Genomic DNA, 230,686 nt, shown 5'->3' with positions numbered 1-230,686 from the left:
GGTTTACAGCGGAGCAGGCTGGATAATTTCAACCCAGTAAGCATCCGGGTCCTTGATGAAGGCCAGGCTCTTCATGCGCCCATCATTCAAGCGCTTCTGAAAGTCGCAGCCCAGCGCTTCAAAACGTTCGCACGCCGCGCGAATGTCCGGAACGGAGATGCAGATATGACCAAAACCACGCGGGTCGGTGTTGCCGTTGTGGTAGGCGAAATCAGGGTCGTTCTCGGTGCCGTGGTTGTGGGTCAGTTCCAGAATGCCAGGTATCGACTTCATCCACTCTGTGCGAGCGGCAGCGTCGGCCGGGATCTGCTTCTTGTCGACCAGAGCCAGGAAATACAGGCTGAATTCCGCTTCCGGGAAATCGCGTTTTTCCACCAGCGAGAACCCAAGGATGCGCGTGTAGAAATCCAGGGACTTTGTGATGTCCTTGACCCGCAGCATGGTGTGGTTGAAGACGAACTCCTGGGTGGCGGTGTCAGGCTGGGCGGTGACGCCTGGGAAGGTGTTCAATTCGTGCAGGCTCATGGGCCCTCCGGAAAATAAGTGGGGCTAACGAATGGTCACAATAATACGCAAGGGCTCTGACATCACCAAACCTAAACGGTCTGCTATTGCCTGACAGGCGGGCGAGGCTCAGACTTTAAGGTTCAATTCGTGAGTGTTTAGTGCAATGGTTCGATTCTGTAAGCCGATCTTTGTCCTGCTGGGTGTCTTTGCAGCAGTGGCCAGCGTTCACGCAGAGGCGCCTCAAGTACCGTGGCCACGAGGGTGGGAAGTCGAAAACCTAGCGCAAGAAGGCGCGACCCCGGCTGTTTCCCGTCAACGTGCGGTCAAAAACGATCAAAGCGGCACGCCCGTCATGGTCATGGAGTTGACGATGACTCAAGTCGAGAGCGGTCATCAAGTCAATGTGCAGGGTGTTTTGCTGGAGATGCGCAAGGCGGTACAAAAAGACTTCTTTCAAAGCGGTTATCAAAGTGTCTGCAACACAATACATCCCGCGACATTGAGCCGCCTGTCGGCACTGGAAACAACCTGCACCATTACCCAAAACGGGCGGCACGTGCTGTCGCAAACATTGGTGGGGGCAGTGAGCGAGGATAAAGCCTATGTTCTTTCGTACGCGGGGCAGGCCGAGGCTTATAAGGCAAGTCAGGAAGAAATCGAGGCCGTCCGTAACAGCCTGAAACTTTAGTCGCGTGGTTTACGCGTCAGCGGGTTTTGTCGGTTTCCGACATTTTTAGATACCTAAAGGCAATAAGCACAAAGTTAATCAGTAAGTTGCGAGTTGATCCTGGCAGATCGTTGCGTTGAGTGGGTATCCATGAAAAAGCCCTGCATTGGCAGGGCTTTTTTATAACCGCAAGCCTTAACCGCGCAACCAGGAATCAACAGTGGCGGCACCGTATTGTTCCTTCCAGGCTTTCAGCCCGCGGTGGTTGCCACCCTTGGTTTCAATCAGTTCACCGGTGTGGGGGTTTTGATAGACCTTAACCACGCGAGCGCGGCGGGTTTTAGGCGCTTTTGCTTGTTGCAGACCGGATTTTGCCGGGTTCGGATCGAGGATGGCGATGATGTCACGCAGGCTCTTGCCGTAGGTTTTCATCAGTCCCTGGAGCTTTTCTTCGAATTCGATTTCTTTCTTGAGCCCGGCATCGTTCTTCAGCGATTCCAGCTGCTTTAGCTGCTCCTGAAGGGCCTTTTCAGCTGCACGAAATTCAGCGAGTCTGGACAATATCTTTACTCCAATAGTGTGTTTGGCTGATACCAACCGCAAACAAAGCTATAAGCCAAGAGCCTTGAAGCGACTCGGTGATAGTGGCTCACCTGCCCATATTGCACAGGTATGAAAAATTGTAGTAGTTAATTGGCCAAGAGTAAATCCTGACGTTTTCTTCATGTAACAACAGTAGTCTTTTGATTCAATTTGGTGCGCGTTGTCGATGGGTGTCGCCTAAAACCATTAGTTAATGGTGGGTTAATGCGTTAATGAATTCAGTGCCGGGCATCGGTCGACCGAACAGATAACCTTGCAGGAAGTTCACGCCGTGGGCGGTCAGATAGTCTCTTTGTTCTTCGGTTTCCACGCCTTCGGCGACGATCCCCAGGTCGAGCTTGGCCGACAGTTCGATGATGGTATCCAGAATGTGTCGTGAAAGGGCATCGATGCCGATCATGGCCACGAAACTCTGGTCGATTTTCAAGAAGTCCACGTTGAACTGTCGCAGATAACCCAGGCTGGAATGCCCGGTACCAAAGTCGTCAATCGCGATCATCACGCCCAGTGCATGAAGTTGTTCAAAAAGCTCAAGCGTAATGGCGCTGGGCTTGATCAATTCACGCTCGGTGAGTTCCAGCACCAGGTAGATGGAACCGGGTGCAAAGGCGCTGAGAAACTCACGACAGTCCTTGACCAGTTCCAGGTCCTTGCAGTGGCTGGCGGTGATATTGATGCCGATGTGAAAGGGTTCGGAAAAAGACGACGAAACAGGTCCAAGCAGCTGTGCGGTCTGTCGCATCAGTGAGCGGGTCATGGGCACGATCAACCCTGAGTCTTCGGCGAACGGGATGAACAGATCGGGCCGTACCAGCCCTTCTTTAGGATGTTTCCAGCGCATCAACACTTCAGTGCCAGACCACTTCCGGGTATCGCCATGCACCACTGGCTGAAACCAGGGCACAAACTCCTCGGCTGCCAGGGCTCGCTGCATCTCGTGCGTAGGAGACCAGGAGCGCCGTTGCAAGACATATCCGATGGCGCCCGATGCCACGCCAAAAAAAATCAGCAAGCTGAACAGCGGTGGGTATTCGCTGGCCATGTAGCGCCAGTTTTCTCCCTTGGGGAAACCGGCTGCGACTGTAAAGGCATAGCGCGAGGACGTGAGTACGCTTTCAGCCAGGGGCAAGGCGGGCAAGGCGCCTTCGTGAACTTTGCCGTCGACGGACAACCAATTTGGCCCCACTTGCAACAGCAGTATTGTATCGCGACCTATCAGGCGCAACATGTTGGTCAAGTGGTAGCCGTCCAGCGTCGTCAGTGCGGCCCCTTTTCCCTCACTGGCGCGATACACCAGCACGGCAGTATCGGGGGTGACCGGGTTGCCATGCATGAGCCACAACTTGCCCTGCACAAAGTCGTCGCCGCTGACCTTCTGCTGCGAGTCACCGAACAACGAACTGCAATAGAGGTTGTCCTCCCACACCAGACTGGACGAACGCACAAACGGCCGGCGGGTGACCTGTTCACGCAGGGCCAATTTGACGTCGTCACAGTTTTTTCCAGCCAGCGGCAGCAACTCGTTCGCGGACTGCGCCGTATTGTCCAGCATCAGTTCGAACTGGCGCAGCGCTTCATCTGCCGTCACCCGGGTGCTGTGCTGAAGAACCCGTTCAGCCTGCAGATAGAGAATGCCAAAGCCCAACATCACGGGGAGCAATCCACACAGAAGGGTCACCATAATGCGGATGCGCAACGGGCGACGGCTTTTGGCACTCAGTGGCATTCGCGAAATCTCTCACACAGAAACAGGGCTCTCAACTGCGGGCAGGACGACAACACGCCTCCCATAAAGAGTTCAGGTAGTGGCCATGATAGTTGGCCATCGACACTTATGCCGCTCAACGCGGGTTCAGGCTTTGGGCCTGTTTGATAAAGGCTTGGGTGGCGGGGGATGACTGACGCTGGTCCAGCACGGCCAGCCCGACCTGGCGAATGACCGGGGGCGACAGCGGTTTTTTCACATAGTGACCGTTGAGGTTCTCGGGCAGGGAACTTTCAGCCACGACCGTCAACGCATCGCCACGGCTGACCGCGTCCAGCGTACTGAGCAATTGTGAGCAGCGGTATCGGATATTCGGTATGAGGCGCGCGGCGCTGAACAGCCGAGACACCAGCTCCGATGATCCTGCTTCAGTGAGCACGAACGGGTCGTTGCACAAGTCGCTCAAGCTCAGCCTGTCACGATCTGCCAGCGCGTGATCGGCGGGCAGCAGTGCGACCATCTGATCCTCCAGCAGCGCGAAGGTGTCGAAGCGCTCTTCAGGCAGCACCACAAAGCCGATATCGATTCGCCGCTCTTCAAGCCATTGAATCACTTGGCGGTCCGGGCCTTCGTCGATGTGAATTTCAATGCCCGGATGCGCGGCGCGGAAGTGTTGCAGGATAAGTGGCAGCAGCCGGATCGACGAGGTCGGGCCAAACGAACCAATGCGCAACGTGCCTCGCTTCATCCCGCGCGCATCGGCGGCTTCCTGGCGCAAGGTGTTGGCCAGCCCGAGCATCGACCGGGCGCGCAACAGCAGTTGTTGGCCGATATCGCTCAGCTCAACCTGCGATTGATGCCGCCGAAACAGTTCGACGCCAAGTTCTTGTTCCAGCGACTTGAGCGCGTGAGACACCGCTGACTGGGAAATCCCCAGGCGATTGGCCGCCGCCGTAAACCCGCGCAGCTCAGCGACCAGCGAGAAAATCTCGAGTTGAGTCAGGGTCATGAGCTTTTACTCATTTTACGATGATCGTTCATTAGTCGAATGATACGGCATCTTCCTTAGCCTGGCTTTGCCTCTCCATGACAATGTCCGCACAAACAACGACTTCGCACACTGCGGTGTATCTGAAACTTGCCGCCGTCACCATGATCTGGGGCGGGACGTTTGTTGCCGGACGCTTCCTGGTCGATAGCCTCAGCCCGTTGTTTGCCGCCAGCCTCAGGTTTTTGCTGGCCACGGCGGCGTTGCTGCTGTTTTTGCTGCTGGCCCGAATCCCGTTGATCCGGCCAAACCCGCGACAATGGATGCAACTGGCGCTGTTGGGGTTCTTCGGGATCTTCTTCTACAACGTGTGCTTCTTTTATGGTTTGCATTACATCAACGCCTCGCGAGCCTCGTTGATCGTTGCACTGAACCCGGCGGTGATTGGCCTCGCCTCATGGCTGCTGTTCAAGGAACGCTTGAGTCGGGCCAAAGTCTTCGGCATTGCGATCTGTATTGCCGGGGCGAGTGTGGTGATTGCCAGTCGCAATCCGCAATTATTGGCCGGTAATGCCGATGCCTGGATCGGTGACCTGCTGATTATCGGCTGCGTGCTCGGCTGGGGCATTTATTCGCTGTACTCCAAAGCGCTGAATCAGTCCTTGGGGCCAGTGCAGACGGTGACGTATTCGATTTTGCTGGGCACCGCGATGCTCTGGACGACCAGTGCGGTGCGCGGTGAATTGAGTGTGGACGCGCTGCTGAGCCTCGGTCCGCAACAATGGCTGAGTCTGATGTACCTCGGCATCTTGGGTTCTGCGCTGGCCTACATCGGTTATTACGACGGCATCCGCTAGATTGGCGCAACGCGCTCAGGGGTGTTCATTGCCTTGAACCCGCTGACCGCCGTCATCCTCGGCGCACTGTTGCTGGACGAGCCGTTGACCCTGGCGATGTGCCTTGGTGGCGTGCTGATTCTGGCGGGGATTTTCCTCTGTAATAAACCCCTTGCGCGAGTAGGGGAAAAGGGGATTTGATACGGAAGGCGGACAAACTGATTTACGCTGTGTAGAATCGGGTTACGCATACAATAATAAACGTCTTCTGGCAGCAGAAGCCTCGCCCGCAAGAGCCTTGGGTCGACAATGAAGAGTTTTGGGTTTCAATTGATCTACGGTGACTTCCTCGCCCGCAGCGTGCGGGGCATCTCCTGTGCGCCACCCGCCGGTCTCAGCATTGCTAGCAACTAACGTTCGTTAATTGATAAAAATGATGAGGCGCCAAAATGGCAGATTTATACGAAAACCCAATGGGCCTGATGGGCTTTGAATTCATCGAATTCGCATCGCCAACCCCGAACACCCTGGAGCCGATCTTCGAGATCATGGGCTTTACCAAGGTGGCGACCCACCGCTCCAAAGACGTGCACCTGTATCGCCAAGGCGCGATCAACCTGATCCTCAACAACGAACCGCACAGCGTAGCTTCGTACTTCGCGGCCGAACACGGCCCGTCGGTGTGCGGCATGGCATTCCGCGTCAAGGACTCGCAGCTCGCCTACAAGCGCGCACTGGAAATCGGCGCCCAGCCAATCCACATCGAAACCGGTCCGATGGAACTGAACCTGCCGGCGATCAAAGGCATTGGCGGCGCGCCGCTGTACCTGATCGACCGTTTCGGTGAGGGCAGCTCGATCTACGACATCGACTTCGTATTCATTGAGGGCGTGGATCGCAACCCGGTCGGTGCCGGCCTGAAAATCATCGACCACCTGACGCACAATGTGTATCGCGGTCGCATGGCCTATTGGGCCAACTTCTACGAGAAGCTGTTCAACTTCCGCGAAATTCGTTACTTCGACATCAAGGGCGAATACACCGGCCTGACCTCCAAGGCCATGACCGCGCCGGACGGCATGATCCGCATCCCGCTGAACGAAGAATCGTCCAAGGGCGCCGGGCAGATCGAAGAGTTCCTGATGCAGTTCAACGGCGAAGGCATCCAGCACGTTGCTTTCCTGTCCGATGACCTGATCAAGACCTGGGATCATCTGAAAAGCATCGGCATGCGCTTCATGACCGCGCCACCGGAAACCTATTACGAAATGCTCGAAGGCCGTTTGCCGAACCACGGCGAGCCGGTTGATCAACTGCAAGCGCGCGGGATTCTACTGGACGGTTCGTCCGAGTCGGGTGACAAGCGTCTGCTGCTGCAGATCTTCTCGGAAACCCTGATGGGGCCGGTGTTCTTCGAATTCATCCAGCGTAAAGGCGACGATGGTTTCGGCGAAGGCAACTTCAAGGCGCTGTTTGAATCGATCGAGCGTGACCAGGTTCGTCGTGGCGTGCTCGCCACCGAGTAACCCGCCACACCACTAAACCTGTAGGAGTGAGCCTGCTCGCGATAGCTGTCTTTCAGTCAACATTGATGTTGAATTTGAAGACGCTATCGCGAGCAGGCTCACTCCTGCATTTGTTTTGGGTAGGGCTTAAGGTCTGCGCTGTCGCACCAAATGCTTGCAGCCTTCGAACACCAACACCACCACCGCCAGCCAGATCGGAATATAGGTCAACCATTCCCCGGGCTTGATGCTCTCCCCAAGCAGCAACGCCACGCCCAGCAACAACACCGGTTCGACGTAACTCAACAACCCGAAAAGACTGAACGGCAACAAGCGGCTGGCGATGATGTAGACCACCAACGCCGACGCGCTGAGCACTCCCAGCATCGGGATCAACAGCGACAGCCACGGGTGTTGATCGAATACGCCGAAGCCTTGCTCGCCACTTTGCACAAACCAGAATGCCACCGGCAGCGTCAACGCCATGTCCAGCCACAGGCCGCCAAGGTTGTCCGAGGCCAGGCGTTTGCGCACGATGAAATAGGTGGGGTAGCCAATGCACACCAGCAACGTCGCCCAGGAAAAACCACCGACCTGATACACCTCATTGATCACGCCGAGGCAGGCCAGTACCACAGCGACTTTTTGCAGGTAGGACAGACGCTCGCCGTAGGCGATTCGCCCGGTCAGCACCATCGTCAATGGCAGCAGGAAATACCCCAGCGATACGTCCAGGCTGTAGCCGTTGAGCGGCGCCCACATGAACAGCCAGAGTTGAACGCCCAGCAGAGCAGAAGAGGCGATCAGCGCGGCGATCAATTTCGGGCTCGCCATGGCGCGCCGGACAATTTCGACCACGCGCGTCCACTCGCCGGACACCACCATGAACACAGTCATGCAGGGCACGGTCAGCAGCATGCGCCAGCCAAAAATTTCCACGCCGCTCAAGGGCGTGAGCAACGACGTGTAGTAGTACATGACGGCAAACAGCACCGAGGCTGAAACCGATAAAGCGATACCCTTAGACAAACTGCCCTCGCGAGGTTGAAGGTGAAACGGGGCGCAGAGGATACGTGGTTTTCGTATCAAATATTGTCTGATCGATCAACACGGTCCAAATGAGGGCGCGGGCTTGCGCGCGAAACCGGTTTCATCTTCAACAGTGATGTTGACTGATACACCGCCTTCGCGAGCAAGCCCGCTCCCACAGTGGTTGTGTGTTGATTCAGTGACGGGGTTTACGGCCCGACACAAAATGGCTCACATCATTAAACCCCGGCGTCGATGAATGCCCAGGCACCACCAGCGAATCAACAAACGCCTCGTCCTCAGCCGTAATCGTCACCACTTGCGCCTTGGTGTACGCGTCCCACTGTTCCTCGGTGCGCGGCCCGACAATCGCTGAAGTGACGGCGTTGTTGTTCAGCACCCAGGCAATCGCAAACTCGACAATCCCCACGCCACGTTCTTGCGTGTACTGCTGAATCTGCTGGGCAATGCGCAACGACTCAACCCGCCATTCGGTTTCAAGAATGCGTTTGTCGGCACGCCCGGCGCGGCTGTCGGCGTCCGGTTTGACGTCCGGTGCATATTTGCCACTGAGTACACCACGCGCCAACGGGCTGTATGGAACGACGCCGAGGCCATAGTTCTGGGCGGCTGTTATCTGCTCGGTCTCGGCCTGACGGTTGACGATGTTGTAGAGCGGCTGACTGATCACAGGGCGGTCGACGCCTAGCTGATCGGCCACTCTAATCACCTCGGCAATGCGCCAGCCACGGTAGTTGGACAAACCCCAATAACGAACCTTGCCCTGCCGAATCAGATCGCCGATGGCCGACACGGTCACTTCCAGCGGCGTGTTGTGGTCTTCGCGGTGCAGGTAATAGATGTCGAGGTAGTCGGTGCCCAAACGTGTGAGGCTGGCGTCGATGCCATTGAAGAGGTGTTTGCGGCTCAAGCCACTGCGGTTCGGCACACCGTCCACCGGACCGAAGCCGACCTTGGTCGCCAGCACCCATTCGTGGCGGTTACCGGCAATCGCTTCGCCGACGATCTCTTCGGAACGACCGCCCGTGTACACGTCGGCGGTGTCGATGAAATTGATGCCCTGGTCCCAGGCCTTGTCGATGATCCGCAGGGAATCTTCGGTGCTGGTCTGTTCGCCGAACATCATGGTGCCCAGGGTCAGGGTAGAGACCTGTAAACCCGAATGACCCAGCGTGCGATAGCTCATGAGGAAGTCCTTTTACCGGTGGAGAAAGGCCTCAATCAAATACCAGAACCGTTGTCGGGAGCAATCGGAATTATCCACGCAGTCCCCTGTAGGAGGCCTGTGGCGAGGGGGTGGTGGCAATAAACAGCAATACAGCTAACACAGCCTCAAGATGATCGTTCCCACGCGGAGCGTGGGAATGATCAGGGGCAGAGGCTTCGTTACACCCGCAACGTCCGCGTCATCCGCAGCGCCAGCAAGCTGCCACACACAATCACACCCGCCAGCAGATAAAGCGCCGCATCCGTCGAACCGGTGCTGTCCTTGACCCAACCCACCAGATAAGGGCTGAGGAAACCCGCCATCTGCCCCATGGAGTTGATCAACGCCAGACCACCCGCCGCCGCACCCGCACTCAGCAGCGCCGTCGGCACCGGCCAGAACATCGGCAGGCCGGTGAGGGCGCCCATGGTCGCGATGGTCAGGCCGAGGATCGCAATCGCCGGCGTCGTCGCGAAGTTCACCGCGATCAACAGTCCCACCGCGCCCATCAACATGGGCACCACCAAATGCCAGCGCCGCTCCTTGCGCAGGTCCGCCGAGCGGCCGACCAGCAACATGAACACCGCCGCCAACAGATACGGAATCGCACTCAACCAGCCGATCACCAGGTTATCGCTAAAACCCAGGTTCTTGATGATCGACGGCAGCCAGAAGTTGATCGCGTACACGCCGCTCTGGATGCAGAAGTAAATCAAACCGAACGCCCAGATCGCGGGGTTCTTGAAGACTGCCAACAGCGAGTCAGTGGTGGTTTGCGGTTTGTTCGCCAGGTCTTCAGCGTGATCCGCTTCCAGCACCGAGCGCTCGAACGGGGTCAGCCATTTGGCATTGGCGTAGCTGTCGCTCAGCAGGAAATAGGCGAGGGCGCCCAGAATCACGGTCGGAATGCCTTGCAACAGGAACATCCACTGCCAGCCGGCCAAGCCGCCCTGGCCTGCGCCAAAGTGGTTGAGGATCCAGCCGGAAAACGGGCTTCCGAGCAGGCCGGACACCGGGATCGCCGACATGAACAGCGCCATGATGCGGCCACGGCGAAAGGTCGGGAACCACTGCGAGAGGTACAGCACCACGCCTGGGAAGAACCCGGCTTCGGCTGCGCCAGTGAACAGGCGCAAGGTGTAGAACTCGGTCGGGGTGGTGACGAACAGCAGGCACGTCGAGAGCGTGCCCCAAACAATCATCATCAGCGCGATCCAGCGCCGAGGGCCGAATCGGGTCAGCGCCAGGTTGCTTGGCACACCACACAGCACGTAGCCGATGAAGAAGATTCCGGCGCCGAGGCCGTACACGGTTTCGCTGAATTTCAGGGCGTCGAGCATCTGCAGTTTGGCAAACCCGACGTTCACCCGGTCGAGGTAGTTGAACAGGTAGCAGATGAAAATGAAGGGGATCAAACGCAGGGTAATGCGTTTGTAGACGGCGTTTTTCTCGTCAACGATGGCCTGGGTAGCGGCGGCGCTCTGTGACATGGCGGCTCTCTCTTTATTATGATTTTTTGCGATGCAAGGGTAACGTTGATCGCCCAGAGAGTCTCGGCCACGCCCTGGGTGGTTGTCTTTGTGCCTGAGCACAGGGTTTGCGACCAAGGCCTGTGCGGGTGAACAACCCGACCCACCCCGTTTTCAAGGATCCCCGTTATGTTCGAACTCGATCACGACCTGGCCCAGGACATCGTCGACCGGGCAATGGCCATCCTGCCCTACAACGTCAACGTGATGGACAGCCAGGGATTGATTCTCGGCAGTGGCGAACCGGAGCGTATCAACACCCGCCACGAGGGCGCGCAACTGGTGCTGGCCAACGGTCGGGTGGTGGAAATAGACGCGCAAACCGCGATGCATCTCAAGGGCGTGCAGCCGGGAATCAACCTGCCGCTGCTGCTGGATGGGCGCTTGATCGGCGTGCTCGGCATTACCGGCGAGCCCGAGCCATTGCGCACCTACGCCGAGCTGGTGCGGATGACCGCCGAGATGCTGGTCGGCCAGCGTAACCAGCAGGCCGAGCAGCAATGGCGGCGTCAGCGTTGCGATGATTTGCTCGCGTTGCTGCTGAGCGAGGCGGGGGATGCGCCGCGATTACTCGATGAAGCGCAGCAATTAGGGCTCAAGCCGCAGATGACGCGAGTGCCTTATCTGTTTGAATTGGGCCTGGAGCACGGCCCGGCGCAAACCGTTGAAGCGTTGAGTGCATGGCTGAGCTCGCGTTACCCGGACAGTTGGTGCGTCAGTTCGGCGAAGTCGTCGTTGCTGTGGTGCCGGCCGGCCTCGCAATCGATTGAGAATGATCGGCTGCTGGAAAAGCTCGACGGCCTGGGCTGGAATATTCTTCGCATCGCCGTGGGTGGACAGGCTGATGGGTTGTCGGGGCTGCGGCGCTGCTACCGGCGGGTCGGCGATTTGCTGGCGTATGGGCGCGATGTATTGCCGCGTTCACGCTTGCTGACGCTGACTCGCTACCGATTGCCGGTGATGCTGTGGCGGCATCGCAACGACGATGCGCTGGATGAACTGCTCAAACCGCTGCGCAAAGTCATCGCAAAGGATGGTAACGGCCAACTGTTGGCGACACTGCGCAGTTGGTGTGATCACGATGGGCAGAGCCAGGCGTGCGCTGATGCGCTGGGGATTCATCGCAATAGCTTGCGGTATCGGATGGAGCGAATTGCCGAGTTGAGTGGGGTTGATCCGCTGAAACTGGACGGGATGCTTGCGCTGTATCTTGGCGTCCAGCTCCTGCCCCAAACTGACTGACCGAACACAAACCCTGTAGCAGCAGCCTCGCCGGCTCGACAGCTGCTACAACTCAGTGTGCAGCGGCGAGGTTTTGTGAAAATGAACAATAAACCCCACACCCACTTGTGCAGCGGACTGGCGTTATTGTCCCGGGCTACTGGCAGCATGGAGCGCATTGGAACTGGAGAATTCGCATGAAAATCGTCATCGCCCCCGATTCGTTCAAGGACAGCCTCAGCGCCCAAGGCGTGGCCGACGCCATTGCGTTGGGCCTCACCAATGTCTGGCCGGACGCGCAGTTGGTCAAATGCCCAATGGCGGACGGTGGCGAAGGCACGGTCGAATCGGTTCTGGCGGCGTGCGAAGGCGAACTGCGCCGCACGCGTGTGCGGGGTCCGCTCGGCGCTACCGTCAACGCCGCATGGGGCTGGCTGCCACACAACCACACTGCAATCATCGAAATGGCTGAGGCCAGCGGCCTGCAACTGGTCCCGCTGAACAAGCGCGATGCGTGCGTCAGCAGCACCTTTGGCACTGGCGAGCTGATTCGTGCGGCACTCGATGCCGGGGCGCAACGGGTGATCCTGGCAATTGGCGGCAGCGCCACTAACGATGGCGGTGCCGGGGCGATGCAAGCACTGGGCGTTAAGTGGCTGGATGCACAGGGACAAACCCTGGCGCCGGGCGGTTTGGCGTTGACGCAACTGGATCGAATTGATTTGAGCGAGATGGATTCGCGTTTGACTGGCGTGCGCTTCGACATCGCCGCCGACGTTAACAATCCGTTGTGCGGTCCGCACGGTGCTTCCGAGATCTTCGGCCCGCAAAAAGGCGCTTCACCCGAGCAAGTCCGACAACTGGATGACGCGCTGGGGCACTTTGCCGAGTTGTGCGCCCATGCGTTAGGTCACGACGTAAAGGACGAGCCGGGCAGTGGGGCGGCGGGCGGACTGGGATTTTCCGCCAAGGCTTTTCTTGGCGCGCAGTTCCAGGCCGGTGTGGACGTGGTTGCCGAATTGGTCGGCTTGGCGCAAGCGATGCAGGGCGCCGACCTGGTGATTACCGGCGAAGGACGATTCGATGCGCAGACCTTACGCGGCAAGACACCGTTCGGTGTGGCGCGGATTGCCCAACAATGCGGTGTGCCGGTGATCGTGATCGCGGGGACGTTGGGCGAGGGCTATCAGGCGTTGTATGAGCACGGCATCGATGCGGCGTTTGCCTTGGCCAGTGGGCCGATGACGCTGGAACAAGCATGCGTCGATGCACCACGGTTGTTGCAAGATCGTGCCAGCGACATCGCACGGGTCTGGCGAATAGCCAACGCCTGACGCAAAAACATGGCGCAGCTGTCGAGCCTGCGAGGCTGCGTCCAACTGCGCAGCAGTCGCAGGATTCAAAAAAGCACGACCGCTTCGCAGTCGGACGCAGCTTTCGCAACTGTTACAGGGAAACACTCGCCCCTTCGAAATATATTTCTCCAACCCGCGCAAAAATCCTCATCCCCGGCCGATACAGCCTATAGACGCTCACACCCCCGTTCGACAGTGGCGCCGAACTGAAGGTACGCACCCACGCCTCTTCAGTGATTTCCGGCAAGGATGCTCGTAGATTCAACCACCCGAGAATCCTCCTATGTCACTGCGTAATCTGAACATCGCGCCTCGCGCCTTCCTCGGTTTTGCTTTCATTGCCTTGCTCGTCATCGTGCTGGGTGTGTTTGCCGTGAACCGCATGTCGATCATCCGCCAGGCCTCCATTGATATGGAAAGCACGCAGCTACCCAGCGTGGGCTTTCTGGGCAACCTGACCGAAAATGTCTTGCGCCTGCGGATCCTGTCTTTTCGTGTGTTGACCAACCGTGAACCTGCCGCACTGCAGGAAGCCCAGACCCGCATCGGCGTGCTGATGGACAAGGTGCGCAATGCCCAGAACAGTTTTGCCGCCTTGCCCGCTCAACCGGAAGAGGCCGCGCTGTACAAAACGTTCACGGCCACGCTTGATAGCTACATGCAAGCGCAGAACCAGATGATGGAGCTGTCGCGGCAGAACCAGACTGACGAGATGCGCACCCTGATCAATACGCGGATCAAGGACGGCACCGACCTGATGGGCGAGCAGCTGAACAAACTGGTTGCCCTCAACAACGGTTATGCCAAAGCCGCCTCGGCCGAGGCTGGTGAGCACTACAACAGCGCAGTGACCGGCATCGTGGTTGTCGCGGTCATCGCGGCATTGTTGACCGTATTGCTCGCCTGGCTGCTGACCCGCAGCATCGTCACCCCGTTGAACCGCGCGGTGCAGGCGGCTGAAACCATCGCCGGCGGCAACCTGACCAACGCCATCGAGATTGACGGCAAGGACGAGCCGGCCCGTTTGCTCGGCGCCTTGGCCGCCATGCAAACCAACCTGCGCCAAACCATCGAACAGATCGCCGGTTCCGCCACGCAACTGGGCGCCGCCGCAGAAGAACTCAGCACGGTGACCGAGGAAGCCTCGCGCGGCCTGCAACAGCAAAACAACGAAATCGAACAAGCCGCCACCGCCGTCAACGAAATGACCGCCGCAGTGGAAGAAGTCGCGCGCAACGCGGTGTCGACTTCCGAAGCGTCCAGCCAGTCGACCCAAGCCGCTCGCGAAGGTCGTGATCGGGTGGTGGAAACTGTCAATGCGATCCAGACCATGACCCACGACGTGCAGAACACGTCGGTGATGATTGAAGGCCTGGCCGCACAGGGCCGCGACATCGGCAAAGTGCTGGACGTGATTCGTGCCATCGCTGAACAGACCAACCTCCTGGCGCTCAATGCCGCCATCGAAGCGGCCCGGGCCGGTGAAGCCGGACGCGGCTTTGCTGTGGTGGCAGACGAAGTCCGGGCCTTGGCCCATCGCACCGCACAATCGACCCAGGAAATCGAAAAAATGGTCGCCGGCATCCAGAACGGTACCGGTGAAGCGGTTTCGTCGATGCAGCAAAGCAATCAGCGCACCCAAAGCACCCTGGAAATGGCCCGGGCGGCCGGCGTGGCACTGGAGCAAATTACCCAGTCGATCCATTTGATCAACGAACGCAACCTGGTGATCGCCAGCGCCTCTGAAGAACAGGCGCAGGTGTCCCGCGAAGTCGACCGTAACCTGGTGAACATCCGCGACCTGGCCCTCCAGTCCGCCACCGGTGCCAACCAGACCAGCGTCGCCACCCATGAACTGTCGCGTCTGGCAGTGGATTTGAACGCGATGGTGGCGCGTTTCGTGATTTGAGATAGGGTGAAGGCTGGAAGTCCGTGCGCGACAGGAGAATCACATGCGCTATTCAGCCTTGACCCAACGTATCGCCGGCGACGGAGCGGCAGCGTGGCAGATTCATGACCGAGCGCTGGGCATGCGCGAGCAGGGCATTGATGTCCTGCTGCTGTCGATCGGCGACCCGGATTTCGACACGCCACAACCCATCGTCCAGGCCGCCATCGACAGCTTGCAGGCCGGCGACACTCATTATCCGGACGTGCGCGGCAGTCGAGGGCTGCGTAACAGCATCGCGCGACGCCATCGCCAGCGCAGTGGTCAAGCGGTGGATGGCGACCATGTGATCGTGTTTCCGGGGGCGCAATGCGCGGTGTATTCCATCGCGCAATGTCTGCTCGATCCGGGCGACGAAGTGATCGTCGCCGAACCGATGTACGTGACTTATGAAGCGGTGTTCGGTGCCTGTGCCGCCAAAGTGGTGCCTGTGGCGGTGCGCCCGGAGAACGGCTTTCGCGTCGCCCCGGCGGACGTCGCCGCACTGATTACGCCCAAAACCCGGGTCATTCTGCTCAACAGTCCCAACAATCCATCCGGCGCCAGTTTGCCGCTGTCTACCTGGCAAGCGCTCGCCGCGTTGTGCGTGCGTCATGACCTGTGGCTGATCAGCGATGAGGTCTACAGCGATTTGTTGTTCGAGGGGGAACACACCAGCCCGGCGAGCCTGCCGGGCATGGCCGAGCGCACTGCGACTATCAATAGCCTGTCCAAATCCCACGCCATGAGCGGCTGGCGGGTAGGCTGGGCGATTGGCCCCAAACCCATGGCCCAGCACTTGGTGAATCTGTCGTTGTGCATGCTGTTCGGGATTCCGGATTTCATTCAGAACGCGGCGCAATTGGCGCTGGATCAGGACCTGCCGGAAGTGGCGCTGATGCGCGAGGAATATCGTCAGCGTCGGGATCTGGTGTGCGCGCGCTTGAGCGGGTGCCCGGGTATCAAGCCGATCCGCCCGGATGGCGGCATGTTTGTGATGGTTGACGTGCGTCAGACCGGGCTGGGCGCGCAGGGGTTTGCCGAGCGGTTGCTCGACGGGTATGGCGTGTCGGTGCTGGCCGGTGAGGCCTTCGGGCCGAGTGCGGCGGGGCATATCCGGATCGGGTTGGTGGTGGATCAGGTGAAGCTGGCGGATGCGTGTCGGCGGATTGCGCGGTGTGCGGCTGACCTGCTGGAGGCGCGCAGAGCCTGAAACATATTCGGCGAGATTGATGGCCCCTTCGCGAGCAAGCCCGCTCCCACATTAATTTTGTGTCGTTCACAAATCAAATGTAGGAGCGGGCTTGCTCGCGAAGGCTGACTAACAAACGCCAAATGTCTTACGCCTGCCACACCGAGGCATTCACCAGATTCTTCGGTCGCTCTCCAGCCAACGCCATCAACAGATTATCCACCGCACACTCGGCCATTGCCTCCCGCGTTTCATGCGTCGCCGACCCCATATGCGGCGTCGCCACCACGTTATTCAACGTCATCAACGGCGAATCTGTCTGCAGCGGCTCACGCTCAAACACATCCAGCCCGGCCGCCCGAATCTGCCCTGTACGCAGCGCCTCGATCAGCGCCGCTTCGTCCACCACTTTGCCCCGGGAAATATTGATAAAAATACTTTCCGGGCGCATCAACGCGAACTCTTCCGTGCCGATCAGCCCTTCGGTTTCAGCCGTCAGCGGCAAGGTCAGGCAAATGAAATCAGCCTGCTGCAACAGCTCGGTCAGGCTGCGGTACTGCGCATTGAAGCGCGCTTCCACCGCCGGTTTTGGCGAATGGCTGTGATAGATCACCGGCATGCCAAACCCGAAATGCCCGCGCTGTGCCAAGGCTTCACCAATACGGCCCATGCCGATGATGCCCAGCGTCTTGCCATGCACATCGGTGCCGAAATGAACCGGGCCGATGTTGCGTTTCCATTGGCCGTTGCGAACCATGTTGGCCAGTTCCACCACACGCCGGGCAGTCGCCAGAATCAGCGCGAAACCAGTGTCCGCGGTGGTTTCAGTGAGTACATCCGGCGTGTTGCTCAGCAAGATGCGGCGCTCGGTGAGGTAATCGATGTCGTAATTGTCGACACCGACCGAGACGCTGGCGATGGCTTCGAGATTCGGCGCCAGATCCAATAACTGCGCGTCCAGTTTCAGGCTCGCGCCGAGCAAACCCTGGGCGCGGGGCAGGGCGTCGCGCAGTTGCGCGAGTCCCTCGGGGTTGAGGTTGTCGATCAGTGTCACCTCGGTGTGTTCATGCAGGCGAGTCATCAACAGCGGCGAGAGTTTCTTGTACAGCACAACCTGCTTTTTCATCGTCATCATCTCAACGTCAAATCAAGGGTGAGCAGCCGCTGGCCGTGGCGCAGCAGCCTTGGCCACGACGCGGTCACTGGCGCCGGGCTTGAGGAAAATCGTCAGCACCACCGACAGCATCAACGCGCCGCTCATCAGCAAATACGAAGCGCCGGGCGAGCCGGTGGAGCTGTTCAGGTAGCCGACCAGGTACGAGCCGCCAAACGAACCGAGCGCGCCCATGCTGTTGATCAATGCCATGGCACCGCCCGCGACGTTGGCCGGGAGGATTTCCGGAACGATGGCGAAAAACGGCCCGTACGGCGCATACATGCAGGCGCCGGCGATCACCAGCAAGGTGTAGGACCACCAGAAATGTTCGGCGCCCAAGGCGTATGAGCCGTAGAACGCGATGGAGGCGATCAGCAGCGGCGGCCAGACGAAGCGTTTGCGTTTCTGCAATTTGTCCGACCCCCAGGACACCAGCAACATGCCGATCACCGCCGCCAGATAGGGCAGCGCCGACAGCCAACCGGCCTCGATCATGTCCATCTGCGCGCCGGCCTTGAGGATCGACGGCAGCCACAGCACGAAGCCGTAAACGCCAATGCTCCAGCAGAAAAACTGCAACGCCAGGATGATCACCTTCGGCGAACGAAAGGCTTCGGCGTAGTTTTTCACCGCTTTGATGCCGACCTGTTCGGCGGCGAGGGCGCTTTCCAGGTCCTGCTTCTCTTGATCGGTGAGCCACTTGGCCTGGGCCGGACGATCATCCGCCAGGCGCCACCAGATAAACGCCCACAGCACCGCTGGCAACCCTTCGATGATGAACATCCAGCGCCAGCTGTAATGCTGCACCAGATAGCCCGACACCACCGACATCCAGAGCATGGTCACCGGGTTGCCGAGGATCAGGAAGGTGTTGGCCCGCGAGCGTTCGGCTCGAGTAAACCAATGGCACAAATAGACCAGCATCGCCGGCATGACAGCGGCTTCAACCACCCCAAGCATGAAGCGGATGACGACCAGCCAGTAGGCGTTGGAGACGATCCCGGTCAGCGTCGCGAGTGCGCCCCAGAGGATCAGGCTGACGAAAATCAGCTTCTTCACGCTGTGTTTCTGCGCGTAGATCGCGCCCGGTACCTGGAAGAAAAAGTAACCGAGGAAGAACAGTGCGCCGAGCATCGACGACAGGCCCGGCGTGATCATCAGGTCGGCGGCCATGCCCGAGGCAGCGGCGAAGCCATAGTTGGCGCGGTCCAGATACGCCAGGCTGTAGGTGATGAACACGATGGGCATGATGTACCACCAGCGGCGGGTGGCGAGTGAGGCGGTTTTCATGGGTGGTGCTCCTGAGCTTGTTGTTTTTGTCGCAGCAGGTAGTGACATCTTCAGTGACGTGGATCTAGGACGGACACAATTCCCCTGTGGGAGCGAGCCTGCTCGCGAAGGGGCCCTCACATTCAGCAGATAATTCCAGCCGGGTCGGCAACCCTTCCATATCCCCCCGACTCTGCACCGCACGGCTGCCAATCCAGTTGGCACGCCGCACCGCATCGGCGACGCTGTGGTTTTCCAGCAACGCACTGATCAGACCGACCGCAAAGCCGTCGCCAGCGCCGACCGTATCCACCACGGTTTGCACCGGCACACCCGCGACAAACCCCTGATCCAGCTGGGTGCGGTAATACGCCCCATGCGGGCCGAGTTTGATCGCCACCGCTTCAACACCCAGGTCCAGATAAAACGCCGCAATGTCTGCCGGGTCTTCAAACCCGGTCAGCAAGCGGCCTTCACTCAGCCCCGGGAGCACCCAATGGGCGAGGGCGGCGAGACGGTTGATTTCGGTAATCATCTGTTGCTCGCTGTCCCACAGGCTCGGGCGCAAGTTAGGGTCGAACGACACGCTGCGCCCGGCATTGCGCAGGCGGGTCATCAATTCGAAGGACATTTCCCGGGCAGACGCAGAAAGCGCCGGTGGAATGCCGGTGGCGTGCAAGTGCCGGGCGTTGAGCAATGACGGCGAGATCGATTGCACGGACAAGTGGCTGGCGGCCGAACCACGACGGAAATACTCGACTGCCGGATCGCTGCCATCGTCGGTACGGGACTTGAATTGAAAACCGGTCGGGTGTGCCGGGTCGATGGCGACGTTGCTGCAATCCAGGCCTTCTCTGCGCAGCGTATCGACGACAAATCGGCCCAATGAATCGGCGCCGACCCGACTCAGCCACGCCACATTAAAGCCAAGCCGTGAAAGACCAATCGCAACGTTGCTGTCCGCCCCGGCAATGCGTTTGTGGAACTGGCCAACCTTTGCCAGATCACCGCTTTGCTCGGCGACAAACATCGCCATGGTTTCGCCGAACGACAGGATATCGAACTCAGACATGAGCGCTCTCCAACCGGGATTGACCGAGGCGGGCGAGGGTGGCGACGTGCTCGGTGGTCAGTTGCACCAGATCATCGCCTTGCAGCGGATATTCCGCCGCCCGCATAACGCCTTGGGCCATGTGCCGCAGCAGGTGTTCCCACTCCTGCACGTCGCTGGCGGTGGGCGGGATGGCGACCAGTTTGCCGTCGGCCCGGCGGCTCACGGCTTTGCAATGCACGTAGCCGACGTGTCGACCGAGCAGCCGTGCGGCGCTGGCGGCGGATTGGTCCTGCCAGTGCCAGTTGCCGATGTCGAAGGTCATTTTGATCGGCACAGTGTGGTGTTCGACTTGGGTAAAAAAGCGCTGGAAGGGTTCGATACGGCCGCCGTGCAAGGTCTGGTCGTTTTCCACCAGTACCTGTACCGGGCTCTGGTCGAGGACGCGGCTGAGTGCCTGAAGATCATTGTTGTCGGTGAAGTACCCCAGTGAGACTTTCAGCCATTTGGCGCCGAACGCTTGGGCACGCGCCAGGGTCGCGGACAATTCGGGATTGGGTTTTGACTGACCGGCCAGCCACAGCTCTATTGGCGATGAATAGATGCTTTCCAGGCCCTGGGCGTGGCTGTTGTCGGCCAGTTGCAGCGGATTTTCATCGGTCAGCAGCTCTTCGCGCCATTCAATGCGCGTGGCGCCGGCGGCGGCCAGCACATCGATAAAACTGCCTTGGCCGCGTTGGCGCACAAGGTCTGCGCCGTAGCTGGACAGGCTGATGGAAACGGGCGGTGTGTTCATTGTTTTATACCTCTGAAACCGGTTTCATTTTTGTTCAAAAAAAATGCATGGCTGAATAGGGCGGTATTATTCGGGGCCTCTTCGCGAGCAGGCTCCACATCGGCGTGCGTTCATCTGTGGGAGCGGGCTTGCTCGCGAAGGGGCCATGACATTCACTGAAGATTCCCAAGAGTTGACCCCCGCACAATCAATCGCGCCGAAAAATCCAGTGTTCGCACCGCCCCGATATCCCCACGCAACCGCTTTAGCAGACACTCAAACGCGCTCGCGCCAATCTGCGCCGTCGGCTGGGCGAGGGCGGTAATACCGCTTCCCACCAACGGATACCAATCCAGCTCATCCAGCGCAATCAACCCGACGTCCGCAAACAAATTGCACTGCAACTCACGCAACGAATGCGTAGTGGCCAACGCCGCAATGCCATTGGCGCAAAACAGTGCTTTCGGGCCGGGGCCGGGAGTGTTCAAGAAGGTCTTGACGTGAGCAGTCAACTCGCTACCGGTTTCGACCACTGCACCGTTCAGCGCCAGGCGTTGCTCAATCTGCGTCTTGAAACTGCTGACCCGCTCGATCCGGGAGCTGGTGCCGTCAAACGGCTCGGTCACCATCAACACATCCCGATAACCGCGATCCTGCAAGTGGGTGAGGGCCATTTCCACGGCCGCCGGGTTATCCAGCCCTACCAGATCACTGTCCAACTGTTCGACCTTGCGATCCACCAGCACCATCGGCATCTCCCGATGCAACTCACGAAGTTCGTCGCGGTGATGACCCAGCGTGTTCACGATCAAGCCTTCGATGTTGTAGGAGCGCAGCAACGCCAGGTGCTGACGTTCCTGATCGTCATTCCGGTCGGTGTTACACACCACCAGGCTGTAGCCGTGCTGACGGCAGGCGGTTTCCACCCCGTGCATCACCGCAATTGAATAAGGATTGCGGATATCGGCCACCAGCATGCCGATCAGGCGGGTTCGTCCGCGTTTCAGGCCGCGTGCCATCTGGTTGGGGCGGTAGCCGAGTTCGGCAATGGCCTGCTCGATGCGCAAGGCGGTGGCATCTGAGAGCAGGGCGCGGTCCTCGCCTATGAAACGCGAGACGCTGGCCTTGGAGACACCAGCGTGTTCGGCGACGTCGAGCATGGTGACGCGGCTGCGCTGGGCGGCGGAGAAATCGTTCAAGGGGGACGACCTTTTTATTGGAGTTAACAGGTTCAGGTACATTGCACTGAAACCGGTTTCAGGAAACTCCATTAATGACCTTCCGTCAAGCCCAGCCGTACGTGCGCACAGCGCAAGAAAGGCTGACGTTCCGATGAACGGTCGAAAAACCTGTCAGATCTGACAGTAGGCATCCAGAAGATAAGCGGGTCTAATTTCTTCAGGGTTCACCCAACCGTTCTTAGCCGGAGAACAGCAAATGGCGTCGACAAATACCGGGATTGGTGTGTTTGCCCGAGCATTCACGGTGGAGGGCGTAGATCCAAACGATCCCACGGCGCAGTTGCCAGCCGATGCATCAACCAATGGTGTAAACCTGAACATCCCTCTGTGGGACGCGCCATCCGTTGAGATCGGCAACAGCGACTTGTTGGAAATCTGGGTGCTGGAACCGGGTGTTGCGGTTGAAACGCTTTTCTACAGCAATCGATTTCCGGTCCCGATCACCCTCCCGGCACGGTTCCACCTGCCGGCCCAATACCTGAAACGTGAAGGCGAAATCAGCCTTCGGTACCGGGTGACGTCGGGAGATACTGGCAACGAGGACTCAGCGTTGCCACAACGATTCACCTTGAAAGTTCAAATACCGATCAATCTGTTAGAACCGGTGTTCCCCAACGCCACATTGTGGGGGTATTTAAATTGCAATACGGTCCCGCCCATGTGGGAGGAAATTCGGGTTCGTATCCCGCCACAAGCGGGCAAGTTCAAACGCGGCGACCAGTGTTTCCTGGATTGGGAGTCTTTCGAGAGTTTGAATGCAATCGGCGCCATCCCGAACACCGCCACGCGTTTTACCAAGACCTTAACGGCTGAACAAGCGGTCAGTGGTTTCGACTTTGTTCTCAAACGGTATGACAGGCTCATTAGGCCCATTACTAAGGGGCTCGGTTCGGCCTTGGTCAGTTATTCGCTTTATCGTGATGGTATTCCACAGGGGAAGTCCGCTGCGGGCTTGGTCAAAATTGATCGCGTTAATTCAGGGAGTCCAACGTTTTGCGGTCCGTGATGCATTGAAAGAGCAACAAGGTGCAAGTGTTTAACGTTTAACAGCGTTTTAATCTTAAAGACGTCAATGCCGGATTGTCGGAGCATGCAGCCAGCAGTCGCGCGGTTCTCCATCGGGCAATTACGTGTGCGTGCCAATGATTGAACTTATTGATGGAGAGTGCGAAATGAATATGCAAGTTAAAACAGGTGGTGGGGTTCTGGCTTTACCACCGACCATTGTTGGCAAACTAACGGATGGCCGCCTGACTTATCAGCAACTCAGGGTGGACAGAAAAATAACAGTGCAATTAGCCGATATTGACGACAAAAGCCCGGATGGCGCCGCCAAAATTGAACTTCATCTTTTCCCGAAAGGTGAAGCCCCTGTCGAATTCGATCCCACCTATGTTGTCGCTACCCTGCTCAAAGCCGATCAGCCCGGAGGGAACTGGACATTCCCGATCGATTTCGTAATTGCGACCACGACGCTGATCGATAAGTTCGATATTAACGGTGATTACGCGCCTTACGAATTGGCATTCATCATTTACGATGCCTTTGATAACGTCGATACATCGAGTCCGTTCGCCGAAGCCCTGGTCGACTTGACTGCGCCTTACCAACCGCAACCCGGCAGAGGCAACGGCACGGGCTCACGCCCGCTGTCCGTAGTGCTGACAGGCGTACCTGCCATTATCGACGACGCCTGGTTGAACAACCCGGCTAACGCAGGTGGCCTGAATCTGACCATTCCCACCGGTTATACAAAATTTGAAGCGGGCAACGACAGGGTCAACTATTTTCTCTCTACGCAAACCACCTTTCCATTGATGCAAGGCGAAGGGGCAGCGGTTTCCGATTTTCCCCTGCCAGTCGGTGGCCTGATCAACATTCCGTTAGCGTATTTGAGTACCTTGGCCGAGGGCTCTTACTTTTCTTCCTACAATCTCACCGACTTACCGGGCAATATCAGCAATAACGCTAACATCACCAACGCATTCAGAAGGGTCAAGACACCGGCGCCCGTCCTCGAAGCGCCAACCATCCTGGGTCGTACACCGATTACCTTTGTGTCGCTCACAGCACCGAACAAAGTCACTGTTGAAATCAAACATCCCCTTAATTCGTTACCCGGTGACCGGATCATTCCGTACATCACTTCCGACCCGGCGGGTGGGCCTATTATGTTGCCGGAGCAATCCATTCCAGCCACCGGCACCGGCCCACTGTTGTTCGACGTGGACTACGACGTCTGGGCTCAGGTTTTTGGAGATGCGAACGGGGCCGAGGAGGTGGAGTTCGAGTGTTGGTATGAATTGAGTCGCCCGACTATCGCGGTCAATCCCGTTTCGCCGTCCACCTTTGGCGTGATCAACTTTTCGTACGCCGGACCGGAACAACCCAACTTGCCGGACCTGGAAAACCCAAACATTCCACCTGTGGTGATCCAGGGCGCCGGCACACCGGCACCAGCCCCCAACACCCTTGGCCCAGCTCAGGCGGGCTTGGCTGCAGCCATGAACTGGCCTGTGTGGATCGACCCGAATCGACCGGTAACAGGCCGTGAAATCGTCAAATTCTACTACCAGGGCAAACTGGTGGGTGGTCCGACCCCCGTGCGTGTTGGCGATACAACGGTTACCACCAACTTGCCGTGGGCGACGATTCTGGCTGAAGGCAACGGTACTGGCGCTACTGCCCGTGAGGCGTACATCACTGTCGAATACCCTGGCAGTGACAACGTGATGAAACAGCTGATCACCACCAAAGTGGATGTGACTGCGATTGTGATCAATCTGCCGGTGGCACAAATTATTGTGTCTGCCTTCAGGACGGCAACCACGTTGGTGCCGGAGCGTGTCGCGACCAGCATTAACTGTCCAAGCCTCAACCACCCGACGGTGGTGAATGGTCCCATGCCGCCTTATCAGCAGCGCCAGCTACGGATCAGGATCCGCCGCGATGTCAACATCCCGACGGGTGCCATGGTCAATCTGGATTTTGAAGGCCGGGCGACCAACGCGGTGGGCGGGGTTGCCATCGCAGGCACACAAATTCTCGCTTCGTCGCCGATGCCGGAGAGCGGTGACCTGGAATTCAGGCTGACGGACTACACGGCAATCAGAACGATCCAGTTGCCAAGCCCCAGCGTGGGTCAACGTCCAACTATTCGCTTTGCGCGAATTGCTTACACCGTCAACGGGATTGTGTCCGAGACCATCGTGCCCGTGGCGCTGTTGAACTCGAGCCTGGTGTATTGCGAGCAAGAGCGTCCTGAGGTTACTTAATTGAACTTCAAGTAAAACTTCCTACTGATGGAGGCGGCATTAGTTGTCGTCTCCCTCAGTGGAAGCGAAGTATTTCCGCCCAGATACGGAGCCTCGCACATCAAAAATGGATAAGTCGTACATACACAAAGATTTGTCCTACATATCGCAGGGTAGGTAAACCGTAGTCTGGCGGCCGTTTTAGTCCGGCTTGCGCACCGTTTGAGTCGGAGACTTATTCCTGACGGAATGCAATCGAGTAGGACTCAACTATGTCGTCAAAAACGCAACTTCCATTTCCCCAGACATCGAACGGCATCTGGACATTATCATTCATGTCCTTGATGTTGACTTCTTCCCTGATCCAGGCTGCCACTGTCCCGACGGGCACCAGTCAGTCCATCGACGCCACTACCCCCGTTGAGACCTGGCAACTGCAAACCAACGCCGCATTGATCGGCGCCGGTGCCACAACGCTCGGTATCACCAGTGCAGCAGGTGGGACAGTCGACCTGAGCAACTCGAGCACGACCACTAACGGAGCAGGTGGTTTTGTCCACGGTATTTCCCTGACGAACGCCAGTGCCGCGCTGAGCAACTCAACGGTGACCAGTGGCACGGGTGTGGGTATCTCCGCTGTACGCGGTGTTTCAAGTGTCGGTGGTTCCAAGGTCACCCTGCGTGACCGGTCTGTTGTTCAAGGTTTCCAAGGGGGGATCGCGGGTAACCGTTTCAGTGACATCAATGTCCAGAACTCGACCGTTGAAGGCACTGGCGCCAACAGCTTCGGAGTTCGCCTGCTTGAGGGGTCATTGGTGGCCAGTGGAAGCACAATTACCGGTGGCCTCAACGGCGTGACCGTGGGCACTGACACCCTTGCAACGACGGTTATCCCTACCACTATCGTACTGGACAGTACTCGGGTGGAAGGCAGAACCGACTCGGCCATTGTGGTCGGCATCAATGCGCCGAACTTTCCAACGGTGGCCAACATTCAGGTACGCAATCGCTCGACCCTGGTTTCCGGTAACAACACGGTGCTGGAAGTCCGCCCGGGCGCGCAGGTCAATTTTCTGGTGGATAACAGCGACCTGACCGGTAATGTCGTGGTCGCTTCAGGTGGCTCAGCCGACGTCACTTTGCAAAACGATGCGTCGTTGGTCGGTGACTTACAGAGCGTGACCTCTGCAACACTCAACAATCAGGCGCGGATGACTGGCGACGTGTTGGGCGCCTCCAGCGTGGTAATCGACAACGCATCTACGCTTACTGGCAATCTGCAAAATGTGACCAATGCAGTGATCAATCACCAGAGCGTGATGACGGGCGACATGGTGGGCGGGGCTAGTGTGGTGATCGACAACGCGTCGACGCTCAATGGCAATTTGCAAAATGTCGCCAATGCAACGATCAACCACCAGAGTGTGATGACAGGCAACGTGGTGGGCGCTGCTAGCGTGTTGATCGACAACGCGTCGACGTTCACCGGTAATTTTCAAGAGGTCGCTAATGCAACGATCACCAACCAGAGCGTAATGAAAGGCAATGTCACTGCCGCCCCTGAAAGTATTTCCATTTTGACAGTAGACAACGGTGCCAGCCTGACCGGTCAGATCAACAATGTCGCCAATGTCGGCATCAACAATAATGCGCTGTGGCAAATGACTGACAGTCAGTCGGTTAACAACCTCACGCTCAATGGCGGCCGGGTACGTTTCGGCGGGAATCAGGATTACTTCCAGCTGAACGTGGCCAACCTGTCAGGCAGGGGGATGTTTGAGTTGGGCACGGATTTCAACACGGGCGTCAGCGACCTGTTGAACGTCACCGGCAGCGCTGTCGGCAATCATCAGTTACTGGTGAGTAGCACAGGTCTTGATCCGGTCAATGATTCGTCGATCAAGGTCGTGCAGAGCGTCGCAGGCAGTGCTCAGTACGGCCTCGTCAACGATCGGGTCGACGTTGGGGCATTCACTTACCGCTTGGCCAAGGAAGGTAATGACTGGTACCTGCAACCTGATAAAGCAGTCGTCAGCACGCCGACTCGTACGGTCCTGGCGATTTCCGCCGCAGCGCCGACAGTGGTCTGGGGCGAGACTGTTCTATTGAATAACCGAATGGGGGATTTACGCGCCAACGCTGGACAAACCGGGGCATGGGCCCGCTCTTTCGGTAGCCGATACAGCATCAGCAACAACGCTTACGGTGATGGTTACAGCCAGAACCAGTATGGGCTTTCCATGGGTGTCGACACGCCGGTACAGATTGCAGGCGAGCAGGTATTACTGGGCGTGTTTGCCGGCTACAGCAAGTCGAACCTCGACTTGAGTCGCGGCAGCTCCGGTGAAATCGACAGCACGTCCATTGGCCTCTACGGCACGTGGCTGGGCGATAGCGGTTACTACCTGGATACCGTGGCCAAACTCAATCATTTCCGCAACGACGCGAAGGTATCGATGAGTGACGGCAGTCTGACCAAGGGGCATTACAACAACCTGGGCGCCAGCGTGTCCGCCGAGTTTGGCAAGCACATCGACTTCAACGAGGGGTATTACGCAGAAGTATTTACCCAGTGGCAGGGCGCCGCCGTGCAAGGCAAGAATTTCAATCTGGATAACGGTTTGAATGCTGATGCCGACACCACGCGTTCGCTGCTAGGCAAGGCGGGTGTGACGCTGGGGCGCGGCCTGACACTGGCCAACGGCAGCGTTTTGCAACCGCATGTTCGGGCCGCTGTGGTTCGTGAGTTCGTGAATAATAACGAAGTGCGAGTCAACAACAACAAGTTCAACAATGACCTGTCGGGCAACCGGCTTGAAGTCGGGTTCGGGGGGGCGTTGACATTGACCAATCGCTGGCAACTGCACGCTGAACTGGAAACCAGTAAAGGTGACAATGTGACCAAGGATTACGGTGTGAATATGGGGGCTCATTACTCGTTCTGAGTGGGCGACGTAAAAAAGGGAAGCGCTGGCTTCCCTTTTTTATTGATGACAATTCAACTATTCGACTTTTAGTACTTGAAATTCGCCTTTGAGAATAAAGGTCTCGCCGTTAGTATTGGGCACTTCGAGGTTGATATTGAAAGAGCCCTTGACGTTATTTCCTAGCGCTGGCTCCAGTTTGATTTCACCCGATTCACCTTCGTAGATGGTGCCGTCTTCGTCTTTGAAACTAAAGCTCACGTCATCTCGATTTTTCAGCGCATACACACCCGGTTCGAAATCGGCAGCTATGCACACATGGATTTCTCGAGCCGGCAAACTTTTTGCTTTCGTTTTGGGGACTGGCCGGTCAATGGCTGTAATCAATACAGCGTCAGTTTTATTAGGGCCAGCTTTGACCTTGTCGATGAGACGGGAAGTAGCGATAAAATCCGGGATTTCTTTGTGAGTTGCAAAAGCGGTGGCAGTGACATAGTTGCCCTCTGCAAAGCTGATACGTTTGATGACAGCGTTCATGGATTCGGTCTCCGTTACGTTAAGTAAGGTATCCAAAGGCCATGGGTGGCCCTAATCCTGGATGAACTATAAAAGCCCGTTAAGGGGTGGGTTGTAAACTGTCATTGTTGACAGTTTACAAGGGCTGGCATTCGTGAAATTAATGATGTAACCATTGCCCATACTGTCTGCTGACAGCTTCTTGTCACGCTCTTTCTATACCGTGACCGGCCACCAGACAGCACATAGCAACAACACGCTCATCCCTCTATTGAAACGCCTTTGCGCGGCGGGTGAGCGCAACACTCTGCCAGACTTCGCCCCCACTATCGCCCAGGCCCCTACGCACGGCAGCGAGACCAAAAAGAACACCAGTGACCACTGCATCACTTGCAGCATTTTTGCTGTACCGCCTCCGGAAAATACACCGACCACGGCCAACGCCATCATCCAGGTCTTGGGGTTTATCCACTGGAGCCCGGCCGCGCCCCATAACCCGAATTGGGGCGTGTGGGACGGGGACTGTGGATCGACCTTGTCTGGCGGCAAGCGGTAAATCTTCCACGCCAGATAACTGAGCCAGACAATGCCAGCCCAGCGCATGAATGTTTCTATAAGGGGGTGAGCGTTCAAGGCTCGCCCCAAACCGCTGCCTACCAGCAATACAATCAGCGCCGCACTGGCGCACGCACCGACGATGATCGGCAATGTCGCCTTGAAACCATAACGAGCGCTGTTGCTCAGCACCAGAATATTGGTCGGTCCCGGCGTGATGGACGCGACAAAAGCGAACAGCACAAACGGCAACAGCGTGGGGAAAGTGGACAACATGACAAAAGGCTCCGTGACTGATCTCAGGAGCTGATCCTCACAAAATCCGCCTCAAGCGTCTGGAAGATTTGAGCAGCGCTTGCGGTACAGGGCCGGTGTCAAACCGTAAGCCCGCACGAACCAACGCCCCAGATGGCTCTGGTCGGCAAAACCCAGCTCCATCGCCACCGCCGCGGGTTGTTCGCCACGGGCCAGCAGGCGTCGGGCAGTGGCCAGTCGCAGTTGCACCAGATAAGCGTGGGGCGCCAGGCCATAGGCAGCCTTGAACGCGCGGGTCAGGCGGAATCGGTCGACACCGGTTGCCGCCGCCACCTGGTCGAGGCCGATGTCGTACTGAACGTTGGCGTGCAAGTACTCACGGGCCTTTTTCGCAACCAGCGGCAGGCGCGGATCTTCGGCATAGCGCGTGCGCCAGTGCAGGTGGCTGGTCAGGCGTTCAAGCAAACCGTCGAGGGCGGTCTGGCGCACGATCTTCAGTTCACTGCCATGCAGCGTCTGGAAGGCCAGGCTGGTGGCATGAGCCAGTCGTGCGTCGCTGGCCAGGGTGTTGGCGAAACTCAATTGACCGTTGTCGGGTGCATTCTCGAATACCGCACGGAGTTCGCGCTTGAGCCACTGCGGATCGAGGTACAGCATGCGATAGGTGAAGCCGTCCTCGGTCGGCGCTTCGCCGTCGTGGATGTCACCCGGTTCGAGCAAAAACACCTTGCCCGGCGTGCTTTGGTGTCGGGTGCGCCGACAATTGAATTGCTGGACACCTTGCTCGGTGACTCCCACCAGATAGCTGTCGTGCCAGTGCGGATCATAAGCGTGCCCTTCGAAATGCGCGCGCAAGGTCTCAATGCCAGTGTCGGCATCCTGGGCCAGGTCGAGCCAATTGTGAGTGGTCATGCGGCACCTGTTGGGCGAATTGCCGACTTATTTAACGTCGGCGACGAGGCTGATGACTAGAACGTTTGTGCACGAGTCAGTTGAACAGCCCCGCGGCGATGTTGATCGAGAATCCGAGAATGGCCGTGTTGAACAGAAAACCGATCAGCGATTGAGCCAGCACAATCTTTCGCATGCCTCGAGTCGCTACGCCGACATCGGAGGTTTGTACCGCCGCGCTGATAGTGAAAGAGAAATACAGGAAGTCCCAATAGTTGGGCGTTTCCAGCCCTTCAGCGAAACGCAATGCCAAGTATTTGCCGTCCCAGGTGTAGAACAGACGAGCGTAATGCACGCTGAAAATCACGCCGATCAGCAGCCATGAACCGATGACCGACAGCGCAGTGAAGCCGTAATGCAGGAGCTTGCGCGTGGTTTCCAAATCCTTGCTGCCGGCCAGTTCGAAGGTGATGGTCGCGAGACTGGCAAGCGCGGCAATGCACACCACGAACAACACCAGCCCGGCGTTTTCATCTTCGATCTCGGCGATGCGTTTCACGTCCGGAGCCTTGGCGCGAGCGGCGAGCCAAAGCATCAGAATCAGGTAAGTCCAAACCCCGACATTCCAGCCAATGAGGATTTTGCTGATGATCGAATCGGCCGGAGCCAGAATGCCTGCCGCGACGCCAAGGGTGGCGGCGGCCGACAGGCGAGGGTGGGTGCGGGCGAGGAAGGGCATGAAGACTCACGATCAGGGGCTTTGCAGCACCATAGCCCTGCCGTGAGTAGTGCGGCAAGTGCGGGGCTTTTTCCCTTTGTCAAAATGCTCAGGACGGACGCTTTGTGCCGTCGAAATGGAACAGCCCTTTTTTCACGTTGATGGTTTTTGACCCGTCAGAGAGCTCGGCTTCGAAATCGATGGAACCCGTCAAGACTCCTTCTGATGAATCCTTCAACGGGACGGCGTCGAGCTGGAGTGTCCCGTCGATGGACGAGTAACCCCGAATCCCGGAGTAATCAAAATCGATGTATATCGCCCGAACTTCAGCGCTGCCACGGGTGAGCGTGTATACCTTGTGGGTCTCTAACGTATGAGCGATAAACAGGACGATGACTGCATTCGGGGAGCCAGGTTGTTTGGACCAGCCCCGCCAATGCGCAACTGGAAAATGGGTGTCGTGACCGGGTCGCGCGCTCAGGTCAAATTCAACAGCACTGTAATCTGTCGTGAGCTCGCCGTCTTGAATGACAGCGGTGAAACTTCCGGACGCTTCGCGCTCCGTCGACCCCATCAGACTTGGGTCAAAGCCTTCAAGTTCGAACCCTCCTTCGGTTACGGAAACGATGTGTTCCGCTGTCTCGAACTCGAAGGTGGCGGCGGCATGCTCGGTGTTTTCGTCGATGGTAAACGTCAAACGGCCCGACGTGGCTAGGAACGCTGTGGCGCCTGGACCATTTCGCTCCCAAAAGGTGGCCTTGACGGTCTTCGGGTTGTTGAAGTCGTCATCAATGTCGTAAACCTTGCTCGTCACATCGCCCTCATCAGGAATGTTGATGGCGAGATCATAAAAATGGAGTTGCTCTGCCTCGACATTATGGGTGGCCAGTGCATACCAGCGACCTTCGCCAGGGTCTTTGTATAACTTCATTTTTTTTTCGTCGCCCACAAACTTTCCGCGCTCACCAAGAGCTGCGGTGTACGTTCCGATAGTGGCGTTTGTCGTACGACTGGCTGGCTTTTTCATCTGGGCATTCCTTCGCTGAGGGTGGATCTTGTGCTCAACGACACCGTCGAGCGTTGAATCCAGCGTAAAGAGGAATGCAACCCCTGTGAACTGTCAGATCTGACAGGTCACGGGGCTATGTTGGCTTATAAAATGCGGTTTATAGAATGAATGGTTCAGTCCGTCTTCTTCAAGCGTTTAACCCACTGCATCACCACTACAAAAAACACCGGCACAAACACTACCGCCAGTGTCGCCGTGATCATCCCGCCGATCACCCCGGTGCCGATGGCTTGCTGACTCGCCGAACTGGCCCCGGTGGCAATTGCCAATGGCACCACGCCGAGGATGAACGCCAGCGACGTCATGACAATCGGCCGCAGTCGCAGGCGCGCGGCTTGCAGCGTGGCGTCGATCAAGTCATGCCCCTCGTCGTACAGACTCTTGGCGAATTCGATGATCAGAATCGCGTTCTTCGCCGACAGCCCAATGATGGTGATCAACCCGACTTTGAAGAACACGTCGTTGGGCATCCCGCGAAAGGTCACGGCCAATACCGCACCGAGCACACCCAACGGCACCACCAGTAGCACTGAGGTCGGAATCGACCAACTTTCATACAGCGCCGCCAGACACAGGAACACAATCAACAGCGACAGCCCGAGCAGAATCGGTGCCTGACTGCCGGACAAGCGTTCTTGTAACGACAACCCGGTCCATTCCTGGCCCAGTCCCGCCGGGCCCTGTGCTACCAGGCGCTCGATTTCCTCCATGGCTTCTCCGGTGCTATGGCCCGGCGACGGTTCGCCTGAAATGGCAATCGCCGGGTAGCCGTTATACCGCGTCAGCTGCGCCGGGCCCTGGGTCCACTTAGCCTGGACGAAAGCCGACAACGGCACCATGTTCCCGCTGGTATTGCGTACGTGCATCTTCAGCAGATCAGCCACCTGACTGCGTTGATCGCCTTCGGCCTGAACGACGACGCGTTGCATCCGTCCTTGGTTGGGGAAGTCGTTGATGTAGGCCGAACCGACGGCGGTGGAAAGCACATTGCCAATGTCGGCAAAAGACACACCCAGCGCATTGGCCTGCTTTCGGTCGACCTCCAGCTGCACTTGCGGCGCTTCGGCCAAGGCACTTTCCCGCACGTTCATCAGGATCGGGCTTTTCTCGGCCGCTGCGAGCAGTTCGCTGCGCGCCTGCATCAGCGTGGCATGGCCGAGGCCGCCACGGTCCTGCAAACGGAATTCGAAACCGCTGGAGGTGCCGAGACCGTCAACCGGTGGTGGCAGAACAGAGAAAACCACCGCGTCCTTGATCCGGCTCAGCGCAACGTTGGCTCGGTCGGCAATTGAACTCGCTGAATCGTCGCTACTGCGCTCAGACCAATCCTTGAGTGTGGAAAACGCCAGTGCGGCGTTCTGCCCGCTACCGGAAAAACTGAAGCCGAGAATGATCGTGCTGTCGCCAATCCCCGGTTCCGTGGCGTTATGCGCTTCTATCTGTTCAACCACCTGAACCGTCCGATTCTTGCTTGCGCCCGGTGGCAGCTGAATGTCGGTGATGGTGTAACCCTGATCCTCGACCGGCAGGAACGAGGAGGGCAGGCGGCTGAAACACACGCCCAGACCGATCAGCAGCACGCCATAGATCAGCAGGTATCGGCCGGTACGTTTCAACGCGTAGGCAACCCAGCCTTGATAGCGCTCGGTCAACTGTTCGAAGCCACGGTTGAACCAGCCAAAGAAACCGGTTTTTTCATGATGCTCGCCCTTGGCGATCGGTTTGAGCAGCGTCGCGCACAGCGCCGGGGTCAGCGTCAGCGCAAGGAACGCCGAGAACAGAATCGACGTGGCCATCGACAACGAGAACTGCTGATATATCACCCCGACCGAACCCTGCATGAACGCCATCGGAATGAACACCGCCACCAGCACCAGCGTGATACCGATGATCGCCCCGGTGATCTGCTTCATCGCCTTGCGCGTCGCTTCCTTCGGCGACAGCCCTTCGGTGGCCATGATTCGCTCGACGTTTTCCACCACCACGATGGCGTCGTCCACCAGGATGCCGATGGCCAGCACCATGCCGAACATGGTCAGCACGTTGATCGAAAACCCCAGCGCCAGCATGGTTGCAAAGGTTCCCATCAGCGCGACCGGCACCACCAGGGTAGGGATCAACGTGTACCGGATGTTTTGCAGGAACAGGAACATCACCGCAAACACCAGCAGCATCGCCTCGCCCAGGGTGTAAACCACTTTGGTGATCGAGACTTTAACGAACGGCGAGGTGTCGTACGGGATCTTGTACTCCACGCCGGTCGGGAAGTAGCGCGACAGTTCATCCATCTTCGCGCGGACTGACGTGGCGGTGCTCAAGGCATTGGCGCCCGGCGCCAGTTGCACGCTGACAGCTGTCGACGGCTTCCCGTTCAGGCGGGTGGAGAAGTTGTATTCCTGGCTGCCGATCTCGACCCTCGCGACATCGCCGATGCGCACGGTGGAACCGTCCGGGTTGGCTTTGAGCACGATGTCGGCAAATTCTTCAGGCGTCGACAACTGGCCCTTCACCAAAATGGTCGCGGTGATTTCCTGGGTGGTGCGGGTTGGCAAGTCGCCGATGCTGCCGGCCGATACCTGGGCGTTCTGCGCCACGATGGCGGCGTTGACGTCAGCCGGGGTCAGGTTGAAACCGATCAGCTTCTGCGGGTCGATCCAGATACGCATCGCCCGTTCGGCGCCATACAACTGCGCTTTGCCGACACCGTCCAGGCGCTTGATCTCGTTCATCACGTTGCGCGCCAGGTAATCGCTGAGCGCCACGTCGTCGAGCTTGCCATCGCTGGAGGTGAGGGTGACCAGCAGCAAGAAACCGGCAGAGACTTTCTCGACTTGCAGGCCTTGCTGACTGACCGCTTGCGGCAGCCGCGATTCCACGACTTTCAGACGGTTTTGCACATCGACCTGGGCCATTTCCGGGTTGGTCCCCGGCTGGAACGTGGCCTTGATGGTGGCGCTGCCGAGGCTGCTCTGGGATTCGAAGTACAGCAAATGGTCGGCGCCGTTGAGTTCTTCCTCGATCAGGCTGACCACGCTCTCGTCCACGGTCTGCGCTGAAGCGCCCGGGTATTGGGCGTAAATTTCAATTTGCGGCGGTGCAACGTCGGGGTATTGCGCCACGGGCAACTGCGGAATGGCCAATGCGCCAGCCAGCAGGATGAACAAGGCGACCACCCAGGCAAACACTGGGCGATCAATAAAGAACTGCGGCATAAAAATCGTCCTGCTTACTGACCAGAAACCTGGGCAAGTGGAAGAGGGGAAAGGTCGATCTGGACCTGCTCACCGGGGCGTGCGTGTTGCAGACCTTCGGTGACAATGCGGTCGCCGGGTTTGAGGCCGCCGGTGACGATCCAGCGATCGTCCTGCACTGCACCCAGTTCAACCGGTTGCAGGCCGACGCGCTGTCCGGCGTCCAGCAGCAACACATGAGCAATGCCGGCGCTGTCACGCTGGATCGCCCGTTGCGGCACGCTGATGCCCTGCTGGTTCACCGCTTGTTCCAGGCGCACACGCACAAAACTGCCGGGCAGCAAGTCGAGGTCGGGGTTGGGGAATTCACTGCGCAGGATGATCTGGCCAGTGCCCGGATCGACGGTGATGTCGGTGAACAGCAGCTTGCCCGGCAGCGGGTAGAGGCTGCCGTCATCCTGGATCAACGTGGCTTTGGCCTGGCCCTGGCCGACTTGCTGCAACTGGCCGGAGCGGAAGGCGCGGCGCAAGTCGTTGAGTTCGCGAGTCGATTGGGTCAGGTCGGCATGGATCGGATTGAGCTGCTGAATCAGCGCCAGTGGCGTGGTTTCGTTCTGTCCGACCAGCGCGCCTTCGGTCACCAGCGCACGGCCGACTCGACCGGAAATCGGTGCGGTGACGGTGGCGTAGCCGAGGTTGAGTTTCGCCCGTTCCACGGCGGCTTTATTGGCGGCAATGTCGGCGGCGGTTTGCCGGACGCTGGCGCGGGCGTTGTCGTAATCCTGGCCACTGATGGCGTTGCCTTCGATCAACTGGGCATAACGCTGCTCTTGCAACCGGGCCTGGAACGCATTGGCCTCGGCCTTGCGTAACGCCGCTTCGGCGCTGTCCAGATCAGCCTTGAACGGCGCCGGGTCGATGCGGAACAGCACGTCGCCTTTTTTGACATCGCTGCCTTCGTTGAAGGTGCGTTGCAACACGACGCCGGCGACACGAGCGCGGACTTCGGCAATCCGCGGCGCGGCAATCCGCCCGCTCAATTCGCTGGTGATCGACAGGGGCCGGGCTTCGATGGTTTCGATACGCACGGTGGCCAACGGCGGCTGTTCTGCGGCGGTGGAGGACTTGTCACAGGCGCTCAGCGTCAGTGCCAGTGCGAGCAGACCGAGCGTGGCGAACAGATTCTTTGACATGGAATTACCCCAATAATGACCACCCGCATCCTACGGGGAGCGGACGAGGGTAGCGGTGAAGCTTTGTTGGTGCTGTGTGAAATTGTGTAAGGGTTTTACTCAGGCGGGGGTGAGGGCGTATATCCTTGGCGACTTGATATTTTTTGCGAAGCGGAGGCCGCCTTCGTGAGCAAGCCCGCTCCCACATTCGACCGCATTTTGCTGGAAGAGCTCGGTTTAATGGGGGCACGGGCTTGCTCGCGAAGAGGCCCGCTCCGTCGCCACAGCACTTTCTGGAACACCTCATGCCCAACATTCTCTTGGTCGAAGACGACTGCGCACTCTCCGAACTGATCGCCAGCTACCTGGAACGCAACGGCTATTCGGTCAGTGTGATCAGCCGTGGTGACCACGTGCATGAACGTGCACGGGTCAATCCGCCGGACCTGGTGATCCTCGACCTGATGCTGCCGGGCCTCGACGGCCTGCAAGTCTGCCGCTTGCTGCGGGCCGATTCGGCGACGCTGCCGATCCTGATGCTCACCGCCCGGGACGACAGCCACGATCAGGTCCTGGGCCTGGAAATGGGCGCCGACGATTACGTCACCAAGCCCTGCGAGCCCCGCGTCCTGCTGGCTCGAGTGCGCACGCTGTTGCGTCGCAGCAGTCTTGGCGAACCGCAAACCGCCAACGACCGCATCCTTATGGGCAACCTGTGCATCGACTTGTCCGAGCGCACCGTGACCTGGCGCGAGCAATTGGTCGAGCTGTCCAGTGGCGAATACAATTTGCTGGTGGTGCTGGCGCGGCATGCCGGCGAAGTGCTGAGTCGCGACCAGATCCTGCAACGCCTGCGCGGCATCGAATTCAATGGCACTGACCGTTCGGTGGACGTGGCGATTTCCAAGTTGCGGCGCAAGTTTGACGACCATGCGGGCGAGGCGCGCAAGATCAAAACGGTGTGGGGCAAGGGTTACCTGTTCAGCCGTTCCGAGTGGGAATGCTGAGGCGATGTTCAGGATTCTGTTTCGCCTGTATCTGGTGACCATCGTTTCGTTCAGCGCAGCGATTTACCTGGTGCCGGACCTGGTGATCAAGGTCTTCCATGAACGCTTCGTCACCTACAATCTCGACTATTCGCGTGGCTCGCAAACCCTCATCGTTAAACAGTTCCACGCCGTGCCCGAAACGCAGTGGCCGGCGTTGGCGGTTGAGATGGACAAGGATTTCGCTCCCCTGCACATCGCGTTGACGCGCAATGACAATCCCGATTTCACCCTGGACGAACGCGAACGCCTGCAAAGTGGCGAGAACGTGGTGCGCATCGGCGATTGGGGCTGGCGTACGCTCGCCGTGGCGCCACTGAACGGGGATACGGCGGTGCAAATGATCGTGCCGCCGGACCCGATGGACGTCAGCCTGTTGTACTGGAGCATCAACGTCTTGATCGGGGCCACCATGCTCGCTTGCCTGCTGCTGTGGCTGCGCCCGCACTGGCGCGACCTGGAACGCCTCAAAGGCACCGCCGAGCGTTTCGGCAAAGGCCACTTGAGCGAGCGCACACGGATTTCCCGGCATTCCAACATCGGCAGCCTGGCCAATGTCTTCGACACCATGGCCGGCGACATCGAAAACCTGCTGAACCAGCAGCGCGACTTGCTTAACGCGGTGTCGCACGAACTGCGCACACCGCTGACCCGTCTGGATTTCGGCCTGGCGTTGGCGCTGTCCGACGACTTGCCCATGACCAGTCGCGAGCGCTTGCAAGGGTTGGTCGCGCACATCCGTGAGCTGGATGAATTGGTCCTGGAGTTACTGTCCTACAGCCGCCTGCAAAACCCGGCGCAAATGCCGGAGCAGGTTGAAGTGGCGCTGGACGAGTTTATCGACAGCATTCTGGGCAGCGTTGATGAAGAATTGGAGTCGCCGCATATCGTGATGGATGTGCTGCTTCACGGCCAACTGGAGCGCTTCACACTCGACCCGCGCCTGACCGCGCGCGCGATTCAGAACCTGTTACGCAATGCCATGCGCTATTGCGAAAAGCGTATTCAGGTTGGCGTGCAGGTGTGTGCGAAGGGCTGTGAGATCTGGGTGGATGACGATGGAATCGGCATTCCGAATGATGAGCGTGAGCGAGTCTTTGAACCGTTTTATCGACTGGACCGCAGTCGGGATCGGGCCACGGGCGGGTTCGGGTTGGGGTTGGCGATCAGCCGTCGGGCGCTGGAAGCGCAGGGTGGCACGCTAACCGTCGAACCATCGCCGCTGGGCGGCGCACGTTTCCGGTTATGGCTACCCACCCAATCCTGACGCGCTCTTTGCAGCAGCAGCAGCCTCGCAGGCTCGACAGTTGCTACAGAACTATGTGCTGAGCCGGGTTCGCAATAACTTGGCGATGTCTTCAAGCTCCGCCGCCGGGTTGTGCCCGATCAACATCCACGCGTGCTCCATGTCCGCCCAATACACGACGTTCATGCCATGCCGACGCTCACGGGCGAAGTGCCGGCTGCCGCTATTGGAGAGCGTGACGCACAGCGCCATCGGTCCATTCGCCGGGTCCAGATAGGTAATCTGGGCTATCGGCACACCATCGTATTCGAGGATTTGCGCGCGCTTGAACTCAGAACGCGGCAAGGTCAACTTCGCGGGCGCAAGGCTCAAGCCCAGGCGAGTATCGATGGAGCGTAGTTGCGCAAGTTGGGTGGCTTCATCGCCGGGCAAGTGATCCAGGGTTTCTGGCACATAGAGCGACATGTAATCCGCCACCAAGCCGCGCCAGTTGTTCTTTTCCTGGCTCAATTGCCAGCCGAGGAACAAACGGTCCGCCACCACGCTGGTGACCACCAACCCGGCCGCGGCCGCCAGAAACCAGCGACGATCCATCGACGGGCGTTCAGGCGAAGGCAAGGTGTCGAGCATAGACTGCAAACGATCCGTGGGCGCCTGTTGCGCCAATTGGGCAAACGCGTCCTTGAACGGCAGGCTGCTGCGGGCCAGCCATTGCAGGCGCAGGTTGAGCGTCGAATCCTCGGCCATGGCCGTGTCGATGCGGGCGCGTTGCTCGGCATCGAGCTGATCGTCGAGGTAGGCCACCAGTTGCTCGTCCGACAGTGTGGCGCGTTCGTTCATCGACGTTCTCCCGAGGAAGGGTTCGGTACAGCGTGCAGCGGTGGATATTCGGCCAGTTTCACCCGTGCAGCGGCCAGCCGACTCATGACGGTCCCGACGGGCACTTGCAGCACCTCGGCGACTTCGCGGTACGACAACCCTTCGACGTACGCCAGGTAGACCGTTTCGCGTTGGGCTTCAGGCAACGCGTCGACACGCCGGATCACTTGAGCCGCGCGCACATGGGTTTGTGCTGCGTGCTCGCCGTCAAACGACAACTGGCTCTCGGCATCGACCAACCCTTGACCCTGGCGCACCCGGCGCGCGCGCACTTCGTTGAGCCAGATCGAATGCAGAATGCTCAGCAGCCAACGGTCCATGCGCGTGCCGGGGACAAACTGTGCGGCACGTTCGAGGGCCCGCACGCAGGTCGCCTGCACCAGGTCTTCGGCCACATGCCGTTGCCGGGACAGCAGCAAGCCATAGCGCCACAAACGCGCCAGATGTTGGCCCAGTTCTGCCCGTATTGCCTGATCGCTGGCGATAGCGGCCTCCGTCGTTTATTCGATCTCAGGTTTTCGATGAATCGTTTATCGCTTCGGCCAGGTCCTGATATTCCTCGCAGGTGCTGCTGCAAATCGATTTGATGTGCTGAAGTTGCTCTTGAGCCAGATCGAGTCGACCTTTGATCACATACGCTTCGCCGAGGTATTCGCGCACTTGCGCATACTGCGGGTCGAGTTTGACCGATTGCAGGTAGTAACCGATACCTTCGTCGGTGCGCCCCAGTTTACGCGTGGCGTAACCGCGATAGTTCAAGGCTTTGGCAGTGTTCGGTTGTTTCAGTGTATCGAGCAGGGCCAAGGCTTCTTCGTAGCGACCATCCTTGGCTAGACGATAGGCGTAATTGATGCGGTCCGCATCGGGTACCAGACTGCTGGTTTGCTTGAGGCATTTTTGCGATCTGGAGTCGTAGACCTGCCCTTTGGGACAGTCGGGTTTGGCGGGTTCATTATCGTCGCCATGGGCCAGGACCAGGGAGCTGGTCAATGCTGCCGTCAGACAACCGACGATCAGCAGCGGGGCGGTAAAAAAAGCAAAACGCAGGTTCATGTGCAGGGCTCCGAGGTTGATCCACGATAGTTCGGGGTGCTGTCACAAGAACACCGCAGCGTAAACAATTATTCATTTCTTTCTGGCAATCATTTCAGGGAAAGCTTGAACCTTGGCGCTATGCTCGACAGCATTTGTTGTCCAGCGGAGAGCGGCCATGAAAGACCATGTTCATCATTCTGCAGCGGCGGGATACAAAAACGGCGCCGACACCTATGTTCGCGGCCGTCCGGACTATCCGCCGGCCGTGGCCGATTGGTTGACGGGGGCTTTGGGTTTGAACGCGGACAGCACCGTGATCGACCTGGGGGCCGGCACCGGCAAATTCACCGGCCGTTTGCTGGCGACCGGGGCGCAGGTGATTGCCGTCGAGCCCGTGGCGCAGATGCTGGAAAAGCTATCCCTGGCCTATCCCGAGGTGTTGGCGGTGGGCGGCACCGCCATGGACCTGCCGCTGCCGGATGCGTGTGTGGACGTGGTGGTCTGCGCCCAGGCATTTCATTGGTTTGCGAGCGCTGAAGCGCTGACCGAAATTGCCCGGGTTCTGAAACCGGGCGGGCGGTTGGGGTTGGTGTGGAACTTGCGCGATACCAAGGTGAGTTGGGTGCCAAAACTGGATGCGCTCGTCAACGCGCTGGAAGGTGATACGCCGCGTTATTACACCGGTGCCTGGCGTCGGGCGTTTCCTCATCCGGCGTTCGGGCCGTTGCAGGCACAGCACTTCAGTCATGGGCACACGGGGTCGCCTGAGGATGTGATTTTCAATCGGGTGCGTTCAACCAGTTTTATTGCGGCGCTGCCAGAGGCGCAGCGGGCGAAGGTGGATGAGCAGGTTCGTGCGTTGATTGCCGGCGAGCCAGAATTGCGTGGGCGGGATGTGGTGACGGTGCCTTATGAAACCGCAGCGTTCGTAGCAGTGAAGCGCAGTTGAATCGGCGGTGTGGCCCGCCCACACACCACAAAACCCTGCCGAGTCCCGCTTTTGGCCGAACCACTGCCTTACCCCACTCGCCAATGCCTTGTTATAGTCCGGACCTCATTTTTTGCCCGGTAAAAGGATCACTGCCATGTCTCAATACACCGCGTTCACCGTCGAACTCGCTGACAACATCGCCCATGTGCAGATCAACCGCCCGGAAAAGATCAACGCCATGAACGCCGCGTTCTGGAGCGAGATCATCGAGATTTTCCAGTGGGTCGACGACACCGACGAAGCGCGCGTGGTGGTGCTCAGTGGTGCCGGCAAGCATTTTTCATCGGGCATCGACCTGATGATGCTGGCCGGCGTGGCCAATGAATTGGGCAAGGATGTTGGCCGCAACGCGCGCCTGCTGCGCCGCAAGATCCTCGCTTTGCAAGCGTCCTTCAATGCCGTCGATAACTGCCGCAAGCCGGTGTTGGCAGCGATTCAGGGCTACTGCCTGGGCGGCGCCATCGACCTGATCGCCGCCTGCGACATGCGTTATGCCGCCGAAGACGCACAATTCTCGATCAAGGAAATCGACATCGGCATGGCGGCGGATGTAGGCACTTTACAACGCTTGCCGCGTATCATCGGTGACGGCATGCTGCGTGAACTGGCTTACACTGGTCGCACGTTTGGCGCCGAAGAAGCGCGCTCCATCGGCCTGGTCAATCGCGTTTACAGCGACACTGCCAGGCTGTTGGATGGCGTCATGGGCATTGCCCGGGAAATCGCCAGCAAGTCGCCGATTGCGGTCACCGGCACCAAAGAGATGATTAGCTACATGCGCGACCATCGCATCGACGACGGCCTCGAATACGTCGCCACCTGGAACGCCGCCATGCTGCAATCCACCGATTTGCGCGTGGCAATGGCCGCCCATATGAGCAAACAGAAACCCGAATTTCTGGACTGATTAAACATGACTTCACGCTGGACCACTGCAGTACTGGACACCGATCAACCCGGGGGCTGGGCTGTGGCCCGCAGCCCGGAAGGCTTTCTGTTCGATGACAACGGCGCGCTGTTCCCGCGTGAATGGCTCAAGCGTCAGGACCTGTCGATCCTGGCCGAACATGGCATCGGCCACCTGGATGGCGAACCGGTCTACCTGCTGGAATTGCGCAGTCACAGCGAAGTCCCGGGCTGCAACTGGAAAGGCCTGCGGGCGTTTATGCTCGACGGCGACCACACGGTGTACAAGGTGCTTGGTTATGCCGCGCAGATTGGCACCTGGTACCGCGAGCACCGCTTTTGTGGCAACTGTGGACAGGCCGCAACCCAGGTACCGCGTGAACGGGCGATGTACTGCGAGCCGTGTGGTTTGCGTTATTACCCACGGATCTCGCCGAGCATGATCGTGCTGGTGACCCGTGGCGATGAAGTCCTGCTGGCCCGTTCGCCGCGTTTCGTCAGCGGGGTCTACAGCACGTTGGCCGGGTTTGCCGAGCCGGGTGAGTCGGCTGAGGACTGCCTGATTCGCGAGGTTCGCGAGGAAGTGCAGATCGAGGTCAAGAACATCCAGTACCTGGGCAGCCAGTGCTGGCCGTTCCCGCACTCGATGATGCTCGGCTTCCATGCTGAATACGCTGGCGGTGAGATCGTCTGTCAGGAAGACGAGATCGAAGACGCCCAGTGGTTCAACATCCACGCGCTGCCGCCGTTGCCGGCGTCGCGCTCGATTGCCCGTTACCTGATCGACGTGTATGTGGCGCGGCGCTTAGGCCACGCTGAACCAATGCTGCCAGGCTAGGCGCACGGTCAAGCCCAGCACGACGGTGATAAACACCGGACGAATGAACTTCGCGCCGCCGCTGATGGCGGTGCGAGCGCCAAAGAAGGCGCCGGCCATCACCGACACGCCCATGCTCAGGCCGATGATCCAGTCCACCTGGCCGGAAAATACAAACACCGACAGCGCCGCAATGTTGCTGACGAAGTTCATGCTGCGCGCCACGCCGCTGGCCTTCACCAGATCGACGGGGTACATCAGCAGAGTGCTGACGGTCCAGAACGCGCCCGTGCCCGGACCGGCCACGCCGTCGTAGAAACCGAGGCTGAAACCTTGGGTCGACTGCCACTTTTTCTTGATCGGTGCATCGCTGTCCAGCGGTGCCTTGGGTGTGCCCCCGAACAACAGGTACACGCCGCAGGCGAAGACAATCACTGGGAGCATTTTGTTTAGCCACTCGGCGGGCAAGTAATGCGCGACAATGGCGCCGGTCAATGCGCCGACCAGGGTACCGACGATGGCATGCACCCACTGCCTGGGATGGAACAGCTTGCGTCGGTAGAAGGTGAAACTGGCGGTGGCCGAGCCGAAGGACGAACTCAACTTGTTGGTGCCCAACACCAGGTGCGGCGGCAGGCCGGCGGTCAGCAGTGCCGGCGTGGTGAGCAGACCACCGCCCCCGGCAATCGCGTCGATGAAGCCCGCTATAAACGCAACGACAGCCAGAATGGCCAGGGTGGTGAGGTCAACGCTGAGTTCGAAAGGCATGGAATCGGCTTATTCGGCGGGGTGCAGGTAAGGGCTGCGGGGAAGGAGCGGTATCTTACCTAGATCCGACATCTGCGGCGACCGGTCTGGCCCCCTCATTGGATCTACGCGACACCCGAACCCCTGTGGGAGCGAGCCTGCTCGCGAAGGCCGACTCCCAGTCGCAACTGTTGCCCCGCCAACAGTCCATCGACAAATCGCCTCGTTGCCCGACAGCCAATCCCCCTGAACCCCCCATAAAATCGCCATTTCAACACTGGCACGCTTGCTGCTCTGTCCCTTGGTACATCCCTGGTTCCGAGGACATGCCAATGAGTCAGCAAGCCGTCAAATTTGCCTACTGGGTGCCGAACGTCAGCGGCGGGCTGGTGGTCAGCAAGATCGAACAGCGCACCCACTGGGGCATCGACTACAACCGCAAACTGGCGCAACTGGCCGAAGCCGCAGGATTCGACTATGCCCTGACCCAAATCCGTTTCACGGCCGGTTACGGCGCCGAATACCAGCATGAGTCGGTGGCCTTCAGTCATGCGCTGCTGGCCGCCACCACCACGCTGAAAGTGATCGCGGCGATCCTGCCCGGCCCGTGGCAACCGGCGCTGGCGGCCAAGCAGTTGGCGACCATCGATCAACTGACCAATGGCCGCGTGGCGGTGAATATCGTCAGTGGCTGGTTCAAAGGCGAGTTTCAGGCCATTGGCGAGCATTGGCTGGAGCATGACGAGCGTTATCGCCGTTCCGAGGAGTTCATCCGTTCGCTCAAGGGGATCTGGAGCCAGGACAACTTTACCTTTCGCGGCGACTTCTACCGTTTCGATAACTACAGCCTCAAACCCAAGCCGCTCGGCCAGCCGGAAATCTTTCAGGGCGGCAGCTCTCGAGCCGCCCGAGACATGGCGGCGCGGGTGTCGGACTGGTACTTCACCAACGGCAATACGCCGGAAGGTATCAAGGCTCAGGTCGACGACATCCGCGTGAAGGCTGCCGCGAATAATCATTCGGTGAAAATCGGCGTGAATGCGTTTGTCATCGCTCGGGACACCGAAGAAGAGGCGCGTGCGGTGCTGGCACACATCATCGATCAGGCCGATCCGGAGGCGGTAAATGCCTTTGGTGATGCGGCGAAACAAGCGGGCAAGGCGTCGCCGGAAGGTGAGGGTAATTGGGCGAAGTCGACGTTTGAGGATCTGGTGCAATACAACGATGGCTTCAAGACCAACCTGATAGGTACGCCGCAACAGATAGCCGAGCGGATCGTGGCGCTGAAGGCTGTGGGTGTGGACCTGGTGCTGGCGGGGTTTCTGCACTTTCAGGAAGAGGTGGAATATTTCGGTCAGCGCGTGCTGCCGCTGGTACGTGAGCTGGAGGCAAAGGCCCAATCCACGCCAGCTACCGCCGCTGCATAACCCACACCACCTCCCCGTAGGAGTGAGCCTGCGCGCGATGACTGAGTGTCAGTCGATACATACATTGACTGATACACCGCCATCGCGAGCAGGCTCACTCCGACAACTTTGGATTCAGGTGAACTTACAGGCCGAGGTCCGACAGGCCCGGATGGTCATCCGGCCGGCGTCCCAGCGGCCAACGGAACTTGCGCTCGCTTTCCTTGATCGGCAGGTCATTGATGCAGGCAAACCGGTTAGCCATCAGCCCGTTCTCATCAAATTCCCAGTTTTCATTACCGTAGGAACGGAACCAGTTGCCCGAGTCATCGTGCCATTCATAGGCATAGCGCACGGCGATGCGATTGCCGGTGAAGGCCCAGAGTTCCTTGATCAATCGATAATCCAGTTCCTTGGCCCATTTACGGGTCAGGAAACCTTTGGCTTCTTCGCGGTTGTAGGCGAACTCGGCGCGGTTACGCCATTGGGTGTCCAGCGTGTAGGCCAGCGACACCCGCTGCGGGTCGCGAGAGTTCCAGCCGTCTTCGGCCAGGCGAACTTTTTCGATGGCCGACTCGCGGGTGAAGGGCGGCAATGGCGGACGAACTTCAGTGTTAGACATGTTAAATCTCCCAATAAAAGTAACGTTCAAACAGGTTTCGGGCTTTATATGAAGTGTTACAGGTCCAATAACTTTCGCGCCATGCATTGCGCATTATCGGCGGCAGTGTGATCACCCATGACAAGCGCCACGGTAATGGCCCCATCGATCAGGATCAGCAGCTGTCTGGCCGTCTTCTCCGGGTCGCTGGCGCCATGTTCGGTGCAAAGTTCGCGCACGTAGTCGAGCAGTTTCTGTTTGTGTTCCTTGGCGACGAGACGGACCGGGTCTTGCGGGTCGCCGGTTTCGCCACTGGTGTTGATGAAAGCACAGCCGCGAAAGCCGTCGGAGGCGAACCAGGCCTTGAGCACGGTAAACAGGTTGAGAAGGCGGTCGGCCGGTGTTTCAGCCTGGTCGACGGCGGTTTTGTACCAGTGCATCCAGCGCACATCGCGGCGTTGCAGGGCCGCGACGGTCAACGCTTCCTTGTTGGCGAAGTAGCGGTAGATACTTTTTCTGGAGACGCCGGCGGTTTTCACCAGAAGGTCCATGCCGGTGGCTGCGATGCCACTTTTATAGATCAACTTTTCGGTGACATCCAGAATGATGTCGCGTGTGATATTGCTGGTGGGTTCGTTCATGTTGCGAACAGTAGAACGTGCGTTCTTCATGGTCAACATAAAATTTTTCTGCCTGTCATGGCCCCTTCGCGAGCACGCTCGCTCGCACATTGGAACGCATTTCAAATGTGGGAGCGGGCGTGCTCGCGAAGGGGACTTCAACAACACCGGAAGACCCAAGCCAATCCATGGTGTAAGCTCTTGAGTTCTTCGGATTCGACCCACTGCGAGCCCTATGCCGTCGCTTTTCAAACGCTCTCTGCTGCCCAAACTGCGCAGTTTTCCGCTGGCCGCCGATGCCGTCACCATCCTGTCAGGTGCTGCCGAGTTTCGTCGCTGCCTGCTGGAGAAAATCGCCCTGGCCACCCACCGCATCTATATCGTTGCGCTGTACCTGCAACAGGATGAAGCCGGGCAGGAAATTCTCGATGCTTTGCACGCCGCCAAACTGGCGCGTCCGCAACTGGACGTGGTCGTGGTGGTGGACTGGCTGCGCGCCCAGCGCGGCCTGATTGGTGCGGGCAAGCAACCGGGCAACTCGGCCTGGTATCAGGAAGCGACCCGCACCCACGAAAGCGAAGTGCCGGTGTATGGCGTGCCGGTGCAGACGCGCGAGCTGTTCGGTGTGCTGCATTTGAAGGGCTTTGTGATCGACGACTGTGTGATCTACAGCGGTGCGAGCCTGAACAACGTGTACCTGCACAAGTTCGACAAGTACCGCTTTGACCGTTATCACGTGTTGCAGAACCAGGCGCTGGCCAATTCAATGCAGCACCTGATCCAGCACGGTTTCATCGCCTCCAAAGCCGTGCACCGCCTCGACTTGCCGAACCTGCCGACCACCCGCAGTTTGCGCAACGACATCGGCGACCTGCGCAGCCGCCTCAAGCACGCCGCCTACGACACCACGGCCGGCACCACGCTCAAAGGCGATTTGTGCGTCAGCCCGTTGCTCGGCGTGGGCAAGAACAATCCATTGAACCGGGTGATTTGCGAGCTGATCGCCACCGCGCAGCACCATCTGACCATCTGCACGCCGTACTTCAACCTGCCGCTGGCGGTAACCCGGGAAATCAATCGGGCGTTGGGCCGGGGCGTGAAGGTCGACATTGTGGTCGGCGACAAAACCGCCAACGACTTCTACATCCCGCCGAGTGAGCCATTCAAGGTGATCGCCGCGCTGCCGTACCTCTACGAAATCAGCCTGCGCCGCTTTGCCAAAAAGCATCAACACAGCATCGACAGCGGCAAGCTGAACCTGCATTTGTGGCGCGATGGCGACAACACCTATCACCTCAAAGGCATGTGGATCGATCAGCGCTACACCTTGCTGACCGGCAACAACCTCAACCCGCGAGCCTTCCGTCTCGACCTGGAAAACGCGCTGCTGATCGATGACCCGAAAGGCGAGTTGCTGGAGCCCCGCAAGGCTGAGCTGGTGGAGATTTTCCAGAATACAAAGCGCATCGAGCGTTATCAGGATCTGGAAACGCTGCTGGATTACCCACCCGCGGTGGCCAAGTTCCTCACGCGCGTCAGTCGGGTGCGGATCGAGCGGTTGCTCTATCGGATTCTGTAAGGCGCCGCGCTGCCGGGGGCTTTGGCCACAGGGCCACCAGCAGCAGTAGCGCGGCGGCGACGAGAAAGGGCAGGCGCGGTTCCAGATCGTAGATCAATGTGGCTGCCAATGGCCCGATGACCACGCCAAAGCCTTGGGCAGCGCCGATTGAGCCCGCTGTCGCGCCTTGCTCCGAAGCGTCCACGGCGTTCGCCGCCAGCGCTGCGAATGACGGAAAGATCAGCCCCATCCCGCCCGCCGAAACGAAAAAGCACAGCCACAAGCCCCACGCGGTATTCGCGAGGATACTGCCGGCAAATCCCACGGACGCCACCAGTGCACCCGCGCGAATCAACCGCAGCGGCGGCCATTCGAGCCGGCGCACCATCAGTTGTGAACAGATCAGCGCGAAGCCGACCATGGTCAGGGCGATGCCCGCCGTTTGCGCTGCGTTGGCCGGGCTCATGCGGAGCCGATCGAGGGCGAAGAAGCCGACGGTGATCTGCGCAATCGACACGCACAACATCGCCACAAACGCGACCGCCATGGGGCGGCGAAGGCGCGGATCATTCAAGTGGACCTTGCGCGGCACTTGCCGCAGGTGCAATTCCTGGCCCTTGAGCTTGAAGCGCAACACCAGAAAGGCCAGCAACGGCAGGACGGCCATGGCGTAGAACGGCAGGCTCAAACTGAACCGCGAGAGCAGCGCGGCGATAGCCGGCCCGATCACCAGACCACAGGCGTTGGCGGCCCCCAATGCCGCCATGGCTTTGGCGCGGTGCTGGGGTTCGATGTTGTCGGCGATCAACGCGTTGCCTCCCACCGGGATGGCAGCGTAGAACACGCCGATCAAGCCACGGCCGATCATCAAACCGATGAACCCCAACAGCGCCGACGGCAAGAACTGCAATGAGGCGTCGATGAACAGGCACAAGGCCCAATAGGCGAGGGTGAAACCAGCGGTGGCGATCAACAGGATCCGGCGCCGGCCATAGCGGTCGCTGGCCTGGCCCCACGGGCGGGCCAGCAGCATCCAGATCACTCCGGACACCGTCACCGCCGCACCGGCCTGCCACGTGGCCAGGCCCAGCACCCGGGCAATCGGGCCGATCAGCGAGACGAACGCCATCATCGACATGGAGCAGGCCATGTTGGCGACCATTAATGGGCGCAGGTCGAAGGCGGGGGTGGTCATGGATGAGTCTTCCGTGAGCTTTTATAGTTTGCGGGGGATGGTAGCGCGGGTATGGGGACGGCAGGAGGAATATCGGTGCCAGTGATATTGCCATCGCGAGCAGGCTCACTCCTACAAGGCATCTCCCACAAGGGATGGGCTGCGGTAAGATGCCCACACTCAAAAAAACAACAGGGTTCACCGCGCTCCATGTCGGAAAAAGACACCATCTCCATTCAACTGGTGCGCGAAGCGCTGCTGCAAAGTTGCGCCCCCGGCCACGCTACCGACGAAGTGTTGAACAAGGTCGGCATTGATCCGGCCTGGCTGCAGACCACCGATGCCCGTGTTCCGGCTACCGCCTATGCGCGGCTCTGGCGCTTGCTGGCACGACGCGGCGATGACGAGTTTTTTGGCATGGACCCGCGCAAGCTCAAGTCCGGCAGCCTGGCGTTTCTGTGCCGCTGCTCGATGGTCCAGCCGAGCCTCGCCGCTGGGCTGACGTCAGGCCTGAGCTTTCTGTCGTTGATGCTTGAACACTTGCCCGCGCAACTGGTTCGCCAGCAAAGCCTGGCCGAAATCGTCTTGCTGGAAGACGATCAGGAGCCGCGCCGTGCCTTCACCTATTTCACCTATTGGATGATCGTCCACGGCGTTGCCTGCTGGCTGGCCGGGCGGCGGATTCCAATCCTGGCCATTGAACTGCGCTGCGCCGCGCCGGACTTTTGCGATGACTACCAGGTGATGTTCTCCGAGAACCTGCGCTTTGACCGACCGCGCACCCGGATGATTTTCTCGGCCGGCTGCCTGGATTTTCCAATCAAGCGCAGCCCGGAAGAACTCAAGCGGTTCCTCGCCCATGCGCCCGCCAATATCCTGGTCAAGTACCGTGATCCAGAAAGCCTGGCGAGCCGGATCAAACAGGACTTGCGGCAACTCCCCGCCGAACAGTGGCCCGAGACTGAACCCTTGGCGCAACAACTGTGTATGTCAGCCTCGACCTTGCGCCGGCGCCTGGCAGAAGAAGGGCAGACCTATCAAGGGCTCAAGGACAGCGTGCGCAAGGAGTTGGCCATCGTCTGGCTGGCAGAGCCGAGCATCAGCTTCGCCGAGATCGCGACACGGTTGGGATTTGCCGATGCCAGTTCGTTCTACAAGGCGTTTCGCAAGTGGTCGGGGTCTAACCCGGGGCATTACCGCAGTCTGATTCTGAACGAAGCGCACTGAGCCAAAGCGTGCACTCGCGAAGGGGCCATTTGAGGTAACCCACACCTCAAACCTTGGCCAAAGCAGTCACGCAACTTGATAACTTTGACCATTGCCCCGTTCTGCTCGCAGAGCGAGTATTTCCCTGGTTTTTACGGTTCCCCCAACCAATAAAAATACAGAGGGATTCTGGCAATGCGCGATTACTTGTCTGCCACATCACCGTTCGATTATCAGCACACCGTCGATGCCGCGCTCAGCGGTTCCCTGCAGGCGCTCAACGCCTGTGTCGAGTGTTGCGACCGGCATGCCTTGCCGGGGCGCATTGCACTGTTCTGGGAAGGTCGCGATGGTGCCAGCGCCACGTACACCTTCAGCGACCTGCAGGACAACGCTGCGCGTTTTGCCAATTTCCTGCTGGCCCAAGGGGTGAAGAAGGGCGACAAGGTCGCCGGTCTTTTGCCACGTAACATCGAATTATTGATCACAGTGTTCGCCACCTGGCGCATCGGCGCGGTGTATCAGCCGCTGTTTACCGCCTTCGGTCCCAAAGCCATCGAACACCGTCTTGGCAGTTCAGGTGCGAAGGTCGTGGTGACCGACGCGGTCAATCGCTCGAAACTGGATGAAATCGCCGACTGCCCGACCACGGTCACCGTCGGTGGCGCCAAAGGTCAGGGCATCGTCCGTGGCGACTACAGCTTCTGGGCCGAGCTGGCCAACTATTCTGTCGAATGCGAGCCCGTTTTGCTGACTGGCGAAGACCCGTTCCTGCTGATGTTCACCTCGGGCACCACCGGCCCTTCGAAAGCCTTGTCCGTGCCACTGAAAGCCATTGTTGCGTTCCAGAGCTACACCCGCGACGCCGTGGATTTGCGTCCCGAGGACGCGTTCTGGAACGTCGCCGACCCGGGCTGGGCCTACGGCATCTATTTCGGCGTCACCGGACCGCTGTCGATGGGGCATCCGATCACCTTTTACGATGGCCCGTTCACCCTCGAAAGCACCTGCCGCGTGATCAATAAATACGGGATCACCAACCTCACCGGATCGCCGACCGCTTACCGTTTGCTGATCGCGGGCGGCGATGAGTTCGCCAAGTCGATCAAGGGCAAGCTGCGCATCGTCAGCAGCGCCGGCGAACCGCTGAACCCGGAAGTGATCCGCTGGTTTGCCGACAACCTCGACGTTGTCATTCATGATCATTACGGCCAGACCGAGCTGGGCATGGTCCTGTGCAATCACCACGCACTGGCACACCCGGTCCATGTAGGTGCGGCTGGTTTTGCCTCGCCTGGCCACCGCATCGTGGTGCTAGACGAAGAATACAAGGAGCTCGGTGTCGGTCAGCCCGGCATTCTGGCCATTGACCGCACCCAATCGCCGATGTGCTGGTTCAACGGCTATGAAGGCGCGCCGACCAAAGCGTTCGTCGGCGACTATTATTTGAGTGGTGACACCGTGGAGTGGAACCCGGATGGCAGCATCAGTTTCGTCGGTCGCAGCGATGACGTAATCACCACGTCCGGCTACCGCGTCGGCCCGTTCGACGTGGAAAGTGCGTTGATCGAGCACCCGGCCGTGGTCGAGGCGGCGGTGGTCGGCAAACCGGATCCGGAACGCACGGAACTGGTCAAGGCCTTCGTCGTGATCAGCGAGCAATACCGCGCCACGCCGGAGCTGGCCGAAGAACTGCGCCAGCATGTGCGCAAGCGTCTGGCGGCGCATTCCTATCCTCGTGAAATCGAATTTGTCAGCGAGTTGCCGAAAACCCCAAGCGGCAAATTGCAGCGCTTTATCTTGCGCAACCAGGAAATCGCCAAGGCTCAAGAGGCCGCCGCGAAGAACGTTTCAGCTTGAATCCAAGGAAACAATGATGCAGATCGAAAACAAGGTTTTTCTCGTCACCGGCGGTGCTTCCGGCCTGGGTGCCGCCACGGCTGAAATGCTGGTTGCGGCCGGCGCCAAAGTGATGCTGGTGGACATGAATGCCGAGGCCGTGACGGCGCAAGCCCAGCGACTGGGCGCGCAAAGCGTGGTCGCGGACATCAGCAACGAAGCAGCGGCGCAAGCGGCAGTGCAGGAGACGGTCAACGCCTTCGGTGGCCTCAACGGTCTGGTTAACTGCGCCGGCATCGTGCGTGGCGAGAAAATCCTCGGCAAGAACGGCCCGCATGCATTGGCCAGTTTCAGCCAGGTGATCAACGTCAACTTGATCGGTAGCTTCAACATGCTGCGCCTGGCCTCGGCCGCTATCGCCGAAACCCAGCCGGACGCCGATGGCGAACGCGGCGTGATCATCAACACGGCCTCGGCCGCTGCCTATGACGGCCAGATCGGCCAGGCGGCTTATGCTGCGTCCAAAGGTGCAATCGTCAGCCTGACCTTACCCGCCGCGCGTGAACTGGCGCGCTTTGGCATCCGGGTGATGACCATCGCCCCCGGCATTTTCGAAACACCGATGATGGCCGGCATGACCCAGGAAGTCCGCGATTCGCTGGCCGCTGGCGTGCCATTCCCGCCGCGCCTGGGCAAACCCGGCGAGTACGCCGCACTGGTCCGGCATATCATTGAAAACAGCATGCTCAACGGCGAGGTGATCCGTCTCGACGGTGCCCTGCGCATGGCCGCCAAGTAAGGAGGATTTGTCATGACCCTTTCCAACGATCCGATTGTTATTGTCAGCGCCGTCCGCACCCCGATGGGCGGTTTTCAGGGCGAACTGAAAAGCCTGACCGCACCGCAACTCGGCGCCGCTGCGATCAAAGCCGCCGTCGAACGTGCCGGTGTCGCCTCTGATGCCGTCGATGAAGTGCTGTTCGGTTGCGTGTTGCCCGCCGGCCTCGGCCAGGCGCCGGCACGCCAGGCTGCACTGGGTGCCGGGCTGGATAAATCGACCCGTTGCACCACCGTGAACAAGATGTGCGGTTCCGGCATGGAAACCACGATCCTCGCCCACGACATGCTGGTCGCCGGCAGTGCCGATGTGGTGATCGCCGGTGGTATGGAAAGCATGTCCAACTCGCCGTACCTGCTGGACCGCGCACGTAGCGGTTACCGCATGGGCCATGGTCGGGTGCTGGATTCGATGTTCCTCGACGGCCTCGAAGACGCCTACGACAAGGGCCGCCTGATGGGCACCTTCGCCGAGGATTGCGCCGAGACCAATGGCTTCAGCCGCGAAGCTCAGGATGCGTTTGCCATTGCCTCGACCACCCGCGCACAACAGGCGATCAAGGACGGCAGCTTCAAGGCCGAGATCGTGCCGCTGACCGTTACCGTCGGCAAAGAACAGTCGCTGATCAGCAACGACGAACAGCCACCGAAAGCCAAACTGGACAAGATCGCCTCGCTGAAACCGGCATTTCGTGATGGCGGCACCGTGACGGCGGCCAACTCCAGCTCGATCTCCGACGGCGCGGCGGCACTCGTATTGATGCGGCGTTCCGAAGCCGAGAAGCGTGGCCTCAAGCCACTGGCCGTGATCCATGGCCACGCGGCGTTTGCCGATACGCCGGGCCTGTTCCCGGTGGCGCCGGTCGGCGCGATCAAGAAGCTGATCAAGAAAACCGGTTGGTCGCTGGACGAAGTCGAGTTGTTTGAAATCAACGAAGCCTTCGCGGTGGTCAGCCTGGTGACCATGAGCAAACTGGAAATCCCCCACGAGAAGGTCAACATCCACGGCGGCGCCTGTGCGTTGGGCCACCCGATTGGTGCGTCCGGCGCGCGGATTATCGTGACCTTGCTCTCGGCGTTGCGCCAGAAAGGCCTGAAACGCGGCGTCGCAGCGATCTGCATTGGCGGCGGCGAAGCGACTGCCATGGCTGTGGAATGCCTGTACTGATGAATGCGATCCATGTGTGCGAGCCTGCTCGCGAAGGGGACTTGTCAGTCAGCATTGATGTTGGACGACACACCGCGTTTGCGAGCAGGCTCGCTCTCACAGGTTCTGCGCATTACCCGAATTAAGGATTCACCATGATTCCCAATGACGAACAACTGCAGATCAGCGAAGCCGCCCGGCAATTCGCTCAGGAGCGGCTGAAGCCCTTCGCCGCCGAGTGGGACCGCGAGCATCGCTTTCCGAAGGAAGCCATCGGCGAAATGGCCGAGCTGGGCTTCTTCGGCATGTTGGTACCCGAAGAGTGGGGCGGTTGCGACACCGGTTACCTGGCCTACGCCATGGCCCTGGAAGAAATCGCCGCCGGCGACGGCGCCTGCTCGACGATCATGAGCGTGCACAACTCGGTGGGTTGCGTGCCGATCCTCAAGTACGGCACCGACGAACAAAAAGAACGTTTCCTCAAACCGCTGGCCAGCGGTTCGATGCTCGGCGCCTTTGCCCTGACCGAACCCCAGGCCGGATCCGACGCCAGTGGCCTGAAAACCCGCGCCAAGCTCAACGGCGATCACTACGTACTCAACGGCTGCAAACAGTTCATCACCTCCGGGCAGAATGCCGGGGTGGTGATTGTGTTTGCGGTAACGGACCCCAGTGCCGGCAAACGCGGGATCACCGCGCTGATCGTGCCCACCGATTCGCCGGGCTACACAGTCGCGCGGGTCGAGGACAAACTCGGTCAGCACGCGTCCGACACCTGCCAGATTCTGTTCGAAGACGTGAAAGTGCCGGTGGCCAACCGTTTGGGCGAAGAGGGTGAAGGTTACCGCATCGCCCTGGCCAACCTGGAAGGTGGGCGCGTCGGCATCGCTTCGCAATCGGTGGGCATGGCCCGTGCCGCGTTTGAAGCAGCTCGCGATTACGCCCGCGAGCGCGAAAGCTTCGGCAAGCCGATCATCGAACATCAGGCGGTCGCTTTCCGTTTGGCGGACATGGCGACGCAAATCGCTGTCGCCCGGCAAATGGTGCATTACGCCGCCGCGCTGCGAGACAGTGGCAAACCGGCTCTGGTCGAGGCGTCGATGGCCAAGTTGTTCGCGTCGGAAATGGCCGAGAAGGTCTGCTCGTCAGCGTTGCAAACCCTCGGCGGTTACGGTTACCTGAACGACTTCCCGCTGGAGCGCATCTACCGCGACGTGCGGGTGTGCCAGATCTACGAAGGCACCAGCGATATTCAGCGCATGGTTATTTCGCGCAATCTTTAAGAAGGAAATCTTTATGACGTACGAAACGATTTTGCTGGAAACCCATGGCCGCGTCGGCCTGATCACTCTCAACCGTCCGCAAGCCTTGAACGCGTTGAACGCGCAGCTCGTCAGCGAAGTGAACCACGCCCTCGATGGCCTGGAAGCCGATTCGAACATCGGTTGCATCGTGCTGACCGGCTCGAAAAAAGCCTTCGCCGCCGGCGCCGACATCAAGGAAATGGCCGAGCTGACTTACCCGCAAATCTACCTCGACGACCTGTTCAGCGACAGCGATCGCGTGGCCAACCGCCGCAAGCCGATCATCGCGGCGGTCAACGGTTTTGCCCTCGGCGGTGGCTGCGAACTGGCGCTGATGTGCGACTTCATCCTGGCGGGCGACAACGCCAAATTTGGCCAGCCGGAAATCAACCTCGGCGTGCTCCCGGGCATGGGCGGTACTCAACGCCTGACCCGCGCCGTGGGCAAGGCCAAGGCCATGGAAATGTGCCTGAGCGGGCGTTTGATCGACGCGGTGGAAGCGGAGCGTTGCGGCATCGTCGCGCGGATCGTGCCGGCCGATGAACTACTGGACGAAGCGTTGAAAGTTGCGGCTTTGATCGCGAAGAAGTCGCTGCCGATTGCGATGATGGTCAAGGAAAGCGTAAACCGCGCGTTCGAAGTGAGCCTGTCCGAAGGTGTGCGCTTTGAGCGTCGGGTGTTCCATGCGGCGTTTGCGACGCAGGATCAGAAGGAAGGGATGGCGGCGTTTATTGCCAAGCGTGAGGCTGAGTTCGAAGGTAAGTAAGGCGGCGTTTTGACTGACGCCATCGCGGGCAAGCCAGGCTCCCACAGGTTATCGGTGTCCTTTCCATTGACACATAACCTGTGGGAGCCTGGCTTGCCCGCGATGTTTTTAGACTTCAGACCAGATAGTTTTTGAGCTCGCGGGCGATCACCATGCGCTGTATCTCGCTCGACCCTTCGTAGATCTGCGTAATTCGCGCATCCCGGTAGTATTTCTCCACTGGATAGTCTTCCAGATACCCATAACCGCCATGAATCTGAATCGCGGACGAGCACACCTTTTCGGCCATTTCCGACGCAAACAGCTTGGCCTGTGAGGCTTGCGACAGGCAGGGTTTGCCGGCGGTGCGCAGGCGCGCCGCGTGCAGGATGAGCAATCGCGCGGCGTTCAGCTGCATGTGCATGTCGGCGAGCATGTTGGCGATGCTTTGGTGTTCGATGATCGGCTTGTCGAATTGCACTCGATCCCGCGCATACGCCAGCGCCGCTTCGAACGCGGCGCGGGCAATGCCCAAGGCCTGCGCGGCGATGCCGATACGACCCCCCTCCAGGTTGGACAGGGCGATGGACAGGCCTTTGCCGCGCTCACCCAGCAGGTTGGCTTCAGGAATGGTGCAGTTGTTCAGCGTCACCGCGCAGGTGTCGGAGGCACGGATGCCCATCTTGTGTTCAGTGCGATCGACGATAAAACCGGCGGTGTCAGTTGGCACCAGGAAAGCCGAAATGCCGCGTTTACCCAGGTCTGGATCGGTCACGGCAAACACAATCGCCAATTTCGCCCGCTTGCCGTTGCTGACAAATTGCTTGGCGCCGTTGATCACCCATTGGCCGTCGCGCAGTTCAGCACGGGTGCGCAGGTTGTGCGCTTCGGAGCCGGCTTGTGGTTCGGTCAGGCAGAAGCAGCCGATGGCCTGGCCGCTGGCCAGATCCGGCAACCAGGTTTGTTTCTGTGCTTCAGTGCCGTAGTTCAAAACGGGGCCGCACCCGACCGAGTTGTGAATGCTCATCAGCGCACCGGTAGCGCCGTCGCCCGCGGAAATCTCCTCCACGGCCAAAGCGTAGGCCACGTAGTCGACATAGGTGCCGCCCCATTCTTCAGGCACCACCATGCCCAGAAGCCCGAGTTCACCCATCTTCGCCACCAGACCGTCGTCGATCCAGCCAGCCTTTTCCCAAGCCTGTGCGTGGGGTGCGATTTCGCCGCGGGCAAAGTCCCGGGCCATGTCGCGGATCATGACTTGCTCTTCGCTCAATTCGATATCGTGCATGGCTCAGTTCCCGCTCTCATCAAGGCCGGTGAAGAAACTCGCGACATGCTCGGCGTCGAGCGCCTGCAAGGTCGGCGGGTTCCAGCGCGGATTCTTGTCTTTGTCGATCAGCAAGGCGCGTACGCCTTCGATCAGGTCGCCGCGCTCGAACCATTGGCGGTCCAGGTGCAGCTCAAGTGCGAAGCAGTCTTCCAGACTCAAGTGCCGTCCCCGACGGAGCATTTCCAGGGTTACGCCCATGGCCAGCGGAGAACGGCTGTCCAGCAGGTCGGCGGTGGTCAGTGCCCACTCATGACTGTCGGCAATCGTCACTTCACGCAGTTGCTCAACCATACTCGGCACATCAGGCAAGGCGAAGAAGTGGTCGATGGCCGGGCGCAACGCTTTCAAAGGGGCGTCGGCCAGATGCTGCACCGCAAGTCTGGCCAGCAAGCCTTGCAGGTCTTTGAGCGGCGAGTCTTGCCAGTCGAGCTTATCGAGTCTGTCGTCGAGCACGGCCAGTTTTTCGCTCTCCAGGTACCAGTCGGCCAGCCCGCAGTAGAGCGCATCCGCCGCACGAATCTGCACACCGCTGACGCCGAGGTACAGTCCCAGCTCACCGGGAATGCGTGGCAGGAAGTAGCTGCCACCGACGTCCGGGAAATAGCCGATGCCGACTTCCGGCATCGCCAGGCGGCTTTTTTCCGTGACCACGCGCAGATCAGCGCCTTGCACCAGGCCCATACCGCCGCCCAGGACGAACCCATCCATCAAGGCGAGCACGGGTTTGCGGTAATGGTGGATGGCGAGGTCGAGGGCGTATTCCTCGACGAAGAAATCCTGGTGCAGCGTGTCGCCACTTTTGAAGCTGTCATACAGCGAGCGAATATCGCCGCCGGCACAGAAGGCTTTTTCGCCGGCACCGCGCAGCACCACCGCGTGCACCTGCGAATCCTCGGCCCAGGCGTCGAGTTGACGCTGCAGGTTACGCACCATGTCCAGGGTCAGGGCATTGAGGCCGGCGGGGCGGTTGAGGGTCAGGTGACCGATGTGGTTGCGAACCTCGGCCAGCACTTCGTTTTGCGTGGCATCCATGGACGAAGTCCCCTTCGATGAAACCTGAGCAGTCATCACTAACTCCCTGCTTTTATTGTTCTTTATAGAGACGCTCGCGCGCGAGCGATGCAGGATCGTACCAGTGCAAATTTGTGATGTACAACCGGGATATGTGCAGGCTCGGTTTGCGTTTTTACCTCATGCCGGGTTAATTCCGAAGGTGCGTTTGCAGGGTTTGGGCGCACAACAGCGCTTGCTTCGCTTCGTCATAACGAGCCGGGTCATTGACGAATCCATGGGGCATGCCGAGGTATTCCTTGTGCTGAACCGGCACGTTCGTTGCCCGTGGTATTTTTTAGTTGTCGATGGCAGACAAACCGGTACGCCAGATGCGCACACAGTCCCGCGCCGCCACGTGCTGCCGCCAGCAGAAACAAGCGCTCTTGAATGAACAGCGCGAAGGCAGCGTCGCCACTCAACAACAGTGAGTATTTCTCCATAGCCAGACTTCTGTGTCATCGCTACTGGGCATTACGGCGGGCCAGACTTCGTAGTGAAAGGCAGACAACTCTATGCGGTACGGTTTGACTGTAGACGCAGATAATCGACAGGCAAGGTGATCCATTGACCGTTAGCCTAAGCGCCACGGGACAGCACTTCACCAATACTGCGCCGCTTGGCGTGCAACTCACTGGCATGGATCAGCTGTTCGAGGTCTTCGGGTGTGACATCGAAGAACGCCTCCATGTCCGCCAACGCCAGTTTCAAATCCTGTGCGGTGATCGCCTGAGCGTCGACGGGCGGGTGGTCGGCGGGGATCACGGCCGCCGGTTCGCTGGCGCGTTTCGGGTAGCGAATGCGTGTCAGGTTGTTGTACGCCAAGGCGCAGAGCAGCATCGCTGAGGCCCCGAGCATCACCGGGCCGAGCGCCTTCCAGTCCATGGCGATGGTGGCGGGGTCGGCCAGTACCAACAGCAGTGCCAAAGCCCCTGCCGGCGGATGCAGGCAGCGCAACCAGCACATCAACATCAGCGCCATGCCTGCTGCCAGGCAGGCACTGCCGAGGGTTCGGCCGAGCACGTGGGCGACCAGCAGCGAAACCACGCCTGCGCTCAAGTAGCCGCCCAGAATCGACCACGGCTGGGCGAGGGCGCCGGAGGACACAGCAAACAGCAACACGGCCGATGCACCCAGCGGGCCGATCAGGTGTTGCGCCACGTCCATGCCGAATACTTGCCCGCAAACCCACACGCTGAACAGCGTCCCGAGGGCCATGCCGATGGCGGCACGGCTCCATTCGGAAGGACGGGTGTTGATGGCGGCGGGCAACCAGCGAGCGAGCATGATGAAATCGATCCGTGGACAAAAAAACCTGCAAAAAAAAGGCTTGGCTGGAATATCCAGAAGCCCTTGAAGGTGTTCCAACTTGTGGGGGAGGAACAGGGCACAGTGTGCCGTCGATTACATGTGCTGACAAATTCATATTAATGCAGTTTCAGTGCATTAATTTTGCAGTAGCGCCACGCGCCGTCCGCTCATGAAGCAAAGGAATCCGCCCATCGCGGTCAGTGCGCTAAGGGCATAAAACATGGTGGAGGCGGGCGTATGCATCAGCAGGAAACCGCAGATCACCGGGCTTAGTGCGCCGCCGAGTGCGGCGAGGTTCTGCGCACCGTAATAGCTGCCGCGCAGTTCTTCCGGGGCCAAGGTGTCGACGAACAGGAATTCGGCGGGGTAAATGATCATTTCGCCGAGGGTGAAAATGAACATGGCCAAGCACCACGACACCAGGCTGTCGGCCAGGCTGAAACCGATCAAGCCGACGATGAACAGGCTGGTGCCCCCGACAATCCAGTAGCGCAGTTGTTCGCGCTTGAGGAACCGGCCAATCTGGTATTGCAGCAGAATCACGCTGATGGCGTTGCAGGCGAGCAGGGCAGCCATGGTTTCGAGGGCGCGTTTGGAATCGTGGGTCACCAGCAGGTATTGCGACAGGTACAACGTGAACCGGCCGTGGACCACGGTACTGAGCAGGCAGCCGCAGGTGAACATGATCAGCGTACGGTCGTTTTTCAGGGTAATCAGCGTCTTGAGAAAGCTTTGTGGCTGGCCAATGGCTGGCGCCGAGGCCGAGTCCTTGGGAATCCCGATCATCAGGAAGATGCTGAAAAACGCGATGCCACCCGCGATCAGGAAGGGCGCTATGGGGTAAACACCGGCAATCACCACGCCGAGCATCGGCCCGGTCGCGTAGCCGATGTTGGTCAAGGTGTAGCGCAGCGAGAAGGCCTTGGCGCACTGGCCCATTGGCAGGTTTTCGCTGAGGATCGCTTTCGATCCGATCAGGAACAGCGCCGAAGCCGTTTCGGTGATGACCAGCGTGGCGGTGGTCAGGTAGAGGTTTTCGGCGAATGTCAGCAACACAAAGCCGATGGCGCTGGAAAGCATGGTGAGGATCAGCAGCCGGCGTTTTTCCAGGCGGTCGATGATGTAGCCGCCATACAACGCGAGCAGGGTGGCGATGAACACTGCGATGCCCAGCAGCAAACCCACGTCCTGTTGGTTGAGGCCGAGTTTGTTGCTCAGGAACAGCGTGAGCAGCGGGCTGGTGATGGCCCGGCTGACGACAATTGTCAGCGAGACGATCATCAAGCGGCGGATGACTAGCGAGTAAACGGCCACGGCGGGGCAAATGTCCTTATTTGGTTTTGTAGTGTTCGGCGTTGGACCCAGTCGCAGCCATTCGCGAGCAACCCGGCGGCCCGTTCCTGCGACATCAGCCGCCCCAGCCAGACTGAAGAGTTTCTGCTCCACCGCCGCATCACTCAACGGATTGCCCGGCGCACCCAGCGGCACGTCGATACACAGGCTCGCCATCCTCTGACAGTTGCGGGTCCACTTCAAGACGAATGCGCGACACCCAATGCGCGATGCGCGAATCGATGCGTCTACTGTGCTGTTGGTCATCCCTGGTTTGAAGTGCCCGACGAACAGCTTGGCGGGAGTGTGCTCAAGCAATTCGAGTGAGGAAATCATCGCTACGCGATTCATCGGGACAAGCTGAACTTCGCCCACTACGACAGCTTCTCGGCGTCCGCCACCCAGGTGGACGCCGTGGCGCTGTTGATCAAGACCGGTCGTTTTGTCGGTTTCCTGCTGCAGCATTACGCGGCGTTCCTGGTGGCTCAGGGACAGTTCCTTGCGGTGAGCCCGGAATTGATCAGCATCGTTACCCCGTTCAATCTGATCCTGCGCCACAACACCATGCGCAGTCCGTTGGTAAAGGCGTTTGCTCAAGAGCTGAAGGCTGATTTAAGGGTAGTGGCTTGAGGGCTGCCTGGAGTAGATGGCTTTATTCTCCGTCAAGTTCTCGAAGTTTTTTTGGAAACGTTTTCAAGCCATATCCAGACACCAGAATAAAACAGGTAATTAAAACTATTTTTGATGCTAAAACGTCCATCTCGAATAGGTAAACTATTAATAGTGAAATCCATGCGCTGTGAAAGGCGGAGCAACTTATGATAAATATATACATTGTCGCGGCAGCAATTATTTTCTCGAGAGCCAACATTTGACCTCCCGTTTTACGGGGCATGCAAATGAGTGAAGGAAAATGCATATGAATGCAATCCAGCCAATAAACGGGTGGTCCGAAATGATATCTGGGCGGTAGCCGAGATGAGGAAAATCATTATGTTGGACTATGTTTATATACGGCACGGCGAATAATGTGTTGAATGCAAGGCCGAAATACAGTTTGGTATGATTGAGGTTCTCGCCCGATAAGCGAATTTTTATAAAATAGGCAGTGCTCACGGAGCAGGCTGCTATGAGAGGGAAAAACCAGACAATCATTTTTTTGCCTCTTCAAACACTTGTTTTCCAGTCTGAAAAGTAGTCATTCCTTCCAGTGTCAGCACTTGAGGTGTCGTGGCTTTATAAGCTTTGATATAGTCCGTTTTGATGTATCTGAATAATCGCCAAGCATCGGGCTTGAGTACAGATCGAGTCACTCCATATACAGACATCGTAATATCCAGCGCCCCATACGCCATATTGCCTTCTCTTTCAGTTTGTCCAACAAACTTGGCCAGCTTTTGATAAGCCTTGCGGGTTGGTCCCTCCGTATCATTGCGATTCTCCACAAGGTTACGCCCATTCTCATAAATATTATTTGCACCATGGAGTATCATTGGTCCGCCAGCAATCAAGCAGAAAGTACCTGCTGATCCATAGCAAATCCCTGCGCCAGTTAATATTTGCAATCCCCCAGCAATCACGCCTGCGCCTTTTTTTGTAATTTCCCATGATTGGCTGAGCAAACTACTCTGTTCGCTCTTTATCTCGTTCAAGCCCTGATCAGCGCGCTTCCGTCCCAGCGCCACATCATTGACAATTCCCCTCGCGTAGTAAGACACCTCGCGATTGAATTGCAGGCGCAGCGTCCCGTCATTGATATAACGGGCGCCTAACGTGCAGGCCTGTTGGGTCAAATTAGCCGCCGCTTTGCTGACGGCCCAGTAATCGCAACTACTGTCCTCGCAGCGCGCCTTCAACTGTCCCATTCGCTATTCCCCCACGACCCGTGCCCGCTGGTGCCCGCAAGGTGGTGCCTCCAGGTGATTTCGCGATAACGAATAGCCACGTGCTCTTGGGGTTCGACGTCGTTTTGTAAGACAACGTGGGGCATATCAAGTGTCAGGTTGGCAATAATACCGCCTTCGATTTCAATGCTGAAAAACTTCTCTTGAAGACCAAACGCAGAGATTCGATAGAAATTGATTGCACCGCTGATCTCTTCTCTGGTTGATAGCGCTTGAGCGAGTAAGGGAGAGGACTTGTCGACGTTCTTTGTGATGACGAGAGGGCTGTGCGTTGGCTTATTGATGTTGCCTATATTGGCCATATTGTGGCTGTAGGACAGCACCATGATTTCGTCTGTATGCCCTGTCTGACATTTATTGCCGATGGACGCTTGAGTAGAACAACCCGCCGATATCAATCCTTGGGTGTTGCCTGTGATGCTCATGTAGCCGTGATTGGCCATAGGGATGCCACTCCTTTTCGTCGGAGGGGTACCCTATTGAAAATGTCTCAGGGGGGATGTAGGAGGTTTCCGAGTTTTCGGTGGGACGAAAGTGTTTTATTCAGCGTGTTGCCGCACTACTGCACGACGTGCAGCAACACAAAATCATTCTTGTCGAATCGCCCACTCAACACTGGTTGCAAGTTACCCAAGGCAGTGCCTTGCAAGGCGTTGTAAGCGGGCAGGTCCATCATCAACCACGCGGGCCCTGAAAGACTTTGCAATTCCGGGATCGAGTCGGTAAACAGCGGCTGCAAGTCATGCGGGATGTTGACCATGAACTTGATTGCCTTGGCGTCTTTGCCCATGCCATGCAGCACCAGCGGCGCCGGAGCTTGTTTGACCCGCTCATAGACGGCCAGGCTGAACGTGCGAGTGTCGTAGAGCCGACGCTCGACCGGTTCGAAGACACTCATGTACACCGACCACACCGCCAGCACCGCGCAAAAGGCCAGCGTCTCTGCGCGCCAACGGGGCTTGAACAGCGTAGCCAGGGCGATGGCTTGCAACACACCGAGAACGATCACTATCGAACGGATCGACGTCAGTTGCTCGGGAAACCGGCGCTGAGCGACCACCAATCCAACGATCATGAGCATCGGGATCAGCAGCCACAAGCCCTGCATCAACCCGCGCAGCGCGGCAAACAACCGACCTTGCGTCACATAAAACGGATACGCTGCAATGATTGCTGCCATCGGCAACATCGGCAGTAGATAGCGGGCCTTTTTCGCCTGCGGTATTGATAGCCCGATCATCACAATCAACCCGGCCGCCACGCAGTACTGCAACAGCCGCCATGCCGGGCCTGCCTGGCGTGGTTTGGTCAGCGCAATCGCCGCCATCGCAAGCCAGGCCAGCGGATAGGCCAGCGCATAGTTGCCCATCGAACTGGTGAAGTAATACAGCGCACCGCTGGCACCTTCGCTGCCGTCCATGCGCCCCATAAACTGCATGCGCACTACGTCTTGCATGAAGGCCGGACCGCCATCGGTGTCGGCCAGCCACAACAAGACGCCGATGCTCAGTGCCAACAACACGGCCGCTGTCAGGCCGAAACCGAACAGGTGTCGCCATTGGCGATTGAGCAAGAAGTAGCTGCACAGAATGCCGGTGGGCACGACCAGCCCGATCGGCCCGCGCACCCCGAAGCCGAGGACCAACAGGGCAAAGATCAGCCACCAGCGGCGTTGTGCCGCGAAGTGGTCGGCGGCATACCCCAGGTAAAACACCGAAAACGCGACCGCCGCGAGTATCAGGTCCTGAGACACGGCGCGGGCTTCGGTGATGAAGGTGCTGGTCATCAGCATCAAGGCAATGCTGAGCAGCGCCCAACGTTGGGAGTAGGGCGCCAGCAAGCGGTACATCAACGTGACAATTACTGCACCGGCCATTGCGCTCGGCAGCCAGGCGCTGAGGCTGTTGACCTGCCCGAACGGCAAGGACAGCAACCAGATGAACAGCGTCGAGACGGCCGAGTAGTCGGCGTAAGGCTGGCCATAGGTGGTGGGAAACACCGACGGCCCGTTACGCAGCATTTCCTGGGCAAACATCACGAACCGGGAATCGAATCCAATGGCCGCCTGCTGATAAACCCCGGCACTGAACAGAATCAGTGCCAGTAACCCAATGCCCAGAGACTGCTGGCGGGTGGGTGACACGGTGCTCACGCGACGACCGAGTCTGCAGGCCATTGTTGATGCGGGATCGGCAGGTTGCGCGATTCACCACGGCCCATCGGGAAGTACTTGAAGCCGCTGCGCTCGAGGCGTTCGGCGTCGTACAGGTTACGTCCGTCGAAGATCACCGGCGCATTCAGGCGCTGCTCGATCAAGTCGAAATCCGGGGCCTTGAACTGCTGCCATTCGGTACAGACGATCAGGGCATCGGCGCCGGTCAATACCGATTCGGGCGTTCCCATGAGCATCAGCTTCGATTCATTCGGATAGAGCTTTTGAGTTTCCTGCATCGCTTCCGGATCGTACGCGCGGACGTTGGCGCCGGCGGCCCACAACGATTCCAGCAAGACCCGGCTCGGCGCATCGCGCATGTCATCGGTGTTGGGCTTGAACGCCAGGCCCCACACGGCAAAGGTCTTGCCGCGCAGGTCGCCACGGTAGAACGCGTTGATCCGCTCGAACAGTTTGTGTTTCTGGCGCTCGTTGATCGCTTCCACCGCTTGCAGCAGGTCGCTGGAGCAGTGCGCTTCCTGGGCGCTGTGAATCAGCGCGCGCATGTCTTTGGGGAAGCACGAGCCGCCGTAACCGCAGCCGGGGTAGATGAAGTGGTAACCGATGCGCGAGTCGGCGCCGATGCCCAGACGCACCGACTCGATGTCGGCGCCCAGGTGTTCGGCCAGTTCGGCGATCTGGTTGATGAAGCTGATCTTCGTTGCCAGCATGCAGTTGGCGGCGTACTTGGTCAGTTCGGCGCTGCGCAGGTCCATGAACATGACGCGGTCGTGATTGCGGTTGAACGGTGCATAGAGGTCGCGCATCACATCGCGTACTTCGTCGCGTTCACAGCCAATAATGATCCGATCCGGGCGTCGGCAGTCGGCCACGGCCGAGCCTTCTTTCAGAAACTCGGGGTTGGAGACGATATCGAACTGCAGCACTCGGCCGTTCGTGACCAGGCATTTGTCGATATGCGCGCGCAACGCATCGCCGGTGCCCACCGGCACCGTGGACTTCTCCACCAGAATCGCCGGTTGTTCACGATGACGCGCCACGGCATCACCGACCGACATCACGTAGCTCAAGTCTGCCGAACCATCGTCGCGCGACGGCGTACCCACCGCGATAAACAGAACCTCGCCATGCTGTACCGCGAGTTTTTCGTCGGAGGTAAATTGCAGCCGCTTGGCCTCCAGGCTTTCACGCACCAGGCTTGCGAGCCCCGGTTCGAAAATGCTCACATGACCTTGTTGCAGCAACGCAACTTTCTTCTCATCAATGTCCATGCAGACTACATCGTGGCCGACTTCAGCCAGGACGGCTGCTTGTACCAGACCCACGTAACCGCTACCAAATACACTGATTTTCATGATGCATTCCTGAGGTCCGGTGTGCGAACCGGGCGAGAATTTATAATGACGACCCCGAGCATGACCAACGCCACCCCGAGGGTTTTGGAAAGACTGAATGTTTCATTGAACTGCGGCAGGCTGGCGGCCAGCAGATAAACCAGTGCGTAGCTGATGCTCAGCAGCGAATAGGCGCGTCCCAGCGGCAAGTCGCGCAGGGCGCCAAGCCAGCAGAGCATCGAGAGCGCATAGGCCACGACCGCGCTCAACACGACCGCCACCGCGACCAGATCGATGCTGGCCGTCAACAGGTGTTCGGGAGCCGGCAAGCGCGTCATGCTCCAGCGCATGCCCAACTGGGCGCTACTGACCAGCAGCACGCTACTCATGGCGAAGGTGATTCCTCGGCGAAGGCTCATGCGTGCTGCCCCAGCAGTACCACGCCACCGATCACCAGTGCCACGCCTAACCAGTGCTGGCGGTCGATCGATTCATGGAAAACAAAACGGGCGACCAGCGTGACCAGCACAAAATTGAGGCTCAGCATCGGGTAGGCAATGCCGACTTCGAGGCGCTGCAACACCAGCAGCCAGACCAGCAACCCTGATCCCAGCGCGGCGAGCGCCAGCCACAGCCAAGGCGAGCGCAATTGTTCACCCCATCCCAAAGCCTGGCCGCGCCAACTCTCGACGGCGTATTTCTGCGCAATCTGACCCAGGCACGTCAACAGGCACGCGACCAGAACCAGTAGCAGGCTCATGGTCCCTCCTGAGGGAAAATCAGAATCACCAGGTTGCCCTGTTCATAGCGTTTGCCGTCCTTGGGCAGCAATTCGATTTCCTGCAATTCGTCCTCACCCTTGACCCGCATCACGACGCCGACGGAGCCGCTACGGCGGGCGTCGCGCATCCACTGCTGAACCTGGCCGACGGTGACCAGTTGCTGCGCGGAGTCAGGATAGGCAAGACCATATTTCAATTCGCCTATCGAGTTATACAGGGACACGTCCGGGTGCTTCATGCGCCAGGCCAGCGCCGATGCGGCGCCAAGATCATTGCTCAGCAATTTTCCGGTTTGCGCCAGTTCATCCATGTGATGGAGGATGAATTGGTCGGGCGTCTTGTTGGCGACCACCGAATTAGGCAGTCCAGCGGGTATCAAGCCGATCAGCAGCAGGCTGCCGAATGCGGGGGCAGCCCAGCATTGCAACGGCCTGAAGGCTTGCAGCAGGTTGGCCATGATCCAGCCGATCAAACCAATGAACACCAGCACCAGGTTGTGCAGTTCGTGGTCATACAGGGGCTTTTTCAGTTGCAGGTAGACCAGGGCAATCAAAGTGACCAGACCCAGGACCAGGTTCAGCAAGCCATTGATGCCCAGCAAACGTCCCTGTTCCAGTTTCAGTCGGTCGGCCAGCGTATGACCTAGCAGCAAGGCCAAGGGCAACAGGCAGGGCAGGATGTAACTCGGCAATTTGCCTTTGCTGATACTGAAAAACATCAGCGGCATCACCAGCCACAGCAGCAGGAAGCCGATGCTGGACTGGCGTCGGGTTTGCCACGCCTGCTTCAGCGCGGACGGCAGCAACGCCGCCCATGGCAGACTGAAACCGACCAGCAGCGGCAGGTAGAACCAGAACGGCTCTTCATGCTGGGCGTCCTCACCGGCAAAGCGCTGAATGTGTTCGTGCCAGAAGAAGAACCGCCAGTAATCGGGCTCTTCCGAATGCACCGCCAACGCCCAAGGCAGGCTCACCGCGATGGCCACGACAATTGCTACGGGGCCATAGGTCAGCAATTCTTTCCAGCGCTTTTGCCAGACCATGTAGGGCAGGGCGACCAAAACCGGCAGCAACCAGGCAAGGAAACCCTTGGTCATGAACCCCATGCCGCAGGCCAGACCCAGCAATGCCCAGCTAATGATTTTTTGCCGGCGGCCGACGCTGTCCAGCGCAAACCACAACGCCACCAGACTCAGGTTGACCCAAAAGGTGAACTGCGGATCAAGGTTGGCATACCCGGCTTGACCGGCGATGACGCTGAAACTCATGTACAGCAGCGCGCAGGCAAAACTCTTGCGCGGCTCGTTCCACAAGCGGCGGGCGATCAGGAAGCACAGCAACACACTCAGTCCCATGCTCAGGGCCGAGGCGAACCTCACGCCAAACAGGTTCTGTCCGAACAGCGCCTGACTGGCAGCGATCATCCAGTAGCCCGCCGCCGGTTTCTCGAAATAGCGCACGCTCATGAAATGTGGCGACACCCAGTCGCCGCTCAGGAGCATGTGCTGACTGATTTGCGCGTAGCGGGTTTCGTCCGGGATCCATAAACCGTGGGTGCCCAGTGGCAGCAGATAGCCCAAGGCGAAAAGGACCAGCAGCAGGGGGAGTGCCCAGCGTTTGCTCATGCGCCTTGCACTCCCAACCAGCCTTCGCGGCCTTCAAGAGCGCCGCGCACGACACGTCCTTTGGGCAAGGTGTTGGGGGCGTCGGGCAGCAGGTCGCCCAAGGGTTGGAAATGAATGCCACGCTGGCGCGCATCGGCCAGCAGCTGACGAAAATCGTTGGCCATCAGAATCCCTTCTACTTCTGCATGAATGGTGTAGACGTTGAGTTTGTCGGGGGAAAAGCGGTCAAGAATGAACGCGTTGAAGTCTTGGGCTGCAACGGTGGGACCCACCACCTCATCGAACGTCGGCAGGTCCACCGGTATCTGCGGTGCACCTAATTCGCCGTTTGCCAGTGCCGGCTGAAACAGGCTGTGGCCCCGGCAGTCGCTGTTGTAGCGAAAGCCGAAAGCTTGCTTGGCTTCGATCACACGCTCGTCCGCACGCCAACCGGCGGCGGCCGAACAGTCGACCTTTTTCCCGAGGATGTCGCTGAGCGTGGCGACGCCCTGGCGGATCTGCTCGATCAACTGCGCATCGCTCCAGCGTCCGGCGTTAGCCTGCCAGCCATGGTGATCCCAAGCGTGCAGACCGACTTCATGCCCGGCGGCCTGAGCCTGGCGCATCAAATGCCCCAGGTCCCGGCCGATCGGTTTTCCCGGCCAGGCAGTGCCGGCCAGCAAAATGTCCCAGCCGTACAACCCTGCGGCATTGGAACGCAGCATTTTCCAGAGGAATTGGGGGCGGATCAGGCGCCACAAGTGGCGCCCCATGTTGTCCGGCCCGACGCTGAAGAAGAACGTCGCCTTGACTTGCGCTTCGTCGAGGATTTCCAGCAGCCGGGGCACCCCTTCACGGGTGCCTCGGTAGGTGTCGACATCGATTCGAAGGCCTGCCTGCATTAGCGCTTGTCCGCGATTTCAAGCATGGCTTCGCGCAGGAAGAAGTCCAGCGTGTTACCGATGGTCTCGCTCATCTCCACGGTTGGCGTCCAGTCCAGCAGACGTTTGGCGTTGGCGATGCTTGGTTTGCGATGGGACACGTCCTGGTAGCCGGTGCCGTAGAAGGCTTTGCTTTCTACGTCGCGGAAACCGGCGAACGGTGGGAAGTTGTCGCGCAGAGGGTGAGCTTCAAACTGACGCAGCAGTTCTTCGCCCAACTGGCGAATGCTCGCTTCGTTCTCAGGGTTGCCGATGTTGATGATCTGACCGTTGCAGGCGTCGTTTTCGTTGTCGATGATCCGCGCCAGCGCTTCTACGCCGTCAGCGATGTCAGTGAAGCAACGCTTTTGCTCGCCGCCATCGAACAGGCGAATCGGCGTGCCTTCCACGAGGTTCAGGATCAGCTGGGTAATGGCCCGGGAGCTGCCGATACGTGCCGAGTCCAGACGGTCCAGACGTGGGCCCATCCAGTTGAAAGGACGGAACAGGGTGAAGTTCAGGCCTTTCTGGCCATAGGCCCAGATGACACGGTCGAGCAACTGTTTGGAAACCGAGTAGATCCAGCGTTGCTTGTTGATCGGGCCAACGATGAGGTTGGAGGTGTCTTCGTCGAAGTTGTTGTCCTGGCACATGCCATAGACTTCGGAGGTCGACGGGAAGATCACGCGCTTGTTGTATTTGACGCAGTAGCGAACCAGTTTCAGGTTCTCTTCGAAGTCCAGTTCAAATACGCGCAGCGGGTTGCGGGTGTATTCAATCGGAGTGGCAATCGCTACCAGCGGCAGGATCACGTCGCACTTCTTGATGTGATACTCGATCCACTCGGAGTGAATGCTGATATCGCCTTCGACGAAGTGGAAGTTCGGGTGGCTGCGCAGGCGGTCAATGGCGTCCGAACCGATGTCCAGGCCGTAGACTTCATACTGGTCATCGCGCAGCAGGCGCTCGGACAAGTGGTTGCCGATGAAGCCGTTGACGCCAAGGATCAGCACGCGGGTGCGACGTGGCTTGCGCCCGGATTCGGCGCCGCGAAGGACGGAACCGTCGACCAGACCCAATTCGTTGGCCAGTTGCGGGCCGCTCAGGTAGAGCCCGTTGTCATTGCGCTGACCGGCGGTGATCACCAACGAGTCTTCGCCACACGCGATACGCAGTGGATCGACACTGATCACACGGCCCGGCGCCAGACCTTCATTGCCCTTGGCAACATCGGCACTCCAGACAATCAGCTTGTGCTCGCCCACATCGCAGAATGCGCCCGGATACGGCTGGGTAACAGCGCGGACCAGGTTGAAGAGCTCTTCTGCCGGCTTCTTCCAGAGCAGTTTGCCGTCGGCTGCCGTGCGGCGACCAAATACCGTGGCTTTGGATTCGTCCTGAGCCGTTTCGGTGACTTTGCCTTGCAGCAGGGCAGGGAGGGTGTCGCGCAACAGGTCAGCCGCGGCCACACGCAATTTACCGTGCAGAGACAGTGCGGTGTCGCTGCGCTCGATGGCAACCTTTTGCTGGGCGATGATCGCGCCGGCGTCGGCGCGCTTGACCATGCGGTGCAGGGTCACGCCGGTTTCGGTTTCACCGTTCACCAGCACCCAGTTCGCGGGCGCGCGGCCACGGTAGTGTGGCAGCAACGAGCCGTGCAGGTTGAAGGCACCTTTGCGCGCGGTGGCCAGCAGTGGCTCGGTCAACAGATTGCGGTAGTAGAACGAGAACAGGTAATCCGGGTTGAGTTTGGCGATGCGCTCGATCCACAGCGGGTGGTTGGCATCTTCAGGGGCATGCACCGGGATGCCTTTTTGGGCACACATCTGCGCAACGGAACCGTAGAACGCGTTTTCTTTCGGGTCATCGGCATGAGTGAACACGGCGGCAATTTCAAAGCCGGACGCGAGCAGGGATTCGATACCGGCACAGCCAATATCGTGGTAGGCGAAGACAACAGCTTTTGCGCTCATGAGAGAACCTGATCTGAAGTGGAAGTGAGGCCGTCAACGGTGACAACGGGAGCGGGTGCGGCGGGTTGGCTACGCAAGACTTTTTCGACAAAGAAGCGCGGGCGGGCGCGGACGTCGCTGTACATGCGTCCCAGGTACTCGCCCAGCAGGCCCATGCCGATGAATTGCCCACCCGTGAAGACGAACAGCACGGCGAACAGCACGAACGATCCATCACCGGCCCATTCGGCGCCGAACACCAGGCGCAAGAAAATCAAGGTCATGGCGAACAGCACGCCCAGACCCGCCATGGCGAAGCCGACGATGCTCAGCAGACGCAACGGCGTGGTGGTCATGCACGTGATCAGGTCGAACATCAGGTTGACCAGGCGCATGGGGCTGTACTTGGATTCACCGTGTTCGCGCTCGGCGTGCAACACCGGGATTTCCGTGGTGTGCCGGGCAAAACTGTTGGCCAGGATGGGGATGAAGGTGCTGCGTTCGCGACAGGCCAGCATCGCGTCGACGATGGTCCGGCGATAAGCACGCAACATGCAGCCGTAATCGCTCATGGCAACGCCGGTCGAGCGCTGTACGGCCATATTGATCAGTTTCGACGGCCAACGACGCAGGGCCGAGTCCTGTCGGTTGTTGCGCACGGTGGCGACCACGTCATAACCGAGTTCAGCCTGGGCCACCAGGCGCGGAATTTCTTCAGGCGGGTTTTGCAGGTCGGCATCGAGGGTGATGACGACATCGCCTTTGCAGTGTTCGAAACCGGCCATGATTGCCGCATGCTGGCCATAGTTGCGGTTGAGAATAACCGCGACTACCGGGCTGCCTTCGCGGCTGGCAGCCTCTTCGAGGATGTGCGCCGAGTTGTCGCGACTGCCGTCGTCCACCAGCACGATTTCGTATTCATGGTGCAACTGCGCGCAGGCCGCTTCGGTACGCCGCAGCAACTCGGGCAAGCTGTCTTGCTCGTTGTAGACCGGGATAACAACCGACACGCAACGGATTGGGTAAGGTTTCACTGAGATCTGTCCATAACGTTTTCAATGGCATCGACCACACGATTGACATCATCGGTGGTCATGTCGGGGAACAAGGGAATCGAACACAGCCGCGCCGAATTCCATTCGGTGTTGGGCAAGTAAATGTTCGGGAACCGCTGACGATAATACGTGTGCAAATGGGTAGCGATAAAGTGGATGCCCGTGCCGATATTCTGCTCCTGCAATCCCTTCATGAACGCTTCACGGTCCAGCCCGCAACGCTCGGCGTCGATGCGCAGGATGAACAGGTGCCAGGCGTGTTGCTGTGGGTAGGTCGGTACCGCCAGCGGTTCCACGGCGCAGCCTTCCAGGCGTTGCTGGTAGAGGCGAGCCAGTTCGGTGCGCTTGGCGTTGATTTCGTCCAGCCGCTCCAGTTGCACCAGGGCGATGGCGGCATTGATGTCGGCCAGGTTGTATTTGAAACCCGGTTCCATCACTTGTGCCTGCGGTTTGCGGCCGTGGGTCAGGCGATCGTAGGCGTCGACACCGAGCCCATGAAACTTGAGCATGCGCACCCGGTTGGCCAGGGCTTCATCGTCACTGACAAACATCGCGCCTTCAGCGCAGGTCATGTTCTTGATGGCGTGAAACGAGAAGATGGCCGTGCCTTTGGAGCCGACATGACGACCTTTGTAAAAAGTGCCGGCGGCGTGTGCGGCATCTTCGATAACAGGAATGCCGTGTTTGTCAGCCAGCGCATACAGCGGGTCGAGATCGAAAGCGGCGCCAGCGTAGTGCACCGGAATGATGGCTTTGGTTCGCGGGGTGATGGCCGCTTCGATGCTTTCCAGGTCGCTCATCAGGGTGTCGCGGTCGACGTCGACGAACACTGGCGTCGCACCCAGCAGGCAAATCATGTTGGCAGTGGACACCCATGTCTGGGATGGTGTGATGACTTCATCGCCGGGGCCAATGCCCAGCGCCAGCAGGGTGATGTGCATGCCACCGGTGGCCGAGGACAATGCAACGGCGTGACGACATCCGACATAGTTGGCGAACTGCTCTTCCAGTTGCTGGCTTTTCGGCCCCGTGGTGATCCAGCCGGAGCGCAATACTTGCTCGACAGCTGCAATTTCTTCATCGCCGATACTTGGGCGGGAGAAGGGGAGAAACGCCTGACTCATGGGCACCTCGGGTTTGAATTGGACGAGCATTGATACGGGATGTGCTGGATCCAAGGCAAGCGTAGTCGATAAAAAATAAGCTGCTTCAATCAGTTACACAAAAAGTGTGACAAATCGCATCAATTGACTTTTTCTGTTTCAGTCGGCACGTTGGGGCCCTGTGTGGGACAGTCGCGGCTCATTGAGAGTATGCGCATTTTCGTGAAAGGAACATGAAAAACCGGTCGGCAAATCGTTTATCTGAGAGTCATACAGGCACTGTTCAGACTCCTGCCACTCATCGAGGTTTTCAGAAGAAAGGTCCTACCGAAGTCCCCGCTTTAGATGAGGATTGTTTCAACCCTTAGTTGTTTTACTGCAGTGTTTTAATTCAAGGCCGTTTCGTTTGACTGACTTACCTGTTATCCATCCTGTTGCTCCCAAGACCAACCCGTTGACGGTCTACCTGGCCCGGCTCGCGCCTTCGAGTCAGCTGACCATGCGCTATGTTTTGCAGGATGCCGCCGACCGATTGGGCTTCGAAGACATGAACATCGAGGAAATTCCCTGGCATCAACTACAGCCGGAAGATGTGATTGCACTTGTCTCGGCGTTGCGCAAAGACAGCTATGCGCCCAACACGTCATCGTTATACGTGAATGCGGTACGCGGGGTGATGAATGAGGCGTGGCGCATGAGCCTGATCAGTCAGGAACACCTGCTGAAAATGCGCTCGGTGAAAAGTATTGCCGGCACTCGATTGTCGCAAGGGCGCAACTTGCGGCGCACGCTGATTCAGGAACTGATGGCGGTGTGTGCCGCCGATCCGCGCCCACAAGGGTTGCGGGACGCGGCGATCATCGGGGTTTTGTACGGTTCGGGGATGCGCAAGTCCGAGTCGGTGAATCTGGACCTGTCGCAGGTCGATTTTGCCGAGCGCAGCCTGCGGGTCACGGCCAAGGGCAACAAGCAATTGATCAAGTACGCGCCGGCCTGGGCGTTCGCCAAGCTGGAAGCGTGGCTGGCGTTTCGTCGATCACAGCTCAAGGAGGGTGAGGTGGATGACCCGTTTCTGTTCAATCGCATTCGCCGTGGCAGCCATATCACCCGCGAGCGCGTGACCAAACATGCGATCTATTACATCGCGCGCCAGCGCGGTGCTGAAGTCGGGGTCAAGATCATGCCACACGATTTTCGCCGTTCCTTCATCACCCGCGTGATTGAAGAGCACGATTTATCGATCGCCCAGAAACTGGCGCACCACAGCAACATCCAGACCACTGCCAACTACGATGTGCGCGACGACAACGAGCGGCGTCGCGCCGTGGATCGCTTTGATCTGTGACAAGACACCGTTACGCGTCACTGAACACATGAGCATGGCCGATGGTCGAAACGTGGACCGCGCTGCCTGCCGGGGGCGCATACATGCCCGAACTTCGAACCGTTAATGAACGTCCTGCCTGGTCACCGGCAGTTGGGGCCTGTAGCTCCACAGTCAAGGTGCAGGTGTTGCCGCTGAAATCCCGGTCGGTGACCACGGCGCGGCAGCCGGTAGCCTCGGTCGGACTCGGCTGGGCGCTGACCAGTTGCAGTTGTTCGGGGCGCAGCATGATCTGCGCCGCACTGTTGTTGCGATGGTTGTTCACCGGTATCCGGCCGAGGTCACAATGAGCCCAGCCGGCTTCGATTCGGGCCGGCAGGACCACCGCATCCCCGAGAAACAGCGCGGTTTGTTCGTCGTCGGGGTAGCGGTAAAGATCCAGTGGATGACCTGACTGAACCAGCCGGCCGCCGCGCATCACCGCCAGTTGATCGGCAAACGACAGCGCTTCGCTCTGGTCGTGGGTGACCAGGATGGTGGTAACACCTGCGTCGGACAGCAGTCGGGCAACCATTTTGCGCATGGCGCCGCGCAGGCCGGTATCAAGGGCGGAAAACGGTTCGTCCAGCAGCATCAGGCGCGGCTGTTGCGCCAATGCCCGCGCCAGCGCCACACGCTGCTGCTGGCCGCCAGAGAGTTCATGGGGCCAACGATTGGCCATGTTCGCGTCCAGGGCTACGCTGTCCATCAACTCGGCAATTCGCTCGCTTTTTTCGCTGCCCTTGCTCGCCAGCCCGAAGCCGATATTGGCGGCGACGGTCATGTGCGGGAACAGGGCGCCGTCCTGGGGAACGTAACCAATCAAACGCTGATGCGCCGGCACCTCGTGGGTGTCGTCGACGAGTGTCTGGCCGTTGAGTGACAGTCGGCCGGTGTCCGGAAACTCGAAACCGGCGATCATCCGCAACAGGGTGGTCTTGCCTGATCCGGACGGGCCGACAATCACCGTCCGGCTGCCGGCGGGCACCGAGAGGTTGATGCTCTCCAGCGCCTGAAAGTCGCCGTAAGACTTGGAAATGGCATGCAGTTCAAGAGCGTTCATCGGCCAGCCGTTCGTTTGGATTGGTGATAAAGAAGTCCGGTCAGTGGAAGCGACAGCAGGATCATCAATAGGGCATAGGGTGCAGCGGCGGCATAGTCGATTTCGCTGGTCATGGCCCAGAAACCGGTCGCCAGGGTGCGGGTGCCATTGGGTGCAAGCAGCAGGGTGGCGGTTAGTTCGTTGGTGATCGCCAGAAATACCAGAGCAGCGCCCGCGGCGGCCCCTGGCGCTGCCAGGCGCAGGGTAATCAGCCACAAGGCCCGACCCGGTGAGCGACCGAGGCTGCGCGCGATGTTTTCCAGCTCCACCGGTGCCTGGGCAATACCTGCCCTTAGACTCACTAGCGCCCGGGGTAAGAACATCAGCAGATACGCCAGCAGCACGGTGATCGTGGTCTGGTAAATCGGCCGGGCGAAATGGATGGTGATCGTGACCAGGGCCAACGCAACGACAATCCCCGGCAACGAGCTGGTGATGTAGTTGCAGCTTTCCAGCAGCCGTTGCAGCCGGCCCGGCGAGCGAATCGACAGCCAGGCAATCGGGATCGCGGCGCAAGTGGTGAGGAGCGCGCCCGCAGCGCCGAGCTGCAAGGTTTGTTGCAGGGCTGGCAGCAAATCGTCAAGTTGCCAGACCTCGGTGCCACCGGCGATCAACCATTTGCCCAGTGTGATCAACGGCACACCCAGCGCCAGTGCGCAGGTGATGCCTTGCAGGAGCAGGCCGAGCGCGATGTCCCGCGAGCCCAGGCGAACAACCCGCTGAGCGCGGGCACTTCCTGAACCGACCCGGGCGTAACGCGCCGTGCCGCGCGCCGCAGATTCAGCGGTGAGCATCGCCAGGCAGCACAGGGCCAGCACACTGGCCAGCATGTTGGCGGCAGGTCCGTTGAAGGTGGATTTGAACTGGTCGAAGATCGCGGTGGTGAAGGTGTCGAAGCGGATCATCGCGTACAGGCCATATTCGGCGAGCAAGTGCAGCCCCACCAGCAAGGCGCCGCCGCAAATGGCCAGGCGCAATTGTGGCAGCACCACACGAAAGAACACTGCCCACGGTTTGAGCCCCATCGATTCGCCAACGTCTTCGATGGCGGGATCGAGCCGGCGCAGGGTCGCGGCAATCGGCAGGTACAGGAACGGGAAGTAGGCGATGACCGAGACCAGCACGCCGGCAAACAGTCCATGAATCGGCGGCACCAGGCTCACCCAGGCATAGCTATGTACGAAGGCTGGTACGGCCAGAGGTGCGGTCGCCAATAGCGACCAACCGCGTCGCCCCGGCAGATTGGTGCGCTCTGTCAGCCAGGCCAGCGCCAGGCCCAACATCACGCACAACGGTATGGTGATCACCACCAGCAACACGGTGTTGATCAGTAATTCAGCAACACGAGGCCGGAAGACCAGCGGCACGATGGCCGCCCAGCCAGTCTGGATCGACACGCCGATGACGAAGGCAATCGGCAGCAGCGACAGGAGGGAGATCAGTACGGACAAACCGATCACCCACGCGCCGCCGCGACCTGCGAAGACGCCACGGGAGCGTCGTCGCAGGTTCGAGGGCATCGCCGTGGCGACACCCCCTGGCAGGGTTTCAGGCATCAATTAGAGCAGTCCCGCCTGAGTCATCAATTCCACGGCTTTTTTGCTGTCGAGTTTTGAGGCATCGACAGCTGGCGCGTCGAGTTGCTGCAAAGGCACCAGTTTAGGGTTTGAGGGGGCGTTCTTGCCCACGGCGTATTCGAACGATTTACCGGTTTCGAGGACTTTCTGACCTTCTTTACCGGTGATCCACTTCAGCAGTGCCTGTGCTTCTTCTTTGTGTTTGCTGGAAGCCAGGACGCCGCCACCGGAGACGCTGACAAAGGCACCCGGATCTTTATGCTTGAAGTAATAGAGGGCGGTGTTCTTGCTGTTTTCGCCGGTCTTGGCCTGATCGCCGAAGCTGTAATAGTGATAGATCACACCGCTGTCGACCTGGCCGGCGTTGACGGCCTTGAGCACGGCGCTGTTGCCGCGATAAATCGTGGCGTTGGTTTTCAAGCCTTTAAGCCATTCGAGGGTGGCGGCTTCGCCCTTGAGTTCCAGCACGGCAGCAACGATGGCCTGGAAATCGGCACCGGCGGGCGATGCGCCCCAACGACCTTTCCAGTTTGGCCCGGCGAGGTCCATCAGCGATTTCGGCAGCTCGGCTTCTGGCAGTTTGCTCGGGTTGTAGACGAATACCGTGGAGCGCGCAGCGATCCCGACCCATTTGCCATGCGCCGGACGATACGCGGCGTCAACTTGTTCCAGCGTGGTCGGTGCTACCGGTGCAAACAGGCCGGCGTTGTCCACCAGCACCATGGCTGGGGAATTCTCGGTCAGGAATACGTCGGCCGGGGACGCGGCGCCTTCCTGGACGATCTGGTTGCCCATCTCGGTGTCGTCGCCATTGCGCAGGGTGACGGGGATTCCGGTTTCCTGAGTGAACCCCTCGACCCAGGCCTTCGTCAGGCTCTCATGTTGGGCGTTGTAGACCACGATACCGGCGTTTTCCGCGGCATACACGTGCCCGGCGCTGAGCAGTGCAGTGGTCAGCAGTGCGGTTTTGAGGAACGAAGGAATAGAGGGCGTCATTCTGGGGGCGGCTCCTGTTCTTTTAAATGTTCATGCAGGCCGATTCGCTAGCAAATCAATGCGAATCATTTGCATGTTTTGAGTGGCAGGGAATGTAGAACGCAAAATGAGAAAAAAACGTCAAAGAAACCGTTAATACATGTCATTTTCATTCAGATTAGCAGCCCCTCAGCGGCTTGCCCGGCAGAAACCCCTTTCGCGCACGTCATCAGGAGCAACGGGCGGGCGGCCGCTCATGTGTAAAAGGTGGCGAAAGGATAGTACCGCCCTCAAAGCCACGCCGGGAAGCATGGCCCGGCGTTTTAATGCCTGGTTGTGGATCACTCGGGAATAAACGCGACGCTCTGGTCTTCACGGGCGTGAAAGATTCGCTCGCCGTTGGTAGGTGTGGTGGTGATGACCTGGTGATCGACACTCAGGTAGTTCAGCGGGAGCGCATCGCCGTTGCGGTACTGCGTGACAATAATGGTGAATTGCGGATTCCAGTGCTGGCCGCTGGTACGCTCCAGCCAGGCCATCAGCGCGGCGGTGTCACCGGTGCGAGGAAAGTCATCGGTTTGCTGCACGTAAAAAAACGGTGCACCACCGGTTTGCAGGTACATGGGCACCTTATTGTCGACGTCGATCATTACCATGCGCCAATGATTCAACGGTGCCCGTTTGCTGGCCTCAAGCTTGACCGTATCACCGAAATTCACCACGCCGCCACCGCTGTTCGTCCATGGATACAGCACGCCGAGCACGGCCATCAGTATGGCTGCGCTCACTCCGAAACCGATCTTCAAGCCGCGACTGGCAAACGTGTCCATTGCGTTGCGTTCGGCCATGCGCCGGGTGATCCACCACGCCCCCAGCAATTGGGCGAAGGGTACGAGGGGCAAGACGTAGTAGCTGCGACGACTGCCACTGGCGGTGAAAAACAGCATCAGCAACCCCAGGCCCCAGACCAGCCAGCGCGCAGTGGGCTCGACACTGCGCCAGTTGCGCAACGCGACCCAGCACGCCAACAGCCAGCACGGCGCCCACGGCAAGGTGTAGATGGGGAGGTAAAGCAGGTAGGTGTAGATCGGACCGATGTTGTCGAATGGCTGGAAAAAACGGACGACATTCTCGCGCAACACCAGGCCCAGGCCACTTTCGCCAAAGGTCGGCGTACCGTAAACGTGCGACAGCATGAACGGAGTCATATAGAAAAAGCCGGCAATCAGCAGGGCCGCACACAGCCGCAGATTGAGGTGGCGTTTCCAGCGTCCGTCTTGCACCAGATGCGGCAGCAGCACCAGCCCAGGCAGGATGAAACCGATCAAGCCTTTGAGCAGCGAGGTCAGGGACAACAGCAGGAAGAACACCAGGTAACGACCCAGGCGGGTGTCGTCCGGCCCGCGCAAGTACCACCACACCGCCGCCAGCACGCCGCACACTGTGAGGATGTCGGCCGTGGCGACCCGTGCCCAGAAGACAAAATAGAAGGTCGTCGCCAGCATCCAGCCGGCAATCAAACCGGTGCCTTTGCGGAACAGCTGTTCGCCGATCAGGTACACCAGCCACACGCTCAGCCACGCGGCTATCACCGAAGACAGGCGCAATGACCAGTGGTCCAGACCGCCAGTCAACCAGGCGGTGGCCGTGATCAGCCAATAGGAGGGTAACGGTTTATCGTAATAGGCCCCGCCTTTGAGGTAAGGGTCGAAATAGTCACCACTTTGCAGCATTTGCAGCGCGATGTTGGCCCAGCGGGTTTCCGCGCCCCATAACTCGCGGGTGCCCAGCCCCAATAGCAGGATCAGCGCGGTGACGCCCAGCAGGAGCGTCAACCGGCCTCTATCACTGGCCCAGAATTTCATGACGGGTTTCCAGTCGACACGGTTGAAGTCGGATGCGCAGTGCCGGTTTGCGGGAACACCAGGATCTGTAAATTACCGCGCTGATAACGCACGCCGTCGATAGGCAGCAGCTCGACCTCTTGCACTTCCTGGACGCTGTTCACTCGCATGACCACGCCAACCGCGCCTTTTTTACGTGCTTCGGTCATCCATTTGCCGACGTTGTCCTTGGTGACTTTGCGCGAGTCCATGGCCGGATCAGTGAGGCCGTATTTCAGCTCGCCAACGGTATTGAACAGGTCGACGTGTGGCCGCTTCAAACGCCATGACAACGCTGAAGCCGCGCCCAGATCGTTACTGAGCAACGAAGAGGTTTGCGCCAATGCATCAAGGTGCTCGGCGATAAACTGATCCGGCATCTTGCTGTTGACGATCTGCGAGGGCATCGCGGCCGGTGCCAACGCAACCAGCAGCCAGATACCGATGGCCGGCATCGCCCAGAACGTCAATGGCCGCATGACTTGCAAAGCGTTGGAAATGATCCATCCGACCAACACGATGAACACCAGGGACAGGCCGAACATCTCCGTGTTTTGGTAGATTTCCTTGCTGGCCTGCAGATAGAGCAAGGCGATCAAAGCCGCGGTGCCCACGCTGATGTTGATCACCCCGTTAATACGAATTGACCGGCCTCGTCCCTGTTTCAGGTGCTCCATGACCGTGTGCCCCATCAGCAGGGCCAACGGCAACAGACACGGCATGATGTAAGTCGGCAACTTGCCGCTGCTCAAGCTGAAGAATGCCAGTGGCAACAACAGCCACAGCAGCATGAACGCGACGGCTGGTTGGCGTTTTTGCTGCCAGGCGTTGATAAAAGTGTTCGGTAACAATGCTGCCCATGGCAAGCTCGCCGCAATCAGCAGCGGCAGATAGAACCACCATGGCCGCGCATGTTGTGCATCATCGGCGGCGAACCGGCGTACGTGTTCGTTCCAGAAGAAGAAATTCCAGAAGTCTGGCTCCCGATGCTGGATGGCGAGCACCCATGGCAAGCACACCACGACCGCGACCAATACGGCCAACGAGCCGTAACGCACGAGTTCACCCATGCGTCGTTGCCAGATCATGTAGGGCAGGGCGATCAATACTGGGAGCAACCAGGCCAGAAAGCCTTTGGTCATGAAACCCATTCCACAGGCAACACCTAACAGCGCCCACGCGCCGGCTTTGCTGCGAGGCGTTTGGCTGTCGATGGCAAACCAGAGTGCGACCAGGGTCAGGTTGACCCATAGCGTGAACTGTGGATCGAGGTTGGCGTAACCCGCCTGACCGGCAATCAGCCCGAAACTCATGTACAGCAACGCACAGGCAGCGCTTTTGCGTGGATCGCTCCAAAGCCTGCGAGCAATCAGGTAAGTCAGCCAGATACTCAACCCGGTACTCACTGCCGAAGCAATCCGCACACCGAACAGGTTATCGCCGAAAATCGCCTGGCCGATGGCGATCATCCAATAGCCTGCAATAGGCTTTTCGAAGTAGCGGATACCCATGAAGTGCGGCGCGACCCAGTTTCCGCTCAGGAGCATCTCCTGGCTGATCTGGCCGTAGCGGGTTTCGTCAGGGATCCATAACCCGTGAGTCGCCAGTGGCAGGAGGTAAAAAACCACAAACGCCAACAGCAGGCCGGGCACCAACCAGGGTTCGATGGGAGCACGAGTGCGGCCTGACTGACCTGTAGAAAAGGGCAATGGGTTAAGTGAAGTCATGACTCGTCCTTGGCGCAATACCGCAAGTGGCAGCGTGGGCATCGAAGTTTAATGGACAGTGGGCAACTCATCTTGAGTCGCCGGTCTATTGATTGAGGTTGACGTAGAGCAGTTGTTTATTTCCCCTGTACAGCATTCCAGTCTTCAGGATTAACAATGCCCAGCACTTGAAGTTGCCCGTTAGCGTCAATGCGCAGGAACAGCGAGCTGCCGTATTCACTCTTTGCTGCGTGCGGGAAACCGGTCTCGGCTAAAAAGTCGCTGATGCAACCACTGTGGGATATGAGCACCAGATTGCGATGGGCTAGCTTGTGTGCCACTACATCGTTGCGCAGTGTTTTGCCGCAGCTGACCAACCATTCCTGAGTCTTGGGGTCGGTGCCGAACATGGCGTGGGACGTTTGTATCGTGCGCGTGACGGGGCTGCTCAAAACGTCGGTCTGGGCCATGCCCAGGCGTATGAAATGCTGGCCCACCGCCGTGGAAGACTCGTTGCCGAACTGTGTAATGCCATCGGCGGGCCCCAGGCAGGGGTTGCTGGATTGGTCGCAACGCTCGGCATGACGAACCAGCGCTACGACTTCGCCATTGTCCCAGTCTTGCAGGAGCTCAGCCTTGGCGGCACTGTTGGCACTGGCCAGGTGAGTGGGCGATCTCGGCCACAAGACAAAGCCCGTGACGACTACAGCAACTAACGAGGCACTGATCAGTGACGCCAGTTTTACTTTGCGCGAAGTCATGTTTGATTCGTAATTTTAAGTGGAAGAATTACGAGCAAAACTAGTGCTGTGCAGGTTGCAGAGGAGTGAAACGAATGTGAAAAAATTGCGCAGATGAATTTCGGCGCTGACTTAGTTGGTGATTGAGAATTTTTGCCTCTTGCTCGCTAGCGGCTGACCCGTATCGCAATAAGCGGACACGCCATGTGTTGCGCAGTGGTGACCGGGCACTGCTGAGCAGTGCCCGGGCGTTTTAGAAGCGGCTGCTCAGGAGGATGGGCAACTTTGTAATGAGCCCCTGGCCGCCTGACTGATCTGCGCCGCCAGGCGCTTCACGTTGTTCTGCTGGGCCTGGGCCAGATCTTCGATGTTTGCTCCAGAAGGCGTTTGCAAGGTGCTGCGACAAGTGATTGAAGCGCCTTTGCCTTCGTCGGGGACACGCAAACGCCAAGTCGCGTCAATCAGGCCGTACTGTCCGGGCACTAAGTCAAAGCGCTGCACATCAATGCGCAATGACAACCTGCGTGTAGGGTTGGCATTGACCAATTGATCTATCAGGGCACTTCGAAGCTCCTCCCCTAGCGACGCTGCCCACCATTCGGTGTCGAGTAACGCCAGGCCGCTATTGCCTTGACGAATGACCACCTGTGATCGGTCGACCTGCGCTGGCACGCTGAGGCTCTCGATCTCGATGGATACGGCTTTAATGTGCGACGCAGCCTCCGCTTGGGCCGGCATCAGGGTGTGGTAGTGAACAGGATCACTGCGGCAGGCTGCGAGCAGCAACAGCGCAGTGAACAAGGCGAACTTTGGCGAAAAAGCCATAGGTGTTGCTCCTTTCTTCTGCGACCCGGTCATTATTTCAGGTCCTTTGCCGCGGCATTGTCAGGTCGACCTCGAATCAGCGATTCCGGATGGCGAATCAGATAATTAGTCAGTTCACGCAAGGAACGCGACGTACGGGAAATTTCATCCAGGGTCTGCCCCAGTTGTTCCCGTTGCGGCGAATCCTCGGCAATAGTGGAATTAGCCGATTGCAGCGCTGTATTGGCCGACTGCAGGGTCTTGCTGACGTCCGACAGGGTGGCGTCAACGCCAGGCAGTGTCTTGCTGTTGAATTTCACCAGTCCTTTGCGCATCTCCACCAGGTTGCTGTCGAGGTTGTCGGCGATGCGCTCCACGGGCAGCTTGTTGATCTTGTTGACCATGGCTTCGAGTTTTTCCTGCAACTGTTCGAGGCTGCCCGGAAGCGTCGGAATTATGACCGGGCGCGCGTTTGGATCGAAGGCGACTTTTTCGGCTTTAGGGTAAAAGTCCAGGGAGATGTACAACTGGCCGGTCAACAGGTTGCCGGTGCGGGCCTGGGCACGCAGACCGTTGTCGATGAAGGTGCCGATCATCCGCACGCCAGCCGCTTCGTTATTGGGGTCATGATTGAGCGTTTTAATCATTTTGGTGTGGGCCTGCCCCAGAAGCTGCGGGTAGATCACAATGCCGACATTGACCGGGAAGCTGCGTTTTATCGGGTCAAAATCCAGATTGACCGACACCACCTTGCCGATTTCAATGCCGAGGAATTCAACCGGCGCATCGACCTTGAGCCCACGCATGGCCTGATCGAAACGCAAGGCCAGGAATTGCGCCTTGCCATTAGGCGGGGCGAGGGCGGTTTGCTGGTCTTCGAACAGCTCGTAGGCATACTCTTCGGCGGCCGGTTTGTCGTTAGGGTTGTAGTCCGGTGTACGGAAGGCAATACCACCCACCAGCAAGGAGGACAATGACTCGGTCTTCAGTGCAAAGCCGTTGGCGCCGACGCTCACGTCCACACCGCTGGCATTCCAGAATCGGGTGTTTTCGGTGACGTACTGGTCATTGGGTGCATGAATGAACAGGTCGATGTTCACCCCTTTGCCATCGGGGTCCAGCGCATAGGCCACCACTTGGCCGACCGGTATCTTGCGGTAGTAGACCGGTGAGCCAATGTCCAGTGACCCGAGGTCAGGTGTGTGCAAGGTGAACCGTTTACCCGGCTCGCCATAGGTGATCGGTGGCGGGTTTTCCAGACCTTGGAAATTTTTCGCGCGGCCATTGGCCTGGCCAATGTCGGCACCGATGTAGTCTCCGGACAGCAAGGTATCAATGCCCGATACCCCGCCGGCACCGATGCGCGGGCGCACAACCCAGAACTTTGAGTCTTCACGGGTGAAGCTTTCCGCCTGTTTGGCCAGTTTGATCGTAGCGTTGACACTCTTCTGGTCGTTGCTCAGCTCCACATCTGAGACTTGGCCGATCACCACATTGCGGTATTTGACCTCTGTCTTGTTGGCGGTCAGGCCATCACCGGTCTTGAACGTGACCGTGATGGTCGGGCCTTCCTGCAAGATGCTGTGGACCACCAGCGACAGCCCCACCAATACCGCAACAATGGGCACTATCCAGACCAGTGAGAGACTGCGGCCGGTCTTGACCGGGGCCTGTCCTGGGGCTTGTGGCCCTTCAGTGGCTTGAGACTTCATCCATGTCCTCCTCGTGTTGCGGGTTTTCCCGCTTTTTATCCCAGATCAGGCGCGGGTCGAAACTCATCGCCGCCAGCATGGTGAACACAACCACCAAGCCAAAAAACAGAATGCCCGGCCGCGGTTCGATGTCGGCCAGGGCTTGAAACTTCACGAGTGAGGCCACCAGTGCCACCACGATCACATCGAGCATGGACCAGTACCCGATGACCTCGACAAAGCGGTACAGTTTCGACCGTTCCTTGCGCGCCCACAGACTCTCGCGCTGTACGGTCACCAGTAACAACGTCAGTGCGCCAAACTTGATGCCAGGCACCGCGATACTGGCGATGAAAATGATCAGGGCGATGTCCCAGGCACCGGCGTCCCAAAACTCCAGTACGCCGCTCATGATCGTACTGTCGGCGCCATGGCCGACCATTTTCGTGTTCATCACCGGCAATAGATTGGCGGGCACGTAAAACGCCAGGGCGGTGAACATGTAGGCCCAGGTGCGGGTCAGCGCGTTGGCTTTGCGTCGGTGCAGCGGCGCGCCGCAGCGCTCGCATTCGTGAGGTTCACCGGTGACGTCGCAGGCCATGCCGCAGCTGTGGCACAGGCAAAGATTGAGATCGCTGGCGACCGGGGGCGTCTTCATAGGATGTCCCACAGTTCACGGATATCGCGCCCGGCGATGCGGATCATCATCAGGCTGAGCACGGCCAGGGCAAACAGGCCGATGCCAGGCAGCACGTCGAGCAGACCGGCGAGTTTGATCACCGCGACCATTGCGCCCAGCAAACAGACTTCCAGCATGCTCCAGGGCCGGAGGGACTCCAGCCAGCGCATGCAGAATTTGAAACCGGGTGATCGGCGGTGCGAGAGCGCGAAACCCAAGACCCAGATCAGTAGCAGCAGCTGGAAAATCGGGGCGATGATCATCGCAATCGCCGCGACCATCGCAATGAAGGTGATCGGTCCCTGGCTCAGGGCCAATACTGAATCCCACAGGGTTGCGCTGTTTTTCAAGCCTTTGAGGCTGATGCTCATGACCGGGTAGAAATTGGCGAAAATCCACAGCACCAACGCGGTGAAGGTCAACGCCAGACGTTGCTCCACCGTCAGGCCGTTGTAGCGCTGGAGCACGCCACCGCAGCACGTACAGAGGGTTTTCTGATTTTTTGCGAGCGTGACTTTTTCATACACGCTGTCGCAGTGCTCGCAGATGATCAATTGAACAGTATTCGCCATGGGCCAGGCTCAACAGTAGGCAGGAAGTTCAGAGCACCCCCTCAATATAGAAGTGCCCCGCAATTGAGCAAATCGAAAGTCGAAACGATGCCGTATCGGTGAGCTTTTATCTGTACCGCGTGCTGTCGATTTCGCAGTAGCCCGTTCGACTATCCATCAGGGAATGAACCGGTTGGGTCGCTGTGATCCCCGGTATTCCCTGAGCCGATACTCATCAGGAGAAGACCATGCGCAAGCTCACCGTTGCCGCGTTCATCAGCCTGGATGGCGTTATGCAGGCCCCCGGCAGTCCGGAAGAAGACACCAGCGGCGAATTCCGCTTCGGCGGCTGGATCGTGCCCTACGCCGACAATGTCTCCGGCGAGGCCGTACAGGCGCTGTTTTCGCAGCCGTTCGAGTTGCTGCTGGGACGGCGCACGTACGACCTGTTCGCGGCGTATTGGCCGCGGCAAAAGGCCGATTCACATAGCCATTGCCTTGCTGACCTGCTCAACCGCGCACCCAAACATGTGGCGACGCATCACCCCGAGACGCTGGAGTGGCAGAACAGCAGTGCCTTGGAAGGAAACGTTGCCGAGGCAATACGTGCGCTCAAACTTCGGGACGGCGCCGACCTGTTGACGCAGGGCAGTGGTGATCTGGTACGCCAACTGCTTGCTGCCGGACTGGTCGATGAACTTCGGTTGATGACCTTTCCCGTCGTACTGGGGCGCGGCAAGCGTTTGTTCGACGACACTGCGCTGGCGTCGGCCTTCACGTTGTCGCACTCGACCAGCACCGCCAACGGTGTGCTGATCACGCGGTATGTGCGCGGCGGTGAGGTGCGTACCGGTACGTTCGATAAAGATGAATAGCCAATCTGGCTGATGGCTGCCTGAACAGGCTGCATCTCCCTCTGTGGCGACGAACCGGTTCTTCGCCACAGAGGAGGGTGATTACGCCTTCACTTCAACCTTGTCCAGCGCCTGATTCACCGCCAATTCCCCCAACATCACCACTTGGGTAATCCCCAGCAGGGTCTTGCGGTTTGAATTGTCCAGTAACGCCGCGAGATTGCTGAGCATGGTGGTCGCCGAGCCCAGTGACTCGCTGGCGTTGACCAGCAAGGATTCGGTGTCGCATTTCGGGTTGGCGAGGAACATCGGTTCGGGTTCGTGGGTGCTGGCCATTATTTGAGCGGCCGGGTTGAGGTAGTGGTCGAGTGCGCGTTCGGCCGCTTCGTGGAGCTTTTTCGAATCGAGGGATTCGTAGGGCGATGCCGGATCGGTTTCCGGTGGGTTGGGTGTTGGTTTGACCATGGTGAAACTCCTGATTGTTCACTAGGAGCTACCAGCATCACTTGCAGATGATGGGTGGCAGCTATGTGCGGGTCTGCAAGACCGGGAAACCAGGAACCCGGCAGACCCGAAGGTCTCCCGCACAAAGCCGCCATTTCGCGGACATGAACGAGCGTCCGTTGGCAGGGCTATGCGACTGGTATTCCGGCGGGCTTGCAGACCCGATCACTGATGGGCAGTGACAGGAATCAAGTTAACGACGGGGACCTAGACGCACAAGCCGGCGGATTCTGTCTTACCCGTAGGCGATGGCGCAAGGCGTTGTAGCCTTTGGGTAGTAACAGAAGACTTCGTTTAAACAGGCGGAATTTTTGTTGTTTAAGCGCCAGCAACGCGCAGGGGGATCTCGCGCCGGGACGGCCCCCATCGCGAGGTCCGCTCCCGTTTTGGCAGGCGTCGTTATTGGCTGGAGCGAATCGCTCCGCCATCAATCAACAGGTTCTGCCCGGTCAAGTAACCCGCATGCTGGCTGCAAACGAAGGCACACAGCGCCCCGAACTCCTCGGGTGAGCCGAAGCGTTTCGCAGGGATTTCGCTACGGCATTCATCGAGGAACGCCTCGCTGTTTTGCCCCATGTCCTCGGCCGCCGCGACCAGATTGCCACGCAGTCGATCGGTGTCGAAGGAGCCCGGTTGCAGGTTGTTGATTGTCACGTTCCGACTGGCAATGTGTTCTTGCCGGGAAAGCCCTGCGATGAACCCCGTCAGGCCACTGCGCGCGCCATTGGACAGGCCCAGGCTTTCGATAGGCGACTTCACGGCACTCGACGTGATGTTGATGATTCGGCCAAATCCGCGTGTCGCCATGCCGTCTACCGTTGCCTTGATCAACTCGATCGGGGTGAGCATGTTGGCATCCAGCGCCTTGAGCCATGCATCGCGATCCCATTCGCGGAAATCCCCGGGGGGAGGGCCTCCCGCGTTGTTGATCAAGATATCGAAATGCTCATGGGCCATAAGGGCGGCCGTTCGCCCCTCAGGCGTCGAAATGTCCCCGGCCACGGCGATGACCGTCACCTCAGGATTGATCGCTCTGAGCTGACGGGCTGTTTCATTCAGCGCCTGTTCGCCTCGTGCCGTAATCACCACGTTCACGCCTTCGCTGACGAGTGCCTGTGCGCAGGCTTTACCTAGGCCTTTGCTGGCGGCGCACACCAACGCCCAGCGTCCTGCTATTCCAAGATTCATGCGCGTTGTCCTGAAAGAAGAAAGCTCAAAGAAAGTGATTGCCTGTTCATGCGAGATCCACCGTTGTGGACCGGTTTGGCGATTGAGCATCGATCCCCATGAAGCGCCGCACTCGCTCGCCCTCGGCATCGAACCGGATGGTTTCAGGGGCGGCATCGAGTTGAATGTTGCCGTTCTCCATGAAAATCACGCGATCGGAGATCGACATGGCAAAGTCCATTTCGTGGGTCACGATCAGCATGGTCATGCCTTCCTTGGCCAAATCGCGGATCACATTGAGCACGTCGTTGACCAGTTCCGGGTCGAGGGCCGAGGTCGGCTCGTCGAACAGCATGATCTGCGGCTCCATGGCCAGGGCCCGGGCGATTGCCACGCGCTGTTGCTGCCCGCCGGAAAGCTGATGCGGGTACTTGTGGGCGTGGGCCAGCAGGCCGACCTTGTCCAGCAGCGCATACGCACGATGTTCGCTCAGCTCGCCCGGCTGGCCATGGTAACGCGGTGCCAGCGTGACGTTGTCGAGAATGGTGCGGTGCGGGAACAGGTTGAAGTTCTGGAACACCATGCCGATGTGCCGCACGCCTTTGCGCAGGCGGGAACTGTCGGGCTTGTCCGACGCTTCGATGAATGTTTCACCGAACAACGAAATGTCGCCGGTATCGATGCTTTCCAGGCCGTTGACCGTTCGGATCAGCGACGTCTTGCCGGAACCGGACGGCCCAATGATCGAGACCACCTGGCCGTATTCGACATTCAGGTCGATCCCCAGCAGCACTTTGTGTGTGCCGTAGCTCTTCTGGATGTTGTTCAGTTGCAGAATCGGCGTTGTGTTGCTGGCTGCGGCTTTGCGCGCGATGTCGGGCAAGGCTTCGGCGCTGGCCTTGAACCTGGCAACAGTCGTCGCGTCGAGTGTGTGCGGCTTGCGAAAGTTCAGGTCCAGGTAGCGCTCCAGGCGCTGCAGGAAAAAACCGAATACGGTGACGATCAACACGTAGTAGACGCCTACCGCCGCCAGGGTTTCCATGACCAGGAAGTTGGTGGCGTAGAGGCGTTGGCCGACCGTGAGGATTTCAGTCAGAGAGATGACCGAGACCAGCGATGTCAGCTTGACCACCGTGATGTATTCGTTGATCAAGGTGGGCAGCGAAATGCGGAAGGCCTGGGGGATGACGATCAAGCGTTGCATGCCGAACACACCGACGCCCAGCGCGCGCCCGGCTTCCTTCTGGCCCTTGGCCACGGAAATCAGGCCGCCACGATGGATTTCCGCCATGTACGCCGCTTCGGTAACCACCAGGGCCAGCAAGCCGGAATAGAAGGGGTTGGAAAGAATAGGGCCGCTACCGGGAAACAATTGCGGCAAGTTGTAGACGAACACCACCAGCACCAGCAACGGGATGCTGCGGAAAAACCAGATGTAAATTGCTGCGGGAATGCGCAACAAGGGCGATGGGGACAGCTTGGCCGTGGCCAGAAGAAAACCCAGCAGCATGCCGATGAACCAGGCCAAGGCACTGAGCTGGATCACTGTGACGCAGGCGTTCCAGAAGTCCGGCAGGGAGAACAGGGAGAAAAAATACGACCAATCGAATGGCATAGGGCACCTCGATCTGCCGACCCGTGCAGGGGCGGCAGATGACCAGACTACAAGGACAGGTTCTTAATGGGAGGTCGGCTCTTCCAAGGCGTATTTTTTAAGAATAGCGGCATACTCACCACTCTTCTTGGTCTCCTCGAAGGCCTTTTGCACCGCCTGGAAGGTTTCTTCGTTGCCTTTCTTGACGAAAATGCCCAGGGTTTGCTGATAGATCGGGTGATCGGTGGTGATGACGACTCGGCCGTTGGTCTTTTCCGCGATCAGTTTTGCCGCGCCAGCGATTTCAACCTGGGCCTGAATGTTTCTGGACAGCAGGGCTTGAGTCACTTCGGGTGCCGAAGGGTATTCGCTGACGGTGATGGCGCCTTTGTTGTTCGGTACGCAATAGTCATCGGACAGTTTGCGGAATTCCTTGACCCAGGTGGTCCCCTGTTCCAGACCCAGTTTCAAACCACACAGGTCTTCAGGTTTTTTCGCATTGATTTCGCTGCCCTTGGGCACCATGACTGCCGCACCGGTATTGGCATAGGCGATGGTCTGGGCCTGAGTCTGACGCTCTGGCGTGATGTACATGCCGGAAATGACCGCGTCGTATTTGCCCGAGTTCAAGCCCAGGATCAGACTCGGGAACTTGGTGTCGACGAACTCCACCGTGGTGTTCATGTGCTTGGCCAGTGCCGCCGCCAGTTCAGGATCGGAACCCACCACGTTTTTGTCCTTGTCATAGGACTCGAACGGAGGATAGGTGATTTCCATGCCGACCTTGAACGGACCGGTTGCAGCCATGCTCACCGAGGCACCGAGCATACCGGCTGCCAATACAGCCAAGCTCAACAGGTTCTTTTTATTGTTTTTCATCTTTTACTGACTCCGGCGTAGGTAAGGGTGTCGCTGAAAACTTCAATCAGGACGGTTGAGCCTGATTTTTCAAATGTCCGAAACTGGCGGGCTTACGTGCCTTGCCTGGCAGTTGAACTTCCCCATTGGCTACCCTCTGACGCAGATACTGATAGGTCTGCAGAGCTTGGCCATACATGTGTTCGCCGATCGTGATTTCTTCGTAGTCGTTGCCTGCCTGGGCGAACCCTGGCAGAGGTTTGATTTGGGTGTGATAGTCGCAGGCATAAAACAGAGGAAAGGAATAGCGCTCCTCTTTCACGCTGCGCACCCGGTGTGCTGTGGCAACGAATGCGCCTGCCGTCATCACTTCCAGCATGTCGCCGATGTTGACCACAAAGGCATCGGCCATCGGTGGTGCATCGATCCATTGCCCAAGGTTGTTCATCACCTCAAGACCGGGTTTATCGGCCAAGAGAATGGTGAAGCACTCATAATCAGTATGCGCACCAAGCCCCGGTGCGTCGTGGGCGGCACCGTCGAAGGGGTAGTGAATCAGGCGCAGCTTGGACGGCGGACGGGTGACCAGGCTGTCGAAATAGTTTTCTTCCAGGCCCAGGGTCAGGGCAAAGCCGCCAAACAGGCGCCGGCCCAACGCGAAGATCGCTTCATAGTAGGCCTGCACTGACGCCTTGAAACCTGCCAGTTGTGGCCAGTCGTTAGGCCCCAGCAATGGAGTGTTGGCCAGCACCAGCGGGTCATCGGCCGGGACTTCGAAGCCGACGTCAAAGGCTTCCTTGTGGTCCGGCTTGCCTTTGGAGTAGACCTCTTCGCCTTCGGGAACAAAGCCTTTGTGGGTTTGCGAGGTACCGATGTAGTGCTGCATTTTGGTGTCGAAAGGCTGGTCGAAAAAATCCTTGGCAGCCTTGCGCAGGTTGGCGATCAAGTGCGGGTCGATGCCGTGATCGGTGATATAGAGGAACCCGACATCGCTGGCGGCGCGCCCCAATTGTTCGGCCACGGCCAAGCGGTGTTCCAGTTCATAGCTGAACAGGCCGGCGATGTTCACCACCGGAATGCTATTGAAGTTGGCTGTGTGCGTGTCAGTGCTGGCGCTGTTGTTTTTATTGTCAGGCATGACGCATCGGCTCCCTAGGGATGGCTTGAGTGGTGGAAACGCTCGAAGTGTTCGCGCTCGGTCCGGCCCATCCACACGTTCAACGACCACACGTCGGCGACCGGGACGTTGGTGAAGGGCAAATGATGCAGGTAGCCGTCGGCGCCGAATTCCGGGGTCAGGGTGCTGACCTGGTAACCGCGGGCCTGCTGCGAGCACCAGATGCTTTCCCAGTGCTGCTGATGGAAAGCCAGTTCTTTTGCATACTCGGGAGCCGCCGGGTGCGGTACCTGCGGGCCCTGGTCGTAGCCGACCCGGGCCTGGATATGGTGAACCCGCTCGATGAAAGCACTGAGGTCGTCGGCCGGGTCATTCAGCAGACGCTCGCAGGTCACCACCCAATGGCTGATATCACTGGTGAATAACAGATCGGGCAGTTGCCGGATCAATTCCAGGGTCACCCAAGGGTTGAACAGCGAACGTGAGCGATGGGTTTCGAAACTGCAGATCTGGCCGTGCTTGCGCGCCAGTTCCAGCGCCTGACCGAAGAACTCGACTTGTTGCGGCAAGGACCAGCGGTCATTGCCCGCCAGCACGTTGACGAAACGTGGGCGCAGTTCGGCAGCCCAGGCGAGTTTCTGATCAAGGTCATCAAGGTGGACGGCCGGGGTTGCCGACTGGTCCGGCAGCACGTCATACGCGGTGAAGACGGTGCTGATATAGCCCAGGCGATTGGCCCGGAGAAAGGCACCAAACTCAGCGCGTTCACGGGCGTTCAGTGGCAGGCGTGCTTCCATGCCATCAAAGCCCGCTTGCAGCAACTCCTCGAGTGCCTGAGCTTTGCTGGCGGTGTAACCCCACAGCGTGCGGAAAATTTCCAGCTTCATCGGTGATCCTCAAAAATCCCAGGGCCTATTGCAAAAGCACTTCGATGGCGCCAAGCCAATCAGCAATCAATGGACAGCGGCGGCAAAGGACTTTGGATCCGGACGTCTGCGTAATCTGACCCACTGAGCGACACCAAGGCTGGTTCACGGTGGCGCCGATGTTAGGCACAGGCGGTGCGGCGAAAGAATCTGAAAGTTCAAATGAATACTTCAGACTTTCGTTAACAAATAGCTAGCTACTTATCTGGCTTGCCAGACGGGAATCTCAGGGCGAGGACTTATTTGCGTGGGCTCTTGGCGAGGGGGGCCATCGTTACAGCATCATTTTGAAGACTGCCAAGCGACACCCTGCTGCTCTGCCACTTCAGGGTCGATTCCTGCCGGCTCAGTGGGCAGGAATCGACCTGGAATGTCATCGTCGAAGGGCATGCTGACATTCAACCAAACCGCCGGTTTCAGCGTTTGATCTGGGAAATCTTCGTGCCTTCGATGCTGACGCCGGCCATCAAGCCTTGCTGGTCGGTAATGAACGCGTACGCGTCATCTTTCAGCGTCGAGCTGGACAGGTTCTTCGCAATCCCTTCATCCACTACAACAACCGTTGGCCCTACACCGATTTCCCAGCCCTTGGTTTCGGCGAGGTATTTCACCGCTTTGTCGGTCATCAGGAACACCACATAGCCATACGATTGGGCGCCGGCCTGCAACCCCCATGACCCGCTGACGGAGTTGTAATACTTATCGATTTTCGTGCCTTCGATTAACACGCCTTCACCATAACTACCGCCGAAGACCAGGCCGGCCTTGATGATTTTCGGGAAGACCAGGATCGCTTTTGCCTGTTTTGAAAGGGTTTCGGCCGCTGGGGTGGATTTGTAGAGGATTTTCAACTCTTGCCGAGCATCGGCATTCAAATCCTCGGCGGTGGCCGCACCCGCGGTATTGAGCAAGCTCGCCGAGGCCAATGAGGCGGTCGCGAGGAAGATCGAGAGGAAGAAGCGCATTGATTGTGTCATTTCCGTACTCCGGGAAAGGGAGCTTGGATGGGATCAGCAGTCAGTACCTGCGTCCGGCAGGAACCGGGCTTGCTGACGTTATCCGGCGCACCCTGAAAGGTTGGGTTGCAAGCGTCGCGCCTGAATATATGAGGCCTTGGGCCGCGGGTCAGTTGCGATGCCATCATTGGTTGTGACCGCTGCATAACGGCGGGGTTCGCTCATGGGTGGTCCGCGTCGAACGTCGGTTAATGCGTTGCCGCCTGGTCGCAGACATCAGCGCTGCTAAAATGCACCTTTGAGTTCCCATCCAGGAGAATCCAGATGATCAGCAAAAACACAATTTGTCTTTGGTACGACGGCGCCGCGCTGGACGCTGCAACCTTCTATGCCCAGACGTTTCCCGACAGTTCGGTGGGTGCCGTTCACCGTGCGCCCGGCGACTATCCGGCGGGCAAGCAAGGCGATGTCTTGACGGTGGAGTTCACGGTGATGGGGATACCGTGTCTCGGCTTGAACGGCGGGTCGGGGATCAAGCATAACCAAGCCTTTTCGTTCCAGGTCGCGACCGATGACCAAGCTGAAACGGACCGTCTGTGGAACGCAATTGTCAGCAACGGCGGCACGGAAAACGTCTGCGGCTGGTGCCAGGACAAGTGGGGTTTGTCGTGGCAGATCACACCGCGTGTATTGACGGCTGCGGTCACCGATCCTGATCAAGCGGTGGCCAAGCGCGCGTTCGAGGCCATGATGCAAATGGGCAAGATCGATATCGCAGCGATTGAAGCGGCGGTGGGGCGGTAGCGAGTTACGCCTGATGCCGGGCGTCTCTTCACCCGCCGCACGCCGTTAGCCCAACATTTCCCGCATCCGGTACCAGAGCATACCCAGCGCCAGCAGTGGCGAGCGCAAGGCGCGGCCGCCGGGGAAGGTCATGTGCGGCACGGCGCTGAACACATCGAAGCCCTGGCTGTGCCCGGCATGGATGGCTTCGCCCAACAGTTTGGCGCACCAATGGGTGACGTTCAGGCCATGGCCGGAATAGCCCTGGGCGTAGAACACGTTCGGGTGCTGGCTCAAGCGCCCGACCTGGGGGAAACGATTGGCCGAAATGCCGATCATGCCGCCCCATTGGTAGTCGATCCGCACATTCGCCAATTGCGGGAACACCTTGAGCATTTGCGGGCGCATGTAGGCGGCGATGTCCGCCGGATCGCGACCGGAGTAATGGCAGGCACCGCCGAATAGCAAGCGCCGGTCCGCCGAGAGCCGGTAGTAATCGAGGCCGACTTTCTGGTCGCACAGCGCGACGTTATGCGGGATCAGTTTCGCTGCCGCTTCTTCTGACAAAGGTTCGGTGGCGATGATGTAGCTGCCCGCCGGCAGCACCTTGCCGCTCAGCTTGGGTTCGAGTTCTTCCAGATGGGCGTTGCAGGCCAGTACCAGGCTGCCGGCACGCACGGTGCCGCCGGCGCAGCGTACCTGCACAGTACTGCCATGGATCAGCTCCAGCACCGGGCTCTGTTCGAAGATCTGCACGCCGAGGGATTGCGCGACGCTGGCTTCGCCGAGGACCAGGTTCAACGGGTGCAAGTGGCCCGAGCCCATGTCCACCAGACCACCGGCATACACGCCGGAGTTCACCACCTGCTCGCGGATCTGCCCGGGTTCGACCAGACGGGTTTCATGGGCGTAGCCCGACGCAATCAGTTGCGCGTGTTCGGCCTTCAGCCCGGAAAATTGCGCCGGCGTGTTGGCCAGTTCGCAGAAGCCCCAGCGCAGGTCGCAGTCGATGACGTGTTCGCGGATTCGGTTGCCTACCAGTTGCACCGACTCGACGCCTGCACGTTCCATATAGCGCACACCTTCGGCACCGACATGTTTGGCAAACCCGCTGACGTCATGGCCGATGCCGCGAATCAACTGGCCGCCGTTGCGTCCGCTGGCGCCCCAGCCAATCCGCCGGGCCTCCAGCACAATGACCGAGAGCCCGCGCTGTGCCAGTTCGATGGCCGTGTTAACGCCGGTGAAGCCGCCGCCGATCACGCAGACATCGGCCGTCAGGTCCGAGCTCAGCGTGGGACGCGGTGTCAGGCTCTTGGCCGACGCGGCGTAGTAGGAATGGGTGTGTTCGTTGCTGTACTGAGTCATTTGTTGGACTTCACTTTGCTCCAGGAACGGGTCATCAAACGCATGATCGCCTGGGGCGGGGTGGTCGAAATGTAGAGTTTGTCGAGGACGGCCTGCGATGGGTACACCTCAGGATTGTTCACCAGCTCCGGGTCCATGAATTCCTTGGCGGGCGGGTTCGGGTTTGCATAACCGACTGACGCGCTGACCTTGGCAATTACTTGTGGGTCCAGCAGGTAGTTGATGAACGCGTAGGCTTCTTTTGGGTTGCTGGCGTCGGCGGGAACGGCCAGCAAGTCGAACCACAAGTTGCTGCCTTCCTTGGGAATGGCGTAAGCGATGTTCACACCGTTCTTGGCTTCCTTGGCGCGGTTCGCGGCCTGGAACACGTCACCCGAATAGCCGAAGGCCACGCAAATGTCGCCGTTGGCCAGGTCCGACACATACTTGGATGAATGGAAATAGGTGATGTAAGGGCGGATGGCCAACAGCTTGGCTTCGGCCTTTTTGAAGTCTTCGGGGTTTTCGCTGCGAGGGTCCATGCCCATGTAATTGAGGATCGCCGGGAACACTTCATCCGCCGAGTCCATCATCGACACGCCGCACTGGCTGAGCTTTTTGATGTTTTCCGGTTCGAACAGCACGGCCCACGAATCGATGTGATCGACGCCCAGTACTTGCTTGACTTTGTCGACGTTGTAGCCGATGCCGTTGGTGCCCCACAGGTACGGCACCGAGTGGGCGTTTTGCGGGTCGTTCTTTTCCAGCAGCGCCAACAGTTTCGGGTCGAGGTTCTTGAAGTTTGGCAGTTGTTCGTGGTCGAGTTTCAGGAACGCGCCGGCTTTCACCTGACGTGCAAGGAAGTGGTTGGACGGCACCACCACGTCGTAACCCGTGCGGCCCGCGAGCAGTTTGCCTTCCAGGGTTTCGTTGGAGTCGAATACGTCGTAGATCACCTTGATCCCGGTTTTGGCCTGAAAGTCGGCGAGGGTGGTTTCGCCGATGTAATCGGTCCAGTTATAGACACTGACCTGTGGCTGAGCCTGCACGCCGGCGCTGAACATTGCCGCCAGCGCGACCGGAACCATGGATTTCAATAGACGCATATCGACACCTCTTCTAATTATTGGATTCTTCCGGAGTTGCTTTGGTGTTCTGGTGGCCGCCTCCGCGAGCAGGCTCGCGAAGAGGCCGGCGCAGGCAAACCAGGTCTTAGACGCTCATCATCAGGAACTCACGCTCCCAGGAGCTGATCACCCGCTTGAAATTCTCGTGCTCCGCGCGCTTGACCGCGACATAACCACGCACAAACTTGCTGCCCAGGTAACGCTCGACGGTGTCGCACTCTTCCATCTGGGTCAGGGCGTCTTCGATGGTGATTGGCAAGCGCAAGTTGCGGCGCTCATAGGCGCGGCCCTGTACCGCAGCGCTCGGTTCGACACGCTCGACCATGCCCAGATACCCGCACAGCAGGCTCGCGGCAATCGCCAGGTACGGGTTGGCATCGGCACCCGGCAAGCGGTTTTCCACGCGCATCGCATCAGGCGACGACGTCGGTACACGCAATCCGACGGTGCGGTTTTCTTCGCCCCATTCGACGTTGACCGGTGCCGACGTGTCCGGCAGGAAGCGGCGGAACGAGTTCACGTTGGGCGCAAACATCGGCAGTACTTTAGGGATGTACTTTTGCAGACCACCGATATGGTGCAGGAACAGCTCGCTCATGTTGCCCTCCGCGTCGGCGAAGATCGGCAACCCGGTAGCGATGTCGACCACGCTCTGGTGGATGTGCATGGCGCTGCCGGGCTCATCGCCAATCGGCTTGGCCATGAACGTCGCCGCAACGTTGTGTTTGAGCGCAGCTTCGCGCAGGGTGCGCTTGAACACGGTGATCTGGTCCGCCAGGTCGAGCGCGTCGCCGTGACGGAAGTTGATTTCCATCTGCGCCGGGCCGTCTTCGTGGATCAAGGTGTCGAGGTCCAGGCCCTGCAGTTCACACCAGTCGTAGACGTCTTCGAACAGCGGGTCGAACTCGTTGGCAGCGTCGATGGAAAACGACTGACGGCCGCTTTCGGCGCGGCCCGAGCGGCCCAACGGCGCCTTGAGTGGCAAATCCGGGTCTTCGCAACGCTGGGTCAGGTAAAACTCCATCTCCGGCGCGACAATCGGCCTCCAGCCTTTGTCGGTGTACAACTGCAACACCTTCTTCAGCACGTTGCGCGGCGACAATTCAATCGGGTTGCCGAACTTGTCAAAGGTGTCGTGGATGACGATGGCGGTCGGTTCGATGGCCCAAGGAATGACGTACACCGCATCAGGATCCGGCTTGCAGACCATGTCGATGTCGGCCGGGTCGAGCAGGTCGTAGTAGATGTCGTCATCGACAAAGTCCCCGGTTACCGTTTGCAAAAGCACACTTTCCGGCAGGCGCATGCCTCGCTCATGCAGGAATTTGTTAGTGGGTGCAATCTTGCCGCGTGCAATGCCGGTCAAGTCGCTGACCACACACTCGACTTCGGTAATCTTGTGATCTTTCAGCCAAGTGAACAGCTGATCGAAAGGGACATTCATAAAGACCTCGTTATTGGTTTTATTAACGTCGGGGAGGGCGGTTTCATCCACCGCACTCTTCCCCTGAGACGCGTTGACGACTATCTTGGGCGAGCCTTACGGTTCCATCTATCCACTTTAAGCAGCACCAAAACGCACCAAACGAGTGCGTAAGGTCACCCATGTCAGCGTCCAGTCCGATCCAGGTTCAAGCGTTCAACACCGAAGATGTCGCCGAGCAAATCCGCGCCACACCGGGTTGGGTTCAGCACTACCAGCAAATGTCGCCGGGGCATTTCGCCGGGCGTGTGCGCTATCTGGACTTGCAAGGCGTGGAGATCTACGAAGAGCAGATGAACACCCGGGTCGAGCAGAATTTCAGTGCGCCCGAAGGGTCACTGGCGTTCTGTTTCGATCGCAGCGACAACGCGCTTTACCTGCTCAATGGCGAAAGCCGCAATATCTGGATAACCCCCGAGAACTACCAGGAAATCGCCGTGGTGTTCGGCCCGGAGTTCGTTCAGCGCCAGGGTTTGGATGTGGAACGGCTGGAAGGGTTGTTCCTGTCGCCACTGAACTCTGGACAGAATGCCTTGTTCAGCCGCTGGCTGAGCGGCACGCTGACCCGCCTGGGAGAAACCCTCGACCCACCGAGCAAGGAAGCGTTGACGCAGCAGTTGCTGGAGGACTGTCTGTACATCCTCGACAACGCCTGCGTGTGCCTTGACCGGGGTGGCTTGCAGCGCCGCACCGAAGAGCGCGCGATCATGAAACGCATCGGCGAGTGGGCGGCCGATTCCCCTGAAGAAACGATCAATCTGCTGGAGCTTTCTCAGGTCGCTGGCGTTTCATTGCGCCAGTTGCAGCACGCGTTCAAGGCCTTCACCGGGATGACGCCGACCCATTGGTTGCGTCTGCGCAGGCTCAACAGCGCTCACCGTGAACTGCTCAGCCGAACCCCCAACGAAACCACTGTTGCTGAAGTGGCGATGAATTGGTCGTTCTGGCATTTAGGGCGCTTTTCCAGCAGCTATCGGGCGCTGTTCAACGAGTTGCCGAGCGAAACGCTCAAGCGTGCCAATCAGCGCTAAGGGCCGACCCCACGTTGACCATCCTCGATCCGTCACCGGTGTCGCGAGGGTCGACATCGGTCATGCCGGCATTCGTCAGCGGGCTCAGGCTGGCGTCAGCCGCGATAACGCAACGCCTCCAGCAATAACGCAAATGCCGGCGAGGCTTGGCGCCGGCTGGGGTAGTAGAGGTGAAAGCCGGAAAACGGTGCGCTCCAGTCTTCCAGCACCTGTACCAGTCGACCGTCCGCAAGATGAGGTGCCACGAGGTCTTCGGGGATGTAGCTCAACCCGAAGCCATCCAGTGCCGCTTTGCGCAGTTGGTAAACGCCATCGAAGGTGACTTGGCCCGACACTCGGACATTCAGGCTTTCCTGGTCTTTTTTAAATTCCCAGGTGTACAAGCCGCCGTTGGTAGGCAGCCGCAGGTTGTTACATTGATGCCCGGTCAGATCGCGCGGCGTTTCGGGTAATGCGCGGTCGGCAAAGTAGGCCGGGGACCCCACTACCGCCATCCGCATGTCCGGCCCGATCCGGGTTGCGATCATGCCTTGCGCCACATCTTCGCCCAAGCGCACACCGGCATCGAAACCGTGTGCGGCGATATCGACAAAACCATAGTCGCAGCAGACCTCCACCGAGATGTCCGGGTACGTGGCGAGGAACGGTTTGAGGACCGGCCACAGGATGAACTCCAGCGCATGGTCCATGGCATTGATGCGGATTTTGCCTGCCGGTGTATCGCGTAGATCGCTCAGCGCCGCCAGTTCGAATTCGATTTCTTCAAAGTGCGGGCCAACAGTTTCCATCAAGCGCTGACCCGCCTCGGTAGGCGATACGCTGCGCGTGGTGCGGGTCAGCAGGCGCAGGCCTAGTCGTGCTTCCAGGGCACGAATCGTATGGCTCAGTGCCGACTGGGAAACCCCGAGTTTGCCGGCGGCCTTGGTAAAGCTTCGCTCACGCGCAACAGCGAGGAATGCGAGCAAGTCGGTGGCGTTTTCCCGAAGCATTCATGAGCCTCTCTAATAGGTTTGACCCGATTCTAGCGGCTAATCGTCGGAGTGCGTAGCGGGTAGATGAGTGCGACTTGCTGCTGCCTGGAGTCAGGACCGACATGAACCGGCACAGGTCAACGGCCGGTTTGATCAGATCATCGGCGGTAACGCGTGCAGTACTTTGTCCAGCGTGATCGGGTACTCCCGCACTCGCGCGCCGGTGGCGTTGTAGATCGCATTGGCAATCGCCGCACTGACACCGCACAAGCCCAGCTCGCCTACGCCTTTGGCTTTCATGGGCGAGGAGGCCGGGTCGGTTTCGTCGAGGAAAATCACTTCCTGATGCGGGATGTCCGCATGCACCGGCACTTCGTAGCCGGCCAAGTCGTGATTGACGAAAAAGCCCAGGCGTTTGTCGACCACCAGATCCTCCATCAACGCTGCGCCGACACCCATGGTCATCGCGCCGATCACCTGGCTGCGCGCAGACGTCGGATTGAGAATTCGCCCGGCCGCGCACACGGCCAGCATTCGGCGCACGCGAGTTTCACCGGTCGCGCTGTCGACGGCCACTTCGACAAAGTGCGCGCCGAATGTCGATTGCTGGTACTGCTTGCTCAGCTCTGCGAATTCGATCGAATCCTCGGCGACAATTTCGCCTGCGGTTGCCGCGTCGTGCAATGCGAAACGGTTGCCGCCCGCGTGCACTTCACCGCCGACAAACACCGCATCCTCGACGCTGATGCCTAGCCGTTGGGCCACCGCTTCGCGCAGTTTGACGCATGCCGCGTACACACCCGCCGTCGAGCAATTGCCGCCAAACTGCCCCCCCGAACCGGACGACACCGGAAAGCTCGAATCGCCTAGCCGCACCACCACGTCATTGAGGCCGACGCCCATCATCTCGGCGGCGGTCTGGGCGATGATCGTGTAACTGCCGGTGCCGATGTCAGTCATGTCCGTTTCCACGGTCACCGTTCCATTGGCATCCAGACGCACGCGAGCCCCGGACTTCACCTGAAGGTTATTGCGGAACGCGACGCCGACGCCCATCCCGATCAGCCAGCGGCCCTCGCGTTGAGTGCCGGGTTGAGGGTGGCGTTTGTCCCAGGCAAATCGTGTGGCACCGGTGCGCAGGCATTCGACCAGGTGCCGCTGGGAGAACGGACGCTTGGGGTCGACCGGATCGACCTGAGTGTCGTTGATGATCCGAAATTCGACGGGATCGAGTTTGAGTTTCTCGGCCATCTCGTCCATGGCGATTTCCAGCGCCATCATTCCCGGTGCTTCGCCCGGTGCGCGCATGGCGTTGCCTTCCGGCAGGTCAAGGGTGCTCAAGCGCATCGTCACCAAACGATTGTCCCCGGCGTACAGCAATTTGCTTGGTTGCGCGGCCAGTTCGACTTTGCCGCCGGGCAGGTCGCCGGACCAACTTTCATGGCCCATGGCGGTAATCTTGCCCTCAGGGCTGGTGCCGATACGAATGCGTTGAATGGTCGCCGGGCGGTGGGTCGAATTGTTAAACATCATCGGCCGCGCCAGCGCGACTTTCACCGGCCGACCGGCCATGCGCGCGCCGAGGGCGGCGAGTAGCGCATCGCAACGCAGAAACAGCTTTCCGCCAAAGCCTCCGCCGATGTAGGGCGAAATCAGGCGGACATTGTTCTTTGGGATACCGAGCGTGGTCGCCAGGTCCGTTACTGACCAGTCGATCATCTGGTTCGACGTCCACACGGTCAGTTGATCGCCCGTCCACGACGCGGTCGAGGCAAAGGGTTCCATCATCGAATGGCTTTGATCCGGGGTGGTGTACGTCGCGTCAAACTGCACCGGCGCTGCCGCGAACGCAGCGGCAAAGTCACCATGGGTGGTATCCGGAGCTTCTTCGGTGGGCGCGCCGGAGTTGCGAACGCTGGCCAGATCGAAGGCACCCTCGCTGCTGACGTACTGGATGTCGAGCAACTGCGCAGCCGCGCGTGCCTGCTCGAAGGTGTCTGCCACCACCAGCGCAACGGCCTGGTGGTAGTGCTGGATGTCCGGACCTCCCAGCAGCTTTGCGGTGTTGTATTTGCCTTTTCCCAGTTTGCCGGCATTGGCGGCCGTGACAATGGCGATCACGCCGGGCGAGGACTGAGTTTCTTCCAGGTTCATCGAGGCAATGCGGCCCTTGGCGATGGACGAACCGACCACCACGCCATAAGCCTGGTTCGGTGCTACGTCATGGTGTTCGTAGGCATAAGGCGCAGAGCCGGTGGTCTTCAACGGCCCTTCGATACGGGTCGTTGGCTTGCCGACCACGTTCATCTGGTCGATGGGATTGGTCGTGGCGAGGGTGTCGAATTTCATGCTCGAGTCCTCGCTTGTGCCATCACCGACGCAAGCGTGCGCTCGACCAGGGTCAGTTTGAAGGCGTTTTCCGGGGTGGGTGTCGCTCCGGCGAGCAACTGATCTGTCACGGCTTTGGCCCCTTGCGGCATTGCCGTTTCAGCCTTTTCATCGCGCCAGGGCTTGTGCGCAACGCCGCCCAACGCGACGCGGCCGCTGCCGTCCTGCTGAATCACAGCCGCTACGGAAATCAGCGCGAAGGCGTACGAAGCACGGTCGCGAACCTTCTGATAAATGTGCCGGCCGCCGAGTGGCGCCGGCAGGGTGACTGCGGTGATCAACTCATTCGCCGCCAAGGTGGTTTCGAGGTTGGGCGTGTTGCCCGGCAGTCGATGGAAATTGGCGATGGCAATCACGCGTGTCGAGCCGTCGGGGCGCACGGTTTCGACCTGTGCATCCAGCGCACGCATGGCCACGGCCATGTCGCTGGGATGCGTGGCGATACAGGCATCGCTCACGCCGATGATGCCCAACGAGCGACTGAAACCATCAAGGGCTGCGCAGCCGCTTCCGGGTTGGCGTTTATTACAAGCCTGGTGGGTGTCGTAGAAATACGGGCAGCGCGTGCGTTGCAACAGGTTACCCGCGGTGGTCGCCTTGTTGCGCAACTGGCCGGAAGCACCGGCGAGGAGGGCGCGGGACAGCAGCGCGTAGTCCTTGCGAACCCGGGCGTCGGCAGCGAGGTCGGTGTTGCGCACCAGTGCACCGATTCTCAGGCCACCGTCGGGCGTGGCTTCGATCCGGTCCAGCGCCAGCCCGTTGACATCAATCAGGTGCGTGGGCGTTTCGATGTCCAGTTTCATCAGGTCGAGCAGGTTGGTGCCGCCGGCGATAAACCGTGAGCCGTTGACTTGAGCGGCCAGTGCGGCGGCCTCCGCGGGGGTGTTGGCACGCAGGTAGGTGAAGGGCCTCATAGGTCGGCCTCGGCGACTTCGGTGATCGCTTCGATGATGTTGGAATAGGCACCACAGCGGCAGATATTGCCGCTCATGCGCTCCTGCAGTTCACTGGCGATCAGCTTCGGCGAATCGGTAAGGCTGGCGCTGGCATGACTCGGAATGCCGGCGCGGATCTCCTCCAGCACCGCGACCGCCGAGCAGATCTGTCCCGGTGTGCAATACCCGCATTGGTAACCGTCGTGCTTGATGAACGCAGCTTGCATCGGGTGGAGCTTTTCAGGCGTGCCCAAGCCCTCGATGGTCGTGACCTTCGCACCGTCGTGCATCACCGCCAGCGTCAGGCACGCATTGATGCGCCGGCCATCGACGATCACCGTGCACGCGCCGCACTGGCCATGGTCACAGCCTTTTTTGGTGCCTGTGAGGTGCAAGTGTTCGCGCAACGCGTCGAGTAGCGTGGTACGGCTGTCGAGGTCCAGTTTGCGCTGTTCGCCGTTTACCATCAGGGACACGACCGACGTGATCGGCCGCGCGGCATTGGCGGCGCAGGCTTTGGCCGAGATAAAGGGCGGCAGCACCATGGCGGTCGCAGTGACGACACCCACGATCAGGAATGTTCGTCTGGAAAGGGGTAGCGGGGCACGGTTGTCCATTGCGTCGTTTCCTGTGTGGTTGGGCGTAGCCAAGGCTCACAGAAAGAGTGACCCGCCTGATCGGCGAATGTTTTTGCGTATTTCGTTTATAGAGTTATGAACAGCGCTCATCAATCCTACGCCGTCGGCGGTTTGGCCAGTTCAATGCCGGCCGCGCCCAGTCGCTTGAGAATCTCGAACAGCAAGTCGCTTTTGGTGATGCCGACAATTCTCGGGCTGCTGACGAAACCGGTGATGGTCAAGGTGATGCCATCCGGGCTGAGCTTGCTGAAGCGGACAAACGTCGCCGGTTTATCGAGGATGTTTTCGTTCTCTTGGTAGGTGTCGTACAGCAGGTCTTTCACCTGCTCCGGGTCGATGTCCAGGGGAAACACCAACTCAAGGCTCGCCACACCTTGGGCACTGCCGCCCAGCGTCACGTTGCGCAGGTTTTGCGAGATCAATTGAGAGTTGGGCACGATCACAATCGAGCGGTCGGCGAGTTGTATTTCAGTGGCCCGGACGTTGATGCGGCGGATATCACCCTCGACGCCGCTGATGCTGATCAGGTCGCCGACCTTGACCGGGCGCTCGGTCAGGAGGATCAGGCCGGAGACGAAGTTCTTGACGATTTCCTGCAAGCCGAAACCGATACCCACCGACAGGGCGCTGACTATCCACGCCAGGTTGGTCCATTCGATGCCCAGCGATGACAACGTCAGCAGGATCACCAGGGCATAGCCGATGTTGGCGAACAGCGTGCTCAGCGAGGCACACATGCCGGGGTCCATGTCGGTTTTCGGCAGGAACTCGTCATCCAGCCATCGGCACAGGGCACGAATCAGGTAGATGCCAATCACCAGGGCCAGGATGGCATTGAGTAAATGGCCAGGAATGATGTTCAGCTTGCGCAAGCCGTCGCCGCCGAGAATCGACAGCGCCTGGGTCACCAGTTGCCCGAGGGTGGTGCCCACGCCGCCGACAAACAGTGAAATGACCGCCAACAGTATCAACGTCGCGCGACCGGCCCCGGACAAGATAATCGAGATTTGTTCAAGGCGCACATCGCCCATTCCCAGCAGCTGTTTAACCGCTTTGCCGCTGGGGCTCTTGGGTGAGAACAGGTATTCGCAACTGTCCTTGAGCAACTGGATCAGCATGTAGAAGCCGGAGAGGACGATAAAGCCCCAGACCAGTTCGTAAGTGATGAATCGTGCCAAGGAGACATAGCCAATCAGGAGGGCGAAAAACGAGACGACCACCGCGACGATCGTGCAGGTGTAAATCAGGCCCGCCAGGGCGGTGCTCGCTTCAATGCTTTCACCGGCGGCTACCAGAAGTCTTCGGGCATGGCTGGCGCGGCGCAATAGCAACGTGAAAATCACGGCTACCGCCAGCGCGATCAGGCCGCGCCCCATCAGCGTGGTGGGCCCGCTCATGCCGGCCACATTGGTGATTTGCGCCAGCGATGCCATCACCAACAAGGTCCCGGCGAGTAATCTGGGAACGGGTTCGATCGCTATCGCAACGGAATCGTCGATCGCTGGCAGGCGCCAGGAAGGATGCTGATTCGCCAGCAGCGCCCGGCTTAGTCCGGTGATCAGGACGCAGGTATAAACGACTCGTTCGAATTCCTCGGCGTAGTTCTGGATCATCGGCGACAACGGCAGTTCTCGCGTGAGCGCGTAAAACAGCAATTGCAATGCACAGGCCGTGGTCAACAAGGTGGCCACGACAGACGCCAGAGCCAGCGTGCTTCGCCGCAATCGCCCTTCAGGCAGGCGATGAATGCAGACCCAGGTCAGCCCGCGATCAGCCAATAGCCGGCCCCAGATCCAAATGACCAAGGCCAGCAAAATCAGCATGACGGCCGACAAACGCTGGCCGGGTTGCCAGGCGGCCGCGAGGGTGTTGCTGGCCTGCTCGATGAAGTTGTTGAATCGAAGGCGATCCTCCATGGGTGGATTGAATAACGGCTCCCAAAATGCCCGTCCCAAGATGCTGCCGCTGCGCAGCATGACTTCGGTTTCCAGAAGACTGCGCCGGATACTGGCGATCTGAGTAAGCAGGTCAACGGCGCTGGCTCTCAACGCGGCGAGGATTTTCAAACTGGCATCGACGACCTTCTTTTGCTCGGAAAGGACGTCGCGTTGCGTGGTGATGTCCGACTTCTCGACGGCTTCGCCACCCAGGGAAACAGGACCGCTCAACACATCAAGTTGCGCTTGTAACTGTTTCTGCTCGGGCAGCAACGATGACTGCAGGTTGTCGACGTCGTTGATAAACGACTGAACGGAGTCTTGCAGGCCGATCATCATGGTGACGTTATTGGCCAGCGAAACCCGTTGCTTGATCAGGTCCAGCCGCAGTTGCAGGCCTTGAAGTTCACTGGTGGACACCGTAAACGATGAAGCGTCTGGCGTAATGGTTGACGTCGCCAACGGGTCGGTGGCGGAATGCGCTGCACCACTGTGTACCAGCAGCGTGAGCGCGACGAAAATCACTGACATCAATGCATGACGCATAGGCGTTCGGCTCTGTTGTTGGTCACTCCGCCTATGAGGTTAGGTCATCAGGCCAAAACGATCGAAAAGTTTTATGTTGACGGGCCGCAATCGACACAAATGCCCCTGAGTCGGGTGATGGCTGATCTACACTTCTTGATGCTCAGTCAAGCGCGGGCCCCGTAGTGAATGGTCTACCCGTGCCGCGCAGGAGGTCATCATGCCTAAGTTGTCTGCCATCAGCCTGTGTGTCGCATTATCGGTTTCATGTGCCCAGGGCTGGGCGCAAACCGTAGTGCCGACCAAAGGCCAGAGTTCGCAACAGACCCAGCTGGATATCAATGAATGCCAAAGCATCGCGGCCAGCCAGACGGCTTCAACCACCCCGTCAACTTCCGGAGGACGAGTGCGCGGCGCTGCGGTCGGTGCCGCAGCCGGTGCTGTTGCAGCCGACGCACGCGGGCGCCAGCACGACGAGTTTTATGAGGGCGCCAATGACAACGTGAAGCAGGAATATCGCCAGAATCAAGCCAAACAGACCGCGGCGGCCGGTGCCGTGGTGGGCGGTTCGCGCCAGCGGCAGGAACGCCGTGCGAATGAAAAAACCAGTTCTGCCAATAACCAGGCCGCCTATACCAGTTGCCTGCAAGGCAAGGGTTATCAGGTCAATCCATGAGCCCGGGCCTGTGTTGGCCGGTCAAGCCATCGAACCATCACGCACGCGTACAACGTGACGGCGATGAACAGTCCCATGCGCACGGCGAAGGCGGTGTAGACGTCTTTGCCCAAGGCGCTGTCCTGCACGGACTGCCCCAGGAGGATGATCAACGTGATAAAGGTGTTGAGCCACAACCCCGGGCTATAACGGCTCGGGCTTAGGGCATACAGCTTGCGCGCCAGGATCAGGCCGAACAGCAGCATCCAAAGGAAGAACATCCACAGGTGCACAAACAGGCTTAGAGCGCACCAGAACACGATGGCCAGCAAGCCGCCGAGCAGGGTGGCTCCCAGTAGTTCGCGCCCGGCATTGCGGGCGCTGATGGTGGAGCATTGCTGACCCAGGCCGACGGCTTTCAGGATAATCGGCAGGTAGGCCGCCGGGTCGATCATCGCCAGCAAGAATGTAGGCAAGACGATCATGGTGGCACGTAGCGCAATCCGACTGGCTTCTACTCCTTTCGGTGACGAGGCGGCCGGCGGCGTCGGCGCATCGGCAGGCTCAGGAAACAGCCAGTGACTGAGCGCCACCACCATCACCGCCAGTAACAGACCTTTGACCAAGGCGCCGATGACCATAGCCGCCAGGTCGAACTCGGCGACGCCCGCCGAAGAGATCATCGTCAGCCCCATCACCAGCAAGGTCACGATCAGATTATTGCCGCCACTGAGTCCCCAGCGGAACACCAGGAACAGGCTGAGCGTGACCAACAACACGCCAGTCAACGGGTAGTAACGCAGGATCGGGATCAATAACAGGCCGATGCCCGTGGTCAGCATGGCGACCAGGGCGAGTACGATCGCCGCCTTGAACGGTAGCGGGCGATTGACCGAGGCCAGGAGCAACAGGCACAGCACGGGCGCAAGAAACGGAATGGGCAGCGCCAGGCCGAAACTCACAGCCAGGCACAGTGCCGCGCCACTGGCCAAGCGCAATGCGCGTTGCTCCCGTGGCGTGCGTTTAGTAGGCATAGGACAGCCAGCTCATCAGGCCTAAAAATGCGTGACCCAGTGGGTTTAGCCAATTGCCTGGTAAAGGGAAAGCCATGACTTCAGCCTGTCCGCCGGCACGGATGTTACCGCTACCGCGCAGGGTGTTCATGGACTGCTCGGAAAACTCGATGATCACCGGGAAGCGTTGGGCGGGGCGCAGCCAGTCCCGGCTGTTCTGGATGCCGGGCAAGGTACCGGGGGGTGTTGGCTGCCCGACGCTGATGCCATAACCGACACTGCGGACATGGCCCTCAAAGACTTCACCCGGCACTGCATCAAGGACGATGGACACTGGCGTGTCGGGCCGTACCAGACCGAGGTTGTTCTCGGTCATGTCGGCCGTGATCCAGATGTCCTGAATGGTGATCAGGGTCATGACCGGGCTGCCGGCCGCGGCGAACTGGCCGACGTCGGTGCGCAGGTCCGTGATCAACCCCGCCGAGCGTGCGCGTGTTTGTGTGTTGGACAGGTCCAGTTCGGCTTTCTCCAGCGCTGTCGCGGCACTGCGCAGTTTCGCGTTGACGTCTTCACCCCCGCCTTCAGTTTCTTTTGCGCGCTCTACTTCGGCACGGGCGGCGGCCGTTTGACTGATTGCGGCTTCGCGGCTGGTGCGTGACGCGTCGAGAACCCGCACGGATATGGTCCCCGGATCTTCGCGATACAACCCTTCCAGGCGTTGATTCTCTTGACGGGCCTTGGTTTCGTTGGCCTGGGCGGCGCGCAAGGCTGCTTGCGCCGAGGCAATCCCCGCCGTGCTGGCGCCCAACTGCCGACGGGTCGCCTCGAGGTCGGCGCGGGCGCGGTCGACGGCAATCTTGTAAGGGGCCGGATCCACCTCGAAAACCACGTCGCCGGCCTTGACGATTTGATTGTTGTGAACGTTTACCCGGATCACCCGGCCCGCCACTTCCGATGCCACGGGAATGACGAATGCACCGACCCGGGCCTGTTGCGTATAGGGCGTAAAACGGTCGGCCAAGAGGTACCAGACCAGGCTCAGGATGATCAGCAGCAATACCCATTTGATGCCTTTTTTCGCCGGATCGGCCGTCACGGGCGCGGCGGCGTTGGGAGAGGGCTGCGCGGCGTCATTCATGGCTGTTGTCCTTGGCGGGTAGCGGGAAAGTGGGCAGGCCGGCGGCGGGCTCGCCCAGCATGTTGCCCCAGTCGGTGCGTTGTTCCATCAGATGGCGGGTGGCCGGGTCAACCCATGGCAGGGCGGAGTACCAACCTCCACCCAATGCCTTGTACAAGGCGATGACATTGCTGACGGCATTGCCGCGTGCGATCAAGTAGGTGTCCTGCTGTTCCAGCAGCGCCCGTTGCGCGTCGAGCACCCGCTGGAAGTCGGAGTAACCTTCGCGAAACTGCACGCTGGCCAGCGTCAGCGAGCGCTTGGCAGCCACACCGGCTTCACGCAGGATGCGCTCGCTCTCAAGGGACTGGATCAGGCCGCTGGCCGCATCGTCCGCCTCGCGCGCGGCCTGGCGAACCTTGTCGCGGTAGGCTTCGATCAATTCCTGCAACCGTGCGTCCTGTACGCGCACGTTGTTGGCGATCTGCCCGTAATCGAACACATTCCAGCGCAGGCTGGGACCACCCACCAGGTCCAGTCTGCTGGACGTGCCCTGAAGCGTGTCAGTCGACCAGACAATGCTGCCAAACAACGTCAGTGACGGATAGAAATCACTTTCGGCCACGCCAATCAGCGCACCTTGGGCGGCCACGTTGAGTTCGGCGGCGCGCACGTCGGGCCGACGCAATAACAGGTTCGCGGGCACATCTTGCAACACCGCGCGATCGACCAGCGGCACCAGGCGGTCATTATCGACCACCTGAGGCAGCCCGCCCGGCGGTTGCCCGATCAACACGGCCAGCGCATTACGGGTCCTTTGCAGCTGGTCCTGGAGGTTGGGGATAGTGGCCAGCGTGCCCAAGTATTGGGTTTTGGCCTGTTGCAGATCGAGCTCGGCATCCTGGCCACTCTTGAACAGTTTTTCGGTGATCTCGAAATTGCGCTTTTGCTGTTTGGCGTTTTCACGGGCGACGCGCAGACGGGCTTCGGTGGTGCGCAGCAAATAATAGGTATCCGCCACCTGGGCGCGTAGCAAGACCAGCACGTCTTCGTAGTTGGCCTGGGCCGCAAAATAAAGCGCATCGGCGGATTCGATGGCGCGGGCAAAGCGCCCCCAGAAGTCGAGCTCCCAGCCAATGTCAAACCCGGCACTGTGTTGCCAGAAATTGTTGTCTTGCGGGTTGTTTCCACCGTATTGGTGACGTTTGACGTACAAACTGTCCGCGCTGACTTGCTGCAGTTGCGGGTACAGCGTGCTTTGCGAAATGCCCAATTGGGCGCGGGACTCCATCACACGCAGACCCGCAATTTTAAGGTTGGAATTGTAAGCATCTGCCTGTGCAATGAGTTGATCGAGCACCGGGTCGTTGAAGACATGCCACCACTGGCGCAAATCCGGATTTGCCCCGCGTTGGCTGGATTGCTCAAGGGACGGAGTGTCCCAATGTTTGATCCATTCCTGACCCGGCGGCTGGAAATCCGGGCCGAGCTGAATGCATCCGCTCAGAACCAGCGCACCCAGCAGGGTGAGGTAGGCCGGGTGCATCGGCGGGGATCGACTTGGGGGCATTGTTCCGTGTTCAGCCAAGAAAGATCACTGGAGCATAGACGTCTGATGGTGCTGTCGAGTGGCCTGCGCCGGATTATTTCCTAGCGCGAAATGATTCCGTGATCGATCGCGTATTTGACCAGCGCCGCCGGCTTGTCGATGTTGAGTTTGCGGCGGATGCTCAAGCGATGGGTTTCGATCGTGCGCACGCTGATGTCGAGCTCTCGGGCCATCTCCTTGTTGTTCAGGCCTTGAGCCATTTTGTACAGCACCTGGCTTTCGCGCGGTGTCAGCTCGTTGTCGGTGCTTTTATCGGCGATCAGGCGCTGGGCAATTTCGGCGCTGTAGAAGGTGCCGCCGCTGGCAATGGCTTCGATGGCCGCAATGATTTCCCGCGAGGGCGAATTCTTCAGCACATAGCCGCTGGCGCCGGCACGCACCGACTCGCTTACGTATTCGTTATTGTCGTACATGCTCAATACCAGCACTTTCAGCGCCGGGTGTTGGCTGCGCACTACGCGCGTCAGTTCGAGGCCGTTCATGTCGCGCAAGCTGATATCAACCAGCAATAGGTCTGGTTTGCAGCGCCCGACCATCTCGATCGCCTGCGCGCCGCTCTCGGCTTCGCCCACCACTTCCAGGGGGGCCATGACCGCCAACAGCGCTTTGATCCCGTCACGGACCAGGGAATGATCGTCGACCAGGGCGACACGGATCGGGTAGGGCAGGTTCATCGCGGGTGTTCACTCTTGTTGTATGGGGTGAGTCAGCGTTTCGTCGAGGGCACTTTCATCGGCAGCTGCACGTCCAGCTCACTTCTGCCGGGCATTGAGATCAGCTCGAAACGTCCGCCAAAATGCTCGACGCGTTCACGGATGTTGCGCAAGCCAATGCCCGCGTGACGACGTTCGACTTGGGCGACGTTGAATCCGATACCATCATCCACCACGCTCAGGCGTACCGATTCTTTAGCGCCGTGCAGGGTAATGGAAACGTTTTTTGCCTGAGCGTGGCGTTCGATATTGGTCAGTCCTTCTTGCACAATACGGAACAGCGCGACGGCCGCGCCATCGACCAGGTGACAGTCGAATTCGTTGTCGTCATACGTCACTTTCAGACCACTGCGTTGCTCGAATTCGGCGGCAAGTTGGCCGATGGCAGCCGGTAACCCCAAGGTGTCGAGCAAGGAAGAACGCAGGTCGTGGGAGAGGCTGCGGACTTCGCCAATGGCTTCGCCCAGGCGTTCGGTGGCGTCCTTCAGCGTGCTCAAGCCCTTGTCGTGGCCTTGTTCGTTTTCGAGCAGATGGCTGGCCAGTTCGAAGCGAAACTTGATCGACACCAGCAACTGGCTGATGCCGTCGTGCAGCTCACGGGACACCCGTGATCGCTCCTCTTCCTGCAGGCTGACGATGCGCTGTGTCAGGCGCTGCAATTTTTTATCCGCCAGGCGATGTTCGCTGACGTTCAGCGTCATGCCACTGGCGAACACAAACAGCACGGCCACCAGCGCCACCACGGCAATCGCCAGCATGGTCTTGCGGATACCCTGAGCCACTTCGTCACGGGCCTGCTGCGTGGCGCGCTCGACGTCCTCCAGGTAAATGCCGGTGCCGAGCATCCAGCCCCAGCGGTCTAACATCACCACGTAGGCGAGTTTGTCGGTGACTTGGCCGGAGGAGGGTTTGTTCCAGGCGTAACGCTGAAAGCCTTCGCCCGATTGCGCACTTTTGAGCAGTGCCTGAATCACGGGCAAACCGTGCGGGTCTTTCATGTCCCATAGGTACTTGCCCACCAGTTCAGTCTGGCGCGCGTGCATCAGGCTGCGGCCTTCGCGGTCATAGACGAAGAAGTAGCCGTTGATGCCGAAGCTGAGCTTGCGCAGTTCTTCCAGTACAAGCTGCTGGGCATGCGCGTCACCGTGGCCATCGTCGTACAGCGGCGCTATCAGGCTTTGCGCCATTTCGACGTAGTTTTTCAGCTCGGCACGCTTGCTGGCCAGGATGCTGTCTTCAATCAACTGGGCCTGTTGATCGCCGAGTTGGCGGTTCAGCGAAATCACCAGCGCGCAGATGACCGCGATGGCCAATACCAGCGGCAGAATCCCGAGCGCGACGATTTTGTGTTTGAGCTGCATCTTGGCTCCAGGCCGGACCGAAGAAGGGCGAAGGCCGGCATGATAGGCCAAAGGGCTGCATGTCCAGTAGCGCTGCTGGACGGAATGACTGCCGCGATGTGTCGGTTTGAATGACAACAGCCCCTGTGGGATCAACTCCGTCTACGTAGAACTACGTAGATGTGGCGTACGTAGTAACGCGGATTTATTTGTAGACGGCATGCGGGGATATTGGGCCAGCTCCGCACCGCGGACACAATTATAAAAATTACCGCCGCAGCCACTGGCTGTCGGCAGGAGACACGCTATGCCCCGTCTGGCTAAACACCTCGCCTGGTTTGCCGTGGCTGTTCTGGGAGCGTTTGCGCTAAGTGTCGTGGCCCTGCGCCGCGGCGAAGCGATCAACGCCCTCTGGATCGTCGTCGCAGCTGTCGCGATCTACCTTGTTGCCTACCGCTACTACAGCCTGTTCATCGCGACCAAAGTGATGCAACTCGATCCCAATCGTGCCACGCCCGCGGTCATCAATAACGATGGCCTGGACTACGTTCCGACCAACAAACACATCCTTTTCGGTCATCACTTCGCGGCCATTGCCGGCGCGGGTCCCTTGGTCGGTCCGGTACTGGCGGCGCAGATGGGGTATCTGCCCGGCACATTGTGGCTGATCGCCGGCGTGGTGCTGGCCGGTGCGGTTCAGGACTTCATGGTCCTGTTCATGTCCACCCGCCGCAACGGTCGTTCGCTGGGCGACATGGTCCGTGAAGAAATGGGCCGCATCCCCGGCACCATCGCGCTGTTCGGCTGCTTCCTGATCATGATCATCATCCTCGCGGTGCTGGCGCTGATCGTGGTGAAAGCGCTGGCCGAGAGCCCGTGGGGCATTTTCACGGTAATGGCGACCATCCCGATTGCGATGTTCATGGGCATTTACATGCGCTACATCCGCCCAGGCCGCATTGGCGAAATCTCCGTGGTCGGCGTGGCATTGCTGCTCGGCTCGATCTGGCTCGGTGGGCAGATCGCGGCTGACCCGGTGTGGGCAAAAGCCTTTACCTTTACCGGTATCCAGATCACCTGGATGCTGATCGGCTACGGTTTTGTTGCCGCGGTACTGCCGGTTTGGCTGATCCTGGCCCCGCGCGACTACCTGTCGACGTTCCTGAAGATCGGCACCATCGTCGCCTTGGCCATCGGCATTCTGGTGACCATGCCCGAGCTGAAAATGCCGGCGCTGACCCAGTTCATCGATGGCACCGGCCCGGTGTGGAAAGGTGGCTTGTTCCCGTTCCTGTTCATCACCATCGCCTGTGGCGCGGTCTCGGGATTCCATGCGCTGATCGCCTCCGGCACCACGCCTAAGCTGTTGGCCAGTGAAGGTCATGCCCGTTACATCGGTTACGGCGGCATGTTGATGGAGTCGTTCGTCGCCATCATGGCCATGGTTGCCGCTTCGGTGATCGAGCCAGGTGTGTACTTTGCAATGAACAGCCCGGCGGCGTTGGTCGGCGCGGACGTTGTCTCCGTCGCTCAAACCGTCAGCAGCTGGGGCTTTGCGATTACCCCGGAAGCGCTGCAAGCGGTGGCCCATGACATCGGCGAAACTACCATCCTCGCTCGTGCCGGCGGTGCGCCGACTCTGGCGGTCGGCATCGCACAGATCCTGCACCATGTTCTGCCGGGTGAAAACACCATGGCTTTCTGGTACCACTTTGCGATTCTGTTCGAAGCGCTGTTCATCCTGACCGCGGTCGATGCCGGTACCCGTGCCGGTCGTTTCATGCTCCAGGACTTGCTCGGTTCCTTCGTCCCGGCGCTGAAACGCACAGACTCCTGGCCCGCCAACCTGATCGCCACCGCGGGTTGCGTGGCGATGTGGGGTTACTTGCTGTACCAGGGCGTGATCGACCCATTGGGTGGGATCAACACCTTGTGGCCGCTGTTCGGTATCTCCAACCAGATGCTGGCGGGTATCGCGCTGATGTTGGCAACGGTTGTGCTGATCAAGATGAAGCGCCAACGCTACATCTGGGTCACGATGCTGCCGGCGGTCTGGTTGCTGATCTGCACCGTGACCGCAGGCTTCATCAAGCTGTTCGACGCCAATCCGGCCATCGGTTTCCTCGCTCTGGCGAAGAAGTACAGCGACGCGCTGGCCAACGGTCAGGTGCTGGCCCCGGCCAAGAGCATTGACCAGATGCAGCACGTGATCTTCAACGCCTACACCAATGCGACACTGACAGCGCTGTTCCTGTTTGTGGTCTTCAGCATTCTGTTCTTTGCGCTCAAGGTCGGCATCGCCGCCTGGGGCACCAAGGAGCGTACGGACAAAGAAGCGCCGTATCAGGCCATTCCACAGGCTTGATGGAGGAGGGGATTGATGTTTAATGACCTGAGTCGACTCGGTAAATACCTCGGTCAGGCCGCGCGCCTGATGGTGGGCATGCCGGACTACGACACCTATGTCGAGCACATGCAGAACAAGCATCCGGACAAACCGGTGATGAGCTACGAGGTGTTCTTCCGGGAGCGCCAGGAAGCTCGATACGGCAGCAAGGCTGGGCCGAAGTGCTGCTGACGCAGTAAGTCCAGACAAAAAAACAGGAGCCCGGCTTGCCGCGCTCCTGTTTTTTTGGCTCGCTGGCTGCTACCCAATCGCTTAGCCAGGACCGCCGGCGGGAATCTGACAACCGCTCATCGCTCAACTACGCTGCCATACAGACCCTGTCCTAATCCTTCGACGTAAGGAACTGACGCATGCGGAGCAGGTTGCTCGCAGTGATATTGATCGTTGTCGGGATGTGCGGGTCGGTGTTGGTGTGGGCCGAAAATGCACCCAGCGTGGTGGATCCGCCGGCCGAATTGAAGGTCGCCAACCGTAGCGTCATGGTGTTTCGCGCAACGATATTGGGTGAACCTCCGGTGTCGCGGGTCAAGCGCGCGAAAGCGGTGATCGGCGAAGCGTTGGATGAGGCGGATGATCTGAACGTCAGCGTCGCCCCTGTGCTGAACAGCTATATGGTGCTGCTGGGCAACCGGCGCGCGTTTATCGTTTCGGCCAAGGATGTCGACGCCAGCGAATTCGATTCGGCGCAGCAGGCTGCCGAAGCGGCAGCGCAAAATCTGCGTCTGGTGGTGTCTGAAACCCAGGAAGCGCATAGCGTGCAGTTGATCATCAGGTCAATTGGCGCTGCGGTGCTCGCGACCGGTATGTACATCGCCTTGCTCTACGCCATGGCGTACCTGCGACGCAAACTGCTGAAGAAACTTCCCGGCTTGGTGCATCGTCATAGCCAGGCGCTGAAGGTCGGGCGTACACAGCTTTTCGACGTCAGTTACCTCTATCCGTTGGTCAGTCGTGCGTTTGAGTGGCTGCGCTGGGCCGTGGTGGTGTTGCTCACCTATGAATGGCTGGGGTTTGTCCTGTCGCGTTTCCCCTACACGCGGCCATGGGGCGAACGCCTAAACGCCTACCTGTTGGAGCTCGGCGACTATTTGCTGCAAGGCATCCTGGGCGCCATTCCCGGGCTGGGCGTGGCGGTGGCGATCTATTTCATTGCCCGAGGCGTTACTGCTTTCATGCGCCGGGTTCTTCGGCGCATGGCGACCCCCGGCACTGTCAGTTGGCTGAACCATGAAACCCTGCAACCGACCCAGCGCCTGGTGTCCCTGGCAGTGTGGTTGTTTGCATTGGCCATGGCCTATCCGTACCTGCCGGGCGCCGGGACCGATGCGTTTAAAGGTTTGTCGGTGCTGATCGGTTTGATGATTTCGCTGGGCGCGTCCAGTGTGGTTGGCCAGGCCGCGGCGGGATTGATCCTGACTTACACCCGCACATTGCGTCCCGGCGAATTTGTACGCATTGGCGACTACGAAGGCACGGTGACTGAGTTGGGTATGTTCACCACGCGAATCCGCACGGGCCTGGGCGAAGTGTTGACCCTGCCCAATTCCATGATCACCAACACCGTGACCAAGAATTACTCGCGCACCGTGCAGGGCGCCGGTTACGTGGTCGATACCGTCGTGACCATTGGCTACGACACGCCGTGGCGGCAAGTGGAAGCGATGTTGCTGAAAGCCGCCAAACGAACCCAAGGCATTCTTGAAGACCCGGCCCCCCAGGTGTTTCAAACCGCGTTGTCAGATTTCTATCCCGAGTACCGTCTGGTAGCCCAGGCCATTCCCAGCCAGCCTCGACCGCGTGCGGAGTTGCTGAGCATGCTGCACGCCAATATCCAGGATGTGTTCAATGAGTACGGCGTGCAGATCATGTCGCCGCATTATCTGGGTGATCCGCAGGCAGAGAAGTGGGTGTCCAGGGACAAGTGGTATACGGCCCCCGCGCAACAACCGAAGGACAGTTGAGCGCTCTTCACATTCTCTGCCGAGGCATCGTCGAAGGCTGAAGTTGCTGCTGCGGAATGTACTTGCCATTGCCATCGGTAAACGGCGGATGCTGCACGGCGTTTTCGTTATTGTCTTGCTCAGGGCCATGGCAGGACGAACCGCTGATCGTGATGAGCAGGGCGACAATGACAGGGGGAATCAAGTGCTTGATCACGGGAGTTCTCCAGTGGACACCGTCTGTTTTCACCGGCGCTATGGCAACGCATAGACCTTGAACAGCTTTTTGGTCGTGTCGCTGGCGCCTTCCAGGTACTTATCGTACGCCTGTTCAATCTCACCGGAGCGGTACATTTCACTCAGCGTGGTGTCGACCAGCAAGCGGAAATCTTCATCGTCGCGCGGTACTGCCATGGCCGTTGGGGCGTACTCGAAAATACGCTCCAGCAGGACCAGGTTGCCAGTCGGGTAACGGCTGTCGAGGAGGTTCCTGAGCATCATCCGTTCGCTGAACATTGCGTCGGCTTTGCCTTTGGCGACCAAATCGAGACCTTCGGCGGTCGTGTTGACCGTGATCAGTGTGGCGATCACTCCGAGCAAGCGCATCTGCTGACGAATCCACGCCTCGCTCACGCCTCCTGCCGTGGTGACGTAAGTCTGGTTTGACAGACCACGGTTGACCGTGGCACGCCAAGTGGGTCCTGTGTGGGCAACTTTGCCATTGAGCACGTCCAGCAGCGTCGCCGGGGCATCCTGGTGCACCACTGCCGAGAGGCCTGCGGTGTAAACCGGCACCGAATAGCTCACTGTCTTGCGTCGTTCCAGTGTGGGAGGTGTTGGCGTGCAGAGGAGGTCGACCTTGCCTGAGCTGACGGCACTGATCTCATCGGCGACAGTGACAGGCAGGTAACTCACCTGTAGTTCGGGCAAACCCAGTTCGGCCTTGACCTTGTCGGCGATTTTGTCGCAAAGACCGATGGCATAACCCTGGACCTTGTCTCCCACGTTGACGCTGAAGGGGGCGAAGTCAGGCAGGTAGCCGAGGGTCAACGTATTGCTTGAGCGCACCCGTTCGAGGGTGTTGGCGCTGGCCAGCAGTGGCAGGCAGGCAAAGAGCAGTACGATGGTTTTGCTTCGTTGTGCATTCATGTCCCATTCCCCGCGTTCAGATGTCAGTACCGTCCAGAAACCAGACCTAAGGGACGTCGACCCTGGCGGGGTCGATGGGAGACACGTCGGCAAAACGCTTGGCGAGCCAGCCATACAGCGGATAGCCGAACACCAGCACAAGGGCGCCCCCGAACACCGCGTCCTTGCCGCACGAGTGCAGGGCATACAATGAATAGGCCAGCGCGATCAGCAACACGGGGGTATTGCGCAGGTAAACCGCTGACGAAACCCGCGCCTTGTACATCATGACCAGCAGCCCGGTCAGCGCCGTCACGTAAGGGATCAGATTGGTCACGGCGGCCAGATTGACCAGTTTGCCGAACTGGGCCGCGGCATTGGGTGAAATGGTCGACAGGGCCATCAGCGTTTGCAACACACCACACACAAGCATGCCTATGACGGGCGCGCTGTGCCTGTTGAGCTTGCTGAACAATTTCGGAAACATCCCTTGGTCGGCGGTCATTTTCGCTGTTTGAGCCAAGGTGAACTGCCATCCCAGCAGCGAGCCCACACACGCCATCACCGCCAGCGCCATGATGATAGTTCCCACCGTGGGGTTGAACATTTGCGCGTAGACCAGCGCGAAGGGTGCCGAGGAGTTAGCCAGTTCTTCATTGGGAATGATGCCCTGGATAACGGTCGTCGAGAGCACGTAGACCACCGCAGCACCCAACGTTCCGAACAGACAGGCCAGCGGTACGGTACGCTTGGGGTTTTCAACGGCGTCGCTGGCCTGCGCCGCTGATTCCATGCCCAGAAACGCCCAGAGTGTCAGCGGAATCGCGCTGCTGATCGCCTGCGCGTTGGAAAGATTATTCGGGTTCCAGGCGGACACCAATATCTCCGGTTTGAACCAGAACCAGCCAATAATGCTCAGACCCGCCACCGGAATGATCACCCCCCAAACGGTAATCGCACCGATCTTGCCGGTGATGCCGGGGCCACCGAAGTTGGCGACAGTGGTCAGCCACAGCAGGCCGACAGTACCGATGAACAGGGGGATCGCGCCCGTGCCCAACCAGGGCAGGAACGAGGTCATGTAACCCACGGCGGAGATGGCGACGGCGACATTGGCAATGGCCAGCGACAGGAAGTACAGATACGAACAGAGGAAGAAGCCGGACTTGCCATGCGCTTCTTCGGTGTAGGCGGATAACCCGCCGGAGCGCTGACAGTAAATGCCGCACTGAGAAAAGCAGTAAGCGATGGCCATGGAGCCAATCGCCGTGACGATCCAGGACAGCAATGAGATGGCCCCGAGCTGGGCCATGCTGGTCGGCAACATGATGATGCCCGACCCCATCATGTTGACCATCACTAGGGTAGTGAGCCCCACGAGGCTCATTTTTTTGCTTGAGTCGGCCATCGAAAACTCCTTTCTCCGCACGTGTGCCAAGCTGTCAGGTGTCGCCATACCACCCACTCAGATGTCGCCAAGCTCAACTTCAGGAAGCCCATGCCATGACGCAATCTCATGCAAAGCAAATCCGTCGCGAGTTTTACAAAACAGTGTGGTTCTACCTTTGTGTTGTCTGGCCGATTTTCTCAATTCTGTTGTTTACGATAGTACTGGTCGGTCTGATCATCGCGTACCTGGAAGGGTGGGGGCCGTTTGATGGTATCTACTTCGGGTTCGTGACCGGCTTGACCATTGGCTACGGAGACCTGGTACCGAAAACGCCCCTCTCGCGCGGCCTTGCAGTCTTGCTGGGTTTCAATGGCGTTCTGATGACGGCCATATTTGCCGCGGTCAGTATCCGTGCCATCGAGGAGACCGCGCGAGTGGCCAAATCCGACGAATAAGGTCGTCGGATCAGGCAGGTTCCTCAATAGGGTTCAGCGATGTATTTGAACGGGTAATTGGTCGCCTTGTAGCCGCCGATCTTGCGTTTCGGCAGGCTGACTTTTTCTTGCTTGACCTTTTTATAGGGGATGTTTTTCAGCAAGTGAGTCAGCACGTTCAACCGCACGGATTTCTTGTCCTCGGAGCGGGCGACGTTCCAGGGTGCCCAGTCGGAGTCGGTGGCTTCGAACATGTCATCACGGGCGCGCGTGTAGTCGTCCCAGCGGTTGTAGGACTTGATGTCCATTGGTGACAGTTTCCAGATCTTGCGCCCGTCAGTGATGCGCTCCTTGAGCCGTCGGGTCTGTTCTTCAGGGCTGACTTCCAGCCAGTACTTGAACAGCAACACGCCGGAATTGACCATAAGACGCTCGAACAGCGGTGCCAGTGTTAAAAAGTCGGTGACCTGCTTCTCGTCGCAGAACCCCATGACCCGCTCGACGCCGGCGCGGTTGTACCAGCTGCGATCGAAGATCACGACCTCACCCGCCGCCGGAAAGTGCGGCATGTAGCGTTGCAGGTACATCTGGCTTTTTTCTCGCTCGGACGGTGCCGGCAAGGCCACCACACGAAAAACCCGCGGGCTGACGCGCTCGGTCAACGCCTTGATCGTGCCGCCCTTGCCGGCACCGTCGCGGCCTTCGAAAACAATCACGACCTTGGCCCCGGTGGCGACCACCCACTGCTGCAATTTGACCATTTCCACGTGCAGGGTCTTCAGTTGTTTTTCGTAGTCTTTGCGGCTAAGCGTGTCGGCTTTGTCGTCCGTAGAATCGGCGATTTCACGATTGGCTTTTTTCATCGCGGTACATAAACCTCTGGTGGTCTTGAATAGTGTGTGCCTGTTGCGAATTTCCGGTACCGCTTGCGAATAGAGGGTAGTTCAAATTAACAAGGTCACTATGACGCAGGTCATCTGCAGCAACCCCTCGAAGTGCTCGTCGTCAGTCTCGGAGGTGGGTCAGAGACCTGGCAGGCCAGTGCCAGCAACGAAACAATGATCGCGACAACGTTCCGAGGAGCTCGCGACTCGCCGGGGGATTAATCCTGAAAGCCGATCTTCCTGATCGCTACGTTGTTGGTTCATGAGGTGCTCCAACCCAAACTTTTCATGCCGCGCTAAATCCCTATTCCATCGCCCACGCGGCGCCTGAACGGCGGCGTGCAGTGAGAGAAAATGCAGTTGATCGAGGACAAACAGAGGAGGGCAGGCGCCCCCTGATAAAAGGGGGCGCCCGTCAGTTTTTAATGGAATGGAAAGATGTAGTTCATCCAGGCAGCCATGCGCAGCAGGATCTTTCGCATCATTGCAATATGCTCAAAGTGCTGGCTGTAGAGCGCCGCCTGTCCATACGCGCCGCCCGGCATCTGGCTACTGTATTGGGCATAGTCCGGATCGGTGATCTCGATAATGACCGGTACGCGGCCTGCCGGCTGTGAGCCCGTGAAGCCGATCAATGTTCCGGAGGGCTGAACTTGTCCCTCTGCGATAACGTTGACGACGGTCTTGACCCGCCCCTCGAACACCCTGCCCGGAATGCCATCGAAGGCCACTTCCGCTTCATCGCCGACCGACAAGCGCAACAGGCTGTTTTGACGCATCCACGCCGCAAAGTAATGCCCTTCATCCGGGATGAACACCATGGAAGGGCGCAAGGGTAACTTGGTCGCCATCATGCCCGGACGCAAGGAAACATGGGTGACGAAGCCTTTGCTCGGGGCGCGAACGGCGGTGTTGTCCAGTTCATACTGAGCATTTTCCAGTTGTGCCTGCAAATCGTCAGAGCGAGCAACGACGATGTCCATTTCACGTTGGGTGGCAAAGTTGCGCTTGATCAGCTCAGTGATTCGGGCTCGATCAGCTTTCGCTGATAGCAACTGTGCCTTGATGGACTGGATCTTGTATTCGAACGGGGCAGGGTCGATGCGAAACAGCACATCGCCTTTTTCCAGAGGCTCATTGCCCTTGACCGGCACATCGATGACCTGGCCACTGACCACCGGAATGACCGGCACGGAGACGAAGTAAGTGCGTGCGACCTCAGAGTACGGGTGGTTGTAGTTCATCGTGAAGATCATTGCGCCCACGATCAGGATTCCACCGAGGACTGCGGTCGGCACCGTCCATTTGTTCAGTGGTATGCGGAAAACCTTGAAGATCGCGGTGCAGATGGCGGCATAGGTCAAAACAAGCAGAAGATCCATGGCTTAGATTCCCTCACCGCGATTGTCCGACGCTGGCATGCCACGCGCAGTACCTGTTGCTGTTTCCAGTCGTTCAATGCGACTTTGCAGATCGACCACCTGTTGTTCCAGATGAGCAACATGAACGCGTGGTGACTTTCCATCACTAAATCCCCATCCGCGGTCTTCCCGGTATGCCATCGCCCAGATCCACAGAAATGGCCACAGCGCGTGCAAGGTAAACAAACTCACCCAGCCGGTGGCATGGATCGCATCCTGATGCGGGTGATTGCGGTGTACGGCGATTTCATAGGGAATGTCATGTAGCGCGATGACCCCGTAGAACAGGACCAGCCCGACGAAGAACAACAGGCCTAGCGCGAAGTAATCCAGCATGGTCGCCCCCTCATGGCACAAGCGATGTACTTGGGTCAGTGTAGTCACGGTTTTTATGAGTGCGGGCAGTCCTGATTACCAGAACTGAACCGGCCACTAAAATGTCAGCCTGCGCAGGTCTGGCCTGCGGGAGAGCGAGCGAGAGGATCCGCTGGATTGCTGCAATGTTCTAGGTCGTTTTATGCCAGCCTCACTTTTACCCCTGCCGGGTGGAGAGAATCGTTGGCATCTGCAGATCCTTGTAAATGGCGAGAAACCTCAGGCCCGAAGTGAAGAGGAGGGCAATCCACCCGGCGACCTGGATGGTCGGGAATGCATCGCGTAACAAGACATAGAGGGTGCATCCCAGCAAGATTGGAGTGGCGTAGATCTCACGTGACATCAGCAATGAAGTTCTGCCCGCCAGAACGTCACGCACGATGCCGCCGCCAATACTGGTCAGTACACCCATCATTACGGCAAACGGCGCCGCGAGGTGTAATCCGAGCACTTTCTCGGTAGCGACCAACCCGAACAACGCGGCCGCAAATCCATCGAGGTACAGCAAAAGGCGATAGCGCTGCTGGAATCTTTTGGTGAGAAAAAAAGCCAGCGCTGCTGCAATCAGGGCGACCCAGATGTAGTTGAAGTCCGCGATCCAGAAAATCGGTTGATCGAGCAACAGGTCGCGAACGGTGCCGCCACCAATAGCGGTGATGATGCCCAGCACCACGGCGCCGAACACATCGACCCCAGCCTTCTGAATCGCCAATACCCCAGTGATGGCAAACACGGCGGTGCCCAGCATTTGCTGAAGATAAAGCATCCATTACTCCGTTCTCAGGCAGTGCCCATTGGCAGTCGGTCATTTGCTCGCATCCAGCACGACGCGATAGCGCGCCTTGCCCCTGCGCAGATGATCAAGTGCTTCGTTGGCCTTGCTAATAGGTCGATCATCGATTGGACGCAATGGCTGCCCCCGCGGTACTCGACGGCGACTTCCGCTTCCTCGCGGCCTAAAACGGGCCGGGATCATAACTATGGCGCTCGAGTGGCGCGGCGCAGATAAGGAAGTGTAGCGGGGCGCTTGCCGTTGTCTCGGATGTTGATGAATGGGGCACACCACTGTATGGATTACCCGGTGATTGAGTGACGGAGTTGAAGGTGAAACCACGCTACAGAGGCTTCGAAACGATCGACATGCTCACAGGGGAATGATTGGAAAACGCAGAGATGATTGCGTTGACTGCCGGGATTGACGAGCAGGTGGAATGGCATGAGCGTGGAACTGAGGGAGATTATGAAATATCCCGGGCTGACAGTTATCGGATTCCGCATGCTGGCTTCAGATAGAAGACCGCCAAACCAGAGTGGTGGCTAACTCGACTAAATGGGTATTTAGTCGAGTTATGTCGATAAAACAGGCAAAAAGGTGGATATATGCGTCGATAACGCTAACGGCGGGGTTTCACAATGACTTTAACGGCACTCAGGATAAAAGATCTGGTTGCAGCGCTTGATCTGAAGCCCATTTGGAAGGCGGCTACTACCGCAGAACGTATCGTTTGGACGATTAGAGCACGGTCACAACACCGGGTGGCCCGCGTTACCGGATGACGTAGATTTTCTATCTGCTAACGAAAGGTTCTCCCGTTGGCCATTTTCATATCAACCCGTCCGATAGTGTTCATTGCTACCATTTGGGTGGATCCATTGAATACTCGCTGATTTTAGCGGACGGCACATTTAAGACTGTCTTGATGGGCTGCGATGTCATCGCAGGAAAAACGTTTGCAGTTGAATGTACAAGTTGGCGTTTGGAAAGCTTCGCGGCTTGTCGAGGGATCGGCAGGATTCGGTTTGATCAGTGAAACGGCGACGCCTTGGTTTTATTTCGCGGATACGGTATTGGGTGATGGAGAAAAGATCAGCGAGCGGTTTCCTGAGTATTCGATTTTGATACAGAGACTTGCACGAGGATCAGGACTTGAAGTACTCGGAAGAAACGATGACCCTATCTCGATAGAGACCAGTTTCAAGCCTAATCAATAACTTAAAAAAATCTACTCCGCGATTGCTCAGTCGACATGGTCAAACTCACTTCTGAGTTTGGGAAGTGATTTTGAACCTATAGCATCACTGAGAAGTAATTTTGTCCTTAATAAATCACTAGCTAAGCAAGTTCACAAAACAATGCAGATTGCAAGACAAGCTACGCATAAAATCATTTAGACCACCCGGCCTTTATATCTTAACGTTCTTTGTATGCCGATAGAAGTTGCCAATAAGTCCTAGTAGTTGCCATCTGTCGTAGTAAAATTTTGGGAAGCGATTTCGAACCCTTGCACCCAGCGAGATCCAGTCCGATGGCAACAATGAAAGGTCACCGCCGAAAGCAGCTAATGGCTAGTAGGAAGACGAGCGGCCACAACCGCAGTCTCTGGATGGCCTATAGCCCGAAAATGAATGTTGATCTCATCATCCTGGGCGACCTGGAAATCATCCATTGGGCTACTGAGCTTGAGACGAGCTCGAGCGTGCTGGCCTACAGATTCGATGAGGATGTCGACATCAGCTTGAATGCGGATGACACCGATGACTTTACGAAGCTCAGAGGGATATGGGTTGAGCGCCGGGATGGCTCTGTCGCGCTCCATCAGATAGACGCCGAGGAGAAGCTCGACCCAGACCTCAAATCAATTCCCATTCGTTATCGCCTCACTGATCAGGTCGTTCGCCACGCGCAGCTCGTTTCGATTACGTTCGCCCACCTCGCATTAGTCGCCTATAAGTTGGGCTTCTGGCTGAAAGTGATTGCTATGGCATCGCAGGTGAGGAGTTACGTACTTGACCATGAAACTGAGCTGGTGGGTACCCAAGTTCAGTTGATGAAGGAGGGGACGATCCGGTCTCTCCTTGATGACGTGGATATCTTAGATCAAGCCATCGCGCTAGGTGTTATCTGCAGATTGATCATTGCTGGATCTGTGATGGTTGAGGTTGGCAAAAACGGCTTTGGTTACAACACCGTCTGGCGCGCACCATGAGCAGACGCTCTCGCTCGCAAATCATCGAGCTTATCCAGGCCACGATGCCTTGGGAAGAAGTCTCTGTGCAATCTTTGGAGCCGAATTCTGCCTACATCTACCGGCACAGGAAACAGGCGCTTGAGATGTACATGGGTGGAAGTACGATCGAGTCCATCAAGCATGCCACCAACATAGATGGCAGCTACTTAAAGAAAATGATAAAGCGCTGCCTGTTGTTAGCACCTGATCGATCTGTTTATGGTTACCGCGCACTCTTGCCTCATATTGCAATAAAATCCTACAGGCGTACGAAAGAAGTCGATGCGTCCCTGTGGCATTCGGGTGCGGGGCTCTCTGGCGTTCTAGGGGCGATTTTCACGCTTTACCCAAAACTTGAGTCGAAACTTAAAAATCTAATCTTGAAGAGGACGCCCAAAGGAAAAAATAAAGAAGTGCAGTTCGAAATGCGGCCTACAGATCTTCACACTGCCTTTATAAAAATTCTAAACGACAACGGGCACCCGGCAGCGAAGTGGCCATTTAACACAAAGTATCGCGGCATTAGAACCCTGACGGCCTATGTGAGCAAAGTACGAGATCAAAATTTTGAGCGAGCTGTTCATATTACTGGTGATCGGGGTGCGATAGCGCATATACCTGTCGGTACGGGGCATTCCTCATTGACCAAGTCAAGGGGACTGATGGAGAGTATTGAGATTGATTCGTATACATTCGATGCATTATTCATCTTGATACTTCAATGTGAACATGGGTTTGAAACCTATCACATCTTGAAAAAACTGCACCTCCTCGCAGCAGTCGAATCGCTGACCTCGGCAGTCCTTTGGTTTTATGTAGTTCATGGTGACGACGTGACTGCTGAAGATGTCGTGGCACTAATACGCCAAATGCTTAGCTCTAAGCTACCGAGACCCGAGTCTACAATCAAGGATTTGGAGATAAAACCGGGTGCGGGGTTTCCCGCAGAGGTGATTCCTGAGATGACGCAGGTGGAGCCGTCGATCATTCGACTCGATAATGCGCTAGCACACCTGGCTAATAAGGTTAGCGGGGAGCTCCGAAAGCAAATTGGATGCATAAATGAGTATGGTGTGCCTGGCCGCCCGGAAAGACGACCGAACATCGAGCATAAATTTAAACGAGTGGCTGCGGATTTGATTCAACGCTTTCCAAACACTACAGGTGCAGGCCCTGATAAAGGCAGAGCCGCTGATCCCGAACTAGCTGCTATCCAGTTCCGGGTCACCAGTGATGAACTCGATCAATTGGTCTACGCGTTCTTCGCTAACCTGAACGCGGAGCCGACCGAGGGCCTGCGGTGTATGTCCCCACTTGAAGCGGTCACAAAGTTGGTAAGTGAGGAAAATTATATACCGAGGCGACCTCCACTTGATATGCGTCAATCATTGGGGGTTGTTAGCGTGAAGCACTGGCGGACAGTCAAAGGTGGAGCTAAAGATGGCCATCGACCTTATATTAACTTTAAGAGAGCAAGATATACCTCGTCCAAATTGATGGATAGTCCCGATCTCGTTGGGGAAAATATAATCGTTGAAGTCAACGAGTCCGACATTCGAGTCGTTCAAGGGTTTCTGGAAAATGGCGCACCTATAGGGCCTCTCACAGTACAGGGGGACTGGGTAGAGTTCCTTCATAGCCTTAGAACCCGTGACAAGATCAACTCACTGCTGTGTCGGAAGGTCATATTTCGTACAAGTGGTGTTAACATTTGTGCGACCTACAAGCGACATCTGGAAGCGAAACTGGAAGCAGCTGCGGCGAGTAACAAGCAAGATCGAAGGTCAGCATCGGAGCTCGACAGGCTGAGAACTGAGCAATCTCGTAATGCTTCCGAAGTTGAGAAGAATGCTCAACCTGTAGCGCAGCAGCAGCAGCAGCAGCCAGCCCCCCCTCTGTCTCCGAAGGCTCCTATACCGGAGCGCGAGTTTCTTGTTCCACCTAGCAGCTTAGACCTCATCGAATTGGTCAAAAAGCTCTAAGAGGGTCTTATGAACACTTATGACCCGTACGACGTCGAGCAGCAAGAGACGCTCCTGTGGAACCACCCGTTAGTGACAAAGAACTATGTCGCACTCACTCCTAGCATGCCGCAGGTGCTCGGGATAGTCATGGACAGCGTAATGCTTCATAAGACGTGCCTAGTCTTTAAGGCTTTCCCTCGGATGGGGAAAACTACGGCATGTAACTTCGTGATCCGCGCACTGAATAGCCATCCTGCATTCAAGGACAGATTTCTGACGTGCGTCTCCGCGGATACAAACGGTGATCTGAAACGTCGGGAGAATATCGTCAAGAGTTTGGCCAGGTCATTGGGTTTCCGACTGCCGAAGAGAATAGATATCGGGACATTGCGAGCAGATGTACTGAATGACATAGAAAGCTCCTTGCGAAATAGGGGGGGGAGGCACTGGGTTCTATTCTTAGATGAGCTTCAAACGCTTACGATAGAAGATTTTGAGCAACTACAGTATATCCAGAATCAACTAGCTGTGGCTAATATTGACACTACGCTCATTGGATTTAGCCAAACACAAATTAGCTATGCCATTGAATTGCTTAAAAAGCAGAAGCGTGCGGAGTTGACTGCCCGGTTTCTTAGTGAAGTAGAGGATCTGCCGTATTGCAAAGACCATGCTTGGATGACTGAAACTATGAAAGGGTACGATGAAGATTTTACTTATCCCGCCGGAAGCAGTTGCACCTACACTCAGTTTTTTCTTCCGCAAGCTTATGCCGCAGGCTTTCGGCTTGCCAGCACGGCCTCAGACATTTATCAGGTAATGTCTGAGGATGTGAAAAAATATAATCTTCCTCTGCTTCCCACAGCATTCGTGTTTGAGGTTTTCAGGCTTATTCTGATTCGCTCCATGAAGCGAGACGCCTCGGAGTTTACTGTGACCCAAAACATTATAGAGTCTGCCACGGCAGAGTCACGGCTGAGCAGCTATGCAGAGATTCTCAAACAGAGCGGCGTGTTATGAAGCCGCTGAAACCAGTTCATCTAGTCTTTCTTAGGCCTCCGTTCAAATACACTTCTTCCTGGCTGATATTTCTCCATGTGATGAAATGGAACCATGCTCAATGGTTTCATGAGATTCGCGAACTTTTGGAGGTCGGTGACGCTGAGCCCGAGGAGTTCGATCGTTGGTGGGATGGTGCTCAAGTTCCTCATTCTAGAGTAGAGGACGCATGTGGTCTTGCGCGCAATGAACTTAAATATCAATTTTTAGATGGATGGTTTCCTTTGCCCGAAGATTCGGAGTGTGAAACGCTAGCAATGAGGCCTCGACCTAGAATTCGACACTGCCGTCAATGCATTAAGTTTGGATACCATTCGGTAGTATTTTACTTTGAACACATCACGCATTGTCCTTGGCATAATGAAGCCCTTGAATACTGCCAGCAATGCTCGGATGTGCTATCGAAGAAATGGCGCGGAAAGAAAGGGATCGCGGCTGCCGCAGAGAAATGTGAGCACTTGGGGGTAGTCCTTGATGTTTTATCGGCAGAAGTGCCGCCTGAAGATTTCCATGCCGAGGTAGTCGTTTGGTGTAATAAACTTAAGGATTGGAGCGAGCGTGGTTCGCGATTTATAGGGCAGGACATGTATGAGGTAGTGGTGGCGGAGCCGTCAAAGCTTCAAGACAAAGAAGTCGTCTTCAAATTCCTGGCAGATCGTGCATCGCCCGGACAGTTTTCAACTAATGTTGATGCTCCAGTTTCGATGTTGAAAATTCCTCTTTCAAAGCTTGCCTGGGAAAAACGCTTTTATCACATCCTCAATTCTCCTAGCGGTGAATGTATCACGTGGTATGAAATTTTACGGGGGGCTCAGCCACAAGCTGATATCGAAGTTTCAGTATCAACCATCAAGTCTATTCGCAGGTATATATTTCGTCGTTATATACGCCGCCATAGAAAATGTTTGGCGCGTCTTGTTCGTACGGCCTCGGAGAACTGGTACGCCTTCAATCTTAATACTGTATGCTCCTGTGTGATGGCCTACTTGATTGTCTTTTCTCGGCGCTGGGATGTCTCGCCTTGGGATTTGCTGCATATAAAAAAAAGCCATTTGGGTTCGTTCGCAAAATGCTGTGCTTGGCATGGGGAAACCCTACAGTGCGAGAGCGAGCTAGGGATGTATAAATTGATTGGCAACTTTTACAAGATGTGGAGCATACTTCGCCACTTTAGGGAGATAGATTGTCGCACGCTTGTGCTGAGTTACAGGCATGACGGCAGTTTGCTTGGCTTTGTCGCTCCGAAGATTTACGAAACCGCGCGCCGTTACCGAGACTATATCTATTGGGATGCGATCTTGTTCATGGAGGATCCAGAGATTGCGCTCGCAAGAAGCATCCCCGACTGTGCTATCCGTCGTAGGTATCCGCTGCATGTGTGGCTAGGGCGCTATCCCTATTGGGTGCTGAGTAACAACAAGAATATTCTGTGTGCGCTGCATAACGTGGGAGCAAACAATAACCGCCGTCTCGATCTGTAGCGGTGAGTCACTCCCAATGCTTCCTCACTGTCTGCTTGGAAACCCCAAGCTTCCGTGCAACCGAAACCTGGCTGCAGGGAATTTTAGCAAGCTTCAAGCCTAGTGTTTGATCTAGGGGCAACACAACAGACTTTGATGCGTGAGCTCATTTGGCGGGAGGTAAGCGCCTGATCATTAGTACTTTTTCCAATACTCCCTCACCGACGTCAACGCCAGCCCCAACTGCGCCGCTGCCTGCTGCTGCGTCGCACCTTCCGCTTTGAGTGCCAGTACCGCTTTCTCGTTATCTGCGTTTAGCGGCTTGCCGCGTCCTCGTTTTATGAGGTTGCCGTCAGCATCGAACTGATCGCTGAGCACCTTCATGCCACCCTCAGCCTCAAATGCAGCCACGTCGGTCAATGCGCGGCCAATTACAGTCAGCGGTTGCTCGCCCTGGCGGTGAGCAATGCAAAGGGTAAGCATCGCGATCGGATCAAGGCCAAGGGACTGCGCCAGCTCGTCAAATTGCTCGATGGTGATACTGGTCTGCGCGTTCTCGAGGGCACTGACTTTACGACGGTGTGTCGCATCCGAGACGTCAGCGTACCTAGCGCGCCGAACAAGGCGGAGCGCCCGAAGCACGCCTGCAAATGCGGTTCTCAGTTCCATGACTTTGCTCAAAAGTCAGGATATAGCCATAACTGAGCTTTACGAATAAACGTCAATATAGTGTATTATCCGTAATGTCGAGAGCTTCGAGGCATGGCGCACAGTGATCGAGAGAGAGCGGAAGGTCATCGCCAGCACCTGTCGCCAGGGGCGTTCAAGCTGAGCCCATCGAGGGCGCGCCAACTCGAGAGGTTCATCAGACCGCTTCAGGTCACCGAGATTGGGTGAGCGAAAGCGAGGATCGTGATCAGCCAATTACGCTCGCAGAGACGCATGCGGCAATACGGAATCACAGCCGATGAAAAGACTCCGGCTTTGAACACAGCAGATGAGTTAACGGAGATTGAAGTTGAGCACAGATCAAAACGAAGGAGATGGCGAGCTACTGGCCGGCCCCGGTGAACCCCGTCAAGGATCCCTGGATTCAGATGAGAATTTGATAGAACTGGTGAAGGCGCTCTATCCGCGCAAGCCTCACTGCTTGGTCGAGAACTGGACAATTTTACGAGCCTATGTCACCGATGAGCAGCTGCAGAAAATTCACGCGGCCAGGCAGCTACCTTTGGTTTTGTTTGCTCACAACGTGCGCTTCGACAGCCAACGTCGTTTTGATGTCGGCGATTGGATGCGCAGCACTTTTGCGGTTTCCTTTGAAGAAGGGTTCCTCTTTGAAACGCGGAATACCGTTTACGTGCTTATGGGGAATGGCCACGAGAAGTCGGTAAGTCTCAAGACAATTTTTTCTTTTTTCTAAGTGATGCGTTGCCCCGGCAATGACCTCCCGTAAGAGTCAATATGTTCAGAACAGTAGACACTGAAATTGCAGGTTTCCCGGGTATGTTTGGGGATGGCCTGGCTCACTGGCATAGCGTATCCCGAGTATTGAATACGCACTGGTATCACGTAGCGGTAAAGACGAGACAAGAAGACCGCTTTGCAGACATGGTCGAATTTTTGAACGATGAGACCAGGTTGCATGAGCTAATTTCATCGCAAAACGAGGATTTCGTTATTACTGAAGTGCAAGTCCAAACTCCACCCTGGATGAATGGCGGCCAGAGCTGGCGTATGGAAAAGTTGAATGCAGTGTCTATCGGTTACGACCCTAACAGCGTTGTTATCTGCTTGCTTGAGGTAGAGAGCGGCGTGGTTTACACGGACGCTCACGATAGTTCGTTCGACGCCCAATCCTTAACCAACGTCAAAAAGATCTACTGACCAACGGTCGCTGCGGAGGCATCATGCACAAAGGTATCAACACGGAATGGCACTCCAAACGGCTTTCGGATTTTCACATCAAGCGCATCATTCGGGCTCAGAGGTATATGCATGATGCCTCCATCACAGCTTATTTGAGCGACGTTTTCATAGTCGACGGTACAGCGGTTGGAGTGACTTATGGACATCAACGGGTTGACGAGTTAGGACGGTTCGCCGATGGGCATATCATGCGTACCTCACACATTCGTTTCGCCGCCAAAATTGGGCCGTTTTGGGTGCTGACGACCATGAATTCGCGCTACGTCATTGCCTCGTTCAAAAGGGGGGATGGGCGGCCTAGCTTTCACAACCTTCTCCGGTCAGCCGTGGGAGAGGTGGAAGTGCCATCGCCAGCCATTCACTGATCGATGCACGTGGTTCAGGAAAGGTACAGCACCCTCAGTACCTTGGCCTTTGAATCCGGTTTAGTGAGCACATCCGAGTCCGTGGGGTAATTTCGCAGTTGCTCGAATTTAGCCTCGACCTCTCTGATGCTTTCGCACTCTGAATAAGCCAATTCATGGGTATCAATGATTTCATGTCGAAGATTGCTAACCAATGCATTATCCAAGGAAAGATCGATTCGCAAGGTATTAACAATCATGTAGTCAATTAGGAGTTTCAATTGATGCCTTGATATTGAGATGAGTAGGGCGCGATGAATTGTTCCCTAACATGACAATTGTTATCAAGGCGCGAGCTCAAAAATAAATAGCTTTGCAACTGATATAAATCTGTATAGGTGTAAGCGATGGGATTTAGTGTTCATTTGTACAGTCAATTTATAATTTTAACGCTCTGCATTTCACCATATGAACATCGCTTTCACGCTCAAGTGATACGCAGTGCCGCCCGCTAAAATATGATGGAGATTGGGAATGGGAAGGGGTGATGACGACACCGTTTTTTGCAATGTCCAGATGCCGTTGGGGCAGGGTCGAGAAATGTTGAGCCTGGTCACCGTGTTGCGCGAGTCCGGAGCACATCCTTACCTTGATTTGGTGTTTCAGCACATGCAGCTCGAGCTCAAGATGTCGATCGATATTGTTGAAAACCCACCGACCTGGGATGAGAGCGAACCCACCAAGCACTGATTGGCCTTGTCATTCGTTCGCCGTCTGGAGATGACTTGGTGAAGCTAGGCGCTAACGCGAAAGGGCGATGGGGCAGCGCATCTGATCCCGTGCGGCGGGCTTGCATGTTCACTGTCGCACCTCGCAAAAAGCTTAAGGATTCACAAATGAAGATTCACGTGCTCTCAGATCTACATCTCGAGTTTTCTGAATTCGAGCTGCCTACGACCAACGCAGATGTCGTGGTCTTGGCGGGTGACATCGACACAAAATGTCGAGGCGTGGAGTGGGCCAACCTGGCGTTCGACTGCGAGGTTATCTATGTCTGTGGAAATCACGAGTTCTACTCAGGCCACATCGATCACACCCTTCGCAAAATGCGAGACGTTGCCGCACCCCATGTCCATGTCTTGGAAAATCAGGTGTGGATTCGCAACGGAGTACGATTTTTAGTCACGAAGGCCTGGACGGATTTCACATCTACCGGCGACAAAGTAGCGGCTTCGCTGACGTGTGGAGCGCTAATGAATGATTTCAGGCTGATCCGCGCGAAGGAGAGTTTTCGCCGACTGCGCCCAGCAGATGTGATTGAGCGAAATCGCGTGGCTTTTGACTTTCTGAAGCGCGAGCTCAGCGAGCCATTTGAAGGCAAAACCATTGTCGTTACGCATCATTGCCCTGTCCCCGAAGCGGGCCGTGAACGCCACTACGATCATCTGAGTGCGGCATATTTCAACTCCTGGCACGCGCTTCTTCCTTTAGTGGACGTTTGGATTTTTGGTCACACGCACCGAGCTGTGGATTGCGAGCTAGAGGGGTGCCGAATCATCTCCAACCCCCTTGGTTATCCAGGGGAAAAGACAGGTTTTGTTCCCAATTTGACTGTAGAAATCTGATCGCTGAAGTAGGGGGAGGCTAGGTGCACTGGATCAAAACATATGGAGCAGAGCTGTCTGATTTAAGATTTTTCAAACTGCCGAAGGTCATTGAGCGTGCACGTGAAGCTGTCGCTGATCCAGACTTCGTTGGTTATTTGCTATGCGCATTGGAGCGTCATCCGCGCATAACCGGGCTTTTGTTTTGCGTACACGCCAGGGCCTTTCCCGAAGGGTTCCCGAACACACTAAAGTGAGCAACATCATGACAGAACATCGACGCTGGATGGTGGAATGCCAGGATGCCGCGGATGGGAGTGGTGATCTCATCATCGACTTGCCACCTGAGCTACTCACGAACTCAAACCTGAATATCGGCGACGTGCTGACGATTGAAGTGATCGATGGCGTTATAGTTTTGACGCCGGTGTCGAGCGACTCAGCTCCAGCCTGATGCAATCAAGCTCGGCCAAATTGACTGCTGGGTAAGGTCGTCAACATGGAAGATTCCCGTACTCCTTTGAATGCCCCCGTAATCATCGCTCCGGGCGACGGGGCGCATCTGCCTCAAAGAGTAGGGCAAAGCAATTCTGTGTCTCAAGTCCTTCGACTTTTGGCGACCGATATCGACTGCCATCCGGAGAAGCTGAAGCTTGTCGACACACGCTTGGTGTCACGCATCAGTTCCTTAGTCCTTGGTGTGGATGTCGATCTCGATGCACCTCTTTTGTCCGCTGATGATCAACCCGGCTCGACTAATTAAATGGGTGTGAATGGGTGTGTAATCGGGTATGGAATGTGTACACCAAGTGAGTACCTAAAAATAGATCGAATCCAGTAGCCGAGCTATATCAGCACACGTTCTCGTTTTGCGCGCGGATTCCTGCTGGGGCAGTTGCGCTAGTGGTGTGACCGAGTAACTTTATTAGTCAATTTGGATTCAGTCCCAAATGGATGACCGGTTAGTGCCTTCGCTGAAGTCGGATTTCGACCAAAAGAAATCGTTATCAAACTGGTGGTGTATCCATCGAAATATCCCGATTCTTGCTCCCGAATCTACTCTGCATGGCATCGGAAAATGAGAGCCAAAAAAGTTTTTGGCCGCCTTGACCAAAATCCAGTCATGTCAGAGAAGGCCGATGGGGGTGTCGAGGATCATGATCCGTTTTGAACACCGGAAAGCTCTAATGCATTAATAGTGTGGAGAGGCGTGATGCTTGGTTACAGCTGCTAAGCTTAACCTCAATTTTTGCTATTGCAGAAAAGAGCGAGTCGTTCCAAGCCAAATTCCAATCGGCGAATTGATAAATTTTCAGTGTGCGGCTACATGCAAGCGCGATCTGGGGAGGCAAGCAATGGATATTTCGAACATGCCTAGCACATCGATGAAGTACCGTTGCTTTACTCTAAAGCGCCTAACGCCCGTCGTTGGTTTTTGCCTATTGCTTCATGGCGTAGCGGTCGATGCAGCCTCCCGGTTCGGCACTGGAACGGTAGATTTTCAAGGTACACAACACGCCATCAAAACTTGGTCTTCGTTGCCAATCGGACACGTGGTTGAAAACGGTAGAGATACAAAAATACTGCTGAATCAAATAGTTCCGCCCTCACTCAACAATGAGATTGGGACTGAGTTTTCTGCTTTCCCGATCAGAACTCTTGAAATGGATATCAAAGCACCGTTCAAGATGGAAACTGGTGAAGGTTTGCCGGCGGTTTCGGATCCCATGTCCGAAGACGTATTTACTCCATTCAACATTCAAAACTATCGAGCGATATATTCAACCTCAGTCGATGCTGATACTCCTCCATGGATAAATCATGCAAATTGGACATTCACTTATCCGCAATTGGATAAATTGGTTCAGGAACTCCTAGAGCGAATGTCTCGCGTTTCGGGACGGCATCAAATTGCAAGTCCTTCTTCTTGTACGCTCAACCCAGCTCAAGTTCAGTGGCTTTTCGCTGCACACCCTGATTTCCCAAATTCCCTTTTTGAAGAGTATGCAAAATCCCTTCAACAGTTGCCGATGCGTCTGCGCGTGCAAACCGTTAGCTCGGACGTAGTCGCGGCATCTCCGGAGTCATTCTCGCCAGACCTTAAAGCTGCTTCAACAACCTCGGGAATCACCATTGGAAGTGTTTCTGTTGATACCTTGAAAGAAGGAGTTTCGGCAGTTAGAAATATGGTGTTTTCCCCTGATTGCCGAAGGTACATGTATCATTCAGGGATCCTGAGCACACAACGTCATTTTTTTGTAGATGAGGTAAATGACAACGATTTGCTGCTTTTGCAAAATTCATGGGATGCTGCCTCTCAGACAATTACCATTTTGCCGGAGGAGGAGTCTGGGCTAATCAGTGCCTCGGATGTAGCTAAAAAATTCGAAGTTTGGCGAAAAACTCATGCAACTACCATCGATGCCGACCTAGATGAGTTTGCTCTTCTATCGGGAGGTTCGAGTACAGAGCTAGACAGATATGGTTCTTGGGTTTTCGGATATACGGACAACAATACATCAAACTACACTGTAAACTCTACCTCGCCAGTCGTCCGTTATCATGTTAACCGGTTGATATCAAATTTTCTGGGTTATGCCCGAGCCCGCAACTCATTCGACTACGAACGGCCATGGATAACGGTTCGGTTCTTAAGTGAAATGATTGAGAAAATTAGTCGAAACCAACGTAAAGCTAATTATTCCAGGGAAATAAATCCAGCGCCGTGGGAGGATAAATTCAGTCAGCGACGCGATTATATTCATAAAGCTGCATCTGACATGAACATGGGTTATGGAGCTTTTTCGGCCTGCGTATTTCAAGAAAACGGGTTGCCTGAATCAGCCTGTCAATATGGCGCGGCGTTAAAGAACGAGCAGTTCGCAAAGGACGATGCGGCAATTGAAAAGAGAGCGCATGATTACGAAGAGATGGACTTCGCACTCTACAATATAGTGGTCGATTCTCTGCTGCAGCGGCTCCAAGACGAGAAAGTTCGATTTGAATTACAACCTGACTTGCTCGAATTGAAGACTGCAGTCGACGCCACCATAGAGCTGCGCAGAAGAGCCCATGAAATAGCATTTGGTAGTATCCCATTTCGGCTTGTCGAAAACAAAATGCCGAAAAACAAAACCATTGAACAAAGCACATCTATAGCTACTATTGTTCCAGCTTTCCGAGAGGCGATACTGCTGCGAGTGAACTCTTCAGATCCACTCATAGATGCGATCAAGGTTGGTTCTATTGTTGATGTCAAGGTTCTAAAAACCAGTCAGCCTCCGATTCCTTATGAGATTATTTCTGCAACTGAAGTAAGCGATAGTTTGATGTCATCAACTGAATTAAAGGCATATGTTGGGGAGTGGTTGGGAAGGCAGGAGTATACAGGTACAGTAACGGCCATTGTATCGACAACCTCAGGATTCTCAATTGAAGTGGTTTTAGAATGTGATAAGAGTCAGTACTTGTTTGCAGAAGTTGATGAGGCCAAGGAACCATTTGTCTTCAAAGACTTGCTTCAAAAGATCTTTCCCGTTGCATCTGAGCGCGCCAATGGTGCAGGTTATTTGCAGAAGAAATTCATAACGCGGCGCGTGCCAGACGGTCTGTTTGCCGGTACAGGTGAGCTAAGTGTTCTCGTGGTGCCAAACGGTCAGGCTGATTTGGCGGCTTATAAAAATGCAATTCACCAAAGAATCGTAGGCCAGCAATGAAACACTTGCCAAGGAGGTGCTTTCAAGTGCCGGTGTTTCTGCTAGCGCTAGTATCCGCGATATTTTCGCAAACAGGGTCGGCAGGCGGCTGGTTTGGCCCTGAAGATACTACGACTTCGCTTTACCATCCCCCTCTGCCAAAAGGAGTGAATGAAGAGTTCCTAGCGCGTCTATCACGGGCGCTAGTTATCGCGCGCTCAGAAGGAATTTTTACAAACACTGAGCTGGCAACTATACAAAGAAGCTTTGCAAATCAAGAAGAGCAAGCTGAGTTGAAAGCTATTTGGGATGATTGCAAGGCCGGAAATGCTTCAGCATGTGATGAGAAAAATCGTAGGCGCCTAGTAGCCCCGCCCGCAACACAAAGCAGTCACGAGGTCGGTTTCGCAACTGATATTGGGATTAGCGCTATAGCATCAGCTAGATTACCTGACTTCGCTGAAATCCTAGATAATGAAGGGCTAACTCTGCCTCTCTTTTACGACCCTGTGCATATTGAACCCGCAGAGGATTCGTCTTTAAGCGGATTGCGTCAACAAACGCGATATGAGTTGTGGCGTTCGTCACCCACATCAGGCGCTCGATTGACAACGAATGGAAATCTGAGAGCTTTTGCTAGAGCTGGAAGCATCATATTAGGAAGAGTGCCTATAGGAAAAGAGAGCACATTGGGAAGTGATCCCCGTATTCACGAGTTTTCCGCGCTTGTGCAGCAACTCACGCGTGAGGATCCGGGATCGCACAGTGAAGCAGTAAGGGCGTTGGGTCAGGCATTTGCCAGCATACGTGAGCTATCAACAATTCGCATGAGTGCGGAGCAAGATGCCCGGGCCGTTTTTAATGATCTGGTGGCGAAAGAAATTAAGAAAGAACTCTCCGCGCAGGCGGCCGAGTCAAGGGTCGCTGATGTAGATAATTTAGTCGTTCATCTTCAATCGTCGAGCCCGTCGGATAGCTATTGGATGTCTCGATGGATGCGAAATAACATCACTCCGCAAGGGAATATCAGACTGAATGCAGAGTGGAGTTCAAGCGCCATTGCCACTCAGATTGCACACGAGCGCAGCATTCTTGAACAAGAGCGATCCTTGGCGCTTCAACGGAAGGCCTTTTGGGATGAAATGTTTGATCCAATAGGCGGCAATCGAAATCGGCCACCAATGATTTATCGCTCACCGAACTATTCTGACGATTTTCCAAGAAGAGAACCGCGCTCCCGGCCTGAGCATGAAATACGCTACCCGCAACCGGAGCGTGCGGAAAATTGGCAAAGAGAACAGCCGAAGGATGTTGAGCTCAGGGAGCGCCCCACGCCTAAACCCCCTAGAGCACGTTCTCCACTTCCGCCGCCAGATCCATTCATTGATCTCACGCGTCCATAAATGCACTGAAGTTGTATGACACTGTATCCATCAACGATGCCCGACTGTGACAAAAGCCCCCCTGAACGTGGTGGATTGTGTTTTGCGACCAGGCTTCAAATACAGTAAATCTGCAAAGTTCCTGGTCAACCGGTGTAAAAGGGAGACTACGCCGATGACCATTTTCCTATCTCACGGCCGGCCGCCGTTGATAATGGTTATGTTGTGTTGAACGCCATTGATGCGTGGTGGTGCAGGGGGATAGTGCGTTTTTTGAGTGCGCCCATCGACACGGATTTGGGGGAAGCTTCGAGATATGATTCTTCAGATTTTCAAGACGTGGGTTGATCAAGTTTGGATTGTTTAATACCTGTGGTTCCCACCGCCCGTCGATAAGGTTCGATTGCGGCAAGCTTCCACGAACCTGAATGCCGGGAGGTATCAAATCCGCGAGGCTATTGCGACTGCTTCAAAAGCTCCGCAAATTGTCGCTGAATAACCCGTGGGTTTCCACGTGTTCGTTGTACGCATGAATGGCTTCGCTATTCTCTGCCAGCCATTGCTCGTGCCGCTCCGTACGGAGCGCCTCCGTCCGATTCCGTTCCATCATCGCAGAGAGGGTAATGTCTTCCTGTTGGTGCATGGCCATCGCCTCTTCTGAGTCGATATCGACAAGATACCGGCAGCCGTGTTGCAGGAAACTGCTAACCCCGACGTTAGATTTTTGGCCCTGGTTTGTGCTCGTCAAGCATGAAAACATGATGTCTACCACGCATCCACGTCCTGCATCACCTCTTGGTTAAGCTACTGCGTGACAAGGGCAGCAGCCTTCCCAGGGGGAGAGAGTACTTAGGTGCATATGGGCCCGAGCCGATGGAAGCAGCCGGCGCTCGACGCAGCAGTTTAAAATTCTGAGTCGGGATTGCTTTCCAACCAGATAAGGGCGTCGAGTTGAGCAATGTTTTTTGCTGGATAATCTTTCGCGCGGTCGAGCGCTATGCGAAATAGGCGTGCACAGCGAATGTAGTTCTCGCCCTCGGTCGCGCCTCGTACTCTGTCTAGGCCTGAGTCTCTTAGCCAATCTCTGACTGGTTTATTGAGCACGTGGTATTGCTTCGGGAAGAATTGGCAGAGCATCTCTGAGAGGAGGGCGCCCCTGGTGGTCAAGCCGATGCTGTGCAGGCGATCAATTTCTACCCTCACGACACGATCCCTGGATACATACTGTGCGTCCAATATGCGTACTAGGCTTTTCGCCAGCTCCTTAAAATTACTACCTCGACCTTGTCTTTCCCAACCCCGCCCTTGGAACCGGCTTCCTATATCGAATGACCAGAGGGCGTTTAGCGCGGCGTAAAAACCTAGGTTGCGAGACGGATTCCACGCGCGGGCTGCAGCAGTCGTCCGAAATAAAGATTCGAGGTCGCGTTTTACGGTTTTGAACGCGAACATCTGTTGTCGCCGTCTGGTCAGAACAGCCGCGGAACGCGTGAGCGCTCGGGGATCAGGGAGTACCAGTTCGAAGACAGCTCCATCATCTTGGGCTTCTGTTTCTGATGTATCTGGTGATTTCGGCTTCTTAGGTTGAATGGCCTCCCGATAGCGACGAATCCAATTCTCGTCGAGGGTTACACACTTTTCTGTGAGGGTTTCGATCCACTGTTCGGCCGCATTGAAAGTCTTGTCAGAAATCGCTGAGTAGCCATTAGCTTCATAATTGGTAGAGAACGCAGCTTTAGAAAGATTTGAAGAGCCGACAAGCGCGTAGCATTTGCCATTCAGTTCCTTCCAAAAAACGGCTTTCGGGTGAAATCCGTCTATCGCTTCCGCGGCGAGAAAATCATCGTGCCTGTCAGGGGGAAGCCACTCGAGTACGTCCTCGCAAGCTGCTTTTCGGGTGATCCCGAAATCTTTGCCGACTATGAACTTGAATGACTCGCACTGGCTGCCCAACTCTTCCTTGATGTCCCAATGAGTCAGATAGGCGCTGACGATGTACAGATGAGTCGATTCGCGAAGAGCTCGACGATAGACGTCTTGAAGCTCTGTGCCAGAGCGATTGGGCAGTAAAAGCAATTCCATGCATTGAAATCCACGATGTTATTGGTGCGGAGTTGTTGGTAGGCTTCGACTCGATTCCCACATCCAGGTAGGTCAATCGAGCCGCAATGACTGTTTACCAGGATGAGTTATGCAGATTCGCCAAGCTACGTCTACAGCCAGAAGGGCGCGTTAGTAATCGCTTCCAAAATCAAAGCTCGCCGTGGCCATGAATTTTTCTCCCCGAAGCGTTTTCCAACCCGGAAATTTTACGGCCGTGGAGCAATCGAGGCCTTGAGCGCCGGTCTCTACCCTTTGATCTGGCGCATTTCGCAAATGGTAGGCGCATCCGCGCATCTGAATGCTCCCAGACTCTTTCTCGATGACGTAGTCACCTACAACCCAGAGACGTTCCACCGTCGATTTGGAGGGTACCAAAAAGTCCATACGGAAAGTGTTCCCGTCCTTGCTGCCTGCGATTCTTCCGTTTTTCCATTTTTGGTGAGGGACATCAAATGAACCGGTGAGCTTGGATTCCGACTGGGCGAGCTTCAGCACGCCTGAGTTTGCACCGAGCACCATCTCCCACTCACCCGCGAGAATGACTCGCTTTGTGTCCGTTCGCTCAAAGTGTGGTTTCAGCGTGGCGGGTTTGGGTGTAATGCTGAAGGTGATTGGAGTCGAATTTCTTTCCAAATCACCAGTGCGGTAACTCGCAGAGACCTGAATCGGAGCATCGGTGAAGCTGACGGCGCGGACTTTGAATTCTTCGATGAGACCCGAACCGCTGATTTCACCTACCACTGCATGTGCGGTCGGAACGACCTTCAGGCTGCTCGAGGACGATGTGACAGTGACCGTCCCTGGGGGCAGCTTGTGCTGTGCAGAGGGATAGACTGTGATTACTAAATTCTGCGTGTCTCCGACATTCAAGGATTTCGAGTCGGCGTCGATTCTCACCTCAGCATCTGGGCTTTGAAACATGGCTACTACATTTTTAAACGACTCAGCATGTTCTAAACACCACGCCAAGGCTGACCAACAACCTCCCAGAGCGCCAGCATAGATTGTGAGCTTTTTGGCTAACTGCTTACTAAAACCGGACATGGCTATTTCTCAGCCAGGCGGTCGATTCTAATTGCGTTCGGAAAGTAAGACCTTCCCGAGTCACCGAACAGCAATCCTTTCGATGGGATGTGTATCTGAGCACCAGCGCCGCCGTCCAGGGCGATGGCTCTATGAATTTTTAGCCCACGGCTTTCAGCGATTTGTTGGAATGTTTGCGCAAAGTCATAGAGCGTCGATGCTTGGCTGAATGAGTGAAAAACGCCTACAACCAGCATTTCTCCATTAAGCGTGTAACCAATGGCGACTCTGTTGAATTCGGCATCCCGGGGATTTTTGCGGATGTCGATGGCACCTTTGTGCACGATGATCGGTTTGGATTGAATTGCTTCCGACCATGCGCCTGCCTGGTTGCGATTCTGGGCTGGAATGATCCTCACATCGCCTTTACGGTCAGAGACTAGGATACCGCCATGATCCCATTCCATGAGCTTGACGAGGCGTTTTCCGTTAGATCTGATCAAGCCGATTGGCTTTTCAACACCATCTGATCTGAAACCAAAAAAGCCGCCGCTTGCTATCAGAATGGTATTTTTATTCGCGATCAAAGAATAGGCTTGCTTGGCAGTGCCTTTCTTCCGGATATCCTGGACTGACAGGGCGGAGATGTTCGCAGGGATATACGCTGTGACGGTTTGATGCTCACCGCAAACCCGAGTCGCCACTTCTGCTCCCGCTGCCAAAAGGTAGTTTTTTTCGACGCACTCTTGAGTCGTTGGTTGTTCCTGCGCTTGAGCAGCAAATGCGGCGGTCGATAGACAAATCAGAAGGGCAGCGGGTGAAATCCGTTTCATTATTTTTCTTGTCTAAATTTTGGTTTTTTGCCATCCAGACATTGTCTAGCCGGCACTAAAAAAGCGCGCGGAATACTAATGTATAAGCGTACTGGCGTCTCGCCATTTTTTTACTAGGTCTGGCGCGTCTGTGGTGTTGAATAGGGTGCCCTATGGATAATTCGGTGGGTGAGTATCCATCCACTCATTTGCAGGTCTGCGCTATGAAGGTCACCTGTACTAAATTTGAAGCTGCTTCACGTCAGCTGGATGAAGCCATTGCCTTATTTTTCGCAGATCATGATCCGCTAGCAGTCCGAACGCTGGCCGCCGCCGCACATGGCTTATTTGCAGACTTGGTTGAGCACAAGCATCCGAATGGATCCTGGCGCTCACATTTGATCGAATCTTCGGGCCTCTCTCGAAAAGAGGCATTGGAGGTCATTAACAACGCTCAGAATTTCCTGAAACACGCTGACCGCGATCCTGAGGCGAATCTCTGTTTCGACGAGGAGGAGAACGAACATTTGATTTTCACTGCGGCGCTGGAGTGCGGAGAGCTGGGCGGCCCACTAACCACGGCCATGCAAGCTTTCCAAATATGGTATTTGGCAAGGTACCCAGACAAGATCGGCGCCGAATCTGAACTGGTCATCAAGTCGCGATCAGCGTTCCCTGACTTAGATGAGCTAACACGTGAAAAACAGCTAGCTGCGGGCCTAGATTTTTTGACCTTGGCAATCGCATCATTCGGCGCAGGCTCCCTCAGAAAGAAAAAGCCAAAACCCTAGCAGAACTACAAGTGATAGACCCCATACGGAGTTCTGCTGGAGAGCTCCAATCACCACCTAAGCAGGCATTTAATATGGTGATTGAACTGGTGACTCAACTGGTGGTGTAGGAGGTTTGTCGCGAGGCCAAAGCATGGTGGGGGGATGTGGTTAGCTTCGGTATCTGCCCAATCTTCGGCTTGACTCCGGCACCGATTTTTTTCAGTATCGCGTCACGCCATTGACGGAGGCGTTCAGCCCTAGCTAGCTAAAGCTCCTGCACCGTTTCTACATTTTTTCGACCCAATCTTCTTGAATGGCCAGCGAAAAACTAGGGTTAAGCGTTGGCCGTGAGAGGTTAGGCCATGAAAAAAATCGTTACTCCCTCCCTCTGTGCATTCAAATCCGACGCCGCAATGTTGCTTCGCGATTATCGTGAAGGTTGCCCTGCTGCGGCGAAAAGAATTGCCCGCTTTCAGTCACGTAAAAGCAGCGACATCAAGCTCGCCACATGTCTACGCGTTATCGCCAAGGAATACGGAACTACCTACGAAGAGATCACCGCAGAAGAGCAGATGATCTCCATGTACACCAAGCATTCCTATGCTCAGGGATACTGGAAGCAGCCCTATGAAGGACAATTTCGCAGAGCTCGATTCCTGCTTCAGTTTGATGCGTTAATCGAATGCTTACGAGATCAGGTGCCATTGGCCGTCGCAGCCACCAAACGAGATATCGATTTCAGCGGTTTTCATTTCAGCAGCTTGCTTTTTAGCAGGATCAACCAGGTGCTTGAGCGGAAAAAGCTTCCTGATTTTAGCCATCTTCAAGCACCAGGGAGCCTCGTACATTGGCATTGGCTTTTAGACGTGACGAGCTTCAGTAACTCCAATTTCCAAAACGCCAAATTTTACTCGGTCACCGCTGATCCAATGGTGCGGCCAGGTGTTAGTTGCTGGAAGGCCGACTTCAGTAATGCTGATTTGCAGGGCGCAGATTTTCGAGGCTCGTATCTCAGGGGGGCACGTTTTTTTTGCGCGAAAGTGGGTGGCGTCGATTTTCGTAACGCCAATATCTATGAATGTAATTTTACTGGTGCCGAAGGGGCATTCGTGAGTGGCAATGTCCCAAATGACGGTTGGGATATAGGCCCATATGGGGTCGTTCAGTCAGGCGATGACTTTACGTCGTAGGCACGGAAAGACACCGCAAATGCGCCGTGGTTAAAGTTCGTCTCTCGACTAATCTCAGCGCTTATCCGGTTCGCGTGATGTCAGTTGTGACGCTGGCGAACCAGAGCGCTATGTTTTTGCTGATTCTTCGAGACCACCCGGTTTTTGATTGCGAGTTCTGGCACCGAAGTGAGAAGGGAGCCCTATTGACGAGAGAGCATCGGGTGGTCGAGTCTGCGACCGGTGATATGGAAATTTTCCTTGGTAAGGACTAACTGATGCGCATTGCTAAGCTTGAAGTCCAGAATTTTCGGGGTATCAAAACATTAATCTGGTCTCCAGGTTCTCAAGCGCTGTGCTGCATAATCGGGCCTGGTGATAGCGCAAAAACGACTGTCCTCGATGCAGTTGAAGCGGCTTTGTCGTCAAGATGGTTCACTTTCAACGAAGCTGACTTCCATCAGGGTGACACCGAGGCCCCTGTCCAAATCGAGGTCACAGTTGGGGAGCTTTCCAAGGCTCTCCTCTCTGACCAGCGTTTTGGCTTGTACATCAGAGGAATCGCAACCGACGGGACGATTCATGACGAAACCGCGGAGGATCATGAGCCGGCATTGACCGTTAAGCTCACCGTCGACGCAACTATGGAGCCGGTTTGGGAGCTCATCTGCAATCGTTATCCTACGCCTCGAGTTCTATCCAACCGTGATCGGTCACTTTTTGGTGTCGTGCGCCTTGCCGGCGAAGAGGCGCGGCATCTGACATGGGGCCAAGGCTCCGTACTTTCGAGGATGACAGGTGACCAGGAAGGCGCTGCTCATCAACTTGCTGAGGCTTATCGGGTCGCAAAGCAAACCGCCAATTTGTCCTCCATCCCATCGTTGGTAGCGGCGGCCGCACGCGCTGAACAACTGGCTAAGGAGTTAGGCGCATATGTAAATGATGGCTTCGCTCCGGATCTCGAGCTTGGTCGAGGCGGTTTTAGCTCAGGGTCTATAGCTCTGCATGATGGTACGACGCCCCTACGATTGTCCGGGTTGGGCACACGCCGACTAGCGACTCTCGCGATTCAGCGGGCTTCGATCATGGAAGGGGCGATAGTTCTTGTCGACGAGTTGGAGCAGGGGCTGGAACCTCATCGTGTCCTAGGTGCTGTATCGGCGTTGCGTACGGCTCAGGAGCGGGCAGTTACCGCGCGGACTGCTACGGGCCAATTGCTGATCACGACCCACTCCGACGTGGTGATCTCAGAGTTGAAGGGCGAATCACTTTTTGTCATGCGCAGAGACAATGGCCTCGCATGGATAACTCAGGCGCAGACGGAAGCATTGGCCAAAGTACTGAAGCATGCGCCGAGGGCATTGTTTGCTCGCAGGATACTCGTCTGTGAGGGTGCAACTGAGTTGGGCCTAATTCTCGGGCTTCGCGAGCTCTACAGGGTTCGCCACGATGATGTACCGATCGAGCATCTTGGATCGGCCATCGTTGATGGCAATGGTGCGGCCGCGCCTTCGCTCGCACTTGCGTTGGCAAGCTTGGGATATAGCACTGCGTTGTTTCGAGACTCTGATCGAAGATTGCCTGCAGCCGTCTCCGCGAGTCTTCAGCGTCAACACGTAACCGTGCTTGAATACGGGGACAACCTCTGTACGGAACACGCGATCTTACAAGCGAGCTGGCCTGACATCGTCGATGAGTTACTCGGTGCTGCTACCAGTACTTTCGGTTCAGCAACCATTCAAGCGCAGCTTAGACCTGCGTTTCCCGGTAGTAATGTAGCTGGGCCGTTCGCTAACTGGATCCCCGCACCACCAGGAGTCGGAGGAAACCCATTCCGCTTGGCAGGGCTAGCTGTCCAGTACAATTGGTTCAAGTCGGAGGAGCGTGGGCGCGCCATTGCTTCTGCGGTAGACCGCCTGGTAGAGCTTGGCGAAGTGGGCCCGTTATCTCTTTGCTTGAAAGCTGTAGAACGGTGGTTATATGGCGAGTGAGCTCGATTGGCTGTTTCAACTGAGAGGCCGTTCGATCGTGGCTCCCGCTGGGTATGGAAAAACCGAGCTGTTGGCTAAGGCCTCCGCCTACTATCCGAGCTCGTTGATTCTTACTCATACACATGCCGGTGTGCATGCCATTAGCGAGCGAGTGAAGCGCCTAGGTATCCCCAAAGAGCGAGTGACCATAGAAACAATAGCGAGCTGGGCTAGCCGTTATGCATATGCGTTCCCAAAACTTGCCAACCACCCACCTAAAAACCCAAGAGGTGCAGAGTGGAATCAGGTGTATCAGGGAGCTATCAACGTCCTTTCCAGCCCTATAGCGCATCGAATAGTTCAGTCCTCTTACGACCGGATTTACATCGATGAATATCAGGACTGCGAAAGATTCCAGCATGCGATTGCCAATAGCCTGGCCCGTATCGTACCTACGCTGATTTTCGGTGACCCGATGCAGGGTATTTTCGAGTTTGTTGATTCGAAAATCAGCTGGGGCGCTGAGGTTGTTCCAAGCTTTCCAGTGGCGTACGAGCTTAACGAACCACATCGATGGAATACTTGTAACCCCGCGTTAGGTGCGTGGATCGCCGACGTCCGTCAGAGGCTTCTAGAGGGTAGCCCCATTGATTTGAGGCAGGGGCCTATTAGCTATCGTCCAGCAGCCAACGCTTTCGATATGTCGCTCTTCTTTGAAGGTATTGATGAGCGCGCGGGGTCGACGGCTGCAATCCATTGTCGCCGGGGAGTATGCGATAACCTCGCGAAAACCAGTAAAGGTGCTTATCAGGCTATAGAGGAAATGGCAGGAGCCCGCCTCATCCAGTTTGGTCAGCAATGGGACTCCTCGGAGAGTGCGGCGCAAAGGGTAGCTGCTTTGAACGCGTTGCTGGATGATGCAATGGCTCGCAACCTCCCTCAACCAGCACCAGTTGATAACCTTTACGACCTGAATGCTCGACGGCAGGTCGCGTGGGATAAATTAGGTCTAACTGGTTCTGCAGAGAGTGCAGTCGACGTCATAGCGCATGAGAAAGCTCATCCATTATCCCGTACCCACCGAGGCGAATTGCTGAATGACGCGCGTCGTGCTTTGACGGAGCTCTCGTTTGGGCGCAGTGACTCTCTAATCGTCGCATGTCAGCAAGCACGTCAACGGTTGAGTCATACAGGGCGCGCTCCAACGAAACGGGTGGTGTCTACCCCGTTGCTCCTCAAAGGGTTGGAGTTCGACCACGTGCTAATTCCCGATGCTACTCATTTTTTGAATGAGCGCTTCGCAAGTGCCAAGCTCTTCTATGTGGCGATATCAAGAGCAAGGCATTCGTTATCAATATCCTCGTCGAGCCCGATTCTTCAGTTTCCCAAGCCGATCCTGTAATGCGCGACGACGTGGATGCCATGACCAAAGCACTCAAGAAGGTATCTGTACGTAGCTCACTTAGTCTCGTTGCCGGCGTTAGGCATAAAGTATGCGGAGGGGCTTCACATCAACTCTATGGTCGGCCCGCCGCCTGCACCTTTACTATATGCAGATCACATACGTTGCTCTGTTCAATCGCGTTGGCACTCCACGGACTACTGAGGAGACAAGGATGACCCCGATTCACCGCCCGCCGTGCCCTGATTTTTTGCGGCCTTATCTTGTTGACACTCCTGTCGACGATTTACGTACAGATGAAATGCTCAAATCACTTGAAAAGTCGCGTGGTAGCTTACCCGCATCGATAGATCGTTATAGCAGAAAGCTACGAGACATCCTCAGTGACGTGTTTCAAGCTCGCTGTTGTTACTGCGAGATCTATGCAGATCGTTCGTCTTCAGGTGTTATTGATCGCTTCCGGCCGAGGGGAGGGACTCCAGGTCGGTCAGGGTCTCGCTCTGCATCCTACTGGCACCTTCAGGCAGATTGGAGAAATCTCTACTGGGCCTGTGCGACCTGCAACCGATATAAAGCTGATCGCTTTCCACTGCTCAACGATCCAGCGCCTTTCGGGCTCCCTTACGACGACATTATCCGCTTGGAAGAGCCCGTTCTCCTTGATCCGTGCATAGACAATCCTGATGACCATCTCGAGTTTTTGGAGGATGGATCCGTGAAGGGCATCACGCCGCGAGGCTCAGAAACAGTGATGCTTTTTGACTTAAACCGTAGGCAGTTGCTCACTGCGCGAGCAGAGCAAGTGAAACTCTTCCATTTTGCAAGCCCTCGGGAAAGAGAGGAAAGGGCCGCCGGTAATAGTGCCCATTGTGCAGTCTGGCGGCAAATGCTCTATGGGAGAGATAGACCGCGTACGTCGTACCTGCCGGGAGAAGAAGGACATCGACTAGCTGTGCCCGAACAGTTAGAGAGGGTGATCGATACCGAGAGTGGAGTCGGTTTTGAAGCGTATCGAGCTAAGGCTCAGTACATCAACCGCATCAAGATTAAAAACTTTGGGCCTATTCACATTCTCGATCTTGACCTGAGCTTGTCGCTGTCACCCCAAGCACCCTGTTTTGCCTTGCTGGGGGAAAACGGTGTGGGCAAGAGCACCGTTTTGCGCGCACTAGCGTTGGCGTTGTCCGGAAAGGCATACGCGAAGCGATTAGGGGTTACGAGTGCCAAGCTACTATCTGACGGAACTTTGGATGGGGAGGTGAGGGTGTCCATCGTCGGAGGCGGCGAAGACATCATTATGAAGTTGCGGCGAAATCGTCCGATCGAGTTCAACATCGAACATTCCAGATCGTTGGTTCTTGCCTATGGTGCGACGAGACTTTTGCCCAAGGGGCGGCACAAGCCAAAGCCTGGCAGAAATCACGCGAAGATCGATAACCTGTTTGACCCTTTTCTTCCCCTCTCCAAGCCCGATGATTGGCTGGCAACCCTGGACGCTGAGCGTCTGGAGGAGGTTAATCGTGTCCTGGCCGACTTGATGCCTCAGGAGCACCAAGTGAAGGTCATCCAGGATCCTGCATCTCACGTTGTTTCGCTGGAGGTTGGCGGCGCAACAGGCAGGAAAATTGAGCACCTGAGTGATGGTTATCAGTCGATGCTCGGCATGGCGGTGGACATTATGAAAGTGTTGTACCTGTCAGGATCCACGATGGAATCGGCTGAAGGCGTGGTGCTCATCGATGAGCTGGGAAATCATTTCCATCCTGCCTGGAGGCTTCAATGTGTTTCAGCTCTGCGCACCGCATTTCCCCGCGCGCAATTCATCTACAGCACTCACGATCCTCTGTGTCTAAGAGGACTTCATGAAGGTGAGGTAGCAGTATTAATGCGTGACAGGCTTGGACACATCTATGCCTTGGAAGACCTGCCTCCGGTGTCCAAACTCAGAGTAGAGCAGCTTTTGTCATCTGAGCATTTCGGGCTCCGAAGCACGGCTGATCCTCAAATGGAGGAGGACATCCGTGAGTATGAAATGCTTCTTGGAACAGCGGATCGTACGGAGGAAGAAAACGAAAGACTTGAAGAGCTGGTGCAGAGTCTTACCGATGACCGCTATCTGGGATCGACTCGCCGAGAGAGGCTGGCCCTGCAGCTTTTAGACTCATCAGGAATGGAGCAGGTGCCGACGCAGCCTAGTGTCAGTGCACAGGATCTCTCCAGCAGGACAGTTTCTCGATTGCGATACGTGATGCAACAGGTTTCGCCTCGGGCCGGTGGCGAGCGAGGTATCCAAAATGATTAATGTTGATCGGCCAGAAGGTAGCGTGCCAGCTGGATTGATTGCGGCCGGAGTAGCGGAACGACGAGCCAATCGTCTCGCTCGAATCGCACAGCAGAAGCTCAGCTTTGGGGCATATTCCACGCCGGCAGTGAAAGCTCAGCTTAATATTTTATTTGGCCGCAAATGCGCTTTCTGCGAGTCATTGCTTGCTGGTACGCAGTCTGGTGATATCGAACATTATCGCCCTAAAGGAGGGGTCATCATCGATCCCGTACCTCCTGAAACTGTGAAGATCAAAAAGGATGGGTATTACTGGCTTGCAGCCAAATGGCCTAACCTCCTGATCTCTTGCGCAGACTGTAATCGTCCCAGGACACAGCTGGATTACGATGATGTAGCGCGAGTGATCGGTAAGTCGAACTACTTCCCTTTGGTCGATGAGAGTACGCGCGCCACAGGCCCCCGTGGACTGCGCAATGAGGTTCCCTTATTGCTTAATCCGTGTATCGACGATCCCGAAAACCATTTAGTGTTTCTTGATGATGGCCGGGTTGAGCCTGCAGTGCATGACGGTGTAGAAAGCGAGAAAGGAAAAGCAAGCATTCGTTACTTGGGATTGGCTAGGGCCGAGCTATTGCAGATGCGCGCTCGTCATCGCCGAAGCGTTATGGCTGCCATACGCCATACAGTATCCGCACTCGAAGAAGGCCGAGATCCTGGAACCGATCTGGACGACTTGCTGACGTTGCTTTCCCCTACAGAAGCATACGTAGCCTATACCCGTACGTTGGTTAGAACTCACATGAGCGCTTACCTCGAAGCACTAGGGCTTTAAGCAGATAAAGCTATAGCGCTGGATAACGCTTTGCACCAATGCGTCATCTTTTTCATTCAGCCATCTTCAATGGTCAACGAGATGCCGGGGCATAGCGTTGGCCGTTGGAGGTTTGGTCGCGAACATAAGTTGAATGCGTTTTTCTTTTTTGCTATCAAAGCGGCCTCACTCAGGAAGCTGCGCAATGGATAGCTCGCAACAAACCTTGGCCGATGCCTACCGCGATATACTCTCAGGCTTGCCGCAGCACTGGCTCGACCGAAGCCGATCCCACGAAGCAGAGTACGCCAAGCTCTCTGGCCTTTTTCTCCCAGGCACCTCGCCTGCATACTATTCCGCTCCGCGAAGGATTCTGGTGGTAGGGCGTGAAACCCGCCGCTGGGATGTGTTGAAAGGCGATGAAAAATTCGAGAGCCTAGAAACCTACATCGATAAAGCGATGGCTACACAACAGGATCACCTCACCAGATTCATCGTTAAGCCCAAGGATCGAGGAGAAAGCTTCAGCCTGCTTCGTGACTTGGCAGACGGACACGGTACGCACGGTATTGCTTGGGCTAACCTGTTCTGTTTCGCCTGGAACAAAAAATCTCCCATGCGCTGGGAGCATTTTTCAAAATTAGTAGAAGTCTCGGAGCAATTGCTCAAAGCCCAAGTAAAACTTCTGCAGCCCGACATTATTATCTTCGCTAACGGCGCTAGCAGTGCGAAGATTCGCCAAGATTATTTTCCTCATAAGGGTGAAATGAGTGTATGTAGCGAACTGGGTGACTTCTGCGAGCAAGGTATTCCGCGTAACCAACTGTGGCGATTCAAGTTACACCAGCGTATTCAATGCTATCGAATCCAGCATCCGAGTAGTATTAGCGTACCTTCCCGAGCTGCGCGTCGATTCTTGCTCGAACAGTTGAGCGTTGGTGAATAAGACGTTTGAGGTCAATTCGCCTGCCAGATAAAGCATTTGCTCCTACTGATCCTGCTTAAGCGCGGCACAGATCGCCATCTAAAATACCGAGGCTTTGGACATCCGCGTCTGATCGATTTCTGTCAGCCTTGACGGGCAGAAGTCGACCCATAGCTGAATTGGCTAGATGCAAAATCTGGCCAACAGCAGGCTTTCGCGAGGTTAAACAATCGATCCAAAACAACAGTTTTGCGAATTTCACATAACAAAAGAACAACGTGTTGTGTGAAATTTATTATTTGAGTCAAACGCAGCTTTAGTCGTTAATGAAGGGCAATCGACGCGCAGCGTTGGTACGCCCCCTTTCAATAAGTGTGTTGGGCGCCACGCATCTAGAATACAATGCTCCATTGGCCAGAGCGCTCTCGCAAAATTTCTCGCTCGGATAGCCTATTAAGGACTTTAAGAACTTCATTTTTGTATTCGGGGTTGGATTTTAATAGCCAATGTTTTGGAATGATATTTTTTTCAGGGTAAGCGTGTCTAATGTAGTCTAAAATATCATCTAGCTCTGGTGTTAAATACTTGAAGGCATCTTCATACTCCTCTGCTTCAAAGGAAACATGGTCTCCAATAATAAGTGAGTTCTGTAGCAGCGCCACAGTTTCAAAAACAACAATTTCTTCGTTATCAGATAAAGTCTCCCATGCTGACGATAGCGCTTTGACTGCATTTGCCACAGGAAGAGCTACGGAACAGGCTGTCGCTATCACGGCCAATTTATTCCACTCTGATACAGCAAGCACCGTACCAAGGAGGCCAAAAATCTCTAATTGTAGTTTGCGAAGAGTTGGCGTTATTTTCAGAATTCGCCCATATCCAAGTTTAGCCGACATCTTGGGGTCTAGTGGATCATAAGCGTTTGGTATCGCGTATTTTTTTTCGTCTTCAGCTATCTCTTCAATTGCAGATGCGAGCACCCTAGCAGCGTAGTCAGTTCGTGCGCCGGGAACATTACCACGGAGATCTTCCAGGCGCTGCTTGACGAGTTTTCCAATATCGTCGTGTAGCTTGTTATCGAAGAATATCCATTCTCCACTTTTAACAAGTTGTTGTGCGGATTCAATTGTAATCAAGTCCGATGAGACTACGACATAATCGCCTTTTTTTTCATTGCTCATGATCTGTACTCCCGCCCTGTCAGGCGTGACTGTCTGAATGTGGATAGTCCACAGACGATGTTTTTAAACGTATCTTTATCGGATAGCGTAGCTTGTAATTCGTGCAAGACGCGTCAGGTAGAGGTGTCTAGATGTCACTAGACACAAGATCTGCATCTGGCCGAAAGCTGTCCCTCACGAACGATCACTTTCCACGCGACTTTGCTTTACTGCAGGATCTCTGTGAATGCGCCCGCATCATCGAGGAAGCTTTCAATGAACTCCTGCTTCGCATCAGCGCTGCTAAAGCATGTAAAAGCGACTGGAAATAGCTCGGAGCATGCGCCGGTGGTAGCTTAGTTTGAGCGAAGTGCCCACTGCGGGCATCGGAATGGAAACATTTTTTTGGGTGAGGCTGGCGATGTTTGAAGAAACAATTCGCGCACTGAAAAAGCTTGGTGACGAAAAATCTGCTGTCTCCATCTCTGCAGACGATGACAACTACTTCGATCGTGAGTGTCCCGCGCCAGAATGCTTAGCTCAGTTCAAGGTGTTGATGGAAGACTGGAAAGAAAAGGTCAGGGACGAGGAGGTCTTTTGTCCGTTTTGTGGTCACACCGCCGATGCACAGAAGTGGTGGACGCAAGAGCAGCTTAATCATGTTCGGGACGTTGCACTGGCGAATATTCAGGGAGCAATCGGTGGTGCGCTTCGCCGTGATGCGCAGAAATTTAACCAGTGTCAGCCCAAGGGCGGATTCATCTCGATGAGCTTAAGGGTGGACAGCCGACCTCAGCATGTACCGATTCCCTATGCCGCGGCAGCGCCCATGCGTCTCAAAATCACTTGTAGTGAATGTGGGTGTCGATATGCCGTTGTCGGTGCGGCGTATTTCTGTCCATCTTGTGGAGCAAACGCAGCGGAGCTTGTCTTTGATCTTACGGCCCAGGGCATCCGGCAGTCGCTTGAAGCCATTGACGCCATAAGGGCCGCCATTCTAGATGCAGACACTGCAGAGAACACGTGCCGTCTGATCGTTGAGAGCGCTTTGCAAAACGTAGTGACGGCATTCCAGCGAAATACAGAGGCGCTTTACGCGCGTGTTGCACCGACAACCAAGATTCGGCGCAACGCGTTTCAGAATCTTGCGGAGGGTTCAGATCTTTGGGTTGCTGCCATAGGGCACGGTTACGACAAGCACCTCGCGACAGTCGAGATGGAACAGTTGACGAAGGTCTTCCAGCAGCGTCACTTGCTAGCCCATACACAGGGCGTAGTCGATGATGATTACATTAGGAAAACCGGTGACACGCGGTATAAGTCTGGGCAGCGATTGGTGATCAAGCGGGAGGCTGTGGCAGAAGCACTAACGTTGGTCGAGCAATTGATTCTCGGAATCCGCGAGGACGCCAAAGGTAAGGGGTGATCTCATCAGCGGCTACTTTTGGCCCAGAGTGTGTAAAAACGCCCGGACAAACCCTTGCTATGATTTCTGAGAATCTCATCGCAGGGGGAACCCATGAAACGGTTTATCCAGGGTGAACACCGAGGTCAAAGTACCTTACTTCCAGAAAGCCTCGACGACTACGTCAGCGATACCAATCCAGTGCGTGTGGTCGATGTCTTCGTCGATGAACTCGACCTAGCCAAACTGGGTTTCGATAGCGTCATTCCAGCCGAAACCGGCAGACCTGCTTATCACCCTGCGATCCTGCTGAAGATCTATATCTACGGCTACCTAAACCGTATTCAATCGAGCCGACGTCTTGAGCGAGAAGCTCAGCGTAACGTCGAGTTGATGTGGTTAACCGGGCGCCTGATGCCCGACTTCAAGACCATCGCCAACTTCCGAAAAGACAACAGCAAAGCCATTCGCGGTGTCTGCCGCCAATTCGTTTTGCTCTGCCAGCAGTTGGGGTTGTTTAGCGAAAACCTGGTTGCCATCGACGGCAGTAAATTCAAGGCGGTGAACAACCGCGACCGGAACTTCACCAGCGCCAAACTGAAGCGGCGCATGGAAGAAATCGAGGCGAGCATCAGCCGTTATTTGGCCTCGCTCGATGCGGCTGATCGCCAGATCCCTAGCGCCTCCAAGCCCGACACGGTGAGCTTGGAAGATAAAATCGCCAAGCTCAAAGCACAGATGAAAGAGCTTCAGGGGATTGAGTCTCAGCTCAACGAATCGCCAGATAAACAGGTTTCGCTGACCGACCCGGATGCCCGTTCGATGATAACGCGCGGCAGCGGGATCGTTGGCTACAACGTGCAGACGGCTGTCGATACGGAGCACCATTTAATCGTTGCTCACGAAGTCACCAACAGAGGTTCTGACCGTGACCAACTCAGTTCAATGGCGAAGCAGGCTCGTGAAGCCATCGGCGTAGAAACGTTGTCGGTAGTTGCCGACCGAGGCTACTTCAAAGGCGAAGAAATCCTGGCCTGTCACGACGCAAGCATCACCGCTTACGTGCCGAAGCCGATGACTTCAAGCGCCAAAGCTGATGGCCGATTCAACAAAGATGCCTTCGTGTATAACGCGACGAAAAACGAATACACCTGCCCGGCGGGAGAGGCACTGATCTGGCGATTCTCCAGCGTTGAGAAAGGCTTGTATATGCACTGCTACTGGAGTTCAAAGTGCCAGAGTTGCACGCTGAAAACCCAGTGCACGCCAAGCACAAATCGTCGAGTAAGGCGTTGGGAACATGAAGCTGTGCTGGAGGAAATGCAGCGTCGGTTGAACCAAGCACCAGAGATGATGAAGGTTCGAAAACGGACAGTTGAGCATCCCTTCGGGACGCTCAAGCAATGGATGGGGGCAACGCACTTCCTGACTCGAAAACTGAACGGGGTGAGTGCGGAGATGAGCTTGAATGTGCTCGCCTATAACTTGAAGCGGGTTATGAAAATCATCGGTACAGAAGGCTTGCTGAAGGCGATGGCGGCGTAAAAGCCGCAGCTTTTACCGCTCCAGGAGGTGCCAAAGCGCTTCATAAACGATATGACGCGCTATCGGCGCGGATCTTGGCAAATGTTCGGGAAATCGCCTCGCCCAGGAGCGCTGGGCTTAGGCATCCAACATACGGAAAGTGTTTTTACACACTCTGGGCCATAGGCTGCCTGCTGTGAAGCGCAGTAGTCGATACAACCCCGTCAGTCGTGACAGGCATAAAACGCGCCGGCGGTGAACAAAAGCGGGCACAGATTTGAGGGCTGCATTACCACGTAAAATCTACTTTTAGGCCCCATCGTGTGTCCGGAGCTTAGCGGCCAATTGCGAGCGAGGCGTCAAGATGGCTAAGGCAACCGCCACGATGAAGAGCGCCGGCACGTCACCCACCAAGTGCCCCATTTGCTCTGGCTGAGTAACCGCCTGGACGGCCATGATTCCTCCGTGCACGGCGCTAGACCACACGGTGAACCTGATGAGGCTCAGATTGGCTGATGGATCACGTGCGGCCAGAATCAAGAACACGCCAAGTGTGGCGTAGATGCCAACGATCATCATCGGGTAGTCCGAGTGACCGACGTGCCAGGCCCAGCCGGAGGGCCAGAACAACATAAGTGGATAGAGGGCAAGGCACGCGAGGCCTGCCAAAACTAGAACGACACGCAAATACCTGAGGCGTTCGACTACGGTCATCGCGGATTTCTCTTTGTGCCTAACGGAAAGCCCAATCTGCTCAATCAGTTCCAGCAGGAACTTCAGTCGAAAGTAGGGACAAACATCCCTGTCTTAACGTTACTCATCGAGACCAAGGTTTTGAAGCGCTTGACGTTGTTGCTTTCGAAAAATAGTTCTCGCGTGAGCTGGGTGTATTGCTCCATATTTTTTACGAGCATGATCAGCACGAAGTCGCATTCTCCGGCGACGTAAAAGCACTGCTGAACCTGGGGACAGGCAAGGAACGATCTCTTCATGTCGTCCAACAAATCCAGCCTCTCGTTCTCCACCTCCACCTCGGTAATGACTGTGAGCGTATAGCCCAGCATTTCCGCGCTGACTTGGGCGACGGTGCCTCGTATGACGCCATCGGCGGACATCTTTTTCAGGCGTCTGTTTACCGCAGCGGAGGACAGATTGACCTTGGCTCCTAGATCCTGCTGCGAGGTACCCGCGTCGCGCTGTACTGCATCGAGTAGAGCCAAATCGAAGTGATCAAGTGTCATTGAGCTCTGTCCGTAATTGAGGGGAGGGAAATGTCGTAAAAACGCAATGAAAATTCATAAATCAGCTAAAAATCAAGCTTTTCGTACGCTCTAAGCGAATAAAATTTCTCCATAAGCACGAATGTGGCATGACAGCCATGGTTCCGCGTCACTGGAGGAAAGTCGGATGATCACGGGTACAAAACTGCAGCTGAACGGCTCGCTGCTACTGGAGCAGATCCATGTGCTTGGGCAAATTGGCGCGGATGCCGAACAGGGCGGCAGAACCAGGATCGCTCTGACGGATGCTGAAAAATGTGGCCGCGACCTGATCGTTGGTTGGATGCGTGACCTTGATCTCGATATTCAGGTCGACCGTATTGGCAACGTGTTCGGCACTCTTCGCTCGCCAAGCGACGATGGTGATCAACATCCGCTGATGATGGGTTCGCACATCGATACCGTGACCAACGCAGGTGCGCTGGATGGTTGCTATGGGGTGTTGGCCGGTCTGGCGGTCATTCGCGCCTACCGTAATGCCGGCGTGCTGCCTGAACGTTCAATTACCGTCGGAGCATTCACCAATGAGGAGGGTGTTCGGTATCAACCCGACATGATGGGCTCGCTTGTGTACGCAGGCGGTTTATCAGTGGAAGCAGCGCTGAACACGATCGGTACCGACGGAACGCGACTTGGCGACGAACTGCAGCGTATCGGTTATGCGGGATCGCTTGAACCCGGTGCCATCGTTCCACATGAGTACATCGAGCTTCATATTGAGCAGGGGCCCATCCTCGAAGCCGAAAAGACCTTGATTGGTGTTGTCGAAAACTTGCAAGGGATTTCCTGGCAGCAGGTTGAAGTGAAGGGCAATGCCAACCATGCGGGTACCACCCCTACGCGTCTGCGTCATGATGCGGGCTTTGTCGCCAGTTCGATCGTCGCAGAGCTTCGAGCCATTGCCGTTGAGGCGGGTACTACGCTCGCGACGGTGGGGTGCATGAAGTTCGAACCTAATGTGATCAACGTCATTCCTCGGAAGGCGACCTTTACGGTCGACCTGCGCGATCCCGATGAAGAGCTGCTGGTTCGTGCAGAAAACCGGCTGAGCACATATCTCGCCGAGCTGGCTGAACAGGAAGGGGTGACCATCTCCACTGAACGCCTTGTGCGTTTTGAGCCTGTGATTTTCAACGCTGAGCTTGCTGATGAGATTGAAGCGTCTGCAAAGCGGTTTGGCTTTAGTCATCGCCGTATGACGTCGGGGGCAGGCCATGATGCGCAAATGATCGCCCGCATGGCGCCAGCGGCGATGATCTTCGTGCCCAGTCGCGGTGGTATCAGCCACAACCCTCGTGAGCATACCGACGATGACCAGTTGATCCAAGGCGCACAGGTGCTGCTCGACGTCGTAAGTCGTCGCCTCATCGCTTCCTGATTCCCTAATTTATCCCAGCCCGCTGAGGTCTGCTTCAGCGGTTTGGACTTCCTGTTGCCTGTTGAAAGGAGCACCGAATGTTTATTGCTAACCCAAAAGCCAGCCGCCTGCCGTATCCAGAATCTCTGAAATCGGTCATGAGCATCGCCAAGGCCAACGAGAGCCGCCAGTGGCTGTCACAGTGGTCTCGACTGAACGCTGGAGCAACACCGCTTTACTCTCTGCCTGACCTGGCAGAAGAACTTGGAGTCGCTGAAGTCCTTATCAAAGACGAGTCCGTGCGTTCGGTGTTGGGGAGCTTCAAAGCGCTGGGTGCTCCCGTTGCATTGGTTCGTCTGATCCTTCGGCATTTCCCTGAACAGCACTTCGATCCCCGCGGGTTATTGGAAGGGCAGTACGCTAATGCTTTGGCGGACTTCACCGTGATCAGCGCCACCGACGGGAACCACGGTAAAGGTCTGGCCGCTGCTGCTCAAAGCATTGGCTGCCGTTGCGTCATCGTGCTGCATGCAAATGTCAGTACCGAGCGCGAGGATGCCATCGCGGCCTATGGCGCGAAGATCATCCGTATCAAAGGCAACTATGACGAGTCCGTTGGGGAAGCTGCTTTGCTGGCCGCAGCCAACGATTGGACTGTCGTCTCCGATACCTCCTACGAAGGTTATGAAGTGATCCCGCGCGATGTCATGCAGGGGTACGGAACCATTGCAGCTGAGATCATAGAGGCGATGTCAGGTGATGCAGCAAAACCTGCATTCACCCATGTCTTCCTTCAAGGTGGTGTCGGCGGTTTGGCTGCTGGAGTTGTGAGCTACCTGTGGGAGCAGTATGGCGAAGCTCGCCCGACTTTCGTCATGGTTGAACCTGTGCAGGCTGACTGCTTGTACCAAAGCGCGCTTCAAGGGAAGCCGGCCAAGGCAACAGGCTCGGTGGACTCGGTCATGGCCGGTCTGGCCTGTGGAGAAACCTCACCTCTGGCCTGGCGTTTCCTTGAGTCCAGTGTCGATTTTTTCATGACAATCCAGGACGACGAAGCCGTAGCGGCAATGCGTCACCTGGCTACAGGAAGTGCTCGGGATATCCCGATGGTTGCGGGTGAATCCAGCGTCGCGGGTCTGGCCGGTCTCATCCGCTTGGTCAAAGGAGAAAGCGCGGCGGCGGACATGGCTATCAACTCCAACTCCCGAGTCCTGTTCATCAGCACAGAGGGTGCAACTGCCCCCGGCGTCTACGCCGATCTGCTGGGCGAGACCGATGCATCCGTCCTTGGACGCCAGAAGGCCTGGGCGTCTGGAGTCTGATCATATTTGTACATTCACCCAAGGGCTGAGCTTTCAGCCCCTGGCGGCTCCACACAAAAAAAATAATCGGAGATTCCATGAACAAAGTAAAACGTGACATCAGCCCTTGGTCGCTGATGTTGACCGGTCTGGGCTCCATCATCGGCTCAGGCTGGCTCTTTGGGGCCTGGCATGCGTCGGCCATTGCCGGGCCGGCTGCGATCCTGGCATGGATCATTGGTGCAGTGGTCGTGCTTGCGATCGCCCTGACATACGCAGAAATGGGCGCCATGTTCCCGGAGTCCGGTGGCATGGTGCGATATGCACGGTATTCCCATGGTTCGCTGGTCGGCTTCCTGGCCGCGTGGGCTAACTGGATTTCTATCGTTGCGGTCATTCCCATCGAGGCGATTGCCTCGATCCAGTACATGGCCTCCTGGTCATTTCCCTGGGCGAGAGCGTTGGTGCACCAGGGCGAACTGACCACCAGTGGGCTGGTCGGCAGTGCAGCCTTGGTGATGGTGTACTTCGGCCTCAATTATTGGGGGGTGAAGCTCTTCGTGAAGACCAACACGGCTATCACGGTATTCAAACTGGTGGTGCCTGCATTGACCGCTGTGGCGCTGATGGCGACGAGTTTCAACACCGCGAACTTTGGTGACGGTTCAATATCGAGCTTTGCTCCATATGGCTGGTCAGCCGTCTTTACGGCCGTGGCAGCCAGCGGCATCGTTTTCAGCTTCAACGGATTTCAGAGCCCTGTAAGCCTCGCGGGTGAAGCCCGCAATCCTGGACGTAGCATCCCGTTTGCGTTGATCGGTTCGGTGGTGATCGCTTTGATCATCTACGTGGCGCTGCAGATTGCCTTCATCGGTGCAGTAAGCCCAGAGAGCATTGCATCGGGCTGGCACAACCTGAACTTTGATTCGCCATTGGCGCAACTTGCACTGGCACTCAACCTCAACTGGCTGGCGATGCTGCTCTATCTGGACGCGTTCGTGAGTCCATCGGGTACGGGGTCGATCTATACGGCGACTACTGCTCGAATGATCTACGCGATGGAGAAGAACAACACGCTCCCCAAAATTTTCGGCAACCTCCATCCACTCTATGGTGTCCCGCGCCAAGCAATGTGGCTGAACCTGGCGGTGAGCTTCATCTTCCTGTTCTTCTTCCGGGGGTGGGGCACGCTAGCTGCCGTGATCTCAGTCGCGGTGATCATTTCGTTCCTGACCGGCCCGATCAGTCTGATGTCATTGCGAATCCATGCACCCGAGGTTAAACGTCCCCTGCGATTGAAGGGCATGAGCATTATTGCTCCATTCGCCTATATCTGTGCGTCCCTGGTGCTGTATTGGGCTCGCTGGCCATTGACGGGTCAGGTCATCCTGCTGGTGATCGGTGCTCTGCCCATCTATTTCTACTACCAAGCCAAAAGTGCCTGGTCGGGGTTTGCTCGTGAGCTTCGAGCCGCGATCTGGTTGATCGGTTATCTGCCGGCGATGGCGCTGGTGTCCTACATCGGAAGTGAAGCATTTGGAGGGATCGGCATCCTGCCTGAGGGCGTGGATATGGCGGTCGTAGCGGCGGTCGTAGCGGCTGTCGCGTTGGCTTTCTACTGGTTGGGGGTTAGCAGTGGCTATCGCACGCCATATCTAAGCGAAAGCGTCATCTGGCAGAACAACGAGCCTGCGGATGCAGCACTTCCTGCTCAGCCATCTGATCAAAGCCCTTCGTTGGCCAAGTAATAGGAGATTTCAAGCATGAGCAACGAGCAAGCGTTTGAGCAGCGCCTCAAGCAGTGGCGACATACCTTTCATCGCCACCCTGAAACCGGATTCGAAGAGTTCACCACCTCGGACGAGGTCGCCAAAATTCTCACAAATCTGGGGTTGGAGGTGCATAGGGGAATAGGCGGAACAGGCTTGGTTGCAAGCCTGACAGTCGGAGATGGTTCTGGGGTAATAGGGATTCGCGCCGACATGGATGCCCTGAACATCACTGAACAAGCGCAGGGGCGCGATCATGCTTCCTGCAATCATGGGAAAATGCATGCCTGTGGCCATGACGGTCACATGGCGATGGTTCTGGGGGCCGCAGACCTGCTTTGCCGTGAGCGAAGCTTCAACGGTACCGTCAGGTTTGTCTTCCAGCCGGCGGAGGAGCACGGTCGCGGTGCGAAGGCGATGATGGCGGATGGTCTGTTCGATCGCTTTCCGGTTGACGCTATCTACGGTGCCCACAATATGCCGGGCATGCCAGCCGGCCATATCGCGACACGTGTCGGCGGGATCATGGCCAGCGAGGATAATTTCGTCATCCAGATCCGGGGGCGAGGCACTCATGCTGCTCGACCTCACATGGGCATCGACACCATGGTGATCGGTGCCGAGATCGTGTTGGCTTTGCAGACCATCGTTTCGCGGAATGTCGATCCTAGCGTGTCGGCTGTAATTTCCTGCACCGAATTCATCACCGACGGTATCCGCAACGCTATTCCCACGAATGTCACCATCAAGGGCGACACCAGGAGCTACAGCCCTGACGTCCAGCGTCTGCTTGAGAAACGCATGCGGGAAATCAGTGAAGGCATCTGCCGCATGCATGGCGCGACGTGCGATTTCGAGTACACCCACGAGTTCGCGCCTACTGTGAACTGGGCGAAGAATACGGAAATTGCCATAACAGCTGCACGCAATGTGGTGGGTGAAAAAGCAGTCAATCCTGAGGTGTCTCCGATAATGATCTCCGAGGATTTCGGTGCGTTCATTCAGAAAGTGCCAGGGAGCTTTGTGTTCATCGGCAATGGTGCGGAAGGGTTGGATGGAGCGACACCCCTGCATAATGCCGGATACGACTTCAACGATGAGATATTGGCTACCGGTGCGAAGTACTTTGCCGAGCTGGTCAGAGTCAGCCTTCCAGCAGCATAAAACCATCGTTAAAACACTAATCGCGAGCGGCAGCTATCAACGGACGATGTTCGATTGATGACAAAGGCTGCCGTGGAAGCTGTGGATCGAGTCTTCCGACCAGGATTCAAATACAGCAAAGCTGAGGTGCTTCTGCTTAGTCTTTGCCAGAAAGGCGAGTACACGGAAGACCTCTTCGCGATCTCCCAACCGGCTGCAACCGAAAAGGTAATGGGTGTATTGGATGCCATCAATGGTCGATGGGGCAGGGGCACGATGCGTCTCGCTAGTGTCCCAACCGATCCGGATTGGGACATGCGGCGGGAGATGATGAGTCAGAGTTTCACTACTAGAGTTGACCAGCTTTGGACGGTGTATTGCCGGTAGCTGGGGGGGCAATTGTGCTTGCGACATCAAAGCGCTAAGGTAGGCCCGTGACAATAACCGAGACTCCTTATGGACGATCCATTATCAACTCCAAACGACTCCGTTTTCGTTACGGACGAGCCTATGTCGCTTGATGCGACGATGGCTGAGCTCAAGGCTGAGTTCGCGAGACTGGAGCAGGTAACCCTTGAAGCTGATAGGGAGGCAGTTCGACGGGCCAAAGCTGCTCTGGATTTGCTCGACGAGCTTGATCCAACCCCTCGGAGCGCGCAAAGGAGGATTACGTGCGCGATTGAGCGGGCAATGCTGGCTCTTAATGCCCTGGGCGAAGTTGAAGGGCTAGCGTTTGCAGATTTCTTTGTTCATCAGACCCGATATTGGTCTGCCGTCTTCAAATATTTCGTTAGTGCCCTAGCGAAACTTAATTCCCTTCTTGCTCGTTTTCAACGAGCACTCTTCAGAGTCCCGCTCTTCGCGGATGGCCCTGAGCTCAGCGGGTACAAGCACCGCCTTCGTTGATCCCTCTCGAAAAATTTTCCATTTTCGAACGGGATGATAATCATGACTCATGAACACCAATGTATCTGCGCTACCTGCTTTAAAGAGATGAGGCCAAGTCGCAATTCTTTGCATGAATCTTCGCCTTCCACGTTTCCTCAAGGGCGTCACGTCTCAACCGAGTCAGCTTACGATGGGCCTGCGGGCGTTCCTCGCGGCTGGGCTGATTGGCTGCTGGAATGGGCGAAGATTGCGCTGAAGTTCGGTTACCTGATCCTCGCTTTTTTCAAGTTGTAGCTACTGAGGGCCGCCCGCAATATTTGAGCGGGCTCGTCACCGAGAAGAAGCCACTGTCCACAATGGGGCAGTGGCCTCTCGGTGCCGAGCTTCGTCACAGCAGTACCTATCAAGTCAGCTGGAAGGAAGTAACCTTCTGGGCACATCTCAAGTATCGGCAACTACATTCGCTCTCTGATTGGAAGCATGTTCGGCGCGGTGCATGGAAGAGGCGCTTAGCCGATGGGCCATCGCTGTTTGATGTGAGCTTCCGAGCCCGCGCCCCACGCATCAGTTTAAAATTCTGACTCGGGATTACTTTCCAACCAGATAAGGGCGTCGAGTTGAGCAATGTTTTTCGCCGGATAATCTTTCGCGCGCTCGAGCGCTATGCGAAAAAGGCGTGCACAGCGAATGTAGTTCTCGCCCTCGGTCGCGCCTCGCACCCTGTCTAGGCCTGAGCCTCGTAGCCAATCTCTGACTGGTTTATTGAGCACGTGGTAGTGCTTCGGGAAGAATTGGCAGAGCATCTCTGAGAGGAGGGCGCCCCTGGTGGTCAAGCCGATGCTGTGCAGGCGATCAATTTCTACCCTCACGACACGATCCCTGGATACATACTGTGCGTCCAATATGCGTACTAGGCTTGTCGCCAACTCCTTAAAGTTACTACCTCGACCTTGTCTTTCCCAACCCCGACCCTGGAACCGGCTTCCGATATCGAATGACCAGAGGGCATTTAGCGTGGTGTAAAAACCTAGGTTGCGAGACGGACTCCAGGTACGGGCTGCCGCAGTCGTCCGAAATAAAGACTCGAGGTCGGGTTTTACGGTTCTGAACGAGAACATCTGTTTTCGCCGTCTGGTCAGAACAGACGCGGAACGCTCGAGCGTTAGGGGATCGGGCAGTACCAGTTCGAAGACAGCTCCATCATCTTGGCCTCCTGCATCTGGTGATTTTGGCTTCTTAGGCTGAATGGCCTCCCGGTAGCAACGAATCCAATTCTCGTCGAGGGTTACACACTTGTCTGTGAGGGTTTCGATCCACTGTTCGGCCGCAATAAAAGTCTTTTCAGAAATCAGTGAATAGCCATTAGCTTCGTAATTGGTAGAAAACGCAGCTTTAGAAAGATTTGAAGAGCCGACAAGCGCGTAGCATTTGCCATTCAGCTCCTTCCAAAAAACGGCTTTCGGGTGAAACCCGTCTATCGCTTCCGCGGCGAGAAAATCATCGTGCCTGTTAGGGGGAAGCCACTCGAGTACGTCCTCGCAAGCTGCTTTTCGGGTGATCCCGAAATCTTTGCCGACTATGAACTTGAATGACTCGCACTGGCTGCCCAGCTCTTCCTTGATGTCCCAATGAGTCAGATAAGCGCTGACGATATACAGATGAGTCGATTCGCGAAGTGCTCGACTATAAACGTCTTGAAGCTCGGTGGCGGAACGTTGGGGCAGTAAAAGCAATTTCATGCATTAAAAATCCGCGTTGTTATTGAGGTGGCGTCGCTTCGTTGATGCATTTGCGGCGGTCTTACCGGCAGGCATTTGCGGACTATGGCCTGCATCTCAAGGCGCGATTCAGAGGGTAACCACCAAATACGGCAGCTTGGAGGAGTCTACGAGACCAGGAACGATTCAGACGGTGAGAGTCGTCGAGATCGGTACTCCCGACGTGCTTGCCTCAAAAGACAAACCTCGAGGCGAGCGCCGCGCCTGAAAACACCACCGCGACAAGGGCTACGGCCTGCTGCCGCAGCCAGCCCGGTTTGGCCAGCAACTGCGCTTCCAACTGCTCGATGCGAGTCTGGGTTTGTTGCCGGTTTTCCAGCAGTTCGCCCACCTTCGACTCGATGCGTTCCAGGCGCTGGGCCAGCACGTCGTTTGCGTCGCTCACTTCTTTCAATGACGCTGTCATTGAGTTCGACAGATGTTCCCTCGCCTGGATTTCACTGCGCAGCAGCTTGGTCACTCGCTCGACCTGCTTCTGCTGCCCCCCCAGAGCCTCCCCCAGTTGGGCTGACTGGCGCAAGGACGATGCGTTGAATTGTTCCTGCATCCGGGTTTCGTTCGAGAAGGCCAGGCTCAATGCCTGCAACTGCGTTTCATGGTTGTTCTGCGCAGTAGCCAATTGGTTCACTGCATGCTTGCAGTACTCATAGCCGTCTGCCAACGCCAACAGTTCGTCGATCTGGTGCTTGAACTCGTAAAGCACCACCAGCGCCCCGTTCTGATTACCTTCAAGTGTCTGGGCATCCTCTTGCAGGCGTTCGATTTCGCGCACCAGGGCATCATTGAAACCGCGCAGTACATTGTTGTTCACGGTATGCACTTGGGTGACCAGTTGCACCACGCTCTGCGTCACCTCAAGGCTTGCGCCAAATTCGGTCAGCAATTTGGCCAGGTCTTTGTCGTTCTTGCCTGACAAGCCACCCCAGAACGAGTCCCAACTGCCCTGGTTCTGAAATTCGTTCAGTTGCGCTCTGGTCTTTGAACCACGCTGTATTGCCGCGTTTAGCTTTTGCAGGCCTTCATGGAAGTCTTTGAGCTGGTTCTCTTCAGAGCGTGGCGCCGGCAGCAACTGCTGCACCGGTTGGAGGGCTACTTCATCGCTCGGCGTCACGTTCAGTACGACTTTGCCACCAAGAAAATTGAACATGTCAGGACTCCTGCGAAATACGGTTGGTTGGCAAGAGTGCCGAAAAATCGATTGCACGCACGCTTGTGTGCCGGGCCAGCCGTTCGCGCTGGTCTGTCGCTTCCCTGGCCAGCGCATCTACCGAATGCGCATATTCGATCAGCCCTTCGGCCATCAGCCATTCGTTTTCCTGGACTTTGATCAGCTGCAGCGCCGCCTCTCGTTTGGCTTCCAACGACTCGCTCCACCCGGTTTTGAAATCCACCAGGTAGGCAACGATGGGGGGCACGAGGTTCTGCAAATGATAACTGCACAGGCCAAACCCGATGGCCGATAGCACACATGATATATAGGGCGCTGCCACCCCGGTCAGCGGAATCAGCTGCGACTCTATCACCGGTTCAAGGCCATCCCAGAGCACCAGCGTGCCGCTGACGACAACGGTCTCGACGATCTTCTGGATCAACTCTTCCCGGCTCATCGACTGCGCGCCTTTGTACAGTTGCCAGGCGCCGTGAGCGAGGTCAAAAAGGTTGCGGGCGAGGTTATAGACTTGGCGGATCGCCTTGGACAAGGCATTGACGATGAATTCGACGATGCCGTTGAGCAGCTTCAGGGGCGCCTCGATGATTTTTTCGATCACCGCCCAGATCTTTTTGAGGAAGCGCTCCACGCGCTGTTTCAGGCGAGCGGCGCCACCCATGAACACGTCGACCAATTCGTCTTTAACGGCCATGATGGCGGCTGAAGTCAATTGCTCCAGCAATTGCCAGCCTGAGTTTTTCAGGGCTTCCTTGCCAGCACCCAGAGCGACGTCAGTAGCGTTGCCCAAGGTGTCCTTGAGCTTTTTGGCTTCGATGTTGCTGCGAGTGCCTTGTTCCTGATGCAGCTCCTGGCGCTTGTTGATGGGCGGGTTTTCGGTCTTGATGAGGTGCGCTTCCAGGGCCGCGGCTGTTTCGGGCGAGTCCATGGTCACAAATTTCACTTTGCATCCCGCATCGAGTTGCTCGGAGAGCTTGTACGGTTCGCCTTTTTTGTTGCCATTGCGATGGTCGTTCAGGTGTCCGTCCTGCCAACGCTGTCGCATGTTGGTGCTATCGCCGATATAGACCAGCTTGCCGCTCGTGTCATACACCACATAAACGCCTGGTTTCTCGGGCAGTTGGTTGGTGCCGGAGGTGTCGGCGGCGCTAAGATCAATTTCGCCATCGAACTGTAAGGTAGCCAGCGAACCAATTCCCGCTGACAAGCTTTTGAGCAGGATTTCCTTCCACGCTACCCCACGATTGGCAACATCCATTGCACTTTGCGCCGACGTGGCGGCGAGAGTGTCCTTGCCGACCTGTAATGGATCGGCTGTCTTGGCGTTAGGACGGGAGTTCTTCTTGTTGCGAAAACCGGCGATCAGTTTTCGATTGGTGTTCTCGATCGCGCGATCGACGATCAGGTTCGCCAACGGAGACAGCGACATTTGTTCGGATTGTGGGCCCATAATTCCTTCTCGAAAAAAAACTTTCCTGTTTGAGGGGCGAATTACGGGCATGGAAGCTATCAAAGTGACACTAATGGTTCCACCTGAAATTGACGTGTTTGAAAAAGTTGTGTTCAGGGTGCTGTCAACGAGGCCCGTACCGCCAGGAGCTTTGCCGAACACGGATGCACGCGAAGTCTGCTTCTGGCCGAATGCCGTCTGTCGTGATCGACTGAAACCGACCCGAAGCGGACGATACGCACGGGACTGAGGAGAACCTATGCACACAGTTACCGTCGTTAGCAAACGGCCCGATTTTAGGTGCTTCCTGGATCTGCTCTTTGGCCCAAGGCGAGACATAAATGCTTTCGTGCAATTTGAAAGACAGCGAATATTCAATCCGTCACCTCACACCGGCAGATAGTCGACCAAGTTCAGTAAAAAACGGATTCTTAAAGGACGAAAAACAGAGCATAGCGCTAAGGCCGTCGCGTCCTGCTGGCTTACAGAAATTGTAGTGGTCTAATGAAACCGGACACCCATTTAGGCGAGAATGCTCGCCAGATCGAGGTGTCAGATGACCAAACAACGCCGTTCCTTTTCTGCTGAATTCAAACGCGAGGCTGCCGACCTCGTGCTCAAGCAAAACTACAGCTACATCGAAGCCAGCCGTTCGCTCGGCGTCGGCGAGTCGGCCCTGCGCCGCTGGGTTGATCAGGTTCAGCAGGAGCGCCAAGGCGTCACTCCGCAGAGCAAAGCGCTGACCCCGGAACAGCAGAAAATCCAGGAGCTGGAAGCCCGGATCGCCCGCCTTGAACGGGAAAAATCGATATTAAAAAAGGCTACCGCGCTCTTGATGTCGGAAGATCACGAGCGTACGCGCTGATCAATCAGCTGAGCGTCCATGAGCCGATTGATTGGCTGTGCAAGGTGTTTGAGGTCACCCGTTCGTGCTACTACGCCCAGCGTCTTAAGCGCCGCACACCGGATGTCGAACGGCTTCGGTTACGCAGCCGGGTGAGCGAGCTGTTCTCGCAAAGTCGCAGTGCTGCGGGCAGCCGCAGCATCCTGTCGCTGATGCGTGACGACGGTGAGCAGCTCGGTCGGTTCAAAGTGCGCAGCCTGATGCGCGAGCTTGACCTCGTCAGTAAACAGCCCGGATCACATGCCTATAAACGAGCGACGGTTGAACGGTTGGATATCCCGAACTTCTTGAATCGAGAGTTCGATGTTCCAGCACCCAACCAGGTGTGGTGCGGCGACATCACCTACATCTGGGCCCAGGGGAAATGGCATTACCTGGCTGTCGTGCTGGATCTTTGCACGCGCCGGGTGGTGGGCTGGGCGTTGTCGGAAAAGCCGGACGCCGATCTGGTTATCAAGGCGCTGGATATGGCTTACGAGCAACGAGGAAGACCTCAGGGTCTGCTGTTTCACTCGGATCAAGGGTCGCAGTATGCGAGTCGTTTATTTCGCCAGCGGCTGTGGCGATATCGCATGCGCCAGAGCATGAGTCGTCGGGGAAATTGCTGGGACAATGCGCCAATGGAGCGCGTGTTCCGCAGCTTGAAAACGGAGTGGATACCGACCACGGGTTACCGAACGGCTCAAGAAGCCCAGCGCGATATCAGCCACTTCTTGATGCATCGGTACAACTGGGTTCGACCCCATCAATTCAACGGTGGGCTGGCGCCAGCTCGGGCCGAAGAAAAACTTAACGTCGTGTCCGGGATTAGTTGACCACTACATAATCACGTCAGGGCAGCATTCACTCGGCTGCCCAACTCTGGCTAGAAATCGGTGATTGTTGTACCGGCTACGGTTTCGGCGAAACCGACGCCGAGCAGGTGTGCCGGGGTTTCAAAACCTGCGCGCCGTTCCCCGCACAGCACTCGGCGAGCCGCCTCAACCGCCGCCAGCGGTGTGTAGGTGTACCCGTTGACGGTCTCGATCACCGAGCGGGCCACACTGCTATCTGCATCCACGACCTCGGCCACGGCCAATGCTCGATGCGCCAGACGCTGCTCTTCACTCGGGCCTTCCGGCAATAGCGAGAGGTCGCCCTCGGGAAAGGCGGCATCCGGGATGTGCACGTACACGGCTATGTTAGGTATACCTGTGGAGCGCCAGCCCGTCACCAGATCCCCGAATGACAATGGCACACACAGCTTTGGGCCCGCGCCAAAATCAAACTCGCGGGGAGGCTGGTCGGGGGCTGCCACGAGTTCCCCTTCAATACGCGCCAGAACCCCTGCGCCGATGATCTCACTCACGCTTGATGCCGAGCCGCGAGACATGGGGCCTGCCACTTGCAGCGCCAAGTTCAACGATTGGGGTTGTTCAACCCTAGCTGCGACATGCACAGCCAGGCAGTCGGTCGGCACCACGTCCCAGCCAACGCCAGGCAACAACATGACACCCGCTTGCGCAGCTTCGAGATTCAATGACTCGGCCAGCCGATAAACGTTAATCTCTGCGGTGATGTCGAGGTAGTCCACACCTGCCCCGATACAGGCGCGCATCAAATGCTCTGCGGTATATGCGAATGGCCCGGCGAAATTCAGCAGCACGCTGATACCGTCCAATGCATCTGCCGTCACACCTTCAGCGCCAAATACGCGAAAAGGCAGCTCCAGTTCGGCGGCCAGAGGCGCCAGTCGGTCAGCGCTACGGCCTGCCAGAATCAGATCCAGGCCCACCGCTTTGGCGTGCTGCGCGGCCATGCGTCCGGTGTAGCCGGTCGCACCATAAATCATCAGAGTTTTCATTGGGCGTGCTGCCAGTTCTTGTAAACGAATTCGAGGCTATAGCCGTCCGGGTCGAGGACATTGGCCGCATAGTAGTTCGGGTCGTAATGCAGACGTGCGCCGGGAGGGCCATTGTCTGTTGCCCCTTGGGCTATGGCCGCTGCATAAGCGACATCGACCTCGGCACGGCTATTGGCGACGAAACCTACGTGCACCGCCTGTCCCTCCACCACCCCTTCGCGCAGCCAGAAGAACATTCGGCCATGGGCGCCAAATCCCTTGAGGTCAGGATGACCAGGAGGCCCGTCCTTGCCGTCGTAATCCAGACGCGCCGTGATGCCAAGCGGTGTCAGTGCTGCCTCATAAAAGTGTATCGAGCGCTTGATGTCGCTTACCGAGAGAAAAATATGATCGAGCATGGAGCCTCCATGATTCAGATGATGTAGCCGCCTGCGACTTCGATGGTTTGCGCGTTGATCCAGGCGCTTTCCTGAGAGAGCAGCATCGCAATAACACGAGCGACGTCTTGCGGCTCGCCCACCCGGCCCAGTGCTGTCTGACCGGCCAGCATGGCTTCAAACTCATCGTTCAAACCGCCCCCCAGCTCAGTACGAATGGCACCAGGCGAAACCGCATTGGCACGAATACCGCGCTCACACAATTCTTTCGCCATGTAGCGGGTCAGCACTTCGAGACCGCCTTTAAAGGCCGCATACGGCGCGACCCCTGCTGTCGCGACGCGTGTTGTGGCACTGGTCAGGTTGACGATGCTCGCGCCATCTTCAAGTAGCGGCAGCAGCGTTTGAGTGAGGAAGAAAGGCCCCTTGAGGTGCACTGCGAACAGACCGTCGAATTGCTCCTCGCTGACTGACTTCAGCGGGTTGAACAGACCGTAGCCTGCGTTATTTACCAGACCTGCCAGCGTGTTTGTACCCCAGGTAATTTCCAGAGCGGAGACCACGGCATCACGAAATGCAGCAAAGCTTGAGGTGTTACTCACGTCCAGCCGCAGCGCAACCGCCTTGCCGCCAGCGGCCTCAATTTGCCGGACGACCTGGTGAGCTGCATCAGGATTCTGGTTGTAGGTAAGGATGACGCCCATCCCCCGTTCGGCAATATGGAGAGCAGCGCTGGCGCCGATGCCGCGACTGCCTCCGGTGATAACGATGACGCCCATGGTGCACTTCCCGTGTCGATGACTTGAGCCTCCACAGTAGAGTCCCCGGCCATCCAGAACGTGGCCATTCCTACTCGAAACCTGCCTGTTTCTGCTTTTTGCTTGCCAAGTCTCAAACGAGCCGGGCAGGATCCAGCCCATGACCACACAATTGAATGAACTGCGAGCCCTGACCTCAAGTGCTGAAAATCGGCGCACTGAGACAGGAATCCCCAGGGTAGCCATGGTGCAGGGTGAGATTCCCGAGCACATGCTGGCCGCCGTCTACGAGCCGATGATCAACCTGATTCTCCAGGGCAGTAAAACCATGACCGTCGGGGAGCAGACGTTGCACTATGACCCGGCGACGTACTTCGTGATGTCCATCGAGCTGCCCGCCGTGGGCACAGTTCATCCGGCGTCGACCGGAGAGCCTTATCTCGCGGTAAGTCTGACGCTCGACCCGGTGGTGCTAACCACTCTGCTGGCCGACCTACCTCTTCCGGCTGATCGCCATGACCAAGATCCGGGTTTTTCAGTAGCGCCGGTCACGCCTCAGTTGATGGACGCTTGGGTGCGCCTGCTGCGCTTGATGGGTGACCCGCAAAGTATCGCCGCCCTGGCGCCCGCATACGAACGCGAGATCCTCTACCGTGTACTCCAAGGCCCTCACGGCTGGATGCTGCGTGAAATCGCCGCTCCGGACTCTGCGATGGCCCGCGTCAATCAGGCCATTCAATGGATCCGCCGCGACTTCGCCGAATCTATTCGGGTAGAACATATGGCAGAGAAAGCAGCGATGAGCGTTTCGGCATTTCACCGACACTTCAAGGCGGTAACCACGCTGAGCCCTCTGCAATATCAGAAGCGTGTACGCCTGCTTCAGGCTCGCACCCTTATGGTTGCCAACGCCAGAAGCGTCACTGCGGCTGCCTTTGAAGTCGGGTATGAAAGCAGCACCCAGTTCAGCCGAGATTACGCAAAAGTCTTCGGGCTACCGCCCTCACGAGACGCTGCGCGCATTCAGCACGAGAGTAAAGTTTCAAGGGCCTGATCAGATCAAATACCGGCGAGGACTGCGGGATCTCCCGTCCGCCAGACGTTGTCCACCACGATGTGCTGAATGCGCCAGGTTTCACCCTGCCTGACCAGCTTCACGTCGTAACGGTTTTTCATGAGATAGGAACGGGAGTGATCAGTTTTCAAAACATGTTGGGCTTCTACCAACGCATCCAGTACCGCCTTATCCCCTTCAAGGGTGACGCGGGGATTGTTCACAGAGTGCGTGGTATCGACTCGGCTAAGTGACGTCATGAGGGCCTGTACGATGGTGTCACGACCTTCAAGAACAGGGTATTCGAAACCGGCTTTGGCTGCTGCGGGCCGGAAATCAGAAGCGGCATTATCTGTAAGCACCGTGGCCATAAGCCCGGCATCACGAAGATCAATACTTGCAGCGTAGTCATATAAAGCTTCGGCGACTGCAAGCTTGTCAGCGGCTTCTTGATCGTATTGAGAGGACATGGCTAACACCCTAAGTTAAGTGAGGCCTCAGGGTATAAGATGCGGATCAAATAACAATTACGTACTTTAAAGTAATCAGGTATATCCAAATACACCACATGCGCGCGCGGGGCGTGATCCATGAATAATACCAACATCGACATATCAAGCGGGACGGCCAGCTGTCCCAGCCGCTATTTGTTGGATCAGATCGGTGACAAGTGGACGATGTTGATTCTCACGACACTGTGTGAAAAGCCGCTTCGCTTTAACGAACTGAAGCGGTGCCTGGACGGTATCACTCAAAAAGCGCTGACTCAGGCGCTCAGAAGGCTCGAACGCAACGGGATCCTTGCGCGCCGTGTCATACCCTCTTCACAAGTGGGGGTGGAGTATCGAATCACGCCGCTGGGGCGGACACTGGAAGAACCTTTCAAAGCTCTACATATCTGGACGATTGTGCATCTGGCAACAGTCGTCAAGGCGCAATTGGATTTTGATGAGCGCGAAGCAGAAGCGGAATGACACTGCTGGATCACTCAGCTCACAGCTGCAAACATGCCAGCGATAATCCTGGCATCGAGCAAAGCGTGGTGTGGCAACTCCGCACCTTCGCGGGTTGGCTTGAGCGTCGTTGCATCGGTAGGAAAATTACGAACGATCCTGGGCCAGCGTCCGTCCTCATAAACCAAGTCGCAAAATAAGCTCCCATTAGTAATTAGGGGCGTCAGTGACGATCTCGACTTCTTCATTGAACGACGTCAGAAATCCGAGCGGCGTTGACCTAGCGTCAACAATGGGCCGTGAGTTCCTCCCGCCCCATAGCTGCTGGAGCACGATTTCCTTAACGAACTCACTACAGTCTTCTTCTCGCGTAAGCGTCCGCCCACCTCGCCTTGCGTAAGTCAGGCCGGCCCCCACTGATGCGGCAGCAACTGCCCGCTCTCACTGGCACGCTGTGTCGGCAGCCGCGTCAGCACATCTTTCAGATAGGCATACGGATCATGCCCATTCATACGCGCTGACTGGATCAAACTCATGATCGCAGCCGCCCGTTTACCGCTGCGCAGCGATCCGGCAAACAGCCAGTTCGAGCGTCCGAGTGCCCATGGCCGTATCTGGTTCTCGACCTGATTGTTGTCGATGGGCAAAGATCCATCGTCCAGGTAGCGCGTCAGCGCTACCCAGCGTTTCAAGCTGTAATCCAAAGCCTTCGCCGTGGCCGAGCCCTCGGGCACGAGGTCGCGCTGACCCAGCATCCACTCATGTAACTTCTGTGCAATGGGCGCCGCTATTTCTTGGCGTAATCGCCAGCGTTCTTCATCGCTCATGTCTTTGGCCTGCCGTTCGACTTCGTACAGCCCGCCGATTGAGTGCAGCGCTTGTTCGGCCAACTGGCTTTTGTTCGCTACATGCAGGTCGAAGAACTTACGGCGGGCATGCGCCATGCAGCCGATTTCGGTGATGCCCAGGTCGAAGCTGGTCTTGTAACCCGCGAAGTCATCACAGACCAGCTTGCCGTTCCAGGTGCCCAGGAAGTTACGCGCATGTTCGCCGGCGCGGCTGGGGCTGAAGTCGTAGACCACCGCCTTGAGGGCCGAGAACGGCGTCGTGCAATAAGCCCAGACATAAGCTCGATGCGTTTTCTTCTCTCCGGGCGCTAGCATCTGCACCGGCGTTTCATCGGCATGCACGACTCGCTGAGCCAGCACCGCTTCGCGCAGTGCATCCACCAGCGGTTGTAGCTGTACGCCAGTTTGGCCCACCCACTGAGCCAGCGTTGAACGCGGGATCGCCAGGCCTGCACGGCCAAAGATCTTTTCTTGCCGGTACAGCGGCAGATGATCAGCGAATTTAGCTACCATCACATGCGCCAGCAGGCCTGCGGTCGGGATGCCCTTGTCGATCACCTGGGCCGGCACCGGTGCTTGGATCAGTGTTTCGCACTGGCGGCAGGCCCACTTTCCACGTACATGCTGCTCAACGGTAAACACGCCAGGTGTGTAATCCAGCTTCTCGCTGACGTCTTCGCCGATGCGCTGAAGCTGGCACCCGCAGGCACACTGGGTGTTCTCTGGCTCGTGACGAATGACGGTACGTGGGAACTGCGGCGGCAGCGGCGCACGCTTGGGCTTTTGGCGGGTTTCATCTGACGTTGGGGCGGGACGAAGCGCGTTCAGTTCTGCCTCGATAGCCTCAAGGTCGGTGTTGAGCAAGTCATCCAGCAACCTGCCTTGCGCTGGGCTGATCTGCTCGCTGCGCTTGGCGAACTTGTGGCGCTTGAGGATGGCAATCTCGTGAGAGAGTTGCTCGATGATCGTCTCGTCACGATGGATTTTTCGGCCCATGGTGTCGACCTTCGACAGCAACTGCGCAGCGAGTGCGCGCAGTTGTTCGGGTGTCATTTGGTCGAGATTGGGCGAGGAAATCATACCGTGGATTTTACCAAAGCGATCCACCTGCGACAGCTGAAAAGCGAGGCTAAATCACTGTGATTGCTCCGTTAGCGCCAACTCGCTGCCATGGCAAACCGAGCACCAGCGCTTGAAGTTGTTCAGCGTCGAGCCCGACTTCCAAGCCGCGATGAGTGCCAGGCCAGTGAAACTTGCCTTGGTTCAAACGCCTCGCGGCAAGCCAGATGCCCACGCCATCGTGCACCAGCACCTTCATCCGGTTGGCCCGGCGATTGGCGAACAGATAAGCGCAGTGCGGCTTCGCCGCACCGAACACAGCGACCACGCGGGCCAATGCAGTTTCGGTGCCGGCGCGCATGTCCATGGGCTCGGTGGCTAGCCAGATGGCGTCGATGCGTATCATTGCGAGAGGCTGCGAATAAAACGTGCGCAGCCGTCCGGGTCAGAGATGGGCCATTTGACCGTGATGGATTTGTCGCCCAGCGGCAGTGCGATGACCACAGCTTCATCAGCTTGCCGTTTAGGCATCGGTTGCAGCGGTACAAACGCGGGAAGTGGCGCGACGGCTTTATCACGGTAAATCGGGAGCCACTTGCGAATCACGTTGGCATTGATGCCGTGGCTGATGGCGACGCTGGAAACTGAAGCACCGGGTTTCAGGCATTCCTGCACGACCTGGGCCTTGAAGGGTTTGGGATAGGAGCTTCGTTGGCGCATGGAAATCCTGGCGATAAGGGTGATCGCGTCCGCTTAAAAATAGGCGGACACCATCGCCCTTAATTCCGGATTTCTGAAGGTGTGTTCGCTGGCCGCTTACGTCGTAGCATGATGTTATCGAGCTTAATGTCAGCCATAGCTTCATGCGCCAATGCGAACGTTGCCATGGTGGCGAGTGTCCTGAGTAGGCCACTAAATTCAGATCCTTCATTGGCAAGCTCAACGCAACGGTAAGCAAACTGCTCCAATTCACCTCCAAATAACTGAGGTTCGTCGTCTGTAAGTTCGATCAGCAAGGCTTCCAGCTTCTGGGTCTTCGCATCGGCCGGATCGAGATCTTGAAGCCACTCGATTTGTGCTAGCCAATAGAAATCATCTTTGTCCTCATCCGAAGGCGCGACGGGGCCGAAATCCTTTATGACTCTAGGTACGTTTGGGTTCCCCAGGGCGGACTCGATTGCCACAAAATTATGTCCGCATCCTTGTCTCGTGAGGCGGTAAAGCCGACCTTGGTCGCTAAACAACATCGTTGAAGAGCCGTACCCAAAAATCTCTGCTGAATGGAGCGGAGAGCGGCTCAAGAGAAATTCAATATAGGGGCCTTGAAAGAGGAGGTTCATCGCGCATTTCCTTGTGCCTGTGGCGTTACGGCTGTATCAGAAGAGCTGGCGCTTGCAACAAAACGGGCTCCCACAAAAGCACAATTCAGAGCTCACACCCCCATATCCATTGGCTTGTAACGTACTTTTCTCACTGTAACGTTGGGTGTGTTACATCGCACAAAATTGCGTTACACCTATGTGTCGAAAATGCTGAGGGCCTTCGCATCGGGCCATAGTCACAGATGTAACAACCGAAGATCGTCAGAAGAAAAAGAAAAGCGACGTACTGATGGCTGTTTGCCTTTACCCAGCTGCCCGATCTGGATACTGTAAATGCTATAAAGACGATAAGACCTATGAGCAGTTCTCGCTTCTGTGCTTTAGATTTTAAGAGGTTGAGGCAGCATCATCATGGAGTTCAATTTAAATGGATTGGGATCTGCTTCTAAACCACCTTTGGGCGTACGCCTCGCCGGATCCACATGTTCTGGGCAAGGAGATCCGCACCTGCCTTGAGGGCCACTCTTCGGCGGGGCTGATCGAAGCGATCTCCCTATTAGTCACTCATGGTCAGAATGAGGCGGCCAAGCGACTCCTCAGCGAATTCCTGCAAAACCATCAGGCTGCAGATGATATCCAGCGTAAGCTTGGGCAGATCCTGAGTCTCCGTACGCGTCAGACAACTGGCGGGCTATCGATCAAGAGTAAGCAGGGAGGTAACGAGGCCTTGCTTAAAGACGTCAACAGCCTAGTTGCTTCTGGGCAGTTGGACGCGGCCGAGTCTCTTCTTCTGGAGTCAATAGATAGGTCTGAGGAGCCTGACGATCTAGGCCTACTCAGCCGCGTTTACAGGCTCCAAGGGCGCGCTACGGAAAGCGCCAGGGCCGAACAGCGCGGACTGATGCTGAAACGCCAAAAGCAGGCGTTCGTCGATACAATTTCTTCGGAGACGATTTGCGACGACCTTCCTTCCCTGAGCGATTTGGCGTTTCTCGATGATTCAGCCAGTCTTCTAGCCGCATTGGACGAGTCTACAGTTTCTACAGGAAACACATTGGCGGGAGCAGCCAAAGATTCGTTTTATTTCATTGAACAGGCGTCCTCTCATTCTTTGCCACAGCCAGACCAACTCTCTTGGGAAAAATCGCATCAATCAATATCACCCGAGCATGCTGGGTGCGTCGATAACAGTATTTTCGGTGTTGGGCCGAACACCACCACAGATGTTGTCGAAGGGATGCCCGGAGTTGTTGCTGAAAAGAACGAGGCAACTACTCCAACCACTCCCAAAAACGTCCTCAAACTCGCCCGCCCCAGGAACACCGCGAAGCCGAATAGCGGACTCACGACCGTCAAGATGGTTAGCAGATCTACGCGTTTAATGCGCGTCACCCATTCACCGGAATCGACATCCTCTGAACCAGCTGACGCATCCTCATTAGAATCGATTCGTACGATAGCGCCCCGCACTAGCCCTTCGACATTTCAGATACCAGACGACCTTGAGGATGACGAAGACGATTGCCATGAATCGTCTGGCTTAGATCTGACCACTTCGACCGCCCCGAAGAGCTTCGAGCTAGGGGAGCCGGAAGATGACTACGACGTTGATCATGGTTTGCACGGCCTGTCGATTATCGAGCTTGAGACAGAGTACGAACCAGAAGCGCTTAGCGTCGTTGATGATTTCCGCGACGTTGACGATGACTATGCAGCTTATGCATTTGACCCGGATGAAGTTTTTGACGGCGAAGACGACGAAGACGACGAAGAAAAAGACGGTTTCGCTGACCGGCTCTCACGCGAAGACCGGGCGCTCCAAAAAGCTGCCGAGTTGATCGGGAACGCCAATTGGCCGCTCAGCACTCTTCCATTGGTTCAGCAGATATTTGTTATGAGCGGCTGGGGCGCAACTCGACTTGCACTGGAGAGAGAGATCGACAAAGGGCTCTCTCCCCAGGAGTTGATCCTCGCATCACATATCAAGGTTATTTGGGCCGAGAACGATATCTACTGGATCGCTTTTGACAAAACGGGCAGTAGCCGTCTATCTCACCAAGTGCTTTCCTGGCCTATGGCCTTGCTGATCGTACGCTCATTCGAATTTTTGCCACAGGTGGAAGAGCTTGAGGTTTTCTTGGAAAGCCTTTTCGCTGCCTGGTATGAGAACAACACCTTACGCCGGGCATTTAGGGCCTTCGCGCGATACCTGTGGTTCAGGTTCGCAAATTTGCACGGTTGTTTACCCGCCAACCAGCATTTTGACTTCTGCGACCCTCGAAGTCTGCCTGCTGAAGAGTACAGCGACTTGGGGATGAGCGATCTACTCGAAATCGAGAAGACCGAAATTCTGCGCAGCTATGGTGTGTTCGTTACCAAGCACCCGCAAGAGCCGAGTTGCTATTTCAGTGACAAGCCGCCCCCCGCGGAAGAGCCGCCACCGATCAATGCTAAGAAGAGCAAAAAGAAGATTGAAGAAACTGAATGCCTCGAAGACGTTGAGTCGGATGATGAGATCACGGACGAAGATGACGATTGCACTGCAGCTGAATCCTTAAGCGCTTCACTAGCGACTGTTTACGCACTGACTATCGACCAATCTACGCCAGGCATTGAACTGTTAGGAGAAGGATCCGCGCATGAAGCCCCTTAGACTTACCCACGTTCCAGGCTGCTGGGTCAGCCAAACCTTACCCGGTGGCGAGAGCGAACGCCGGGGCATCGTCAAAATGGCCATTGCTAAGGAGTCTGGTGACCAGCTTCAGGTTCACTGGTTTAGCCCCGAGAGGAAGCTTGCCTATGTAGATGCATCAGCTGTGCGCTCGGGTTTTAGGAACGGCATGGACGTGGTCGATCAAAACCCATTCAGCGGAGTTCGCTCACTGGGGCAGGGCGTTGTCATGCAACAACGCATCCTCGCAGGCAGCGAGCAGGTGTTGGTTGACTTCCCTGAGCGTGGTGAGCGCCATTGGCTGCCCTATCAATATTTGAGACAAGTGAAAGGCGTTAAGCATCGCTTTTGCACCGCCCAGAAAGGCGAAGTGCGCGATGCAGAACGCATGCGTCTGCGGATGCTGGCCTACGCCATCAAGGTATGGAATGAAAATACCGGAGCCCTTTCCCACCTTGAGATTGAGCCGTTGCCACACCAGATTCACTTGGTGCACCACATCCTAGCTTCCGGCAACTTCAACTGGTTGATAGCCGACGATGTGGGGTTAGGGAAAACTATCGAGACCGGGATGCTACTGCATGCACTGCGGCAACGAGATCTTGCTAGACGCATCCTTCTGATCACACCCGCTGGCCTGACCAAGCAGTGGCAAGAAGAGCTGTATCACAAGTTTAAGATCGAAGACTTCGAGATCTATGGTGAGGACTTTTTCATCAATGAGTCCCGTCAATGGAAGATGCACGATTGCGTCATCGGGTCGATGGATCGGCTCAAGCAAGCAGATCACTTGGAAAGCCTGCTTCAGGCCGAACCTTGGGATTTGGTGATATTTGACGAAGGTCATCGACTTAGTCGCCGCCAATATGGGCTAAAGCTGGATAGCTCTGAACGGTATGATTTGGCGAAAAACCTGCGCAACCATACCAAACACATGTTGTTGCTGAGTGCCACCCCACACCAGGGTATGCAGGACAAATTTGTGGCGCTGCTTGAGCTCCTGCGACCGGAGCGGCGTACCGAGCTCCTAGCGCTCAATCTGAAGCCTGAAATCCTGCACGACATGGTGTTTCGCAACCACAAGGCGGATGTCACAGATGCGGAAGGAAACTTTATTTTCCAAGGCAAGATCACTAGCGCGTTGCAAGTGCCAAGCAGCCGTGAATCGATAGACTTCGATAAAACACTTCAGGCTTATCTGCGCAAAGGATATGACGCTGGCGAGTCGCTCGGGCGTACGGGCAACGCCATCGGGTTCGTAATGACGGTTTATCGCAAACTGGCGGCGTCCAGCGCGGCAGCCATTCACCGGGCCCTGTGTAATCGGCTTCAACGTCTCCTAGACGATCAAGAAAACGTTACTGCTGATGATGATGAGGCAAGCGATGAGCGCTATCTAGGTGAGTGGGAGGAGCAATTCACAAGCGATGCTCGTGAGTTCTTTGCCGGCGAGGTGCAACTGCTTAAGGATCTTATTGCTGAGGCCGCAGCGCTGAAGGCCAACGACCTAAAATTGAAGCTGTTCATCGAAGATATTATCGGCAAAATCAACGCTGCCAATTCTGACGAGAAGGTACTGATATTTACCGAATACCGCACGACCCAGAGCTATCTCAGGGACGCCTTGGCCGACCTCTATGGTAGTGACCGGGTCGAACTTATCAACGGTTCTATGCAGCATGCTGACAGGCGCGAAGCCATCAAGCGTTTTGAGGAGCAAGGGCGTTTCCTGATCTCGACTGAAGCAGGTGGGGAAGGCATCAACCTTCAAAGCAAGTGCCACGTCATGGTCAACTATGACCTACCTTGGAACCCCATGCGCTTGGTACAACGCATCGGTCGCTTGTACCGATATGGGCAAAAAAAGAAGGTTGTTGTGTTCAACATCCAGCAATCCGATAGCTTGGATCAGAGCATCGTCGACTTGATGTACGAGCGCATCGACAGTGTGGTGACCGACTTAGCCAGGGTTCAAAAGCATGAGTTCAATGACGGTCTGAAAGACGAGATCCTTGGTCAGCTCGCGGAGCTTATTGATGTTGAAAGCATCCTCCAAGAAGCCACAAAGCTCGGCATCGACCGAACCCGAGAGCGTATCGACGAAGCCTTGAATCAGGCACGTACCGCTGCCGCCAAACAGCGAGAGTTGTTCGTCCACGCCGCTACCAGCGACCCAAGTGAACTGCGTGACGAGCTAGTAATCACCACTGATCACCTCTATAGCTTTGTCTTGGGAATGTTCGATCAACTCGGCATCGAAATCGCAGAGCGGAGCCATAAAGAGCGGCTACTGCGTATACGCCTCTCTGACCAGGTGATGCGGGAGATGGGGCTTTCGCGCAAAGCCCCACAACGCATGGACGTCACCTTAGATCGAATGCTGGCCGCCAACCGTCCCGGCACCCACATGCTCGACCTCAACTCCAAGTTGATGCAGTACCTGCTGGGTAAAGCCTGCGAGTATGACTTTGGTGGTTTGGCCGCGACGCTCAAAGCTCCTGAGCTCGGCGAGGGCGCGCTAATCGGCGCAATGTTGCTGTGGCAAGGCCCGCAGGGCAAACGCATGCGGCAGGAGTTTGTAGCCATTCAGGTAAACGATGGCAGAGCCACGATGAACCCTACAAAAGCGACTCAATGGCTGCTGACACCAGCTGAACACAGTACCCAGAGTGCAGATGAAGACTCCTCTAAATTGCTGTTCGGGGTCGCAGCGGAAATGGCTAACCAGAGACTTGCAGATGCCAGCAATCGCTACCTAATACCTGAGAATTTGGATTGGGCTGCGGCAGGCTGGACGCAGCTTTCCTGAGTTCGTAACTCTAGGCCTATGCGCTAGGTAAGCCGCAATGCCATTGCGCCTAGAGTTCAGCCGATTTCGTTAAACAACGCACGCAAGATTCCTAATGCCTAGGCGGCGTGACAGCACGCCCTCACGACGTACGCCTTGTCAGTGCTAGCCACCAGGGTCTGCAGACCTGTGTAGCTGAAGGGCGTACCTTGTTTATCGCATTGCTGGTTTCCACCAGCGCGTCACGACTGTTAGGGATTAAGGAGCCGAGCACAGATGGGAATTTTCGACTGGCTGTTCAACAAAAAGAAAGTAATCCCACCGAAAGGAAAGGCAATTCAATCCAGCACTCAGACGATAGTGCTAGACAAGCCCTACTTGAGTGTCAGCACGATCGGGTACGGTGGGCTCTATAGTCTTTCCAAATCCAAGAAGTGGGCGATTTCTTGGAGAGACTCGGATCCTGTGGCTGGCCGAGGAGGGCATCGTGAAACCGGTTATGGGGAATATGTCCTAGCTGATCTTGCCGGCGATGTTGTGTCTGCGCATGGTCAAATGCAAAGACCAAACAATGGATCAGTTGCTGACAACGGATCGTTCTGTCTCGAAGACTGGCATTGGGGGAGCTCTTTGTCGGGTACTTTCAATGTGTTCGATAGCGTCGGCACTCCAATAGTCACGAAAGAGCTGACGGCCAATATCTTCGGGAGTGGTATCTCAAAAAATGGAAAGCTAGCGTACTGCGCCACCGCTAATAGCAAGACCGAGCACGGTTATAAAGTCATCCTTTTTGACCTGGAAACGGGTGAAGAACTGTTCTGTGTGACGCCCCGCACGCAAGGCCTTGAAACGTACATTTTCGACGAGGAGAGGAGGCTCCTGATCGCTGACGTCAAAGGCGTCGGCAAATTCAGGTATGACAGCACCGGCAATTTCGTCGACGCCAATAATTTGGACAAGGCCAATCTCGACTGCTCCGACTACAGCCGTATCATCCGCGCAGCAGAAAAGATCCTCGGGGAGGAAGACGTATCTAATGAGCGTGCCACTGAGGCGCTTGAAGCTGTGATGCGGGCCAGGTCACTTGGTGCTGACTCCAACCCTGCATGGAAACCCAATGCGTTGAAGGTGCAAGGCCTTGCGCACGAGATGCTGGGGGAGTTTCGTCAGGCGATCGAAGCCTATGAGGAGGCAATCACTTTGAGCCCGAAAATAGGGGTGAAGCGCCGTCTAGATGCTCTGAAAAAAGTGTTTGCTAACAATTACCCTGAGTAAGAAACGCAACCCTGAAGCGCCTCAGAAAATGTCGCTTCCACGAATTATGGAGGAGGTCAAATTCCAAGGAGAGGACTGATGAGTAGACAGGTGAAGGGGCGTTGCATCTGTGCAATCGCCTCGACTGAGTGCATTTGTTCAATCGCCGCTGAATTTAGGCATTGAGATACTGATCCGCCTGTACCGTTGACTGTGGTCTATGGGATCTAGGGTTGTGGTATGCATCAACTTCTGCGCCGGCTCCAGACGATTAAAATTTTGACCGTGTGAGAATTAAGGGATGGGTAGAGTTCAACGGATGTTGGAAGAAGAAATGGAGCGCGGCTACTCACGCGTTGAGGATACCTACGTCTGCGAGAGGTGCATTCAAGACGTCGGGCTGAGAAAGTTCGTTAGGAGTAATCGTAGTCCCGGTACCTGCTCCTACTGCCATAGGCTAGTCAGCGTATCAACCATGGATAATGTGATAGAGCACGTGGTGAACAGCCTCTGCTTGGAGTGGGGCGACCCCTCCAATGAAGGACTTGCCTACGAGACTCGAGAAGGTGGGTGGCAGGGTGATGTCTACAACATTTACGAGTTGCTCTACGACATCGGCCCCGATTGCCCTGAAGAGATTCTAGATACGATTGCCGCGTCAATTCATGACACAGGATGGTGCGAGAAAGATCCGTATTCTCTCCCCCTTCACAAGATATTGGTTTACGGCTGGCAGAGCTTCAGCGAATTCATCACTCACACCGCGCGATTCGTATTCTTTAGGGCGGTCAACTCAGCATACGATCGTGACCAGCACGACGAAATGAACCCAGTTGACATCCTGGAAACACTGGGCCGAGTGGTGGGGAGTCTAGGTCTTGTCGATACGGTTCCGGCCGGGGAAAAAGTTTATCGCGTTCGGATCGTGAGCCAGGATGAGGTCATAGCACTGGCTAAGGATCTCGGGCCACCTCCTGCCGAAATAGCAAATATGCCCAATAGAATGAGCCCAGTTGGCATTCCGATGTTCTATGGAGCATTTGATCTCGATACAGCCATACGTGAGATTTTCGAACCTGACAATGCGAAGGGGAAGAAGGTAGCCGCTGGTGAGTTCACTACGCTTCGAGATCTCAGAGTGGTGGATCTATCGAAGTCGCTTCCTGTCCCCAGTCTATTCGATCCGAAACTCCAGAAACTGCGTAACTATTACCGTTTCATGAATAACTTTATCGACGATTTCACTAAGCCGATTGAGCGCAGTGAAAGGGCACACGCTGAGTACGTACCCACCCAGGTGGTAACTGAATATTTTCGACATGTTTACCGTACGGACGATGGAGCACAGATAGACGGGATCATCTACCCGAGCTCAAAGACAGGGCAGAAAGCGATCGTGATCTTCGCTGACTCGGCAGCTTGTATTGATGCCGAAGAAGCGCTGGGGAGTGGGGCGCTACTCAGGTTGGACAGGGCGGTTGATGTCAGCTTGGAGGCATATTCAGCTGATGGCACCGAAAGCTTTTGAACGTGCCCCCTTGCGCCCGTATGGCATACGACTAAATCCCAAAAAGTAAGAAAGGACTCTCATGTATCTATGCACCCTAGACATCGCTGGTTTTAAGTGTTTCGGCGACCCCTTCACCATAGAATTCCACGACGGCCTCAACATCCTCGTTGGCGAGAACGGAGCGGGGAAGACAGGGGTCATTGCTGCTGTCCGCCAGCTCTTCAATGACTCCGAGTCTGGTAAACGCCTGATCAACGAGCGGGACTTTCATCGCGGCTTCGACCAAGGAGCGACAGCGGTAGAGAAGATAGAAATCCAAGCCACCTTTGCTGATCTTGATGAGGATGACGTCATCGCATTCGAAGACTGGTGTGGAGACCATGACGAAGCGAAACTCACCTTCACCGCGTTAAATCTAGAATCTCGTGGGCGATTCAAACACCATATTTATGGTGGCCACGAGCGTACCACTTCCCTGGAAACCGAGACGCTCGATCTCATCCATTGCATCTACCTGCCGCCACTACGCGATGCAGAAACCAAGCTGAGGGATGGACGACAGTCTCGGCTAGCCAGGCTCCTGAAGGCGCTTTGCCGGAAGGAGCTTGAGACGGCTCGAAAGGAGGGCGCACTTCACCCCCTAGAACACCGTGTTGGCGTATTCAACCAGGAGCTATCCGAAAGCGATGAATACGCAATCAAGCAGGCCAACCAACGAATTGGAGAAAGCCTCAAGGCAGCCTTGGGGATGCACCTCTCCCAAAGCACGCTGATTCAGTTCTCGGAGGTGAGCTTTTCTCGCATCGTTGAGGGGCTGCGACTACTTTACTTCCCCAATCTAGCTGAAGCTGATGCAACTCAGTTCCGATCACTTGAAGAAAACAGCCTCGGCTACAACAACCTACTCTACATTGCCTCGATCTTGGCGGAACTGGTACTGGAGGTGGAGGAAGAACGGGGAGAGGAAACCTACCTTCGGCTCCTATTAATCGAAGAGCCAGAAGCTCACCTGCATCCCCAGCTTCAAATCCGCCTACTGAAACACCTCAGCTCAGTTGCCAAGGAAAAAGGCATCCAGGTAATTATCACTACGCACTCAACAGTCATTGCTTCAGCAGTATCAGTCGATCAGATCATCCATATTTCCAACACTGGCACCCCTGTTGCGATCCCCCTGCGGACATGTGGCCTTCCCGATCAAAGCCGGAAGTTTGTAGATCGGTGGCTAGACGTCACCAAATCCAACCTGCTTTTCTCCAAAGGAGCCATCTTGGTTGAGGGCATCGCCGAGGCGATTGTAGTACCCGAGCTGGCACGCTGGGTTCTCGGTCAGCGCGGGGAGGGCAAGAACTCGCTAGAGGATTACGGTGTGTCAGTCATCAACCTCGGCGGAATCTATTTCAAGCACTTCATGCAATTGTTTTGCGACGTGACTGATGAAAGTACAGGTCAAAACGTGCCGGTAAGGTGTGCCGGTTTGACTGACAACGATCCACCAAAAACGGTTGAAGTCGACGACGGGAACGGTGGGCAGGTGACGGTTCCGTATTTGCCGCATGCTGACGACATCCGGGTTGGTGACAACCACGCTTTAGCCCACATTCCCAAAATCGACCAATCCCAATTCGCCCGACTATTCGCCGGCAAGTACAAAACATTCGAATACGATATCGCGATGGAGGGGGCGAATCTTCAAACGATGTTTACTGTTGCCGCCGACCTCTGGCCAACACAGGAAGGAACCGTTGCTCCAGGGTTACGAGCTAATGCGGAGCTGGACTTTGGTGGAATGACAAGCCTCGAGAGAGCAGGCTACGCGGCCAACCTGCTTGACCGTATCGATTCAAAAGAAATTGGCAAAGGTATATATGCGCAGGCATTTGCCGAGGCTCTGGAAAAGTTTGAGGGCGACTTTGAAGTGCCCGCTTGTATCCGAGACGCCATCCTTTGGGCTTGCGGGTTAGAAGAAGATCCTGCCCAATGATTGAGCTAACAAAGGAGCAGCAGGCCTATATTGACGCACCGCTCGACCAGCACATTTACCTCAAGGCATGCCCTGGTAGTGGAAAAACTGAGGTTGTGGCTGCCATGGTGGCAAAGGTCATTGACGAGTGGACTGCTTTCCCATCTGGGGTGGCCGTCCTGACCTTTTCGAATAGCGCAACGGATGAGCTCAAAGACAGGTTGCGACGCTACCTCGGTGAACCACTCGCATACCCACATCTAGTGTCAACGTTTGATAGCTTCATCCTGACGCGAATGGTGGCCAACGTTGCAAAGGAAGTCACCGGCTTCGAAGGAAGGGATGGGGATAGTCGAATCAGGGTTCTGGAAAACAAAGCAAACATTTTTCTCACCAGTACCAAGATCTGTGGACGGCGGATATCTGCCTGCAAATTCAATTACGACCTCGATACAAAAGGGTTCACGTTCTCGACGGGCGATCGTATTCAAGATACAGAGCTGAATGCTGCACAGATCAGCAAGCCTACACGCCTAGACCTAATCGCAACCAAACAACGGCTCTGGAAGTCAGGATTCGCCACCTATAGAGATGTAGATACAATTGCTTTAGCGTTATTCAAGAGACCCAACCTGGCAACATACTTCAAGCGCTTAGCGCGGCGATATCCCCTCATCATTGTCGACGAGTGCCAAGACCTGTCTGCAGAGCAGCTCGCTATCGTTCGGAACCTTCATGGGCTAGGTGTCAAATTCCACTTCGTTGGCGATTTGAATCAGTCAATCTACGGGTTTAGGAAGTCCGATCCAAGCAAAGTCAGGGAGCTACTTGGCGACCTCAAATTCGCTGAGCTTGCCCTAACAGCGAATTGGCGAAGCGGGCAGGCCATCGTAGATTTCTGCAGCGATTTGCTACGCATCGAGCGGGTGAGGGGTAATCCAGATATCGCCCCAGTCAAACCGATGCTGCTCCAGTACACGAAGTGCCCATCTGAACTCCTAACGAGGATTATCGAACTCACGAGCAGGTATCAAGAGATTGTGGTCGTCGCACGTGGCCACAGTACGCTTCAACGCTTTCGTAAAGGAGACAACTTCTCGGGCACCGAAGCATTGGCTCTGGCATGCGTAGCAGCCGCTAGCGGAAGCTTGAAAGAGCTCAAGGTAGCTTTGGCACAGTTTGCAGAGTGGATCGCAGATAAGCTCGCCATGCAGGTGACGAGTACAGGCCCCTACTGTCCCATCGCCGTAGAGTCCAAACTCGCTTGGCGCAAGTTCGTCCACCAATGCTTGCAGTTCTTGGTGAGTGCCGGCGCCGGCAATCTGGATTTGACTTGGACTCAGTGGGCTGCCGTTACTAAAGGTGCCATCCGACGGCTACCCGATCAATCTTTCGTTCTCCCAGAAATCAGCGCAGAGGTTGATGCTCTCAGGAATTTCAGTCTCAGGTCTCCCGCAGGGCAAGGAGATAAGCCGCTCTCAATTCGGTTCGATCAGGGCGTAGCTCAGCAGAACTCCGTGGACAGCTTGCGCTACGAAACCATTCACCAAGTTAAAGGCGAAACTCATGATGTAACGGTAGTCGTTTCATCACTCAAGCGCAGTGTCTATCTTTCACATTGGCAGGACTGGCTGGCCGACCCGACTTCCGAAGGTGGTAGGTTCGCGTATGTAGCCAGTTCCCGGCCACGGCATCTGCTCATCTGGGCCGTGAAAACACTGAAACCTGCAGAAAAAGACGTCCTTACCGCCTTAGGTTTCGAGCTCGCCTGAGCCAGAGAAACCTGTGCATCTGCTCAAGCTAGACCGGACGATTACAGACTAAGGATTTTACATGAGCATTATCTCTACTGACCCCACAACCCAGCTCGCCTTCTCTATGTTTGAAAATCCAGGTGTCTACGCCGTCCTGCTGGGATCGGGTGTGTCACGGAGCGCCGGTATTCCTACTGGTTGGGAAATTACTTTGGAGCTGGTTAAGCGCGCTGGCATTGCTGCAGGTGCAGGCGATCAAAAAGATTGGCATCAGTGGTATGTGGGACAGCGCGACCAACAGCCTAACTATTCAACTCTCCTGGAGGAATTGGCCAGCACGCCCAAAGAGCGCCAGACAATCATTGAAGGTTTTCTCAAGCCCTCCGAAGATGAGCGAGAGCAGGGCCTCAAAATGCCAACGCCTGCTCACCGTGCTGTCGCCGACCTCGTTAAGACCGGGCATGTGCGCGTCATCATCACCACAAACTTTGATCGGTTGATGGAGAACGCCCTGCGAGATGTCGGCATCGAACCAACCGTTGTGAGTTCTGTCGATGGCTTAGCTGGTGCTGAACCCTTGACCCATACTCAATGTTACATCCTCAAGCTCCATGGCGATTTCAAGGACGCTCGGATACTGAACACCGACTCCGAGCTCGGCGAATACCCGCAGGCTTTCGATAGTCTTCTGGATAGGATCTTTGATGAGTTTGGGCTTATCGTTGCGGGTTGGTCGGGCGAGTGGGATCGAGCCCTGCGAGGCGCGATACTTCGCGCGCCCAACCGTCGATACTCGTCCTATTGGTTAGCCCGCGGTCAACTATCAGAACGAGCCCATGAGCTTGTTACGCACCGTAAAGCGAACATAGTGGTTGCCGCTGACGCTGATGCTTTTTTCAGCTCGTTAGGTTTGAAGGTTGCAACCATCGCTGAGTCCCGGCAGCACAATCCAGTGAGCGTCGAGTTAACTGTCTCAATGGCCAAGCGACTCCTGGCCAAACCTGAGTACAGTATTCAGTTCCATGACTTGTTTGTCAGCGAAGCCGAGCGCACTACATCGCAGCTGGCAGACATGTACGGCTCAGACGGAGACGGGCCTGGAAAATTCGAAGATTGGGTATTGCGGTACGAATCAGCATCAGAGTCGTTAGTTCGGCTCGCCGGTGTAATCGGACGCTGGGGCTCTCAGCGTGAGCACCAACTAATAATAGAGGTCATCCAAACCCTTCTTACCAAGGCCTATGCAAAACGCAGTGGTCATCAGGAGTGGATCGAACTTAAGCGGTACCCGGCCGCTCTCGTGTTTTACGGTTACGGTCTTGGTCTTACTAGGGCAGGGCGACTCACCGAACTGTATGGTTTGATGGAGCATCTGGTAGCCAATCGAACCAGTGTGCGGATTCCTCTCACGGAGGAGCTATCTCCCTTCCATCTCGAAAATCTCATTGGCAGTAAAATCTGGGAATCACTAAGTGGTGATGCTTCCAAATCGATTTACGACCGGCTCGCGGAAGTTCTCACACCACTTTGGTCAACGAGCTTTTCCGGCATTTCCGACCCGATTCAGCTTTACGAACGCTTTGAGCTGTTCTGTCTTCTTCAACTTCTCAAGCACCGAGGCATCGACGAAGAATCTTTGAAAGACTCGATCAAGGCGAACCAATTCCGGCGCCTAATTCACGGGCGCTTGGATATTTTTTCCTCGGCTAGAAGACGGCTGTCAGAGGAGATGCTGATTCCTGAATTTCGTGTACCTCTGACTGAAGCAGGCTTCGGCTACGGCAGTGACACTTACCTACAGAGTTTCTTTGAAGCGTTCCAGCGAATGACCCATTACTGATTCCTGCAACGCCGCAGGGGATTTGGCATTGCCCAGGTCTTGATTGAGTTCAGTGAGCTAGGCTGTCACGATCTCAGCCAATATCGAGCAACGAGGTTCGGGCATGGAGTGCTTCCGTATTGACGAGAGTGGTTATACGGGTTTTGACCTTCTGAACCACGATCAACCGTTCCAGGGCGCAACGGCGATAGCCATCGATGACGATGAGGCTGCTCGCCTGATTCGCGAGTATTTCCCAAAGCTCCAAGCGCCTGAACTGAAATATCGCGCGTTGTCCCGTCGCAAGGGTAACCATCCTCGCTTACTGGGGCTGATGGGCGACATTCTCGGTCAGTACAAATGCGTCACCCATGTCTGCGACAAACGCTTCATGCTGCTGCTGAAGTTTCTCGACTATGCCGTGGAACCCTTCTATTACGAGAGGGGAGTCGACTTCTACGCGGACGGCCAGAATTATTCTCTGGCCTCTATCCTCTACTACATCGGCCCACAGCTACTCGGCCCGCAACCGATGGCGTCCCTAGAAAGAGCGTTCCAGGATGCGATGAAACTAAAGACACCTGCCGCGTTGGATAACCTCGTTGTGACTGCTCGTAAAACCCGCTGGCGTGAGTTGCCCGAAGCGATAGGCCCATTAGCCGTCTATGCAGCCCCTGAGTGTTTGGGGGCGATCGCTACACCTGGCGTTACCACAGACATCGCGCTGGAGATTGTGATGGCTCTGATCTCCCGTATGGAAGTAATGGCCGATGGCCCGTATTGCGTAGAGCATGACCAGTCAAAAAATCTGCTGACTTACCACGATCTGCTGCTGCGGCAAATTGATCACATCGACGCGGCTGAGTTTCGGCAGTCACAGATCGCGAGTATCCGTTTTCCGCTCAAGCTCACCGCGGTCACTCAGGTGGACTCTAAAAGCAGCCCCGCCGTGCAGCTCGCCGATGTAATGATCGGAGCGGCAATCGAGATTGCGCAAAGGATTACCGGCCGAATTAGCGACGGCCTTGAGCCGGAGTCAGTGCTGGAGATGTATGCCGATGATCAGCTCATCCATATGCTGCCCTCGTTAGACATTGAGGGCCAGCTTGCATTTCGGAAGGGAACGCAGGCGTCCGCACTTATTGATTACTACGCCAAACATTTTTCTAACTAGCGAATCGATAGGCAAGCCTGATTAGCGTGGCACAGACGGCTTGTTTTTACTTGAGCCGATTGCTGTCCGTATCAGTTATCGAGCCGAATGAAATCCTTCAAGATTTTATATGGGAGTCGGCGGACGTTCAGGTGTGTCCCTTCCAGTCCGCGCCAAGAGAACGAAGCCTCTCGATCGATCAGCCCTTGAACTGAATCTGCGGAAATTGGTAGTCATGGCCTCGCTTCCTAGCTACCAAGTACCGCTGCACATGGAACGATATTGCACAAAGCTGGACAGAGGAGAAGCCAGCGAGTTTATTCGCCAAAAGCCCACTACTGATTTCACCATCACGGCCAGTGAGGTCTTCAACTCCTACGATCAACCTGCTTTTCATCTCTGGAAAAGAGCGCGGAAGGCGGTACATATCAAGGAGTGGTATTTGAGCGTCAGCAATCATCTGCCATTCTGCCGAGTACAGGTCAGGCGTATGCTCATCCAACAACGAAGCACACAAAGTGAACACTGCTGAGATACTGTGTTTGAACGTATCATCCGAGCCAGTAGCCAAGCCGTTCGGGTCTTTCCTATCTGTCAGAGAGAAAAGAAGGCTCTTAGCCGGTTCATTGAAATAGATGTCGATCGGGTCTTCGCCTTTCATCGGATGTCTCCCTAAGGGTAGGAATTACAAATCTGAATAGCGTACTGCCCAGGCTTCAGCGTCTGTGGAAGAGCGTGATTGGAGGGCAAGTGTAGTCCCGTTTTTACTGGGGATTTGGGAAAACACTGCACAAGAAGTGCTCTGACTAATCCGGAGGGTCAATGAAAGGAAGCTGCGCTTGTGGAACTGTAGGTTATGAGATCGACAGCATTGATTTGCCTATCAGCCATTGTCATTGCATTACCTGCCGGAAGACACATGCAGCGGCCTATGTCTCCACGGCTGGAATGCTGAGAGAGCATTTCAGATGGACTCTAGGCCTAGACGCATTGAGGGCTTTCGAATCATCTCCCGGCAAGATTCGACACTTCTGCTCCCACTGCGGATCGCACCTTGCAGCTGAACGTATCGGCTCAGCTGCAATGATCGTGCGCGTAGCTACGTTAGATGAGGAGCCTGGCTCTAGACCTGAGTATCACATCTGGACGGAGCAGGACGTGCCGTGGCTGGATGGGGAGGGTTTACCAAAATATTCGCAATGGCAGCCTGATCGATAATAGAAGATTTGCTTAGTCATATCGCCCTTACAACAGGGATCTGGTAGGCGAATTTGCTATCTGTTTATGGTATCGCGGCAGGGAGGAGCGCTTACTCAGCGAAGCAGAATTCGACTTGCTGGGGCTTAGTCACTGATCGATGACTTGAAGGCTTTGTAGAGGGGCGTGGCACTAGCAACTCATTACCCGAAGAAATCGACAGTTTTTCAAGAACTCCCTCACGGGCTAGATCCGCCAGTTCTTCTTGGGTATGACGCAGCAGAGCGTTAATGGACTGCCCCGACTCGGCGCAGAGAGTAATTGCCACGAGGGTCAGAGGATTCACACTGAGGGTACCACTCAAAGCCGTGATCATCTCTAGCGTTGGGCTTGACTGGGCTCGCTCCAATTTCGAGACGTATGTTCGACTGCTGACTTCGGCAAGGTTTCTCTGAGTCAATCCTTTACCGGCGCGCATCGCTCTAAGCACAGAAGCAAAAGCAATTTTGAGCGACATAGACACGTTCCCGATTTCAGCCAGTACCTTTGAGCGTCAATACGCTGGAGAGCGCCATACTAGACCAATAGAAGGTTATCACGGTATCGCTGTACTCCATGCACGCGACCATCGAGATGAACTTAACAGTGTGCGAGGGCCAGGTGCGTAGTGCTAATCGAATGAGTGGTCTTCGTCGCTGAAACATCCTCAGGCATTGGATACCCATTCTCTGAAAGAGCCTTTGACCGCTCCTCCATTTTGAGATGCACAAGATCACATACGGAGCGTTCTTGGGAGCTTAGGTCTACGAGCCATCTGGATTCAGTTGATCACTTATTTTCCAGCCCACATCGTCTGGTTCCTTGGATAGCAAGTAGCCCCAACAATTGGGCACGTGGTTCGTGATCTCATACTCACGCCAGTCAGCCATAGCTCGACTATCAAGGCATTGCGGCTTGCGCTCGATCAGCCATGCAACAGCGTTCATGAACTGACCATGCGAAAATACCGCGACTTCCTGGGCAGGATGCTCTGCAAGGTGATCCAAGAAAGACTGAGCTCTAAATATGAAGTCCAGAAACGTCTCGGCGCCCGGCCCATCCGTGAATGAAGGGTCTGACCTAGACCAATATGCTTCAACCCAGGTTCGTCGTTGAGCGACAGTCGTATTGGTACATCGCGCGGGCTCAAGGTAAGTGAATTCTTGCACGGGCCACGTCTCGAGCGGGGTGGAAGGGAAGGCAGCTATGGTTGCTTTCGCGGTCGCCTGCGCTCTTGAAAACGGGGATGCAACGATCAAATCCGGAGTATGAGTGAACGACCGAGACACCAGATGGGCTTGTTCAACACCCTTAAGTGTTAGAGGAATAGTGGCGTGATCCATACTGGCTTCGCCGGCATTCGCGGCACTTTCTCCGTGGCGTATTAGCCTGACATGCTTCACAGCCCAAATACTCGCACGGTCGCGACCATTCGCTTCTCCTCGATTCGCTAAGGTGCGTCTACCAGTGAACTCGATACACCGTAGTCACGTGTATGGTTGAGAGCACGTTTACCCGAAGATCCGAAGGTTCGGCTATTCCAGGAAACTGTGCAAACGTATCGCGCAGAACTACAGGGCCATGCGGCGATGTGGGTGATTTGTTTACACACCCAAACTGCGCCGAGACAGCTGATCGTCTTCGCTTTAGTAAAGCCAGGGGCTCAATTCATCCATGTTCGCAACCACAATCTGCTGTGCCATTGGCTTCAAGTGCATCTTAGTGGTATCGATCTGGTATCGATGCAAAATGTACTGAACCAGGGCGCCGCGGGTCTCGATTACGAGCTGCCCATTTTCCATTCCGTAGTCGGCTTCAATGATTGCACGCTGCCCAGCTTTCAGCCTCGGATCGGCTTCCAGAATCACTGTTGCCGGCGTCGTCCAGCCAGGATCCAGCAAGCGAGTGTGCTCTGTGACGTCATTCATTAGCTCCGGAATGCCGCGGAACCGACTCAACACAAAATCACGATACTCACCATTCTTTTCGCAATACGCCCGGACATGCCAACGCATGCCAGTGTGAATGAGCGTGTGAGGGGCTATGAGCCGAGTTTCGCCCTCTGGCGTCCGGAAGGACGCGTACTCACATTCCAATCGTTGGCCCTCCCGGCAGGCCTTCAGTAGCGGCCGAAGCACCTCGGGCCGTATGGATCGGTCTGGTACGTCCAACACATCTATGTGCGCATACGCCAGCGTTAAACCTTCGATGTGCGGGGCTCGCTCGTGGTTCTGGTTTAAGAGATGAAGGTACGCGCTGGCGCTATCTTTCATGAATAGCGGCTTGAAGGATTTGCTGGGCACATAGCCCTTGAGATGCTTGTCGTAAACCAGATTTCTCGGTGCATGCTCATCAATGTAGGTATTGATGTCCTTCGAAGCTTGCTGGCGGCTAATACCGAAACTTTGCATCAGGTGGTTCGTAGTCAACCGGCCTTCCCACCATGCGACTGTCTCGATCAACCTGTACCTCAATGCCAAATCCCAGCGCACGGACTCGATGGCTTTACCTCGCTTCATGATGACCTCCATCTGCTCGAAAAGTTTACCTGTATACGTAAACACCATAGATGTGTCGCCTATATCTACATATCGTTGTTGCACAGAGCAAGCACCATGGAATCGATTTGGTGCTTATTTTTGGCAACTGCCGAGCGAGAAATCGGCTGTACTGCCTTAGGGTTTCAGCCAGAGAGGCGTCCGATGTCACAGTTAATCAAGATCGTCCTAATCGATTCGCTTTGCGCAGGAGCCAAAGCAGAGCTCGTTATGGACGGAAACACCAGTGTCACCGGTGAAAATGGCATCGGGAAGTCATCGTTCATCAAATTGATCCCCGTATTTTACGGTGCATCTCCTGGACGCCTGGTGAAGGCGAGCACCAACCGTGAGAGCTTTGCGAACTGGTACCTGCCAAGGGCATCGAGCTTTATCGTGTTTGAGTACCTCAATTATGCCGGCGACGCGCGCTGCGCGATCATGCACCGCAGCGGGGAAGGGTACTCGTACCGTTTGATTTCAAACGCCTGGAGCCCTGAGCTTTTGTACCGAGATTACGAAGCCGGTCAGTTGGTGTTGCCAAGTGATCTACACGGTCGTCTTACACAGCTGGGTATCTCGTGCTCCCCTGAGCTACAGCCGCACCACTACCGGCAAATAATCCAATTTAATAGCGGCACAGCTCATCTCGAGAAAATTACCGATGCCGGCAAGCGTAAACTCGTCGTGAGCCTCCGATCTGGTTTCTCGCTGGCACCGAAACGGAAGGATTTCAATGGCATCGATTTGGTAACGCTGGCGCTAATAGAGAGCGGTGGTACCTTCGATACCATGAAAGCGACCATGGCCGAGATTCTTCAACAAGACAACGCCGATCCAAGTCGCACGCTGATGATGCTGAACGCACAACCCTTCCGGAGTGTCGTCGACAACCGTGCTGGCTATCTACTGATGGATTCGCTCAAGCCGGACATCTTTGAACTGAATCTCCAGTCTTATGAATTCCGCGCCGTCATTCGGCAAATGGGGACACAAAAGCGCCGCGTTTCGATGCTGGATGAAAAGCTGAGGGAACGTCAGAACATTCGCGCCGCGGCCTTGGCTGAGCTACATACAGAAGACGATCAGTTACAAAATCTGAATAGAGATCGGATGAGTGACCTAAATGGTCAGATGGGAGTAATAACTGGCCATGTTAGAGAGGAAGAAGCTTGGCTCCAAAAATTCGAAGAAAAGCTTGTGGTCTATCAGAAAAATCGTACTCAGGAGCTTTCAGAGGAGTTTGATCAGCTTCCCGAGATACGAGACCAACTGCACCTTAAACAGGAGCATCAGATCAAGCTAAGCCGCCAAGGGGCGGACATCCGTAATGTCTATCAGGATCTCGAAGCTTCGGCCAAGCAGGTCGCCGCGGATGGCAAAGATGCTGCGTTCTCCAAGTACAAAGCAGCTTCACAAGGCATTCAGCAGCGACGAAACGAACTAGCCGCTAACCAGCAAAAGCAGCTTGATGGAACACAAACTGCTCACGAAGGCGAGCTCACCGAGTATTCGCAGATTCAGCTGCAAGCAACGGCCACACACGCTCGCGAGGTTTCTCACTCTGACCATCTTAAAACCCTCAGTGCTCTTCCAACAGCTCAGCGCCTAGTGGATGAGTCGCAAGCTGGCATCAACAAACAGATACTCGTTGTTGATGAGCTCCAAAAGCTCCTCAATTCTATCTCAACAGAAGTCGACGGTTTGTCGCAGGAAAGGCAGGCACGAGCCGCGGAATACAGCGGTTTACAGTTGAGGAAGAATGCCCAGGTTGAGGCTCGGGATAACCTCAAGCGCCAAATTAATGCTGGCGCTGAAACACTGCTCGGCTTCCTACGACGCCATCATCCTACTTGGACAGAAAATATTGCTCGACTGATCCCAGTCGAGACGCTGATGCGTACGGATTTGAATCCCGCATTCCTTGAGGAAGTTCAGCAAAATCTCTATGGCGTTGAGATCAACCTTGAGGTACTCCCTCAGACGGCGGTTGCAAGTACTCACGCTCTTGAAACCGAGATTGCTTCATTGACTGCTCAGATCCAGGCGCTCAGCACGGATATGGAGCTGATGGAGAAACAGCAGCGTGGAGTGGAAGATCGACTACGACAAGCTGGCGCTCGGGCATCAACAACTCAAAAAGACCTGAGCAGTGCTTGCTTGGATTTGGAAATACTGAAAAGCGATCACACAGGACTGATTGACCGTGCCCGCGAGGAATTGGCTCAAGAAACTGAAATACAAGCAGCACGCGTTTCGGAAGCCGCATCTCGACTCGAGGAACTCACCACTCAGCAAGAAAACTTGAAGAAACGGCACAAGCGCGAGATCCACGATATACAAGCCGCCGGCGAAAGTTCGCGATCGCAGCTGGATCAGGAACTGGCTCAAGCAGATCGAGACCAAGAAATCACTGAAAAACGCATCGATGCAACGCTAGCGGCATCACTTCACAATGCCAAAATTGATATGGAGGCTCAGCTTCTGGCTGCAGGAGTCGATGACACAGCGAGCAAACGACTCAGCTTAGAGATTGCCGATTTGGAAAAGAGGGTGAAAAGCCTTCGGGATCACGAGTCGCTGATCGATAGTTACAGGCTTTGGGTTAAAGAAACAGTACCAGCAGTACCCGATCGGAAAGCCGCTTTAGCTCGTGCCAATGCCGATCGTGATCGTATCAAACGTGCCATCGATCAGTGGCAACTGGAGTTACAGGCTTCGCAAAGGGCGATCGTTGAGCGCAGAAAAGTATTGGTCACTCAAGGGCATGAAGATGACCTGGAACTCAACGCCGTGTCACGCGTCCTGCGAGAACTTAGTCAAATCGACGCAGCTGCGGAAGCTCATCTCGCCTCAACGGTGAAGGCATCAGACATCGAAGATGAGGTCGGAAAACTCCGTCGCCGCCGTACGGATTGCCACCGCAAGGGCACAGATCTATATCGTGAGATTCACAAGCGTTTCCAGAGGGATCGTTTGGTGCACACGCCACAGGGCGCAGCGATTGAACAAATCATGAATCATGCTGCGAATGCTACCTATGAGCTCGAACTCGCATGGTTGGAAGCCGCCCAAAATCTGCAGGAATACATTGAGATTTCTCATCCTGATCAAAAAACGAAGCTGATCATCCAAGCCAAAAACCTATCAGATGAACTCTGTGACAATCGCTCAAAGCTCCAGCAACTGCACCGAAGCATCCTCAAGCTGGGCCGTGACGCGACGGCAAAAGCGAGCGAAGTGCTTAGCTCCTTTGCGCAGATTCGTCAGTTCGAATTCAAGGTCTCATCACGAATCCACGAGATGTCGTTCTGGGATGACCTTACGAACTACGAACAGCAATACAAGCGATGGAGCGGGATGGGTGGTGAATACCTTCCAACTGATGGCTTCATGGAGGCACTTCGAACCATCGAACGTCAGATTGAAGATGGCGCCTTCACGTCCAACCTGTCGGACTGCTTTGATGTTTCAGTCACGTGCAATGACCAGGGCAGGGTGAAGGTAGCGACGAACAACGCTGAGCTCGTTCACCTGAGCAGTACCGGCCTGACAAAGATCATCGTCGCCATGATCTACGTATCGCTGTTTGAACTGCTACGGAATGATGCAGATTTCCAGATGTCGATCCCGATCGACGAGGCCCTCGAGCTCTCACCTGAAAACTATGTTGCGCTGGTCAGCTACTTCAATGAACGTGGACTCTCCATGCTGGCCTGTTTCCCTGGGGGGGCACCTGAGCTTCTTCGGCAATTCAACAACCGCTACAGCCTGGAGCGCAGGGCAGACACCGATTCAATCGTGGTGAAGGAATACGGGATTGAAGAGATGGATGAGCTTGATGACCTGAACGATGCACTTGGAAATGATGGCGGGGAGGGTGCACTGTGAGCCCATTGAGAGATGTCCTGAACAAGCTTCTTTCTGGCTGTTTCATCTGCCAGTACGCCTACCCCGAACTGCATCGGCAGTTGCGCAATGCAGAGTTTGCCGAAGGTGTCGAGAACGCGCTGGCGCCGTTAGGGCGGAAGTTGGCGACACTCGGCGAACCCGAGGCTCCCGACACATTTTTCGCACGGTTCATCGATTTTTCTGAGCCGGTTGATCGTGATGCGGCCACCGCACAATTGGTCGAGCTGCGCGATCAGATACGTCCATGTCTCGATTTCATCCGTTTGATCAATCGTGCGGGGCGCAGTGAGACCTGCTTGGCCCCGGGAGATGCTATCTCCTTCGCCGACATGCTCGACTCAATCGAGAACCACCCGACCTATCGTACGCAGCTTTGGGATTTGAGCGGGTACGACTTTTTCAGCAAGTCCAAGAGCGGCAAGGACAATAATGATCGGTTGAAATTGGTGCTACGTGCATTGGCAGACGCAGGCTACATCGTGAAGCGCAGCAGCGAGTCTGCCAACTACGTAGCCACAGGAAAAATGGGCTACGTGCATACAATCCTGGCATGGATAGCTGAATACAATTCGCTTAGCCTGGACGTCGGTAAGAGTGAATCGCATGACGGCGAGCACCAGGGAGGGCTCAACTTGTGAAGGAGGCAGACTGGATCGAACTGGGCGATGCCCTCACGCGAAATGCGACCTTTATCGAAGCATTGTCGATTGCAGACGAGGAAGGGATCGCACTGCCTGAGCGAAGGACAAAAGGCATTTCCTACCTGATGTCCAAGGGGTTAATCGAAGAAGATGATGAGCTCTACTATCTCAGTGGCCTGCTTCTAGATGTTGGCGCACAGATTTCACTCCAGGGATTCGAGCGAGCGGCTCCTGACTTACAGGAATCCCTCATTGCCATTGAGCAACACTGTGAGGCGTACCATGAAGCCAAGGCATCTGACTCTTCCAGTGAAGCCGAACGGCACCTGAAGCGTTTGACGCATAGCTGCCGTCAAGTCACCAACCATCTACGGAACGAGCAAGCCCAGACGCGCGCGTTCATTGAGGGCGGTTACGGCTTTTCACCCCGGCTCAAAGATCGGTTAAGGGATATCAACAATGCAATTGGCCGCCTCAAGCGCCTACACGAGAAGCTGGGGCTATTTACTCACGTTGGCTTATCCGGCTTAACCCGTAGCGATCGTGCGTTGCGGCGCATACTCCTGGATAACCTCCTCGGTGCCGTGTCGCGGAATCGTCTCGCTCTAGATGAAATGATCGGGCGTCTTGACCGACTAAGCCTGGCGGTGCGCAAGCGTAATCATATGCGCCAGGTTGCCCATGCCGTCGACGTATTCCTCCAGGCAGGAAATCCTATCGACTTGGAGCCTCTGTTTGACAAGAGGGATGCTGCTTCCTGGATTCCGGCAGCTGAGATTGGCTTGGTTGGTAGTGTCTATTGTGATGTCGATGCAGGTGAGAGCCTAGAGGCGCTCGAGCTCCTGATTGCGTCACTTCCACCACCGAAAGCCCGACGGGTGGAGGAGCCGCCTAAGCCTCGCGAGTCGAAGTCTGTAGTTCCCAAAGACGAGCCGCCCAAGGTACTAGAAAAACCATTTGCTCGTGATCACCTCATGCAAATGCTCCAGAGTCTGAACGAAACCAAACAACCTCAATCAGCCGTGGCGTATTGGGGAGAGCATGGGGATCCCGGGATTTCCATGAGCATATGGCTCTATGCTCTAGATGGCTACGTGCGCCTGCAGTCCGCGGTAAGCAAGGTACGGCACAAGCCTCTTAACTATCGGCTGAACTCGGTTTACGCACCCTACCTTCGCGCGTCCGCAAACCGACGAGTCCTTGATTTGATTCTAGAGAGGGCCGGGCGGGTATGAGCATATTTGGCAACATGAGAGCGATCAAACCAGTAGTAATCGCAATCCGGCAAGACGCCAGGAAGGTTCAGATCAATGCAACCTGGTCGCGGCTCAATAACGACTACAAAATTGGCAAGAAGCTGGGTAACAACTACCTGACGCTAACTGAAGCCGATCTCCAAACCGTCCGCCTGATGCTAAAGAAAGAAACAGGCGTGGATGCGTTAAATCTAAGCCTCGAAGAACTCGAGGGTGATCGCCTGGCTGTCGCGAAAAAATCGCGCAATGAGAAGCTAGCTCGCACGAAGACCGGAGATCTAATAGTCATGGTTGCCTCGGTTTCTGGCCAACTCCAACTGGCTACCGGAGTGTACACACACCCAGTTGGTGGAAGCCTCAGCGTCCCGGCAGAAGAGCTCCATGGTCTTAATACCGTGCTCTTGGTGGAGAACCAGGCTGTCATGTACGCGGTTCACGAGTACCGTTGGCCAAACGAGGTGAAACACCTGCCCATGCTCTTCCGGGGAAGCCCACAAATCACCCCTGCGGCTGTCACTAAGGCTTTGTCCGAGGTTAAGCGAGTCATATGCTTCCCCGATTACGACCCTCAAGGATGGATGAATACTCTGACTGCTAAAGCCCACGGGATCGTAGTACCGTCTATGAGCGCAATCGAAGACATCGTTTCCGAGGAGTGGGACAAGCCTCAGGACTACGAAAAGCAGAAAGTGGCCCGAGAATGGTTGGGGAGGGTGGATCTACCTCTCGTGCAAGATATGCTGAAGCGGGAGCTGGCGCTATCTCAGGAGTCTATGGCGGGGATGGAGCTGGAGTTTCTAGCGCTTGAGCCAGCAGAAAGCTTCAGCAGTTCAGTGGCACAGTTAACATTGATGTCGGAAGATTTCTCCGCGGACTAATTATGTATTTGTGCAAGCGGAGCGCGCAGACCCGAAGGGTCATAGGGCACGAGGATGGAAGCCCGCAGGGCCATGACCCGTCGAAGACAGGGCATGGTTTACGACAGCCGCCCCCGCAGGGGCATGCCCCCAACACTTGAGTGCTTGAAAGTTAGCGCACAGCGCGCTGATCATGAGTTCGAGGCGTTATACCCATGGCGCAAATATCATAAGACTTGCGCAAAGCTACCTCATCGTCAGAGGACACAAGGGATTGGGCGAAGACCGTAGACAAAAAACGCTTACGCTCGCTTTTTCCGATCTCAGACCATACCCGGGGCTGACCTTGAATATCCGGAACCGGCAAACGATCCATAAAATATTCTTCAAGGCTGTGCAGCCGTTGCTGGCCATCGATCAGGATTTCACTGTTCTCCGCCATAGCCATGTGCTCAACAGAAGAACCACACCAATCGTTAGTCAGATAACTCCCCAAGTCGGCCCCTGACCACACAGCAGTGATGAACCGGGCCTTTTGCCCTGCATTCCAAACAAGTTCTCGTTGCCATGAAGAAACAGGAAAACCCATGACAAATCGCGCGGCCCACGGGTATTTCTCATGAACAGATGATGGGTCTGCCAGGTACTGCTCAAATCGAAGCGCGAGAACATCGATCGGAAACTGATGAGTCGACGTCTCCAGCACTCGCTGAGGCATCTGAATACTGGAGTCTGAAATTTCGTCGGCGGTGTAGCGCTGGAATACGTTGGTCATGGACTTCCTAAGAGGAGGGTAACGCTCTGTGGATATGGATTCGATCTGCTGGTGCAAAAGCATACTGGCCTCCGGAGCGACCTCACAGACAAGCCGGCGGGCATGAGCTGGCAATCACTCTCGTAAGGGCAATAAAGCAGGCTTAAGCATTGGACGAACGCAGCCGCCGATACGCGCAAGATGAATTCCTGTCGCGTACACACATGAAAAACGGATCATTTTGAAAAACCTTGAACGGGATCGAAGATTTTTTCACCAGCGGAATGGAATCGCGATGCAGATCGGGGCGGGACGGGACGGGACACATCACCGGAATCGGCAGCAGTGAGTGCCCGAATTGGCCACCGTCTTCAACAGCTCTATCGAAGTAGTTTCGCGTTACGCAGATCCTGTTTTGCACGAGCGACAGCCACTTCTTCTTCACTAAAGGTCGTAGCTCGAGGATTTTTTTTGGCGAGCCGCTTTTTCTTCGGCTTCGAAGTCGCCAGCTCGTTTTCTCCGATAGCGCGCTTTTTACTCTGACAGTAAAGAGATTCGCTAAGCATGCGCTCATTAATCAATGCCCAATACTTTTCAATCTCTTTTCTCCTCAGAGACACAGGGCCGGGCTTTTTCTTGTTTTTGTCCCGGCATCCAGGCCGAGACTGGATATCCGAGATACTCATCGTGGAATACGACAAGCAGGGGTCATGCCCTATACGCAAACGGAGCCCTTCTGACCGATCATTTTCAGGAATTGAAGGGAGAACATCTCGTATTAGCCCAAGCTCCTCCGTCTCGAGAATTTCCTTGGCTCCACACCAGTAGGGGTAATCGGAGTGACCAGATAAGACTTCGCTTTCACACGCGAAATGCACGGCAATATTACGATGCGAGTTCGCCCCCGTTACGGCCATCCACAGCGACTTAATTGCAGCAAAGATGGTGCTGTCTACTTTTGCATCAAGGAGGAGATAGAGAGATTCAACGCCCACGTCCATAAGCTTGACTGGCGCCAACGCACCGATATCACGTGCAGCCTCCAAAATCTCAAACACTTCATCATCCACCCGCTGCGGATTGATCACTGCGAAGCGATGCAAAACAGGGTGAGCCAAATCCTTAAGGTTCACATCTTTTGATTGAGAACAACCGAAAATCCTGTAGACGATGAAAACGCTGGGATCGTTGTCAGGGTCGGGTACGGCACGAGCTAGCTTGAGCGAGGAAAGGTGGCGCATTTCTCTTCTCCTAACGTCGTTGATGGATGAAGGGAAGACCACTGCTGGCTGGGTGTCAAGGCGGAAATCGCAGGTTATAAATATTTTTCTTGAATTTAATCAATATCCTACGAGCATACTCTTAGGCCTCGTCGTTGTTTGGCGGGGGGATGGCAGCAGGCGGGGGGTGTTTTTTTTCACAACGGGAGGCGAAAAAATTTTTTGATTCACAGCTACCGATGCTCAGCGAGGTAGCGCATGAGACCGACGCTACACTAGGTTGCTCTGGCCTTTGCTGAATCATTGACAGGATCACGTCGGGAGCAGGAAGTCGCGGCTGGATGGCATCTCTTAATGTCCCCTAAATGGGACATTAACTTCGTTTTTGCCACTTAATGTCCCATTGTGGGGTCATTAGCGGATGCGCGTTTTAGAGTTCGAAAGAGTGACGACCATCACGTCATTTTGCTGGTGCGGTGGCTTTGGATAGGTGATAGCTCATTCGGGCACTGGACTTGCCCCTACAAAACCGGACACCAACTCCCCGTTAAATTGATGCTGCTGCCAAGCGCCTGAACTCCCTAGGCGAGCGATAGCTCAAGGCGCTGTGCGGATGCTGCTCGTTGTAATGCTCGAAGGCAATTGCCAGGTTACGCAGCGCCGTTTCTCGATCCGGCTTGGGCATGTGCGCCACGTAATCCCGCTTCATCGTCTTCACGAAGCTCTCGGCCATGCCGTTGCTCTGCGGACTGCGCACTGGGGTGGTCACCGGCTGCAAACCGATCTGCCGAGCAAACAGGCGTGTCTGTTCGGCGGTGTAAGCCGAGCCGTTGTCGCTGAGCCATTGCACCGGGATGGCGGGTAGTTGATCACCGAAGCGCTTCTCCACACTTTCCAGCATCAAGTCGCGGATATCATCACCGCTATACCCGGTCGGGCTGGCGACCCAGCCGATGGCTTCGCGGTCGCAGCAGTCCAGGGAGAAGGTCACGCTCAGTTTGGCGCCGTCCTCGCAACGGAATTCAAAGCCGTCCGAGCACCAACGCGTATCGCTGGTTTGCACCGCAATACGGCCTTCGTGTCGACGCGGCACGCCGGGTTGTTTGATCCGGCGTTCAAGCAGTAGGTTGTGATCACGCATAACCCGGTAAACCCGCTTCACGTTGATCGCGGGTAGCAACTGGGTTTCACGGGCGCGACGCAGCAATCCCCAGACTCGACGGTAGCCATAGCTGGGCAGTTCGCTGACCTGTTGCTGGATTTCGGCCACCAACTCAGCATCGTTCACAGGCCTGCTTCGCCGTGTCTTGGGCGATGCCGATTGCTTGATTCGAACCGTTAATTGCGAGCGCGCCACACCGAGACATTCGCTGACCAGTTTCACTGGTCGTCCCCCGGCAACAAGGGTGAGTGCGCAATCCATTTTCGCGACCGGGCGATCTCCACGGCCTCTTTGAGGATTTCTGCTTCCATCGTTTTCTTGCCCAACATCCGTTGCAGTTCACGGATCTGCTTGAGCGCATCGCTCAGCTCGGAGGCCGGTACCACGGCTTCGCCAGCACTGACCGCCGAGAGGCTGCCGCCCTGGTACAGCTTGCGCCACAGGAACAACTGGTTGGCATTGATGCCGTTGCGCCGAGCCACCACTGAAACGCTTTGTCCCGGTTCAAGGCTCTCTCGAACCATGGCCAGCTTTTGCTCTGGGCTCCAGCGACGACGCCGCTCCTGGCCCAAAAGCTCACCACTCTTATCGTTGCTATTAGTCATAAACATAACCGTTTGCCTATCCCTTATCGTAAGAGGGAAACGGTGTCCTGTCTTTCATGGGGCTCGTTCAGGCACTTTGACACAGCTCTACTAATCTTGAGGAGTGGTTGACCTTAACAGCTGCGCAACGGAGGTTGCCAAAATGAGAGGCTTGAGTAGCGAACTTGATGCATTCCAGCAAGAGATTGTCGGAGGAGATCATCTGCACGCCATCACGTGCATGACTGAGCTGTTGACGGAGTACCGGCAAGGTCTTTCCGATACGCTTTGGCAGAGCACCGTAGTCGATCAATGTCGGCAGCATCCAATTTTCCACCTGCTCCAGGAAGACCCCTATACCTCACGCGCTTTTGAAAAGCCGAGAGGTTATCCAGGGGACGCTATCATGCTGGACTACGCCTATTTCCAGACCCCGCCCGCTGAATCTAGTGAGATCGGAAAATCGATATTTGATGTAGTCATATCAAGCCCGAACGCTCTCAGCGTCCGCTGGCGCCGTGAGCACATTGCAGATTTGATTGAGCGGCTGGCATCACAGCGGGAAGCGCTTTCAGTCATGAGCGTCGCTTGTGGCCATTGCCGAGAGCTTGAGCTTCTCAAGCCCGAGACACGAAACCAGATTAAGCGCTTTGTCGCATTTGATAATGATGCAGAGACGCTTGCACATGTCAGGCAAGCCAGCTTGGACATCATTGAATGGCAGTGCAACGTGAAGCAGCTTCCAGAGAATGATGATCACAATGGCTTCGACTTCATCTACAGCATTGGCATCTATGACTACCTGAATCGGGCCCAGGCAAAGGCGCTCACGGCTTGGCTAATGTCCAAACTAAACCCCGGCGGAAAACTCCTGATCGCAAATTTCACACCTGATAATTGGGGTCGGGGTTACATGGAAGCTTTCATGGATTGGAATCTAGTACTACGGACGCGAGAACAGATGAGATCATTCATACCCTCGGGCACATCACCGCATTCCTGTCTGTATTTTGACCCCTATCGCAATGTCGTCTATCTACTGCTCAGCAGTCCAGGTTAGGTGCGATGTTGCTCGAGGTGGTAAGAGCGAAGCGGTGACTATGGCCATCGTTGAAGCAAGCGGAGCGCGCAGGCCAACGGCCGTAGACGTGAGGATGGAAGCCCACCGGGCCATGACTGGCGCCTGCGCCAGGCTTGGTTCACGATAGCCGTTCCCGAAGGGGCACGTAATCCTATCTTAGGTGAATTGATGCAGCCTTTCCTTGAAGAGTGCCGGCCAGGCGCGCCTCCCATTACGGGCTTATGGGAAAGCCTCGGACTACCTAATCGTGGCTCCAAGCTGAATGAGTGCATCCGTAATGGCCTGCCATTTTCTCTACTCGAGAGGCTATCGATCAGCGCTGGGATCGAGATGAAGGTGCTCAGCGAAGCCGTCGGTATGTGTCACTCCACGCTGGCTCGTAGAGCAAAAGCTGGACGATTCACATGCGCCGAAAGCGATCGCTTGTATTCGCTGACAACGGTTTTAGATGCAGCTTATGAGCCGTTCGAAGGTGATGTTTCGACGGCGCAGGACTGGATGAACTCACCGACGCGCGGGCTGGGCATGAACGCGCCTCTAAACATGTTGCGCACTAGGGTAGAAACGCAAGCAGTGCTCGACCTCATCGGGTGCCTGGAGCATGGAGTACTTGCATAGGTAAAGTCGTTGCCGATGCCCTGGCGACCGGCTAGGGGAGGTTTGCTTACGTTTTCCTAACGAAATGCTTAAGCGCATGACGACTCGCAATCACGCGTTCGCGTATCTCCTCTGGATCTGAGGGCGTCGTCTTGGCTTGGCTGACCTGCCGACCATGAACTGGTCGATTGTCGTTCGGGCCTAACAGGCCCGGCTAAGACTCAGACCTTTTCTGAGATTTCGGGGCATGGCCTCACCTTTAATCGCTCAATCCTCGCGTTTTCCTAGTTCAAATTCTTAGGTTCTAGCTCACCTCAAAAAATATTTTACTTTTTCGCTAAAGGTTTTCATCAGAGCGTCCGTTGTTATTTTTATCAATAAGACGATGGTGAAACTTGTGAGCAAAACCGAGATGAAACAAACACCGTTTTTTGCAGAGCGCAAATTTGTATGTTGGCGAGGCCGCGAGGATGACGAGATGTATTCGTGTCAGGTTGCCAGGCAGGAGGATGATTATGTCAGCCTAAACCTAGACATCATGCCTTTTAGATTTGCTGACGCAGTGGCTGAAGATATCGCGCACTGTCTTTACGATGCTGTGCTCATAACCGTGGGAAATCTCGCAGGGTTTGTACCAACGCCAGCTGGTCGCGACAGTATTCTTGAAAGGAGATATCGGAAAAGAATTTCTGGAGAATGGAGTTACTACGCCGACGGCAAGTTCAACTGTCACGAGACTGAAGATGAAGCCTACGTCGTTGAGCTTGCGACAGAAGAGAATGAAAAAACTGAAAAGGTCAGCGTTTACACAATTGAAGAAGGAGGTTTAGAGCTTGTTTTTGACTTCATGGGCTACTCGTTCAGCATGCGTGACGCGGTCTGGCTTGCCAATGCACTGATGGAGGCGATGGGGCGTGAGCCACTGGATCATTTAGAGACAATGAGCGGGTTGTAGACCTCAGGCGAGTTGAACTGCAGGGTTTCGCATGGAGCTATTCGAGCAATGTGTAGTGGTCTAATGAAACCGGACACCCATTTAGGCGAGAATGCTCGCCAGATCGAGGTGTCAGATGACCAAACAACGCCGTTCCTTTTCTGCTGAATTCAAACGCGAGGCTGCCGACCTCGTGCTCAAGCAAAACTACAGCTACATCGAAGCCAGCCGTTCGCTCGGCGTCGGCGAGTCGGCCCTGCGCCGCTGGGTTGATCAGGTTCAGCAGGAGCGCCAAGGCGTCACTCCGCAGAGCAAAGCGCTGACCCCGGAACAGCAGAAAATCCAGGAGCTGGAAGCCCGGATCGCCCGCCTTGAACGGGAAAAATCGATATTAAAAAAGGCTACCGCGCTCTTGATGTCGGAAGATCACGAGCGTACGCGCTGATCAATCAGCTGAGCGTCCATGAGCCGATTGATTGGCTGTGCAAGGTGTTTGAGGTCACCCGTTCGTGCTACTACGCCCAGCGTCTTAAGCGCCGCACACCGGATGTCGAACGGCTTCGGTTACGCAGCCGGGTGAGCGAGCTGTTCTCGCAAAGTCGCAGTGCTGCGGGCAGCCGCAGCATCCTGTCGCTGATGCGTGACGACGGTGAGCAGCTCGGTCGGTTCAAAGTGCGCAGCCTGATGCGCGAGCTTGACCTCGTCAGTAAACAGCCCGGATCACATGCCTATAAACGAGCGACGGTTGAACGGTTGGATATCCCGAACTTCTTGAATCGAGAGTTCGATGTTCCAGCACCCAACCAGGTGTGGTGCGGCGACATCACCTACATCTGGGCCCAGGGGAAATGGCATTACCTGGCTGTCGTGCTGGATCTTTGCACGCGCCGGGTGGTGGGCTGGGCGTTGTCGGAAAAGCCGGACGCCGATCTGGTTATCAAGGCGCTGGATATGGCTTACGAGCAACGAGGAAGACCTCAGGGTCTGCTGTTTCACTCGGATCAAGGGTCGCAGTATGCGAGTCGTTTATTTCGCCAGCGGCTGTGGCGATATCGCATGCGCCAGAGCATGAGTCGTCGGGGAAATTGCTGGGACAATGCGCCAATGGAGCGCGTGTTCCGCAGCTTGAAAACGGAGTGGATACCGACCACGGGTTACCGAACGGCTCAAGAAGCCCAGCGCGATATCAGCCACTTCTTGATGCATCGGTACAACTGGGTTCGACCCCATCAATTCAACGGTGGGCTGGCGCCAGCTCGGGCCGAAGAAAAACTTAACGTCGTGTCCGGGATTAGTTGACCACTACAATGATCACATATTCGATCAACGTTGGGGGGCAGATGGGCACAAGAATTATTAGGCCAGCGTATGAAGTACGTGAACATTTTCATCGGGTGGAATACATAAATGAGTTCTACGAGGCATCGATAGCCAGGATGGATGGCGAAATCATTAAGATGACCTTTGACCATTTCGCTCATGTTTATACTGCAAATCAAGCCACAGAAGTCGCCAGGAGCATTTTTGAAGCGCTTTCGGTCATGAAGGAATCCAGGCTGGCTGGCTCCCCATCTATTGGCGCTGTAGCTTCAGGTGAATACGAGGAAGTATTCAATAAATTTGTACCGTGGAAGTGCTCGCATTCAGACTTAAAAAAGGCGAAGAAGAATTCATTGAGGCCGTTGTCTCAACTGGACTATCTATACGTTGCTTCTGGCGCGTTTGCAGATCCCGACCCCATGATTGAAATTAATCTCGACGAGGGTGCCATATACGATATGACTGTCGGAACTGAGACAGGGAAAAGGCTCGAGATGAGATTCGGTATTTTCAAGATGGAATTTACTGAGGAGCAGGCACTATGGCTCTGGTTTCATTTGTCGGTTGCAGCCAATTGCTTGGGGCAGTTCACATGGAGAAGCGGTAGCTGATCCCCACACGCCAAATGCCTCCTGCAAAACAAAGACAGCTACGCGTATGGTGGATGGTGGATGGAGATGCAGCATTCACGGGTGTCTTATCGCGGGAAAGGCGCTCAGATTCCGCCGAGCAGTTCCTCGAGCTTACGATGCTCTTCTGGGCTCAGAAGCGCTACTGGATCAAGTGCGTTGATATCTGAGATGAAGTCGTACTTTCGGCCATCAGGACTGCAGCAGTTATCGCAGTAGTCCAACTCACCGCAATCGATGAAAAAAGTGATCATCCAGCCATCTGCTTCGACGGTCATCAGGCCACAGAAGATTTCGTTCCAGGTTTGCTCAGTGATTCGGCGCATTGAGCGTGAACCTGCAGAAACATCACGGAGTACCTGGCAAACCTCTTGCGCGGTGAGCATTCTTGTATCCATGGCGGGATAACCTAAAGACTGTGACGATTGAACGCTGCGGCGTTTGGCCTTGGCGCTCTGTGCCAGACCAATCTTGTAAGACTACTTTAGAGGATTTCCACTTTGGGCGCTGATGGCTTCAACGCAAGGCCACCAAAAGAAGCGCCCCCATCAACGTACCTCAGCGCTGACTTGATGTCCTTCCAGCCGACATAGCTCATCAGCGACTTGATATCCCAACCGTTAGCGGAGGCCCAAGTGGCAAACCCACGCCGCATCGAGTGGCTACTGTAAATGTCCGATGGCACACCTGCCTGCGTAAATATGCGACGCAGCATTGGGATCAGGCTGTTGGAATTGATGCCGTCGTCAGCAAGGTTGCCCCAGCGATCGATCTTCCTAAAGACGGGGCCGTGAGCAATGCCGGCCACGGTGATCCAGTTCATGTAAGCCTGCACAGGACATAGTTTCTTGAGGGCAGGGGTATGGAACGTCGTCCCGTGGTGCTGTCGATCGCCTTTGGTGTAAGGCAAATAGAAGGTGATGCCGGCGCCGGCCTCCGCTTGAGTATGCTCGACTTGTAGTCGTGCCAGTTCGTCCCCGCGAAACCCTCGCCAAAAACCAATCAACACCAAGGCTATGTCGCGTCGACACTTCATCACGCTTCGGTAGTCATTACGCTCAGCCGCAAGACTCGCTTCGCGCTCAAGCCAGCTCACTGCCAGCTCTAGGTGGGTCAGGAGGAGAGGGGCCGCCTGTTTCTCCTGGGTCGGATGCAATGTCCGGATCCCCTTGAGCACCTGCCTCACGTTCGGCGTTTTCGTTGGATCAGGAAACCCCTGCGTGATGTGCCACTGAGCCAGGGCAGCCAGGCGCTGCTTCAGAGTGCTGATGGTGTGCTTGTCCGCGTACTCGGCCAGGTAACGAACGATGCCATCCCCAGTCGCAGGCAGAAACCCTCCCCAGGTCACTTCGAAGTGTTCTACCGCGGCGCGGTAACTACGCCGGGTGTTTTCCCGGGTACCGGCCTGCAGGTACCTATCAGCCTTGTTCATACAGCCCCTTTGACGCGAAACGTAAATTTTCCAGCGATTGAAATGCGAAAATCAGCTCTATGATGCGATAAGCCTCTATTATTTGATCATAGAAATACGATTTTCGTGATTGATTTTTTATCCTGATGTAATATGTAATTACACTTTACGCTTACACTACTAAATCGTAGGAGAGGACATGGCGCGCGGCGGTATTAACAGGGCAATCGTCCAGATAGCACGAGATGCGCTGATCGCTCGAGGTGTAAATCCGAGCATCAATGCGGTGCGGGTCGAGCTTGGAAATACGGGCTCGATGACGACCATTGCCCGCTATCTGGGCGAACTCGAAAAAGTGGAGCCGCGCCCAAACGAACGCCGTGAACGCTTGAGTGAGGAGCTCAGTGGACTGGTTGGCCAGTTGCTGGGGCGTTTGCTGGAGGAGGGCGCAGAAGAAGTCGCCGAGGCTCGTGCTGAACTCGATAAGCACCGAGCATCCGTCAATGAACAGCTCGCGCAGGCACAAGCTGCCTTGGCGGACTTACAGCGCCAGCACGACAATCTTCAGGCAGCGCTCGACGTCCAGGCAGGAGAATTGAGTACGTGCCAAAGCAGCTTGCAATCTGAGCTCACTCGCAACGCCCGCTTGAGCCAAAGCTGCGCCGACCTGGAAGTGCGGGTGCACGAGAAAGACGAGCAGATTCGCTCACTTGAAGAAAAGCATCTGCATGCTCGTGATGCACTCGAGCACTACCGCACGGCCGTGAAAGATCAGCGTGAACAAGAACAGCGTCGTCATGAAGGCCAGCTTCAACAAATCCAGGTTGAGCATCGTCAGTTGCAGCAGACTCTTTCGGTGAAGCAGGACGAACTCAGCCGTTTAAATCGAGACAACGAGCGTCTGCTCAGTGACTCTCGTCAGCACACCAAGGTTATGGCCACCCAAGACGGCACCATTGCGCGACTTACTGCTGACCTCAATACCTTGGCCATCGCGTCAGCTAGAGAGGAGGGCGCCAAGGAGCAGCTTATCGAACAGCTTGCTCATTCCCGCGAAGAGTCAGCCTCCCTACGCGAATCCGTCACCCAGGCCGAAACACGAGCTAAGAACGCACAGACGCTGCTGGAAACGACTCAACATAAGGTCGACCAACTGCAACAAAAGCTGAAGCAACTTCAACAAGAAAAGAAACCATCTCGGAGTGAGCAAACAGATGATCAGCACAAAGAGTGATACGCATCTAGATGAACCACGCGCATCCGGATTTCGGGAGGCCCTCCAGCGACTCAGGGAGCATGCGGTTGCTGGACATCTCCAATTACAGGTGGAGCGGCGCCCTGGATTGCATTATTCAAAGGGTAGGGCTGTGACGAACCTGTGCGCGAGATAACCCGACAATCAAACATCGTGCGTGATGAGTGGGAGTGTACCGAGGCGGTGCATCTGGCGGAGAGTGTTTGATGCAGATTCGAGACAGGTCTATTGGCAGAAACTGTGCGTGGGCCCGCCGGAAAGATTGCAGTTGAAAGCGCACCGCCTGGCGTCAGGAGAGGGGTCGCCAAGCGGCGCAGCTCAGTTACTACTTACTACGTGACTTACCTGCATCGCTGCGCTTGTCACGAATCTGGCCATCCTGGTTTCGCGAACGCGGCTGCTCACCGCCACCAGGCTTCGGAACGTTCACGTTTTTGTTGATAGGGCGTCGATCAGTCATCGCAAAATCTCCTACGTCATGTGGGCATTTCACAAAAGTTACTGCACTCATCGATCACCACGAGAAACACATCATGTTGTGGTTTGTAGTGATCTATGACACAACATAGCCTAGCCTCTGCGCAGCCGCAAGGGGAAGGCTCGGCGATGGCATAGACGTTCAATGTAAAAGGTCAGCGTTGGTAATCACTCTCCGAGATGCTCTGGGAGGGATTCTGATCTGCCCACACTATCGAGCGCTTCAAGGCTTCAAGTGAGCGTCCAAAAGAGAGGCCATAGCCTTTGCTCGAAAATTGGTATTCCTCATCGAGCCCCCATCCTTTGAATTGCACCTCTCCATAACGAGCTTTCGGTATTTGGTAGTTATCGATAAAGCGACGATCCGGAGAGCCATCCTTGTTTTCACGCAGCCAGCTATATCCAGCAATGCTTGCGTCACTGGGTACCACACCCGTTTCAATGAAGCGTGTGGTACCTGCCGTAATGGTGAGATCTTTGATCGAAAGAACCTTCAGGCCAGTAATACCCTCGAGCATCACAATCCCAGGGAAAAGGTATAACGCCTCCCCATTTCCGTTTCGAAGCAGAGGCACACTTGTATAGGGATCATCAGTGGTTAGAAGACACCGAGGCTTGCCCTTTTCAAACAGTACGGGGCAACGACCTACTGCGCGGCGAGCATTGGAGCGTTCAGTAAACTGATCGACGGGACTCGAACTCGTGATATTCCAGATCACTTCACTGAGCCTGACGTCCGAAAAGGTCTTAAGCACCGTGTCATATTTCTGCACGATGTCGCTACTCATAGACCATTCAAAACTCAGCCCATGAGCGTCAAGCTTGGCCTGCACCTCCTCAAACTGGAGCACCTCCAGAGACTCCATCTGATCGAGTCGAGCTCTTGCCTTACGCTGAAAAAATAAGCTCAGGATCGGTCGTAGCCACTTGGAGCGCTTTCGTTGGGAATCCAGGGTTTCCTGACGCTGGGTGAGCTCACTCGACAGCTCTACCCGCATCCTGTCAATGTGACTGAGGATGTCCTGTAAATCCTTGATGCTGATTTCATCCGCCTCCATGCCTCGTCTATTGAGTTTTCTGACCCCCGTCCCGCCAATCTCGAACGTCGGACAGAGACTGTCGCTGGATACATGCAGCCACAGCCCATTCACAACTTTGACCCGCTTACGGTACTGCAGCGACATCTATCCCTTCCTTTTGATTCGACACTTTAAATGACACGTAAAGCTATCTACTCGCTGCGATTCTTGATAGCGATGCGGATGCATAACGATGTGGATCGTTGAAGGCTAAGATTTATGGCCTTGTCACTGATGCAGGTTAGTCACGGGTCGTACCAGTAGAAGCTAAGCACTTTTTAAGCTGCTCGATACTCATGACCTCAGATCTCCGGTGAACTACTGCGTGACAGTTCGGGCAAAGCGGAATCAAATCGGTCACCGGGTTCAGTTGGTATTCCGTGCCAATCTGACTTAGCGGGATAATGTGGTGCACATGGACGAGCCCCTGTGCAACCTCGCCGTAGACAGCGCCGAAATCGAAACTGCAGGCAGCGCATACAGCACCATGATGACGAATACATGCTTCACGGGCTTGAGGGTTGCGCTCGTACGCATTGACTTTGATTTCTCTGACGGCACCTTCCGAAAAGAATTCAGACTCGATAACTTCTTCGGGAATCATTGCTACCAGCGGCTCATCGCACGCATACCAATCTCCGTCTTCATAAGATAGCCATTTCCGTGCGATAGAGCGCTCGAAACGCTTGATCTTCGCGGGGCCGCGCCCATCCTCATCCTGGAGTTCGTCCGAATGCATGATTTTGAAAGTATGGAGTTCATATCCCTCTTCAGCGACCAACCTAAGGTGTTCCATGCTCTGCGAATAGCCGCTGTTTCGCCGCCCGTTCTCGATTTCCCAATCATCGCTGAGGATAAGCGCTCGACCAGCGTCGGTATTGATGTCCCAAGCGCCGAAGATGATTTTACGTTCTTGCTCGTTAATAAAAGACCAGCTCCACGTCCAGTTTCTACACGTCGCCCCCAATGACTCAATGAAAGCTTTTCTGGTGGAGAAGTGCGTTGTAGTCATGTGCAAATCCTGTGCGGTAACGGAAGGAAGGAGGTGATAAAAAATCTTGAATCGACTTCCCGGTTAAGGCGGTGTCCCCAACAGAGAGAATCGTGATGCAGTCGACAAATTAACCACTTCGCTTATAGCATCAGCTCACAGCGCTATCAAAGCGCCATCCAACAACAATTCGTCAAAGGAATGTCGACCGTGATCACCAAAATTCGAATCCGTGGTTACCGTATTTACAAGGATTTCTTACTGAAGCCTAACCCTGGCGTGAACATCCTGGTCGGAGACAACGACGCCGGTAAATCCACCTTAATGGAGGCCATCTCGCTGGCGCTCAACGGGCGGATCGGTGGCAGAGGAATCCTGGAGGAGCTGAATCCTCACTGGTTCAACACCGAGACGGTGGCTGAGTTTCTTGCACTAAGAAGAGGTGGAATGAAGCCGGCACTCCCACAGATTCTCATCGAGCTCTATCTGCAGGACACAGAAGATCTCCAGGGACTGCTGGGTGCAGTGAATGCCGATGTTCCAACGAACGCTTGTCCTGGTGTCTTTCTCTCCGTCTTCCCCAACGAGGAGTACAAGGATGAGCTGGATGAATGGTTAAAAAATCCATCTTCGCTACTCCCCGTTGAGTACTACACCTACGAATGGCGATCGTTCGCTGATAATGAACTCACGCGACGACCGCGAGCGCTCTCGGTGGCTACCATCGACTCCCGTACGGTCAAATCCGCCGCCGGCGTCGACTACCATCTTCGCCAAATCCTAAGCGATCACTTGGAGTCATCCGAGAAAGCAGAGATTTCGCTGGACTACCGCAATATCAAAGCGTCCATGACAGATGGCGCGCTGGCACCTGTGAACAAGAGACTTTCGGGTCTAGGCGCAGCGCTCCAGGAAGAGCCCATGGCGCTGGCCATGGATCAGACATCCCGCACATCTTGGGAAAGCGTGGTCACTCCACACGTCGACGGGCTACCGTTTGCGATGGCGGGCCAGGGTCAACAGGCTGCGATCAAAATCTCTCTCGCAATGAAGCGTCATTCCTCTCGGGCGAATATCGTGATGATCGAGGAGCCCGAAAACCATCTATCTCACACGAGTTTGACGACACTACTCAATCGTATCGAAGATCTGGCCACGGAAGATCAGCAGCTAATCATTTCGACTCACAGCACATACGTTCTGAACCGCCTCGGCCTCGATGCATTGTTGCTTCTTCACCGCAACAGCGCATCCAAAATCACAGACCTTCATCCAGATACAGTGAGCTATTTCCAAAGGCTGCCTGGTTACGACACCCTCCGCCTAGTGCTAGCGAAAAAGGTCGTCTTGGTCGAAGGCCCATCTGATGAAATCATCTTCGAACGCGTCTATCAGGATTGCTTCAGCGCACGCCCGATGGCCCACGGTATAGATGTCATCAGCATGCGTGGACTGGCTTTGGCGCGATGCTTGGAGCTTTGCGCAGCGATCAACAAGCCCGTAGCTGTGATGCGCGACAACGACGGCGTTGATCCAGCCGAGCTACGTGAACCGGTTGAAAAGTGGCTGGACGCGAAGCAAAGAGAGCTGTTCATTGGCTTAGTCGCCGACGGCACCACGCTCGAACCACAACTCATTACGGCGAATGGCGAGCCTCACTTGCGCACGATGCTTGGCATCACTGCGGCAGCGACGTTATTGACCTGGATGGCACGAGAGAAAACGGAAGGAGCAATTCGACTAGCTCAGTCGGATGAGATACTGAGCCCACCGGCCTACATGAAGGCCGCGGCGGAGTTCATCCACAATGCCTAACTTTCTTACCTTGGCTGTCGCTGGTGGAAGAAAAACTCAGGGGCTGGTTGATCACTGCAAAGTATTACCAACCGATCGGCGTGTGCTGATTGTCACGTTCACCCAGACCAATCAGCAGGAGCTGATCCATCGTCTCGGCGTCCAGGCCGGTGATCGCCTTAACCTCGAGGTTCTGGGTTGGTACACACTCTTGCTTCGCCATTTTGCAAAGCCGTTCCTGCCATTCAAATTCCCAGGTGAGCGGGTAGGGGGCTTCAACTTCGAAGGTCGCCCCAGCATGTACGCGAACGGCAAGCAGAGATTTATGGATGGCAACAACCAGATCTACGCATGCGAGCTCGGACGCTTAGCGCGGGAGCTTATGGCGGCCACCCCAGCGTTGATACGCAGACTTGAATGTCTCTACGACGAAATACTGATCGACGAGGTACAAGATCTCAGTGGCTACGATTGGGAAATCGTCCATGAATTACTTGAGTCGAGGATCGACGTCCGCATGGTTGGTGACGTGCGCCAAGCGGTGCTCTCGACAAACCCGAGGGGACAGAAAAACAAACAGTATGGGTACGCAGGTGCGCTTGAGTGGTTCCTTGTACGCGAAAAGGGAGGGCTGCTGAGCATTAACTATGCGACTACAACTCACCGCTGCCGAACTGAAATCGCGACGTTCTCTGACACCATTTTTGATGCGTCATGGGGCTTTCCAGGAACAACGTCAGAGAACCACGCAGTATCTGAACATGATGGCGTGTACTTGGTGCATTCAAAGCATGTCGAGCAATACGTCGAGCGGTTCCGGCCTCAGTGTCTTCGCAGCACCATAGCTTCGGGTAAGGAGTTCGCATTGGACTTCATGAATTTCAAGGTATCGAAAGGCGCCACGTTCGAACGTGTGCTGATCATGCCAACCACGCCGATCAAAGCTTTCATCCAGAAGCAGACGTATCTCGAGTCCACGCCAGCGGCCGCCTTTTATGTTGCAGCTACGCGGGCAAAGCAAAGCCTGGCGATCATCATCGACAAACCTGGAAACTCGAAACTTCCAGTTTGGGTGCCCTGATCCAGTTCAGCCTCGTTCTCTGGCTTGTTATGGCATTTAAACCGAACCGAGGTCGTGAGGATAGAAGCCCACCAGACGGAAACGACCGCGCCAGGCGACTCGATTTACGGCGGCCGACCGAAGGTCACACGCACATTTATCATAAATTGCCAGAACCATTCAGCACGTAGGAAGAGCACACGGTGCTCTTCGTCAATTTATGCTAAATATTGAAGGGAGGCCTAGCAATGCATGAGATGCCATCCTGCAGGCTAACGGCGCAACCCTATGCATATTAGGCATAGTATCGCCACGAGCCATCAGGGGGCACTTGAACCTTTACACTATTGGAAAATATCGGATTTATGATCAGACAAACGGTCAAGCTTAGTCCGCTAAAATGCAACAGACCGGCAGGTGGAGGCCAGTTCATGAATGCCCTAAACCGCCTTGAAGCGATCCGCCTCGCTCAGCAGCGTATAAGCGAGTTGGAGCAGGAAATAAGCGACCTTTCGAAAGGTGAGAGCACCACGCCTGACTCTGATTTCTCGGAAAAGCTCGCCAAGCTTATGAAGAAATACAAGCTCAGTTCGGAGGAGGTCATTGCACTCCTGCTAGTCAGAGGGGATCTGGATCAACGAGCCCTGAGCCTTGAGACCGTGTTGAAGCTTCGTTACATCCTAGGGCTCAAGGACGTGGAGGCTTCCCACAGCTCAGAAAAGCCTTTTCGGCTGAGAGGCTGGGTGAATGTCAATGTCGAGTAAGCGCAACAAAGCCCTCAATGGGCTAGTGAAAGAGGGCTTTTTTGATATTGAAAGCGTGGCGCGCTTGTTCGATATCAATAATGTAATTGGTAAAGAATACGCAGACGCGTGTGCAGAACTGTCGGAACCCAGGGTTGCAAGTATGGTGCGTTTCTTAGCTGATCTGGACATTTTGGCGAAGCAACACGGCGCTTCGCCGAGGGAAATCATAGTGTTACTAGACCCTGACTATTTTCAACGAAAGGGCAACTCTGTATAGGAGGAGGCGGTCACTTTCCGAAATCACACAGAATTAACTGAACTAAATATTCATTTAGTTGAGTTAGGGTCGGAGTTACATCAAAAAGGAGGGTAGTTCCGTATTTGTTGCATTGAAGTGCAACACGCGCAGGTCGGTTGCCTCGGTTGCCTCGGATGTCGCAGTCGGCGATTCTTGTTTGCCAAATCGAACAGGGTCGAGGTAGACCGGGTTCGGAACTAGGCTGGAGCATGATCGGATCGGTAAAGTTTAAGGATTTTCGGGTATCTGGCAGGCTGAGGTGACAGATTTGTGCTTAGCCAGGCTGGTCGGTAAGCCGGAGATCAAGCCTAGGCTATGGTTTGAGGCTTCATGACTATCCTTTATGAAGCAGCTGCTGTGCGCATGATCTAATTCGTTGCCTGATGGGGGCGTCGTTCAGCGGTAGTGTGATCAGGAGGCTTGCTGTAGTTCAGGGAGTAAAGTGATGCCATCGGCCCTAAATCGCTTCCAAATGCAATGAGGTGGGAATTTCTTCCAAACAGACGATTTAGACCTCTGGTCAGAAATCCGATCGCGAACCGCAGATCGTGTTTTGATCAAGAAGCGAGCCTGGATATTCGTTGCTCATGACTCATGGTTCGTTGTGCGCTTAAGGCTTTACCTAGAGCGCTTGAGACAGTCATCGCAATCTTGTGGCGCTTGAACGACTGCCGAGGTTTCAGGCGAACCTCACCAGGAAGCAATTTCATACCAATGGCATCAGTGGACAGAATCGCGAAACGGGTCTACAGGATGCGCGGACAATTCGACCAGCAAAATGGATCGTAATAGGTGGTAAACGTCGGTTAGGTGAGTTTACTTCCGAAATTGGAGTCGGAATGGCTTCCGCGGACTCTTGAGGTGCATCGTAGGCTGCGAAATCTGCGTGCAACCGGCCTGATTCTGAGATGTATTGTTACGTGTAATGTATATTATGTTAAATAATGTGTCTGAATCGGACCTCTTCCAAGGTATTATCCAATTCCACCATTCACTGGCTTGAATTTCAGCGTTCACCGGTATCCCTATGCATCAACGGCTTATTTGAGAAATCTCGATGTACCGCAAGTTTGTGTTCAGCTATCACCGGCAGCTAAGGGCTTGCTTCGGTGATTGTTGACTTAGGATCAGCGTGTGTATCTGATCGAGGAGTTTGTCGGCAACACGCTCTGCCCTGTCCTATCGAAAACGCCTCAGATTGCTGATCGAATCGACGAGCTGACTGAAGCCAGGGATATCGCAGCCCAGCAAATCGCCAATTGAATCAGAGATCAGATACTTGCGGGCCGAGAATTATGCATAGGCATGGTTAAACGGTAGCGGTACCCAAGGCGAGCATTTATCTTCCATAAAGCGCTCAAATCACGTAAGGCTCGAACAGCCTCCGGACATCCACCCGCGCCTTCAGCTTCGCGGCCAACAGGTACAAACCTCCCACCTTGCGATGCAGAAACAGTACATCTACAGGTGGCGTGTGCCAGAAGTCGCGGTCGGCACCTAGTTCCCAACCGGTATCACGTAGGCGTACGGCCAGGTCAGACGTCGCAAAGTCATAGGCACCTTGATGCCTCAGTGGTTCGCATGCCTGTGTAATGAGATCAGTGAGCACCGCTCTGTGTTTGGGCAGCGTGTCAGACTGAAAGTAGCCGACGTCCAGCGCGGCATTGGTGATGGCGGTACGGTCTTCATGCAGGCCTGCAATCAGCAAGCGGCGATAAGCCTCGGTAGTGTTGCGGTCATAAAGTCGCGTGGCGCCGAAGTCCAACAACACCATCCGGCCGGAGGCTCGCTGATAACGGTAATTGGCAAAGTTAGGGTCGGTCTGCACACACTGGAACTCGAACATCTCGCGAAGAAACAGGCCGAATAGCAACATGATGATCCGGTCGCGCTCTGCCTGCGGCGAGTGCTCCAGTGACTCCACCGCTACTCCATCGACGAAGGACATCACCAAAATATTCGGCGTACTGAACTGGGCATACGCACGAGGAACCAGAAAGTCAGGACTGTCGGCCAACAGTTGATCAAAGCGCCGTAAGTGCTCGGTTTCTTTCATGTAGTCCGCTTCATCCTGCAGCTGACGCTTGGCCTCTTGGAGCAATGGGGCTACGTCCATGCCCTTAGGCAGCATCCCGGACATGCGCAACAAGGTAGCAACGTTATCCACATCGCTCGAAATACTCTCGCGCACGCCAGGGTATTGCACCTTGATCGCCAGGCGTTGGCCATCCTTATCTTTCGCAGCATGAACCTGGCCGATGGACGCTGCCGCCAATGGCGTGAAGGAAAACCGTTCGAAGCGCCCTTCCCATCCCTTGCCCCAGCTTTCGTTGAGGACTGCCACCAACTGGCTCATGGGCATAGGATGAGCGTCGCAACGCAGACGCGAAAGAATTTCGCTGAACTCGCGCGGCAACAAATCACCTGCATCCATCGATAACAACTGCCCAACCTTCATGGCGGCGCCACGCAGTTGCGACAGCTGCTCGACCACCCGATGCACATTGCCCGACGTCAACAGCAGTTCGCTGAGCGCCGGACGTTTGCCCTGAACCCACTGCCGAGCGCCTTCGGCTAGCATGCCGCCCGCGACGCCCGAGGCCAAACTGCCAAAACGCATCAACCGCGATAAGCGGCTGCCAGGCACGGGCAACGAACCGGGCTCACGAGGCTTCATGAATGAAGCGCCTCAACGATCGCGGCAAGCAGCAAGCAGAAGCTCGCCACAAGGGTAAGCCGTAATCGCATCGGCAGGTACCAGGCGGGCAAGCTCGTAACCTGCAACAGCTGCCTGTCCTGCCGGAGGTGGGCAACCAAGCCGATGACCAACAGCAAGCAACCCAATGGCATTGTCAGTAGCGTGGCAACCCAAGCAATAAGCGCAGGGATGACACTCCAGATGAACCGGTCTCTGCCCTGCTCGGCGCTCATGTCTTGCACGGTCATGGCGAAGCCCCAGTGTAAGGCGCCGACGAAGCTCAGGATGACTGCGCCATAGTTAACAAGCGCAATCGCAAACAACGGTCGATAGTCGAGAGAGAACGGGATCAGCAGCGCCAGAAAAATAAACGGCAACAGACCGCCATAACCCAGCAGGCTGACGTGCTTTGGCAGAGAGGCTGAAGGCAACGCGTTCATTTGTATTCCTTGCAGTGAGCGACACTCAAGACTGTAGGCCCAAAAGCCCCGCTTGGGCGAGGTTGATGGCGATCCGAAGCTGAGGTCAGCGTAATGAGTCGCTTTGTAGAATCAGGTCATTGCCCCATTTATTTTCGGGCAAGCATGCGACTGCACAGGTCACCCAAAAAATGCCAGATCCAGCCATATCGCTCCAATGTCGGATACGCGTCGATCCGAGTCTTCGCCGGAATGCGCAGGTGCGGCCGTGCCGCAATGTGAGTGCAGATGCCATCCGCTCCAAAAGGCCAACCGTGATAGGGGCAATTCACGCTGTCGCCCACTTGGTTGCCGGCAGAGAGGGCGCCGCCCCGATGAATGCAAATATCAGAAAGCAGATGTGCTTCCCTGACTGTCACGGAGGCAACAAAAGGCTGACTCAGTAACCAAACAGGTACCAGCCCATCAGACAATCGAGAGGAAGGAAGCACGATGTACCAGAGATTTTTGCGCATGAGCGGCAAATGCCCAATGAGCATTGCATCAGGGACATATCCGCTAACTCTGAACGCTGCCTGCCGTGAGTGGTTCATTTCACGGTAAAGGAATGACCGTGATTGTCAGGTCGTTTTTTTGGGCCTATCTTATACAAAACCTATACAAGACGATAATCAATGTACAACAAAGAGCATTGGCCACTGACGTTGTACTTTGACGGCAACTGTCCATTGTGCGCGCGTGAAATCACGATCCTGCGCCGACACGCCGCAGAGAGCCGACTGCTGTTTGTTGACATGGGCAGTCCTGAGTTCGACGCCAAAGCACTGGGTTTCACGTTCGCGCAAATGCAGGCGACGCTTCATGCCTGTTTCGCCGATGGCCGCTGGGTTAACGGCTTGGACGCCACCCTATGGAGCTGGCGTGCCGCCGGCTTGGGATTTTGGGCCACGCCGCTGACTTGGCGTGCACTCAGACCGCTGCTTGCACTCGGTTATCGCCTGTTTTGCCGTCTCCGTCCCCATTTGGCGTGGTTACCTCACCCGGATGGGCGCCGTCGATGTGTCGATAACCTTTGCGCGGTGGCGGAATCAAAACCCGCACCCGATGAGTTGATCACCTTCAAAACAAAGCAGCTCTAGAACGCTTCAATTTGGTATTGGCCTGATGAAGAAACTGAGCCGCAGGTGATCTGGCGAACCCCGTGTTATCTGCGTCAGATCGTACGCAGCAGAAACGCCCCTTCTGCCAAGGATTGCCATCACATGAAGCGCAGCATGGCTGCGAGGAATCTAAATGAACCCATCAATCGCCGAGCATTACCGTGAAATTCTCGTCGCCGTAGGCGAGAACCCTGAGCGTGAAGGACTGCTGGACACGCCCAAGCGCGCAGCCAAAGCGCTGCAGTACCTATGCAACGGCTACACGATGAATCTGGAGGAAGTCATCAACGGTGCACTGTTCGAATCGCTTAACGACGAAATGGTCATCGTGCGCGACATCGAACTGTATTCATTGTGCGAGCACCACATGCTGCCCTTCATCGGCAAAGCTCATGTCGCGTACATCCCGACAGGGAGGGTATTGGGCCTGTCTAAGGTCGCACGAGTGGTCGATATGTTTGCCCGCCGCTTACAGATTCAGGAAAACCTCACCAAACAAATTGCCGACGCCCTTCAGCACATGACCGATGCCGCCGGTGTGGCTGTGGTTATTGAGGCAAAGCACATGTGCATGATGATGCGAGGCGTTGAGAAGCAAAACTCGGTGATGACCACATCGGTGATGCTGGGTGCCTTTCGCGATTCGTCCGCTACGCGTCACGAGTTCCTGCAACTGATAGGGCGACTGGGTTAGCGCTAATAGATCACGTCTGTCTGCGGAGAGGCTAAATGAACAGTTCTTTCAGGATGAACTCCCTTGGCGAGGGCTACCGTGCCCTGGTGATAGGCGCCAGTGGAGCGCTCGGCGCGGCGTTTTGTGAGTTGCTCAACGAAGATCCAGGATGCTCGGTTGTTCGTGATCTGGGGCGCAACAGTGTTCCAGGATTGGATCTGGAAAAGCCCGATAGTATCCCCAGGGCGGCCGCCGAATTAGCTGAAGAAGCCCCGTACCAGTTGATTTTACATGCTGCCGGTCTGCTTCATCGCGAAGACATCAAGCCTGAAAAAAGTTACACCTCTATTGAAGCGGATACGCTTCAGGCGATATTCCAAGTCAACACACTCGGGCCTGCACTGGTTTTGCGTCACTTCCTGCCCTTGCTTGACCCTCGAGGCGCGATGGGGATGCTCTCCGCCAAGGTCGGCAGTATCGGCGATAACCGCTTGGGCGGCTGGTATGCCTATCGCGCCTCCAAGGCGGCGCTGAACATGCTGATTAAAACCGCTGCCATCGAACTTGCAAGAACGCGCCCTCAGACCCGCTTATTGAGTCTTCATCCCGGCACCGTCATTTCGGGCCTGTCACAGCCCTTTCGTGGCGCCTCTGCAGCCAGGCCGGCAAGTATCGCTGCCCATGAGTTGTTATCACTGATTGACCGTTTGCCGCCTGACGAAAGCGGCAATTTCTTTGCTTATAACGGAGAACGCCTACCTTGGTAGGCAGGGAGTGAACCTTGAATCTGCAAGCATTGACCGAACGGGCCGCGAAGGGCGAAGTACGCGAGTTGGAGCTGCTGTCGCTGGAGGGCGGTTTTTATCTGGCGCGAGTCAGGCTGGATCACGGACAGTTCACTCTGCTGGACGATGCAGCGAAGCCTATGCACCTTCGCTCGATCAATCACCTGCGTGAGTTATTGCAGCTCGTCCCGCCATTTCCCTGCGCGCTCGTGCAGCAATGTGTCCATGACGAGATGTGCGGCTCACATGAAGGGCCAATCGAGTCGTTGCGCATTCCTTTCTCGCTGACTGCGCCTTGGTGAGTCACCCTTCCGTTGGATTTTGTCGAATGAATAAGACTCACCGACTATGCCTGGTTTTGGGCGACCAGTTGTCTTTTGACCTGGCCTCATTGAAGGGGCTGGACAGCGAGCGCGATACGGTTTTACTGGTCGAAGTGATGGAGGAAGCCAGTCATGTGCCCCATCACCCGCAAAAAATCGCACTGATCTTCAGTGCCATGCGCCATTTTGCTGAGGCATTGCAGCAGCGTGGCATTCGCGTGCAATACGTCACGCTCGATGATCCGCAAAACAGCGGCTCGGTGCCGGGCGAGTTACGCCGCTGGCAGTCGCTGCTGCAGCCGGATGAGTTGCACCTGACAGAATGCGGTGACTGGCGCCTTGAGCAGTCGCTCAAAGATTGCGGCTTGGCGATTCAGTGGCATACCGATACCCGTTTTTACTGCACCCGATTCGAATTTTCATCCTGGGCCGAAGGCAAAAAACAGCTGCGCATGGAGTTCTTCTACCGCGAGATGCGACGCAAGAGTGGCTTGTTGCTCAACGGCGATGGCAGCCCGGTCGGCGGCGCCTGGAACTTTGACGCCGAAAATCGCAAGGCACTGCCTAAAGGCGTTAGAGCCCCCTTACCCCTCCGTTTTTCAGCCGATGCAATCACCCGGGACGTGCTGGCGCTGGTCGCAAAAAGCTTTTCCAGCCACTACGGCGCCCTCGACACCTTTGACTACCCGGTGACTCACGCCGAGGCCCAAGCGCTGTGGGACTACTTCCTCGACTGGGGTCTGGCAGCCTTCGGCGACTACCAGGATGCGATGGCCAGTGATGAACCCTTCCTGTTCCACGCGCGGATCAGCGCCGCACTGAATATTGGCCTGTTGGATCTGCGTCAATTATGCAGCGACGTCGAGGCTGCTTACTGGGCGCACAGCATTCCATTAAACGCTGCCGAAGGCTTTATCCGTCAACTCATTGGCTGGCGTGAATATGTACGGGGCGTCTACTGGCTGAAAATGCCTGACTACGCTGGCGGCAATCTGTTTGGCAACAGCAGGCCGCTTCCAGAGTTCTATTGGACGGGCGACACCAAGATGAATTGCATGGGCCAGGCGATCGGCCAAAGTTTGAAACATGCCTATGCCCACCATATCCAACGTTTGATGGTCACCGGCAACTTTGCGTTGCTGGCCGGCATCGCACCGAGCCAGATTTGCGACTGGTACCTGGCGATCTACATGGACGCGTTCGACTGGGTCGAACTGCCCAACACACTGGGCATGGTCATGCACGCCGATGGTGGTTACCTGGGCTCCAAGCCTTACTGCGCCAGTGGCCAATATATAAAGCGCATGTCCGACTACTGCCGTAATTGTGCGTACGAAGTCAGTGAAAGCACGACGGACGACGCCTGCCCTTTCAATTCGCTTTACTGGCATTTTCTAATACGTCATGGCGACCTTCTGCGTAGCAATCAGCGTATGGGCATGGTCTATAAAAACCTCGATCGTATGACTGAATCCAAGCAGCAAGCACTCTGGGATCGTGGCCAGAAACTGCTCGCCAAACTGGATGTCGGGGAGTCGTTTTGAAGAAGAGTGAACTACCGATCAAAACCTGTGCGGTCTGCGGATTGCCTTTCGCCTGGCGCAAGAAATGGGCGCGCTGCTGGGCTGAGGTGCGCTACTGCTCGGAGCGTTGCCAACGGCGCAGGAACATTGAATGGTGAGAGTGTGAAGCAGATAAAAGTACGTATCGTGCGGGGACTCAAAGCACACGAGGTTCTTCGATTTTATCGCAACGCTTAGCGCCGATAGTTATAAGGCATTGGTAAATGCCTATAGAGAAGGCACAGCTTGCCACTTTAAAAAAACGACTTTAGTCGCTACAGATTCTGCCGCTCGCACTCAAGATCAGCTTCAACTCGTGTCTGGTAGGTGGTCTTCAGTCGCAGC

204 protein-coding genes and 7 pseudogenes are annotated in these 230,686 nt (G+C 56.2%); 97 read left to right on the top strand and 114 right to left on the bottom strand.

Annotated elements, in window-relative coordinates; genetic code table 11:
* Positions 1 to 3: 3 nt before the first annotated feature.
* The gene (gloA, locus tag NL116_RS16750) at positions 4 to 525 is read right to left on the bottom strand and encodes a lactoylglutathione lyase (RefSeq protein ID WP_494373151.1); all 522 of its coding nucleotides are present in this window, start codon (positions 523 to 525) and stop codon (positions 4 to 6) included.
* A 145-nt stretch (positions 526 to 670) separates the two neighbouring features.
* On the opposite strand from gloA, the gene NL116_RS16745 reads away from it, so the two are divergent.
* Positions 671 to 1,195, top strand: coding sequence for a DUF4946 domain-containing protein (locus NL116_RS16745; RefSeq protein WP_494373150.1), 525 nt, complete (start codon positions 671 to 673; stop codon positions 1,193 to 1,195).
* A gap of 174 nt (positions 1,196 to 1,369) precedes the next feature.
* Here NL116_RS16745 and NL116_RS16740 read toward each other — a convergent pair whose 3' ends face one another.
* The 3 genes from NL116_RS16740 to NL116_RS16730 all read right to left on the bottom strand — a co-directional run bounded on the left by NL116_RS16740 (position 1,370) and on the right by NL116_RS16730 (position 4,491).
* The gene (locus tag NL116_RS16740) at positions 1,370 to 1,735 is read right to left on the bottom strand and encodes a histone-like nucleoid-structuring protein, MvaT/MvaU family (RefSeq protein WP_494373149.1); all 366 of its coding nucleotides are present in this window, start codon (positions 1,733 to 1,735) and stop codon (positions 1,370 to 1,372) included.
* 232 nt (positions 1,736 to 1,967) lie between these two features.
* A complete protein-coding gene (locus NL116_RS16735) occupies positions 1,968 to 3,503 on the bottom strand; it encodes an EAL domain-containing protein (RefSeq protein ID WP_494373148.1) in 1,536 nt (511 codons plus the stop codon).
* A 115-nt stretch (positions 3,504 to 3,618) separates the two neighbouring features.
* Positions 3,619 to 4,491 (bottom strand): LysR family transcriptional regulator, encoded by an 873-nt coding sequence (locus tag NL116_RS16730; protein ID WP_494373147.1) that lies wholly within the window; start codon positions 4,489 to 4,491, stop codon positions 3,619 to 3,621.
* 77 nt (positions 4,492 to 4,568) lie between these two features.
* On the opposite strand from NL116_RS16730, the pseudogene NL116_RS16725 reads away from it, so the two are divergent.
* Together NL116_RS16725 and hppD are read left to right on the top strand one after the other, a co-directional pair.
* Positions 4,569 to 5,507: pseudogene (locus tag NL116_RS16725) on the top strand (DMT family transporter).
* A gap of 248 nt (positions 5,508 to 5,755) precedes the next feature.
* Positions 5,756 to 6,832 (top strand): 4-hydroxyphenylpyruvate dioxygenase, encoded by a 1,077-nt coding sequence (hppD, locus tag NL116_RS16720; RefSeq protein ID WP_494373146.1) that lies wholly within the window; start codon positions 5,756 to 5,758, stop codon positions 6,830 to 6,832.
* Between the two features lie 126 nt (positions 6,833 to 6,958).
* Here hppD and rarD read toward each other — a convergent pair whose 3' ends face one another.
* From rarD to NL116_RS16705, 3 genes are all read right to left on the bottom strand, one after another.
* The gene (rarD, locus tag NL116_RS16715; protein ID WP_494373145.1) at positions 6,959 to 7,840 is read right to left on the bottom strand and encodes an EamA family transporter RarD; all 882 of its coding nucleotides are present in this window, start codon (positions 7,838 to 7,840) and stop codon (positions 6,959 to 6,961) included.
* 196 nt (positions 7,841 to 8,036) lie between these two features.
* Entirely contained in the window at positions 8,037 to 9,047 is a 1,011-nt protein-coding gene (locus NL116_RS16710) for an aldo/keto reductase (protein WP_494373144.1), read from the bottom strand.
* Between the two features lie 200 nt (positions 9,048 to 9,247).
* Positions 9,248 to 10,558 (bottom strand): MFS transporter, encoded by a 1,311-nt coding sequence (locus NL116_RS16705; protein WP_494373143.1) that lies wholly within the window; start codon positions 10,556 to 10,558, stop codon positions 9,248 to 9,250.
* Positions 10,559 to 10,726: 168 nt separating this feature from the next.
* Between NL116_RS16705 and NL116_RS16700 the strand changes: the two genes are divergently transcribed.
* From NL116_RS16700 to NL116_RS16680, 5 genes and pseudogenes are all read left to right on the top strand, one after another.
* Entirely contained in the window at positions 10,727 to 11,839 is a 1,113-nt protein-coding gene (locus tag NL116_RS16700; protein WP_494373142.1) for a sugar diacid recognition domain-containing protein, read from the top strand.
* 176 nt (positions 11,840 to 12,015) lie between these two features.
* Positions 12,016 to 13,152, top strand: a complete 1,137-nt coding sequence (locus NL116_RS16695) for a glycerate kinase (protein WP_494373141.1) — start codon at positions 12,016 to 12,018, stop codon at positions 13,150 to 13,152.
* Between the two features lie 304 nt (positions 13,153 to 13,456).
* Positions 13,457 to 14,179: pseudogene (locus NL116_RS16690) on the top strand (MCP four helix bundle domain-containing protein); the annotation flags it as partial.
* 39 nt (positions 14,180 to 14,218) lie between these two features.
* Positions 14,219 to 15,082 (top strand): methyl-accepting chemotaxis protein, encoded by an 864-nt coding sequence (locus tag NL116_RS16685; protein WP_494378077.1) that lies wholly within the window; start codon positions 14,219 to 14,221, stop codon positions 15,080 to 15,082.
* 43 nt (positions 15,083 to 15,125) lie between these two features.
* Complete coding sequence (locus tag NL116_RS16680) at positions 15,126 to 16,313, top strand: pyridoxal phosphate-dependent aminotransferase (RefSeq protein WP_494373140.1); 1,188 nt, start codon at positions 15,126 to 15,128, stop codon at positions 16,311 to 16,313.
* Positions 16,314 to 16,440: 127 nt separating this feature from the next.
* Here NL116_RS16680 and NL116_RS16675 read toward each other — a convergent pair whose 3' ends face one another.
* From NL116_RS16675 to NL116_RS16655, 5 genes are all read right to left on the bottom strand, one after another.
* A complete protein-coding gene (locus NL116_RS16675; RefSeq protein ID WP_494373139.1) occupies positions 16,441 to 17,418 on the bottom strand; it encodes an NAD(P)-dependent oxidoreductase in 978 nt (325 codons plus the stop codon).
* Positions 17,419 to 17,439: 21 nt separating this feature from the next.
* Complete coding sequence (locus NL116_RS16670) at positions 17,440 to 18,738, bottom strand: MFS transporter (RefSeq protein WP_494373138.1); 1,299 nt, start codon at positions 18,736 to 18,738, stop codon at positions 17,440 to 17,442.
* 64 nt (positions 18,739 to 18,802) lie between these two features.
* On the bottom strand, positions 18,803 to 19,789 hold the full coding sequence (locus NL116_RS16665; protein WP_494373137.1) for a sugar kinase: 987 nt from the start codon (positions 19,787 to 19,789) through the stop codon (positions 18,803 to 18,805).
* Positions 19,782 to 20,564, bottom strand: a complete 783-nt coding sequence (locus NL116_RS16660; RefSeq protein WP_494373136.1) for a sugar phosphate isomerase/epimerase family protein — start codon at positions 20,562 to 20,564, stop codon at positions 19,782 to 19,784. The genes NL116_RS16665 and NL116_RS16660 overlap by 8 nt, the downstream gene beginning before the upstream one ends.
* Positions 20,565 to 20,716: 152 nt before the next feature.
* Positions 20,717 to 21,742, bottom strand: a complete 1,026-nt coding sequence (locus NL116_RS16655; RefSeq protein ID WP_494373135.1) for a LacI family DNA-binding transcriptional regulator — start codon at positions 21,740 to 21,742, stop codon at positions 20,717 to 20,719.
* Between the two features lie 238 nt (positions 21,743 to 21,980).
* Between NL116_RS16655 and NL116_RS16650 the strand changes: the two genes are divergently transcribed.
* From NL116_RS16650 to NL116_RS16640, 3 genes are all read left to right on the top strand, one after another.
* Complete coding sequence (locus NL116_RS16650) at positions 21,981 to 22,790, top strand: hypothetical protein (RefSeq protein ID WP_494373134.1); 810 nt, start codon at positions 21,981 to 21,983, stop codon at positions 22,788 to 22,790.
* A gap of 166 nt (positions 22,791 to 22,956) precedes the next feature.
* Complete coding sequence (locus tag NL116_RS16645) at positions 22,957 to 25,059, top strand: hypothetical protein (RefSeq protein ID WP_494373133.1); 2,103 nt, start codon at positions 22,957 to 22,959, stop codon at positions 25,057 to 25,059.
* A gap of 314 nt (positions 25,060 to 25,373) precedes the next feature.
* Positions 25,374 to 27,983: an autotransporter outer membrane beta-barrel domain-containing protein gene (locus tag NL116_RS16640; RefSeq protein WP_494373132.1), complete on the top strand. Its 2,610-nt coding sequence runs from the start codon at positions 25,374 to 25,376 to the stop codon at positions 27,981 to 27,983.
* A 57-nt stretch (positions 27,984 to 28,040) separates the two neighbouring features.
* Here the strand turns inward: NL116_RS16640 and NL116_RS16635 are convergent, their stop codons facing one another.
* The 7 genes from NL116_RS16635 to NL116_RS16605 form a co-directional block, all read right to left on the bottom strand.
* Positions 28,041 to 28,499, bottom strand: a complete 459-nt coding sequence (locus tag NL116_RS16635) for a hypothetical protein (protein ID WP_494373131.1) — start codon at positions 28,497 to 28,499, stop codon at positions 28,041 to 28,043.
* Between the two features lie 195 nt (positions 28,500 to 28,694).
* Positions 28,695 to 29,309, bottom strand: a complete 615-nt coding sequence (locus NL116_RS16630) for a LysE family translocator (RefSeq protein ID WP_494373130.1) — start codon at positions 29,307 to 29,309, stop codon at positions 28,695 to 28,697.
* A gap of 51 nt (positions 29,310 to 29,360) precedes the next feature.
* Positions 29,361 to 30,200, bottom strand: coding sequence for an AraC family transcriptional regulator (locus NL116_RS16625; protein WP_494373129.1), 840 nt, complete (start codon positions 30,198 to 30,200; stop codon positions 29,361 to 29,363).
* A 76-nt stretch (positions 30,201 to 30,276) separates the two neighbouring features.
* Positions 30,277 to 30,918: a DUF1345 domain-containing protein gene (locus NL116_RS16620; protein WP_494373128.1), complete on the bottom strand. Its 642-nt coding sequence runs from the start codon at positions 30,916 to 30,918 to the stop codon at positions 30,277 to 30,279.
* Between the two features lie 88 nt (positions 30,919 to 31,006).
* Positions 31,007 to 31,924, bottom strand: a complete 918-nt coding sequence (locus NL116_RS16615) for a hypothetical protein (RefSeq protein WP_494373127.1) — start codon at positions 31,922 to 31,924, stop codon at positions 31,007 to 31,009.
* 155 nt (positions 31,925 to 32,079) lie between these two features.
* Positions 32,080 to 35,178, bottom strand: coding sequence for a multidrug efflux RND transporter permease subunit (locus tag NL116_RS16610; RefSeq protein ID WP_494373126.1), 3,099 nt, complete (start codon positions 35,176 to 35,178; stop codon positions 32,080 to 32,082).
* A gap of 14 nt (positions 35,179 to 35,192) precedes the next feature.
* Positions 35,193 to 36,350 (bottom strand): efflux RND transporter periplasmic adaptor subunit, encoded by a 1,158-nt coding sequence (locus tag NL116_RS16605; RefSeq protein WP_494373125.1) that lies wholly within the window; start codon positions 36,348 to 36,350, stop codon positions 35,193 to 35,195.
* A 284-nt stretch (positions 36,351 to 36,634) separates the two neighbouring features.
* Here NL116_RS16605 and NL116_RS16600 point away from each other — a divergent pair, with 284 nt between their 5' ends.
* Together NL116_RS16600 and NL116_RS16595 are read left to right on the top strand one after the other, a co-directional pair.
* The gene (locus tag NL116_RS16600; RefSeq protein ID WP_494373124.1) at positions 36,635 to 37,336 is read left to right on the top strand and encodes a response regulator; all 702 of its coding nucleotides are present in this window, start codon (positions 36,635 to 36,637) and stop codon (positions 37,334 to 37,336) included.
* Positions 37,337 to 37,340: 4 nt separating this feature from the next.
* Positions 37,341 to 38,642: an ATP-binding protein gene (locus NL116_RS16595; RefSeq protein ID WP_494373123.1), complete on the top strand. Its 1,302-nt coding sequence runs from the start codon at positions 37,341 to 37,343 to the stop codon at positions 38,640 to 38,642.
* Between the two features lie 51 nt (positions 38,643 to 38,693).
* Here the strand turns inward: NL116_RS16595 and NL116_RS16590 are convergent, their stop codons facing one another.
* From NL116_RS16590 to NL116_RS16580, 3 genes are read right to left on the bottom strand one after another with little or no spacing between them, the layout of a single operon-like run.
* Positions 38,694 to 39,461 carry an anti-sigma factor family protein gene (locus tag NL116_RS16590; RefSeq protein WP_494373122.1) on the bottom strand — a complete coding sequence of 256 codons (768 nt, stop codon included), beginning with the start codon at positions 39,459 to 39,461 and terminating at the stop codon, positions 38,694 to 38,696.
* A complete protein-coding gene (locus NL116_RS16585; protein WP_494378076.1) occupies positions 39,458 to 39,955 on the bottom strand; it encodes an RNA polymerase sigma factor in 498 nt (165 codons plus the stop codon). Before NL116_RS16585 ends, NL116_RS16590 begins: the two co-directional genes overlap by 4 nt.
* Positions 39,956 to 40,010: 55 nt before the next feature.
* Positions 40,011 to 40,553: a tetratricopeptide repeat protein gene (locus NL116_RS16580; RefSeq protein WP_494373121.1), complete on the bottom strand. Its 543-nt coding sequence runs from the start codon at positions 40,551 to 40,553 to the stop codon at positions 40,011 to 40,013.
* 157 nt (positions 40,554 to 40,710) lie between these two features.
* Between NL116_RS16580 and NL116_RS16575 the strand changes: the two genes are divergently transcribed.
* The 3 genes from NL116_RS16575 to nudC all read left to right on the top strand — a co-directional run bounded on the left by NL116_RS16575 (position 40,711) and on the right by nudC (position 43,270).
* The gene (locus NL116_RS16575; RefSeq protein ID WP_494373120.1) at positions 40,711 to 41,484 is read left to right on the top strand and encodes a class I SAM-dependent methyltransferase; all 774 of its coding nucleotides are present in this window, start codon (positions 40,711 to 40,713) and stop codon (positions 41,482 to 41,484) included.
* A gap of 136 nt (positions 41,485 to 41,620) precedes the next feature.
* Entirely contained in the window at positions 41,621 to 42,433 is an 813-nt protein-coding gene (locus NL116_RS16570; protein ID WP_494373119.1) for a crotonase/enoyl-CoA hydratase family protein, read from the top strand.
* Positions 42,434 to 42,439: 6 nt separating this feature from the next.
* Positions 42,440 to 43,270 carry an NAD(+) diphosphatase gene (gene nudC / locus NL116_RS16565; protein ID WP_494373118.1) on the top strand — a complete coding sequence of 277 codons (831 nt, stop codon included), beginning with the start codon at positions 42,440 to 42,442 and terminating at the stop codon, positions 43,268 to 43,270.
* Here nudC and NL116_RS16560 read toward each other — a convergent pair.
* Entirely contained in the window at positions 43,238 to 44,017 is a 780-nt protein-coding gene (locus NL116_RS16560; RefSeq protein WP_494373117.1) for a TSUP family transporter, read from the bottom strand. The genes nudC and NL116_RS16560 overlap by 33 nt on opposite strands.
* A gap of 311 nt (positions 44,018 to 44,328) precedes the next feature.
* Between NL116_RS16560 and sfnG the strand changes: the two genes are divergently transcribed.
* Positions 44,329 to 45,423 (top strand): dimethylsulfone monooxygenase SfnG, encoded by a 1,095-nt coding sequence (gene sfnG / locus NL116_RS16555; RefSeq protein WP_494373116.1) that lies wholly within the window; start codon positions 44,329 to 44,331, stop codon positions 45,421 to 45,423.
* Positions 45,424 to 45,547: 124 nt separating this feature from the next.
* On the opposite strand, the gene NL116_RS16550 is transcribed toward sfnG, so the two are convergent.
* Both NL116_RS16550 and NL116_RS16545 read right to left on the bottom strand, forming a co-directional pair.
* The gene (locus NL116_RS16550; protein ID WP_494373115.1) at positions 45,548 to 46,024 is read right to left on the bottom strand and encodes a nuclear transport factor 2 family protein; all 477 of its coding nucleotides are present in this window, start codon (positions 46,022 to 46,024) and stop codon (positions 45,548 to 45,550) included.
* A gap of 56 nt (positions 46,025 to 46,080) precedes the next feature.
* The gene (locus NL116_RS16545) at positions 46,081 to 46,644 is read right to left on the bottom strand and encodes a TetR/AcrR family transcriptional regulator (RefSeq protein WP_494373114.1); all 564 of its coding nucleotides are present in this window, start codon (positions 46,642 to 46,644) and stop codon (positions 46,081 to 46,083) included.
* 214 nt (positions 46,645 to 46,858) lie between these two features.
* On the opposite strand from NL116_RS16545, the gene pssA reads away from it, so the two are divergent.
* Positions 46,859 to 48,202, top strand: a complete 1,344-nt coding sequence (pssA, locus tag NL116_RS16540) for a CDP-diacylglycerol--serine O-phosphatidyltransferase (protein WP_494373113.1) — start codon at positions 46,859 to 46,861, stop codon at positions 48,200 to 48,202.
* Here pssA and NL116_RS16535 read toward each other — a convergent pair.
* Positions 48,159 to 49,376 carry an MFS transporter gene (locus NL116_RS16535; RefSeq protein ID WP_494373112.1) on the bottom strand — a complete coding sequence of 406 codons (1,218 nt, stop codon included), beginning with the start codon at positions 49,374 to 49,376 and terminating at the stop codon, positions 48,159 to 48,161. The genes pssA and NL116_RS16535 overlap by 44 nt on opposite strands.
* A gap of 189 nt (positions 49,377 to 49,565) precedes the next feature.
* Here NL116_RS16535 and NL116_RS16530 point away from each other — a divergent pair, with 189 nt between their 5' ends.
* The 6 genes from NL116_RS16530 (at position 49,566) to NL116_RS16505 (ending at position 56,454) form a co-directional block, all read left to right on the top strand.
* Positions 49,566 to 50,582 carry an AraC family transcriptional regulator gene (locus NL116_RS16530; protein ID WP_494373111.1) on the top strand — a complete coding sequence of 339 codons (1,017 nt, stop codon included), beginning with the start codon at positions 49,566 to 49,568 and terminating at the stop codon, positions 50,580 to 50,582.
* A 174-nt stretch (positions 50,583 to 50,756) separates the two neighbouring features.
* Positions 50,757 to 52,421, top strand: a complete 1,665-nt coding sequence (locus NL116_RS16525; RefSeq protein ID WP_494373110.1) for an AMP-binding protein — start codon at positions 50,757 to 50,759, stop codon at positions 52,419 to 52,421.
* Positions 52,422 to 52,437: 16 nt separating this feature from the next.
* A complete protein-coding gene (locus NL116_RS16520; RefSeq protein ID WP_494373109.1) occupies positions 52,438 to 53,199 on the top strand; it encodes an SDR family NAD(P)-dependent oxidoreductase in 762 nt (253 codons plus the stop codon).
* A gap of 12 nt (positions 53,200 to 53,211) precedes the next feature.
* Positions 53,212 to 54,405, top strand: coding sequence for an acetyl-CoA C-acyltransferase (locus NL116_RS16515; protein WP_494373108.1), 1,194 nt, complete (start codon positions 53,212 to 53,214; stop codon positions 54,403 to 54,405).
* Positions 54,406 to 54,539: 134 nt separating this feature from the next.
* Positions 54,540 to 55,667: an acyl-CoA dehydrogenase gene (locus NL116_RS16510; RefSeq protein WP_494373107.1), complete on the top strand. Its 1,128-nt coding sequence runs from the start codon at positions 54,540 to 54,542 to the stop codon at positions 55,665 to 55,667.
* Positions 55,668 to 55,680: 13 nt separating this feature from the next.
* Positions 55,681 to 56,454 (top strand): enoyl-CoA hydratase, encoded by a 774-nt coding sequence (locus NL116_RS16505; protein WP_494373106.1) that lies wholly within the window; start codon positions 55,681 to 55,683, stop codon positions 56,452 to 56,454.
* Between the two features lie 115 nt (positions 56,455 to 56,569).
* Here NL116_RS16505 and NL116_RS16500 read toward each other — a convergent pair whose 3' ends face one another.
* The 5 genes from NL116_RS16500 to NL116_RS16480 form a co-directional block, all read right to left on the bottom strand.
* Complete coding sequence (locus tag NL116_RS16500) at positions 56,570 to 57,721, bottom strand: acyl-CoA dehydrogenase family protein (protein WP_494373105.1); 1,152 nt, start codon at positions 57,719 to 57,721, stop codon at positions 56,570 to 56,572.
* 3 nt (positions 57,722 to 57,724) lie between these two features.
* Positions 57,725 to 58,831 (bottom strand): enoyl-CoA hydratase/isomerase family protein, encoded by a 1,107-nt coding sequence (locus NL116_RS16495; protein WP_494373104.1) that lies wholly within the window; start codon positions 58,829 to 58,831, stop codon positions 57,725 to 57,727.
* Between the two features lie 206 nt (positions 58,832 to 59,037).
* Positions 59,038 to 59,256, bottom strand: a complete 219-nt coding sequence (locus tag NL116_RS16490) for a hypothetical protein (RefSeq protein ID WP_494373103.1) — start codon at positions 59,254 to 59,256, stop codon at positions 59,038 to 59,040.
* Positions 59,257 to 59,392: 136 nt separating this feature from the next.
* Positions 59,393 to 60,100, bottom strand: coding sequence for an HPP family protein (locus tag NL116_RS16485; RefSeq protein ID WP_494373102.1), 708 nt, complete (start codon positions 60,098 to 60,100; stop codon positions 59,393 to 59,395).
* A 159-nt stretch (positions 60,101 to 60,259) separates the two neighbouring features.
* The gene (locus tag NL116_RS16480) at positions 60,260 to 61,438 is read right to left on the bottom strand and encodes an MFS transporter (RefSeq protein ID WP_494378075.1); all 1,179 of its coding nucleotides are present in this window, start codon (positions 61,436 to 61,438) and stop codon (positions 60,260 to 60,262) included.
* A 264-nt stretch (positions 61,439 to 61,702) separates the two neighbouring features.
* Here NL116_RS16480 and NL116_RS16475 point away from each other — a divergent pair.
* Positions 61,703 to 62,086 (top strand): annotated as a pseudogene (locus NL116_RS16475) (LysR family transcriptional regulator); the annotation flags it as partial.
* 521 nt (positions 62,087 to 62,607) lie between these two features.
* Here the strand turns inward: NL116_RS16475 and NL116_RS16470 are convergent.
* From NL116_RS16470 to arnB, 11 genes are all read right to left on the bottom strand, one after another.
* Positions 62,608 to 63,321 (bottom strand): DUF4225 domain-containing protein, encoded by a 714-nt coding sequence (locus NL116_RS16470; RefSeq protein WP_494373101.1) that lies wholly within the window; start codon positions 63,319 to 63,321, stop codon positions 62,608 to 62,610.
* Positions 63,309 to 63,803 carry an Hcp family type VI secretion system effector gene (locus NL116_RS16465; protein ID WP_494373100.1) on the bottom strand — a complete coding sequence of 165 codons (495 nt, stop codon included), beginning with the start codon at positions 63,801 to 63,803 and terminating at the stop codon, positions 63,309 to 63,311. The genes NL116_RS16470 and NL116_RS16465 overlap by 13 nt, the downstream gene beginning before the upstream one ends.
* 116 nt (positions 63,804 to 63,919) lie before the next feature.
* Positions 63,920 to 65,536: an ArnT family glycosyltransferase gene (locus tag NL116_RS16460; RefSeq protein ID WP_494373099.1), complete on the bottom strand. Its 1,617-nt coding sequence runs from the start codon at positions 65,534 to 65,536 to the stop codon at positions 63,920 to 63,922.
* Positions 65,509 to 66,888 carry a UDP-glucose dehydrogenase family protein gene (locus NL116_RS16455; RefSeq protein ID WP_494373098.1) on the bottom strand — a complete coding sequence of 460 codons (1,380 nt, stop codon included), beginning with the start codon at positions 66,886 to 66,888 and terminating at the stop codon, positions 65,509 to 65,511. Before NL116_RS16455 ends, NL116_RS16460 begins: the two co-directional genes overlap by 28 nt.
* Entirely contained in the window at positions 66,885 to 67,286 is a 402-nt protein-coding gene (arnF, locus tag NL116_RS16450; protein WP_494373097.1) for a 4-amino-4-deoxy-L-arabinose-phosphoundecaprenol flippase subunit ArnF, read from the bottom strand. The genes NL116_RS16455 and arnF overlap by 4 nt, the downstream gene beginning before the upstream one ends.
* Positions 67,283 to 67,627 (bottom strand): 4-amino-4-deoxy-L-arabinose-phosphoundecaprenol flippase subunit ArnE, encoded by a 345-nt coding sequence (arnE, locus tag NL116_RS16445; RefSeq protein WP_494373096.1) that lies wholly within the window; start codon positions 67,625 to 67,627, stop codon positions 67,283 to 67,285. The genes arnF and arnE overlap by 4 nt, the downstream gene beginning before the upstream one ends.
* The gene (gene arnT / locus NL116_RS16440) at positions 67,624 to 69,273 is read right to left on the bottom strand and encodes a lipid IV(A) 4-amino-4-deoxy-L-arabinosyltransferase (RefSeq protein WP_494373095.1); all 1,650 of its coding nucleotides are present in this window, start codon (positions 69,271 to 69,273) and stop codon (positions 67,624 to 67,626) included. The genes arnE and arnT (NL116_RS16440) overlap by 4 nt, the downstream gene beginning before the upstream one ends.
* Positions 69,270 to 70,154, bottom strand: a complete 885-nt coding sequence (gene arnD / locus NL116_RS16435) for a 4-deoxy-4-formamido-L-arabinose-phosphoundecaprenol deformylase (RefSeq protein ID WP_494373094.1) — start codon at positions 70,152 to 70,154, stop codon at positions 69,270 to 69,272. Before arnD ends, arnT (NL116_RS16440) begins: the two co-directional genes overlap by 4 nt.
* Positions 70,154 to 72,145: a bifunctional UDP-4-amino-4-deoxy-L-arabinose formyltransferase/UDP-glucuronic acid oxidase ArnA gene (gene arnA, locus NL116_RS16430; RefSeq protein ID WP_494373093.1), complete on the bottom strand. Its 1,992-nt coding sequence runs from the start codon at positions 72,143 to 72,145 to the stop codon at positions 70,154 to 70,156. The genes arnD and arnA overlap by 1 nt, the downstream gene beginning before the upstream one ends.
* Positions 72,142 to 73,158 (bottom strand): undecaprenyl-phosphate 4-deoxy-4-formamido-L-arabinose transferase, encoded by a 1,017-nt coding sequence (gene arnC / locus NL116_RS16425; protein ID WP_494373092.1) that lies wholly within the window; start codon positions 73,156 to 73,158, stop codon positions 72,142 to 72,144. The genes arnA and arnC overlap by 4 nt, the downstream gene beginning before the upstream one ends.
* Entirely contained in the window at positions 73,155 to 74,303 is a 1,149-nt protein-coding gene (gene arnB, locus NL116_RS16420) for a UDP-4-amino-4-deoxy-L-arabinose aminotransferase (RefSeq protein WP_494373091.1), read from the bottom strand. Before arnB ends, arnC begins: the two co-directional genes overlap by 4 nt.
* 385 nt (positions 74,304 to 74,688) lie before the next feature.
* Here arnB and NL116_RS16415 point away from each other — a divergent pair, with 385 nt between their 5' ends.
* Positions 74,689 to 75,627, top strand: coding sequence for a site-specific integrase (locus NL116_RS16415; protein ID WP_494373090.1), 939 nt, complete (start codon positions 74,689 to 74,691; stop codon positions 75,625 to 75,627).
* A gap of 10 nt (positions 75,628 to 75,637) precedes the next feature.
* Here the strand turns inward: NL116_RS16415 and NL116_RS16410 are convergent, their stop codons facing one another.
* The 10 genes from NL116_RS16410 to NL116_RS16365 all read right to left on the bottom strand — a co-directional run bounded on the left by NL116_RS16410 (position 75,638) and on the right by NL116_RS16365 (position 87,374).
* A complete protein-coding gene (locus NL116_RS16410; RefSeq protein WP_494373089.1) occupies positions 75,638 to 76,708 on the bottom strand; it encodes an ABC transporter ATP-binding protein in 1,071 nt (356 codons plus the stop codon).
* Positions 76,705 to 78,303: an ABC transporter permease gene (locus tag NL116_RS16405; RefSeq protein WP_494373088.1), complete on the bottom strand. Its 1,599-nt coding sequence runs from the start codon at positions 78,301 to 78,303 to the stop codon at positions 76,705 to 76,707. The genes NL116_RS16410 and NL116_RS16405 overlap by 4 nt, the downstream gene beginning before the upstream one ends.
* 3 nt (positions 78,304 to 78,306) lie before the next feature.
* Positions 78,307 to 79,320 carry an iron ABC transporter substrate-binding protein gene (locus NL116_RS16400; RefSeq protein WP_494373087.1) on the bottom strand — a complete coding sequence of 338 codons (1,014 nt, stop codon included), beginning with the start codon at positions 79,318 to 79,320 and terminating at the stop codon, positions 78,307 to 78,309.
* A gap of 320 nt (positions 79,321 to 79,640) precedes the next feature.
* Positions 79,641 to 81,164, bottom strand: a complete 1,524-nt coding sequence (locus NL116_RS16395) for an ArnT family glycosyltransferase (protein ID WP_494373086.1) — start codon at positions 81,162 to 81,164, stop codon at positions 79,641 to 79,643.
* A complete protein-coding gene (arnT, locus tag NL116_RS16390) occupies positions 81,161 to 82,909 on the bottom strand; it encodes a lipid IV(A) 4-amino-4-deoxy-L-arabinosyltransferase (RefSeq protein WP_494373085.1) in 1,749 nt (582 codons plus the stop codon). Before arnT (NL116_RS16390) ends, NL116_RS16395 begins: the two co-directional genes overlap by 4 nt.
* A gap of 116 nt (positions 82,910 to 83,025) precedes the next feature.
* On the bottom strand, positions 83,026 to 83,649 hold the full coding sequence (pmrG, locus tag NL116_RS16385; protein WP_494373084.1) for a lipopolysaccharide core heptose(II)-phosphate phosphatase PmrG: 624 nt from the start codon (positions 83,647 to 83,649) through the stop codon (positions 83,026 to 83,028).
* A 246-nt stretch (positions 83,650 to 83,895) separates the two neighbouring features.
* Positions 83,896 to 84,453, bottom strand: coding sequence for a PqiC family protein (locus tag NL116_RS16380; RefSeq protein WP_494373083.1), 558 nt, complete (start codon positions 84,451 to 84,453; stop codon positions 83,896 to 83,898).
* A 32-nt stretch (positions 84,454 to 84,485) separates the two neighbouring features.
* Positions 84,486 to 86,144 carry a PqiB family protein gene (locus tag NL116_RS16375; RefSeq protein WP_494373082.1) on the bottom strand — a complete coding sequence of 553 codons (1,659 nt, stop codon included), beginning with the start codon at positions 86,142 to 86,144 and terminating at the stop codon, positions 84,486 to 84,488.
* A complete protein-coding gene (locus NL116_RS16370) occupies positions 86,125 to 86,781 on the bottom strand; it encodes a paraquat-inducible protein A (RefSeq protein ID WP_494373081.1) in 657 nt (218 codons plus the stop codon). The genes NL116_RS16375 and NL116_RS16370 overlap by 20 nt, the downstream gene beginning before the upstream one ends.
* The gene (locus NL116_RS16365) at positions 86,778 to 87,374 is read right to left on the bottom strand and encodes a paraquat-inducible protein A (protein WP_494373080.1); all 597 of its coding nucleotides are present in this window, start codon (positions 87,372 to 87,374) and stop codon (positions 86,778 to 86,780) included. Before NL116_RS16365 ends, NL116_RS16370 begins: the two co-directional genes overlap by 4 nt.
* Before the next feature lie 227 nt (positions 87,375 to 87,601).
* On the opposite strand from NL116_RS16365, the gene NL116_RS16360 reads away from it, so the two are divergent.
* Positions 87,602 to 88,228, top strand: a complete 627-nt coding sequence (locus NL116_RS16360; RefSeq protein ID WP_494373079.1) for a dihydrofolate reductase family protein — start codon at positions 87,602 to 87,604, stop codon at positions 88,226 to 88,228.
* Positions 88,229 to 88,309: 81 nt separating this feature from the next.
* Here NL116_RS16360 and NL116_RS16355 read toward each other — a convergent pair whose 3' ends face one another.
* From NL116_RS16355 to NL116_RS16325, 7 genes are all read right to left on the bottom strand, one after another.
* Positions 88,310 to 88,672 (bottom strand): DUF6124 family protein, encoded by a 363-nt coding sequence (locus tag NL116_RS16355; protein WP_494373078.1) that lies wholly within the window; start codon positions 88,670 to 88,672, stop codon positions 88,310 to 88,312.
* A 438-nt stretch (positions 88,673 to 89,110) separates the two neighbouring features.
* On the bottom strand, positions 89,111 to 89,899 hold the full coding sequence (locus NL116_RS16350; protein WP_494373077.1) for an SDR family oxidoreductase: 789 nt from the start codon (positions 89,897 to 89,899) through the stop codon (positions 89,111 to 89,113).
* A gap of 46 nt (positions 89,900 to 89,945) precedes the next feature.
* Positions 89,946 to 91,493: an amino acid ABC transporter permease/ATP-binding protein gene (locus tag NL116_RS16345; RefSeq protein ID WP_494373076.1), complete on the bottom strand. Its 1,548-nt coding sequence runs from the start codon at positions 91,491 to 91,493 to the stop codon at positions 89,946 to 89,948.
* Between the two features lie 63 nt (positions 91,494 to 91,556).
* On the bottom strand, positions 91,557 to 92,351 hold the full coding sequence (locus tag NL116_RS16340; RefSeq protein WP_494373075.1) for an ABC transporter substrate-binding protein: 795 nt from the start codon (positions 92,349 to 92,351) through the stop codon (positions 91,557 to 91,559).
* 46 nt (positions 92,352 to 92,397) lie between these two features.
* Positions 92,398 to 93,468, bottom strand: coding sequence for an isopenicillin N synthase family dioxygenase (locus NL116_RS16335; RefSeq protein ID WP_494373074.1), 1,071 nt, complete (start codon positions 93,466 to 93,468; stop codon positions 92,398 to 92,400).
* A 14-nt stretch (positions 93,469 to 93,482) separates the two neighbouring features.
* A complete protein-coding gene (locus NL116_RS16330) occupies positions 93,483 to 94,334 on the bottom strand; it encodes a sugar phosphate isomerase/epimerase family protein (RefSeq protein WP_494373073.1) in 852 nt (283 codons plus the stop codon).
* Between the two features lie 455 nt (positions 94,335 to 94,789).
* A complete protein-coding gene (locus NL116_RS16325) occupies positions 94,790 to 95,350 on the bottom strand; it encodes a lipid-binding SYLF domain-containing protein (RefSeq protein ID WP_494373072.1) in 561 nt (186 codons plus the stop codon).
* Between the two features lie 303 nt (positions 95,351 to 95,653).
* Here NL116_RS16325 and NL116_RS16320 point away from each other — a divergent pair, with 303 nt between their 5' ends.
* Positions 95,654 to 96,133, top strand: coding sequence for a VOC family protein (locus NL116_RS16320; protein WP_494373071.1), 480 nt, complete (start codon positions 95,654 to 95,656; stop codon positions 96,131 to 96,133).
* Positions 96,134 to 96,178: 45 nt separating this feature from the next.
* On the opposite strand, the gene NL116_RS16315 is transcribed toward NL116_RS16320, so the two are convergent.
* The 3 genes from NL116_RS16315 to NL116_RS16305 all read right to left on the bottom strand — a co-directional run bounded on the left by NL116_RS16315 (position 96,179) and on the right by NL116_RS16305 (position 100,030).
* The gene (locus NL116_RS16315; RefSeq protein WP_494373070.1) at positions 96,179 to 97,480 is read right to left on the bottom strand and encodes an NAD(P)/FAD-dependent oxidoreductase; all 1,302 of its coding nucleotides are present in this window, start codon (positions 97,478 to 97,480) and stop codon (positions 96,179 to 96,181) included.
* Complete coding sequence (locus tag NL116_RS16310; RefSeq protein ID WP_494373069.1) at positions 97,477 to 98,565, bottom strand: polyamine ABC transporter substrate-binding protein; 1,089 nt, start codon at positions 98,563 to 98,565, stop codon at positions 97,477 to 97,479. The genes NL116_RS16315 and NL116_RS16310 overlap by 4 nt, the downstream gene beginning before the upstream one ends.
* A gap of 106 nt (positions 98,566 to 98,671) precedes the next feature.
* On the bottom strand, positions 98,672 to 100,030 hold the full coding sequence (locus NL116_RS16305; protein WP_494373068.1) for a glutamine synthetase family protein: 1,359 nt from the start codon (positions 100,028 to 100,030) through the stop codon (positions 98,672 to 98,674).
* A 161-nt stretch (positions 100,031 to 100,191) separates the two neighbouring features.
* Here NL116_RS16305 and NL116_RS16300 point away from each other — a divergent pair, with 161 nt between their 5' ends.
* Entirely contained in the window at positions 100,192 to 101,100 is a 909-nt protein-coding gene (locus NL116_RS16300; protein ID WP_494373067.1) for a helix-turn-helix domain-containing protein, read from the top strand.
* A gap of 95 nt (positions 101,101 to 101,195) precedes the next feature.
* On the opposite strand, the gene NL116_RS16295 is transcribed toward NL116_RS16300, so the two are convergent.
* The 5 genes from NL116_RS16295 to NL116_RS16275 all read right to left on the bottom strand — a co-directional run bounded on the left by NL116_RS16295 (position 101,196) and on the right by NL116_RS16275 (position 108,515).
* Positions 101,196 to 102,089, bottom strand: a complete 894-nt coding sequence (locus tag NL116_RS16295; protein WP_494373066.1) for a LysR family transcriptional regulator — start codon at positions 102,087 to 102,089, stop codon at positions 101,196 to 101,198.
* Between the two features lie 135 nt (positions 102,090 to 102,224).
* Complete coding sequence (gene paoC / locus NL116_RS16290) at positions 102,225 to 104,420, bottom strand: aldehyde oxidoreductase molybdenum-binding subunit PaoC (protein ID WP_494373065.1); 2,196 nt, start codon at positions 104,418 to 104,420, stop codon at positions 102,225 to 102,227.
* Positions 104,417 to 105,373, bottom strand: coding sequence for an FAD binding domain-containing protein (locus NL116_RS16285; RefSeq protein ID WP_494373064.1), 957 nt, complete (start codon positions 105,371 to 105,373; stop codon positions 104,417 to 104,419). Before NL116_RS16285 ends, paoC begins: the two co-directional genes overlap by 4 nt.
* Positions 105,370 to 106,011: an aldehyde dehydrogenase iron-sulfur subunit PaoA gene (gene paoA, locus NL116_RS16280; RefSeq protein ID WP_494373063.1), complete on the bottom strand. Its 642-nt coding sequence runs from the start codon at positions 106,009 to 106,011 to the stop codon at positions 105,370 to 105,372. The genes NL116_RS16285 and paoA overlap by 4 nt, the downstream gene beginning before the upstream one ends.
* A 116-nt stretch (positions 106,012 to 106,127) precedes the next feature.
* Positions 106,128 to 108,515: a DUF3772 domain-containing protein gene (locus tag NL116_RS16275; RefSeq protein WP_494373062.1), complete on the bottom strand. Its 2,388-nt coding sequence runs from the start codon at positions 108,513 to 108,515 to the stop codon at positions 106,128 to 106,130.
* A 199-nt stretch (positions 108,516 to 108,714) separates the two neighbouring features.
* On the opposite strand from NL116_RS16275, the gene NL116_RS16270 reads away from it, so the two are divergent.
* The gene (locus tag NL116_RS16270) at positions 108,715 to 109,170 is read left to right on the top strand and encodes a hypothetical protein (RefSeq protein ID WP_494373061.1); all 456 of its coding nucleotides are present in this window, start codon (positions 108,715 to 108,717) and stop codon (positions 109,168 to 109,170) included.
* Here the strand turns inward: NL116_RS16270 and NL116_RS16265 are convergent.
* The 5 genes from NL116_RS16265 to NL116_RS16245 form a co-directional block, all read right to left on the bottom strand.
* Complete coding sequence (locus tag NL116_RS16265) at positions 109,155 to 110,183, bottom strand: DUF2955 domain-containing protein (RefSeq protein WP_494373060.1); 1,029 nt, start codon at positions 110,181 to 110,183, stop codon at positions 109,155 to 109,157. The genes NL116_RS16270 and NL116_RS16265 overlap by 16 nt on opposite strands.
* Positions 110,173 to 111,300, bottom strand: a complete 1,128-nt coding sequence (locus NL116_RS16260; RefSeq protein ID WP_494373059.1) for an HlyD family secretion protein — start codon at positions 111,298 to 111,300, stop codon at positions 110,173 to 110,175. Before NL116_RS16260 ends, NL116_RS16265 begins: the two co-directional genes overlap by 11 nt.
* Complete coding sequence (locus NL116_RS16255; RefSeq protein ID WP_494373058.1) at positions 111,293 to 112,849, bottom strand: TolC family protein; 1,557 nt, start codon at positions 112,847 to 112,849, stop codon at positions 111,293 to 111,295. The genes NL116_RS16260 and NL116_RS16255 overlap by 8 nt, the downstream gene beginning before the upstream one ends.
* Before the next feature lie 80 nt (positions 112,850 to 112,929).
* A complete protein-coding gene (locus NL116_RS16250) occupies positions 112,930 to 113,562 on the bottom strand; it encodes a response regulator (protein ID WP_494373057.1) in 633 nt (210 codons plus the stop codon).
* A 32-nt stretch (positions 113,563 to 113,594) separates the two neighbouring features.
* A complete protein-coding gene (locus NL116_RS16245; protein ID WP_494373056.1) occupies positions 113,595 to 114,962 on the bottom strand; it encodes a cache domain-containing protein in 1,368 nt (455 codons plus the stop codon).
* Positions 114,963 to 115,248: 286 nt separating this feature from the next.
* Between NL116_RS16245 and NL116_RS16240 the strand changes: the two genes are divergently transcribed.
* The 3 genes from NL116_RS16240 (at position 115,249) to NL116_RS16230 (ending at position 119,309) form a co-directional block, all read left to right on the top strand.
* Complete coding sequence (locus tag NL116_RS16240; RefSeq protein ID WP_494373055.1) at positions 115,249 to 117,306, top strand: carbon starvation CstA family protein; 2,058 nt, start codon at positions 115,249 to 115,251, stop codon at positions 117,304 to 117,306.
* A 15-nt stretch (positions 117,307 to 117,321) separates the two neighbouring features.
* Positions 117,322 to 117,519 (top strand): YbdD/YjiX family protein, encoded by a 198-nt coding sequence (locus tag NL116_RS16235; RefSeq protein WP_007949127.1) that lies wholly within the window; start codon positions 117,322 to 117,324, stop codon positions 117,517 to 117,519.
* Positions 117,520 to 117,698: 179 nt separating this feature from the next.
* On the top strand, positions 117,699 to 119,309 hold the full coding sequence (locus NL116_RS16230) for a mechanosensitive ion channel family protein (RefSeq protein WP_494373054.1): 1,611 nt from the start codon (positions 117,699 to 117,701) through the stop codon (positions 119,307 to 119,309).
* 7 nt (positions 119,310 to 119,316) lie between these two features.
* Here NL116_RS16230 and NL116_RS16225 read toward each other — a convergent pair whose 3' ends face one another.
* Genes NL116_RS16225 through potE form a run of 3 tightly spaced genes read right to left on the bottom strand, consistent with a single transcriptional unit; the run spans position 119,317 to position 121,824 of the window.
* On the bottom strand, positions 119,317 to 119,505 hold the full coding sequence (locus NL116_RS16225) for a hypothetical protein (RefSeq protein ID WP_494373053.1): 189 nt from the start codon (positions 119,503 to 119,505) through the stop codon (positions 119,317 to 119,319).
* A gap of 38 nt (positions 119,506 to 119,543) precedes the next feature.
* A complete protein-coding gene (locus tag NL116_RS16220; RefSeq protein ID WP_494373052.1) occupies positions 119,544 to 120,437 on the bottom strand; it encodes an amino acid ABC transporter substrate-binding protein in 894 nt (297 codons plus the stop codon).
* A gap of 46 nt (positions 120,438 to 120,483) precedes the next feature.
* Positions 120,484 to 121,824: a putrescine-ornithine antiporter gene (gene potE, locus NL116_RS16215; protein WP_494373051.1), complete on the bottom strand. Its 1,341-nt coding sequence runs from the start codon at positions 121,822 to 121,824 to the stop codon at positions 120,484 to 120,486.
* A gap of 95 nt (positions 121,825 to 121,919) precedes the next feature.
* Between potE and NL116_RS16210 the strand changes: the two genes are divergently transcribed.
* Positions 121,920 to 122,261 carry a potassium channel family protein gene (locus NL116_RS16210; RefSeq protein ID WP_494373050.1) on the top strand — a complete coding sequence of 114 codons (342 nt, stop codon included), beginning with the start codon at positions 121,920 to 121,922 and terminating at the stop codon, positions 122,259 to 122,261.
* 23 nt (positions 122,262 to 122,284) lie between these two features.
* Here the strand turns inward: NL116_RS16210 and ppk2 are convergent, their stop codons facing one another.
* The 5 genes and pseudogenes from ppk2 to NL116_RS16185 form a co-directional block, all read right to left on the bottom strand.
* Positions 122,285 to 123,103 carry a polyphosphate kinase 2 gene (ppk2, locus tag NL116_RS16205; RefSeq protein ID WP_494373049.1) on the bottom strand — a complete coding sequence of 273 codons (819 nt, stop codon included), beginning with the start codon at positions 123,101 to 123,103 and terminating at the stop codon, positions 122,285 to 122,287.
* Between the two features lie 443 nt (positions 123,104 to 123,546).
* Positions 123,547 to 124,506, bottom strand: coding sequence for an HlyD family secretion protein (locus NL116_RS16200; RefSeq protein ID WP_494373048.1), 960 nt, complete (start codon positions 124,504 to 124,506; stop codon positions 123,547 to 123,549).
* A gap of 3 nt (positions 124,507 to 124,509) precedes the next feature.
* Positions 124,510 to 124,881, bottom strand: a complete 372-nt coding sequence (locus tag NL116_RS16195) for a DUF3302 domain-containing protein (protein ID WP_494373047.1) — start codon at positions 124,879 to 124,881, stop codon at positions 124,510 to 124,512.
* A gap of 196 nt (positions 124,882 to 125,077) precedes the next feature.
* Complete coding sequence (locus NL116_RS16190) at positions 125,078 to 125,686, bottom strand: trimeric intracellular cation channel family protein (RefSeq protein ID WP_494373046.1); 609 nt, start codon at positions 125,684 to 125,686, stop codon at positions 125,078 to 125,080.
* A gap of 122 nt (positions 125,687 to 125,808) precedes the next feature.
* Positions 125,809 to 125,927: pseudogene (locus NL116_RS16185) on the bottom strand (alcohol dehydrogenase); the annotation flags it as partial.
* Positions 125,928 to 126,482: 555 nt separating this feature from the next.
* Between NL116_RS16185 and NL116_RS16180 the strand changes: the two are divergent.
* The 6 genes from NL116_RS16180 to NL116_RS16155 all read left to right on the top strand — a co-directional run bounded on the left by NL116_RS16180 (position 126,483) and on the right by NL116_RS16155 (position 132,432).
* The gene (locus NL116_RS16180; RefSeq protein WP_494378074.1) at positions 126,483 to 126,731 is read left to right on the top strand and encodes a cupin domain-containing protein; all 249 of its coding nucleotides are present in this window, start codon (positions 126,483 to 126,485) and stop codon (positions 126,729 to 126,731) included.
* Positions 126,631 to 126,912, top strand: coding sequence for a cupin domain-containing protein (locus tag NL116_RS16175; RefSeq protein WP_494373045.1), 282 nt, complete (start codon positions 126,631 to 126,633; stop codon positions 126,910 to 126,912). The genes NL116_RS16180 and NL116_RS16175 overlap by 101 nt, the downstream gene beginning before the upstream one ends.
* A 314-nt stretch (positions 126,913 to 127,226) precedes the next feature.
* Positions 127,227 to 127,907: a hypothetical protein gene (locus NL116_RS16170; protein WP_494373044.1), complete on the top strand. Its 681-nt coding sequence runs from the start codon at positions 127,227 to 127,229 to the stop codon at positions 127,905 to 127,907.
* Positions 127,904 to 129,910 (top strand): hypothetical protein, encoded by a 2,007-nt coding sequence (locus NL116_RS16165; protein ID WP_494373043.1) that lies wholly within the window; start codon positions 127,904 to 127,906, stop codon positions 129,908 to 129,910. Before NL116_RS16170 ends, NL116_RS16165 begins: the two co-directional genes overlap by 4 nt.
* Positions 129,911 to 129,919: 9 nt before the next feature.
* A complete protein-coding gene (locus NL116_RS16160; RefSeq protein ID WP_494373042.1) occupies positions 129,920 to 130,912 on the top strand; it encodes an AAA family ATPase in 993 nt (330 codons plus the stop codon).
* The gene (locus NL116_RS16155; protein WP_494373041.1) at positions 130,909 to 132,432 is read left to right on the top strand and encodes a hypothetical protein; all 1,524 of its coding nucleotides are present in this window, start codon (positions 130,909 to 130,911) and stop codon (positions 132,430 to 132,432) included. Before NL116_RS16160 ends, NL116_RS16155 begins: the two co-directional genes overlap by 4 nt.
* A 174-nt stretch (positions 132,433 to 132,606) precedes the next feature.
* Here NL116_RS16155 and NL116_RS16150 read toward each other — a convergent pair whose 3' ends face one another.
* Positions 132,607 to 133,080 carry an XRE family transcriptional regulator gene (locus NL116_RS16150; RefSeq protein WP_494373040.1) on the bottom strand — a complete coding sequence of 158 codons (474 nt, stop codon included), beginning with the start codon at positions 133,078 to 133,080 and terminating at the stop codon, positions 132,607 to 132,609.
* A 349-nt stretch (positions 133,081 to 133,429) separates the two neighbouring features.
* Here NL116_RS16150 and NL116_RS16145 point away from each other — a divergent pair, with 349 nt between their 5' ends.
* From NL116_RS16145 to NL116_RS16105, 9 genes are all read left to right on the top strand, one after another.
* Positions 133,430 to 133,834, top strand: a complete 405-nt coding sequence (locus NL116_RS16145; RefSeq protein ID WP_494373039.1) for a DUF6957 family protein — start codon at positions 133,430 to 133,432, stop codon at positions 133,832 to 133,834.
* 41 nt (positions 133,835 to 133,875) lie between these two features.
* Positions 133,876 to 134,298: a hypothetical protein gene (locus NL116_RS16140; protein WP_494373038.1), complete on the top strand. Its 423-nt coding sequence runs from the start codon at positions 133,876 to 133,878 to the stop codon at positions 134,296 to 134,298.
* Positions 134,299 to 134,321: 23 nt separating this feature from the next.
* Entirely contained in the window at positions 134,322 to 134,705 is a 384-nt protein-coding gene (locus NL116_RS16135; protein WP_494373037.1) for a hypothetical protein, read from the top strand.
* Between the two features lie 579 nt (positions 134,706 to 135,284).
* Positions 135,285 to 135,434 (top strand): hypothetical protein, encoded by a 150-nt coding sequence (locus tag NL116_RS16130; protein ID WP_494373036.1) that lies wholly within the window; start codon positions 135,285 to 135,287, stop codon positions 135,432 to 135,434.
* Positions 135,435 to 135,580: 146 nt separating this feature from the next.
* Positions 135,581 to 136,309, top strand: coding sequence for a metallophosphoesterase (locus NL116_RS16125; protein WP_494373035.1), 729 nt, complete (start codon positions 135,581 to 135,583; stop codon positions 136,307 to 136,309).
* Between the two features lie 244 nt (positions 136,310 to 136,553).
* The gene (locus NL116_RS16120) at positions 136,554 to 136,742 is read left to right on the top strand and encodes an AbrB/MazE/SpoVT family DNA-binding domain-containing protein (RefSeq protein WP_494373034.1); all 189 of its coding nucleotides are present in this window, start codon (positions 136,554 to 136,556) and stop codon (positions 136,740 to 136,742) included.
* 45 nt (positions 136,743 to 136,787) lie between these two features.
* The gene (locus NL116_RS16115; protein ID WP_494373033.1) at positions 136,788 to 137,051 is read left to right on the top strand and encodes a type II toxin-antitoxin system PrlF family antitoxin; all 264 of its coding nucleotides are present in this window, start codon (positions 136,788 to 136,790) and stop codon (positions 137,049 to 137,051) included.
* 592 nt (positions 137,052 to 137,643) lie between these two features.
* Positions 137,644 to 140,004 carry a hypothetical protein gene (locus NL116_RS16110; protein ID WP_494373032.1) on the top strand — a complete coding sequence of 787 codons (2,361 nt, stop codon included), beginning with the start codon at positions 137,644 to 137,646 and terminating at the stop codon, positions 140,002 to 140,004.
* A gap of 26 nt (positions 140,005 to 140,030) precedes the next feature.
* Positions 140,031 to 141,386 (top strand): hypothetical protein, encoded by a 1,356-nt coding sequence (locus NL116_RS16105; protein ID WP_494373031.1) that lies wholly within the window; start codon positions 140,031 to 140,033, stop codon positions 141,384 to 141,386.
* A 448-nt stretch (positions 141,387 to 141,834) separates the two neighbouring features.
* On the opposite strand, the gene NL116_RS16100 is transcribed toward NL116_RS16105, so the two are convergent.
* The 4 genes from NL116_RS16100 to NL116_RS16085 form a co-directional block, all read right to left on the bottom strand.
* On the bottom strand, positions 141,835 to 142,137 hold the full coding sequence (locus NL116_RS16100; RefSeq protein ID WP_494373030.1) for a type II toxin-antitoxin system CcdA family antitoxin: 303 nt from the start codon (positions 142,135 to 142,137) through the stop codon (positions 141,835 to 141,837).
* A gap of 131 nt (positions 142,138 to 142,268) precedes the next feature.
* Positions 142,269 to 143,447, bottom strand: coding sequence for a phospholipase D family protein (locus NL116_RS16095; protein WP_494373029.1), 1,179 nt, complete (start codon positions 143,445 to 143,447; stop codon positions 142,269 to 142,271).
* A gap of 150 nt (positions 143,448 to 143,597) precedes the next feature.
* Positions 143,598 to 144,512, bottom strand: a complete 915-nt coding sequence (locus NL116_RS16090; protein WP_494373028.1) for a hypothetical protein — start codon at positions 144,510 to 144,512, stop codon at positions 143,598 to 143,600.
* Between the two features lie 2 nt (positions 144,513 to 144,514).
* On the bottom strand, positions 144,515 to 145,324 hold the full coding sequence (locus tag NL116_RS16085; protein ID WP_494373027.1) for a phosphodiester glycosidase family protein: 810 nt from the start codon (positions 145,322 to 145,324) through the stop codon (positions 144,515 to 144,517).
* A gap of 152 nt (positions 145,325 to 145,476) precedes the next feature.
* Here NL116_RS16085 and NL116_RS16080 point away from each other — a divergent pair, with 152 nt between their 5' ends.
* The 7 genes from NL116_RS16080 to NL116_RS16050 all read left to right on the top strand — a co-directional run bounded on the left by NL116_RS16080 (position 145,477) and on the right by NL116_RS16050 (position 154,658).
* Entirely contained in the window at positions 145,477 to 146,094 is a 618-nt protein-coding gene (locus tag NL116_RS16080; protein ID WP_494373026.1) for a hypothetical protein, read from the top strand.
* Between the two features lie 344 nt (positions 146,095 to 146,438).
* Positions 146,439 to 147,266: a pentapeptide repeat-containing protein gene (locus NL116_RS16075; protein WP_494373025.1), complete on the top strand. Its 828-nt coding sequence runs from the start codon at positions 146,439 to 146,441 to the stop codon at positions 147,264 to 147,266.
* Between the two features lie 257 nt (positions 147,267 to 147,523).
* The gene (locus tag NL116_RS16070; protein ID WP_494373024.1) at positions 147,524 to 149,236 is read left to right on the top strand and encodes an ATP-dependent nuclease; all 1,713 of its coding nucleotides are present in this window, start codon (positions 147,524 to 147,526) and stop codon (positions 149,234 to 149,236) included.
* Complete coding sequence (locus NL116_RS16065) at positions 149,226 to 150,617, top strand: UvrD-helicase domain-containing protein (protein ID WP_494373023.1); 1,392 nt, start codon at positions 149,226 to 149,228, stop codon at positions 150,615 to 150,617. Before NL116_RS16070 ends, NL116_RS16065 begins: the two co-directional genes overlap by 11 nt.
* A 214-nt stretch (positions 150,618 to 150,831) precedes the next feature.
* Positions 150,832 to 152,919 (top strand): AAA family ATPase, encoded by a 2,088-nt coding sequence (locus NL116_RS16060; RefSeq protein ID WP_494373022.1) that lies wholly within the window; start codon positions 150,832 to 150,834, stop codon positions 152,917 to 152,919.
* Positions 152,912 to 153,733 carry an HNH endonuclease family protein gene (locus tag NL116_RS16055; RefSeq protein WP_494373021.1) on the top strand — a complete coding sequence of 274 codons (822 nt, stop codon included), beginning with the start codon at positions 152,912 to 152,914 and terminating at the stop codon, positions 153,731 to 153,733. Before NL116_RS16060 ends, NL116_RS16055 begins: the two co-directional genes overlap by 8 nt.
* Positions 153,734 to 153,917: 184 nt before the next feature.
* Positions 153,918 to 154,658, top strand: coding sequence for a hypothetical protein (locus tag NL116_RS16050; RefSeq protein WP_494373020.1), 741 nt, complete (start codon positions 153,918 to 153,920; stop codon positions 154,656 to 154,658).
* 371 nt (positions 154,659 to 155,029) lie between these two features.
* Here the strand turns inward: NL116_RS16050 and NL116_RS16045 are convergent, their stop codons facing one another.
* A complete protein-coding gene (locus tag NL116_RS16045) occupies positions 155,030 to 155,818 on the bottom strand; it encodes a hypothetical protein (protein ID WP_494373019.1) in 789 nt (262 codons plus the stop codon).
* Positions 155,819 to 156,158: 340 nt separating this feature from the next.
* Between NL116_RS16045 and NL116_RS16040 the strand changes: the two genes are divergently transcribed.
* Together NL116_RS16040 and NL116_RS16035 are read left to right on the top strand one after the other, a co-directional pair.
* A complete protein-coding gene (locus NL116_RS16040) occupies positions 156,159 to 157,223 on the top strand; it encodes a hypothetical protein (RefSeq protein ID WP_494373018.1) in 1,065 nt (354 codons plus the stop codon).
* Between the two features lie 93 nt (positions 157,224 to 157,316).
* Positions 157,317 to 158,747 (top strand): IS1182 family transposase, encoded by a 1,431-nt coding sequence (locus tag NL116_RS16035; RefSeq protein WP_494373017.1) that lies wholly within the window; start codon positions 157,317 to 157,319, stop codon positions 158,745 to 158,747.
* A gap of 288 nt (positions 158,748 to 159,035) precedes the next feature.
* Here NL116_RS16035 and NL116_RS16030 read toward each other — a convergent pair whose 3' ends face one another.
* Together NL116_RS16030 and NL116_RS16025 are read right to left on the bottom strand one after the other, a co-directional pair.
* On the bottom strand, positions 159,036 to 159,440 hold the full coding sequence (locus tag NL116_RS16030) for a DUF6632 domain-containing protein (RefSeq protein ID WP_494373016.1): 405 nt from the start codon (positions 159,438 to 159,440) through the stop codon (positions 159,036 to 159,038).
* Positions 159,441 to 159,502: 62 nt separating this feature from the next.
* Positions 159,503 to 159,967 (bottom strand): Lrp/AsnC family transcriptional regulator, encoded by a 465-nt coding sequence (locus NL116_RS16025; RefSeq protein ID WP_494373015.1) that lies wholly within the window; start codon positions 159,965 to 159,967, stop codon positions 159,503 to 159,505.
* Positions 159,968 to 160,133: 166 nt separating this feature from the next.
* On the opposite strand from NL116_RS16025, the gene NL116_RS16020 reads away from it, so the two are divergent.
* The 6 genes and pseudogenes from NL116_RS16020 (at position 160,134) to NL116_RS15995 (ending at position 166,482) form a co-directional block, all read left to right on the top strand.
* Positions 160,134 to 161,384, top strand: coding sequence for a Zn-dependent hydrolase (locus NL116_RS16020; RefSeq protein WP_494373014.1), 1,251 nt, complete (start codon positions 160,134 to 160,136; stop codon positions 161,382 to 161,384).
* A 77-nt stretch (positions 161,385 to 161,461) separates the two neighbouring features.
* On the top strand, positions 161,462 to 162,685 hold the full coding sequence (locus NL116_RS16015) for a diaminopropionate ammonia-lyase (protein WP_494373013.1): 1,224 nt from the start codon (positions 161,462 to 161,464) through the stop codon (positions 162,683 to 162,685).
* A 77-nt stretch (positions 162,686 to 162,762) separates the two neighbouring features.
* Positions 162,763 to 164,412, top strand: a complete 1,650-nt coding sequence (locus tag NL116_RS16010; RefSeq protein WP_494373012.1) for an APC family permease — start codon at positions 162,763 to 162,765, stop codon at positions 164,410 to 164,412.
* Between the two features lie 15 nt (positions 164,413 to 164,427).
* Positions 164,428 to 165,597 carry a M20 aminoacylase family protein gene (locus tag NL116_RS16005; protein WP_494373011.1) on the top strand — a complete coding sequence of 390 codons (1,170 nt, stop codon included), beginning with the start codon at positions 164,428 to 164,430 and terminating at the stop codon, positions 165,595 to 165,597.
* A 39-nt stretch (positions 165,598 to 165,636) separates the two neighbouring features.
* Positions 165,637 to 165,963, top strand: a pseudogene (locus tag NL116_RS16000) (DUF4113 domain-containing protein); the annotation flags it as partial.
* A 69-nt stretch (positions 165,964 to 166,032) separates the two neighbouring features.
* Positions 166,033 to 166,482, top strand: a complete 450-nt coding sequence (locus NL116_RS15995) for a hypothetical protein (protein WP_494373010.1) — start codon at positions 166,033 to 166,035, stop codon at positions 166,480 to 166,482.
* Positions 166,483 to 167,033: 551 nt separating this feature from the next.
* On the opposite strand, the gene NL116_RS15990 is transcribed toward NL116_RS15995, so the two are convergent.
* The 3 genes from NL116_RS15990 to NL116_RS15980 all read right to left on the bottom strand — a co-directional run bounded on the left by NL116_RS15990 (position 167,034) and on the right by NL116_RS15980 (position 171,022).
* Entirely contained in the window at positions 167,034 to 168,203 is a 1,170-nt protein-coding gene (locus NL116_RS15990; protein ID WP_494373009.1) for a phospholipase D family protein, read from the bottom strand.
* 211 nt (positions 168,204 to 168,414) lie between these two features.
* Positions 168,415 to 169,389, bottom strand: coding sequence for a hypothetical protein (locus NL116_RS15985; RefSeq protein ID WP_494373008.1), 975 nt, complete (start codon positions 169,387 to 169,389; stop codon positions 168,415 to 168,417).
* A gap of 1 nt (position 169,390) precedes the next feature.
* A complete protein-coding gene (locus tag NL116_RS15980; RefSeq protein ID WP_494373007.1) occupies positions 169,391 to 171,022 on the bottom strand; it encodes a GIY-YIG nuclease family protein in 1,632 nt (543 codons plus the stop codon).
* A 394-nt stretch (positions 171,023 to 171,416) separates the two neighbouring features.
* Here NL116_RS15980 and NL116_RS15975 point away from each other — a divergent pair.
* Positions 171,417 to 172,579, top strand: a protein-coding gene (locus NL116_RS15975) for an IS3 family transposase (RefSeq protein ID WP_494372978.1) whose coding sequence is annotated in 2 segments (ribosomal slippage) — positions 171,417 to 171,672 and positions 171,672 to 172,579 — 1,164 coding nt in all. Because the reading frame shifts where the segments join, the coding sequence is not laid out codon by codon here.
* A 50-nt stretch (positions 172,580 to 172,629) separates the two neighbouring features.
* On the opposite strand, the gene NL116_RS15970 is transcribed toward NL116_RS15975, so the two are convergent.
* Genes NL116_RS15970 through NL116_RS15960 form a run of 3 tightly spaced genes read right to left on the bottom strand, consistent with a single transcriptional unit; the run spans position 172,630 to position 174,763 of the window.
* Positions 172,630 to 173,607, bottom strand: coding sequence for a saccharopine dehydrogenase family protein (locus NL116_RS15970; RefSeq protein ID WP_494373006.1), 978 nt, complete (start codon positions 173,605 to 173,607; stop codon positions 172,630 to 172,632).
* Positions 173,604 to 174,005, bottom strand: a complete 402-nt coding sequence (locus NL116_RS15965) for a VOC family protein (protein ID WP_016980706.1) — start codon at positions 174,003 to 174,005, stop codon at positions 173,604 to 173,606. The genes NL116_RS15970 and NL116_RS15965 overlap by 4 nt, the downstream gene beginning before the upstream one ends.
* A 14-nt stretch (positions 174,006 to 174,019) precedes the next feature.
* Positions 174,020 to 174,763, bottom strand: coding sequence for an SDR family NAD(P)-dependent oxidoreductase (locus NL116_RS15960; protein ID WP_494373005.1), 744 nt, complete (start codon positions 174,761 to 174,763; stop codon positions 174,020 to 174,022).
* Positions 174,764 to 174,902: 139 nt separating this feature from the next.
* Between NL116_RS15960 and NL116_RS15955 the strand changes: the two genes are divergently transcribed.
* Positions 174,903 to 175,796: an AraC family transcriptional regulator gene (locus NL116_RS15955; protein WP_494373004.1), complete on the top strand. Its 894-nt coding sequence runs from the start codon at positions 174,903 to 174,905 to the stop codon at positions 175,794 to 175,796.
* Positions 175,797 to 175,801: 5 nt separating this feature from the next.
* Here NL116_RS15955 and NL116_RS15950 read toward each other — a convergent pair whose 3' ends face one another.
* On the bottom strand, positions 175,802 to 176,266 hold the full coding sequence (locus tag NL116_RS15950) for a nuclear transport factor 2 family protein (protein WP_494373003.1): 465 nt from the start codon (positions 176,264 to 176,266) through the stop codon (positions 175,802 to 175,804).
* A gap of 120 nt (positions 176,267 to 176,386) precedes the next feature.
* Between NL116_RS15950 and NL116_RS15945 the strand changes: the two genes are divergently transcribed.
* Positions 176,387 to 176,770, top strand: coding sequence for a winged helix-turn-helix transcriptional regulator (locus NL116_RS15945; protein ID WP_093439429.1), 384 nt, complete (start codon positions 176,387 to 176,389; stop codon positions 176,768 to 176,770).
* 14 nt (positions 176,771 to 176,784) lie between these two features.
* On the opposite strand, the pseudogene NL116_RS15940 reads toward NL116_RS15945, so the two are convergent.
* From NL116_RS15940 to NL116_RS15920, 5 genes and pseudogenes are all read right to left on the bottom strand, one after another.
* Positions 176,785 to 177,118 (bottom strand): annotated as a pseudogene (locus NL116_RS15940) (hypothetical protein); the annotation flags it as partial.
* 32 nt (positions 177,119 to 177,150) lie between these two features.
* Entirely contained in the window at positions 177,151 to 178,677 is a 1,527-nt protein-coding gene (gene tnpC / locus NL116_RS15935) for an IS66 family transposase (RefSeq protein WP_494373002.1), read from the bottom strand.
* A 49-nt stretch (positions 178,678 to 178,726) separates the two neighbouring features.
* Complete coding sequence (tnpB, locus tag NL116_RS15930) at positions 178,727 to 179,062, bottom strand: IS66 family insertion sequence element accessory protein TnpB (protein WP_169840082.1); 336 nt, start codon at positions 179,060 to 179,062, stop codon at positions 178,727 to 178,729.
* Positions 179,059 to 179,376, bottom strand: a complete 318-nt coding sequence (gene tnpA, locus NL116_RS15925) for an IS66-like element accessory protein TnpA (protein WP_494373001.1) — start codon at positions 179,374 to 179,376, stop codon at positions 179,059 to 179,061. Before tnpA ends, tnpB begins: the two co-directional genes overlap by 4 nt.
* A gap of 59 nt (positions 179,377 to 179,435) precedes the next feature.
* On the bottom strand, positions 179,436 to 179,996 hold the full coding sequence (locus NL116_RS15920) for a hypothetical protein (RefSeq protein ID WP_494373000.1): 561 nt from the start codon (positions 179,994 to 179,996) through the stop codon (positions 179,436 to 179,438).
* A 409-nt stretch (positions 179,997 to 180,405) separates the two neighbouring features.
* Here NL116_RS15920 and NL116_RS15915 point away from each other — a divergent pair, with 409 nt between their 5' ends.
* From NL116_RS15915 to NL116_RS15880, 8 genes are all read left to right on the top strand, one after another.
* A complete protein-coding gene (locus NL116_RS15915; protein WP_494372999.1) occupies positions 180,406 to 182,631 on the top strand; it encodes a hypothetical protein in 2,226 nt (741 codons plus the stop codon).
* Between the two features lie 406 nt (positions 182,632 to 183,037).
* Complete coding sequence (locus NL116_RS15910; RefSeq protein WP_494378073.1) at positions 183,038 to 185,458, top strand: DEAD/DEAH box helicase; 2,421 nt, start codon at positions 183,038 to 183,040, stop codon at positions 185,456 to 185,458.
* A gap of 255 nt (positions 185,459 to 185,713) precedes the next feature.
* Positions 185,714 to 186,712, top strand: coding sequence for a hypothetical protein (locus NL116_RS15905; RefSeq protein ID WP_494372998.1), 999 nt, complete (start codon positions 185,714 to 185,716; stop codon positions 186,710 to 186,712).
* 298 nt (positions 186,713 to 187,010) lie between these two features.
* A complete protein-coding gene (locus tag NL116_RS15900) occupies positions 187,011 to 188,219 on the top strand; it encodes a HEPN-associated N-terminal domain-containing protein (protein WP_494372997.1) in 1,209 nt (402 codons plus the stop codon).
* A gap of 61 nt (positions 188,220 to 188,280) precedes the next feature.
* Positions 188,281 to 190,185, top strand: a complete 1,905-nt coding sequence (locus NL116_RS15895; RefSeq protein WP_494372996.1) for an ATP-dependent nuclease — start codon at positions 188,281 to 188,283, stop codon at positions 190,183 to 190,185.
* On the top strand, positions 190,185 to 191,936 hold the full coding sequence (locus NL116_RS15890) for a UvrD-helicase domain-containing protein (RefSeq protein WP_494378072.1): 1,752 nt from the start codon (positions 190,185 to 190,187) through the stop codon (positions 191,934 to 191,936). The genes NL116_RS15895 and NL116_RS15890 overlap by 1 nt, the downstream gene beginning before the upstream one ends.
* Positions 191,937 to 191,997: 61 nt before the next feature.
* The gene (locus tag NL116_RS15885; protein ID WP_494372995.1) at positions 191,998 to 193,758 is read left to right on the top strand and encodes an SIR2 family protein; all 1,761 of its coding nucleotides are present in this window, start codon (positions 191,998 to 192,000) and stop codon (positions 193,756 to 193,758) included.
* A gap of 103 nt (positions 193,759 to 193,861) precedes the next feature.
* Positions 193,862 to 194,911, top strand: coding sequence for a DUF3800 domain-containing protein (locus NL116_RS15880; protein ID WP_494372994.1), 1,050 nt, complete (start codon positions 193,862 to 193,864; stop codon positions 194,909 to 194,911).
* A gap of 178 nt (positions 194,912 to 195,089) precedes the next feature.
* Here NL116_RS15880 and NL116_RS15875 read toward each other — a convergent pair whose 3' ends face one another.
* Positions 195,090 to 195,551, bottom strand: a complete 462-nt coding sequence (locus NL116_RS15875) for a hypothetical protein (protein WP_494372993.1) — start codon at positions 195,549 to 195,551, stop codon at positions 195,090 to 195,092.
* A gap of 161 nt (positions 195,552 to 195,712) precedes the next feature.
* Here NL116_RS15875 and NL116_RS15870 point away from each other — a divergent pair, with 161 nt between their 5' ends.
* Entirely contained in the window at positions 195,713 to 196,108 is a 396-nt protein-coding gene (locus NL116_RS15870) for a GFA family protein (RefSeq protein WP_494372992.1), read from the top strand.
* Positions 196,109 to 196,199: 91 nt separating this feature from the next.
* On the opposite strand, the gene NL116_RS15865 is transcribed toward NL116_RS15870, so the two are convergent.
* The 3 genes from NL116_RS15865 to NL116_RS15855 all read right to left on the bottom strand — a co-directional run bounded on the left by NL116_RS15865 (position 196,200) and on the right by NL116_RS15855 (position 198,645).
* Complete coding sequence (locus tag NL116_RS15865) at positions 196,200 to 196,604, bottom strand: helix-turn-helix domain-containing protein (protein WP_494372991.1); 405 nt, start codon at positions 196,602 to 196,604, stop codon at positions 196,200 to 196,202.
* Between the two features lie 286 nt (positions 196,605 to 196,890).
* Positions 196,891 to 197,529: a histidine phosphatase family protein gene (locus tag NL116_RS15860; RefSeq protein WP_494372990.1), complete on the bottom strand. Its 639-nt coding sequence runs from the start codon at positions 197,527 to 197,529 to the stop codon at positions 196,891 to 196,893.
* A gap of 243 nt (positions 197,530 to 197,772) precedes the next feature.
* Positions 197,773 to 198,645, bottom strand: coding sequence for a helix-turn-helix transcriptional regulator (locus NL116_RS15855; protein ID WP_494372989.1), 873 nt, complete (start codon positions 198,643 to 198,645; stop codon positions 197,773 to 197,775).
* Positions 198,646 to 198,741: 96 nt separating this feature from the next.
* Here NL116_RS15855 and NL116_RS15850 point away from each other — a divergent pair, with 96 nt between their 5' ends.
* From NL116_RS15850 to NL116_RS15835, 4 genes are read left to right on the top strand one after another with little or no spacing between them, the layout of a single operon-like run.
* Positions 198,742 to 202,554, top strand: coding sequence for an ATP-binding protein (locus NL116_RS15850; RefSeq protein WP_494372988.1), 3,813 nt, complete (start codon positions 198,742 to 198,744; stop codon positions 202,552 to 202,554).
* Positions 202,551 to 203,213 (top strand): hypothetical protein, encoded by a 663-nt coding sequence (locus tag NL116_RS15845; RefSeq protein ID WP_494372987.1) that lies wholly within the window; start codon positions 202,551 to 202,553, stop codon positions 203,211 to 203,213. The genes NL116_RS15850 and NL116_RS15845 overlap by 4 nt, the downstream gene beginning before the upstream one ends.
* Positions 203,210 to 204,451 carry a hypothetical protein gene (locus NL116_RS15840; RefSeq protein WP_494372986.1) on the top strand — a complete coding sequence of 414 codons (1,242 nt, stop codon included), beginning with the start codon at positions 203,210 to 203,212 and terminating at the stop codon, positions 204,449 to 204,451. The genes NL116_RS15845 and NL116_RS15840 overlap by 4 nt, the downstream gene beginning before the upstream one ends.
* Positions 204,448 to 205,350, top strand: coding sequence for a DUF7281 domain-containing protein (locus tag NL116_RS15835; protein ID WP_494372985.1), 903 nt, complete (start codon positions 204,448 to 204,450; stop codon positions 205,348 to 205,350). The genes NL116_RS15840 and NL116_RS15835 overlap by 4 nt, the downstream gene beginning before the upstream one ends.
* Before the next feature lie 151 nt (positions 205,351 to 205,501).
* Here NL116_RS15835 and NL116_RS15830 read toward each other — a convergent pair whose 3' ends face one another.
* The 3 genes from NL116_RS15830 to NL116_RS15820 all read right to left on the bottom strand — a co-directional run bounded on the left by NL116_RS15830 (position 205,502) and on the right by NL116_RS15820 (position 209,070).
* Positions 205,502 to 206,104: a DUF262 domain-containing protein gene (locus NL116_RS15830; RefSeq protein ID WP_494372984.1), complete on the bottom strand. Its 603-nt coding sequence runs from the start codon at positions 206,102 to 206,104 to the stop codon at positions 205,502 to 205,504.
* A gap of 359 nt (positions 206,105 to 206,463) precedes the next feature.
* A complete protein-coding gene (locus tag NL116_RS15825) occupies positions 206,464 to 207,324 on the bottom strand; it encodes a hypothetical protein (RefSeq protein ID WP_494372983.1) in 861 nt (286 codons plus the stop codon).
* 526 nt (positions 207,325 to 207,850) lie between these two features.
* Positions 207,851 to 209,070, bottom strand: a protein-coding gene (locus NL116_RS15820) for an IS3 family transposase (protein ID WP_494372982.1) whose coding sequence is annotated in 2 segments (ribosomal slippage) — positions 207,851 to 208,725 and positions 208,725 to 209,070 — 1,221 coding nt in all. Because the reading frame shifts where the segments join, the coding sequence is not laid out codon by codon here.
* A 151-nt stretch (positions 209,071 to 209,221) separates the two neighbouring features.
* On the opposite strand from NL116_RS15820, the gene NL116_RS15815 reads away from it, so the two are divergent.
* The 5 genes from NL116_RS15815 (at position 209,222) to NL116_RS15795 (ending at position 213,592) form a co-directional block, all read left to right on the top strand.
* A complete protein-coding gene (locus NL116_RS15815) occupies positions 209,222 to 210,109 on the top strand; it encodes a hypothetical protein (protein ID WP_494372981.1) in 888 nt (295 codons plus the stop codon).
* Between the two features lie 189 nt (positions 210,110 to 210,298).
* The gene (locus tag NL116_RS15810; protein WP_494372980.1) at positions 210,299 to 210,748 is read left to right on the top strand and encodes an Xre family toxin-antitoxin system antitoxin; all 450 of its coding nucleotides are present in this window, start codon (positions 210,299 to 210,301) and stop codon (positions 210,746 to 210,748) included.
* A 376-nt stretch (positions 210,749 to 211,124) separates the two neighbouring features.
* On the top strand, positions 211,125 to 211,682 hold the full coding sequence (locus tag NL116_RS15805; RefSeq protein ID WP_494372979.1) for a hypothetical protein: 558 nt from the start codon (positions 211,125 to 211,127) through the stop codon (positions 211,680 to 211,682).
* Positions 211,683 to 211,797: 115 nt separating this feature from the next.
* Positions 211,798 to 212,960, top strand: a protein-coding gene (locus NL116_RS15800) for an IS3 family transposase (RefSeq protein WP_494372978.1) whose coding sequence is annotated in 2 segments (ribosomal slippage) — positions 211,798 to 212,053 and positions 212,053 to 212,960 — 1,164 coding nt in all. Because the reading frame shifts where the segments join, the coding sequence is not laid out codon by codon here.
* 8 nt (positions 212,961 to 212,968) lie between these two features.
* Positions 212,969 to 213,592, top strand: a complete 624-nt coding sequence (locus NL116_RS15795; protein ID WP_494372977.1) for a cupin domain-containing protein — start codon at positions 212,969 to 212,971, stop codon at positions 213,590 to 213,592.
* Positions 213,593 to 213,696: 104 nt separating this feature from the next.
* Here NL116_RS15795 and NL116_RS15790 read toward each other — a convergent pair whose 3' ends face one another.
* Positions 213,697 to 213,996 carry a DUF7693 family protein gene (locus NL116_RS15790; protein ID WP_494372976.1) on the bottom strand — a complete coding sequence of 100 codons (300 nt, stop codon included), beginning with the start codon at positions 213,994 to 213,996 and terminating at the stop codon, positions 213,697 to 213,699.
* 98 nt (positions 213,997 to 214,094) lie between these two features.
* Entirely contained in the window at positions 214,095 to 215,042 is a 948-nt protein-coding gene (locus NL116_RS15785) for a site-specific integrase (RefSeq protein WP_494372975.1), read from the bottom strand.
* A 178-nt stretch (positions 215,043 to 215,220) separates the two neighbouring features.
* Between NL116_RS15785 and NL116_RS15780 the strand changes: the two genes are divergently transcribed.
* Positions 215,221 to 216,255 carry a DNA-binding protein gene (locus NL116_RS15780; protein ID WP_494372974.1) on the top strand — a complete coding sequence of 345 codons (1,035 nt, stop codon included), beginning with the start codon at positions 215,221 to 215,223 and terminating at the stop codon, positions 216,253 to 216,255.
* Between the two features lie 653 nt (positions 216,256 to 216,908).
* On the opposite strand, the gene NL116_RS15775 is transcribed toward NL116_RS15780, so the two are convergent.
* Together NL116_RS15775 and NL116_RS15770 are read right to left on the bottom strand one after the other, a co-directional pair.
* Positions 216,909 to 217,937 carry a hypothetical protein gene (locus tag NL116_RS15775; protein ID WP_494372973.1) on the bottom strand — a complete coding sequence of 343 codons (1,029 nt, stop codon included), beginning with the start codon at positions 217,935 to 217,937 and terminating at the stop codon, positions 216,909 to 216,911.
* A 136-nt stretch (positions 217,938 to 218,073) separates the two neighbouring features.
* Positions 218,074 to 218,844: an HNH endonuclease gene (locus tag NL116_RS15770; protein ID WP_494372972.1), complete on the bottom strand. Its 771-nt coding sequence runs from the start codon at positions 218,842 to 218,844 to the stop codon at positions 218,074 to 218,076.
* A gap of 189 nt (positions 218,845 to 219,033) precedes the next feature.
* On the opposite strand from NL116_RS15770, the gene NL116_RS15765 reads away from it, so the two are divergent.
* From NL116_RS15765 to NL116_RS15745, 5 genes and pseudogenes are all read left to right on the top strand, one after another.
* Positions 219,034 to 220,638 carry an ATP-dependent nuclease gene (locus NL116_RS15765; RefSeq protein WP_494372971.1) on the top strand — a complete coding sequence of 535 codons (1,605 nt, stop codon included), beginning with the start codon at positions 219,034 to 219,036 and terminating at the stop codon, positions 220,636 to 220,638.
* Positions 220,631 to 221,698, top strand: coding sequence for a UvrD-helicase domain-containing protein (locus NL116_RS15760; protein ID WP_494372970.1), 1,068 nt, complete (start codon positions 220,631 to 220,633; stop codon positions 221,696 to 221,698). The genes NL116_RS15765 and NL116_RS15760 overlap by 8 nt, the downstream gene beginning before the upstream one ends.
* Positions 221,699 to 222,108: 410 nt before the next feature.
* Complete coding sequence (locus NL116_RS15755) at positions 222,109 to 222,441, top strand: hypothetical protein (RefSeq protein ID WP_494372969.1); 333 nt, start codon at positions 222,109 to 222,111, stop codon at positions 222,439 to 222,441.
* Positions 222,431 to 222,700 carry a hypothetical protein gene (locus NL116_RS15750; RefSeq protein WP_494372968.1) on the top strand — a complete coding sequence of 90 codons (270 nt, stop codon included), beginning with the start codon at positions 222,431 to 222,433 and terminating at the stop codon, positions 222,698 to 222,700. Before NL116_RS15755 ends, NL116_RS15750 begins: the two co-directional genes overlap by 11 nt.
* A 1,155-nt stretch (positions 222,701 to 223,855) precedes the next feature.
* Positions 223,856 to 223,984: pseudogene (locus NL116_RS15745) on the top strand (AbrB/MazE/SpoVT family DNA-binding domain-containing protein); the annotation flags it as partial.
* Positions 223,985 to 224,078: 94 nt separating this feature from the next.
* Here NL116_RS15745 and NL116_RS15740 read toward each other — a convergent pair.
* From NL116_RS15740 to NL116_RS15730, 3 genes are all read right to left on the bottom strand, one after another.
* A complete protein-coding gene (locus NL116_RS15740; RefSeq protein ID WP_494372967.1) occupies positions 224,079 to 225,398 on the bottom strand; it encodes an ABC1 kinase family protein in 1,320 nt (439 codons plus the stop codon).
* Positions 225,395 to 225,859: a DUF3429 domain-containing protein gene (locus NL116_RS15735; protein WP_494372966.1), complete on the bottom strand. Its 465-nt coding sequence runs from the start codon at positions 225,857 to 225,859 to the stop codon at positions 225,395 to 225,397. Before NL116_RS15735 ends, NL116_RS15740 begins: the two co-directional genes overlap by 4 nt.
* A 128-nt stretch (positions 225,860 to 225,987) precedes the next feature.
* Positions 225,988 to 226,353, bottom strand: a complete 366-nt coding sequence (locus tag NL116_RS15730; protein WP_494377991.1) for a Rieske 2Fe-2S domain-containing protein — start codon at positions 226,351 to 226,353, stop codon at positions 225,988 to 225,990.
* A gap of 159 nt (positions 226,354 to 226,512) precedes the next feature.
* Here NL116_RS15730 and NL116_RS15725 point away from each other — a divergent pair, with 159 nt between their 5' ends.
* The 6 genes from NL116_RS15725 (at position 226,513) to NL116_RS15700 (ending at position 230,460) form a co-directional block, all read left to right on the top strand.
* Positions 226,513 to 226,977 carry a thiol-disulfide oxidoreductase DCC family protein gene (locus NL116_RS15725; protein WP_494377990.1) on the top strand — a complete coding sequence of 155 codons (465 nt, stop codon included), beginning with the start codon at positions 226,513 to 226,515 and terminating at the stop codon, positions 226,975 to 226,977.
* A gap of 154 nt (positions 226,978 to 227,131) precedes the next feature.
* Positions 227,132 to 227,692, top strand: coding sequence for a GTP cyclohydrolase I FolE (gene folE, locus NL116_RS15720; RefSeq protein ID WP_494377989.1), 561 nt, complete (start codon positions 227,132 to 227,134; stop codon positions 227,690 to 227,692).
* A gap of 35 nt (positions 227,693 to 227,727) precedes the next feature.
* Positions 227,728 to 228,438, top strand: coding sequence for an SDR family NAD(P)-dependent oxidoreductase (locus tag NL116_RS15715; protein WP_494377988.1), 711 nt, complete (start codon positions 227,728 to 227,730; stop codon positions 228,436 to 228,438).
* 14 nt (positions 228,439 to 228,452) lie between these two features.
* Complete coding sequence (locus NL116_RS15710; RefSeq protein WP_494377987.1) at positions 228,453 to 228,758, top strand: DUF6482 family protein; 306 nt, start codon at positions 228,453 to 228,455, stop codon at positions 228,756 to 228,758.
* A 26-nt stretch (positions 228,759 to 228,784) separates the two neighbouring features.
* On the top strand, positions 228,785 to 230,323 hold the full coding sequence (locus NL116_RS15705) for a cryptochrome/photolyase family protein (protein WP_494377986.1): 1,539 nt from the start codon (positions 228,785 to 228,787) through the stop codon (positions 230,321 to 230,323).
* Positions 230,320 to 230,460, top strand: a complete 141-nt coding sequence (locus NL116_RS15700) for a DUF2256 domain-containing protein (RefSeq protein WP_494377985.1) — start codon at positions 230,320 to 230,322, stop codon at positions 230,458 to 230,460. Before NL116_RS15705 ends, NL116_RS15700 begins: the two co-directional genes overlap by 4 nt.
* Positions 230,461 to 230,686: the final 226 nt, after the last annotated feature.

The organism is Pseudomonas sp. FBCC-B1667 (assembly GCF_059133255.1).
Note: the sequence above shows the minus strand (reverse complement) of the source record. Positions and strands in the feature narration are given on the sequence as shown.

What these genes read in the sequence shown, in the direction of transcription:
- gloA (WP_494373151.1), bottom strand. Translation starts at nt 525, where the DNA reads ATGAGCCTGCACGAATTGAACACCTTCCCAGGCGTCACCGCCCAGCCT.
- NL116_RS16745 (WP_494373150.1), top strand. Translation starts at nt 671, where the DNA reads ATGGTTCGATTCTGTAAGCCGATCTTTGTCCTGCTGGGTGTCTTTGCA.
- NL116_RS16735 (WP_494373148.1), bottom strand. Translation starts at nt 3,503, where the DNA reads ATGCCACTGAGTGCCAAAAGCCGTCGCCCGTTGCGCATCCGCATTATG.
- NL116_RS16730 (WP_494373147.1), bottom strand. Translation starts at nt 4,491, where the DNA reads ATGACCCTGACTCAACTCGAGATTTTCTCGCTGGTCGCTGAGCTGCGC.
- hppD (WP_494373146.1), top strand. Translation starts at nt 5,756, where the DNA reads ATGGCAGATTTATACGAAAACCCAATGGGCCTGATGGGCTTTGAATTC.
- NL116_RS16710 (WP_494373144.1), bottom strand. Translation starts at nt 9,047, where the DNA reads ATGAGCTATCGCACGCTGGGTCATTCGGGTTTACAGGTCTCTACCCTG.
- NL116_RS16705 (WP_494373143.1), bottom strand. Translation starts at nt 10,558, where the DNA reads ATGTCACAGAGCGCCGCCGCTACCCAGGCCATCGTTGACGAGAAAAAC.
- NL116_RS16700 (WP_494373142.1), top strand. Translation starts at nt 10,727, where the DNA reads ATGTTCGAACTCGATCACGACCTGGCCCAGGACATCGTCGACCGGGCA.
- NL116_RS16695 (WP_494373141.1), top strand. Translation starts at nt 12,016, where the DNA reads ATGAAAATCGTCATCGCCCCCGATTCGTTCAAGGACAGCCTCAGCGCC.
- NL116_RS16685 (WP_494378077.1), top strand. Translation starts at nt 14,219, where the DNA reads ATGCAAACCAACCTGCGCCAAACCATCGAACAGATCGCCGGTTCCGCC.
- NL116_RS16680 (WP_494373140.1), top strand. Translation starts at nt 15,126, where the DNA reads ATGCGCTATTCAGCCTTGACCCAACGTATCGCCGGCGACGGAGCGGCA.
- NL116_RS16675 (WP_494373139.1), bottom strand. Translation starts at nt 17,418, where the DNA reads ATGAAAAAGCAGGTTGTGCTGTACAAGAAACTCTCGCCGCTGTTGATG.
- NL116_RS16670 (WP_494373138.1), bottom strand. Translation starts at nt 18,738, where the DNA reads ATGAAAACCGCCTCACTCGCCACCCGCCGCTGGTGGTACATCATGCCC.
- NL116_RS16665 (WP_494373137.1), bottom strand. Translation starts at nt 19,789, where the DNA reads ATGTCTGAGTTCGATATCCTGTCGTTCGGCGAAACCATGGCGATGTTT.
- NL116_RS16660 (WP_494373136.1), bottom strand. Translation starts at nt 20,564, where the DNA reads ATGAACACACCGCCCGTTTCCATCAGCCTGTCCAGCTACGGCGCAGAC.
- NL116_RS16650 (WP_494373134.1), top strand. Translation starts at nt 21,981, where the DNA reads ATGGCGTCGACAAATACCGGGATTGGTGTGTTTGCCCGAGCATTCACG.
- NL116_RS16645 (WP_494373133.1), top strand. Translation starts at nt 22,957, where the DNA reads ATGAATATGCAAGTTAAAACAGGTGGTGGGGTTCTGGCTTTACCACCG.
- NL116_RS16640 (WP_494373132.1), top strand. Translation starts at nt 25,374, where the DNA reads ATGTCCTTGATGTTGACTTCTTCCCTGATCCAGGCTGCCACTGTCCCG.
- NL116_RS16635 (WP_494373131.1), bottom strand. Translation starts at nt 28,499, where the DNA reads ATGAACGCTGTCATCAAACGTATCAGCTTTGCAGAGGGCAACTATGTC.
- NL116_RS16630 (WP_494373130.1), bottom strand. Translation starts at nt 29,309, where the DNA reads ATGTTGTCCACTTTCCCCACGCTGTTGCCGTTTGTGCTGTTCGCTTTT.
- NL116_RS16625 (WP_494373129.1), bottom strand. Translation starts at nt 30,200, where the DNA reads ATGACCACTCACAATTGGCTCGACCTGGCCCAGGATGCCGACACTGGC.
- NL116_RS16620 (WP_494373128.1), bottom strand. Translation starts at nt 30,918, where the DNA reads ATGCCCTTCCTCGCCCGCACCCACCCTCGCCTGTCGGCCGCCGCCACC.
- NL116_RS16615 (WP_494373127.1), bottom strand. Translation starts at nt 31,924, where the DNA reads ATGAAAAAGCCAGCCAGTCGTACGACAAACGCCACTATCGGAACGTAC.
- NL116_RS16610 (WP_494373126.1), bottom strand. Translation starts at nt 35,178, where the DNA reads ATGCCGCAGTTCTTTATTGATCGCCCAGTGTTTGCCTGGGTGGTCGCC.
- NL116_RS16605 (WP_494373125.1), bottom strand. Translation starts at nt 36,350, where the DNA reads ATGTCAAAGAATCTGTTCGCCACGCTCGGTCTGCTCGCACTGGCACTG.
- NL116_RS16600 (WP_494373124.1), top strand. Translation starts at nt 36,635, where the DNA reads ATGCCCAACATTCTCTTGGTCGAAGACGACTGCGCACTCTCCGAACTG.
- NL116_RS16595 (WP_494373123.1), top strand. Translation starts at nt 37,341, where the DNA reads ATGTTCAGGATTCTGTTTCGCCTGTATCTGGTGACCATCGTTTCGTTC.
- NL116_RS16590 (WP_494373122.1), bottom strand. Translation starts at nt 39,461, where the DNA reads ATGAACGAACGCGCCACACTGTCGGACGAGCAACTGGTGGCCTACCTC.
- NL116_RS16580 (WP_494373121.1), bottom strand. Translation starts at nt 40,553, where the DNA reads ATGAACCTGCGTTTTGCTTTTTTTACCGCCCCGCTGCTGATCGTCGGT.
- NL116_RS16575 (WP_494373120.1), top strand. Translation starts at nt 40,711, where the DNA reads ATGAAAGACCATGTTCATCATTCTGCAGCGGCGGGATACAAAAACGGC.
- NL116_RS16570 (WP_494373119.1), top strand. Translation starts at nt 41,621, where the DNA reads ATGTCTCAATACACCGCGTTCACCGTCGAACTCGCTGACAACATCGCC.
- nudC (WP_494373118.1), top strand. Translation starts at nt 42,440, where the DNA reads ATGACTTCACGCTGGACCACTGCAGTACTGGACACCGATCAACCCGGG.
- NL116_RS16560 (WP_494373117.1), bottom strand. Translation starts at nt 44,017, where the DNA reads ATGCCTTTCGAACTCAGCGTTGACCTCACCACCCTGGCCATTCTGGCT.
- sfnG (WP_494373116.1), top strand. Translation starts at nt 44,329, where the DNA reads ATGAGTCAGCAAGCCGTCAAATTTGCCTACTGGGTGCCGAACGTCAGC.
- NL116_RS16550 (WP_494373115.1), bottom strand. Translation starts at nt 46,024, where the DNA reads ATGTCTAACACTGAAGTTCGTCCGCCATTGCCGCCCTTCACCCGCGAG.
- NL116_RS16545 (WP_494373114.1), bottom strand. Translation starts at nt 46,644, where the DNA reads ATGAACGAACCCACCAGCAATATCACACGCGACATCATTCTGGATGTC.
- pssA (WP_494373113.1), top strand. Translation starts at nt 46,859, where the DNA reads ATGCCGTCGCTTTTCAAACGCTCTCTGCTGCCCAAACTGCGCAGTTTT.
- NL116_RS16535 (WP_494373112.1), bottom strand. Translation starts at nt 49,376, where the DNA reads ATGACCACCCCCGCCTTCGACCTGCGCCCATTAATGGTCGCCAACATG.
- NL116_RS16530 (WP_494373111.1), top strand. Translation starts at nt 49,566, where the DNA reads ATGTCGGAAAAAGACACCATCTCCATTCAACTGGTGCGCGAAGCGCTG.
- NL116_RS16525 (WP_494373110.1), top strand. Translation starts at nt 50,757, where the DNA reads ATGCGCGATTACTTGTCTGCCACATCACCGTTCGATTATCAGCACACC.
- NL116_RS16520 (WP_494373109.1), top strand. Translation starts at nt 52,438, where the DNA reads ATGCAGATCGAAAACAAGGTTTTTCTCGTCACCGGCGGTGCTTCCGGC.
- NL116_RS16515 (WP_494373108.1), top strand. Translation starts at nt 53,212, where the DNA reads ATGACCCTTTCCAACGATCCGATTGTTATTGTCAGCGCCGTCCGCACC.
- NL116_RS16510 (WP_494373107.1), top strand. Translation starts at nt 54,540, where the DNA reads ATGATTCCCAATGACGAACAACTGCAGATCAGCGAAGCCGCCCGGCAA.
- NL116_RS16505 (WP_494373106.1), top strand. Translation starts at nt 55,681, where the DNA reads ATGACGTACGAAACGATTTTGCTGGAAACCCATGGCCGCGTCGGCCTG.
- NL116_RS16500 (WP_494373105.1), bottom strand. Translation starts at nt 57,721, where the DNA reads ATGCACGATATCGAATTGAGCGAAGAGCAAGTCATGATCCGCGACATG.
- NL116_RS16495 (WP_494373104.1), bottom strand. Translation starts at nt 58,831, where the DNA reads ATGACTGCTCAGGTTTCATCGAAGGGGACTTCGTCCATGGATGCCACG.
- NL116_RS16490 (WP_494373103.1), bottom strand. Translation starts at nt 59,256, where the DNA reads ATGGAGAAATACTCACTGTTGTTGAGTGGCGACGCTGCCTTCGCGCTG.
- NL116_RS16485 (WP_494373102.1), bottom strand. Translation starts at nt 60,100, where the DNA reads ATGCTCGCTCGCTGGTTGCCCGCCGCCATCAACACCCGTCCTTCCGAA.
- NL116_RS16470 (WP_494373101.1), bottom strand. Translation starts at nt 63,321, where the DNA reads ATGGGACAGTTGAAGGCGCGCTGCGAGGACAGTAGTTGCGATTACTGG.
- NL116_RS16465 (WP_494373100.1), bottom strand. Translation starts at nt 63,803, where the DNA reads ATGGCCAATCACGGCTACATGAGCATCACAGGCAACACCCAAGGATTG.
- NL116_RS16460 (WP_494373099.1), bottom strand. Translation starts at nt 65,536, where the DNA reads ATGGCCTGCAGACTCGGTCGTCGCGTGAGCACCGTGTCACCCACCCGC.
- NL116_RS16455 (WP_494373098.1), bottom strand. Translation starts at nt 66,888, where the DNA reads ATGAAAATCAGTGTATTTGGTAGCGGTTACGTGGGTCTGGTACAAGCA.
- arnF (WP_494373097.1), bottom strand. Translation starts at nt 67,286, where the DNA reads ATGAGCCTTCGCCGAGGAATCACCTTCGCCATGAGTAGCGTGCTGCTG.
- arnE (WP_494373096.1), bottom strand. Translation starts at nt 67,627, where the DNA reads ATGAGCCTGCTACTGGTTCTGGTCGCGTGCCTGTTGACGTGCCTGGGT.
- arnT (WP_494373095.1), bottom strand. Translation starts at nt 69,273, where the DNA reads ATGAGCAAACGCTGGGCACTCCCCCTGCTGCTGGTCCTTTTCGCCTTG.
- arnD (WP_494373094.1), bottom strand. Translation starts at nt 70,154, where the DNA reads ATGCAGGCAGGCCTTCGAATCGATGTCGACACCTACCGAGGCACCCGT.
- arnA (WP_494373093.1), bottom strand. Translation starts at nt 72,145, where the DNA reads ATGAGCGCAAAAGCTGTTGTCTTCGCCTACCACGATATTGGCTGTGCC.
- arnB (WP_494373091.1), bottom strand. Translation starts at nt 74,303, where the DNA reads ATGAGTCAGGCGTTTCTCCCCTTCTCCCGCCCAAGTATCGGCGATGAA.
- NL116_RS16410 (WP_494373089.1), bottom strand. Translation starts at nt 76,708, where the DNA reads ATGAACGCTCTTGAACTGCATGCCATTTCCAAGTCTTACGGCGACTTT.
- NL116_RS16405 (WP_494373088.1), bottom strand. Translation starts at nt 78,303, where the DNA reads ATGCCTGAAACCCTGCCAGGGGGTGTCGCCACGGCGATGCCCTCGAAC.
- NL116_RS16400 (WP_494373087.1), bottom strand. Translation starts at nt 79,320, where the DNA reads ATGACGCCCTCTATTCCTTCGTTCCTCAAAACCGCACTGCTGACCACT.
- NL116_RS16395 (WP_494373086.1), bottom strand. Translation starts at nt 81,164, where the DNA reads ATGAAATTCTGGGCCAGTGATAGAGGCCGGTTGACGCTCCTGCTGGGC.
- arnT (WP_494373085.1), bottom strand. Translation starts at nt 82,909, where the DNA reads ATGACTTCACTTAACCCATTGCCCTTTTCTACAGGTCAGTCAGGCCGC.
- pmrG (WP_494373084.1), bottom strand. Translation starts at nt 83,649, where the DNA reads ATGACTTCGCGCAAAGTAAAACTGGCGTCACTGATCAGTGCCTCGTTA.
- NL116_RS16380 (WP_494373083.1), bottom strand. Translation starts at nt 84,453, where the DNA reads ATGGCTTTTTCGCCAAAGTTCGCCTTGTTCACTGCGCTGTTGCTGCTC.
- NL116_RS16375 (WP_494373082.1), bottom strand. Translation starts at nt 86,144, where the DNA reads ATGAAGTCTCAAGCCACTGAAGGGCCACAAGCCCCAGGACAGGCCCCG.
- NL116_RS16370 (WP_494373081.1), bottom strand. Translation starts at nt 86,781, where the DNA reads ATGAAGACGCCCCCGGTCGCCAGCGATCTCAATCTTTGCCTGTGCCAC.
- NL116_RS16365 (WP_494373080.1), bottom strand. Translation starts at nt 87,374, where the DNA reads ATGGCGAATACTGTTCAATTGATCATCTGCGAGCACTGCGACAGCGTG.
- NL116_RS16360 (WP_494373079.1), top strand. Translation starts at nt 87,602, where the DNA reads ATGCGCAAGCTCACCGTTGCCGCGTTCATCAGCCTGGATGGCGTTATG.
- NL116_RS16355 (WP_494373078.1), bottom strand. Translation starts at nt 88,672, where the DNA reads ATGGTCAAACCAACACCCAACCCACCGGAAACCGATCCGGCATCGCCC.
- NL116_RS16350 (WP_494373077.1), bottom strand. Translation starts at nt 89,899, where the DNA reads ATGAATCTTGGAATAGCAGGACGCTGGGCGTTGGTGTGCGCCGCCAGC.
- NL116_RS16345 (WP_494373076.1), bottom strand. Translation starts at nt 91,493, where the DNA reads ATGCCATTCGATTGGTCGTATTTTTTCTCCCTGTTCTCCCTGCCGGAC.
- NL116_RS16340 (WP_494373075.1), bottom strand. Translation starts at nt 92,351, where the DNA reads ATGAAAAACAATAAAAAGAACCTGTTGAGCTTGGCTGTATTGGCAGCC.
- NL116_RS16335 (WP_494373074.1), bottom strand. Translation starts at nt 93,468, where the DNA reads ATGCCTGACAATAAAAACAACAGCGCCAGCACTGACACGCACACAGCC.
- NL116_RS16330 (WP_494373073.1), bottom strand. Translation starts at nt 94,334, where the DNA reads ATGAAGCTGGAAATTTTCCGCACGCTGTGGGGTTACACCGCCAGCAAA.
- NL116_RS16325 (WP_494373072.1), bottom strand. Translation starts at nt 95,350, where the DNA reads ATGACACAATCAATGCGCTTCTTCCTCTCGATCTTCCTCGCGACCGCC.
- NL116_RS16320 (WP_494373071.1), top strand. Translation starts at nt 95,654, where the DNA reads ATGATCAGCAAAAACACAATTTGTCTTTGGTACGACGGCGCCGCGCTG.
- NL116_RS16315 (WP_494373070.1), bottom strand. Translation starts at nt 97,480, where the DNA reads ATGACTCAGTACAGCAACGAACACACCCATTCCTACTACGCCGCGTCG.
- NL116_RS16310 (WP_494373069.1), bottom strand. Translation starts at nt 98,565, where the DNA reads ATGCGTCTATTGAAATCCATGGTTCCGGTCGCGCTGGCGGCAATGTTC.
- NL116_RS16305 (WP_494373068.1), bottom strand. Translation starts at nt 100,030, where the DNA reads ATGAATGTCCCTTTCGATCAGCTGTTCACTTGGCTGAAAGATCACAAG.
- NL116_RS16300 (WP_494373067.1), top strand. Translation starts at nt 100,192, where the DNA reads ATGTCAGCGTCCAGTCCGATCCAGGTTCAAGCGTTCAACACCGAAGAT.
- NL116_RS16295 (WP_494373066.1), bottom strand. Translation starts at nt 102,089, where the DNA reads ATGCTTCGGGAAAACGCCACCGACTTGCTCGCATTCCTCGCTGTTGCG.
- paoC (WP_494373065.1), bottom strand. Translation starts at nt 104,420, where the DNA reads ATGAAATTCGACACCCTCGCCACGACCAATCCCATCGACCAGATGAAC.
- NL116_RS16285 (WP_494373064.1), bottom strand. Translation starts at nt 105,373, where the DNA reads ATGAGGCCCTTCACCTACCTGCGTGCCAACACCCCCGCGGAGGCCGCC.
- paoA (WP_494373063.1), bottom strand. Translation starts at nt 106,011, where the DNA reads ATGGACAACCGTGCCCCGCTACCCCTTTCCAGACGAACATTCCTGATC.
- NL116_RS16275 (WP_494373062.1), bottom strand. Translation starts at nt 108,515, where the DNA reads ATGCGTCATGCATTGATGTCAGTGATTTTCGTCGCGCTCACGCTGCTG.
- NL116_RS16270 (WP_494373061.1), top strand. Translation starts at nt 108,715, where the DNA reads ATGCCTAAGTTGTCTGCCATCAGCCTGTGTGTCGCATTATCGGTTTCA.
- NL116_RS16265 (WP_494373060.1), bottom strand. Translation starts at nt 110,183, where the DNA reads ATGCCTACTAAACGCACGCCACGGGAGCAACGCGCATTGCGCTTGGCC.
- NL116_RS16260 (WP_494373059.1), bottom strand. Translation starts at nt 111,300, where the DNA reads ATGAATGACGCCGCGCAGCCCTCTCCCAACGCCGCCGCGCCCGTGACG.
- NL116_RS16255 (WP_494373058.1), bottom strand. Translation starts at nt 112,849, where the DNA reads ATGCCCCCAAGTCGATCCCCGCCGATGCACCCGGCCTACCTCACCCTG.
- NL116_RS16250 (WP_494373057.1), bottom strand. Translation starts at nt 113,562, where the DNA reads ATGAACCTGCCCTACCCGATCCGTGTCGCCCTGGTCGACGATCATTCC.
- NL116_RS16245 (WP_494373056.1), bottom strand. Translation starts at nt 114,962, where the DNA reads ATGCAGCTCAAACACAAAATCGTCGCGCTCGGGATTCTGCCGCTGGTA.
- NL116_RS16240 (WP_494373055.1), top strand. Translation starts at nt 115,249, where the DNA reads ATGCCCCGTCTGGCTAAACACCTCGCCTGGTTTGCCGTGGCTGTTCTG.
- NL116_RS16235 (WP_007949127.1), top strand. Translation starts at nt 117,322, where the DNA reads ATGTTTAATGACCTGAGTCGACTCGGTAAATACCTCGGTCAGGCCGCG.
- NL116_RS16230 (WP_494373054.1), top strand. Translation starts at nt 117,699, where the DNA reads ATGCGGAGCAGGTTGCTCGCAGTGATATTGATCGTTGTCGGGATGTGC.
- NL116_RS16220 (WP_494373052.1), bottom strand. Translation starts at nt 120,437, where the DNA reads ATGAATGCACAACGAAGCAAAACCATCGTACTGCTCTTTGCCTGCCTG.
- potE (WP_494373051.1), bottom strand. Translation starts at nt 121,824, where the DNA reads ATGGCCGACTCAAGCAAAAAAATGAGCCTCGTGGGGCTCACTACCCTA.
- NL116_RS16210 (WP_494373050.1), top strand. Translation starts at nt 121,920, where the DNA reads ATGACGCAATCTCATGCAAAGCAAATCCGTCGCGAGTTTTACAAAACA.
- ppk2 (WP_494373049.1), bottom strand. Translation starts at nt 123,103, where the DNA reads ATGAAAAAAGCCAATCGTGAAATCGCCGATTCTACGGACGACAAAGCC.
- NL116_RS16200 (WP_494373048.1), bottom strand. Translation starts at nt 124,506, where the DNA reads ATGGATCTTCTGCTTGTTTTGACCTATGCCGCCATCTGCACCGCGATC.
- NL116_RS16195 (WP_494373047.1), bottom strand. Translation starts at nt 124,881, where the DNA reads ATGCTGGATTACTTCGCGCTAGGCCTGTTGTTCTTCGTCGGGCTGGTC.
- NL116_RS16190 (WP_494373046.1), bottom strand. Translation starts at nt 125,686, where the DNA reads ATGCTTTATCTTCAGCAAATGCTGGGCACCGCCGTGTTTGCCATCACT.
- NL116_RS16175 (WP_494373045.1), top strand. Translation starts at nt 126,631, where the DNA reads ATGTCATCGCAGGAAAAACGTTTGCAGTTGAATGTACAAGTTGGCGTT.
- NL116_RS16170 (WP_494373044.1), top strand. Translation starts at nt 127,227, where the DNA reads ATGGCAACAATGAAAGGTCACCGCCGAAAGCAGCTAATGGCTAGTAGG.
- NL116_RS16165 (WP_494373043.1), top strand. Translation starts at nt 127,904, where the DNA reads ATGAGCAGACGCTCTCGCTCGCAAATCATCGAGCTTATCCAGGCCACG.
- NL116_RS16160 (WP_494373042.1), top strand. Translation starts at nt 129,920, where the DNA reads ATGAACACTTATGACCCGTACGACGTCGAGCAGCAAGAGACGCTCCTG.
- NL116_RS16155 (WP_494373041.1), top strand. Translation starts at nt 130,909, where the DNA reads ATGAAGCCGCTGAAACCAGTTCATCTAGTCTTTCTTAGGCCTCCGTTC.
- NL116_RS16150 (WP_494373040.1), bottom strand. Translation starts at nt 133,080, where the DNA reads ATGGAACTGAGAACCGCATTTGCAGGCGTGCTTCGGGCGCTCCGCCTT.
- NL116_RS16140 (WP_494373038.1), top strand. Translation starts at nt 133,876, where the DNA reads ATGTTCAGAACAGTAGACACTGAAATTGCAGGTTTCCCGGGTATGTTT.
- NL116_RS16135 (WP_494373037.1), top strand. Translation starts at nt 134,322, where the DNA reads ATGCACAAAGGTATCAACACGGAATGGCACTCCAAACGGCTTTCGGAT.
- NL116_RS16130 (WP_494373036.1), top strand. Translation starts at nt 135,285, where the DNA reads ATGTTGAGCCTGGTCACCGTGTTGCGCGAGTCCGGAGCACATCCTTAC.
- NL116_RS16125 (WP_494373035.1), top strand. Translation starts at nt 135,581, where the DNA reads ATGAAGATTCACGTGCTCTCAGATCTACATCTCGAGTTTTCTGAATTC.
- NL116_RS16120 (WP_494373034.1), top strand. Translation starts at nt 136,554, where the DNA reads ATGACAGAACATCGACGCTGGATGGTGGAATGCCAGGATGCCGCGGAT.
- NL116_RS16115 (WP_494373033.1), top strand. Translation starts at nt 136,788, where the DNA reads ATGGAAGATTCCCGTACTCCTTTGAATGCCCCCGTAATCATCGCTCCG.
- NL116_RS16110 (WP_494373032.1), top strand. Translation starts at nt 137,644, where the DNA reads ATGGATATTTCGAACATGCCTAGCACATCGATGAAGTACCGTTGCTTT.
- NL116_RS16095 (WP_494373029.1), bottom strand. Translation starts at nt 143,447, where the DNA reads ATGGAATTGCTTTTACTGCCCAATCGCTCTGGCACAGAGCTTCAAGAC.
- NL116_RS16090 (WP_494373028.1), bottom strand. Translation starts at nt 144,512, where the DNA reads ATGTCCGGTTTTAGTAAGCAGTTAGCCAAAAAGCTCACAATCTATGCT.
- NL116_RS16085 (WP_494373027.1), bottom strand. Translation starts at nt 145,324, where the DNA reads ATGAAACGGATTTCACCCGCTGCCCTTCTGATTTGTCTATCGACCGCC.
- NL116_RS16080 (WP_494373026.1), top strand. Translation starts at nt 145,477, where the DNA reads ATGGATAATTCGGTGGGTGAGTATCCATCCACTCATTTGCAGGTCTGC.
- NL116_RS16075 (WP_494373025.1), top strand. Translation starts at nt 146,439, where the DNA reads ATGAAAAAAATCGTTACTCCCTCCCTCTGTGCATTCAAATCCGACGCC.
- NL116_RS16070 (WP_494373024.1), top strand. Translation starts at nt 147,524, where the DNA reads ATGCGCATTGCTAAGCTTGAAGTCCAGAATTTTCGGGGTATCAAAACA.
- NL116_RS16065 (WP_494373023.1), top strand. Translation starts at nt 149,226, where the DNA reads ATGGCGAGTGAGCTCGATTGGCTGTTTCAACTGAGAGGCCGTTCGATC.
- NL116_RS16060 (WP_494373022.1), top strand. Translation starts at nt 150,832, where the DNA reads ATGACCCCGATTCACCGCCCGCCGTGCCCTGATTTTTTGCGGCCTTAT.
- NL116_RS16055 (WP_494373021.1), top strand. Translation starts at nt 152,912, where the DNA reads ATGATTAATGTTGATCGGCCAGAAGGTAGCGTGCCAGCTGGATTGATT.
- NL116_RS16050 (WP_494373020.1), top strand. Translation starts at nt 153,918, where the DNA reads ATGGATAGCTCGCAACAAACCTTGGCCGATGCCTACCGCGATATACTC.
- NL116_RS16045 (WP_494373019.1), bottom strand. Translation starts at nt 155,818, where the DNA reads ATGAGCAATGAAAAAAAAGGCGATTATGTCGTAGTCTCATCGGACTTG.
- NL116_RS16035 (WP_494373017.1), top strand. Translation starts at nt 157,317, where the DNA reads ATGAAACGGTTTATCCAGGGTGAACACCGAGGTCAAAGTACCTTACTT.
- NL116_RS16030 (WP_494373016.1), bottom strand. Translation starts at nt 159,440, where the DNA reads ATGACCGTAGTCGAACGCCTCAGGTATTTGCGTGTCGTTCTAGTTTTG.
- NL116_RS16025 (WP_494373015.1), bottom strand. Translation starts at nt 159,967, where the DNA reads ATGACACTTGATCACTTCGATTTGGCTCTACTCGATGCAGTACAGCGC.
- NL116_RS16020 (WP_494373014.1), top strand. Translation starts at nt 160,134, where the DNA reads ATGATCACGGGTACAAAACTGCAGCTGAACGGCTCGCTGCTACTGGAG.
- NL116_RS16015 (WP_494373013.1), top strand. Translation starts at nt 161,462, where the DNA reads ATGTTTATTGCTAACCCAAAAGCCAGCCGCCTGCCGTATCCAGAATCT.
- NL116_RS16010 (WP_494373012.1), top strand. Translation starts at nt 162,763, where the DNA reads ATGAACAAAGTAAAACGTGACATCAGCCCTTGGTCGCTGATGTTGACC.
- NL116_RS16005 (WP_494373011.1), top strand. Translation starts at nt 164,428, where the DNA reads ATGAGCAACGAGCAAGCGTTTGAGCAGCGCCTCAAGCAGTGGCGACAT.
- NL116_RS15995 (WP_494373010.1), top strand. Translation starts at nt 166,033, where the DNA reads ATGGACGATCCATTATCAACTCCAAACGACTCCGTTTTCGTTACGGAC.
- NL116_RS15990 (WP_494373009.1), bottom strand. Translation starts at nt 168,203, where the DNA reads ATGAAATTGCTTTTACTGCCCCAACGTTCCGCCACCGAGCTTCAAGAC.
- NL116_RS15985 (WP_494373008.1), bottom strand. Translation starts at nt 169,389, where the DNA reads ATGTTCAATTTTCTTGGTGGCAAAGTCGTACTGAACGTGACGCCGAGC.
- NL116_RS15970 (WP_494373006.1), bottom strand. Translation starts at nt 173,607, where the DNA reads ATGAAAACTCTGATGATTTATGGTGCGACCGGCTACACCGGACGCATG.
- NL116_RS15965 (WP_016980706.1), bottom strand. Translation starts at nt 174,005, where the DNA reads ATGCTCGATCATATTTTTCTCTCGGTAAGCGACATCAAGCGCTCGATA.
- NL116_RS15960 (WP_494373005.1), bottom strand. Translation starts at nt 174,763, where the DNA reads ATGGGCGTCATCGTTATCACCGGAGGCAGTCGCGGCATCGGCGCCAGC.
- NL116_RS15955 (WP_494373004.1), top strand. Translation starts at nt 174,903, where the DNA reads ATGACCACACAATTGAATGAACTGCGAGCCCTGACCTCAAGTGCTGAA.
- NL116_RS15950 (WP_494373003.1), bottom strand. Translation starts at nt 176,266, where the DNA reads ATGTCCTCTCAATACGATCAAGAAGCCGCTGACAAGCTTGCAGTCGCC.
- NL116_RS15945 (WP_093439429.1), top strand. Translation starts at nt 176,387, where the DNA reads ATGAATAATACCAACATCGACATATCAAGCGGGACGGCCAGCTGTCCC.
- tnpC (WP_494373002.1), bottom strand. Translation starts at nt 178,677, where the DNA reads ATGATTTCCTCGCCCAATCTCGACCAAATGACACCCGAACAACTGCGC.
- tnpB (WP_169840082.1), bottom strand. Translation starts at nt 179,062, where the DNA reads ATGATACGCATCGACGCCATCTGGCTAGCCACCGAGCCCATGGACATG.
- tnpA (WP_494373001.1), bottom strand. Translation starts at nt 179,376, where the DNA reads ATGCGCCAACGAAGCTCCTATCCCAAACCCTTCAAGGCCCAGGTCGTG.
- NL116_RS15920 (WP_494373000.1), bottom strand. Translation starts at nt 179,996, where the DNA reads ATGAACCTCCTCTTTCAAGGCCCCTATATTGAATTTCTCTTGAGCCGC.
- NL116_RS15915 (WP_494372999.1), top strand. Translation starts at nt 180,406, where the DNA reads ATGGATTGGGATCTGCTTCTAAACCACCTTTGGGCGTACGCCTCGCCG.
- NL116_RS15910 (WP_494378073.1), top strand. Translation starts at nt 183,038, where the DNA reads ATGCGTCTGCGGATGCTGGCCTACGCCATCAAGGTATGGAATGAAAAT.
- NL116_RS15905 (WP_494372998.1), top strand. Translation starts at nt 185,714, where the DNA reads ATGGGAATTTTCGACTGGCTGTTCAACAAAAAGAAAGTAATCCCACCG.
- NL116_RS15900 (WP_494372997.1), top strand. Translation starts at nt 187,011, where the DNA reads ATGTTGGAAGAAGAAATGGAGCGCGGCTACTCACGCGTTGAGGATACC.
- NL116_RS15895 (WP_494372996.1), top strand. Translation starts at nt 188,281, where the DNA reads ATGTATCTATGCACCCTAGACATCGCTGGTTTTAAGTGTTTCGGCGAC.
- NL116_RS15885 (WP_494372995.1), top strand. Translation starts at nt 191,998, where the DNA reads ATGAGCATTATCTCTACTGACCCCACAACCCAGCTCGCCTTCTCTATG.
- NL116_RS15880 (WP_494372994.1), top strand. Translation starts at nt 193,862, where the DNA reads ATGGAGTGCTTCCGTATTGACGAGAGTGGTTATACGGGTTTTGACCTT.
- NL116_RS15875 (WP_494372993.1), bottom strand. Translation starts at nt 195,551, where the DNA reads ATGAAAGGCGAAGACCCGATCGACATCTATTTCAATGAACCGGCTAAG.
- NL116_RS15870 (WP_494372992.1), top strand. Translation starts at nt 195,713, where the DNA reads ATGAAAGGAAGCTGCGCTTGTGGAACTGTAGGTTATGAGATCGACAGC.
- NL116_RS15865 (WP_494372991.1), bottom strand. Translation starts at nt 196,604, where the DNA reads ATGTCGCTCAAAATTGCTTTTGCTTCTGTGCTTAGAGCGATGCGCGCC.
- NL116_RS15855 (WP_494372989.1), bottom strand. Translation starts at nt 198,645, where the DNA reads ATGAAGCGAGGTAAAGCCATCGAGTCCGTGCGCTGGGATTTGGCATTG.
- NL116_RS15850 (WP_494372988.1), top strand. Translation starts at nt 198,742, where the DNA reads ATGGAATCGATTTGGTGCTTATTTTTGGCAACTGCCGAGCGAGAAATC.
- NL116_RS15835 (WP_494372985.1), top strand. Translation starts at nt 204,448, where the DNA reads ATGAGCATATTTGGCAACATGAGAGCGATCAAACCAGTAGTAATCGCA.
- NL116_RS15830 (WP_494372984.1), bottom strand. Translation starts at nt 206,104, where the DNA reads ATGACCAACGTATTCCAGCGCTACACCGCCGACGAAATTTCAGACTCC.
- NL116_RS15825 (WP_494372983.1), bottom strand. Translation starts at nt 207,324, where the DNA reads ATGCGCCACCTTTCCTCGCTCAAGCTAGCTCGTGCCGTACCCGACCCT.
- NL116_RS15810 (WP_494372980.1), top strand. Translation starts at nt 210,299, where the DNA reads ATGCAGCCTTTCCTTGAAGAGTGCCGGCCAGGCGCGCCTCCCATTACG.
- NL116_RS15795 (WP_494372977.1), top strand. Translation starts at nt 212,969, where the DNA reads ATGATCACATATTCGATCAACGTTGGGGGGCAGATGGGCACAAGAATT.
- NL116_RS15790 (WP_494372976.1), bottom strand. Translation starts at nt 213,996, where the DNA reads ATGCTCACCGCGCAAGAGGTTTGCCAGGTACTCCGTGATGTTTCTGCA.
- NL116_RS15785 (WP_494372975.1), bottom strand. Translation starts at nt 215,042, where the DNA reads ATGAACAAGGCTGATAGGTACCTGCAGGCCGGTACCCGGGAAAACACC.
- NL116_RS15780 (WP_494372974.1), top strand. Translation starts at nt 215,221, where the DNA reads ATGGCGCGCGGCGGTATTAACAGGGCAATCGTCCAGATAGCACGAGAT.
- NL116_RS15775 (WP_494372973.1), bottom strand. Translation starts at nt 217,937, where the DNA reads ATGTCGCTGCAGTACCGTAAGCGGGTCAAAGTTGTGAATGGGCTGTGG.
- NL116_RS15770 (WP_494372972.1), bottom strand. Translation starts at nt 218,844, where the DNA reads ATGACTACAACGCACTTCTCCACCAGAAAAGCTTTCATTGAGTCATTG.
- NL116_RS15760 (WP_494372970.1), top strand. Translation starts at nt 220,631, where the DNA reads ATGCCTAACTTTCTTACCTTGGCTGTCGCTGGTGGAAGAAAAACTCAG.
- NL116_RS15755 (WP_494372969.1), top strand. Translation starts at nt 222,109, where the DNA reads ATGAATGCCCTAAACCGCCTTGAAGCGATCCGCCTCGCTCAGCAGCGT.
- NL116_RS15750 (WP_494372968.1), top strand. Translation starts at nt 222,431, where the DNA reads ATGTCGAGTAAGCGCAACAAAGCCCTCAATGGGCTAGTGAAAGAGGGC.
- NL116_RS15740 (WP_494372967.1), bottom strand. Translation starts at nt 225,398, where the DNA reads ATGAAGCCTCGTGAGCCCGGTTCGTTGCCCGTGCCTGGCAGCCGCTTA.
- NL116_RS15735 (WP_494372966.1), bottom strand. Translation starts at nt 225,859, where the DNA reads ATGAACGCGTTGCCTTCAGCCTCTCTGCCAAAGCACGTCAGCCTGCTG.
- NL116_RS15730 (WP_494377991.1), bottom strand. Translation starts at nt 226,353, where the DNA reads ATGCGCAAAAATCTCTGGTACATCGTGCTTCCTTCCTCTCGATTGTCT.
- NL116_RS15725 (WP_494377990.1), top strand. Translation starts at nt 226,513, where the DNA reads ATGTACAACAAAGAGCATTGGCCACTGACGTTGTACTTTGACGGCAAC.
- folE (WP_494377989.1), top strand. Translation starts at nt 227,132, where the DNA reads ATGAACCCATCAATCGCCGAGCATTACCGTGAAATTCTCGTCGCCGTA.
- NL116_RS15715 (WP_494377988.1), top strand. Translation starts at nt 227,728, where the DNA reads ATGAACAGTTCTTTCAGGATGAACTCCCTTGGCGAGGGCTACCGTGCC.
- NL116_RS15705 (WP_494377986.1), top strand. Translation starts at nt 228,785, where the DNA reads ATGAATAAGACTCACCGACTATGCCTGGTTTTGGGCGACCAGTTGTCT.